The organism is Pseudomonadales bacterium (assembly GCA_041395665.1).
Taxonomy (GTDB): Bacteria; Pseudomonadota; Gammaproteobacteria; order Pseudomonadales; family UBA7239; genus UBA7239.
In genome coordinates this window covers 57,672-241,992 of sequence record JAWLAB010000004.1, presented here as the reverse complement: position 1 = coordinate 241,992, position 184,321 = coordinate 57,672, and the positions used below count along the sequence as shown (strand labels likewise).

At 49.8% G+C, this 184,321-nt stretch carries 175 protein-coding genes, 3 tRNA genes and 5 pseudogenes (1 of these 183 running past the window's edge); 83 read left to right on the top strand and 100 right to left on the bottom strand.

The window, feature by feature from the left end; translation table 11 throughout:
- Positions 1–611 (bottom strand): porin (locus R3E63_07865; protein ID MEZ5539851.1); only part of this gene is annotated, 611 nt, incomplete at its 3' end.
- A gap of 122 nt (positions 612–733) precedes the next feature.
- Complete coding sequence (locus R3E63_07860) at positions 734–937, bottom strand: YezD family protein (protein ID MEZ5539850.1); 204 nt, start codon at positions 935–937, stop codon at positions 734–736.
- A gap of 151 nt (positions 938–1,088) precedes the next feature.
- Here R3E63_07860 and R3E63_07855 point away from each other — a divergent pair, with 151 nt between their 5' ends.
- From R3E63_07855 to R3E63_07840, 4 genes are all read left to right on the top strand, one after another.
- Positions 1,089–2,021 carry an alpha/beta hydrolase gene (locus R3E63_07855; protein MEZ5539849.1) on the top strand — a complete coding sequence of 311 codons (933 nt, stop codon included), beginning with the start codon at positions 1,089–1,091 and terminating at the stop codon, positions 2,019–2,021.
- A complete protein-coding gene (locus tag R3E63_07850; GenBank protein MEZ5539848.1) occupies positions 2,022–2,639 on the top strand; it encodes a methyltransferase domain-containing protein in 618 nt (205 codons plus the stop codon).
- 126 nt (positions 2,640–2,765) lie between these two features.
- The gene (locus R3E63_07845; GenBank protein MEZ5539847.1) at positions 2,766–4,142 is read left to right on the top strand and encodes a cytochrome P450; all 1,377 of its coding nucleotides are present in this window, start codon (positions 2,766–2,768) and stop codon (positions 4,140–4,142) included.
- A 117-nt stretch (positions 4,143–4,259) separates the two neighbouring features.
- A complete protein-coding gene (locus tag R3E63_07840) occupies positions 4,260–5,735 on the top strand; it encodes a cytochrome P450 (GenBank protein MEZ5539846.1) in 1,476 nt (491 codons plus the stop codon).
- Here the strand turns inward: R3E63_07840 and R3E63_07835 are convergent.
- Genes R3E63_07835 through gatC form a run of 4 tightly spaced genes read right to left on the bottom strand, consistent with a single transcriptional unit; the run spans position 5,705 to position 9,219 of the window.
- Positions 5,705–6,001, bottom strand: coding sequence for a PA4642 family protein (locus R3E63_07835; protein ID MEZ5539845.1), 297 nt, complete (start codon positions 5,999–6,001; stop codon positions 5,705–5,707). The genes R3E63_07840 and R3E63_07835 overlap by 31 nt on opposite strands.
- A 14-nt stretch (positions 6,002–6,015) precedes the next feature.
- Positions 6,016–7,458 carry an Asp-tRNA(Asn)/Glu-tRNA(Gln) amidotransferase subunit GatB gene (gatB, locus tag R3E63_07830; GenBank protein ID MEZ5539844.1) on the bottom strand — a complete coding sequence of 481 codons (1,443 nt, stop codon included), beginning with the start codon at positions 7,456–7,458 and terminating at the stop codon, positions 6,016–6,018.
- Positions 7,455–8,912: an Asp-tRNA(Asn)/Glu-tRNA(Gln) amidotransferase subunit GatA gene (gene gatA / locus R3E63_07825; protein MEZ5539843.1), complete on the bottom strand. Its 1,458-nt coding sequence runs from the start codon at positions 8,910–8,912 to the stop codon at positions 7,455–7,457. The genes gatB and gatA overlap by 4 nt, the downstream gene beginning before the upstream one ends.
- Before the next feature lie 19 nt (positions 8,913–8,931).
- Positions 8,932–9,219, bottom strand: coding sequence for an Asp-tRNA(Asn)/Glu-tRNA(Gln) amidotransferase subunit GatC (gene gatC, locus R3E63_07820; protein MEZ5539842.1), 288 nt, complete (start codon positions 9,217–9,219; stop codon positions 8,932–8,934).
- A 197-nt stretch (positions 9,220–9,416) separates the two neighbouring features.
- Here gatC and R3E63_07815 point away from each other — a divergent pair, with 197 nt between their 5' ends.
- From R3E63_07815 to R3E63_07795, 5 genes are read left to right on the top strand one after another with little or no spacing between them, the layout of a single operon-like run.
- Positions 9,417–10,451, top strand: coding sequence for a rod shape-determining protein (locus tag R3E63_07815; protein ID MEZ5539841.1), 1,035 nt, complete (start codon positions 9,417–9,419; stop codon positions 10,449–10,451).
- 8 nt (positions 10,452–10,459) lie between these two features.
- Positions 10,460–10,699: an exodeoxyribonuclease VII small subunit gene (locus R3E63_07810; protein ID MEZ5539840.1), complete on the top strand. Its 240-nt coding sequence runs from the start codon at positions 10,460–10,462 to the stop codon at positions 10,697–10,699.
- A 10-nt stretch (positions 10,700–10,709) separates the two neighbouring features.
- On the top strand, positions 10,710–11,600 hold the full coding sequence (ispA, locus tag R3E63_07805) for a (2E,6E)-farnesyl diphosphate synthase (protein ID MEZ5539839.1): 891 nt from the start codon (positions 10,710–10,712) through the stop codon (positions 11,598–11,600).
- Entirely contained in the window at positions 11,600–13,753 is a 2,154-nt protein-coding gene (locus R3E63_07800) for a glycoside hydrolase family 3 C-terminal domain-containing protein (protein ID MEZ5539838.1), read from the top strand. The genes ispA and R3E63_07800 overlap by 1 nt, the downstream gene beginning before the upstream one ends.
- Complete coding sequence (locus R3E63_07795; GenBank protein ID MEZ5539837.1) at positions 13,750–14,508, top strand: zinc ribbon domain-containing protein; 759 nt, start codon at positions 13,750–13,752, stop codon at positions 14,506–14,508. Before R3E63_07800 ends, R3E63_07795 begins: the two co-directional genes overlap by 4 nt.
- Before the next feature lie 18 nt (positions 14,509–14,526).
- Here R3E63_07795 and R3E63_07790 read toward each other — a convergent pair whose 3' ends face one another.
- On the bottom strand, positions 14,527–15,456 hold the full coding sequence (locus R3E63_07790; protein ID MEZ5539836.1) for a sugar nucleotide-binding protein: 930 nt from the start codon (positions 15,454–15,456) through the stop codon (positions 14,527–14,529).
- Between the two features lie 54 nt (positions 15,457–15,510).
- On the opposite strand from R3E63_07790, the gene R3E63_07785 reads away from it, so the two are divergent.
- From R3E63_07785 to R3E63_07770, 4 genes are all read left to right on the top strand, one after another.
- Positions 15,511–16,257: an arginyltransferase gene (locus R3E63_07785; protein ID MEZ5539835.1), complete on the top strand. Its 747-nt coding sequence runs from the start codon at positions 15,511–15,513 to the stop codon at positions 16,255–16,257.
- Between the two features lie 31 nt (positions 16,258–16,288).
- Positions 16,289–16,729, top strand: coding sequence for a hypothetical protein (locus R3E63_07780; protein ID MEZ5539834.1), 441 nt, complete (start codon positions 16,289–16,291; stop codon positions 16,727–16,729).
- A gap of 13 nt (positions 16,730–16,742) precedes the next feature.
- Positions 16,743–17,579, top strand: coding sequence for a metal-dependent hydrolase (locus R3E63_07775; GenBank protein ID MEZ5539833.1), 837 nt, complete (start codon positions 16,743–16,745; stop codon positions 17,577–17,579).
- 116 nt (positions 17,580–17,695) lie between these two features.
- Positions 17,696–19,033, top strand: coding sequence for a VWA domain-containing protein (locus R3E63_07770; protein ID MEZ5539832.1), 1,338 nt, complete (start codon positions 17,696–17,698; stop codon positions 19,031–19,033).
- A 10-nt stretch (positions 19,034–19,043) separates the two neighbouring features.
- Here the strand turns inward: R3E63_07770 and R3E63_07765 are convergent, their stop codons facing one another.
- The gene (locus R3E63_07765; protein ID MEZ5539831.1) at positions 19,044–19,415 is read right to left on the bottom strand and encodes a type II toxin-antitoxin system death-on-curing family toxin; all 372 of its coding nucleotides are present in this window, start codon (positions 19,413–19,415) and stop codon (positions 19,044–19,046) included.
- 12 nt (positions 19,416–19,427) lie between these two features.
- On the bottom strand, positions 19,428–19,676 hold the full coding sequence (locus R3E63_07760; protein MEZ5539830.1) for a hypothetical protein: 249 nt from the start codon (positions 19,674–19,676) through the stop codon (positions 19,428–19,430).
- 243 nt (positions 19,677–19,919) lie between these two features.
- Between R3E63_07760 and R3E63_07755 the strand changes: the two genes are divergently transcribed.
- From R3E63_07755 to R3E63_07740, 4 genes are read left to right on the top strand one after another with little or no spacing between them, the layout of a single operon-like run.
- Entirely contained in the window at positions 19,920–20,384 is a 465-nt protein-coding gene (locus R3E63_07755; GenBank protein ID MEZ5539829.1) for an OB-fold domain-containing protein, read from the top strand.
- Positions 20,385–20,394: 10 nt separating this feature from the next.
- The gene (locus tag R3E63_07750) at positions 20,395–20,937 is read left to right on the top strand and encodes a Zn-ribbon domain-containing OB-fold protein (GenBank protein MEZ5539828.1); all 543 of its coding nucleotides are present in this window, start codon (positions 20,395–20,397) and stop codon (positions 20,935–20,937) included.
- On the top strand, positions 20,930–21,997 hold the full coding sequence (locus tag R3E63_07745) for a thiolase domain-containing protein (GenBank protein MEZ5539827.1): 1,068 nt from the start codon (positions 20,930–20,932) through the stop codon (positions 21,995–21,997). The genes R3E63_07750 and R3E63_07745 overlap by 8 nt, the downstream gene beginning before the upstream one ends.
- On the top strand, positions 21,912–23,168 hold the full coding sequence (locus R3E63_07740; GenBank protein ID MEZ5539826.1) for a thiolase domain-containing protein: 1,257 nt from the start codon (positions 21,912–21,914) through the stop codon (positions 23,166–23,168). Before R3E63_07745 ends, R3E63_07740 begins: the two co-directional genes overlap by 86 nt.
- An 80-nt stretch (positions 23,169–23,248) precedes the next feature.
- Here R3E63_07740 and R3E63_07735 read toward each other — a convergent pair whose 3' ends face one another.
- Genes R3E63_07735 through R3E63_07725 form a run of 3 tightly spaced genes read right to left on the bottom strand, consistent with a single transcriptional unit; the run spans position 23,249 to position 27,927 of the window.
- Positions 23,249–23,950, bottom strand: coding sequence for a copper resistance protein B (locus R3E63_07735; protein MEZ5539825.1), 702 nt, complete (start codon positions 23,948–23,950; stop codon positions 23,249–23,251).
- Complete coding sequence (locus R3E63_07730; protein MEZ5539824.1) at positions 23,937–25,607, bottom strand: multicopper oxidase domain-containing protein; 1,671 nt, start codon at positions 25,605–25,607, stop codon at positions 23,937–23,939. The genes R3E63_07735 and R3E63_07730 overlap by 14 nt, the downstream gene beginning before the upstream one ends.
- On the bottom strand, positions 25,600–27,927 hold the full coding sequence (locus R3E63_07725; GenBank protein MEZ5539823.1) for a heavy metal translocating P-type ATPase: 2,328 nt from the start codon (positions 27,925–27,927) through the stop codon (positions 25,600–25,602). Before R3E63_07725 ends, R3E63_07730 begins: the two co-directional genes overlap by 8 nt.
- 91 nt (positions 27,928–28,018) lie before the next feature.
- On the opposite strand from R3E63_07725, the gene R3E63_07720 reads away from it, so the two are divergent.
- Positions 28,019–28,432 (top strand): MerR family transcriptional regulator, encoded by a 414-nt coding sequence (locus R3E63_07720; protein MEZ5539822.1) that lies wholly within the window; start codon positions 28,019–28,021, stop codon positions 28,430–28,432.
- Here R3E63_07720 and R3E63_07715 read toward each other — a convergent pair.
- Entirely contained in the window at positions 28,413–29,528 is a 1,116-nt protein-coding gene (locus R3E63_07715; GenBank protein ID MEZ5539821.1) for a lytic murein transglycosylase, read from the bottom strand. The two genes, R3E63_07720 and R3E63_07715, sit on opposite strands and share 20 nt — an antisense overlap.
- A gap of 11 nt (positions 29,529–29,539) precedes the next feature.
- Positions 29,540–30,289 (bottom strand): fumarate/nitrate reduction transcriptional regulator Fnr, encoded by a 750-nt coding sequence (fnr, locus tag R3E63_07710; GenBank protein ID MEZ5539820.1) that lies wholly within the window; start codon positions 30,287–30,289, stop codon positions 29,540–29,542.
- Between the two features lie 170 nt (positions 30,290–30,459).
- Between fnr and R3E63_07705 the strand changes: the two genes are divergently transcribed.
- Positions 30,460–30,536 (top strand) — tRNA-Val (locus R3E63_07705).
- Between the two features lie 36 nt (positions 30,537–30,572).
- Here R3E63_07705 and R3E63_07700 read toward each other — a convergent pair.
- Positions 30,573–32,429 carry a FimV/HubP family polar landmark protein gene (locus R3E63_07700; GenBank protein MEZ5539819.1) on the bottom strand — a complete coding sequence of 619 codons (1,857 nt, stop codon included), beginning with the start codon at positions 32,427–32,429 and terminating at the stop codon, positions 30,573–30,575.
- Between the two features lie 517 nt (positions 32,430–32,946).
- Here R3E63_07700 and R3E63_07695 point away from each other — a divergent pair.
- Positions 32,947–33,456 carry a hypothetical protein gene (locus R3E63_07695; protein ID MEZ5539818.1) on the top strand — a complete coding sequence of 170 codons (510 nt, stop codon included), beginning with the start codon at positions 32,947–32,949 and terminating at the stop codon, positions 33,454–33,456.
- A gap of 54 nt (positions 33,457–33,510) precedes the next feature.
- Here the strand turns inward: R3E63_07695 and R3E63_07690 are convergent, their stop codons facing one another.
- From R3E63_07690 to R3E63_07630, 13 genes are all read right to left on the bottom strand, one after another.
- A complete protein-coding gene (locus tag R3E63_07690; protein MEZ5539817.1) occupies positions 33,511–35,502 on the bottom strand; it encodes a DUF3488 and transglutaminase-like domain-containing protein in 1,992 nt (663 codons plus the stop codon).
- Positions 35,503–35,504: 2 nt separating this feature from the next.
- Complete coding sequence (locus tag R3E63_07685; GenBank protein ID MEZ5539816.1) at positions 35,505–36,473, bottom strand: DUF58 domain-containing protein; 969 nt, start codon at positions 36,471–36,473, stop codon at positions 35,505–35,507.
- A 3-nt stretch (positions 36,474–36,476) separates the two neighbouring features.
- Complete coding sequence (locus R3E63_07680; GenBank protein ID MEZ5539815.1) at positions 36,477–37,400, bottom strand: MoxR family ATPase; 924 nt, start codon at positions 37,398–37,400, stop codon at positions 36,477–36,479.
- Positions 37,401–37,437: 37 nt separating this feature from the next.
- Complete coding sequence (locus tag R3E63_07675) at positions 37,438–38,634, bottom strand: O-succinylhomoserine sulfhydrylase (protein MEZ5539814.1); 1,197 nt, start codon at positions 38,632–38,634, stop codon at positions 37,438–37,440.
- Positions 38,634–39,545: a hypothetical protein gene (locus R3E63_07670; GenBank protein MEZ5539813.1), complete on the bottom strand. Its 912-nt coding sequence runs from the start codon at positions 39,543–39,545 to the stop codon at positions 38,634–38,636. The genes R3E63_07675 and R3E63_07670 overlap by 1 nt, the downstream gene beginning before the upstream one ends.
- Entirely contained in the window at positions 39,542–40,132 is a 591-nt protein-coding gene (locus tag R3E63_07665; GenBank protein ID MEZ5539812.1) for a glycosyltransferase family 39 protein, read from the bottom strand. The genes R3E63_07670 and R3E63_07665 overlap by 4 nt, the downstream gene beginning before the upstream one ends.
- Before the next feature lie 21 nt (positions 40,133–40,153).
- The gene (gene purF / locus R3E63_07660) at positions 40,154–41,668 is read right to left on the bottom strand and encodes an amidophosphoribosyltransferase (protein MEZ5539811.1); all 1,515 of its coding nucleotides are present in this window, start codon (positions 41,666–41,668) and stop codon (positions 40,154–40,156) included.
- An 11-nt stretch (positions 41,669–41,679) separates the two neighbouring features.
- Positions 41,680–42,243 carry a CvpA family protein gene (locus tag R3E63_07655; GenBank protein MEZ5539810.1) on the bottom strand — a complete coding sequence of 188 codons (564 nt, stop codon included), beginning with the start codon at positions 42,241–42,243 and terminating at the stop codon, positions 41,680–41,682.
- Between the two features lie 15 nt (positions 42,244–42,258).
- The gene (locus R3E63_07650; protein ID MEZ5539809.1) at positions 42,259–42,732 is read right to left on the bottom strand and encodes an SPOR domain-containing protein; all 474 of its coding nucleotides are present in this window, start codon (positions 42,730–42,732) and stop codon (positions 42,259–42,261) included.
- 219 nt (positions 42,733–42,951) lie between these two features.
- A complete protein-coding gene (locus R3E63_07645; GenBank protein ID MEZ5539808.1) occupies positions 42,952–43,632 on the bottom strand; it encodes an HAD-IA family hydrolase in 681 nt (226 codons plus the stop codon).
- A complete protein-coding gene (gene rluC / locus R3E63_07640; GenBank protein ID MEZ5539807.1) occupies positions 43,632–44,582 on the bottom strand; it encodes a 23S rRNA pseudouridine(955/2504/2580) synthase RluC in 951 nt (316 codons plus the stop codon). The genes R3E63_07645 and rluC overlap by 1 nt, the downstream gene beginning before the upstream one ends.
- A 107-nt stretch (positions 44,583–44,689) precedes the next feature.
- On the bottom strand, positions 44,690–45,598 hold the full coding sequence (locus tag R3E63_07635) for an SDR family NAD(P)-dependent oxidoreductase (protein ID MEZ5539806.1): 909 nt from the start codon (positions 45,596–45,598) through the stop codon (positions 44,690–44,692).
- Positions 45,599–45,632: 34 nt separating this feature from the next.
- Complete coding sequence (locus tag R3E63_07630; protein MEZ5539805.1) at positions 45,633–46,814, bottom strand: steroid 3-ketoacyl-CoA thiolase; 1,182 nt, start codon at positions 46,812–46,814, stop codon at positions 45,633–45,635.
- 155 nt (positions 46,815–46,969) lie between these two features.
- Here R3E63_07630 and R3E63_07625 point away from each other — a divergent pair, with 155 nt between their 5' ends.
- The 3 genes from R3E63_07625 (at position 46,970) to R3E63_07615 (ending at position 49,327) form a co-directional block, all read left to right on the top strand.
- A complete protein-coding gene (locus R3E63_07625) occupies positions 46,970–47,437 on the top strand; it encodes a MaoC family dehydratase (GenBank protein MEZ5539804.1) in 468 nt (155 codons plus the stop codon).
- A gap of 63 nt (positions 47,438–47,500) precedes the next feature.
- Positions 47,501–47,710 (top strand): DUF5668 domain-containing protein, encoded by a 210-nt coding sequence (locus tag R3E63_07620; protein ID MEZ5539803.1) that lies wholly within the window; start codon positions 47,501–47,503, stop codon positions 47,708–47,710.
- 9 nt (positions 47,711–47,719) lie between these two features.
- Positions 47,720–49,327, top strand: a complete 1,608-nt coding sequence (locus R3E63_07615) for a hypothetical protein (GenBank protein MEZ5539802.1) — start codon at positions 47,720–47,722, stop codon at positions 49,325–49,327.
- A 13-nt stretch (positions 49,328–49,340) separates the two neighbouring features.
- On the opposite strand, the gene R3E63_07610 is transcribed toward R3E63_07615, so the two are convergent.
- The 3 genes from R3E63_07610 to R3E63_07600 are packed head-to-tail and all read right to left on the bottom strand — an operon-like array spanning position 49,341 to position 51,965.
- Entirely contained in the window at positions 49,341–49,661 is a 321-nt protein-coding gene (locus R3E63_07610; protein ID MEZ5539801.1) for a 2Fe-2S iron-sulfur cluster-binding protein, read from the bottom strand.
- A gap of 49 nt (positions 49,662–49,710) precedes the next feature.
- A complete protein-coding gene (locus R3E63_07605; GenBank protein ID MEZ5539800.1) occupies positions 49,711–50,487 on the bottom strand; it encodes an SDR family oxidoreductase in 777 nt (258 codons plus the stop codon).
- Complete coding sequence (locus R3E63_07600) at positions 50,484–51,965, bottom strand: aldehyde dehydrogenase family protein (GenBank protein ID MEZ5539799.1); 1,482 nt, start codon at positions 51,963–51,965, stop codon at positions 50,484–50,486. Before R3E63_07600 ends, R3E63_07605 begins: the two co-directional genes overlap by 4 nt.
- 127 nt (positions 51,966–52,092) lie before the next feature.
- On the opposite strand from R3E63_07600, the gene R3E63_07595 reads away from it, so the two are divergent.
- Genes R3E63_07595 through R3E63_07585 form a run of 3 tightly spaced genes read left to right on the top strand, consistent with a single transcriptional unit; the run spans position 52,093 to position 53,173 of the window.
- The gene (locus R3E63_07595) at positions 52,093–52,497 is read left to right on the top strand and encodes a carboxymuconolactone decarboxylase family protein (protein ID MEZ5539798.1); all 405 of its coding nucleotides are present in this window, start codon (positions 52,093–52,095) and stop codon (positions 52,495–52,497) included.
- Positions 52,498–52,538: 41 nt separating this feature from the next.
- Entirely contained in the window at positions 52,539–53,000 is a 462-nt protein-coding gene (locus tag R3E63_07590; protein ID MEZ5539797.1) for a hypothetical protein, read from the top strand.
- On the top strand, positions 52,997–53,173 hold the full coding sequence (locus R3E63_07585; GenBank protein ID MEZ5539796.1) for a hypothetical protein: 177 nt from the start codon (positions 52,997–52,999) through the stop codon (positions 53,171–53,173). Before R3E63_07590 ends, R3E63_07585 begins: the two co-directional genes overlap by 4 nt.
- Positions 53,174–53,327: 154 nt before the next feature.
- On the opposite strand, the pseudogene R3E63_07580 reads toward R3E63_07585, so the two are convergent.
- The 4 genes and pseudogenes from R3E63_07580 to R3E63_07565 all read right to left on the bottom strand — a co-directional run bounded on the left by R3E63_07580 (position 53,328) and on the right by R3E63_07565 (position 57,982).
- Positions 53,328–55,491: pseudogene (locus R3E63_07580) on the bottom strand (3-hydroxyacyl-CoA dehydrogenase NAD-binding domain-containing protein).
- Between the two features lie 11 nt (positions 55,492–55,502).
- Positions 55,503–56,705 carry an acetyl-CoA C-acetyltransferase gene (locus tag R3E63_07575; protein ID MEZ5539795.1) on the bottom strand — a complete coding sequence of 401 codons (1,203 nt, stop codon included), beginning with the start codon at positions 56,703–56,705 and terminating at the stop codon, positions 55,503–55,505.
- 465 nt (positions 56,706–57,170) lie between these two features.
- Positions 57,171–57,647: a hypothetical protein gene (locus tag R3E63_07570; GenBank protein ID MEZ5539794.1), complete on the bottom strand. Its 477-nt coding sequence runs from the start codon at positions 57,645–57,647 to the stop codon at positions 57,171–57,173.
- On the bottom strand, positions 57,536–57,982 hold the full coding sequence (locus R3E63_07565) for a hypothetical protein (protein ID MEZ5539793.1): 447 nt from the start codon (positions 57,980–57,982) through the stop codon (positions 57,536–57,538). Before R3E63_07565 ends, R3E63_07570 begins: the two co-directional genes overlap by 112 nt.
- Before the next feature lie 180 nt (positions 57,983–58,162).
- Between R3E63_07565 and mfd the strand changes: the two genes are divergently transcribed.
- The gene (gene mfd / locus R3E63_07560) at positions 58,163–61,597 is read left to right on the top strand and encodes a transcription-repair coupling factor (protein MEZ5539792.1); all 3,435 of its coding nucleotides are present in this window, start codon (positions 58,163–58,165) and stop codon (positions 61,595–61,597) included.
- Positions 61,598–61,603: 6 nt separating this feature from the next.
- Here mfd and R3E63_07555 read toward each other — a convergent pair whose 3' ends face one another.
- Positions 61,604–62,485, bottom strand: coding sequence for a hypothetical protein (locus tag R3E63_07555; GenBank protein MEZ5539791.1), 882 nt, complete (start codon positions 62,483–62,485; stop codon positions 61,604–61,606).
- Positions 62,486–62,599: 114 nt separating this feature from the next.
- Between R3E63_07555 and R3E63_07550 the strand changes: the two genes are divergently transcribed.
- Positions 62,600–63,568: a WYL domain-containing protein gene (locus R3E63_07550; GenBank protein ID MEZ5539790.1), complete on the top strand. Its 969-nt coding sequence runs from the start codon at positions 62,600–62,602 to the stop codon at positions 63,566–63,568.
- Positions 63,569–63,585: 17 nt separating this feature from the next.
- On the opposite strand, the gene R3E63_07545 is transcribed toward R3E63_07550, so the two are convergent.
- Genes R3E63_07545 through secD form a run of 5 tightly spaced genes read right to left on the bottom strand, consistent with a single transcriptional unit; the run spans position 63,586 to position 68,829 of the window.
- Entirely contained in the window at positions 63,586–64,323 is a 738-nt protein-coding gene (locus R3E63_07545) for an S-methyl-5'-thioinosine phosphorylase (protein ID MEZ5539789.1), read from the bottom strand.
- Between the two features lie 9 nt (positions 64,324–64,332).
- On the bottom strand, positions 64,333–64,893 hold the full coding sequence (locus R3E63_07540) for a hypoxanthine-guanine phosphoribosyltransferase (protein ID MEZ5539788.1): 561 nt from the start codon (positions 64,891–64,893) through the stop codon (positions 64,333–64,335).
- Positions 64,890–65,933, bottom strand: a complete 1,044-nt coding sequence (gene nagZ, locus R3E63_07535) for a beta-N-acetylhexosaminidase (GenBank protein MEZ5539787.1) — start codon at positions 65,931–65,933, stop codon at positions 64,890–64,892. Before nagZ ends, R3E63_07540 begins: the two co-directional genes overlap by 4 nt.
- 11 nt (positions 65,934–65,944) lie before the next feature.
- Positions 65,945–66,913 (bottom strand): protein translocase subunit SecF, encoded by a 969-nt coding sequence (secF, locus tag R3E63_07530; GenBank protein ID MEZ5539786.1) that lies wholly within the window; start codon positions 66,911–66,913, stop codon positions 65,945–65,947.
- Between the two features lie 11 nt (positions 66,914–66,924).
- The gene (gene secD / locus R3E63_07525) at positions 66,925–68,829 is read right to left on the bottom strand and encodes a protein translocase subunit SecD (GenBank protein MEZ5539785.1); all 1,905 of its coding nucleotides are present in this window, start codon (positions 68,827–68,829) and stop codon (positions 66,925–66,927) included.
- A gap of 127 nt (positions 68,830–68,956) precedes the next feature.
- Here secD and R3E63_07520 point away from each other — a divergent pair, with 127 nt between their 5' ends.
- Positions 68,957–70,711 (top strand): hypothetical protein, encoded by a 1,755-nt coding sequence (locus R3E63_07520; protein ID MEZ5539784.1) that lies wholly within the window; start codon positions 68,957–68,959, stop codon positions 70,709–70,711.
- A gap of 4 nt (positions 70,712–70,715) precedes the next feature.
- Here the strand turns inward: R3E63_07520 and tgt are convergent, their stop codons facing one another.
- Together tgt and queA are read right to left on the bottom strand one after the other, a co-directional pair.
- Positions 70,716–71,846 (bottom strand): tRNA guanosine(34) transglycosylase Tgt, encoded by a 1,131-nt coding sequence (tgt, locus tag R3E63_07515; GenBank protein ID MEZ5539783.1) that lies wholly within the window; start codon positions 71,844–71,846, stop codon positions 70,716–70,718.
- The gene (gene queA / locus R3E63_07510) at positions 71,843–72,907 is read right to left on the bottom strand and encodes a tRNA preQ1(34) S-adenosylmethionine ribosyltransferase-isomerase QueA (protein ID MEZ5539782.1); all 1,065 of its coding nucleotides are present in this window, start codon (positions 72,905–72,907) and stop codon (positions 71,843–71,845) included. Before queA ends, tgt begins: the two co-directional genes overlap by 4 nt.
- A gap of 121 nt (positions 72,908–73,028) precedes the next feature.
- Here queA and R3E63_07505 point away from each other — a divergent pair.
- Positions 73,029–73,113, top strand: a tRNA-Leu gene (locus R3E63_07505).
- 53 nt (positions 73,114–73,166) lie between these two features.
- Here R3E63_07505 and R3E63_07500 read toward each other — a convergent pair.
- From R3E63_07500 to R3E63_07465, 8 genes are all read right to left on the bottom strand, one after another.
- Positions 73,167–74,582, bottom strand: coding sequence for a mannose-1-phosphate guanylyltransferase/mannose-6-phosphate isomerase (locus tag R3E63_07500; GenBank protein MEZ5539781.1), 1,416 nt, complete (start codon positions 74,580–74,582; stop codon positions 73,167–73,169).
- Positions 74,583–74,597: 15 nt separating this feature from the next.
- Positions 74,598–75,938 (bottom strand): imelysin family protein, encoded by a 1,341-nt coding sequence (locus R3E63_07495; GenBank protein ID MEZ5539780.1) that lies wholly within the window; start codon positions 75,936–75,938, stop codon positions 74,598–74,600.
- Positions 75,939–76,014: 76 nt separating this feature from the next.
- Positions 76,015–77,073 (bottom strand): ABC transporter ATP-binding protein, encoded by a 1,059-nt coding sequence (locus R3E63_07490; protein MEZ5539779.1) that lies wholly within the window; start codon positions 77,071–77,073, stop codon positions 76,015–76,017.
- Position 77,074: 1 nt separating this feature from the next.
- Positions 77,075–78,652, bottom strand: a complete 1,578-nt coding sequence (locus R3E63_07485) for an iron ABC transporter permease (protein ID MEZ5539778.1) — start codon at positions 78,650–78,652, stop codon at positions 77,075–77,077.
- Between the two features lie 29 nt (positions 78,653–78,681).
- Positions 78,682–79,737 carry an extracellular solute-binding protein gene (locus tag R3E63_07480; GenBank protein MEZ5539777.1) on the bottom strand — a complete coding sequence of 352 codons (1,056 nt, stop codon included), beginning with the start codon at positions 79,735–79,737 and terminating at the stop codon, positions 78,682–78,684.
- Positions 79,738–79,774: 37 nt separating this feature from the next.
- On the bottom strand, positions 79,775–80,911 hold the full coding sequence (locus R3E63_07475) for a DUF1513 domain-containing protein (protein ID MEZ5539776.1): 1,137 nt from the start codon (positions 80,909–80,911) through the stop codon (positions 79,775–79,777).
- Positions 80,904–81,974, bottom strand: coding sequence for an imelysin family protein (locus R3E63_07470; protein MEZ5539775.1), 1,071 nt, complete (start codon positions 81,972–81,974; stop codon positions 80,904–80,906). The genes R3E63_07475 and R3E63_07470 overlap by 8 nt, the downstream gene beginning before the upstream one ends.
- The gene (locus tag R3E63_07465) at positions 81,974–83,374 is read right to left on the bottom strand and encodes a di-heme oxidoredictase family protein (protein ID MEZ5539774.1); all 1,401 of its coding nucleotides are present in this window, start codon (positions 83,372–83,374) and stop codon (positions 81,974–81,976) included. The genes R3E63_07470 and R3E63_07465 overlap by 1 nt, the downstream gene beginning before the upstream one ends.
- A 291-nt stretch (positions 83,375–83,665) precedes the next feature.
- Here R3E63_07465 and R3E63_07460 point away from each other — a divergent pair, with 291 nt between their 5' ends.
- The 3 genes from R3E63_07460 (at position 83,666) to R3E63_07450 (ending at position 85,198) form a co-directional block, all read left to right on the top strand.
- On the top strand, positions 83,666–84,121 hold the full coding sequence (locus R3E63_07460) for a hypothetical protein (GenBank protein ID MEZ5539773.1): 456 nt from the start codon (positions 83,666–83,668) through the stop codon (positions 84,119–84,121).
- A gap of 346 nt (positions 84,122–84,467) precedes the next feature.
- Entirely contained in the window at positions 84,468–84,608 is a 141-nt protein-coding gene (locus tag R3E63_07455) for a hypothetical protein (GenBank protein MEZ5539772.1), read from the top strand.
- 434 nt (positions 84,609–85,042) lie between these two features.
- On the top strand, positions 85,043–85,198 hold the full coding sequence (locus R3E63_07450; GenBank protein ID MEZ5539771.1) for a hypothetical protein: 156 nt from the start codon (positions 85,043–85,045) through the stop codon (positions 85,196–85,198).
- Positions 85,199–85,468: 270 nt separating this feature from the next.
- Here R3E63_07450 and R3E63_07445 read toward each other — a convergent pair whose 3' ends face one another.
- Positions 85,469–85,789 carry a hypothetical protein gene (locus tag R3E63_07445; protein ID MEZ5539770.1) on the bottom strand — a complete coding sequence of 107 codons (321 nt, stop codon included), beginning with the start codon at positions 85,787–85,789 and terminating at the stop codon, positions 85,469–85,471.
- Between the two features lie 31 nt (positions 85,790–85,820).
- Positions 85,821–85,973, bottom strand: coding sequence for a hypothetical protein (locus tag R3E63_07440; GenBank protein ID MEZ5539769.1), 153 nt, complete (start codon positions 85,971–85,973; stop codon positions 85,821–85,823).
- A 161-nt stretch (positions 85,974–86,134) separates the two neighbouring features.
- Between R3E63_07440 and R3E63_07435 the strand changes: the two genes are divergently transcribed.
- Together R3E63_07435 and R3E63_07430 are read left to right on the top strand one after the other, a co-directional pair.
- Positions 86,135–86,284 carry a hypothetical protein gene (locus tag R3E63_07435; GenBank protein ID MEZ5539768.1) on the top strand — a complete coding sequence of 50 codons (150 nt, stop codon included), beginning with the start codon at positions 86,135–86,137 and terminating at the stop codon, positions 86,282–86,284.
- Between the two features lie 341 nt (positions 86,285–86,625).
- Positions 86,626–86,763, top strand: coding sequence for a hypothetical protein (locus R3E63_07430; GenBank protein ID MEZ5539767.1), 138 nt, complete (start codon positions 86,626–86,628; stop codon positions 86,761–86,763).
- A gap of 681 nt (positions 86,764–87,444) precedes the next feature.
- On the opposite strand, the gene R3E63_07425 is transcribed toward R3E63_07430, so the two are convergent.
- Entirely contained in the window at positions 87,445–87,771 is a 327-nt protein-coding gene (locus R3E63_07425; protein MEZ5539766.1) for a hypothetical protein, read from the bottom strand.
- Between the two features lie 1,290 nt (positions 87,772–89,061).
- Here R3E63_07425 and R3E63_07420 point away from each other — a divergent pair.
- From R3E63_07420 to mnmC, 8 genes and pseudogenes are all read left to right on the top strand, one after another.
- Positions 89,062–89,409 (top strand): hypothetical protein, encoded by a 348-nt coding sequence (locus tag R3E63_07420; protein MEZ5539765.1) that lies wholly within the window; start codon positions 89,062–89,064, stop codon positions 89,407–89,409.
- 251 nt (positions 89,410–89,660) lie between these two features.
- On the top strand, positions 89,661–89,867 hold the full coding sequence (locus tag R3E63_07415) for a hypothetical protein (protein MEZ5539764.1): 207 nt from the start codon (positions 89,661–89,663) through the stop codon (positions 89,865–89,867).
- Positions 89,868–89,917: 50 nt separating this feature from the next.
- A complete protein-coding gene (locus tag R3E63_07410; GenBank protein ID MEZ5539763.1) occupies positions 89,918–90,220 on the top strand; it encodes a hypothetical protein in 303 nt (100 codons plus the stop codon).
- Between the two features lie 105 nt (positions 90,221–90,325).
- Positions 90,326–90,706 (top strand): annotated as a pseudogene (locus R3E63_07405) (class I tRNA ligase family protein).
- A 60-nt stretch (positions 90,707–90,766) separates the two neighbouring features.
- The gene (locus R3E63_07400) at positions 90,767–91,327 is read left to right on the top strand and encodes a class I tRNA ligase family protein (GenBank protein ID MEZ5539762.1); all 561 of its coding nucleotides are present in this window, start codon (positions 90,767–90,769) and stop codon (positions 91,325–91,327) included.
- A gap of 3 nt (positions 91,328–91,330) precedes the next feature.
- Positions 91,331–91,825 (top strand): LPS assembly lipoprotein LptE, encoded by a 495-nt coding sequence (gene lptE, locus R3E63_07395; GenBank protein ID MEZ5539761.1) that lies wholly within the window; start codon positions 91,331–91,333, stop codon positions 91,823–91,825.
- Positions 91,826–91,842: 17 nt separating this feature from the next.
- Entirely contained in the window at positions 91,843–92,853 is a 1,011-nt protein-coding gene (holA, locus tag R3E63_07390; protein MEZ5539760.1) for a DNA polymerase III subunit delta, read from the top strand.
- A gap of 24 nt (positions 92,854–92,877) precedes the next feature.
- Positions 92,878–94,878 (top strand): bifunctional tRNA (5-methylaminomethyl-2-thiouridine)(34)-methyltransferase MnmD/FAD-dependent 5-carboxymethylaminomethyl-2-thiouridine(34) oxidoreductase MnmC, encoded by a 2,001-nt coding sequence (gene mnmC, locus R3E63_07385; protein MEZ5539759.1) that lies wholly within the window; start codon positions 92,878–92,880, stop codon positions 94,876–94,878.
- A 3-nt stretch (positions 94,879–94,881) separates the two neighbouring features.
- Here the strand turns inward: mnmC and R3E63_07380 are convergent, their stop codons facing one another.
- Positions 94,882–95,859 (bottom strand): radical SAM protein, encoded by a 978-nt coding sequence (locus tag R3E63_07380; GenBank protein MEZ5539758.1) that lies wholly within the window; start codon positions 95,857–95,859, stop codon positions 94,882–94,884.
- A 170-nt stretch (positions 95,860–96,029) separates the two neighbouring features.
- Here R3E63_07380 and R3E63_07375 point away from each other — a divergent pair, with 170 nt between their 5' ends.
- The 8 genes from R3E63_07375 (at position 96,030) to R3E63_07340 (ending at position 105,879) form a co-directional block, all read left to right on the top strand.
- Positions 96,030–98,825: a valine--tRNA ligase gene (locus R3E63_07375; GenBank protein MEZ5539757.1), complete on the top strand. Its 2,796-nt coding sequence runs from the start codon at positions 96,030–96,032 to the stop codon at positions 98,823–98,825.
- The gene (locus R3E63_07370; GenBank protein MEZ5539756.1) at positions 98,822–99,337 is read left to right on the top strand and encodes a hypothetical protein; all 516 of its coding nucleotides are present in this window, start codon (positions 98,822–98,824) and stop codon (positions 99,335–99,337) included. Before R3E63_07375 ends, R3E63_07370 begins: the two co-directional genes overlap by 4 nt.
- A 99-nt stretch (positions 99,338–99,436) precedes the next feature.
- Positions 99,437–99,688, top strand: a complete 252-nt coding sequence (gene vapB, locus R3E63_07365; GenBank protein MEZ5539755.1) for a type II toxin-antitoxin system VapB family antitoxin — start codon at positions 99,437–99,439, stop codon at positions 99,686–99,688.
- A 1-nt stretch (position 99,689) separates the two neighbouring features.
- A complete protein-coding gene (locus tag R3E63_07360) occupies positions 99,690–100,121 on the top strand; it encodes a type II toxin-antitoxin system VapC family toxin (GenBank protein ID MEZ5539754.1) in 432 nt (143 codons plus the stop codon).
- Between the two features lie 82 nt (positions 100,122–100,203).
- Positions 100,204–100,620, top strand: coding sequence for a methylmalonyl-CoA epimerase (gene mce, locus R3E63_07355; GenBank protein MEZ5539753.1), 417 nt, complete (start codon positions 100,204–100,206; stop codon positions 100,618–100,620).
- A 21-nt stretch (positions 100,621–100,641) separates the two neighbouring features.
- The gene (gene scpA / locus R3E63_07350; protein MEZ5539752.1) at positions 100,642–102,768 is read left to right on the top strand and encodes a methylmalonyl-CoA mutase; all 2,127 of its coding nucleotides are present in this window, start codon (positions 100,642–100,644) and stop codon (positions 102,766–102,768) included.
- A 129-nt stretch (positions 102,769–102,897) separates the two neighbouring features.
- The gene (locus R3E63_07345; protein ID MEZ5539751.1) at positions 102,898–104,229 is read left to right on the top strand and encodes a radical SAM protein; all 1,332 of its coding nucleotides are present in this window, start codon (positions 102,898–102,900) and stop codon (positions 104,227–104,229) included.
- A gap of 168 nt (positions 104,230–104,397) precedes the next feature.
- Positions 104,398–105,879 carry a radical SAM protein gene (locus tag R3E63_07340; GenBank protein MEZ5539750.1) on the top strand — a complete coding sequence of 494 codons (1,482 nt, stop codon included), beginning with the start codon at positions 104,398–104,400 and terminating at the stop codon, positions 105,877–105,879.
- 189 nt (positions 105,880–106,068) lie between these two features.
- On the opposite strand, the gene R3E63_07335 is transcribed toward R3E63_07340, so the two are convergent.
- From R3E63_07335 to ruvB, 11 genes are all read right to left on the bottom strand, one after another.
- Positions 106,069–106,144, bottom strand: a tRNA-Lys gene (locus tag R3E63_07335).
- Between the two features lie 50 nt (positions 106,145–106,194).
- Entirely contained in the window at positions 106,195–106,899 is a 705-nt protein-coding gene (gene queC, locus R3E63_07330) for a 7-cyano-7-deazaguanine synthase QueC (protein ID MEZ5539749.1), read from the bottom strand.
- The gene (gene queE, locus R3E63_07325; GenBank protein MEZ5539748.1) at positions 106,889–107,545 is read right to left on the bottom strand and encodes a 7-carboxy-7-deazaguanine synthase QueE; all 657 of its coding nucleotides are present in this window, start codon (positions 107,543–107,545) and stop codon (positions 106,889–106,891) included. The genes queC and queE overlap by 11 nt, the downstream gene beginning before the upstream one ends.
- A gap of 18 nt (positions 107,546–107,563) precedes the next feature.
- Positions 107,564–108,379, bottom strand: coding sequence for a tetratricopeptide repeat protein (locus tag R3E63_07320; GenBank protein MEZ5539747.1), 816 nt, complete (start codon positions 108,377–108,379; stop codon positions 107,564–107,566).
- A 125-nt stretch (positions 108,380–108,504) separates the two neighbouring features.
- Complete coding sequence (gene pal, locus R3E63_07315; GenBank protein MEZ5539746.1) at positions 108,505–109,014, bottom strand: peptidoglycan-associated lipoprotein Pal; 510 nt, start codon at positions 109,012–109,014, stop codon at positions 108,505–108,507.
- Between the two features lie 89 nt (positions 109,015–109,103).
- Positions 109,104–110,351, bottom strand: a complete 1,248-nt coding sequence (gene tolB / locus R3E63_07310) for a Tol-Pal system beta propeller repeat protein TolB (GenBank protein MEZ5539745.1) — start codon at positions 110,349–110,351, stop codon at positions 109,104–109,106.
- A gap of 61 nt (positions 110,352–110,412) precedes the next feature.
- Complete coding sequence (locus tag R3E63_07305; protein MEZ5539744.1) at positions 110,413–111,357, bottom strand: TonB family protein; 945 nt, start codon at positions 111,355–111,357, stop codon at positions 110,413–110,415.
- A 10-nt stretch (positions 111,358–111,367) separates the two neighbouring features.
- Positions 111,368–111,799, bottom strand: coding sequence for a protein TolR (gene tolR, locus R3E63_07300; protein ID MEZ5539743.1), 432 nt, complete (start codon positions 111,797–111,799; stop codon positions 111,368–111,370).
- Positions 111,796–112,506, bottom strand: coding sequence for a protein TolQ (gene tolQ / locus R3E63_07295; protein ID MEZ5539742.1), 711 nt, complete (start codon positions 112,504–112,506; stop codon positions 111,796–111,798). Before tolQ ends, tolR begins: the two co-directional genes overlap by 4 nt.
- Before the next feature lie 79 nt (positions 112,507–112,585).
- Entirely contained in the window at positions 112,586–112,990 is a 405-nt protein-coding gene (ybgC, locus tag R3E63_07290; protein ID MEZ5539741.1) for a tol-pal system-associated acyl-CoA thioesterase, read from the bottom strand.
- Positions 112,987–114,021, bottom strand: coding sequence for a Holliday junction branch migration DNA helicase RuvB (ruvB, locus tag R3E63_07285; protein MEZ5539740.1), 1,035 nt, complete (start codon positions 114,019–114,021; stop codon positions 112,987–112,989). Before ruvB ends, ybgC begins: the two co-directional genes overlap by 4 nt.
- Positions 114,022–114,185: 164 nt before the next feature.
- Between ruvB and R3E63_07280 the strand changes: the two genes are divergently transcribed.
- The 3 genes from R3E63_07280 to R3E63_07270 all read left to right on the top strand — a co-directional run bounded on the left by R3E63_07280 (position 114,186) and on the right by R3E63_07270 (position 117,298).
- Positions 114,186–115,148, top strand: a complete 963-nt coding sequence (locus R3E63_07280; GenBank protein MEZ5539739.1) for a polyprenyl synthetase family protein — start codon at positions 114,186–114,188, stop codon at positions 115,146–115,148.
- Between the two features lie 28 nt (positions 115,149–115,176).
- The gene (pgi, locus tag R3E63_07275) at positions 115,177–116,808 is read left to right on the top strand and encodes a glucose-6-phosphate isomerase (protein MEZ5539738.1); all 1,632 of its coding nucleotides are present in this window, start codon (positions 115,177–115,179) and stop codon (positions 116,806–116,808) included.
- 100 nt (positions 116,809–116,908) lie between these two features.
- The gene (locus R3E63_07270; GenBank protein ID MEZ5539737.1) at positions 116,909–117,298 is read left to right on the top strand and encodes a hypothetical protein; all 390 of its coding nucleotides are present in this window, start codon (positions 116,909–116,911) and stop codon (positions 117,296–117,298) included.
- A 1-nt stretch (position 117,299) separates the two neighbouring features.
- Here the strand turns inward: R3E63_07270 and R3E63_07265 are convergent, their stop codons facing one another.
- From R3E63_07265 to galU, 3 genes and pseudogenes are all read right to left on the bottom strand, one after another.
- Positions 117,300–117,515 (bottom strand): hypothetical protein, encoded by a 216-nt coding sequence (locus R3E63_07265; GenBank protein MEZ5539736.1) that lies wholly within the window; start codon positions 117,513–117,515, stop codon positions 117,300–117,302.
- A 147-nt stretch (positions 117,516–117,662) separates the two neighbouring features.
- Positions 117,663–119,015, bottom strand: a complete 1,353-nt coding sequence (locus R3E63_07260) for a phosphomannomutase (GenBank protein ID MEZ5539735.1) — start codon at positions 119,013–119,015, stop codon at positions 117,663–117,665.
- Between the two features lie 11 nt (positions 119,016–119,026).
- Positions 119,027–119,862 (bottom strand): annotated as a pseudogene (gene galU, locus R3E63_07255) (UTP--glucose-1-phosphate uridylyltransferase GalU).
- Positions 119,863–120,086: 224 nt separating this feature from the next.
- Between galU and fabA the strand changes: the two are divergent.
- From fabA to tal, 10 genes are all read left to right on the top strand, one after another.
- Positions 120,087–120,602 carry a 3-hydroxyacyl-[acyl-carrier-protein] dehydratase FabA gene (gene fabA, locus R3E63_07250; GenBank protein MEZ5539734.1) on the top strand — a complete coding sequence of 172 codons (516 nt, stop codon included), beginning with the start codon at positions 120,087–120,089 and terminating at the stop codon, positions 120,600–120,602.
- 64 nt (positions 120,603–120,666) lie between these two features.
- Entirely contained in the window at positions 120,667–121,878 is a 1,212-nt protein-coding gene (gene fabB, locus R3E63_07245; GenBank protein ID MEZ5539733.1) for a beta-ketoacyl-ACP synthase I, read from the top strand.
- Between the two features lie 11 nt (positions 121,879–121,889).
- The gene (locus R3E63_07240) at positions 121,890–122,801 is read left to right on the top strand and encodes a GNAT family N-acetyltransferase (protein ID MEZ5539732.1); all 912 of its coding nucleotides are present in this window, start codon (positions 121,890–121,892) and stop codon (positions 122,799–122,801) included.
- Between the two features lie 89 nt (positions 122,802–122,890).
- On the top strand, positions 122,891–123,607 hold the full coding sequence (gene ubiG / locus R3E63_07235; protein ID MEZ5539731.1) for a bifunctional 2-polyprenyl-6-hydroxyphenol methylase/3-demethylubiquinol 3-O-methyltransferase UbiG: 717 nt from the start codon (positions 122,891–122,893) through the stop codon (positions 123,605–123,607).
- A 4-nt stretch (positions 123,608–123,611) separates the two neighbouring features.
- Positions 123,612–124,301: an HAD-IA family hydrolase gene (locus tag R3E63_07230; GenBank protein ID MEZ5539730.1), complete on the top strand. Its 690-nt coding sequence runs from the start codon at positions 123,612–123,614 to the stop codon at positions 124,299–124,301.
- Positions 124,298–125,068, top strand: a complete 771-nt coding sequence (locus tag R3E63_07225) for a YciK family oxidoreductase (GenBank protein MEZ5539729.1) — start codon at positions 124,298–124,300, stop codon at positions 125,066–125,068. Before R3E63_07230 ends, R3E63_07225 begins: the two co-directional genes overlap by 4 nt.
- Before the next feature lie 35 nt (positions 125,069–125,103).
- On the top strand, positions 125,104–125,775 hold the full coding sequence (locus tag R3E63_07220) for a DUF4124 domain-containing protein (protein MEZ5539728.1): 672 nt from the start codon (positions 125,104–125,106) through the stop codon (positions 125,773–125,775).
- A 10-nt stretch (positions 125,776–125,785) separates the two neighbouring features.
- Positions 125,786–127,384 carry a hypothetical protein gene (locus tag R3E63_07215; protein ID MEZ5539727.1) on the top strand — a complete coding sequence of 533 codons (1,599 nt, stop codon included), beginning with the start codon at positions 125,786–125,788 and terminating at the stop codon, positions 127,382–127,384.
- Positions 127,385–127,483: 99 nt separating this feature from the next.
- Positions 127,484–128,290, top strand: coding sequence for a sulfite exporter TauE/SafE family protein (locus tag R3E63_07210; GenBank protein MEZ5539726.1), 807 nt, complete (start codon positions 127,484–127,486; stop codon positions 128,288–128,290).
- 51 nt (positions 128,291–128,341) lie between these two features.
- On the top strand, positions 128,342–129,301 hold the full coding sequence (gene tal, locus R3E63_07205) for a transaldolase (GenBank protein MEZ5539725.1): 960 nt from the start codon (positions 128,342–128,344) through the stop codon (positions 129,299–129,301).
- 65 nt (positions 129,302–129,366) lie between these two features.
- Here the strand turns inward: tal and ssb are convergent, their stop codons facing one another.
- From ssb to R3E63_07190, 3 genes are all read right to left on the bottom strand, one after another.
- A complete protein-coding gene (gene ssb / locus R3E63_07200; GenBank protein MEZ5539724.1) occupies positions 129,367–129,846 on the bottom strand; it encodes a single-stranded DNA-binding protein in 480 nt (159 codons plus the stop codon).
- 105 nt (positions 129,847–129,951) lie between these two features.
- The gene (locus tag R3E63_07195) at positions 129,952–131,313 is read right to left on the bottom strand and encodes an MFS transporter (GenBank protein ID MEZ5539723.1); all 1,362 of its coding nucleotides are present in this window, start codon (positions 131,311–131,313) and stop codon (positions 129,952–129,954) included.
- A gap of 84 nt (positions 131,314–131,397) precedes the next feature.
- Positions 131,398–132,213, bottom strand: coding sequence for a hypothetical protein (locus R3E63_07190; protein ID MEZ5539722.1), 816 nt, complete (start codon positions 132,211–132,213; stop codon positions 131,398–131,400).
- Between the two features lie 86 nt (positions 132,214–132,299).
- Between R3E63_07190 and bluB the strand changes: the two genes are divergently transcribed.
- Positions 132,300–132,929 carry a 5,6-dimethylbenzimidazole synthase gene (bluB, locus tag R3E63_07185; GenBank protein ID MEZ5539721.1) on the top strand — a complete coding sequence of 210 codons (630 nt, stop codon included), beginning with the start codon at positions 132,300–132,302 and terminating at the stop codon, positions 132,927–132,929.
- A 27-nt stretch (positions 132,930–132,956) separates the two neighbouring features.
- On the opposite strand, the gene R3E63_07180 is transcribed toward bluB, so the two are convergent.
- From R3E63_07180 to ribE, 5 genes are read right to left on the bottom strand one after another with little or no spacing between them, the layout of a single operon-like run.
- Entirely contained in the window at positions 132,957–134,453 is a 1,497-nt protein-coding gene (locus R3E63_07180) for a sulfatase (protein MEZ5539720.1), read from the bottom strand.
- Complete coding sequence (locus R3E63_07175) at positions 134,450–134,941, bottom strand: phosphatidylglycerophosphatase A (GenBank protein ID MEZ5539719.1); 492 nt, start codon at positions 134,939–134,941, stop codon at positions 134,450–134,452. The genes R3E63_07180 and R3E63_07175 overlap by 4 nt, the downstream gene beginning before the upstream one ends.
- A 6-nt stretch (positions 134,942–134,947) precedes the next feature.
- Positions 134,948–135,967 carry a thiamine-phosphate kinase gene (thiL, locus tag R3E63_07170; GenBank protein ID MEZ5539718.1) on the bottom strand — a complete coding sequence of 340 codons (1,020 nt, stop codon included), beginning with the start codon at positions 135,965–135,967 and terminating at the stop codon, positions 134,948–134,950.
- A gap of 5 nt (positions 135,968–135,972) precedes the next feature.
- Positions 135,973–136,428, bottom strand: a complete 456-nt coding sequence (gene nusB, locus R3E63_07165; GenBank protein ID MEZ5539717.1) for a transcription antitermination factor NusB — start codon at positions 136,426–136,428, stop codon at positions 135,973–135,975.
- Positions 136,425–136,895, bottom strand: a complete 471-nt coding sequence (gene ribE / locus R3E63_07160; GenBank protein ID MEZ5539716.1) for a 6,7-dimethyl-8-ribityllumazine synthase — start codon at positions 136,893–136,895, stop codon at positions 136,425–136,427. Before ribE ends, nusB begins: the two co-directional genes overlap by 4 nt.
- A gap of 131 nt (positions 136,896–137,026) precedes the next feature.
- Between ribE and purM the strand changes: the two genes are divergently transcribed.
- From purM to R3E63_07145, 3 genes are read left to right on the top strand one after another with little or no spacing between them, the layout of a single operon-like run.
- A complete protein-coding gene (gene purM / locus R3E63_07155; protein MEZ5539715.1) occupies positions 137,027–138,088 on the top strand; it encodes a phosphoribosylformylglycinamidine cyclo-ligase in 1,062 nt (353 codons plus the stop codon).
- A gap of 30 nt (positions 138,089–138,118) precedes the next feature.
- Positions 138,119–138,769 (top strand): phosphoribosylglycinamide formyltransferase, encoded by a 651-nt coding sequence (gene purN, locus R3E63_07150; protein ID MEZ5539714.1) that lies wholly within the window; start codon positions 138,119–138,121, stop codon positions 138,767–138,769.
- A complete protein-coding gene (locus R3E63_07145; GenBank protein MEZ5539713.1) occupies positions 138,766–139,464 on the top strand; it encodes a DUF3108 domain-containing protein in 699 nt (232 codons plus the stop codon). The genes purN and R3E63_07145 overlap by 4 nt, the downstream gene beginning before the upstream one ends.
- A 12-nt stretch (positions 139,465–139,476) precedes the next feature.
- Here R3E63_07145 and R3E63_07140 read toward each other — a convergent pair whose 3' ends face one another.
- From R3E63_07140 to R3E63_07130, 3 genes are read right to left on the bottom strand one after another with little or no spacing between them, the layout of a single operon-like run.
- A complete protein-coding gene (locus R3E63_07140; protein MEZ5539712.1) occupies positions 139,477–140,703 on the bottom strand; it encodes a lipoprotein-releasing ABC transporter permease subunit in 1,227 nt (408 codons plus the stop codon).
- Positions 140,703–141,392 (bottom strand): lipoprotein-releasing ABC transporter ATP-binding protein LolD, encoded by a 690-nt coding sequence (gene lolD / locus R3E63_07135; GenBank protein ID MEZ5539711.1) that lies wholly within the window; start codon positions 141,390–141,392, stop codon positions 140,703–140,705. Before lolD ends, R3E63_07140 begins: the two co-directional genes overlap by 1 nt.
- 7 nt (positions 141,393–141,399) lie before the next feature.
- Positions 141,400–142,665, bottom strand: coding sequence for a lipoprotein-releasing ABC transporter permease subunit (locus R3E63_07130; protein ID MEZ5539710.1), 1,266 nt, complete (start codon positions 142,663–142,665; stop codon positions 141,400–141,402).
- A gap of 81 nt (positions 142,666–142,746) precedes the next feature.
- On the opposite strand from R3E63_07130, the gene R3E63_07125 reads away from it, so the two are divergent.
- Positions 142,747–143,199 carry a group III truncated hemoglobin gene (locus tag R3E63_07125; protein MEZ5539709.1) on the top strand — a complete coding sequence of 151 codons (453 nt, stop codon included), beginning with the start codon at positions 142,747–142,749 and terminating at the stop codon, positions 143,197–143,199.
- A gap of 1 nt (position 143,200) precedes the next feature.
- Here R3E63_07125 and dinG read toward each other — a convergent pair whose 3' ends face one another.
- Positions 143,201–145,330, bottom strand: a complete 2,130-nt coding sequence (gene dinG, locus R3E63_07120; GenBank protein MEZ5539708.1) for an ATP-dependent DNA helicase DinG — start codon at positions 145,328–145,330, stop codon at positions 143,201–143,203.
- Positions 145,331–145,490: 160 nt separating this feature from the next.
- Here dinG and R3E63_07115 point away from each other — a divergent pair, with 160 nt between their 5' ends.
- The 8 genes from R3E63_07115 (at position 145,491) to R3E63_07080 (ending at position 155,459) form a co-directional block, all read left to right on the top strand.
- Entirely contained in the window at positions 145,491–147,566 is a 2,076-nt protein-coding gene (locus tag R3E63_07115; protein ID MEZ5539707.1) for a DUF349 domain-containing protein, read from the top strand.
- A 70-nt stretch (positions 147,567–147,636) separates the two neighbouring features.
- Positions 147,637–150,204, top strand: a complete 2,568-nt coding sequence (locus tag R3E63_07110; GenBank protein MEZ5539706.1) for a glycosyltransferase — start codon at positions 147,637–147,639, stop codon at positions 150,202–150,204.
- Between the two features lie 4 nt (positions 150,205–150,208).
- Complete coding sequence (locus tag R3E63_07105; protein ID MEZ5539705.1) at positions 150,209–150,952, top strand: NRDE family protein; 744 nt, start codon at positions 150,209–150,211, stop codon at positions 150,950–150,952.
- Positions 150,953–150,969: 17 nt separating this feature from the next.
- Positions 150,970–152,235, top strand: coding sequence for a hypothetical protein (locus R3E63_07100; GenBank protein MEZ5539704.1), 1,266 nt, complete (start codon positions 150,970–150,972; stop codon positions 152,233–152,235).
- Between the two features lie 82 nt (positions 152,236–152,317).
- Positions 152,318–154,180 carry a carbamoyltransferase gene (locus tag R3E63_07095; GenBank protein ID MEZ5539703.1) on the top strand — a complete coding sequence of 621 codons (1,863 nt, stop codon included), beginning with the start codon at positions 152,318–152,320 and terminating at the stop codon, positions 154,178–154,180.
- Entirely contained in the window at positions 154,180–154,608 is a 429-nt protein-coding gene (locus R3E63_07090; GenBank protein ID MEZ5539702.1) for an SxtJ family membrane protein, read from the top strand. Before R3E63_07095 ends, R3E63_07090 begins: the two co-directional genes overlap by 1 nt.
- Complete coding sequence (locus tag R3E63_07085) at positions 154,608–154,760, top strand: DUF5989 family protein (protein MEZ5539701.1); 153 nt, start codon at positions 154,608–154,610, stop codon at positions 154,758–154,760. The genes R3E63_07090 and R3E63_07085 overlap by 1 nt, the downstream gene beginning before the upstream one ends.
- A 144-nt stretch (positions 154,761–154,904) precedes the next feature.
- Complete coding sequence (locus tag R3E63_07080; GenBank protein ID MEZ5539700.1) at positions 154,905–155,459, top strand: TorF family putative porin; 555 nt, start codon at positions 154,905–154,907, stop codon at positions 155,457–155,459.
- Positions 155,460–155,750: 291 nt separating this feature from the next.
- Here R3E63_07080 and R3E63_07075 read toward each other — a convergent pair whose 3' ends face one another.
- The 14 genes and pseudogenes from R3E63_07075 to R3E63_07010 all read right to left on the bottom strand — a co-directional run bounded on the left by R3E63_07075 (position 155,751) and on the right by R3E63_07010 (position 171,471).
- Complete coding sequence (locus R3E63_07075; GenBank protein MEZ5539699.1) at positions 155,751–156,557, bottom strand: hypothetical protein; 807 nt, start codon at positions 156,555–156,557, stop codon at positions 155,751–155,753.
- Between the two features lie 136 nt (positions 156,558–156,693).
- Positions 156,694–158,166 (bottom strand): NADH-quinone oxidoreductase subunit NuoN, encoded by a 1,473-nt coding sequence (nuoN, locus tag R3E63_07070; GenBank protein MEZ5539698.1) that lies wholly within the window; start codon positions 158,164–158,166, stop codon positions 156,694–156,696.
- A gap of 5 nt (positions 158,167–158,171) precedes the next feature.
- Positions 158,172–159,662, bottom strand: coding sequence for an NADH-quinone oxidoreductase subunit M (gene nuoM, locus R3E63_07065; GenBank protein ID MEZ5539697.1), 1,491 nt, complete (start codon positions 159,660–159,662; stop codon positions 158,172–158,174).
- A 36-nt stretch (positions 159,663–159,698) separates the two neighbouring features.
- Positions 159,699–161,534 (bottom strand): NADH-quinone oxidoreductase subunit L, encoded by a 1,836-nt coding sequence (nuoL, locus tag R3E63_07060; GenBank protein ID MEZ5539696.1) that lies wholly within the window; start codon positions 161,532–161,534, stop codon positions 159,699–159,701.
- Between the two features lie 11 nt (positions 161,535–161,545).
- Positions 161,546–161,854 carry an NADH-quinone oxidoreductase subunit NuoK gene (gene nuoK / locus R3E63_07055; protein ID MEZ5539695.1) on the bottom strand — a complete coding sequence of 103 codons (309 nt, stop codon included), beginning with the start codon at positions 161,852–161,854 and terminating at the stop codon, positions 161,546–161,548.
- 6 nt (positions 161,855–161,860) lie between these two features.
- Positions 161,861–162,358 carry an NADH-quinone oxidoreductase subunit J gene (gene nuoJ, locus R3E63_07050; GenBank protein MEZ5539694.1) on the bottom strand — a complete coding sequence of 166 codons (498 nt, stop codon included), beginning with the start codon at positions 162,356–162,358 and terminating at the stop codon, positions 161,861–161,863.
- A gap of 10 nt (positions 162,359–162,368) precedes the next feature.
- Entirely contained in the window at positions 162,369–162,914 is a 546-nt protein-coding gene (nuoI, locus tag R3E63_07045; protein MEZ5539693.1) for an NADH-quinone oxidoreductase subunit NuoI, read from the bottom strand.
- Positions 162,914–163,948, bottom strand: a complete 1,035-nt coding sequence (gene nuoH, locus R3E63_07040) for an NADH-quinone oxidoreductase subunit NuoH (GenBank protein ID MEZ5539692.1) — start codon at positions 163,946–163,948, stop codon at positions 162,914–162,916. The genes nuoI and nuoH overlap by 1 nt, the downstream gene beginning before the upstream one ends.
- Before the next feature lie 8 nt (positions 163,949–163,956).
- A pseudogene (gene nuoG, locus R3E63_07035) lies at positions 163,957–166,687 on the bottom strand (NADH-quinone oxidoreductase subunit NuoG).
- An 8-nt stretch (positions 166,688–166,695) separates the two neighbouring features.
- Positions 166,696–168,006 (bottom strand): NADH-quinone oxidoreductase subunit NuoF, encoded by a 1,311-nt coding sequence (gene nuoF / locus R3E63_07030; GenBank protein ID MEZ5539691.1) that lies wholly within the window; start codon positions 168,004–168,006, stop codon positions 166,696–166,698.
- Positions 168,003–168,530, bottom strand: a complete 528-nt coding sequence (gene nuoE, locus R3E63_07025; protein ID MEZ5539690.1) for an NADH-quinone oxidoreductase subunit NuoE — start codon at positions 168,528–168,530, stop codon at positions 168,003–168,005. Before nuoE ends, nuoF begins: the two co-directional genes overlap by 4 nt.
- Positions 168,517–170,313, bottom strand: coding sequence for an NADH-quinone oxidoreductase subunit C/D (nuoC, locus tag R3E63_07020; protein ID MEZ5539689.1), 1,797 nt, complete (start codon positions 170,311–170,313; stop codon positions 168,517–168,519). Before nuoC ends, nuoE begins: the two co-directional genes overlap by 14 nt.
- Positions 170,314–170,336: 23 nt before the next feature.
- Positions 170,337–171,008: an NADH-quinone oxidoreductase subunit B gene (locus R3E63_07015; protein ID MEZ5539688.1), complete on the bottom strand. Its 672-nt coding sequence runs from the start codon at positions 171,006–171,008 to the stop codon at positions 170,337–170,339.
- Between the two features lie 25 nt (positions 171,009–171,033).
- Positions 171,034–171,471 (bottom strand): NADH-quinone oxidoreductase subunit A, encoded by a 438-nt coding sequence (locus R3E63_07010; GenBank protein ID MEZ5539687.1) that lies wholly within the window; start codon positions 171,469–171,471, stop codon positions 171,034–171,036.
- Between the two features lie 141 nt (positions 171,472–171,612).
- Here R3E63_07010 and R3E63_07005 point away from each other — a divergent pair, with 141 nt between their 5' ends.
- Positions 171,613–173,280, top strand: coding sequence for a LysM peptidoglycan-binding domain-containing protein (locus tag R3E63_07005; GenBank protein MEZ5539686.1), 1,668 nt, complete (start codon positions 171,613–171,615; stop codon positions 173,278–173,280).
- Between the two features lie 20 nt (positions 173,281–173,300).
- Entirely contained in the window at positions 173,301–174,014 is a 714-nt protein-coding gene (locus tag R3E63_07000; GenBank protein MEZ5539685.1) for an acyltransferase, read from the top strand.
- A gap of 5 nt (positions 174,015–174,019) precedes the next feature.
- Here the strand turns inward: R3E63_07000 and R3E63_06995 are convergent, their stop codons facing one another.
- Complete coding sequence (locus tag R3E63_06995) at positions 174,020–174,640, bottom strand: dUTP diphosphatase (GenBank protein MEZ5539684.1); 621 nt, start codon at positions 174,638–174,640, stop codon at positions 174,020–174,022.
- 95 nt (positions 174,641–174,735) lie between these two features.
- Between R3E63_06995 and R3E63_06990 the strand changes: the two genes are divergently transcribed.
- The 4 genes from R3E63_06990 (at position 174,736) to R3E63_06975 (ending at position 179,086) form a co-directional block, all read left to right on the top strand.
- Positions 174,736–175,815, top strand: coding sequence for an AI-2E family transporter (locus R3E63_06990; protein ID MEZ5539683.1), 1,080 nt, complete (start codon positions 174,736–174,738; stop codon positions 175,813–175,815).
- Positions 175,816–175,913: 98 nt separating this feature from the next.
- A complete protein-coding gene (gene ahpC / locus R3E63_06985) occupies positions 175,914–176,480 on the top strand; it encodes an alkyl hydroperoxide reductase subunit C (protein MEZ5539682.1) in 567 nt (188 codons plus the stop codon).
- Between the two features lie 173 nt (positions 176,481–176,653).
- Positions 176,654–178,204, top strand: a complete 1,551-nt coding sequence (gene ahpF, locus R3E63_06980) for an alkyl hydroperoxide reductase subunit F (GenBank protein MEZ5539681.1) — start codon at positions 176,654–176,656, stop codon at positions 178,202–178,204.
- A gap of 15 nt (positions 178,205–178,219) precedes the next feature.
- A complete protein-coding gene (locus tag R3E63_06975) occupies positions 178,220–179,086 on the top strand; it encodes a LysR substrate-binding domain-containing protein (GenBank protein ID MEZ5539680.1) in 867 nt (288 codons plus the stop codon).
- Positions 179,087–179,089: 3 nt separating this feature from the next.
- On the opposite strand, the gene R3E63_06970 is transcribed toward R3E63_06975, so the two are convergent.
- From R3E63_06970 to dnaE, 4 genes and pseudogenes are all read right to left on the bottom strand, one after another.
- Positions 179,090–179,590: a Dps family protein gene (locus tag R3E63_06970; protein MEZ5539679.1), complete on the bottom strand. Its 501-nt coding sequence runs from the start codon at positions 179,588–179,590 to the stop codon at positions 179,090–179,092.
- A gap of 28 nt (positions 179,591–179,618) precedes the next feature.
- On the bottom strand, positions 179,619–180,944 hold the full coding sequence (gene tilS / locus R3E63_06965) for a tRNA lysidine(34) synthetase TilS (GenBank protein ID MEZ5539678.1): 1,326 nt from the start codon (positions 180,942–180,944) through the stop codon (positions 179,619–179,621).
- A 27-nt stretch (positions 180,945–180,971) separates the two neighbouring features.
- Positions 180,972–181,922 (bottom strand): acetyl-CoA carboxylase carboxyltransferase subunit alpha, encoded by a 951-nt coding sequence (locus R3E63_06960; GenBank protein ID MEZ5539677.1) that lies wholly within the window; start codon positions 181,920–181,922, stop codon positions 180,972–180,974.
- 23 nt (positions 181,923–181,945) lie between these two features.
- Positions 181,946–184,321 (bottom strand): annotated as a pseudogene (gene dnaE / locus R3E63_06955) (DNA polymerase III subunit alpha) (it continues 1,146 nt past the right edge of the window).

Sequence of the window (184,321 nt, the reverse complement as noted above, 5' to 3'; positions counted from 1 at the left end):
TTGGTATCCGCCGAACTTTGCAGTCGTTCGAGACTTAATGATGGCGTGAACTTACCGATGCGAATTTTGGCATACGAGCTGTAATTGGCATCGACATACGCGTCCACTAGCGTAGAGGAGTTAGAACCAAAATCCGGCGTAATGCGAAAACCATAAGTTTCACCCAGCGTCCCTTCAATGGTTGGTCGCGCACGACGCACCAGAAATTGATCCGTGGCAGTGCGCGTATTGATTTCATCACTGCGCTGTTGTGCAGCCGTGTCACCGCTGTAAGGGTGCAGGCCTTTGATACCGCCGCCAAACACACGCACATCCGCCTGCAACAGGCCGCGCAGCTTGATCTCGTAGGCACCATCCGGTGATTTCAGACCGAAGCCCTTGTCTCCGGCCACGACCACAGGGGTCTTTTTCTTCTGCTCGGCAAACTCTGCCTGGGCAATTTCCTGCTGGCGCTCGAGCACCAGCACTTTCTGGCGCAGCTCCTCCAGCTGCTGCAGTATGTCGGGCGGCGTATCAGCATTGGCTGTATGACCGGTGTTGGATAGCGAGGCCAGTACCAGAGCCAGCGCAGTGGCCGTCAGACTGACGGGAGTGGGGGTAACATGTTTCATAGTCGAATCTCCAGATAACTTTGTGGGAAATCCGACTTCCGGTGGTCCGGTCAGCCGAGGGTAGGTCTGTCGTTGTATTCAACCGCCGGGACTGCCGGTAGGTCAGGTTTTAGTTGGATTGCTCAGTTCAGACGAATCTTTTTCTTGGCTTCGATCTGTGTCACCTTGCCGTCGTGTACGGTGATCTCCACCGAGCCATAGCGCAGGCCAGACAAGGCTCTGGCCACTTCGGCCAGCACACGGCTGTCCACTGAAGATTCATCCACCCCCGACGCGCCAGTGGCAGCCGGGTCGTGTTCCTGATGCTGTGAAGGCTTGTTGCTCATGGCGGTCACCGTGTCATGTCTGTTTCAGATGTTGCGCACGATACAGATCGCCCATAAAAACTAAAAAGAATATGTTTTTATATTTTTATAATTAATAGGAATATAAAACTCTATGAACGCCCCATCAAAGCTTCACTGATAGACTAGCCCGATGCCTAGTTTCCTCTCCCTCAACACGGCCTTAAGGCCACTGTGCTTCAACCCTGCTCTGGACACAGAACCTAGTGGTATTGATGCCTATCTTGGTTTTTATCAATTGGAAGCACTGACGGCTCAACATCGCATCGGCACTATTAACAGCAGCGAATATCGTCTTGCTGTGCAGTACTGGCTACCGGAAAACGCACAACACACCACACTCATCGCACACGGTTATTTTGATCATGTCGGCCTGTATCGCCATGTCATTCGCTTTTTGCTGGAAAACAATTACGCGGTGATTGCCTTTGATTTACCTGGGCACGGCTTGTCATCTGGCGCGCGCGCCGTGATTCACGATTTCGATGAATACGGGCAAGCGATTCACGCCATTCTCAGCGCCAGTACAGCGGGGAAATTGCCGCCCGTCACCTTAGGCTTTGGGCAGAGCACAGGCTGCGCGGCCTGGATGAACTTTCACATGGTGGGATTTCAAAACACCATCGAAAAAATGATTTTATTTTCTCCGCTATTGCGACCGGATCACTGGATAACGCTAGGCAATCCGTCCTATCTCGCCCTGCGCCATTTCGTGCAATTTATCCCTAGAAAATTCAAAAACAATTCCAGCGATAAAAAGTTTCTCCAGTTTTGCCACCACGAAGACCCGTTGCAGCCGCGCTTTCTCACCGTGGCCTGGGTGGGTGCGATGAAAAATTGGCTAGAGCGATTTCCAAAACAAACAGCTATTAAAATACCCACTTTGATTTTGCAGGGTCAAAACGACACAACCGTTGATTGGCGCTATAACATTCCTGCCATACAAAAAAAAATGCCTCTCACACAAGTACACTATTTAGCAGAAGCCAATCACCATCTCGCCAATGAAAGCCAAACCATTCGTGCGCGCATTGAGCAAATCGTTACAGCCTTTCTTGGAGCTTAAATGCGTAAGTCACTCTGGAAATATATCGGCATCGTGATGGACACCCTCCCCATCGCAGAACCCATCTACGAATTCGGTTCATATCAAGTTGAAAATATCGAACAAGACACCGATTTGCGACCGCTGTTTGCAGGAAAAACTTTTGTCGGCTGCGATATGCGCGCAGGCCCTGGCGTGGACAAAATCCTCAATCTGCACAACATTGATTTACCCGACAACACTGCCGGTACAGTATTTTTGATGGACACACTGGAGCATGTGGAATATCCGCACCAAGCCGTGTCCGAGGTGTATCGCATACTCAAACCGGGCGGACTGTTGGTGATGAGTTCCGTGTTGGATTACTTCATCCACGAAACACCGAATGATTTTTGGCGTTACACACCCGATGCGTTTCGCTCGCTACTGAAACCTTTTCGTCAAACGCATGTGGGTTGGTACGGCCCCGATTATTTTCCACAGACGATTGTTGGTATCGGCGTCAAAGAGGCGGAATATCCACTGGCTGAATTTGAACAACGCTACGCACAGTGGAATAAAAAATTCACGCACCAAGCGCGCATGGTGGAATTGGATTTGATGCGCCAAACCCTACGCGAGCTAGGCGAGCTTCCTTGATATTGATCAAACAGCAAATTAACCACTCTTTGACCTAGCACATCTTTCTGCCAGAACCCCGCGCCTAGAATGGAGATGTTTTCCACACATCCATTCTTTCTACCTCTAAAAACAGGGCGTACTTTCATGGCTAAAGTGATTTCACCTTACGGCGATTACATCAATCAACCCAATGCAACCGAGCTCGACCACATCCCCGGCGACTACGGCTTGCCGTTGATCGGTCACACTTTCAGCTATCTGAAAGACCCTCTGATTTGGACGCAAGAACGCTATAAACAATTTGGCCTGCTGCAACGCGTACAAACGACGGGCGTGCGCGGCTTGCTCGCGTTGGGGCCCGATCTCGCGCAGCAAGTCATGCTGGATATGGATCGCAATTTCTCCTCTAAAATGGGTTTCCATACGCGGCTGCAAACCTTCTTTGAAGGCAGCTTGATCATGGAAGATTTTGAGCACCACAAACACCAGCGCCGCATCGTGCAAAACGCCTTTAAGAACGATGCGCTGCAACACTACACGCGCGAAATCAACCGCATTTACGATCGCGCATTGGATGAGTGGGATGCAGATGTCGGCAAAACCATTCCATTTTTTATGTATATCAAAGATTTGTTATTGGTGGTTGCCGCTGAAATTTTTGCCGGGGAAACCGATTACAAAGGCGAGCGTGTTCGGCAGTTAAACAAAGCGTTTCTCGATGCCGTGAACGGTGTGATGTACCTCGTACCCTGGGATATTCCAGGCACGACCTACCACCGTGGCATTCAAGGTAAAAATTTCTTGAAGCAGTTTTTTGGTTCGATGATCGACGATAAGCGCCGTGGCGACGGCAAAGACATGCTGAGTTTGTTCAGCCGCGAAAAAGACGAAAACGGCGAATACTTCTCTGCTGAGGAAGTCACCAATCAAGCCATCTTCCTGATGTTTGCCGCGCACGACACCACCACAGCAGCCATCACGCACACTATCTATTACCTCGCACGCAATCCAGAAGTCAAAGAGAAGTTGATGAAAGAGATCGACTCGGTGGATTTGGATGGCCTGCTCTGGGAAGACCAAGAAAAACTGCCTTACATGCAGATGGTGTTCAATGAAACACAGCGTATCCGCCCTTCTGTACCACTCGTGCCGCGCCGCACCATTCGCGAGTGCGAAATGGCGGGGCATAAAATCCCTGCACACACCATGGTATTTGTGATGCCGCGTTTCACACACTGGATGGAAGAATACTGGACTAACCCTGCCCAATTTGACCCAGAGCGTTTCTCGCCTGAGCGCGCAGAACATAAGAAGCACGCCTTCCAGTTCTTCCCCTTTGGTGGTGGCGCGCACAAATGTATCGGCATGCACTTCGCGCAGATGGAGTACCGCAACTTCCTATTCAAGTTTCTCAAGCGCTTTGACTTTGAATCGCGCCACGCGAAGCAGGATGTCTATATGCAGACCTTCCCGCTGCCGAAGCCAGACGACGACATGCCTATTCTGATGCGCCGTCGCTAAACCTTCTCGCCAAGGCGATCAGCGCACCGCTCTGGTGCGCTCGGCATCCGACGAATATCGGATTGGTTGCTCGCTAGTCACTCCTTATGATGCTCGCCATCTATGAGGAGTAGAAACATGGCAAAAGTTATTGAACCTTACGGCGATTACATCCATCAGCCTAACTGCAAAGACTTGGATCATATCCCTGGCGACTACGGCTGGCCGGTGCTGGGTCACACCGTTGACTATGTCAAAGATCCTTTTATTTGGGCGCAAGAACGCTATAAAAAATACGGTTTGCTGCAGCGCGTTTCCACTGTGGGTATGCGCGCTGTGTTGGCGATGGGTCCAGACCTAGCGCAACAAGTACTGCTGGATACCGAACGCAACTTTTCTTCCAAAATGGGTTTTGGTGATCGCGTACAGAAGTTCTTCGAGGGCAGCCTCATCATGGAAGACTTCGATCATCACAAACACCAGCGCCGTATCGTACAAAACGCATTCAAAAATGATGCATTGCAACACTACACACGCGAAATTAACCGCATCTATGATCGCGCGTTAAACGAATGGGAAGCCGACGCAGGCAAAACCATTCCGTTTTTCACTTACATCAAAGAATTGCTGTTGATTGTTGCTGCAGAAATTTTTGCTGGCGAAACGGATTACAAAGGTGATCGCGTTAAATACTTGAACAACGCGTTCATTGATGCCACTCGCGGCTTGATGTATTTATTCCCCGTCAATTTCCCCGGCTTTGTTTATCACACCGGCATGCAGGGCAAAAAACGCTTACAAGGTTTTTTCCGTCCAATGATCGACGAAAAACGCCGTGGCGATAGCTTGGACATGCTGAGTATTTTCAGCCGCTCTACTGACGAAAATGGTGATTATTTCTCAGCGGAAGAAGTCACCAACCAAGCCATCTTCTTGATGTTTGCAGCGCACGACACCACGACCGCCGCCATCACACATACGATTTACTATCTTGCACGCCATCCTGAAATCAAGAAAAAACTGCAAGAAGAAATCGACTCCATCGAGCTTGATGGTTTGTTGTGGGAAGACCAAGAAAAACTGCCTTACATGCAGATGGTATTCAACGAAGTACAGCGCATTCGCCCTTCTGTGCCTTCTGTACCTCGCCGCACCATTCGCGAGTGTGAAATGGCAGGTCATCGTGTTCCAGCCAACACTATGGTTCTTACTCTGCCGCGCTTTACCCATTGGATGGAAGAATACTGGACCAGCCCATTCAAATTCGATCCAGAGCGTTTCTCACCAGAGCGCGCCGAACATAAAAAACACGCCTTCCAATTCCATCCTTTCGGTGGCGGCGCACACAAATGTATCGGCATGCACTTTGCACAGATGGAGTACAGAAACTTCCTGTTCAAGTTCATGAAGCGCTACGATTTCGAATCGCGTCACAAAACAGAAGATGTATATATGCAGACTTTCCCGCTGCCAAAACCCAGCGACGATATGCCACGTCTTCACTCGCCGCTAAGTAATCTCAACGGTAGGTATAAAAACCGGCAGTGCCGGTTTTTTTATACCTTTTATTCCATCAATTTTCTTTACAGAAAAGGCAAATACTCATCACCGTGACGGTGCGTTTTAATCATGTCACGAACCGTTTCTCCATCCGTATTTTTTGCTTCAATATCTTTGCCTGCTTCACGAAAAAAGCCAACGAATCGCTCAAACTCATCAGGCTTCATACTTTTATACGCACTGTGCAACACATGAAAGTCTGCGTTAACACCTGCTGGCGGCAATACATCTAAAAACACACGCAGTTGCTCATCGGTACGATGCTCATTCTCGACAATTTTTTTGTCTTTTTTCTTTACTACAACAACTTCTTCGCTCATTGCACTACTGCCTCTCAGCCTTGCAGCTTTTTCAAAAGAATTTCATTCACTTGTTGCGGATTGGCTTTGCCTTGCGACACTTTCATCACCTGCCCGACAAAGAAGCCCAACATTTTCGGGCGCTTATCTTCGGCAGCACCGCGATAGTTTTCCACTTGCAGCGGATTGTTAGCGATGATGTCATCAACAATCTTTTCAATCGCCCCGCTGTCTGAAACTTGCTTCAAACCTTCACGCTCGATGATTTCGTCAGCAGTGCCGCCGCTATTCCACAACAACTCAAACACTTGCTTGGCAATTTTTCCGGAAATCGTGCCGTCTTTGATGCGCGCAATCAAACCACCCAACTGCGCAGCAGACACAGGGCTCTGTGCCAAACTCAAACTATTTTTGTTGAGCACGGCCATCAACTCCACCATCACCCAGTTGGCGGACAATTTAGCATCGCCGCAAGCAGCAACAGTTTGCTCATAAAAATCGGCCGTGACGCGCTCGGCACTCAACTGACCTGCATCATAATCAGACAAACCATACTGCTGCACAAAGCGTTGCTGCTTCGCGTCAGGCAGCTCAGGCAATGCCGTGCGTAGCGTATTGATGTAGACATCATCCAACACTACCGGCAACAAATCAGGGCAAGGGAAATAGCGGTAGTCATTCGCTTCTTCTTTGCTACGCATCGAGCGCCCTGTTTTGGTATCGCCGTTATACAAACGCGTTTCTTGGATAACTTTGCCGCCGTCTTCGATCAACTCGATTTGGCGTTCAACTTCATAACGAATCGCATCTTCCATAAAACGGAAAGAATTGAGGTTTTTGGTTTCAGTACGCGTACCCAAAGCAGCACCCAGCTTGCGCACCGAAATATTGACATCAAAGCGCATGGAGCCTTGCGACATCTCACCGTCACAAATACCCAAAGTGGTGACAATGCTGTGCAATTTTTTTGCAAACGCCACCGCCTCTTCTGCATTGCGCATATCCGGCTCGGTGACGATTTCAATCAGCGGCGTACCCGCGCGATTCAAATCAATACCACTCATGCCTGCATAATCTTCATGCAGTGATTTACCAGCATCTTCTTCCAAATGTGCGTGGTGAATGCGTACGCGTTTGACACTGCCGTCTGACAGTGTGACATCCACATGCCCCGCACCCACAATCGGCTCAGCCAACTGTGTGGTTTGATAGCCTTTCGGCAAATCAGGATAAAAATAATTTTTGCGTTCAAATACCGAGCGATGCGGAATTTCTGCATCAATCGCCAGACCAAACATCACTGCCATACGCACAGCTTCTTCATTTAACACTGGCAGCGTACCGGGTAGCGCTAAATCAATCGCGCAAGCTTGCGTGTTGGGTTCTGCGCCAAAGGCCGTAGAGCTGCCAGAAAAAATTTTGGTTTTCGTGGCGAGCTGCACATGGATTTCTAAACCGATAACCGTTTCCCAACTCATGCGGCAACTCCCGCTGGCTGTTGCGTGTGCCAGTCCGTCACTTGTTGGAAACGATGCGCGACATTGAGCATACGCGCTTCATCAAAATAATTGCCAATGATTTGTAAACCGACGGGCTTTGCATCCACCAAACCGCAAGGCAGCGACATACCAGGCAAGCCCGCCAAATTGGTGGCGATGGTGTAAATATCTTCCAAATACATCGCAACAGGATCGCTACCTTTTGAGCCAAATTGGAATGCGGGCGATGGCGAAGTCGGCCCCATAATCACATCCACCTGTTTGAAGGCATCAACAAAATCTTGCTGGATTAAACGGCGCGCCTGTTGCGCTTTGCGATAGTAGGCATCGTAAAAACCAGCAGACAACACATAAGTACCAACCAAAATTCTGCGCTTCACTTCTTCGCCAAAACCTTCGGCTCTCGAACGGCAATACAAATCAGCAAGGTCTTGTGGATTTTCACAGCGATAACCATAACGCACGCCATCAAAACGCGACAAGTTGGCCGAACACTCTGCTGGCGCGATGACATAGTAAGCAGGCACAGCGAGATGCGAATGCGGCAGAGAAATTTCCACCAATGTTGCGCCTAGTTTTTCATATTCACGCAGCGCCGCTTGCACACACTCGGCCGTTTGCGCATTCAATCCTTCGCCAAAATATTCTTTTGGTACGCCGATTTTTAAGCCACGCAAATCGTTGTTTAAGCTCGCGCAGTAATCCGGCACTTCACGATCCAAACAAGTGGAATCTTTTGCATCAAAACCGGACATCGCACCGAGCAACAAGGCGACATCTTCCGCCGTGCGCGCCATCGGCCCCGCTTGATCCAAACTGGAGGCAAACGCAATCATGCCCCAGCGCGAAACGCGGCCGTAAGTAGGTTTCAAACCGGTAATACCGCACAACGCAGCGGGCTGACGAATCGAACCGCCGGTATCCGTTGCCGTTGCAGCAGGTGCTAAACGCGCAGCAACACAGGCAGCACTGCCACCCGATGAACCACCAGGCACGCACTGCACATCCCAAGGATTTTTTACTGCGCCGTAAAAACTGGTTTCGTTGGATGAACCCATCGCAAACTCATCCATGTTGGTTTTACCCAACATCACCAAACCTTGCTCGCGATATTTCGCCACCACCGTTGCATCGTAAGGCGAAATAAAGTTATCGAGCATGCGCGAACCGCAACTGGTGCGCACGCCTTGTGTACAAAAAATATCTTTGTGCGCAAATGGCACGCCCGTTAAAAATGCAGCGTTACCTGCGGCGCGGCGTGCATCCGCAGCATCCGCTTCCGCCAGTGCCTTTTCAGCGGTAACGGTGATAAAGCTGTTGTAGTTTTTATCGTGTTGCGCAATGCGATCTAAAAAATGTTGCGTCGCTTCGTGGCTGGAAAATTGTTTCTCTGCCAGAGCTTGCGCAATTTGCGCCACGGTGAGGTTGTGGATTGCTGTCATCGTGCTCGCCTCACTCAATCACTTTCGGCACGAGGAACAAACCGTCAGCCACTGCAGGCGCGATAGCTTGCAACGCAGCGCGTTGATCTGGCTCGCTCACCACATCGGCACGCAGGCGTTGCACGGCATCCAGCGGGTGAGACATCGGCTCCACGCCCGTGGTATCCGCCGCTTGCAGTTGATCGATGAGCGTCAACACATCGCCCAAGCTCTGCGTGGTGCGAGCCAGCACGGCATCATCCAGCCCGAGACGCGCCAGCTTCGCCAGCTGCTCGACCTGTTGGCGTTCAAAGACCATCGAGATACTCCAAATACGGGTTCAAAATTGGGCGGCAAGCACCCCAAGACGGGTAGCCGCGAAGGGTCGGCAAAATACCATATTTCACCGGATAAATCCGTGATAAATGCGCCTTTCACCTTGCCCAAAGCCCTCGTCATTGCTAGAGTTGCGCGCCTTACTGCGGCACTCAGTCGCGCACCTCACCAGGGATACCCATGCTCAACAAATTTCGTGGAATGTTTTCTACCGACTTGTCGATCGACCTCGGCACAGCCAACACCATCATTTATGCACGCGGCCGCGGCATTGTGCTCGACGAGCCCTCCGTGGTCGCCATCCGCCATCACAACGGCCAAAAAAGTGTTGAAGCCGTAGGCTTAGAAGCCAAACGCATGTTGGGCAGAACACCGGGCAACATCACGGCTATTCGTCCACTGAAAGACGGCGTCATTGCTGACTTTCAAATCACCGAAAAAATGCTGCAGCACTTCATCAAAAAAGTACACGAAAACAGTTTTATGAAGCCCAGCCCACGCGTATTGATCGGCGTACCATGCAAAGCCACTGAAGTCGAAAAACGCGCGATTCGTGAATCGGCACTCGGCGCCGGTGCGCGCGAAGTGCGCTTGATTGATGAACCAATGGCCGCTGCTATCGGTGCAGGCCTCAATGTTGGCGAAGCCAATGGCTGCATGGTGGTCGATATCGGCGGCGGCACCACAGAAATCGCCATCATTTCTTTGAATGGCGTGGTCTATGCCGATTCCGTGCGTATTGGCGGTGATCGCTTTGACGAAGCCATCATCACTTATGTGCGCCGCAATTACGGCATTGTGATTGGTGACGCCACCGCTGAGCGCATCAAACAAGAAATCGGTTGCGCTTTTGCCAGCAATGAAGTGCGTGAAATTGATGTGCGCGGTCGCAATTTAGCTGAAGGCGTGCCGCGTCAATTCACTTTGAGTAGCGACGGCATTTTGGATGCACTGCAAGAACCGCTGCAAGGTATCGTGCAAGCGGTGAAAGCAGCACTCGAACAATCACCACCTGAATTGGCGTCGGATATTGCAGAAAACGGCATCGTGTTGACCGGTGGCGGTGCACTGCTGCGCGACATCGACAAACTATTGATGGAAGAAACAGGCTTGCCTGTCATCGTCGCAGAAGACCCACTGTCTTGTGTGGCAAAAGGTGGCGGCAAAGCACTGGATATTATCGACCGTTTGAACCTTGATCTGCTCTCAAGCTGAGAAAAACCATGGCCGGCAAGAAAAAAAATGACGAGGAGTTAAATCTTGAAAGCGCGCTCGAAAAATTAGAGCTGCTGGTAGAAAGTTTAGAAAAAGGTGAACTCAGCCTCGAAGAATCTCTGAAAGTTTTTGAAGACGGCATCAAATTAACGCGGCATTGCCAAGAAACGCTGTCTGCCGCTGAACAAAAAGTGCAATTATTGATTGAAAAAAATGGTTCGTTGAAAAGCGAACCATTCGACAATTAATTTTCACACGATGACAACAACTTCTTTCCAGCAGTTTTTACAACACTGCCAGCAGCGCGTCACCACTGCGCTCGACCACTCACTCCCCTCTGCAACAGAACCCGCTCTGCTACTCAAACAGGCCATGCGCTACAGCGCACTGAACGGCGGCAAACGCGTGCGCGCCACGCTGGTTTATGCGGCAGCGCAAAGCATTGTTGGCGACGCGCCACATTTCACTGACAACATCGCCTGCGCGTTGGAGTGTATTCACGCTTACTCTTTAGTACACGACGATTTACCGTCGATGGACGATGATGCATTGCGTCGCGGGCAGGCGACTTGTCATATCGCTTTTGATGAAGCCACCGCCATACTCGCCGGTGATGCACTGCAAACACTCGCGTTTGAATGTTTAGCCAGCGCCAATTTATCGGCTGAAGTGCGTTGTGCGTTGATACAAACACTGGCACAAGCCTCTGGCGCAGCAGGCATGGTGGCAGGTCAAGCGATGGATTTAGCCGCAGAAAACCGTCAAATCACATTAGAAGAATTAAAAGCACTGCATCAACATAAAACAGGCGCATTGATTCGCGCCAGCGTGCGCTGTGGCGCATTATCCGTTGGTGCAAACAACGAACAATTGGATGCATTAAATACTTACGCCAATGCCATCGGCCTCGCATTTCAAGTACAAGACGATATTCTCGATATTGAAAGCAGCACCGAACAACTCGGCAAACAACAAGGTGCAGATCTTGCGCTGAATAAATCCACCTACCCTGGCCTGCTCGGTCTTGAGCAAGCCAAGCAGCACGCACAAGCGCTTTATCAAGAAGCGATTTCGGCTTTATCCATTTTTGGCGATAAAGCAGAACATCTGCGCGAGTTGGCGCATTACATCATCGAGCGAAAATTCTGATGCGCTGGTGGCAAATGGTTCGTTCACTGTTTGCTCGCACAGATTTAGACGCGTACGCGGCGCATTGGCCGCGTCAGATGACACCACAACAAATCGAACAAACTGTTGAAAAATTATTGCGTGAAATGTCTCTGCCAGAAAAAATTGCGCAGATGTCTGGCGATGGCGGCAACTTTTCTCTACTGAAATTGGGCTTTTTTGTTTTTTTACTCAAACGCTTCCCCAATATGTATTCAGGAGAAAACGCTCGATTACACATCCCGCCGCTTTCTTTTACCGACGGACCGCGCGGTGTTGTAATCGGCAATGCCACTTGTTTTCCTGCTGCCATGACGCGTGGCGCCAGTTTTGATACTGCTTTAGAACAAGAAATTGGCGCAGCGATTGGGCGAGAAGCGCGTGCTAGCGGCGCTAATTATTTTGCTGGCTTATGCGTTAATTTATTGCGCCACCCCGCCTGGGGGCGCGCACAAGAAACTTACGGCGAAGACAGTTTTCACCTCGACGCGATGGGTACAGCTTTGATGCGTGGCGTGCAATCACAGGGCATGATGGTTTGCGCAAAACACTTTGCCGTGAACAGCATCGAAAACTCGCGTTTTTATCTGGATGTTGTGATTGACGAACAAACGCTACACGAAATCTATCTGCCGCATTTCAAATCACTGGTAGATGCTGGCGTTGATTCTTTGATGAGCGCTTACAACAAAATTAACGGCGAATACTGCGGGCATAGCCACGACTTGCTGCACAACATTTTGCGCGAGCAGTGGCAGTTTGATGGCTTTGTTTCCTCAGATTGGCTGTGGGGCATTTACGAAACAGAAAAACCTGCCAACACCGGCATGGATATTGAAATGCCGCGCGCACATTTTTATGGCAAACGACTCGTAAAAGCCGTTAATAATGGCGCTGTCTCTATCGAAAAAGTTGATGCCAGCGTGCGACGCATTCTCACGGCTAAATTACGCTGGCTGACGCATTTGCCACAGGAAAAACTTGATCGCGCTGTTATTGCTTGTGATGCACATCGCGAGCTGGCGCAACGCGCTGCCGAGCAATCCATCGTGCTTTTGCAAAATAACAATGTACTGCCGTGGCAAGCAGATCAACTAAAAGAAAAAACCATTGCCGTGATTGGCGAGCTGGCGCATACACCCTGCCTTGGCGACCACGGCAGCAGCCGCGTATCGCCACCCGAAGTCACGACGATTTTGGATGGCCTGCGCGAACGCGCTGACGAAAAAATCACGCTGGTTTTTCATGACGGAAAAGATGCTTCACAAGCGGCCGATGTCGCGCGCCGAGCGGAAGCCGTACTGTTGGTTGCGGGCTATCACGCCGAAGATGAAGGAGAAAATCTCACCTCCAATCGCAAACCTGTCGCCAACCCTAAAGTGCCGCGTGGCGGTGATCGCGCTTCATTGCGTTTGAACGAAGCACAAGAAAATTTAATTCTTGCCGTTTGTAACGCCAACAAAAATACAGTTGTTACTATTATTGCAGGCAGCGCAGTGATGATGGATCAGTGGCAACACACAGCAGGTGCAATCCTGTTTGCAGGCTACCCCGGCATGAAAGGCGGTCACGCGCTCGCCAACATTCTTTTTGGCGTTGTGAATCCCTCAGGAAAGCTGCCATTCACCATTCCTGCCAATGAAAATCAACTGCCTGCTTTTGATTGCTGGGCAACTACCGCGCATTACGATTATTTTCACGGCTACGCACTGTGCGATCACTTACAACAAACCCCCGCTTTTGCGTTTGGCTTTGGGCTTTCTTACAGCAGATTTCAATGCATCGCACCGCAAACAGACAAACGCGAATACAGCGTCGATGACACCATTCAAATCACTGCTGAGCTACACAACACCAGTGATCGACAAGGCGCAGAAGTTTTGCAGTGTTACGCTGGCCACAAAAACTCAAACATCGCACTCTCTGCAAAAAAACGCTTGCAGGCTTTCCAAAAAATTGCTTTAGCCCCTAACGAGAAAACGCCAGTTATTTTTGAAATTCCTGTAAAACAGTTAGCGCGCTACAACAGCAAGCAGTGCGCTTGGTTTGTTGAAGTTGGCGAATACAACCTATGGATAGGTAATTCATCACGCGCAGAAGATTTACAACACCTAACCATCACGGTTTACACATGATGCAATGTCCAAAGTGTGGCTATACAAGAAAATCAACTGACGATCATGTACACCGTGATATCTGCCCTGCCTGTGGTATCGCCTATCAAAAATGGCTGGCGCGACAAAAACCCGCTACAGAAAAAGCGTTTGAAGAAGCAATACCTGAGGAGGAAGAAACACTCGATGTTGATCACATCTCCGTATGGCAACGATTAACCTATGTACCAGAAAACACAGACATCACTACGCTCTCTGCACGCGCGCTGTTACTGGTCACGCTCACCTTGTGGTGGGGATCGCTCACTATTCACGGCATAGATTGGGAAGTGATCGGCGGCTCTTTCATGCACAACATCAACTTGGCTTTCCATGAATTTGGCCATGTTTTGTTCGCACCGCTGGGCGAATTGATGATGTTTCTCGGCGGCAGCCTTTTTCAAATTTTATTGCCGTTAATTTGCTTGGGCGTATTTAGTTTTCAGCAGCACGATAATTTTGCAGCTTCAATCATGCTCGCGTGGTGCGGACAAAGCTTTGTGGATGTTGCGCCCTATATTCGCGATGCAGAATATCGCGCACTGCCTTTAGTGGGCGGCGCAACCGAAGCCAATCACGATTGGGGCAATATTCTGACAATGTTAGATGCTGTATCCAGCTGTTACACACTGGCAAAAATTAGTTTTGCTATCGGAGTGATGGTGATGCTGCTCGGCTTAGCATGGAGTATTTATCTTTTGTGGTTGCAATATCGCTCTCTGCCACAAACCCATTGAAAAACCAAAACAAAACAATCAAACATCGCCTTCTTCATTTTCTTCTTTTTCGATACGCACAGCGGTTGCACTATCTTCTGCATTTAACACCGTCAAAGCACGGCGCACACCACTGGTTAAACCCGCACGCCAAGGGTGTTGCTTAATGCCAAAAGTGTTGCGAATTTTTCCGCAATCTAATGCCCACGATAATGGTGGAAGGTTTTCTGCCAAATCGTGCATCTCGGTTTGCAAATCCAAATCTGATTTCTCCACGATTTGTTTGATTAAGCGCGCAAAATCAAAATAGCTGATCGCATCGGTGCCGCTGTAGTGATAAACACCCCATGGCTCGATACCGCAACTCAACTGCTGCAACACAGCAATAATTACTCGCGCTGCATCGCGCACTGATGTGGGAGAAAAACGGTAGCGGGCAGATACTCTTGCCTCTCCAGCCCTGCGCCAAGCCGCCAACAAATCCGTCAGAATATTTTGGCCAATACTGCTAAACAGTTCACCCGTACGCAAAATTAAATGGCGTGGACAAGTTTCAATTACCGCTCGCTCGCCCGCCCAACGCAGCGCACCATAAGTGCTTTGTGCATCCGGCTCATCGGTTTCACGATAATTACTGGCTTGCATACCAGAAAAGACCTGCGCATCTGACAACTGCAATAAAAAACAATTCGTTGTTGCAGCCGCTAACGCCAATACCTCAGGATTACGCGCATATTGCACAGCCTGTTCGCTCGTGCCTGGATCAATATCGCCACCACCAAAAGGTAGATGCTGCACATTGACGATGCCGCTGATTTTGTTCTTACGCAGCAATGCATCCAGCTCTGTTGCGGTAATTGTCGCCAGCGTTGCCGCATCCAACAGCACGAATGGAAACTGCATCTGCTCTAAACGAAATAGCAGCGAGCGCCCCAGTGGCGATTCCGCACCACACAACAAAATTTTCATCGAAGGAGTTCCTGTGCTTTCAAAGTGATATGGGTAGAATGGTACAGAACCCTGATGATGACTGCGAACATCGCCCGCATGACCAGCCAATCCATCTCTCTCTTAATCACCGCGCCACACGCATGCAGCTATCTGCACGGCCAAGAAGCCAGCACCGCCTTCGTCAATCCTGAGATCCGAATCACACCCTTTCTGTTTTCTCGCTTGGCCGAAGCAGGGTTTCGCCGCAGCGGGCAGCATGTTTATCGCCCGCAATGCCAGCACTGCAATGCCTGTATTCCTGTGCGCATTCCCGTACAAGCGTTCGCGCCCAATCGCAATCAAATGCGTTGTATTAAACGCAACACGGATTTGGATGTGCGACAAATTGCATCCATCAATAGCGATGCCTGTTACGCGCTGTATGAAAAATACATCAACACGCGGCATCAAGACGGCGATATGTACCCCGCCACACGCGAGCAGTACGACAACTTTTTAGGTGTGCCATGGCCCGAGAGTTTTTATCTCACTTATTACAGCAAAAATAGACTGATCGCTGTTTCTGTCTGCGATCGTTTCGACAACGGCTATTCAGCGGTTTACACTTTTTTTGACCCTGACGAACACGCACGCAGCTTGGGCGTGTTCGCCGTATTAAATCAAATTGTGCGCGCCAAATTAGAAGGTTTGGATTATTTGTATTTGGGATATTGGATAAAAAACTGCGACAAAATGCGCTACAAAAGCCAGTATCAACCACTGGAAATGCGCGTTAATAACCAATGGCAAGTGTTTTCACTCGATACAATCAACAACTAAATAACTAAACAACGAAACAAGGAGCACAACCATGACCACCGCAAACAATGCACAAGCTCGCCTCGCCATGCACGGCTGTATCGTTTTATTGCTCGGTTTACTGGGCGGCATTGGTTTTTCTTATGCCGCTGCCGTGGCGGATACCAGCAGCGAGCTGTATCGCATTTGGAAGTTTGTGCATTTAGAGGGCATCATCAACGGTATCGTGGTGTTGGCTGTCGCCGGCTTCTGGCACACGCTGCCACACGAACAGAAAACCGTAAAAACCGGCAAGTGGACACTGCTGATCGGCGCATACTGCAACGCCATCGGCCCTTGGCTCACCGCTTTGTTTATCGGTCATCGCGTCATCCAACCACAAACGGCTTTTGAAAGTTTTGTCGTCTACGGCTTCTATATTCCAGGCACACTGCCGCTGATTTCTTTTGCGCTGTTTGCTTGGGTGCTGTTTCGCACAACAGCAAAATCCTGATTCGGAGTTTTGTATGCCTAGCGCACTGAAAATTCGCCATATTGATTTCCAGTTTCCCGATGACATGCCGTGGAATTGGAATCCTGGCAATCCTGCTTGGGGAAACGCAGGCTTGTTTTTTTGCCTAACCGCACCTGGCTTTGAGCGTTATTTCATCAAAGCGATTCGCCAAGCGATGCCACAAATAAAAAATCCGTCTATCGCAGAAGAAGCTGATTTATTTTGCAAACAAGAAGGACAGCATTCACGCCATCATCAAGCACATATCGCGATGTTGACCAAACGCTACCCTGATCTGAAACAAGTGATGACAGAAATCATGCAATCGTATGACGAACTATACGAACAGGAATCACAAGATTTTCACTTGGCGTATGCCGCTGTGGTTGAAGCAACCTTCTCACCACTGACCAAATTTGTCGTCGACAACCGCCATCATTTATTCAAAGAATCCGACACACGCATGGCTTCTTTTTTGATGTGGCATTTGATGGAAGAATACGAACATCGCAGCTCGGCGCTGAATATTTATAACGATGTGGTTGGCAGCTATTGGTATCGTCTGCGCATGGCGCCGCGCGTTATCAAACACTTGATGAGCGTAATTCAGTTAATCGAAAAACGCTGCAATGCCTGTGTGCCAGCACAAGACATGGGCGCGCCGATGAATATGAATGATCAAAGTTTTCTGAAAACGATTCCGCTAACCAGCAAACTAGGCATGGTGTGGGATCTCGCCTGCACGCTGCTGCCTTTTCACAATCCGGACCACGCCGCATCATCACCGTGGATTAAACAGTGGTTTGCGGATGAAGCGGCGGGCGCGGATATGACTACTTACTACTCCTGAACACGCATAAAAACCCTCTAAAAATACAGATAAAACTAGCAGGCTCATGCCATGAGCCTTCCACTCTGTAGAGTTGTCCTGTGATCGACACCCGCGTCGATCGAACAGGAGACTCTATGGAACGCCAGCAAACCCCACAAATCCTGATCACGCCACTCAAGCCAGCCCTCATCGCCGGCATGAGCCAAAAGCTGCCTGTGTTGGTGCGTGTGCAAGCACCGGACCCCGATCTCGCGCTGCAAAAATCGCGCAAGCCCTATCACCTAGCACTGGTGATTGATCGCTCCGGCTCTATGTCGGGCGAGCCGCTGATTGAGGCACTGCGCTGTGCGCGCTACATCGTCGATCAACTCACGGCGACCGATGTTGTTTCACTCACCGTGTTTGATGATCGCGTTAACACTCTGGTCAACGCGCAAGCGGTGGGCGATCGTAAAGTGCTGCATCAAGCACTGGCGCACATTCAATCGGGCGGCAGCACCAACTTACACGGCGGCTGGTTGGCGGGCAGTAACTCCCTGCTGAGCAACGCCAAAGCCGCTGCGCTGGCGCGCGTGATTCTGCTCTCAGATGGCAATGCCAATGTGGGTGTCACCACCGATACCAAGGTCATCGCTGCGCTGTGCGCTGAGGCCGCTGAACGCGGTGTCACCACCTCTACTTACGGGCTGGGGCGCGACTTCAATGAAGACCTGATGGTGGAGATGGGCGAGCGCGGTGGTGGCAATCACTACTACGGCGACACTGCTGCCGACCTGTTCGAGCCGTTCGCCGAGGAGTTCGACTTCATCTCCAACCTCTACGCCCGCCAAATGCGTTTGGCACTGGCGGCTCCCGCTGGCGTCAACATCACCCTGCTCAACGATTATCCCGTCGAGCAGCGAGAAGGCTTTCCGCTGATTCTGATGCCTGACTTAGCGCTGGGTGCAGAGGCTTGGGCTTTGGTCGAGCTGGAAATCCCCGCCAATATGGCGAGCGAAACTGCCGTCACACTGCTGCAAGCGGGTATTACCGCCACCACGCCAGACTGCTTGCCCATCACGGTCGCTGATGCAGCGCTCGCCTTGAGCGCGATGTCAGCTCAGGCTTGGGAAATGCTAATCAAAGATCCGCTGGTATTGGCTCGCCAAGCAGAAATCGAAGCGGCTCAATGGTTGGAGCGCGCACGGCTGCTGGCGCAAGCGGGTGATTTGGCCGGTATTGAAAAAATGATTGCCGAAGGACGCGTGCGTTTTGCTGAACACGCTTGGGTTATCGAAGTGTTGGAAAGCCTCGAACAGCTGGCAAAAGAAATGGACTACATCCGTTTCTCCAAAGAGGCTTTATACAGCAGCAAAAAAATGCGCAAACGCCTCGCAGCTAAAGAGGAAGCGTTTGACACGCTGAACGAGGATGAGATGGCGCTTTATCTCCGCCGCAAGCGTTCGCAGGGCAAATCACAGTTCGAGCCATAAACACGGCAACTCAACACCGCCGCCTCAACCACTGCGCCAGTTCTTTTTCGTCGGTGAGTCGTTGGGCGGCGCGGATGATCATGTCGCCCACTTCTGCGGCTGAACCCAAATCCGTTTTGACATCGTTAATCTGCAAGCAAATACGCATCGCAGCATACGCCGTGCGTTTATTGGCATCATTGAAGGTGCGTCCAACAGCAATATAGGTTGCATAGCACGCAGCCAATTCATGCACATCTTCGATCATTCCATAGTGGATGCGGTTCTCTACCCGAGCGATCACGGCATCGACCGATTTATCTCCTGCCATACCCTGCAGCTCGTGTGAGCCAATAACAGCATCGTGAATTTGCACCACATCCTGTGCGCTGAGATATTTCATCGTCCTCGCTCCTTATTTGTCTCTCAGGTAATCCAATACCGGCCGCATTTCAGCCTGTGTTTCAGCCAGTGCGCGAGCAATGTCGTCTGTATCCGCGGGCTCAAATTGCAAATCATCCACCGCTGCCACAGGTACGAAATAGCCCACCACTTTATTGCGATTGAGCACTGCGACGGGTGAGGAGCCTGCCTGCTCCAGCACTTTGGCAGGGTCGCGCAGTTCCGTGAGCGATACGGTTTTGTGGGTCAACAAATGTTCCATGCAGCTCTCCTTTGTTTACATTTAATCAATATGCACTTAAATAGATATTTCAATATACATCTAAAAGCACACTCATAATAGCAAGCACTACGAACAATTCTCTAGTAGACAGTCACCCAGTGAATGCCTAGGCTATTCGCCACTCGTGGCGCGCTATCGCCCTCACCGATTTCCTTTTTTCACTTTTCCACTAACCGCAACTTTCATTCACCACAACTTTTCATTAACCCTAGGAGACTACGCATGGCCAACACGCATGCCGGAAAACAGTACGACGATGATGTACTGCGCGACGGCTTTGAACTCGGCTTTACCTACACCCGTTCGACCGGGCCCGTCATCGGGGCTTTTCTTACCGGTCTGCGCGACGGCAAGATCGTCGGCATCAAGGGCAGCGGCGGCAAAGTGATCTGCCCGCCGACGGAATACGATCCACAAACTTCGGAAGAATTGACCGAGTTAGTTGATCTGCCTTCTACCGGCACCGTCACCACTTGGAGCTGGATTAGCCAACCACATCCTAAACACGGTTTGACGCAGCCCTTCGCTTGGGCGTTGATCAAAATCGACGGCGCGGACACTGCCATGCTGCACAAAGTGGATGCAGGCAGCGAAAGCAACATGAAAACCGGCATGAAAGTCAAAGTGCGCTGGGCAGCAGAACGCCGTGGCTTTATGACTGACATTGACTGCTTTGAACCGGCTTGAGGACAGCATCATGAGTGATCAAAAACCCGTTGAAGTTAAACCCGTAGAAATCATGGAATCACCGGTCTACATGCAATACAGCTTTGCGGCCGGTCGCGCCACTTCGCATTTTTTGCGTTCACTGAAAGAAGGCAAATTGATGGGGCAACGCTCCTCTGTGACTGGAAAAGTGATCGTGCCACCGCGCGGTGCTGATGCAGAAACAGGAACACCAACAACTGAAGAAGTGGCAGTGCCAGATACCGCCACTGTCGTCACTTTCACCATCGTGCATTTGCCGATTCCAGGCTCCAAAGTACAACCGCCATTTATCGTCGCCAACTTGGTGCTCGATGAAACCGATCAAACTTTTATTCATTTGATTTCCGGTTGCAAAAACGAAGATGTGAAAATCGGTACACGCGTGAAAGCCGTGTGGCGCGATAAAAGTGAATGGGAATACAGCTTCAACAACATTGAATATTTTCAACCGATTGAAGGTGAAGCTCCTATCGACATTAAAGAACTGAAAGCCAAGCGCTTAAAAGAAGTGGAGGCGTACAAAAATGCGTGAAGTAGCGATTATTGCCTATCACCAAACACCGATGGTGCGTGATGCAGGCGCAAAAAATGATGTAGAACTGGTGATGGAAGCCGTACACGGCGTAAAAAATCAGTTAAAAATTACCAACAAAGAAATCGATTTTGTTTGCTCTGGTAGCTGTGACTACTTGGGAGGCGCAGCATTCGCTTTCGTTGGTGCGTTGGATGCCGTTGGCGCTGTGCCACCCATTTCAGAATCGCATGTGGAAATGGATGCAGCATGGGCGTTGTATGAAGCGTGGCTGAAAATTCAAACCGGACATTTCAACACCGCGTTGATTTACGGTTTTGGTAAAAGCTCACACGGCCCGATGCATGAAGTATTGGCGCTGCAATTGGATCCTTATTATTTGCAACCGCTGTGGCCTGATCAAATCAGCCTCGCTGCATTACAAGCGCGCGCGATGATGGATGCCGACAAACTCACTGAAAAACAAATGGCAGAAGTAGTAGCGAAAAGCCGTAAAAACGCAAAAGCAAACGCAAATGCACAGTTGAAAGGTGATTACAGCGTAGAACAATTATTGGCTGAGCCGATGATGTCTTCACCACTGCGTAAACACGATTGCCCGCCAATTACCGATGGCGCATCGTGCATATTTATTGCCACCAAAGAAATCGCAGAAAAAATGCTCGCGGGTTCTGGCAAGCGTCCTGCGTACATCACGGGTATCGATCACCGCATTGAGTCACATCAATTCGGCACACGCGATCTCACGCAATCCACATCCACACGCATTGCTGGTGAACACGCTGGCGTGAAAAAAGGCAAAGTGGATATTGCGGAATTGCACACACCGTTTAGTCACCAAGAATTGCTCGTCAAAGAAGCGCTCGGTCTTGATGACAACACAGTAATCAACCCGTCAGGCGGCCCGCTCGCTGGCAATATTTTTATGTCAGCAGGATTGGATCGTATTGGTGCTGTGGCAACACGCATCATGAATGGCGAAGCAAATCGCGGCGTTGCACACGCAACATCCGGCGCTTGCTTACAACAAAACTTGGTTGCTGTACTGGAGGGTAAATAAGATGGGTAATCCTTGTGCCATCGTAGGTATCGGCCAGACCGAACGCTACAAAGCAAAAATTAAAAAATCCATGGCAGGTCTCGTGCGAGAAGCTGCAATCAATGCGTTAAACGATGCAGGCTGCACTTGGGCTGATATCGACGCCGTGATCATCGGAAAAGCACCTGACTTTTTCGAAGGCGTGGTGATGCCAGAATTGTATTTGGCAGATGCACTAGGTTGTGTAGGTAAACCGATGCTGCGCGTGCACACTGCAGGTTCTGTCGGTGGCTCAACCGCAATCGTTGCAGCCTCTTACATTCAAAGCGGACTGTTCAAACGCGTGCTGACTTTGGCGTATGAAAAACAATCCGAATCGAATGCGATGTGGGGTTTGTCATCACAACAACCTTTTTCGCCGCATTTGAATGCAGGCGCGGGTGGTTTCTTCGCGCCGATTATTCGCGAATACATGAATCGCACCAAAGCGCCTTTGGATATCGGCTGTAAAGTAGCATTGAAAGATCGCACACACGCATTACGCAATCCACACGCACACATGCACGAAGAAGCAGAAAATTTGGATCTGCAAAAATACATGGATTCGTTCATGTTGTGGGAGCCGCTGCGTTTTTCTGAAGTGTGTCCTTCATCGGATGGTGCGTGCGCCATGGTGTTGTGCAACGAAGAACTCGCCACAAAATCTCCCAACAAACCTGCGTGGGTGCATGGCACTGCAATGCGCTCCGAACCGACCATGTATCCGTGGCGCGAAGAAGTAAACCCACAAGCCGGTATCGATTGCGCGAAAGATGTCTATTCACAAGCAGGCATCACCAATCCGCGCAAAGATTTGGATATGGCAGAAGTGTATGTACCGTTCTCTTGGTATGAACCAATGTGGTTGGAAAACTTAGGTTTTTGCGATGTAGGCGAAGGCTGGAAGTTGACCGACAGCGGCGCCACTTCACTCGACCAAGGTGGCGATATTCCATGGAACTGTTCTGGCGGCGTACTCTCCACCAACCCAATCGGCGCATCCGGCATGATTCGTTTTGCCGAAGCGGCACTGCAAGTGCGCGGCATGGCAGACAAACGCCAAGTGCCGGGCGCGAAGAAAGCACTCGGCCACGCTTACGGTGGCGGCGCGCAGTTCTTTTCCATGTGGATTGTGGGCAGCGAAAAACCTTAATGGTTTTTACAACTTACATCCGTTACTTGCACATAAAAAACCCAGCGCGAGCTGGGTTTTTTATTGCTAACTTTTACCACTCAAAACAATAAACGCACACCGGCCGTTAAAGTATTTTCACGGCGGTCATCGCCATCTTCATCAGCCATATCCGCTGTATCGCCCAACAAATGTCGAGTTTCTAATCGAATATACGGTGCAATTTTGCGCGTGATTTCATAGCGCAGTTGCAAGCCTAGCGTCACATCATTAATCCCTGAACCCAAACGCAGATCATCCCTTTCTTGTGATGAGGCATTCAGCTCGGCATAAGGCTGCAATACCAATCGCTGCGTGAATAAAAAATCTTTATTCACTTGTGCGTTCAGGCCCACATTGCCGCCCTCACCCAACAATAAAAACACATCGGTGTTGACATAGTACGGCGCAAGTCCAGAAAAACCTGCCGCAAAATAAGTGGCGGATTCCGGTTTACTGTCATAACGCACACCGGTTTGCACATCCCAAAAAGTGTCGAGGTTATAGCTATACAACAGCCAGTTTTCACTGCGCTCGATGTGCTTATCCGCCATCTCTCCTTCACTTCTGAGTCGCAACTTGTGTTCGTCACTACCTAACCAAGCATCTAAATCCCAGTTAAGTACAGCGTCGTCGCTGTCGTTTACGCCGGCATCAACATCTAAATGCGTTGCGTAAAAAAAGTTTTCATGTTCGTGCGCCACTGCTGTTGTTGTTGCCATACCCAACAACATCGCACTCAATATTTTTTTAATGTGATGCATGATGATGCTCCGTGGATGGCATAGAAACTGGCTTCAATGATGGCTGCGATTTTTTATCAGCATCCAACTTTGCCACCACCACTTTTCCCATCATGCCTGCACGCATGTGATACAACAGATGACAATGAAACGCCCACTCCCCTGGCGCATCTGCTGTCACTAAAACGGAATACGATTTTCCAGGTGCAACAGTGACGACTGTTTTATCTGGCATTTTTCCCGCCGGCTGACCATTATCTAATTGCACAAACATACCGTGCAAATGCATGGGATGCGCCATCATGGTTTCATTGACAAAAGTTAGTTTTGCACGCTCGCCGTATTGCAAATTAATGGGCGGTGCATCTTCCATTTTTTTGCCGTTAATCGTCCAAATATAACGCTCCATATTGCCGCCTAGCGCCACGGTAATTTCACGGCTCCGCTCGCGTTCATCGTGTTGCGTGCCGAGGTAACGCAAATCAGCATAAGACAATACTTTGTCACCTTTCGGCGCACCCGTTTGCGCCCAACCGCTGCGCATCTGCTTAAACATTTCCTGCATTTCTATTTTTGACATTTTGCTGTGATCCATCTTGCTCATGTCGTGCTTCATACCCATATCCGCCATTGTCAACAATGCACGCGGGCGATGTGTTGGCTGCACACCTTTCATGCCTTCTCGTGGCGCCAAAGTTCCTAGCGCAAAACCACTGCGATCTACTGACTCCGCCACGATGGTGTAGGCTTTGTTTTCTGTGGGCTGCACGATCACATCGTAAGTTTCTGCCACACCAAAGCGAAACTCATCCACCGGCACTGGCTCTACATTGCGACCATCTGCCTGCACCACGGTCATTTTTAAGCGTTTGTTTTCTGTATCCAGAATGCGCACATCGTAAAAAGACATCGCCGAGGCGTTAATCATACGCAAGCGCACTTTTTCACCTGCTTTAAAAACGCCGGTCCAATTTTTCTGCGCTGTTTTTCCGTTGACTAAAAACTCGTAGCCGCTGACATCGGATAAATCACTCTGCGCCATACGCATCATGTTCCAATCATGCGCGGATTGACTCGCCAACTTAAAACCTTTCTCTTTCACATCAGCAACAAAATCACCTACTGTTCGGCGCGCTTTGTTGTAGTAATCGGATTCTTTTTTCAAATTAGAAAAAATATTATCTGAAGTTTCTCGACTGAAATCAGAAAACATCACGACGAGTTCTCGGTCTGCTGCGACAGGTTCTTTTTCTTTGGGATGGATAATCAACGCACCGTACAAACCATCCTGCTCCTGCCCTTTGGTGTGCGCGTGATACCAATAAGTACCGTTTTGTTTGACGGTGAAGCGATAAGTAAAAGTTTTTCCTGGCGCGATGCCAGGGTAGCCGCCAAAACCTTTCACGCCATCCATGTACGGCGGTACTAACAAACCATGCCAGTGAATAGAGCTCGGCTCATCCATGTGATTGGTGACATGCACCACGACTTCTTCGCCTTCTTGCCAATGCAGTGCAGGTGCAGGCAGTGTGTGATTTACCGTTAATCGCTGCAGCGGCTCACCCGTGACATTGACGAGCTCTTTGCGAATATCGAGTTGATACTCGCCTGCTTGAGCAGAAAAACACAACAATAGAGAAAATGTGCTCGCAATGAAGCGCAGAGTTTTTTTATTCACGACGCAATCTCAACGCATTTGAAATAACCGATACCGAACTCAAACTCATGGCAAACGCGGCAAACATCGGCGACAACAACCAGCCCGTGAGCGGAAACAACACACCGGCGGCAAGCGGCACACCGAGCGCGTTGTAAAACAGCGCAAACCACAAATTTTGTTTCATATTGCGCACGGTAGCCGCAGACAACTCTCGCGCCTGCGCAATGCCGCGCAGATCGCCTTTTACCAGTGTCACCGCAGCGCTGTGCATTGCTACATCCGTGCCTGTTCCCATCGCAATGCCGATATCTGCTTGCGCTAAAGCGGGCGCATCGTTGATACCGTCGCCCGCCATCGCCACTACGGCACCGGCTTTTTGTAAGCGTTCGACCAAGGCCAATTTATCGGCGGGTGATACTTCGCCGTGTACTTCTTCGATGCCCAAAGTTTGTGCCACAAATTTGGCGGTGGTGCTGCTGTCACCCGTCGCCATCACCACGCGAATACCAGCGGTACGCAAGGCGCGCAATGCTTCTGGCGTGGTGTCTTTGATGGGATCAGAAACGGCGAGCAGCCCCGCCAACGCGCCATCCACCGCGAGAAACATCACACTCGCGCCGCGCGCGCGCAGCGTTTCCGCTGCCGTGTGCAAACTTTGCGAAATCGCTACGCCGTGTTTTTCCATCAACACCACGCTGCCTAATATCAGCGATTGCCCTGCAACAACGCCCGTGACGCCCAAACCAGTGCCAGACAGAAATTGCTTCGCTGTGTGCAGCTTCAAGCCCCGTGCTTTTGCGGCCGCTACCAACGCTTCCGCCAAGGGATGCTCACTGCCTTGATCCAAACTCGCTGCCAACTGCAACACTGCTGTATCACTGTAGCCTTCTGCTGGCATCACGGTATCGAAAGTCGGTTTACCTGCTGTCAGCGTGCCGGTTTTATCGACGATCAAAGTATCGACGCTGCGCAAATGCTCTATCGCCGCCGCATCTTTGAACAAAATACCGCGCGAAGCGGCGCGGCCCGTTGCCACCATGATCGACATCGGCGTCGCCAGCCCCAGCGCACAAGGACAAGCGATGATGAGTACGGCCACGGCGTTGATAAAACCGTACAGCCAGCCCTGCTCAGGCACGAGCAAGCCCCAAGCAAAAAACGACAGCAGCGCAACGCTAACGACAGCCACCACAAAATAACCAGCGACCACATCCGCCATGCGTTGCAGCGGCGCTTTAGAGCGCTGCGCCTGCGCGACCAACTGCACGATTTGCGCGAGCATGGTCTGCGCACCCACTTTTTCAGCGCGCATCACCAATGCGCCACTAGTATTCAGCGTCGCGCCGATCAGGTGATCGCCCACTTGCTTGCTCACCGGCAGAGGCTCGCCAGTCAACATGGATTCATCCACCGCGCTGTTGCCCTCTAGCACCACGCCATCGACCGGCACTTTCTCGCCAGGACGCACACGCAGGCGATCACCTAGCTGCACTTCATTCAAAGGTACATCCTGCTCACTGCCATCGGCTTGGATGCGCCTAGCGGTTTTGGGTGCCAAACCGAGCAGCGCACGAATCGCCGCCGAGGTAGCGGAGCGCGCCTTCAGCTCGAGAATCTGCCCCAGCAGCGTGAGCGAGATGATGACCACCGCCGCCTCGAAATAAACACCCACTTGCCCGTGCTGATGAAAGCTGTCGGGAAAAAGCTGCGGCGCGATAGTGGCCACCACGCTGTACAGAAATGCTGCTCCCGTGCCGATGGCAATCAGCGTCCACATATTCGGGCTGGCTTGGCGCAGAGAATCCACCGCTCGCTCAAAGAAAGGGCGCCCTGCCCACAACACAACGGGCGCGGACAAGACCAACTCCACCCAAGGCTGCACGCCTGCTGCAAACCAGCTGACTGCGTGTCCTGACATCGCCAGCGTGGTGACGATGAGCGTCAGCGGTAGCGTGAACCAGAAGCGGCGGCGGAAATCGATCAGCTCAGGGCTCTTCTCTTCTTCAGCCGTCGGCATCATCGGCTCCAGCGCCATGCCGCATTTCGGACAGGTACCGAAACCCTCCTGCACGATTTCAGGATGCATGGGGCAGGTGTATTGCGCGCCTGGAATTTCCACCGGCGCTGGCGGCTCATCACCCAAGTACGCCTGCGGATCTGCCGCAAATTTCTTCAGACAGTGATTGCCGCAAAAGTAATAGGTTTTGCCTTGGTGTTCGTGATGCAGCGGGGAATCTTTCTGCACCGTCATGCCACAGACCGGATCTTTCAAAATTTCAGGCTCTGCATGACAAGATTTTTTTTGCTGACAGCAACTGTGTGTCGATGGCTCGTTCATGGCGCGCTCCGTCTCTCGTTCTAACTCAGTGGTGGTTCTTTCACGATGCCAAGCATAAACTCCGTACTCAACCCCAGAGTCAAGCATTCCTATGAATACACCCACTCAAGCTTCGCTCACCATTGGTCGCTTGGCGAAACAAGCCGGTGTCGGCGTCGAGACCGTGCGCTATTACCAGCAGCGCGGGCTGCTGCCCGTGCCCGCCAGCAACGGCAGCTATCGTCAGTATCCTATCGCTATGATTGAGCGCATTCGCTTTATCAAACGCGCACAAGAATTGGGATTTTCTTTGGAAGAAATCGGTGAATTATTGACGCTAGATGAACATACGGATCGCCCAACCATTCGCAATATCGCCAGCCATAAAATCGAGCAAATACAAAAAAAGTTAGACGATTTATCGCGCATACAAACGACGCTGCAACACTTAGTCAGTTGTTGCGCCAACACCAGTTTGGAAAAAAATTGCCCGATTATTGAATCGCTTAATTCGCTCGCAAAGTAAGCAAGATTTCTTTGGAGGGATACCCAGTCTGCGGCTGGTTGCGACTGGTTTGATAACGCACAATCGCACGACGCGATTCATCGCCAATCAAACCATCCACCGCGCCACTGTAAAAACCTTTTTGCAGCAGCAAGCGTTGCAGCTCCTCCTTTTCTGTCATGGTCAGCGGCGTGTAAGGACGCACCCAATCACGCTGCGGCGCAGGTTTACCAGCAATGCGATCGGCCAACAACAAAACCGCCAGCGCATATTTATCGGCATTGTTGTAGCGTTTTACCACTGCAAAGTTTTTTTGCACAACAAACACAGGTCCATTATCTCCCTGTAATGCCAACACTTTATTGCCACCTGCATCGCTCATTCGCGAAATTTCATACCCCCAACGCGCGCCCGACTGCCAACCGTTTTTCTTTAACAACTGCGCAGCCGTTGCCAGTGCATCCGGTATGGAATGCCAAATATCGCTTTTGCCATCGCCGTCTGCGTCCACAGCATAAGCGAGATAACTGGTGGGAATAAATTGCGTATGCCCCATCGCACCAGCCCACGAACCTAACAACTCACTCTGCGGCACATCTCCGCGCTGCAAAATTTTCAGCGCGGCAACCAATTGTGATCGTGCATATTTAGCGCGTTTTTCATCAGCATAAGCCAAAGTTGCTAAAGCTTGTGGGATGTAATGTAGGCTATCTGTTTTTTGCAATGCCGCGCCATAGCTGGATTCCATCGACCAAATTGCTAATAAAACATAACGATCCACGCCACTATTGCGCTCTATTGTTTGCAGTGTTTTTGCATATTGCTGCAACATTGCGCGGCCGGTTTGTATGGAGCGCTCTTGCACACGGCTATCCATGTACTCCCACGCTTCTGCGCGAAACTCCGGTTGGTAACGCGCTTTTTCTAACACCGCTGCATCTAGCGTTTTTACATCGCGAAAAGCGCGGTCATAAACATCGGCACGAACGCCTTGTTGCACAGCTTCTGCACGAAAATGGCGAATCCACGCTTGCAAACCTGCATCATCAGCCACACTGCTTTGTGAAAACAAACAAGCAATGGCCACACAGAAAGAAATGAGAAATGAAAATTTCATTAATCGTGTAATCAAGTTGCGTTGGCAGTCACTTTCAGTGCATCCATATCCAAAATTTCGATTTCTCGGTTATCCACTTTGATTACACCCTGCTTTTGTAGACGACTGATCACGCGACTCACCGTTTCCACAGTCAACCCCATGTAGTTACCCATTTCCGCGCGAGACATACTCAAACGAAAACGGCTAGCTGACAAATTGCGATGGTGATGACGCGTGGAAATACTCAACAACAGTGAAGCGATGCGCTCCTCGGCAGAGTTTTTCCCCAACAGCGTGAACATCTGTTGATCGCGTGCAATTTCCTTGCCCATCATTTGGAAAAAGCGGCGCTGCAAAGCGGGCAGTTTTACGCTTAGTTCTTCTAAACGCGAAAAAGGAATTTCACAAACGGTTGAAGTTTCTAAAGCAACGGCTGAACTGCAATGTGAAAGATTACTGATACCATCCAAGCCCATAATTTCACCCGGCAAATAAAAACCGGTGACTTGTTCGGTGCCATCATCCGATGAAGCGTAAGCTTTAAAACTGCCGGAGCGCACAGCATACACAGCACTGAACGGTTCTGACTGATGAAAGAGATGCTCACCTTTCGCCAGTGGACGACCACGCTTCACAATTTCATCCAACTGATCAATTTCTGTCGCATTCAATGCGATTGGCAAACACAGCGTATTTAACCGGCAATCTCCACAATTGGTCAGTTTATTGTGATGACAACGTACGCTTTCCGCTTGCTGATGGGTAATGTTTTCTTGCATGGTCGCTCTCGCGTAATAATCGCATGCAATATCATAGCCAAATATGCCTATAGACTTCAGTGTTTTGTGCGCTGTGATGCGCATTTATGAAGCTATTATTTGGGTTTACAAGATCAATGGGCGCTGGTACATTGCCGCCCCCTGTCTGCGCAGCGAGACAGGTTTTGCAAGGGCATGTAGCTCAGTTGGTTAGAGCACCACCTTGACATGGTGGGGGTCGATGGTTCGAGTCCATTCATGCCCACCAATCTGCCAGAGCGCGCAGATTGGTGGCAGTCATCCTTTAAGAAATTTTACGCAACAAATCCGTTGCTACTTGCTTAAGTTCTGCGTCACCTTCGTCCAAGACTTCCTGCAACAAATCTCTCGCGCTTTCTGCGTCACTCATTTCCAAGTATTGCTTCGCCAGCTCTAACTTCGTGACGACAAAGTCTCTGTCTGTTGCATCCTGAAGCACATCGTCGGAAACAGGATTTGAATCCTCAGCCGCCACTTCTTCAGAAGACTCGTCGCGCAATGGCTCAGGAATTTCTCGAACCGTTGTTGTTGTGACCGAAGACTGTGCTTCTGTGTCCAAAAACAACTCTGGTTCAAAAACAAACGCTTTATCAATGGATAATTCTTCTGCGTCGATCTCAGGCGATGAGGCCTCCGTCAGTGATAAGTCGCTATCCAACAATGTATCGGAATCAATCAAAAGCTCTTCAATTTCAGGGCTGGCAGGCTCATCCACAGGTGTTACTGATGCAGGAGGAGCCTCCGTGTGGATATCAGCCAGTAGTAAATCTAACGCTTCATCCGTACTCAAAGGCTTTTCTTCAACGGCGAGTTCCGCCGCTGTCGATTGAACCTGCTCACTCTCAATTGGCGCTACTGCTGCATCACTCTCATCACTGACGGCTGCAGAAGGCTGCTCAGTGTGACTCACTACTGGAGTAGACGGCGAAACAGCTGTCTGCCGCTTGCGAATAAACCACAATGCAGCACCACCAACGAGCAACAGTGCGATGGTGACGAAAATGGAATTCGAACTACTGCCTGATGACTCTTGTTGCTGAGCTGGCTGGGCAGCAGGTTTAGGCGTCGTGGCAGCTGGAGTTTCTTGCTGTGACGGCTCAGCGGCTGCCTCCGGTGCAGGCGCGGCTTCTTCTGTAGATGGAGCAGCCTCTGCAGTTGGAGCGGGGGCTGGGGGCGTCTGAACCGCTTCCGAAGCTGGTGCAGGAGTCGGTTCTACCGTTGGCTCTGGAACGGGCGCTGGCTCTACTACCGCAGGAGCAACAGGCTGTGGCTGCTCCACAGTTTGAGCAGCTGCACTTGCTTGGTTTTGCTGCTCAGCACGCAAGGCCTGAATTTGTGTATCTTGCTGAATTAATTGCGCATTCGCCGCAGCGAGTTGTTGTTCCAAATCCGCTGCTTGTTTTTTTAACACCTCGTTCTCAGCCACAGCAAGATTGGCTTTCTCTTGTGCGCTGGATAATTCTGCCGTCAATGCCGCTTGTGCCGCAGCATCCGCCGCCGCTTGTTCCGCACTGATCGTTGGAGCTGGAGCTGGAGCTGGAGCTGGAGCTGGAGCTGGAGCTGGAGCTGGAGCTGGAGCTGGAGCTGGAGCTGGAGCTGGAGAAGATACTACTGGTGCTTGCTCTGCAGTCGGCTCACTTTTTTTTTCTATGGTGGCAGTTTTTTGTACTGCTGGGGCGCGCTTGAGTTGTACCGTACCGTAATGTTTTGGCTTGCGGATCGAGCTGTTCTGCGCCAAATCCAGCAGCAGCGTATATTCACGCAAAACACGCCCCGTTGGCGTTGTTAGCTCCACCAAAAAATTCAACGAAGGTTCACGCACAGGTTCAGCAGTTGTCACCAGTAAAGTAGGGTTCCCTGCCTCTGTCGTATCTAGCTGAAACACCAAATGACTTAAATGAGTGCTTCGCTCAACCATGGCTTTGTCAAAATCAGCCTGTGACGCAAGCTTTACAATGACTTCGTTCGGCGACACGTCATCCGCAGAAACCAGTTGGATTCTTGCCACCAACGGCTCATTTAGATTGGACTCCAGCGCGATTTTCCCCAAACCCAACGCATAAGCCTGCCCCGCCACAAGGCTACTCGCCAAGAACAAAGCCTTAATAATTCTATGATTCATCACCCACCAGCCCTCAATTGTTTGACGCATCTTCCTCGAAACAGGTTGAAGATACAGCCGATCCTTATTGTTTTTCAAGGGGTATTTTGCTATAGCAATCAAATTGTCGCAACCGCCTGTCAATGCCACTACAACCTCTGGGTTATCTTTATTAGATCAAAAAGAATAAAATGTGACGGGCATCACAGAAAATTCCATTTATTAATATAGTATCGGAGCTTCGGAAATCACCTATTAGCTCCGAAACGTATCTCACCTAAATGATGCGTTATCTATCCAGCTTAAAAAACAATGAGGAATTTATATGCGACCAAGCCTGAAAACACTGGCCACCATTACTTTAGGTGCTAGCGCCTTAATCTCTACTACAGCTTTTGCTGGGGCTTGCGGTTCTGGTGACCACGCAGATTCGTACAACTTCACACCAATAACCAACGGCACAAGGATCAATGTCTCGCTGAGAGGTTTTGGGGTAAACAGGCTTCCAAACAAGCTTATGACGGGCGTCTCCCAAAGCATGGAGCTGAAGCCTGATTGCACATTTACCAGTATTATCTCCGTTACCGCCCCTGTGTTAGGGCTGGATAACATGGCTGTCTTCACACTGAATGGCAGCTGGAGCTATCCAGGGGAAAGCAAGCTCATTTATTTCACGATTGACGGTGATATTTCTAAGGGCGCAGCAGCTGGCGGCACATGGGGAACTTTGTTTGACCCAGACCAAGCCACGGGTATTCCTCAGTTTTTCTCACTGTTGATTAACCCAGCCATCCCCGATCGACAAGACCCACTGGATCCAACAAAAGTGCGCGTAACTGAAAAAGTAGCCACCCCGTTAGTCGTTGTGTATCCCAGTGTTTCTTTACAAAAAGGCTACATTCAGCTGAGCAAAAATGGCACACAAGCCACCATTACTACGCTGATTGGCGGCAAATCAATCGCCACACCAGGGGCAAACGGTAGAGGCGTTGTTAGAGAAGCTGACTTCGCCTTCGGCGCCATTACCAAAGCAACCACTGCGTTCTAAATTAACTCTAATAATATCCTGACACCAAAAGCCACTCTTTTAAGGGTGGCTTTTTTATTTGCCGATAAACAACAAGAAGCACAAAAAATAACAGTCTTTACCGAAAGAAATCATTAAGTTCTTTTTTTCCTTGATTTCGTTGTTATACATCCACTCATAATATTCCGCTGATAGCCGCTCAAACTGCTCTGCATATGGCAAACCCGCTGCGCGAATTCTGCTCGCATACTGCACCGGCGTTTCCATTGCCAAGCGAGCAACACCTTTTCGCGCATAAGCATCACACAACCGACGATAATGCCTCGTTGCTGGGTGTTCCTTATTACTGCGCTGTTCGCGCCAATACAAAAAAATACAAACACCAACAAACATTAACCCGACACCCACCACGCTCCATACGGCGACCCGCAATGGAGACAGCAAACCCATTTTTTTCAAGAATGCTGATTGCCGTTCATTGTCATAACCCAAAACCCAACGAGACCAAACATAATCCAAGCGATCCATTTCTAAACGCAAACGATTTAGCAAAGAGAATTGGCGCGAGCCAAAAACATTTTCACCGCCTGCAAATAAAGGATTTGACGCATAAGCCCCTTCAAACCCTAAATCAATTCGCTCTGGTGCCACAGCAGCCGTAGGGTCAATGCGCCGCCAGCCACTACTGGGTAACCACACTTCTGCCCACGCATGCGCGTCATACTGCCGCACGACAACAAAGCCATTTTTGCTATCAATCTCCCCCCCCATATAGCCCATAGCCACGCGAGCTGGGATACCAGCTGCCCGCATCAAAAATACAAAACTTCCAGCAAAATGTTCACAAAAACCACTGCGTGTATTGAATAAAAAATCATCCACGCGATCATCTTTCAATATTGGTGGTTGCAATGTGTAGTGAAAAGAAGCGTGATAGAAATCCAACGCATTTTTAATAACAGCAGCATCAGATGTCACCCCCTGTCGCCATTGTGATGCCAATTTTCTAGCCGCTTCATTACCCGTGCTAGGTAAAGACAAATACTGGTCGCGTTCGGCAGCACTTAATGACACAAGGCGTTCTGAAAATAAAAGGCGAGCCTCATACATGCGACGCTCACGAACATTATCGACATAGCGAATAATGCCGTCTGGCTTTATTTTCATTCGCCCATCACCAATTGCACTGGGTTTTAACAAATACACCCACGGTTGGCCTGAAGGTTCTAACACCACTTGGTAAGGAAAACTTTTTTGTGCTTTCTGGTCTGTAATATTAGGTATTGAAGTAGTGCAGTGTTTGCAGCTTTCTGACCACTGCTCGCCATCAAAATGATCCAAAAATAATCCATACCAATACAGTGATTTCCGTTCTGGAACCTCATGGGGAAAAGAGGCGCGAAACGCAATATCTGACGACTTCGCCAATGACGCCACATCGCCGAAACGCATGCTATCGCTCATACCTGTTTTTGCTTGCTGCGTTTTAAGTGGCATAGACCATAGCGGTGGCAAGCGCGGCATCACAACAAATAAAAACAACATCACAGGCAGCGCCATTAAAAATAGCCATACGCCACGCCGCAAGGGATGCCAAACATCTCGCTGCAATACAACTGCATCACTTTGTACCGCCACCAATGACGCTAGAACCAAGGCCACCGCCCAAAAAACCAATACGGCATATCCAACAGATTGCGAGAATAAAAAAGCAGTCATCAAGACAAATACCGCAAGGTAAAGCAAAAATTGTGCGTCTTTATTTTGATAAATCTCCAATAGCTTTAGTGAAAAGCCCAATAGCAACAAAGCGACAAATATATCGACAGAAAGTACAAAGCCAAACTGTGCCAATAATGCTGCACCAGATAACACAACCAAAACCACACGCAACCATGCAGCTGGGAACGATGTTCTACCTGAAAAAATAAACAGTCGCCACACCAAGCAAACAGCTGCAACCAATAACAACCACCAAGGCAAATATATCGACAACAATGCATTACACAGCGAAAAACTGGCTAACAGATATAACAGTGCAGGGCGTGATAATTGCTGCGCAACCATAACTAGACCTCGAACAACGCCAATGCAGTTAGCACGGTACGCCAGTGCTTCTCACCGCTAGCCACTGGAATATCTGGCCTATTCGGTAGCGACAAACCAAAAGCACGACCTTGCTCATACAAAAAACAGGCGCAATAACATAATTTCGACAAACGCAGTTCGAGATCGGGATCATTCATTACTGAAAAATCCAATATCACTTCACCACCTCGTTCTTCACTGTACTCGCGCACATACAGGCCGCGCCCTGCCGCATACTGCTTCCACGCGATACGCGAATTAGGTTCACCTACCGCATAAGGCTTTAGCGAAAAATATTCATCACCGCCAATCACTTGCTCTATTGCAGCCTCCTTGGTATTGCCACCGCGACAACACAAACGATAATCCGCTTCAACAGGTTTTGGATAAACCAACACACTGACACCAAAATCCAGCCAACTCCAACAACGCACAACACCTAGTGGATAAACTGACTGCAAATGCAAACGCCCCAACTGCATAGTGCCGCGCGCAGCAGTGGCGTGTGTCAGCGTAATGAAGCTTGGCTCTTCAGGAAAAATCGTTACAGAGACTATCGGCTGCTGCGGCCAATGCAGCTCTATTTTCTGTCGCAAAGAAATGGCATGTAGAGAGAATCGCGTATGTATCGCTTCACCTGAAAATACAGGCTCAGCGCCGACAAAGCGCAACTGCACACCATTCAAATGAGAAAAAGTTTGTAAAATTGCCACAAATAAAACAGCTAATATCAAAAAACTCAAAGCAAAAATTAAGTTATTTTGATAATTGGTTGCCCCAATCCATAACAGTGCATCTAATAGTAAAAAATAAAAACCGTGGCGAGAAAGAAAAATAAACAGGTTGCGTTGGCTGAGTTGAACACTAGCGCTGCGCGGAATTCTGCGATCTAGCCACTGTTGATAGCGCTGTCGCCAAGAGTCAGGAAGCACCTTCAACCAGCGTGACATGCATCACCCCAATACATCCACGCTGTCCAATACCAGCTTCGCTGGATCAGATTGTTGACTGTCGCGCATCTGATAACGCAAGCGATGTGAAACAACAGCAGAAAATATCGATTGAATATCTTCTGGCACTACAAATTGTCGATGCTGCAACAACGCCCAAGCGCGTGCCGCTTGCATCAAACCCAAGGCAGCACGCGGTGAAAGTCCCCACTGAAAATTGCCAGAATAGCGGGTACGATCAATCAATCGCTGCGCGTAATCCAACACACTTGCTGAAGCCTGTACGGCGTCCACTTGGCTTTGCAATGTCATCCAAGTTTCTACAGAAACTAACGGCTTAATAGTAGACAATACAGCTCTGGGGTTGCGTCCTTCTAACAAAGCACGCTCTACAGTGTGCGCAGGAAACCCCAAAGAAATTTGCATTAAAAAACGATCTAGCTGTGATTCAGGTAGAGGGTAAGTGCCTGATTGATGCAGAGGATTTTGCGTGGCGATAACAAAAAAAGGTTCAGGCAGCGCTGTGCTTTGTCCATCTATCGACACCTGTTTTTCTTCCATCGCTTCTAGCAACGCGCTTTGTGTTTTAGGTGAGCTGCGATTAATTTCATCCGCCAATAAAAGCTGCGTAAATATCGGCCCTTGATGCAAAACAAATTGTCTTTTTTCCGCATCAAAAATATTGGTACCGAGAATATCGGCCGGCAACATATCGCTAGTAAATTGCACACGGCGATAACTAAAACCCAACACCGCCGCCAAGGCGTGCGCCAGCGTGGTTTTACCCATGCCGGGTAAATCTTCGATCAATAAATGCCCTTTCGCCAACATACAAGCAAGCGCTAAGCGAATTTTTTCTTCCTTGCCTAGCAGCACTTGTCCAACAGCAGCGATAATGTTGTCTAGCTGTTTGTTAACCTCTGACACAAATCACCTCAACACTGTAGCGACCTATTGACTGACATTACAGCGCATCAAGCCCACGCTGCATATCTGCTTCAATATCACTCAGCGACTCCAAACCGACAGAAACGCGAATCAAATTATCTTTAATGCCCGCTTGCGCTCGATCTTCTGGCGTCAAGCGGCCGTGTGTAGTCGTAGCGGGATGCACGATGGTGGTTTTGGCGTCACCCAAGTTTGCAGTGTGCGATACCATTTTTGTGGCATTGATAAAACGCCATGCAGCAGCACGATCGCCTTTTACTTCAAACGACATCACACCGCCAAAGCCTCCTAGCTGTTGTTTTGCTGCCAACGCGTGCTGTGGATGCGACAACAAACCACAATAATGCACGGCATCAATTTGTGGTTGTTTTTCTAACCACTGTGCTAGAGCCATTGCATTACGGCAATGTTCACGCATACGCAGAGCTAATGTTTCTAAACCTTTCAACATTACCCACGCGTTAAATGCGCTGAGTGTTGGGCCTGTTGTGCGTAAAAAGATCGCCACATCATTGAGATATTTTTTATCGCCCACTACCGCGCCACCCAAACAGCGCCCTTGGCCGTCGATATATTTGGTCGCGGAATGCACAACGATATCGGCACCCAAGGCCAAAGGTTTTTGTAACGCCGGTGAGCAAAAACAGTTATCGACGACTAGCACGGCATCGGCTGCATGCGCGATTTTTGCAATAGCCGCTATATCAGAGACTTCATTCAATGGATTGGATGGCGTTTCCAAAAAAAATAGTTTGGTGTTTTTTTGAACTGCCGCTTGCCACGCCGACAAATCAATCAAAGTAACAAAACTAACTTCAACACCAAACTTTTGCAGATAGCGTGTAAACAATGCCGTGGTTGTACCAAACACGCTACGCGAACACACCACATGATCACCTCTTTTTAATAGCGCCATACAGGTGGCGAGAATCGCTGCCATACCCGATGCCGTCGCCACTGCCGCTTCACCACCTTCTAAAGCAGCCAAACGATTTTCAAAAATAGCCACAGTGGGATTTGTGTAGCGCGAGTAGACCAAACCATGATCTGTACCAGCAAAACGCGCAGCAGCTTGCTCCGCTGAATCAAAAATATAACTGGATGTTAAAAACAGCGGCTCACTGTGCTCACCCCAATGCGTAGATTCAAAACCAGCGCGCACGCCCAGCGTTTCAAAAGACCATTCATCGTTTTGCCATTTTTTATCAGTCATCACTTTTTCTCCAACCAAAATGTAGGGCTATAACCATTCACAGGGAAACGCACAGGGCCATCAGGAAAATTAATTTTTGTCACTGTATACGGTATTTCTGAAAATTGCAGACCCAAGTCGCGCAGCTCTTTTTCACGATCTAAAACAATAACACTGTAATAACCGCCGAGAATTTTATTTCGCGCATCCGTTCGTAATTTTTCAGCCAATTCAGGACTGCTGCCAGTCATCACATCGGTCACTTGTGTGTTGTGTGCGCAAAAACTTTTCCCTGCCATCCAAGTCAAATAGCCGTGAGATGTCACACAAACAGGCCCATCTACAGTATGCAATTTATCCAAGACAAATTTTACTGCCGCTGTGTCGCGCACTGTTGGAATTTGTGTTGCAGGGTTGTAGCGATAACGCCAAAGATCCAAAGATAGAAAAGCTACTAGCAATACAGCGCCAATACCAGCAGAAACTTTTGCTGTGCGTGATGGACTCACTTCAACGCGCGCGAGTAACAAAGAAAGCGATGATGCCGCTACAATCGCCAAGCAAATATACATCGGCATCAATACATTAAAAAAAGCACCGGCATAAGCGCGCGACAAACCGGATGTAAAAATAAAACCGATAACTAACGCATACCAGCCGATTCGATCGCGTGCATTTTTGCCAATCAGTATAAAAAATGGCACTAGCATAAGCAGGAAAGAAGGCACAGCCCACAGCACAATTTCAGCAAAGCGCCGCCAACCAAATAAAGTGACACCGTGTGTACTCGCCATCTGCAAGGTATAAAACCAAAACTTGCCACCGGTGCCTACCACCAATACCAAGAGCAAAGGCAAGCCGACAACTGCACTGCACAACAAGTATTGCCACAATGCGCGCCACCCCATCCAACACAGAATAGCAACCATCACAAAAGGCAGTAAAAAAACGAAGCCTGTTTAGTAAAGAATGCCAACACACTGACGAAGGCGCATAAAAAAGCTCCGCCCAACGATGGTTTATCTCGCCAACACAACAAACACCACCACGCCAGCAACAGCCACATCACCCACAGCGTATCAACACGCGCCAGATCAAACCAAAAGCTGGAGTGGCGATACATCACCGCACAAAATAATACTGCCAGCAATGCAAATAAGCGTGATGCAGTAATTCGTAATGTAATGACATAAGACAGAAAAAATATTCCTGCCAGCGCAACAACAGAGACAAAACGCAAGGCAAAAAAACCTTCACCAAAAACCGCTACCGACATCGCTGAAAACGCGTAGTACAGCGGCATATACAAGGCGGGAATAAAATCGAGTGACAAATCGCCGTAAAGCGGCTGATGATGCACCACGCGCAGTACTTGATGCAGCACACCTCCCTCCATCCACTCCAATTCAAAGGGATAAGCAATACGCTGCGTAATAATCTGTACTAAATGAAGAAAAAATTCACCGCCCAACAGTAATAGCGGCAAACACAACAAAATACGCCAATGGGATTTAGTCATTAGCGCCATTCCTGTAACAGCTCAACGCGCGTTGTGTATACCAACCACGCTGCCATTGACATCTCCACCTACCCCTTTGTTTTTTGCTGCGTCATTGCGGTGCGCATCCAAGCGATCCAAATAAATCTGATCGACATCGCCAGTAATATACTCACCTGTAAAAACGGAGCATTCGAAGTTCTCAAGATGCGTGTACTCACCACAGCTTTCGATCAAATCATCCAAGTCTTGATACACCAACCAATCTGCACCAATTTGTTTGCATACATCTTCTTCCGTGCGATTGTGGGCAATAAATTCGGAGGCTGACGGCATATCAATACCATAAACATTGGGATATTTCACCGCAGGCGCGGCGGAAGCAAAATAGACTTTATTAGCACCGGCATCACGCGCCATCTGTACAATCTGCTCGCAAGTTGTGCCACGCACAATGGAATCATCAACCAGCAACACATTTTTTCCGCGAAACTCTAAATCAATGGCATTCAATTTTTGGCGCACCGATTTTTTGCGCTGCTTCTGCCCAGGCATGATAAAAGTTCTGCCGATATAGCGATTCTTCATCAAGCCTTCGCGAAACTTCACGCCAAGGTTGTGTGCCAATATCTGCCCAGCCACACGGCTGGTATCCGGTACAGGAATCACCACATCGATATCATGCTGTGGATACAAACGCTGAATTTTCTCTGCCAATTTCTCTCCCATACGCAAACGCGCTTTGTACACAGAAATGCCATCCATGATGGAATCTGGCCGTGCAAAATAAACATACTCAAATATGCACGGGCGCAGTTGCGGATTTTCTGCACAAATTTTGGAATGGAAAGTGCCGTCACTCTTAATATAAATCGCCTCGCCAGGTGCGACATCGCGAATCAACTGAAAGCCGAGTACATCCAACGCTACGCTTTCTGAAGCGATCATGTATTCCGTGCCGTTTTCACCTTCACGACTACCAAATACCAACGGACGAATACCCAATGGATCGCGAAACGCCACAATGCCGTAATCGGCAATCATGGCTGTTACTGCATAACCACCGCGACAACGCTGATTCACTGACGCTACTGCAGCAAAAATATCGTCCGCCTTGGGTACAAGGTGTCCACGATTTTGCAATTCCAGCGCAAAAACATTGAGAAGCACTTCTGAATCGGATTCCGTATTGATGTGCCGCAAACCAGTGCGGAACAACTCATCCATCAACTCTTGTGTATTGGTGAGATTGCCGTTGTGCGCTAATGAAATACCGTAAGGTGAATTCACATAAAATGGCTGTGCCAATGATGCACTAGAGCTACCCGCAGTGGGGTAGCGCGCGTGCGCAATACCCATATTGCCCAGCAAACTTTGCATGTGCTCTTCTTTGAACACATCGCGCACCATGCCGTTACCTTTTTTCTGAAACACGCGGCCGTTGTGACAAGTCGCAATACCTGCAGCGTCTTGCCCGCGATGCTGCAACATCGTCAGCGCGTCATATAAAGAAACACTAACGCTGCTAGTACCCACCATTCCGACTATGCCGCACATGTACTAAACCTCTATTGCTTGGGTGTTATCTGTTCGATGACTTGGTTTTTTCGAGATAGCTGATCTTTACCCCAACCCGTGAGCATTGACGACATCTCACGAGACCAGTTTTCTAAAACTAAAACACGAGGAATTAAAACAGACTGCTTCCACCACATATCTTGTTGCACAGGCAAAATTTTTGGTAAGAAAATTAAAATCAGCAGCACGATTAACACACCACGACACAAGCCAAACATACTGCCTAGCAAACGATCAACGGCAGAAAGCCCTGTCATTTTGACCAACTGCCCAATGATGTAACCCACCAAGCTGCCGACAATGAGTGTTAGCACAAAAAGCAAAGCGAATGCTGCTGCGTATTGCAGTGATGGTACTTGTATTGTATTTGCTAATAATGGCGCCAATCTCTCACTGAAGAAAAAAGCAACAACAAAAGCAGCCACCCAAACCAACAATGACAAAGCTTCGCGCACAAAACCACGCGATAAGCTAATCAATATCGACAAAACCACAACGACAACAACAGCCCAATCTGCACCATTGAACCCTGTTTGCGACAAAAATTCGTTCAACTACACTCTCCCGTTTTACGGCGCAAAAGGTTTAACGATTGTTTGTAATTTTTGCTCGCGATCAATTTGCTGTTTGATTTTTACTGCTTGTGCTTTATCCAGCTTTGGCCCGACATAAACGCGTGTGGTTTTTTTGCCCGCCGCATCCGCTGTTGTGCGTTTAAACACTGTATGGCCGCGCAATTTCAAATCCGCCATCAGCGTTTCCACTTTGTTTTGATCCGACAACGCAGCTACCTGTACCACCCATCCTTCTGGCGTGCCATTGGCATTGAGTTTGCCACCGGGCGCTGGCGGAACAGCTGGAATGGGCTTGCCCGTGGCAACTACAGGTGCAACGGCGGGTGCGACTTCTTTGGTCACTGTTGCTGGCGCAGTGGGCGGAAGCTCAACAGCGGCCTCTGCTTTTTCTTCGCCATCCTTCGCCATGGAATACATATCAGCGACAGGCGTCGGTTCTTCAGTGGGGCGATCCGGCGGCAGCGCCACCGGCTGGCGGGCTCGGTCACCACAGGAGGATATACGGGTGCAGGAGGAATGATTTCAGGCACTTGCACACTAGGTGCGCGTTCGGCATCAAAAATAACGGGTAGCGTGACGGCGGCGATGGCAGCTAACACCATTGCTCCTACCAGACGCTGTTTGACTGCTTGTTCCAAAACGCCCCCAGATCTACCGCTCAAAAAAGAGGTGCTAATTCTAGCCGTTTCAACTCGCGCTGACGATTGAACGCAACTCGGTATCCGTGGTGATGGATGCAACCACTGGCAGCAAATCAGCAAAGCGATCTAAGCAAGCCCGCGGTTCGAAACGCCGCATTTGCTCGATGCTGTGCGCGCCGTAGCTCACCGCCACACGCGGCACACCCGCTGCCTGCGCCATTTCCATGTCGTAACTGGAATCGCCAACCATTAAAGCCTGCGATGGATCGCAAACAAAAAACTCCAACAACTCATGCAACATTTGTGGATGCGGTTTGGAGCGCGTTTCATCCGCACAGCGCGTAGCGTGAAAAAATTTCTGCATACCCATTTGCTCTAACACGCGATCCAAGCCACGGCGCGCTTTGCCTGTCGCAACAGCCATGGTGTAGCCCGCATCGCGCAAGGTGTGCAGCGTTTCGGCCACGCCAGTAAATAAAGGGGATGGCGTTTGATCAACACCGATGTAATGCCCCACATATTGCTGACGAATTTCTTCACACTTTTCTGGCGTTGCTTGCGGATACAACACCGCAATCGCTTGCGGCAAACTCAAACCGATAATTTGACGAATCGGCTCATCTTCCAGCGGTTCAACACCTGATTTTTCTGCCGCACACTGCATACAGCTCACAATTTTGGCAGCGGAATCAATCAGCGTGCCATCCCAGTCAAAAATCAACAACATTAGATTTTCTTCTCCAGTTTCTGTAGAGGTATTGCAATATCTTCCGGCAACGGCGCTTCAATGTGTACTTTGTCACCACTCACCGGATGCTTAAAAACCAACGAAGCCGCGTGCAAACACAAGCGCTTAAAACCTAGCACTTTTGCTTCGGCATTTTTAGTTTCATCGCTGTATTTTTCATCGCCGACTAAAGAGTGCCCTGCGTGTTTGGCATGCACACGAATTTGATGTGTACGACCGGTATAGGGTTTTACTTCCAACAAAGTGTAGCGATCAAACGCTTGTTTAATCGTGAAGCCAGTGTGCGCAGATTTCCCTGTATCACTCACGCGCACCATGCTCGCCAATTCATTTTTCAGCAGCGGCGCTTTGACATCTTTGATACGCGCAGGCCAAAGACCAAACACCAAAGCAAGATAGCGTTTATCAACGCGCCCTTCGCGTAAATCATCGTGCAGTGCCGTCAATGCAGTGCGTTTTTTAGCGATCAAAATACAACCAGAAGTATCGCGATCTAAACGATGCACCAACTCCAACATTTTTTCTTGCGGACGCATTTGGCGCAGCGCCTCGATCAACCCCAAACGAATACCACTGCCACCATGCACCGCCAAACCGGCGGGCTTGTTGATCGCAAGAATATATTTATCTTCAAATAAAATACGGCTTTCCAACACTTCCAACAAATTGTCGCTGGCTTTGGCGGGCGCATCCGGCTCTGACAAATGCAGCGGCGGAATACGCACCACATCACCCACCGTTAATTTGTGTTCTGGCTTGGCGCGACCTTTGTTCACACGCACTTCGCCTTTGCGCAGGATGCGATACACCAGCGTGCGCGGCACGCCTTTCAGCTGCCCGAGCAAAAAATTGTCGATGCGCTGACCGTCGTGATTTTCATCGACGGTAACAAAGCGCGCTGGTGTTTTTGATGTAGCTGGAGCAGCAATATCCACGATGTCACCAGTCACACTTGGCGTTATAAAAATTTGGGTGAGCAACCACTTGACTACTCACCCAAACCTCAAACATTTAAGCTAATTTATACAGTAATAAATTACTGTGGCGGAACAGAAAAACCGCCCCATACAGGCACATGGTTCGCATCAAAATAAGTAGACAGAGAGCTGTGCAAGCCTTCCTGTGTCCACTTGCCGCCTTGTGGGTTGTCGTAATGCGTATCGATAGTAGGACGCTGCACGATAGTTACACGCGGCCCCCACACAATAAATACTTCACCTGAAATATGACCGGCATTCGGTGACGCCAAATAAGAAACCAGTGGCGCAACATTCGCAGGATCAAACACATCAAAACCGTCTTGTGGTTTGGCAAACATCGCAGCGGTTGCACCCTGATCGGTCATCGCAGTGCGCGCGCGCGGCATGATGACATTGCAAGTGATGCCGTATTTGATCATCAACTGTGCAGCACCCATAGTCATAGCAGTGATGCCGGCTTTTGCTGCTGCGTAGTTAGGCTGACCAGCAGAACCAAACAACATCGCTTCCGAAGAAGTGCTGATTAAACGACCGTAGTGCGAGCCGGTTGCTTTAGCTTTTTCACGCCAGTAAGCGGTGGCGTTGCGCATATTCACGAAGTGACCGCGCAAGTGCACACGCACCACAGAATCAAACTCTTCGTCGCTCATACCGAAAATAGTTTTATCGCGGCAGAAACCGGCGTTGTTCACCATGATGTTCATGTCGCCGTAAGTTTCCAGCGTGGTTTTCATCAAGTTTTGCGCGTCGTTGCTGTCGGCGCAATCACCGAACACAGCAATCGCTTCACCGCCGAAACCTTTGATAATTTCTACCGCTTCCATCGCCGCTTCTTGCGCAGCAGGAATACCGATATCGTTGATCACAACGCGTGCACCGTTGCGCGCCAATTCAATCGCTTCTTCGCGACCTAAACCGCGACCTGCGCCGGTGACGATTGCCACTTTACCGTTCAATACAGACATGTTTTTCTCCTATCAAAAAATCTGAAATAAAAAATTAAATGCGTTCGATGATGGTGCCCGTGCCAATCGACGCACCACAGCACATGGTGATCAACGCGGTGGTTTTATCTGCGCGCTCCAATTCGTGCAGCGCGGTACAAATCAAACGCGCACCGGTAGAACCCACAGGGTGACCCAGAGCAATCGCACCGCCGTTGACATTCACTTTGCTCATATCGGCGTTGAACACACGCTGCCAGCTCAACACCACCGCAGCAAACGCTTCGTTGATTTCTACTAAATCAATATCGTTCAAATTCATGCCGGTTTTCTTGAACAACAATTCAGTGGCATTCACAGGACCATCCAACAAATAGTAAGGATCTGTACCTGCAACTACGCCTGTGATGATGCGCGCGCGCGGCTTCAAACCACGACGCAGTGCTTCTTCTTTGCTCATCCACAATACAGCAGCAGAGCCGTCAGAAATTTGTGAAGAGTTACCTGCGGTGTGAATGCCGCCTTCCGCAACAGTGCGTAAGCTCGCCAAACCTTCCATAGTTGTTTCGCGTAAGCCTTGATCGCGCGTCACCAATTTTGTTTGACCATTCGGCTTGCCGTCTTCACCAAAAGCAGGTGCTTCGACTTTCAACACTTCGCGATCAAAACGACCTTCCGCCCACGCTTGTTGTGCTTTTTTCTGTGAGATGAAACCGAGTTCATCCACATCTTGACGCGTGATGCCACGCAACTTGGCGATGCGTTCTGCAGAAGCAAATTGATCAGGCGTTGAATCCCAAGGCCAGCTCTGCGGTTGGAAAAAGCCAGGGCCGTTGTAAACATTGGAGCCCATCGGCACACGGCTCATCGCTTCCACGCCGCAAGCGATGCCGATATTGATTTGACCGGATTGAATCAAGGAGGAAACGATGTGGTTGGCCGCTTGCGCAGAACCGCACTGCGTATCCACCGAGCAAGCGCCCGCCGTGTAGTCTTTGCCAATCGACAACCACGCATTGCGCGTGACATTGCCAGACTGCTCGCCCGCTTGCGTGACGCAACCGCCGTACAGTTGATCGACATCTTTCATGTCCACGCCCGCTTTATCCAGCACGCCTTTCATCGACAGCGCCAACATTTCAGTGGCGTGAAAACCGTGCAAATCGCCGACGATGGCTTTGCCGCGCGCGATTGGTGTGCGCACCGCTTCAACAATGACTGCTTCTCTCATGGTCATACAATGGTTCCTCAGGTTAGGTAAGTGGTGGAAAGCGTTGGCTATACAGAACAGAAGGTGCTGGCTAACATAGCGCCCGCTTTGCCTACTGCCCACAAAAACAGGCGCATATTGTAGGCGTTGACCCTTCCCCCTTCCAGCTCAGGAGAATACTTATGAAGCAATTTAAGTTTGACGATATCGACGGTCTACAGAGCCTTGTGTCTAGCGAATTCGGCGCATGGTCTAACGAAGTGGAAGTGACGCAAGACATGATCAACCAATTCGCCGCACTGACCGGCGATGACTACTGGCTGCACACCGATCCAGAGCGTTGCAAAAAAGAAAGCCCGTTCGGCACCACTATCGTTCACGGCTTTCTCACCCTCGTGCTGCTGCCGAAAATGCAAACTCCGCCAAGCTGGGAAGTTACAGGCTTCAACCACATGATGAACTACGGCTCTAACAAATTGCGCTTCACTGGCGCTGTGACAGCTGGCAGCAAAATTCACACGCGCTCACGCGTGGCATCGGTAGAAAAAACGCCAAAAGGCCAAACTTGCGTGACCATGGAAAACCACATCCATGTCGTCGGCCAAGAACGCCCTGCGGTGATCTATGAATTGATGTTCATGTACATGTAACACCCTGCCAATCCGCGCTGTGAGCCGTCATACTGTCACGACTTTCAGCGCGGATTTTCTTCGATGAACTACCTACTTCCTCTCTCTATCATCGCCATCGGTGCGATGCTATTGCTCGGCAATCTCGGCATTCTTTCTATTCGAGACATCTGGCATTTTTTAATGACTTGGTGGCCTGCGCTGATTATTTTGTGGGGTTTGCAAATGTTAGTGAGCAGCTTGGATAAGCATCGCGCATCAAAAAATAAAACACCTCCAGCTACTGAAAATTAAACAATGCGCATGGATGCTCGCCATCGGTTTAACACGCCATTATTTTGGTGGATGCTGATTGCGGTTCCTACACTGATTCATTTTTTCTTGCTGTATCGCTACGCCGCCAATGCACCACGCCTCGATGACTTTTCCGAAGTTCTCACTTTTCTTCCCAACTTTTACGATACAGCGCAGTGGCACGAAAAAATACGCAGCTTTTTTTCTGTCTACCAAGACCATCGCTACGGCGTCACTCATGCGCTCAATCTATTAACAGACGGCATTAATTTTCGCACTTACACTTTGTGGGGAAATCTACTGCTGCCTGCTTATGTGTACTTATTCTGGCGCGCACTCAGCAAGCATCCGCTAAAAAAAGAAATAACCATCTTTGCAGCATTTTTATTTTTTAACTTGCAAACATGGTACGGCTCTTATTGGGCCAGCATTTTACTGACCTCGCTCGGCTCTCTGCCTATTGCTCTAGGTACTTTTCTTCTTATTTGCTCACCCAACCCTCGATTGATACCTTGCGCTGTATTTTGTGCCATCTGCTTAACCTACACATTAGGTAACGGCGTATTGGTATGGCCATTGGCTGTGATGTATTCGCTACTCGACAATAGAAATAAACAACAAACTTTGTGGGATAAACGCACGCTTACTTGGTTAGTCGCTGGCATTATTATTCTGACTACCTATTTTTATGACTTCCATTTTTTCAACAAAGAAGGCCATGGCGGCACAACGAGTGCTATCGATTTTCTTTGGCAGGCATTCAGTAATACCCCTCGCATAGCCATCGGTTTTTTTAGTTTGGCTGGCAGCCACTTGCTGTATTACAGCGGTCAGACGGATTGGAGAATTGTGGTAGCTGCCACTATCGGCGCACTCGAAACACTCGCACTCTTATGGCTGATTTGGAAAGGCGCGTTGCGCACACACCCTGCGTTACTGCTCTTACTTGCCTTTGCCTTTTTGACCATGCTCAGCATCGCTGTTGCGCGTGCCGCCACGATCAATTTAGGCCAAGCCCTACAAGGACACTACAAACTCTACACAGCGACATATTTACTCTTACTCATTGTCGCCGTATTGGATTGGGTGCAGGAAAATAAATCCAGTCGCACGCAACAAAGCTGCACACTTTTCTTCTGTTGCGTAGCCCTACTGTATATAGCATCACTTTTTTTGTTTATACCCACAGTAAAGCAATATCACGGTCAGCTTGCGGAAGACACCGAGCAGTGGCTATACAGCAATACACTGCAGCGCGGCGAAACGAAACTTTTTGTTAAACAACCCAACAAAAAATTACTGCGTGCCGTGAAAGGAAATTTTTACAACCCATGGACATTGCTTTCTGATCAAGAAATTCCTACAGACATTATTTACAGCGCCACATGCCCTCAACCTGCAACACAAATTACCGCAAAACTACAAAGCCAAGCACGCGCGCTGGCAGTGCATATTGATACGGAGCTAACACCAGTAGCAACACAAAAAATGTGTTTACAGAGCACGAAACAAGCAATCTTTTTTACGCTACCCGAGAAAGCAACAACACTCTGGGTGCCACGCAACCCTGAAATCGAAGAAGACTCAGGGCCTTGGGCTTTATACGCGCTGCCTTAAAAGTTATGCCGTATTAAGTTTGATCAGGCGGCAGGTGTACGCGCATGCCTTCCATTTCATAAGTCACGATTACTTGGCAACCTAAACGGCTGTTGGCTTGATAGTGTTGTGACGCTTCCACCAATTTTTTCTCGCCTTCTGAGATGGGATTCACTTTCGCTTCCCACTCTGGCTCGATATAAACATGGCAAGTACAGCACGAGCAAATACCGCCGCACATGCCTTCAATGCCCGGCAATAAATTGATGGTAGAGCCTTCCATCAAGCTCATATTTTCTTCGACATCGACAGTATGTTCTTTGCCGCTAAACTCGACATAAGTAATATTGGGCATGATGCGACCTCTTAAAAATTAAAAAAAACAAAATTGATAACAATAGAAATTAAAACAAGGGTTTTTCAGACACTTTGCAGGGTTTCACTTCCATGAATTCCACTGCCACGCCTTTGGGATAGGCAAAACAAGAAGCGATGGCGCCGCCAATCACTTCCGATTTCATATAACCGTCAAAGTTTTTACCTTTTTTCTGCCAATCGTGCAGCGCGGCAGATAATTTTTGCTGATCCCAACCTAAACCAAATTCCGTAAACACTGCGCCGGGGCTGAATACCGTGACGCCGATGCGATCTTCTTTCACTTCATCGCGCAGCTCTTTGGAAAAACGATCCACTGCTGCTTTGGTAGCGGCATAAACAGAGAGATGGGAAATTTCATTGTCGTGACGCACGGTGGCCGACGACAAGTTCACAATCAAGCCTCCGCCGTTTTGGCGCAACAATGGAATCGCCACTTGCGAACAAAAAATAGTGCCCAGCACATTGGTATTGATCTGCGCGACGATATCCGCCTCTTCCATTTTTTCAATGGGATCTGGACGCGCAATACCGGCGTTGTTGACGATGCCATCTAACTTGCCGAAGTGTGTATGCAAAGCAGCAAAAGCATTCACCACTTCCGCTTTTTTTGCCACATCACAGACAAAACCCGCCGCAGAATCAGCACCTAACTCGGCAACGGCTTTGTCTAATATTTCTTGACGACGACCGAGCAGCGCAACTTTTGCGCCCAGCTTCACTAATGCTTGCGCTGTCGCTAAACCCAGCCCTGCACCGCCACCGGTAATGGCTATAACCTTTTCTTTAATTAACTCTGGATTCATCCTGGGATCGCCACTGTTTTAATTTGCAAATATTCTTCGAAGCCTTCACGCCCCATTTCACGCCCTACACCGCTTTGTTTATAGCCGCCAAAAGGCGCATCTGCCGCAAAAAATGCCGCGCCGTTAACATTCATAGTGCCGGTGCGAATTTGTCGCGCCACACGCAATGCGCGCTCTTGATCTTTAGAAAAAATTGCGCCAGATAAACCATAAATGGAATCGTTGGCGATACGAATGGCGTCTTCTTCCGTGTCATACGGAATGATGCACAACACGGGGCCAAAAATTTCTTCTTGCGCGATAGCCATGTCATTGCTGACATCCGCAAAAATCGTCGGCGCGACATAACAACCGTTTTCCAAACCTGCCGGCACCACACCGCCGCATACCAAGCGCGCGCCTTCGGCTACACCTTTTTCGATGTATTGCAACACACGCAGCTGTTGCCGTTTATTCACCAAGGGTCCCATGAATTGCTCACGCGATAATGGATCACCCAACTTCACGCTTTCAAAAGTATTTTTTGCCACTTCAACAATTTTTTCGTAATGCGAACGCGGCGCCAACAAACGCGTGGCTAAAGCACAACCTTGACCGGCATTAAAACAAACACTAATGCACATAAATGCCGCGAAGTTGATATCGGCATCGTCCAAAATAATGTGCGCAGATTTTCCACCCAATTCCAAAAACACTTTTTTAACTGTATCAGCACCGCGTTTCATGATGTGTTTGCCGATGCCCGTTGAGCCGGTAAACGACACCACATCCACACGCGGATCGCCCGTCAACATATCGCCCAACACAGTGGGATCTTCCGAAGTCACTACATTGAAAACGCCCGCAGGTATGTCCGTGTGTTCGGCAATCATTTTGCCGATAAAAGTCGCTGTCCACGGCGTATCGGGCGCAGGTTTCAAAATCACCGTGCAACCTGCTGCTAACGCAGGAATCACTTTCGCTAAATTAATTTGCAGCGGAAAATTCCACGGCGTGATGGCAGCAACGACACCCGCCGCTTCTTTCCACACCAACCGTTTGCTCGGCACGCCGACTACATTCACCGTAGGCAATTCGTGCTCCCACACATATTGCTCAACAAAATCTATCGTCCAATCTATAAAACTGATCGGCAAATCCGTTTGCGGGCCGTAAGTTAAACCGAGCGGACAACCCACTTCCGCCACCATTTGATAGCGCAATGCATCTGCGTGGGCTTTCATCGCATCGCGCAACTGCTTCAAGCATTTCACACGAAATGCGTGATTGGTGGACCAATCGGTTTCATCAAACGCACGGCGCGCAGCGGCGATGGCGCGCTCCATATCCTCCACACCGGCATCTGCACAGACACCCGCCACCTGATTGTTGGCGGGATTGATGTTGTTGTAAGTCTTACCCGCAGCAGCAGGCAAGAGCTGACCGTCGATCAACATACGTGTTTCGGGGTTAATTTCGGGGAAGGTTGGCGTGCTCACAGCGACATCCTCGCTTGGCTCAATCGTGCGAGGATACTAGCGATGCGCCCGCTAGATAGTCAAGTGCACTTTACTTTTTTGCGGCATCCACCAAGAATAGGAAACCAGCCTTCACGAGGATCCAAGCATGAGCAACGATATGAATAACAACGAAAAACGCGCCCGTGGCGTGAAAGCCTTCAACACCGTCTACGGCGGCATGATGTCAGCCCCCGAAGAGCCCACTGGCGACGAGTTCTTTGAAATCATGATGGAAGACTTGTTCGGCAACATCTGGTCGCGCGAAGCGCTGTCACTGCGCGATCGCCGCCTGTTCACCATGGGCATCATCGCCGCGCTGGGCGAAGGCGATGTGTTCGGCATCCAAGTAGAAACAGGTTTGGCTTCTGGTCACCTCACCGAAGAACAAGTCAACGAATTGATTTTGCACATGGTGCAGTATGTTGGCTACCCGCGCACCACAGGCATGCGCGGCGCGGCGGGTAAAGCCATTCACAACTGGAAGAAAAAACAGAAAGAAGCGGCGGAATAGTTGCGTCAACTTTTGTAAACACACGCAGGTATACTGCGACCATGTTTATTCAAAAAGTCAGCCAAGCATTGATTGATCGGGGCATAACCTTTGCTGTAGTAGGTGGTTATGCTGTGGCACTGCATGGCGCAGTGCGCGGCACAATTGACCTCGACTTAGTATTGCAGTGGAATAAAAAAAACCTTGAGAAAACTATCGCTGCACTCCACTCGCTCGGACTCGTCTCTAGGTTGCCTTTAGACAGCGACACTGTTTTTGAACAACGCCAACAATTAATCAATGAACGCAACTTAATTGCTTGGAACTTTTATAACCCCGACAACCTTACCGAGCAAATAGATCTCATTATTGATTTTGATCTTGCCGATAAAGCAATAACCAACATCAATCTGGGTAACTTCTCGATTCCCATTCTGAACAAAAAAGATTTAATCAGCATGAAGGAGAAGTCAGGAAGACCTCAAGATATAGCCGACATTGACGCACTGAGAAGACTTCCATGAAAACAACTCAGTTTTTTACGGATGACTATCTGCAACAATGTCAAAAGATGACACCCGCACAGATTGTTCAATTTCTCGAAGAATTTCGCCTACTCTTTGCTGCACACAACGAAAATATATTGGCAACAAAACCAGCGGCATCAGAAAAGCCAAACGACAAACACACTCAATAATAGCCAACAAAAAAGCCACCGCGAAGGTGGCTTTTTTGTCGAAGATATTACCCCTCCGACTTGCTGCGCGAACCACCTCCCCTACTGCGTAGGAGAGGATTGATCTCCCCCTGCAAAGTAGGGGGAGTGGCGCGCAGCGCCGAGGGGGTCGGTTTTATACAAATTGTTCGTTTTTCTTGGCTTTGTCTTTGAGCAACTTCGGCGGCTCGAAACGCTTGCCGTATTTCTTGGCTAGCTCGCTCGCGCGCTTAGTAAACTCTTTCACGCCCCAGTGGTTGATGCACTGATACACACCACCCACATGCGGCGGGAAGCCGATGCCCATGATGGAACCGATGTTACCGTCAGCAATCGATTCAATCACGCCTTCTTCCATGGCACGCACCGCTTCAAGCACTTGTGAGAACACTAAACGATCTTTTACATCTTCGAATGGAATATCTTTCCAACCTTTTTTCGCGTACAGATTTTGCAAGCCGGGCCAGATGTGTTTTTTGCCGCCTTCTGGATAATCATAGAAACCGCCACCGTAAATTTTTCCTTTACGATCCAGCTTAGTCACCATGCGCTCCACCAAATCAAAAGTGGCGTTTTCTGCGTGTTTTTCACCGCGCGCTTTGGCATCTTCTTGTGCCTGCTTGCCATTTTTGTAAGCAGTTTCCAAGCTGATTTCATCCAGCGCAGCCAAGGGGCCGACAGGTGAACCATTAAATGCAGCAGCGCTTTCGATCAACACAGGGTTGATACCTTCCATCACCATGGTTGCGCCTTCCGTGATGGTGGCACCGATAACGCGCGTGGTGAAAAAGCCTGGCGCATCGTTAACCACAATCGGTTTTTTGCCAAGCAAAATACCCAAGTCAAACGCTTTTGCCAGCGTTTCTTTGGAAGTTTTCTTGCCGCAGATAATTTCCACCAAAGGCATTTTTTCTGCCGGTGAGAAAAAAGTGCATGCCGATGAAGTTTGCAGGGCGCACAGAAGCTTGCGCCAATTCAGTGATCGGCAATGCAGAAGTGTTAGAAGCAAAAATAGCATCTTTGCCCAACACCGCTTCTGTTTCTTTCGTCACAGAGGCTTTGATGTCGCGATTTTCAAACACGGCCTCGATGATGAAATCACAGCCTTTCAAATCTTCGACTTTTTCGGTTGGGTGAATCAACGACAAAATTTGCGCCAATTTTTCTGGCGTCATTTTTTTGTTTTTGGCTCCCACTTTTTCGCTATATGCCTTACCTTTTTCTGCATTGGCGAGATTGATGTCTTTCAACACCACTTCAATGCCTTTTTGCGCAGCGAGATAGGCCAAGCCAGCGCCCATTTGACCCGCACCCAAAATGCCAAGTTTTTTCACGCTAGTCGGTTTGATACCTTTCGGGCGGCTCGCGCCTTTTTCCAACGCCTGCAATTGGAAGAAGAAAGTGCGAATCATGTTTTTTGCTACTTGCGAAGTCATCAAGTGCAAGAAATAACGCGCTTCGATTTTCTCAGCGGTATCAAAATCCACTCGTGCAACATCATGGATACAGGCAAAAATTGCTTTCGGCGCAGGGAAATTACCCTTGGTGGAGTTCATCACATTGACAGGGCCAAAGTAGAACAAGCCAACCAAACCTTGATCTGGATCTTTATCCGCTGGCGAGCCACCAGGAATTTTGAAACCGGGTTGATCCCAAGGTTGCTTCGCTTCTGGATTTGCCAGAATCCACGCTTTGGCTTTTTTGTGCATTTCTTCTTCGTTGACAGCCAGCTCATCGCAGAAGCCTTTTTCCAGCGCTTTGCTACCGGCGTACTGCATGCCTTGGCTGATAAAAGTAATCGCGTTTTGGCAGCCAAATTTGCGCACCATACGCACCACACCGCCCGCGCCAGGCATCAAACCCAATTGCGCTTCTGGTAAGCCCATTTTTACATCCGCACGATCAATCGCGATGCGATGATGACAAGCGAGTGCGATTTCATAACCACCGCCGAGCGCTGCGCCGTTCATACCAACAACCACAGGCACGCCGAGCGTTTCTAAAATGCGCAGCGGTTTTTTAGCATTCAAAATACCTTCAAACTTTTGCGTCGCTTCTTTTTCATCCATTTTCGTCGACATTTCTAACAGCGCATTCAAATCGCCGCCGCCGAAGAAAGTATCTTTGCCAGAGCGCACATACACGCCTTTGATTTTGTCTTTCATTTTGGCGAGTTCGTCCACCGCTTTGCTCATCGCCGCGATGTACTCGTCACCCATTTTGTTCACTTTTTCGCCCGGTTGATCGAAGATCAATTCCACGATGCCGTCAGCGTCTTTTTTCAGTTTGATGTAACTCATCGTCTTCTACCTCACACCAACTCGACCACAGTAGCGATACCAATACCGCCACCTGCACACAGGGTTGCTACGCCGCGCTTCAATTTGCGTCGCTCCAATTCATCCACCAGCGTGCCGAGAATCATCGCGCCGGTTGCGCCGATAGGGTGACCCATCGCAATCGCGCCGCCGTTGACATTGATTTTTTCGTTAGGAATGCCGAGCACTTTTTGATAGCGCAACACCACAGACGCAAACGCTTCATTCAATTCAAACAAATCGATGTCGGATACTTTCAACTTCGCTTGTTTCAGCGCTTTCAATGTCGCTGGCGCAGGGCCCGTCAACATGATGGAAGGCTCGGTGCCGGTCAACGCGCAAGCGACGATACGCGCGCGCGGTTTCAGATTGTGCGTTTTGGCGGCTTTTTCATTGCCGATCAACACCAGCGATGCGCCGTCCACGATGCCAGACGAGTTGCCCGGTGTGTGTACGCAAGTGATGTTTTCCAAATCGTGATATTTGAATTTCAAGAAATCGCCGTGACCAAAATCGTTGAACATTTGGAACGATGGTTTCAGTTTGCCCAAGCCTTCCAAACTGGTGTCTTTGCGCACCAATTCATCGTGACCAAGAATCGTGACACCATTGAAGTCTTTCACCGGCACAATCGATTTTTTGAAATAACCTTTTTCCCAGGCTTTTGCGGCGCGTTGTTGTGACATCAATGCGTAGCGATCCACATCTTCACGCGACAAACCATCTTGCGTGGCGATCAAATCCGCACCGATACCTTGCGAAACGCCGTAGCTGTGCATAGCAACCCAAGGGTCGCCCGCTGCCGCACCCGATGCACCGATGCCCAAACGCGACATGGATTCCACACCGCCAGCCATCACCAAATCTTCAAAACCGGCACGCACTTTTGCGGCGCAATTATTCACAGCATCCAACGCGCCTGCGCAATAACGATGCAACTGCGCACCGGTCGTCACTTCTGACCAACCTGCATAAATTAAGGCGGTTTTCGCGATGTTTTGACCTTGCTCGTTCACGGGTTCGCCCGTGGCGAGAATCAAATCTTCCACTGCGGAGGGATCGAGTTTGTTGCGAGTCTGCATCGCATCGAGCAGATTTTTGACCATATCAACGGGCTTCACTTCATAAAGCCCGCCACCGGCCTTGCCTCTGCCGCGCGGAGTGCGGATAGCGTCAAAGATAAATGCTTGCGCCATGGTGCTTACCTTTTGGTTGGGTGAATTGAAAAATCGAGGGTCGCTATAATACCCGCCCTGCTATAAGCCCCGCAAAGCCAACTAGCGCAATATTCGTCGAGCCCCCCTATGAGCTAGGTCAATCAAGCGCTAAAACACTGCTACTTGGGGTGATAGCGCTCGTTCCAGGAGGTAGATCTAGCGTGGGAGCTTGGCTGGGTAAAACAGGCTGAGCATTGCGTTGAACACGCCGCACCAGCAAATTAACCACATGATCAAAAACATACTCCGCTTTCTTTCGCTCCCCCTCTGCATTGATATGAGAAGCGTCCACCCACAGATTTGCAGGCATCTGATCTAGCGGAAAAGGCGCATACGGCACGGCAAGCTCCCTACCAATCACACCGAGGACAGTTTCCTCGTAATCATACAAACGGCGAAATGTTTTCTGATCATCTTTATCAAAAGGATTCCCCTGATAAGAAATTAAAAAACATCAGCACCGTCATTTTTTATTTCTCGTACAACACTTGTCAGGTTGTTATAAAACGCCAACTCATCGGCATGCAAACGATCCTTCTCCCTCGGTTGAAACCATAAAGCTGGCGTAGCCTCTCCACCATGAGCAAAGGCTTGCCCCGTTGCATAATCTGGAAAAAACAACAGAACTACTGCGATACTTAAAACTTTTGAATTCAGCAACCAGCGCGCATGTTTTTTAAGCGGGGACAGCCCAGGGGCAGATTTACGCCAATTGCTGTAATCGGGTTCATACTCATGCACAACATACGAAACTGGATCATTCCCACCGGGGTTAATCACCACTAAATCTGGACGGTAATAACGAAATTTCAGCAAATAATGCGTGAGTATTTCTGCAGTCGTACCAAAGCGCAAACCGGCATTAATAATCTCAATCCGTTTACCAGAAAAACGCGCATCTTCTTGCAATAATTTCCCCACTTGAGCAGGAATGCCTCCTCCGGATGAGCAACACCCTCACCATAGGTAGTTGACCCTCCCATAAAAAGAATACGCAAGCTATCCAATGATCGCTGTAGCGGAATAGCTTCTCCACGATACCCGTCTGCATTATTTTGTTTAATGTTATCTACAGGAGTTACATAATTGGGCGCTGGAATATAAAGTAAATACGCCTGCGGAACACTGTTCATATCTAGCTGCATCTGCTGCTCACCACGCAAATACTGACGCGTGGTTTCAATGCTTGGATTGCGGTTTAAAACAAAAGCAGCTATTACCTCAAGCGCAATAATAACCAGTAACAACATTGCCAAAGAGAAGATTATTTTTTGATCAAACTTACAGTGTCAGTATTTGTCATATAACGATCTTCCACACCTAACTAGCGCCTCATAACTGAGCGATGATAGTGCTTAATATAAGCGCAACCCACATTTATTTCAGTTGGCTACCATTACAATACCCCCTCTCTTGATCTGCAGCCCCGCAAAGCCATGTCGCGTATTTTCCACCCCCCTATTCACCCCAGCACGGGGAATCGTCAACGCTGGAAAGGCTTGCACGGCGCGGCGACCGGTCTTGCGCTCGCCAATGCGCAGCAACAGCACAACGGCGTTTTGTTGGTAGTGACGGAAGATGCCGCTAGCGCGCGGCAATTACAGCGCGAGATGCAGTTTTTTGGCGGCACGCAGCTCACCGTGCTGAATTTCCCCGCATGGGAAACGCTGCCTTACGACAGCTTCTCGCCGCACCAAGACATCATCTCCGAACGCTTGGCTGCTTTATCGCAATTACTCAGCGGTGAGCCTTGCACGCTCGTATTGCCTGTGGCCAGTTTGATGAACCGCCTGCCGCCGCGCGATTTTATTGGCGGACAAGTGTTCGATCTCAAAGTGGGCGAGCATTTTGCCGTGCATAGCACGCGTCAACGATTAGAGAGTTGTGGCTATCGCTGTGTAGATACTGTCAACGAGCACGGCGAGTTTGCGCTGCGCGGCGCGGTGATGGATATTTTTCCCGCGGGCAGCGAATTACCTTATCGCATTGATTTGTTTGATGACACCATCGAATCGCTGCGTAGTTTTGATCCAGAAACACAGCGCACTGTCGAAAAAGTTTCTGCGATTCGCTTGCTGCCTGCGCGCGAATTTCTGCTGACTAAAAATAGCATCAATACTTTTCTTGATCGCTGGCACGCGCGCTTCATTCACAGTGACCCTAAAAAATCCGCCTTGTATCAAGATATAGCCGCAGGCATTGCCTCCCCTGGCGCGGAATATTTTCTGCCACTATTTTTTGAACAGTGCGCGCAACTGTTAGATTATTTGCCCGACAACTGCTTAATTGCACAGGCCGGTAATATTCATGCCGCTGCCGAAAAACATCAAAACGATATTCGTGCGCGCTACGAGAGTTTGCACCTTGAACAATATCGCCCCCTGCTCAAACCGCATGAAGCTTTCGTCGCTACCGAAGAATTGTTTGCTCGCCTAAAAACTTTTTCTGGTATTGATTGCTTTTCTGATGAAAGCAATGCAGACGATCTCGGCAGCGCGACCGTACCCGATATCGCCCTGCACGCCCGTGAAGCACACCCACTCACCGCCCTGCAAAGTTTTTTGGCACAACACAACAGCACACGCCTGCTGATCTGCGCGGAATCTGCCGGTCGCGCTGACGCTCTGCACACTTTGTTTGCGCAACAGCAACTTCCTCTTACCAACACAGAAAATTGGCTGAGTTTTTTGCAAGAGCAAGCACCAGCAGCACTGGTACAAGCAGCGCTGGACCGCAGTGTGTGGCTGCCTGATGCAAAATTATTATTGCTGTCAGAAAGCCAATTGTTTGGACAACAAGTCTTGCAGCAGCGTCGCCGCAAACAGCAAGTGGACGCTGCCGATAACGCCATTCGCCACTTGAACGAGCTGTCACTCGGCGCGCCGGTGGTGCATCTGGAACACGGCGTCGGTCGCTACCACGGTTTAACCAATCTCGATATTGGCGGCACACCCAATGAGTTTTTGCATTTGCGCTACGCGGGCGATACCAGCCTGTATGTGCCGGTCACTTCGCTACATTTAATCAGCCGCTACGGTGGTGCCGATCCCGACCTCGCGCCTTGGCATCGTTTAGGTTCGGATCAATGGCAAAAGGCGCGCACCAAAGCGGCGCAACAGATTGAAGATGTCGCCGCGCAATTGCTGGAAATTCATGCGCGCCGCGCCGCGCGTTCGCGAAAAGCGTTTGAAATTTCTGACATTGAAATGCAGCAGTTTTCTGCCGAGTTTCCTTTTGAAGAAACGCCGGATCAGCAGAGCGCTATCGCTGCGGTGGTTGCCGATATGTTGGCGGACAAGCCGATGGATCGCTTAGTGTGCGGCGATGTCGGTTTCGGCAAAACCGAAGTTGCCATGCGCGCGGCATTTCTCGCGGCACTCAACCAAAAACAAGTGGCAGTGCTTGTGCCAACCACTCTGCTCGCTCAACAGCACGGCGAAAACTTTCGCGATCGTTTTTCGCAATGGCCGGTGCGCATAGAAACCATCTCCCGCTTTCGCACCGCCAAAGAACAGACGGCAGTTTTGCAAAAAGTGGCCGACGGCCAGATTGACATCATCATCGGCACGCACCGTTTATTGCAGGACGATGTGAAATTCAAAAATCTCGGCTTGCTGGTGATCGACGAAGAACACCGCTTCGGCGTGAAGCAAAAAGAGCGTATGAAAGCCATGCGCGCGCAGGTCGATATTCTCAACATGACGGCCACGCCCATTCCGCGCACGCTGAATATGTCGCTGGCTGGCATGCGCGATTTATCCATCATCGCCACACCACCGGCGCGCCGCCTCGCGATAAAAACTTTCGCGCGCGCTTACGATGATGCCACCATCAAAGAAGCCATTCTGCGCGAGTTATTGCGCGGCGGGCAGGTGTATTTTCTGCACAACGATGTGGCCAGCATTCAGCGCTGCGCGCAAACCATTGCCGAGTTGGTGCCAGAAGCGCGCGTGGTGGTCGGCCACGGGCAAATGCGCGAGCGCGAACTGGAACAAGTGATGAGTGATTTCTATCACCAGCGTTTTAATGTGCTGGTGTGTACCACCATCATTGAAACCGGCATCGACGTACCGAACGCCAATACCATCATCATTGAGCGCGCGGATAAATTTGGTTTGGCGCAACTGCATCAATTGCGCGGTCGCGTTGGGCGTTCACACCATCAAGCCTACGCGTATTTGCTCACACCGGATGCGCGCAACATGACCAGCGATGCAGAGAAACGCTTAGAAGCGATATGTCATGCCGATGTACTCGGTTCTGGTTTCTTGCTCGCCAATCACGACTTAGAAATTCGTGGCGCGGGCGAATTATTGGGCGATCAACAGAGTGGACAAATTGAAAGCATCGGTTTCAGTCTGTACATGGAAATGCTTGAACGCGCGGTGAAAAACCTGCAAGAAGGCAAAGCCGCAGGCAGCAATATCACGGGCGTACAACAGCACGAAGTAAACCTGCGCATTCCCGCGCTGATTCCCGATGATTATCTGCCCGATGCCGCCACGCGCTTGGTACTCTATCGCCGTATTTCTTGCGCGACGAGTGATGATGCACTGCGCGACTTGCAAGTGGAAATGATCGACCGTTTTGGTTTGTTGCCCGACGCCGTGAAAAATCTTTTCCGTCAAGCATCTCTGCGTTTACGCGTACTGCAATTGGGTATCGACAAACTGGAAGCCAGCGCCAATGGCTTGCGCGTGGAGTTTGGCAGTGAAACGCGCGTTGATCCATTTGCCCTCGTGAAATTGATACAGCAATATCCCACGCGCTACAAATTGGAAGACGGCACGCGCCTCGTTATCAAAGATGATTTAGAGGAAACCGAAGCGCGTTTTTCTGCTGTAGAAACTTTGTTGCAGCAGTTGGTGTAACGAAACCTACCGACCAAACACACTCCAGCAAGCTTTCAGCGTGTTGGAGTGTATTTCCGTTAGCGCAGCCCAATCTGTCTCACCTGTCGATGCAAGTTGCTGATAACCACCAGCCAAATTCCATGCCACCGGAATACCGCGCTTATGGCATTCCTTAAATACTAACAAATCACGATCACGCAGATGTGATGTTGTTAAAAAGCCACCAAGCGGATCATTGATATGCGGATCAGCACCCGCTTGATACAAAATCACATCGCAATCTGCCATCACATGCAACTGTTTTTCTAATACATCAAAAAAATCATGCACCTTTTCTCTGCTTCTTGTGCTAAATAATTCACCTTGTGTGAAATGTTTAATTTCATGGGTAATTTTTAGCTTGGCAATAATATCGTCCGTACCATTGCCGTAGTGGTAATCGCAATCAATAACCCCCACGCGTTTTGCTTTTCCACTCGTCAATAAACAGCGCGCCGCCACCATCAAACCATTGAAAGTGCAATAACCTGAAGCCATCTTCCAATGTGCGTGATGAAAACCCGAAGTCGGTGAAATAGCGACTGCGCGATTTTCCAACGCAGCAAACGCCGCATCGCGCATCGAGCCGCTGGTGTATGGCAGCGTGCGCGCTATCGCCATATCCCTGTTTGAAAAACCGTTATCGGCTTCGCCTGCCAGCACGCGTTCAACAAAAGCCCTGTCGTGCGCCAAAGCGAACTCATCCACCGTTGCAGGCTTGGGTTCAATCACCTCAATGGGAATACCCAAGGTCTGCCACGCTGCCACTACTTTTTCTGGCTTCATTGAGCTCGGCGAAAACGACAAAGATGGCGCCACCATTGCTGGCGTGTAAAACACAGGGATAGACTTTAATGAAACTGACATAGCCGCTTCTCCACAGGTTCGGTTCCGCTATCTTACTGCGGCACTGGCTCACCAGATGAGCCTTGCAACGCCCGCCTCTCTGCTAGCAGAATACCGCAACCGCAGGAGAGGCTCATGGATCGCACCGAACGCTTTTACAAGATTGAAAGCCTGTTACACCGCCACAGAACGGTTTCCATCGATAAGTTTTTAACGGAGTTGGGCGTTTCTCTCGCCACTTTCAAACGCGATTTGGAGTATTTGCGCGATCGTTTACACGCGCCGATTGTTTTTGATCGCGAGCTGAGCGCGTATCGTTTTTCTGAAGACAAACATCAAATCTCGCATGAGCTGCCCGGATTGTGGTTTAACGCCAGCGAAGTGCACGCGCTACTGAGTATGCAGCAGTTACTCGACAACATTGAGCCAGGGTTTCTCACCCCGCAAATTCAACCACTGCGCACGCGTTTGCAAGCGTTGTTAGCGCGCGATGACTTTAGTGCCAGTGAAGTGGCTGATCGCATCAAACTTGTGCATGCCATTCGCCGCCCTGTGCGCAATAAACATTTTGAGTTACTGGCAACAGCGACTTTACGCCGTCATCGTTTGTTGATTCAGCACTGGCATCGTGAACGCGACACTTCCGAATCTAGGGAGGTATCACCACAACAATTGGTTTATTACCGCAATAATTGGTATTTGGATGCGTGGTGTCACAAACGCAATGCGCTGCGCTCTTTTGCGGTGGACGCAATCGAACAAGTCGAGTTTCTCGATAAAACAGCTAAAAATGTGGTCAAAAGCACGCTGAAAGCACAATTAGAAAACGGCTACGGCATTTTTGCCGGCAGCCAAGTGCAGTGGGCAAGTTTGCGCTTTTCACCTGCACGCTCACGATGGATTGCGCAAGAAATTTGGCATCCAAAACAAAAGCTCAGTATCGACAAAGATGGCTGTGCAACGCTAGAACTGCCTTACAGCGACGACCGTGAATTATTGATGGATATTTTGAAGCACGGTGCAGAAGTGCAAGTGCTTAAACCAGCCGCACTTAAAAAGCGCTTGCGCTATGAAGTGAAAAAAATGTTGGCAACGATGGCGTAACGCGGCTATACCAACGCCTATGCCAACACCAACACTTGCTGCAAAATTTTGCGGATATTATCCATGCCGACTTTCAAAGTGGCATCGATGGCTTCCATGGTAATCAACTCATCGGTGCAGCCTGCTGCCCAATTCGCCACCACACACAAACTGGCGTAATCCAAGCCGATTTCACGTGCTAACGGCGCTTCTGGCATCGCCGTCATGCCCACTAAATCACAGCCATCGCGCTGCATACGCACAATTTCTGCTGCGGTTTCTAAACGCGGGCCTTGTGTGCAACCGTAAACACCGCGCGCTAATGCAATCACGCCTGCGGCATCAGCAGCGCGCAACAATAATTCACGCGTGCGATCTGCATAGGGAAAAGTGAAATCAATATGCTCCAACGGCGAATGTTCATCATCACTGTAGGTGTGAATACGACCCCAGGTGTAATCAATAATTTGATCCGGCACAGAAATCACAGCAGGCGCCATATCGTGATGAATACCGCCCACCGCGTTCACCGCAATCACTTGCTCAACACCGAGTTTTTTTAACGCAAACATATTGGCGCGATAATTCACGCGATGCGGTGGCCACTGGTGTTGCTCACCGTGACGCGCAAAAAAATACACCGGCTTGCCGTGATACTCCCCTTTTTGCACCGGCGCAGAAGGCGCACCGTAAGGCGTATCCAGTGTAATTTTCTCGCCAATGTGCAAGCCGTCGAGTTGATCTAAACCGGTTCCGCCGATAATTGCGATGGTCATTGCAACTCCTCACATGCCTTTCACGGCGTAAATACCGGGCGCGTTGCGCAAATAGCCTTTGTAATCCATGCCGTAGCCAAATACATAGCGATCAGGCACATCCAAACCAACAAAATCAGCTTTTAATTCCGGCGGCTGACGGCGATTGTGATGTTTTTCCACCAACACCGCGCTGTACACTTTTTTCGCGCCCTGCTGTTTGCACCACTGCAACACTTCATGCAGCGTGATGCCTTCATCCAAAATATCGTCGATGATTAACACCGTGCGATCACGCAAATCATGGCGCGGCTTGACTATCCATTCCAATGCAGTGCCGCTGGTTTGATGGCGATAGCGCGTAGCGTGTATGTAATCAAGCTGCAAATGAAAATTGAGGCGCGGCAGTAATTTTCCGGCAATCACGGTTGCGCCGCTCATCAAGGGCAACAACAGTGGATTGCTACCATCTAATTGCGCAGTTATTTTTTCTGCCATCGCATCAATCGCTGCAATCACTTGTTCGCGCGTGAATAAGCAATCAGCTCCGCGCCAAACCGTTTCTACTTCTTCTAACGACACTTCACTCATACGGCGAGCGATGCCTGCAACAAACTGTGTGCGGCTTGCCATTTTTCTGTGGCGCGCAATTCCACCAAATTCGGCCAAGCGAACGGACGCTTTAACCTTTGCAATTTGCTCGCAGGGTTGAATTCTGATTTCTTTAGCGCATCGACAACCGCTAATTGTGCGGGACGCTGATTGCACACTAACAACGCGGTGCAACCCGCCGCCAAGGCAACGCGCGCGCGTTCGCCCATATCAGCGATCACACCTGCGCCCTCCATCGTCAAATCATCGCTAAAAATAACGCCTTCAAAACGCAGTTGTTGTTTCAAAATATCTTGCAACCAACGCGCAGAAAAACCAGCAGGACTTTTATCCACTTGGCTGTAAACCACATGCGCGGGCATTACGGCATCTAACTTGCCCTGCGCGCACAAATGGCGATACGGCTGCACATCTTCCGCCAAAATAGCATCCAGTGTGCGCTCATCAATTGGTGTTTCGTGGTGGCTGTCGCCCGCTACTGCGCCGTGCCCAGGAAAGTGTTTACCTGTGGCGCACATATTGGCGTCGTGCATGCCGTCAATAAACGCTTCACTCAGCACGCTCATGATGTCTGGATCAATCGAAAACGAACGATTGGCGATCACCGCGCAGCGTTCATCATCCAAATCCAACACCGGTGCAAAACTTAAATCGACACCACAAGCGCGCAATTCTGCCGCCATCAACCAACCGCAAGCACGCGCTAAAGCAATGCCTTTTGTTTGATCTGTTTGATACGCAGCGCCGATATCCGCCATCGGTGGGATGATGGTGAAACCATCGCGAAAACGCTGCACGCGCCCGCCTTCTTGATCGACACAAATCAATAACTCAGGGCGCACGGCACGAATATCCGCAACCAGCGCACTCAACTGTGCAACATCGCGGTAATTGCGTGAAAACAAAATGATGCCGCCCACCCAAGGTTCGCGCAGCAGCAACTCATCTTCAGCCGTTAAAGTGAGGCCAGCGACATCAACAATCACCGGCCCCAACGCCATGTCTTCACGATAATACATGGCGGCGCAGCTCAACGAAAATCAGCCGGATCTGGCTCGTCGAACTCGTCCACACCCTCTGAAAACTCTTTTGGCGGTGGGCGTTTAATAAAGTGTTCGCGTTCGATGCCAAACATCATTGCCAGCGGTGCGGCCACCAACACCGAAGAATAAATACCGAAGCAGATACCGATGGTCAGTGCCAACGCAAAATAGTGCAGTGTTTCACCACCAAAAATCAGCATCGACAACACCATGATTTGTGTCGATCCGTGCGTGATAACGGTCCGTGAAATAGTGCCGGTAATACCGTGGTTCAATACTTGCTCTACATCTAAATCACGGCGATGGCGGAATGTTTCACGCACGCGGTCAAATACCACCACCGATTCGTTGACCGAATAACCCAACACCGCCAGTACCGCTGCCAATACGGACAGCGAAAACTCCCACTGAAAGAATGCAAAAAAACCGAGGATGATGATGACATCGTGCAAGTTTGCCAAAATGGCAGCAACAGAAAAGCGCCACTCAAAACGCATCGACAAATAAATAATGATACCGAGCACCACCAACGCCAGCGCCGTTAAGCCTTTGTGCACTAGCTCTTCACCCACTTGCGGGCCAACAAATTCAATACGCTGCAATTGCCCACCCGGCACAGCATCCGACAGCATCGCCATCACCGTTTCGCCCTGCTTGCGTGAATCACCATCCTTCAATAAAGGAACACGCACCATGACATCTTGCGGCGAACCAAAGTTTTGCACCTGCGCTTCACCAAACTCACTCGCCTGCAACACTTCACGAATTTTTTCTAAATTCGCGGCTTGCGGGTAACGCACCTCCACCAAAGTTCCTCCCGTAAACTCGACGGAAAGATGCAAACCGCGCGTTGCGAGAAAGAATACCGACAGCAAAAACACAACCACAGAAATGGCATTGAATATGCGCGCATGGCGCATGAAGGGAATGTCTTTTTGGATACGAAAAAATTCCATGATCTAAACCCTCAACGACGCGCGACTGTCAGGCCAGCTTTCCAAATTTGTCCTATCGACAAACTGGACAACTGTTTGCGGCCACCGTAAATCCAATTCACCAGTGCGCGCGATATAAATACCGAAGACACAATGGAAGTCAGAATGCCCAAACAATGCACGACAGCGAATCCACGCACCGGACCCGTGCCAAATAACAGCAACATCAAACCTGCAATGAAGGTTGTTACGTTTGCATCAACGATCGTGCCAAATGCGCGTTCATAACCTGCCGTGATAGCAGCATGCGGGCTTGCGCCGCCGCGCAACTCCTCCCGTATCCTTTCGTTAATCAACACATTCGAGTCAATCGCCATACCCAAAGTTAATGCAATAGCAGCGATGCCTGGCAAAGTTAATGTCGCTTGCAAAATAGCCAACAAAGCAATCAACAAAATTAAATTGGATGCCAAGGCCGTAACAGAAACCGCGCCAAATAAGTGGTAGTACATAATCATGAATACAGCGATCGCTGCAAAGCCCCACAAAGTAGAATGAAAGCCTCGGCTAATGTTGTCTGCACCTAAAGAGGGGCCAATAGTGCGCTCTTCGATAATATAAACCGGTGCCGCCAAAGCGCCCGCGCGCAACAACAAAGCCAATTCATGTGCTTCCGCTTGGCCATCTAAACCTGTGATGCGGAATTGCACGCCTAATGCACTCTGAATGGTCGCCACATTGATCAGACTTTTTTCTGTTCTCGGTTTATGCACAACAGTTTCTGTGCCGTCAGGATTGCGCTGCTTGCGCGTCTCTGCTTTGGTTTCAATAAACAACACACCCATGGGTCTGCCGATATTGTTACGCGTGGCGCGATTCATTTTCTGACCACCACTGCTATCCAGCGTGATATTGACTTGCTGCATACCACTTTCTGGATCGACTTGGTTATTTGCACTCGTGACTTGATCGCCCGTCACGATAACGCTTTTTTCCAACTCCACTTGGCGATTGGGCTCGTTACGAAAACCAAAAGTTTCACGCTGTGAAGGCGATGTTTCGGCGTTTGCCACTAAACGAAATTCCAAGTTAGCCGTTTTACCGATGATGCGTTTTGCTTGTGCAGCATCTTGCACACCCGGCAATTCCACCACGATGCGATTACGACCTTGTTTTTGTACCAATGGCTCTGCCACACCTAACGCGTTAACACGATTACGCAAAGCCACCACATTCTGTGACACCGCATAATTTTCTAATTCATTTAACGCTTGTTCGCTCAATGAAAGCGTCACGAGATATTGGCCGTCTTTATCTGATTCTGTGCGCGTCATATCGTTGGCCACTTTTCGAATAGCCGACATTGCAGCACTGCGATTGGCTTCATCAGGAAAGCGCACAACAACGGTTTTCCCGTCTTGCTTTACAGACCATTGGCGGCTCGGCAAATTGGCATCGCGCAATTCACGACGCATATCGTCTGCCACTGCTTCCACTTTTTTCGACAGCATGGCGCTGGTATCCACTTCCAACAAGAAGTGCACACCACCTGCTAAATCCAAACCCAACTTCATGGGTTTTGCTCCCATGCTCGTCAACCATGCAGGCGTTGTTGAAGCCAAGTTCAACGCGACAATAAAATCAGCACCCAACACTTTTTCTGCGGCATCTTTTGCGGCGAGCTGTTGTTCGCGCGATTCCAAGCGCACCAAGATAGAAGCTTTGCTGAACTCAGTAGCTTTTATACCAATGCCCGCTTGTTTTAATGCGTCCACGGCTTGGTTTTGGATCGCCTCCGTCATCTCCCTACCGCCAGACTCACCGGTAATCTGAATCGCTGGGTCCGGGTGATATAAATTCGGTGTGGCATAGATGATTCCCAGCGTCAGAATGACGACGACTAGGATGTTCTTCCACAGTGGATAGCGGTTTGGCATGCTCTACTTCCCTCCCAAAACCAGCAGGACTGCCGGTCAAAAATGGTTGGCGATTGTAGCAGCAGTTGCAGACTGAGAGGGATTCCACCACTATCCAAAATCCACCGTTAACACGCAGTCTGCCAGCATGCCTTCACCCACTACGATGCAGCGACCCAACCTTTTCTGGGACAGCTCTTATCGCTTCTTCACACTCTTGGCGCTACTGATTGGCGCGCTGTACCTTGGCGTGATGTGGTCTTTTACCAGCAATACACCGTACGGCGACGGCTACATCCAAGCATTTTTTACCGTTATTCACTGGCAAGAAGGCACTTCCTTACTGGAAAAAATTTCCAACACTTGGTGGACCTACTTTCAACACCGCGCGGTATTCACTAAAACCATCACATTGCTGATGTACACACTCTTTGGCTCATTGGATTTACACATTGAAGGTTTGCTCAGCAACGCCATGTTGGTATTGCTCATCGGCTGTATTGCCTATAGCTGCTATCAACATAAAATCCCTGCGTACAGCATTGCCATTTCTGCCTTACTCATACTGACTGTCTACCCATGGTCTGTTTCCACTTGGCCAGAATGCGCGCTTTTTTATTTTTCAACGATTGTGTTTTCTTTTTTATCACTCGTTCTTCTTGATTTACCACGCCCGAAAATAGTGGCCGCCAGTTTCTTTTGTTGGCTGGCTGCATTCACCATGGCGAATGGACTATTGACTATCATCATTGGCTCGATAGTTATTGGCTTTAACCACATAATTCATAGGCGTTACACACGCACACAACTCATATTGTGGTTTGTCAGCGCTGCAGGCTGTCTGATCGTTCACCTCGCCACCATGAATGTTTTCTCGACCGATCTCTTTGGTGCAAAAACCGTTCAAGAGTCCTTTATCAATGTTGGCGGACGCTTCATTGACTTCCTTGCCTCCCTAGGAGCAGCACCCTTTCCGCCTAAAGAATATCGTTTAGAAAAAATTGTGTTGGGTACTTTCACCTTGGTGATTTCCTGTGCACTTTTGCTCTCCAAAAAATCGCGAAAAAGCCCTGCTATCGTTGGCCTGCTTTTGTTCAGCACAGGCACTATTTTCATCACTTCTCTATTTCGTTACTCCGCTGGCGATAACGATGGCTATCAGATTTTTACTACCACCAACTATGCCGCGATACTTCTATTAGCCTCCATACATATAAGAAGTAGTCGCTGGCAAATACCCTGCGTACTTTTATTGACTGCAGTTTTATTTAATCTCAATGCGCTATGGATGAATACAAGCAAAATAACTAACAAGCAAAATAAACTTGTCGAAGAGTTACAATTTTTTCTGGTTACTGGAAAGTCCAATACAAAACATTGGCTGGATGTGATTTTGCGTGAAGCGCTGGAAAAAAATATTTATCGCCCGCTGCAATCACACAGCCTGCTACCCATCGCGCAAGACATACAGGCCATCTCGAAATGCGATACCGCAGTATCAATCCAAGGAATAATTGAAACACAAACAGGTGAAAAATCTTTTGCCTTATTAGCGACGATGCAACTGCCAGAACGAAACATAGATACACCACCGCAAGTGTTACTTTGCAACGACCAACAAAGCTATCGCATCACTTTGAGCGAAAAAAATCTCTCACAAAAAAACCAAGACAGCTCACTAAAACTATTGCTGGACAAACGAGCTATTGATGCTGGTGAGTATCAGATTCAAATACACACTAAAGCCGCTCAATTCTCACTACCAACACCAATCACAATAAAGCCTGTTGCCCCTTGGGATCGTGCAGATAAAGATTGCAAAACCATGCAATTTGTCGCGCGCTGGCCCGCATTCAAACCGCTGATTGATCATTACTGCAAACCAATCAAGCAGCCTACTTAATGTGTTACAGCGCCGGCACCGGCAAACCCTGCGCGGCATAGTGCTGCGCAATATAGGTATCCAACTGCCCTGCGGCGATGGCGGCACGCAAACCCGCCATTAAGCGCTGATAAAAACGCAGGTTGTGGATGGTGTTGAGCATGCTGCCGAGGATCTCGCCGCACTTGTCGAGGTGATAGAGATACGCGCGCGAAAAATGTTGGCAGGTGTAGCAATCACAAGTTTCGTCCAAAGGTCGTTCATCGTGGCGATACTGCGCATTGCGCAATTTGAGTTTTCCTTGCGGTACAAACAAATAGGCATTGCGCGCGTTGCGGGTTGGCATCACACAATCAAACATATCCACGCCGCGACGCACTGCTTCCACCAAATCATTTGGTGTACCGACGCCCATCACATAGCGCGGTTTATCTTGCGGCATGTGTGATACCACCGCATCCAACACATGCAGCATTTCTTCTTTCGGTTCACCAACCGATAAACCGCCGAGCGCGTAACCGTCGAAACCAATGTCTTGCAAACCATCGAGCGATTTATGACGCAGGTGCTCATACATGCCGCCCTGCACAATGCCGAACAACGCTGCGCTGTTATCACCGTGCGCTTCGCGCGAGCGTTTTGCCCAACGCAGCGACAATTCCATCGACGATTTAGCTTGCTCCTCCGTTGCAGGATACGGCGTGCATTCATCAAAAATCATCGCGATATCAGAGCCGAGTTTATGCTGCACAGCAATCGCTTCTTCCGGCCCTAAAAAAACAGGACTGCCATCCACCGGTGAACGAAAAGAAACACCCGCTTCGTTAATTTTGCGTAACTTTCCCAAGCTCCACACCTGAAAACCACCGGAATCCGTCAAGATGGGTTTTTGCCACTGCATAAAACCGTGCAGGCTGCCAAAGCGCTCGATCACTTCCGTGCTGGGGCGCAACATCAAATGAAAAGTGTTGCCGAGAATAATTTCCGCGCCGATCGCTTCAATATCGTGCGGCTTCATTGCTTTCACTGTGCCGTAAGTACCCACCGGCATAAACGCGGGCGTGTGCACTTCGCCGCGTGGAAAGCGCAACACGCCGCGACGCGCTGCGCCATCGGTCGCCAACAAGTCAAATTGCATACGGCATTCGCGCGTCATGCTGGAATATCCTCACAAGCATTTACATTTTTGGTGACCAACATGGCGTCACCGTAACTAAAAAAACGGTATTGCTGCGCCACGGCTTCTGCGTAGGCGCGCATAGTATTTTGATAACCGGCAAAGGCAGAAACCAACATTAACAAAGTCGATTCTGGCAAATGAAAGTTAGTCACCAGCGCATCCACTACCTGAAATTGATAGCCGGGGAAAATAAAAATATCAGTGTCTTTTTCGCAAGATTTGATTGCGCCATCTTTTGCCGCGCTTTCTAAACAGCGCACACTGGTTGTGCCGACAGCGATCACGCGACCGCCGCGTTGTTTTGCAGCATTCACTGCGTCACAAACCTCTGATGACACTTCGATAGATTCACTGTGCATGTGATGATCGCGAATATCCTCGCTGCGCACCGGTTGAAAAGTACCCGCACCGACATGCAGCGTCACAAACGCCATGTCGACGCCTTTTTCGCGCAATGCAGTCATCAACGCATCATCAAAATGCAAACCGGCTGTCGGTGCAGCAACAGCACCCAGTTTTTCTGCATAAACCGTTTGATAACGCTCACGATCCACTTCGGTATCGGCGCGTTGAATATACGGCGGCAGCGGCATATGTCCCAACAAAGCCAACCATTCGTGCACAGTGCGTGCCGCATCAAACTGCAAACGAAATAAATTGCCGCCGTCGCGCGCCAACATCGTGATGCACAGCAGGTTTTCACCTTCACCAAACAACAACAATTCGCCCGCTTTCGGTGCTTTGCTGGCGCGCACATGCGCCAACACTTCGTGCGTGTTCAATACGCGTTCCACCAACACTTCGACTTTACCGCCGCTCGGTTTGTGGCCAAGTAGCCGCGCAGGAATCACGCGCGTGTTGTTGAACACCATCAAATCGCCCGCTTGTACCCAATCCAACAGCGCAGGAAATTGCTGATGCGTCAGCGCGCCAGTCTCCCCATCCAAACACAGCAAGCGACTACCCGTGCGCTCCGCGCTAGGTGCAGAGGCGATGAGGGATTCCGGCAAGTGATAGTGAAATTGCTGGCGCTGCATAACAGGAGGAATCAAATAACGAACACGACAAGGGGCGGCATTGTTCCATATTCATTCCACAGCGACATCAAAAAGTGCATTGCCCTACCGCTCAGCTGCCGCTAGAATGCGCGCCTCCCTAGCCGGAATGGCGGAATCGGTAGACGCGCACGACTCAAACTCGTGTTCCGAAAGGAGTGAGAGTTCGAGTCTCTCTTCCGGCACCATCTACACGTCCTATACCGTACGGACACAAAAAAGCCCCTGATTAGGGGCTTTTTTATTGCGCGCGCCCGTACCAATCCTCAAACCGCACAATATCGTCTTCGCCCAAGTAAGCGCCGGTCTGCACCTCAATCAATTCCAAGGGAATTTTTCCCGGATTTTCTAGTGCGTGTACGGTACCCAGCGGGATGAAAATCGATTCATTTTCTGCGACCAATTTTTCTTCGTCACCCACAGTCACTTTGGCGGTGCCGGATACCACAATCCAGTGTTCGGCGCGGTGGTGGTGCATCTGCAATGACAGCTTAGCGCCCGGCTGCACGCTGATGCGTTTGACTTGATAGCGATTGCCGCTATCAATGGAATCGTACATGCCCCAAGGGCGATAAACGGCGCGATGCAACTGGTGTTCGCTGCGATGGGATTGTTTGAGCTGCGTAACAATTTGCTTCACTTCTTGCACGCGATCGCGTTTTGCAACGAGCACCGCGTCTTTGGTTTGCACCACCACAGCATCCTCTAAACCTACCGTGGCGACGAGCATATTTTCTGCCATCACTAAGTTGTTACGGCTGTCATGTGCCAGCACATCACCCTGTAAAACATTGCCGTTTTCATCTTTTTCCAGCACTTCCCACAGCGAAGAAAATGCACCGACATCGCTCCAACCGGCATCGAGCGGCACCACAACAGCAGCAGCCGTTTTTTCCATCACGGCGTAATCAATGGAGTCATCAGGGCAAGCACGAAACGCAACTTCATCGACGCGAATAAAATTCATATCCGCTTTTGCTCCCGCCATTGCCGCTTCACACGCTTGCAAAATATCGGGGCGATGCTGTTGGAGTTCTTGTAAATAACGACTGGCGCGAAACAGAAATAATCCGCTGTTCCAGTAATACTCACCAGAAGCGACATATTGCTCCGCCGTGGAGACATTCGGCTTTTCGACAAACTGTGCCACGCTGTACGCGCCATCGCCCACCGCCGCACCACGACGAATATAGCCGTAACCCGTTTCTGAGCTGCGCGCGACGATACCGAAAGTGACCAACGCGCCAGCTTCTGCGTAAGGGATAGCGGCACGCAAGCTGGCGTGAAAAGCCTCGACATCACGGATCACATGGTCAGCCGCCAGCACCAACAGCAGCGGATCCTCACCTTGTGCCAGCGCATAGAACGCAGCAAGCGCGATGGCGGGCGCGGTGTTGCGCCCCACTGGTTCCAGCAAGATATTGCGCTGCAATTTATCCAATTGCCGCAACTGCTCCGCTACAAGAAAACGATGCGCTTCATTGCAAATCACCAACGGCGTTGTGCTATTGATACCAGCAAGCCGTTGGATAGTTGCTTGCAGCATGGCGGCATCACCATCCAGTGCGAGAAATTGCTTGGGATACAACTCGCGTGACAGCGGCCACAGGCGAGTGCCTGAGCCACCAGCCATGATGACGGGAAGGAGAAGCGCCATAAATGAAAGCCTTGATTAAAATTTGTGATCCGCAGTATCCGGATTTAATTCGCTGATACCTAGAGCTTTTGCAGCGGATTCAATCGCAGTGGTTTGAGCCACCAAAGCAGCAATCGCAGCTTTCACTTTCTCGTTACCCGCAGCATTGTCAGCAGCGATCAGCTGGTCAAAATGCTGCCCTTGCGCTGCGCTATCCACCAACACTTGCATGGCCTGTTCAGTCGCTGCCAGTTTCGCTTGCAGATCAGTATCAATCGCTGCGTCTTTGGCTTTCACAAGCGCAGACAAGCTAGGACCGCTCAACACGCTGCCGTCGGTGCGTTTGTATTCGCCGAGGTAGATATTGCGAATACCTTTGGCATCGTAGAAATGCGAGTTGTGGGTGTTATCGCTAAAGCAATCGTGTTCGTCTTCGGTGGAGTTGGCTTCCAGCGCCACTTTCATGCGCTCACCAGCCAGTTCGCCCAGCGACAAGCTGCCCATACCGAACAGCATTTTGCGCAAGCCCTGCTCGCCCGTTTCTTTTTGCAATTGCGCGCGGTAGTTGTCGGCGTTCGGCTGCCACTGCGCGACCATATCCTGCAAATCTTTTACCAACAGCGCAGAAGCGGCTTTCAAGAATTGTGCGCGGCGATCACAGTTGCCGCCAGTGCAGCCTTCACCCTGTACATAATCGGTGGCTGGTCGTTCACCCGCACCGGCTGCTGTGCCGTGCAAATCCTGACCCCACAACAAGAACTCGATGGCGTGATAGCCGGTGGCGACATTCGCTTCGCTGCCGCCCAACTCGTTCAAGCTCGCCAGCAATTCCGGCGTGATGGTGGTGAGATCCAGCGTTTTCTCACCCACTTTCAAAGAAGTGTTGGCGATGATATTGGCCGATGCACCCGGATTGCCCAGTGCCGCTTGGTAATCTTGCGAAACATAGTCGATCAAACCTTCGTCCAGTGGCCACGCGTTGAGCTGGCCTTCCCAGTCATCCACCACGCTGTTGCCAAAACGAAACACTTCGCTCTGCATGTAAGGCACGCGCGCTGCAAACCACGCTTGACGCGCCGCTTCCAAGTTCGCAGCAGTCGGCTCGGCGATCAGTTTGTCGCTCGCTTGTTGCAAGGCTTCTGCCGCTTTCAGCGCGTCGCTAAAAACAGCCTGTGCGATGTCGCCGTAATGCGCGATGACAGCTTCCGCCGTGACTGTTTGTGCTACTGGCGCTTGAACAGGTGCAGGTGCGGACGCTGCTGGAGTAGGCGCTTCTGCAGGCTTCGCCGCCTCTTGTTTGCCACAACCACTCAAAGCCAGACCCAAAGACAGAGCACTGACCGCCAACACTGGAAAACCACGCCGTAAAACTTGCATAAAACCTCCTAGGAAAATGAACTTGTAAATGATAATGGTTTTTATTTGTGGGTGTAAGCGCCGCTGTGCATGAACACTACCGCGCCGGAAACGCAATCAGGTGATCCAACTCCACACGAATACCTATTGCTTCGCCGATGGCGTGATCGTGGTGACTAGGCACCAGCGACAATACTTCAGCGCCATCCTTTAGTTGCAGGGTGTAGAGAAAATCTGCACCGCGAAATTGCTTGGCCAATACGCGCGCTTGCACAGGGCTGGCATCGTCATGCATCACATCATCAGGCCGTACCAGCACATCCAACTTGCCACAACTGGCTATCGGCAAATCGTGTAGGCGGCAGAACTCACCCAAAGACAATTGTAAGCAGCGCTCACTGAGCAAGGCTGCCGGTAAAAACACACCTTCGCCGACAAAATCTGCCACCGTACGATTGACTGGCTCATGGTACAGCGCATAGGGCGTGGCCCACTGTTGCAGCGCACCATCGGCCAGCAGGCCGACACGATCCGCCATAGCAAAAGCTTCCTGCTGATCGTGCGTCACCAACAATGCCGCCGTCTTGCTGCGCTTGAGCAGTGCGCGCACATCCATCGCCAAGCGTTGACGCAATTCGGTGTCGAGACTGGCGAAAGGTTCATCGAGCAACACCAACGACGGCTGCGGCGCGAGTGCACGAGCCAAGGCGATACGCTGCTGTTGGCCACCGGACAACTCATGCGGGAAACGGCGCGCGCAATCGCTCAATGCAATCATCGCCAACAGTTCTTCGACGCGCTGCTCGCGTTGTGTTTTCGATAAGGCGTGCAAACCGAAGGCGATGTTGTCGGCCACATTGAGATGCGGAAACAAGGCGTGATCCTGAAACACCATGCCAACGCCGCGCTGATGCGCTGGTACATTGATGCCAGTGCCAGACAGCTGCCGCCCCGCCAGCACGATGCTGCCACTCGCCAAGGGTTCAAAACCGGCAACAGCTCGCAGCAGGGTGGATTTACCTGTGCCGGAGCCGCCCAACAAACAGCCGATTTCCCCTGCCACCAGTGACAGCGACACATCGCGCAGTACAGCTTGTGCGCCGTAACAGACCGTCGCCTGCTGGATTTCCAGCCACATTTTTTGTTCCGCGTTCATCTCAGCGCTGCTCTCCTGCACGAATCAGTATCACCACCGGCAACAACCCCGCCAGCACCAACATGACGGCAGGCAGCGCCGCACGCTGCCACTCGCCCTCGGAAGTCATCTCAAAAATACGGATGGCCAGCGTGTCCCAACCAAAAGGACGCATCATCAAGGTGATCGGCATTTCTTTTAAAACATCGATCAACACCATCAACACACTGGTGGTTAAACCGCCGCGCAACAGTGGCAGATACAGCCTGCGCAACAGCGCCCAACCGCGTACGCCGAGCGAACGCGCCGCCAACACTTGCGAATGGGTGATGCGTTGAAAACCACTGGTGATGGGCGACAAACCCACCGACAAAAACCGGCAGGCCAGCGCCAGCAATAACACGATCACCGAGCCTTTCAGCAGCGCGTTCGTTGGCAAGCCCAGTAGCTCGATCAGTTGATTATCGAGCCACGCCACGGGGATAAACATGCCGACCGCCAACACCGCGCCTGGGATGGCGTAGCCCACCGAAGCCATTTGTACCGCGAGCTGCGTGCTGCGATCCGCCAAGTGATGCCGCGCGTAGGCGAGCACCAAGGCCAGCGCCACCACCAACAGCGCTGCCAAACTGGCTAAATACAGCGAGTGCCAGACAAAACCAGCGTAGCGCGCATCGAAATCGGCCCAGCCGCGCTGCACCACCCACCACAGCAATTGCAGCAGCGGAATCACAAATGCCGACAGCAACACCGCTGTACAAAACCCTGTCGCAGCGATTTTGTGCCAGCCACTCAGCGCGCGCGGCGCAGCCGACTGCCCCGCCGGTGTATAGCGCCGCGCGCCGCGCTGCCACTGCTCAACCGCCATCAACAACAGCGCCAGCAAGATCAACAGCGAAGCCAGTTGCGAAGCTGCCGGTAGGGAAAACAAAGAAAACCACGCTTTGTAGATCGCCGTGGTAAATGTATCGACCCCCAGAATATAGACCGCCCCGAAATCCGCCAGCGTCTCCATCACTGCCAACAGACAACCCGCCGCCAGCCACGGACGCGCCAGCGGCAGCACCACACGCCACAGCGATTGCCAAGGCGACAAGCCCAAAGACTGCCCGACTTCCAACGCGCGGCTACCTTGGCTAGCAAAGGCGTTGCGCGCCAGCAAATACACATAGGGATAAAAACTGAGCGACAGCACCAACACCGCACCGCCTAAACTGCGCACCGGCGGCAGGCGCAGACCATCGCCAAAAACAGTGCGCAATATGGCTTGCACGGGGCCGGTGAAATCGAGAAAACCGACTTGCACGAACGCCATCACATAGGCAGGCACGGCCAGCGGCAGCATCAACAGCCAACTGAAGGCGCGGCTGCCCGGAAAGCGATACTGCGTGACCAACCACGCCAGCGAAACGCCCAGTAGCAACACACCGAGCAGCACCCCGCTGCACAACAGCAGCGTATTGAGCAGCACGCGCGGCAGCACATAAGTGGCGAGGTGCCGCCAAATTTCGGTGTCCGGTTGCGCCAGCGACGACAGCACCACCAGCAGTGGCAGTATCGCCAAGGCCGCGATGCTCCATAACGCGAAGCGCAATCCCATCAACTTAGCTCGTTAGCTCTGCACACAAATTACTGATAACCGGCGCGATCCATCAACTGCACCGCCTGCGCTTGCAGCTCACCCGCCTTGCTGATGTTGATAGCACTCGGGCGGAAATCGCCCCACGCCGACACCGCAGGCGCAGGCTTCACGCTCCAGTTCACGGGGTATTCCATGTTGCTGTCGGCGAACAGATTTTGCGCTTGCGGGGATGACATCCACTCCAGCAATTTCACCGCTTCGTCGCGGTGTTTTGCGTGCGCCGTCACACCACCACCGGCGATGTTGATATGCACGCCGTCCTGTCCTTCGCCTTGATTCGGCCAAAACACGCGTACGGCAATATCGGGTTGATCGCGCTGCAAACGACCGAAGTAATAAGTGTTGGCGATGCCCACTGCGCACTGACCGGCGGCAATGGCTTCCAGCATTTTTGTGTCATCAGGAAACGGCGGCACCGCCAAGTTATCCACCCAACCGCGCACCATTTTTTCAGCTGCTTCTTCGCCGTTAGCAGCAATCAACATCGCCACTAACGATTGGTTGTAGACTTTTTTCGAAGTGCGCAAGCAAAGTTTCCCCGCCCATTTTTCATCCGCCAATGCTTGATAAGTCGACAACTCTTCCGGCTTCACCAGTGTTGGGTTGTAGAAAATACTGCGCGCACGCGCGGAAAGACCGAACCACTGTTTGCCCGGATCACGCAAATGCTCTGCGACATTTTTTTGCAACGCGGCAGATTCCACTGGCTGCAATAAATGCATCTGCGTCGCTTGCCACAAAGTGCCGACATCTACCGTCAGCAATATATCCGCCGCTGTATTCGCGCCTTCATTTTTCAGGCGTTCCAACAACGGGCCTTCTTTATCGGTAACAAAATTAATTTTTACGCCCGTTTGTGCGGTGTAAGTATCAAAAACCGGTTTGATCAACTGCTCGTTGCGCGTGGAGTAAACAACAATTTCTGGCGCAGCTTTCACCGCTTCTGGTGCAGCAGCCGTTGTCGCTTCCTGTTTACCGCAAGCGGCGAGCAAACACACAGCAGCCATAAGTGCAGCACGATGCAATGGCAGAGAAAAATTCATGGCGATCTCCTCGGTTGAGAAAAAATGTTGAAAAAAATTACGCGGGCGAAAAAACGAGGTGGTTATCCCAACCACCGGCGGGCAGAGGCAGGCGCTGTAACGCCACGCCTTCACCTTGATGCAACACACGAAAACAAGCCTGCTGACCGGAACTGGCGACAAAACCATCGGGTACAGCGGCGATACCCGCGCAATCCGGCAAAAAATCATCGAGTAAATTAACGGCGCTATCGAGATGCCACACTTGCAAGCGACCACCGCGCGGCGCAGAAGCGGCGAGCCAACGCAGCTCGTTATGAATCGTGATGCTGGCGCTGTAGTAATTCACGCCCTGCATTTGCGCGGCAGCCAGCGGAAACAACTGCAAGGATTGTTGCGGGCGCTTGATAGCGATCAGCGAACCGCCGTGCGCCGGTTCAAACCCATCTTCCAGCGTATTGCCCTGCTCAAATACATACTGCTGCCCGACAACCAGCGTGCCGTCATGGGCGACAGCTACATGGCGGATACTGCTGCGCGCATCGGCCAGCGTATCGCGACTGCGCAAACTGCCGTCGAGATTCACCACCGTTAAGCTCGACTCCACCACATCGCTCATCGCTTCACGACTGTTCGCCTCGGTGCGCACACCGCCATTGGCAATTGCAAAACCGCTGTGATCCGGCAGCCAAACAAATTGATGCGGCTCGATACCGTGCGTGGCAAATTCACGCTCAAAAACAAACGCGTCGTTTTGCAAACGATAAACACCCATCACGCCGCGCCCCGGTTCGCGCGTATCGTTTTCCACCAAATACAAACGCTCACCTGCGGCATCAAATAAACCGTGACCATAAAAATGGCGATTCGTGCGCGCGTTGAGCGTAGCGACGATGCGGCCGTCACGACTATCCAATAAATAAACTTGCGTGCCAGGTCTGCGTGCCACGAAAGCAACGCGAGGCAAAAAAGGATGCGGTGCAATATCGTGACAGCGCTGCGGCACTAGCGTGGTGAATTGCGCGCTGCCATCGAAATGGTAGCCAACACAAAAGTGTCGCCCTTCTGCATCGGAACGCGCGGACAATAAACACGATTGCCGCGCAGCGTTAGCGTGTAAGGGTACAGCGCTAAGTGCAGTTGCAGCGGCAGTCCACTGCAACAATTGCCGCCGTGTGCACGAAAAATCAATCACCGTCTGTGCCATTAAAACCGAGATGTATGCCGAGTGCTTTCGCCACTTCTTTTTCATACAAAAGATGCAGCGTGTTGAGATCCGCGTACAGCGCATCCACTTGTTGACGGCCTTCAGCTGTGCTCAACAGCGTTTCCAGCTTGGTCTTTTGCGCGGAAAGTTTTTGCAGCAAGGCCGCGTAAGCAGCATCAACACGATTGGCCAATTCTGCATTGCGCTCGACAAGCAAACTGCGCCAACCTTTGCCATCCCATTGCGCACGACTGGCAACGATACTCGCTTGCAGGCTATTCAGTGTATCGCCCGCGCGCCACGCTTCCGCTTGAAACAACTGCACCGCAGCGGCATCACCTTGATTGGCGATCACACTCATTTTTTTCTTCGTCACTGCCAGCGCTGTAACATGTGTGCGTAACAAATCAGTCAGCGCGCTGTGTGCGTCGGCGTATTGCGCATTGGGCAATTGCGTTAAATTTTCTTCAACTTTATCTTGCTTCAGCAACGAAACGATTTGTGAAGACAACTCACTCTGGTAAGTCGTATTCAATTGCAACAATGGGCACAGCGATGCGCGACGCGCAGATTCATCCGCTTTGTGTTGCGCATCAAACAACAGATATTCACTGGTGGTTAAACCGCGCAACACCACGCTGCCTGCTTTCAAAGTATCCAGCGAAAGTGTCTGCCCGCTTGCCAATGCAGCTTCTGTTTGTTTGCCTACGAGATTGCGTTTATCAGGCCAAAAAGATGCTTGCATGCCGATGGTGTTGCGCGCATTGATGTCCACCAAGGAAGGTTGCAAGGCCACCCAAGCATGTTGTGCATTGCGCCAAGCCTCTTGCGTGCCCGCGAGCGAAGTTTTTTTCTTACAGAAACTTTCGACAGTCTTTTGAAAATCGGAACTGGCTTGTTGCCAATGGCTGTGCGCAGGCAGCACTTTTTCTTTCACTAAATAATTCAAAACTTGCGTTTCTGGGTTATCCGCCCACACTGGCATCACCATTAAAAACGCACTCAAACACAGCCATTTCTTTTGAGACGATTTTATCAAGACAGTTTTCATCAAAGTGATTCCACAAATTTCACCAAGGCATCGCGATCAGCGGCTGGCATTTTTTTCACTGCATCCACCGATTTTTCCGCTTCACCGCCGTGCCACAAAATAGCTTCCAACACATTGCGCGCGCGACCGTCGTGCAAAAATTGCGTATGACCGTTGACGGTTTGCGTGAGACCCAGCCCCCACAACGGCGGCGTACGCCATTCGTTGCCAGTGGCGATGTATTCGGGGCGTTTATCCGCTAAACCTTCGCCCATATCGTGCAACAACAAATCGGTGTACGGGTAAATGGTTTGATTCGCTAACTCTGGCTCTGCCGCATCGCTGCGCGTGGTAAATGAAGGCACATGGCAACTGTGGCACCCTGCCTGCGCAAATAATTTTTCACCGCGCTGTACGGCAGGATCTTGCATATTGCGGCGCGCTGGCACGGCGAGGTTGCGCGAGTAAAACAACACTTGTGCCAAAATTTTGTTGCTGACTTCATGGCCTTCTGCATCGTTACCCGTAACCGCCTGCTGACAAGCCAATTGCGCTTTTGTGCAATCATCCGTCGCATTCACACGCGAAGTGATGCCCATATCACCCGCAAACGCACCGGCGTCTTGTTGATTTAATGTTGACTTGCCCGCTTTCCAGCCAAAACGCCCCATCACGGTTTTTTGCTGTTCGCTGTCCCACACACGATTGGCGCGACCAGAAATACCGTCCGCGTTTTTATCGTCCGGATCCTCATGAGCGAGCAAATCTTTTTCGGGAATCGCCTCCAACAAACCGAGGCCGATCATCGGCGGCGCAACCCGCGCCGACAACATCACCTGTGGGTGCATTGCGCCGTAGGCTAGATCGCTGATTTTTATGGTGGGTTTGCGCAGCGTGACTACCGTGCCGTCCGCCAAGGTCACTGGATGATCGGCGTAATGAATGCGCACTTTGCCTTCTGGCTGATGGCCAGGGACAGCCATATCTTGCAACTGACCGCCGTAAACAGGGTCAGGGATTACGCCATCCAGCAACAGTTGTTGCTCCTGCCCTTTCTTCGCGGGAATCGACAAACGCACCAGCATCGACACCGCATTGCCATCATCCACAGCCGGCGGATGGCCGCGCCCGTCTTTGATATGGCAATTCTGGCAGGCATTGGTATTGAACAGTGGACCCAGACCATCGCGCGCAGTGGTGGACGACGGCGCCATCACCCACGGGTTGCGAAAAAAGCTGTTGCCGACACTGAAATCTACTTTGCGCGAAGGCGGTAAATTGGCGGAAGGCAAAGAGTAAGCATTAGGACCTGTTTCTAGCACTGTTGCTGCGCCACCAGGGCGAAAAGGGTCAGCGACAGCAAAATGGGGCAACACCCAAGCGAGCGCGACCAGTAAAACAGGGCGAGAAAAAGTGTGCATCGGGATACCTGAGAGGGTCAGTGAACATCGCACGACAAGATAACAATAATAATTATCATCTCAATTGCGAACAACTAGCATCTTTGCGCTAAATCCAGGTAGCGGGTTTTTAAGGCTTTCGAGGGTCGCACCACACGGTAATCGCCTTAACGTACGATACACTGCTTTTGCGGCTTTTTTGTTTGAGCTACTGGCAGATACTCCTCATGGCACTCCCCGACTATCCCACGCAATCCCAACTACGGCAAAGGCACTTACCGCCGCCATTGACTGGAGCAGCGCGCAGGCGCTGTGTTTGCGTTGGAAGACACCAACCACGGCTTTACCGTCACGGTCAGTCACGATGGTGAGCGTCACCGCCATCGACGCGCAAACCAAACGCATCCCCTATACCAGCTGCCCTGGCGCGGTGGAGCCTATCAGGCTACATCGGCACCAGCATTCACGCCAGCCTGCGCGACTCTCAACTTCCACATGCCGCCTTCATCCAACTGCACGCACTTGTTGGATTTGACCATCATGGCGATTCGGCACGCTCCTGCCTCCAACCCCGTACGGCAGTGGGATATCCACATCACCGATCAAACTGATCAGCGCGATGCGATCTGCACCGTACAGCGCGATGGCGTGCAGATTTTTCAGTGGCAGGCGCGCGATCTGCAACTGACGCAACCGCAGGAATTTGCTGGCAACCCCGTTTTATTCTCGGCTTCGGCAAATGGGCGACCAAGCACTTTACTGACCTAGACGAACTGGAAGCCGCCTTTATTTGCAAAAAGGCTATTTTGTTTCGCTGGCGCGCTTTTTCGATGTCGAAAACAGCGGGCGAACCTGCTCGCCAGCCAAGAAGGCATGGGTGGCGCCTGTTACACCTACAGCTACCCAGCCATTGAACAAGGCGTTCGCACTGCGGGCTGTGTGCGCGATTTTTCTGATTGCGAAGAACAACTGCTGAAATTTTTATAGCGCAGCGGAACTATCTTCCCAATAATTTTTCTCACACATAACCTGTCTCGTTAAATCAGTAGACAGCCAGCCCATACACAGGTATTTTTTTGCCAACGCACTACCCTACCCACACACGGAGATGTTTATGATTCGCAAACTCGGTTTAATTGCCTTACTCGCTGCCACCTGCCAATTGGCTTTTGCAGACCAAACATTTGACGACAATATGGCAAAAGCCAAAAAAGGCGATGCTGCTGCACAGAATGCCGTGTCTGACGTATCCTAACGGTCGCGGTGATCGACAGCAAATCACGAAACCGCCAGAAGTTGGTTTCTCAAATCGCGAAAAGGAAGCCGCAGTTCAACTTAGGGCTTATCTACGAAGCAGGCTTGGGCGTAAACAGAAACTATGCATCCGCGGCACAGCTGGTATCACCAAAGCGCAGCAAACAAAAGAAGAATATCCGACTAGGCTTGTTGTATGAGAATGGCAAAGGCGTCAAACAAAACTACAAAAAAGCGCTACTTTAAGTAAAAATCATTTGAACATGGGCAGCATGCTAAATGCCAGCAGGAGAGCATGGCTAAAAAATTGCCGAACAAAGGCTGCTAAAAGGCCAAAAAAAAGCAGGAAACAAAATCACAAGAAAAATAACGTGACATTGCCGCAAAACCCGCAGCAACGCAGAAGTTGCGGGTTTTTTATTACGGATTTTTCTATTGTTCAAACTGTCTCCGCAAGCCAGCAAGTGGCCTTTGGCGCATGCAACAAGTGTGGGCTGGCGTGAATGCAAAGGTGGTTTTGATTGCAGCGGCTCATTCAACGTATTTCTCAACAGCGCAGATATTCATTTGCCGCGTACGGTAAATGCATGAGTTTCACTGCCGTATCCGACTGTGATAGCACAACCTTCACCACTCGTAGTTATAGCGTGCAGCAAGCCCGATCACGCTGGCATTTATGTCGGACAAGGGCGTTTTGATGTAGCGGCGGCAATATTGGATTGATTACGCGGAACATTTTTAATCGGCAACGGTTTTATCATCACAATAATTTAGATACTTAACTAGCGCGGGACATGTTGAAACCACATATCTCGCACCGTGAAAATTGCTGATCGGTATGGCGTTCGGCTTGTTTGCTTATCACCAGCGACTCCACGCTACACACAGTCGGCAGTTATTTGTTATGGGCAGCCATCTCTGAGCTGGTGATTTACCCTGGAAAGCCCAACAACACCAGCCGATTACGCCAAGTGCGTTATTTGGATTTTTCACAGCGGCGAGTTCAGGAATGATCCTTGCGATGCGCAAAAAACCGGGCAGCCTCGACTGATGATTGCGAATGGCGCCGAGCAGGCGCGTCGTGCGATCCAAATACAAGCAATCGCCGCTGGAGTGTTGCGAACACACCTTCGCGGTATTGTGAATGCCCGCTCGCGTTAAGCGTTTTGATCGGTCATCCATTTCAAACGCATCATAACCCATACGCAGCAAATCAGGCAGGCGCACTCCACGGGCAATTGACAGCAACCGCCATGCAGTGATGCAATAAACCTTTGGATAGAATTTTTGCAATATCTGCTTCGTTATTCATGACATTTTCTCGATAATAACACGCATCGATCTCTAAAGGCCAAATGCCATCCATCTCATTACGGCCGCTAACGCACAATTTATTGAAACAATTGGCAACAACAACGCGGATACGCAATTGCCGAAGCTCGGCATTATTGATGGCGATGATCTCGCTGGCATTGCCTGTGAATCCGATAGCGATGCACGATAATCAGCGACGCTCAGCAAACCTCAGTGAACAATACTTTGATGAACAGCGTTTTGCACACTGCCACAACACATTCACTGCTGGTGCAATCCGTCGATCAATGGATACCCGATGTACAAAATCTATTGAAACATTTTCAATTTTTACCGCGCTGGCGTTTAGATGACACATGGTGAGCTACACAACGGCGTAACCGCACTTTGATTATTACGATGTGTTTTTATTGCAAGCTTCTGGCAAACGCCGCTGGCAAATTGGGCAAGCCTGCGATGAAAACACGCCGCTGCAAAACAATGAGAAAATTAAATTGCTGCGCGATTTTCACACGCGAGAAGATCACATACTGCAGCTGCTTACGTGTATTTGCCCGCAGTCGTGGCACACTGGGGAACCGCATAGGCGACGAGGCATTATTTTGCCAAGAAATGTGCGAGTTTGGACACCGGCCGGATGATTTCGCGACATACTCTCCATTGATGCATGTTTTGCATCAACACGCAGCGCCGTCGATAATTTGATGGCCGCGTGGCAACAATCAAAAGTCATTCGTACAGCACTGGAATTGGGTGAGCTGGCGACAGAGCCACGCAACCTTGAGCACATCGCAGCTGACAAGCAGTGGACCAAACCTTCTTTACAAAACGCTTACCAATAAAAAATGGTTTTGAATCATCCTGCGGCTCGTATCGCATGATCCACAGTGCTAACTGCACGATGGCGGTTACTCAATCACACTCGCGCTGGGCAAACCTTTGTCACGGCATCCGGCCGATCACACGCTTCGATGAACAAGCCCTTGCTGGCATTGTCCATCGCGGCAGCTTAGGCATGGACGGAGACTACTCGTTTCAAACATGCTTTGGGAAACAAATAGCGGATTGATGTCCAAATCTGGTGCGTCCAATCGTGGGATCCACAATTTGGGAAGTTTCAATGTTCAGGATTGATGCGCACTGGTGTAAACTGCACTGGCCCACAGACTGTGCCTTATCAATTGCAATCGGTCGTTGCTGCCGATAAACATAAAAAATTTGTGTGGAAACGCACTCACGAAATTTGAATGTTCAGGGAAATCACCGCATAGCCGCCGGGCTTCAAAATGATCGGCAACAACGAAAAATACTTTGGAAACAAATGCTCTGCATACGGCATAAAAGCGCAAGGCATCGGTTTCGTAATTCGATTTTTTATCACTGCGCTCAACCAGGCACGCGCATCGCCAGATTAACGCCTACGTTGTGTCTTTGCACGGCTTTCTGCTGCATATCGCGTCAATATCGTGGAAATGACTTGCTTTATTCTGGCCTACGCCAGAAGCACAAGGTATTACCTGAGCCTAAACCGATAGCGGTGCAGCATCGCACACCATACTCAGCGCCGAATATCCCATAAGCACACTTTGTGTGAACTCCAAAAAGGCGGTTCGCGCGCGCTGATATTGCCTCAATAAAGCGAAATGTTTCCGTGCAAAAATCGCATTGGACGTGCAGTTTGCCCAAGCACATCTGCTGGGGCAAACCATAAAAACCCAAACCACCATGGATACCCGCAATAATGATGCCGCTTTTTCACAGCGCATCACTTCACTACCAAAACCAATACAGCGAGCATACCAATAAAATTTTGTTCCTGCACTGCCATGTAATGAAAACAAACCGACCACAATCGCGCCCAGTGTTGAACCCATGGCGGAAGGCGCCGAGCGTCAGACCTATTCATTCAGATTGTTTTCTGTAGAAGCTGGATGTCGGCGGTTCAAGAACGGCACCACCACAAAATACAGTGCCACAAAGTGTGGTAACAAATCAAAAGCAAATTAATCGGTGTGAAAACACAAAATACTCAATGATGGCCACTGATCTACAAAATGTATCAGCGCCGCGATAGACAATACGGCATAGCTGGCAATGCTCACCTGTAACAACAAAACCGCTGTTCGGCTGGGTCGCAAACAATAAACCCAACACAGTTCAACGCCAATCCGGTTAAAAAATTGGCAGTAAAATACGAATAAACGAGGGACTTCAGCATCACAGCACGCGAAAAAACGATTGCTTAAACCCGCGACAAATCCACAGGGGTAAATCAATCATGTGCGAAAAGAAACTGACTGCCGTTCGATTTTGCGAACCGCGCCTACGATCAACTGGAACGCTGCAGCCAGCAATAATGCACACATGCCGCATTGATCAACGCACCAATCTGCAAGCTGATTCAATGCATTGGACCAAAATTAAGCCACCGCGCACCAACCCGCACCCAGCGTATTCAATGCGTACAGCCATGCGCATTTTGGGGCTTCACCCGCGCCACCTTAGATCAGCGGCATGATGCCCATGCAAAACGTTGGCAGCAAAACTGAGGAATAACACTGCGCCGAGTGAAACAGTCGAAGCGCATGGAAAGGTTTACGATAGAGCACATCGTATAACCATTGCGCTCACTGCAAACAACCAATCACCAGTTTTGCCGCAGCAAACCACAACAAACAACGAAAGGGCTCTGAGCCTACCGGCCAAATAACCGCCTACCAAACTCCCCACCCCCATGCCCAACATAAAAGCCGACATGATGGTGGCGGCGTAAACATCCGCGGAATGTCACGGTCATATCACCTATACGCAATGCGAAGCGGAAAGAAAATAGCACCGTGCTGCACAGGACACGCCGCTAGAACGCGATTGCTGATTGTGCATATCCCATACCCTGTTGTTATCCGAGCATAAACGCGACCATCTGCTCTCGCGAGCACAATCCTCTATAATCGCCTCTTAACCATTCCTCCAACGTAACCTGACCGAGACCGCACCGCACCCCCAGCCCTCTCCGAGCAGTACCATCACAGCACCATCGAAGCCGAGGCACAGCAATTCTCGCGAGCAGCTTCTGTCACGAAGACCACAGCAAGAAAAAAGTTTTTGTCGATGTTCCCTACCCCAGCGGCAAATTGCACATGGGGCATGTGCGCAATTACACGATTGGCGATGTCATCAGCCGCTTCCAACGCATGCAGGGCAAAAAATGTTTTACAACGCGGATGGGATTGGCTTACCCGCTGAAAATGCGGCGATCAAAAACAATACCGCGCCGGCAAAATGGACTTACGAAAATATCGAATATGAAAGGCAATTGCAGTCATTGGGTTTTGGCTACGATTGGTCGCGAAATTGCCACCTGCCGCCCTGATTATTACAAATGGGAACAATGGTTTTTTACGCGCCTGTATGAAAAGGGTCTCGTCTACAAAAAAATGGCCACTGATATCCTGATTGTCAAACTGTACTCGCCAATGAACAAGTAGATGGCGCGGCTGGCGCTCTGGCGCGCTGGTCGACGCAAAGAAATTCCACAATGGTTTATCAAAATTACTGAACGCTGAACATTGCGATGGATAAATTGCCCAACTGGCCTGAGCAAGTGAAAACCATGCAGCGCAATTGGATGCAAATCGCGCGGCGTGACGATGCGTTTTGATTTGTGCAACACAATTGCCGGTCACGACAGCTTGAAATTTACACCACGCGCCCCGACACTTTAATGGGCGTGACTTTTATGAGTTTTTTGGCAGAACATCCCATCGCACAAGCCGCTGCAGAAAATAATGCGGCACTGAAACAATTTCTCGCTGAATGCAAATTGCAATCCGTTGCCGAAGCTGACATGGCAACAATGGAGAAAAAAGGTTTCGATACCGGCTTAAAAGCACTGCATCCGATCAATGGCCGCGAAGTGCCGGTGTGGTCGCCAATTATGTGCTGATGGATTACGGCTCTGCGAGGTAATGGCGTGCCTGCACGATCAGCGCGATTATGAATTTGCAAAAAAATAATGCGATTGGAGCAAGTCATCACACCCAATGGTATGCGCCTTGCGATATTGCTACCGCTGCTTTTACTGAAAAAGGCATCCTGATCAACTCGGGTGATTTCGATGGTTTAGATTTTGATGCTGCGTTCGATGCCATCGCCACCCGCTTAGAAAGTTTGGGCAAAGGCCGCATCACGCTGAATTATCGTTTGCGCGACTGGGGTGTATCCGCACAACGCTATTGGGGCGCACCCATCCCGTTTTTCAATTTGCCCGGAAAGGCGGCGAAATTCCTGTGCCGCTGAATCGCCTGCCTGTTATGCCAGAAGAAGTGGTGATGGATGGCGTAAACTCGCCCATCAACCCGCGGATGGCGTAAAACTTCACTCGACGGAAAAGCTGTCGAACACGAAACCGATACCTTCGACACTTTCATGGAATCGTCTTGGTATTACGCGCGTTACACCTGCCCGAATTTCCAAGACGGCATGTTGGATCCCAACGCCGCTAATTATTGGCTGCCGGTGGATCAATACATTGGCGGTATCGAACACGCGATTTTGCATTTGTTGTACGCGCGCTTTTTTCACAAATTGATGCGCGATGAAGGTTTGGTGCAATGCGACGAACCGTTTCAGCGCCTGCTCTGCCAAGGCATGGTATTGAAAGACGGCAGCAAGATGTCGAAATCCAAAGGCAACACGGTTGATCCGCAAGCTTTGATTGAACAATACGGCGCCGACACCGTGCGTTTGTTCATCATGTTTGCCGCACCGCCAGAGCAATCATTGGAATGGAGCGATGCCGGCGTTGAAGGCGCGCACCGTTTCTTGAAGCGTTTGTGGCGCGCGGTGTTTACGCACACACAAGCTAGTGGCGCGATCACAACCATTGACGCCAATGCCTTGGATGAGCAACAAAAAGCCCTGCGCCGAAAAACACACGAAACCATCGCCAAAGTAAGTAGTGATTACGGTGATCGCCTGACCTTCAACACTGCAATTGCAGCAGTGATGGAATTGCTGAACGATATCTACAAAATCACGGATCGCAGCAACGCCCAGACGCTTGCGGTAGAACACGAGGCTCTAGAAACCGCTGTGTTGTTGTTGGCTCCGGTAGCGCCACACATTGCGCACTATTTGTGGCAAGCACTCGGCCATGCCGATACGGTGATCGACACGGCTTGGCCGGTCGTAGATACTGCGGCACTGGCCAAAACCAGCATTGAGTTGGCGGTACAAGTGAATGGCAAGCTGCGCGGCACGATTACCGTTGCACCTAACGCAACACAAGCTGACGCTGAAACTGCTGCACGCCAAAATGAAAATGTTAAAAAATTTATCGATGACAAAGAAATCCGCAAAGTGATCTTTGTTCCAGGAAAACTGCTCAACATCGTCGTGGGATAACACATGAAAATCCGTCACTTAATCGCTCTCGCACTCTGCTCACTCTTCATCACGGGTTGTGGCTGGCATTTGCGTGGCAGCAATGAGTCTGTCGCCAACATCCAATCACTGAATCTTCTTTCAGGCCAAGCCTACGGCGAAATGGAACGCTCTTTACGCAAAGAAATGCAACGACAAAAAATTAAAGAAGGCGATGCAAGCGGCCTAACACTGACCATCATCGACCAAGAGTTGCGCCAAAACTTGTTGGCTTACAACGACAACATCAACGCCGCCATGTTCGAAATAGAATTGATTGTTCGTTTTACTGTCACCAACGCGCAAGGCGAAACCATTATCCCGCCTAACTCCGAACGCGTCGTTCGCACCTACGAGCCCAGCAATAATCGCAGACTGGCTACGGACCGTGAGGCAAGCTTAATCAAAAAAGAAGCGTATGAAGAACTTGCCATTAACATCCTTCGCCGCGTCAACTATTTAGTTGGCGAAAAAAAGTAATTTTTTGAATCGAACTTGTGCGCATCTACCCTGAAAGACTGGCGCAACAGTTAGAAAAATCGCCAGCTGCTCTGTACTGGATTGCTGGCGACGAACCCCTACTTGCACAGGAAGCTTGTGACACCGTTCGTGCAGCAGCACTAAAACAAGGCTACACGGAACGCAAAGTTTTTTACCCTGAAAAAAAAGATCAGTGGCAGGAAGTGATTGCTGAAGCTAACGCGCTTTCACTGTTCGCCGATCGCTGTTTGATTGATATTCGCACTTCAGTGAGCAAATTAGACCACGCGTTGCTCTTGGAATATTTAGAACGCCCCAGCAGTGACAGCCTGCTGTTGATCTACACCGACAAAGTTGAGAGCGCCAGCCAAAAAACGCAGTGGTTCAAAGCGATGGAACAAGCTTGCGCTTTTGTACCCATTACACCGCTGGATCAAGCGCGTTTTCCACAGTGGCTCGCTGATCGTGCGCGCAAAAAATCTCTTGCTTTATCGCCGGATGCACTCAATTTGTTAGTCGAACGCACCGAAGGCAATCTACTCGCTGCCACACAAGAAATTGAAAAATTAGCACTGCAATTTGGCTCAACCAATATCAGCGTAGAACAAGTTGAAGCCAGTGCGGGCGATCACGCGCATTACGATATTTTTACGCTCAATGATGCGCTGCTCAATGGTGACACTGCGTACGCCCTAAAAATCTTGTACACACTGAAACAAGAAGGTAGCAATGCACTGGCAGTATTGGGTGCATTAACACGCGAACTGCGCCAGTTGGCGACAGCCGGTGAGATGATTGCCAACGGTGTATCAGCAAACAATGTGATGCGACAATTGGGTGTATGGGAAAAACGCCAGCCTGTATTTAATCGTGCACTACAACGCTTAAAGCCTGCACATACACGCCAAATCGTACAGTGCATGGCACAGGTTGATCAGTCTGTTAAGGGCATGACTGGCCGCGACCCATGGGATGTCATGGAGTCGCTGTGTCTACTTGTCTGTGGGCAAACAGCAACGCCGCTGTAACAAATTATTTCTCCTTACCGAAACATGTCGATACGACAACCGCTCATTCCTGCAAAGCTGCATTGGCAAAATGACACACCCGAAGCTGTGGATTTTGGCGATATTTATTTCTCGCGCGATAACGGTTTAGATGAATCGCTCCATGTTTTTTTAGCAAGCAATCAGTTGCGCGAACGCTGGCAGCAACTGTCAGAAAAATCCATTTTTGTGATTGGCGAAACCGGCTTTGGCACGGGGTTAAATTTTTTACTCGCTTGGCAACTTTGGCTAGAAACAGCACCTAAAGATGCGCAGCTTTTTTTTATTTCCACTGAATTACATCCACTCACTCAGCCAGATTTATCGCACGCACTTTCACACTGGAGCGAAATAAAACCACTGTCTGATGAGTTGCTGCTGAACTATCCCGCGCTGACACCTGGCTTTCACAGCGTAAAACTTGCTAACGGTCGCATCACGCTTTTATTGTTGTTGGGCGATGCCAATGAAACACTGCCGCAATTAGCTGACGCACAAAACGCTGTTATAGAAAATGATCCTTGGGCTGTTGATGCGTGGTTTTTGGATGGCTTTGCACCAGCAAAAAACCCGCAACTGTGGCAAGACACACTGCTCACTCAAATAGCTGCCTTATCCAAAGTAGGCACAACACTCGCAACATTCACTGCCGTAGGACAAGTGCGCCGCGAATTAACTACGCTTGGATTTTCTGTTGCCAAAGTGGCAGGCTACGGTCGAAAACGCGAAATGCTCACCGCGACATTGATCGAAAAAAAATCAACGCTATTTTTACAACCAGAAACGCCGTGGCTAAGCCATAGCAACATTCAAACAAAACCAGAACGCGTGATTGTGATTGGCGCAGGGCTAGCGGGATGCCATATCGCACGCACTTTGGCTGCACGCAATATCCGCGTCACAGTGATTGATCAACACGCAGCCCCAGCGCAAGAAGCCTCCGGTAACCCACAGGGCGCGCTGTACACCAAACTCTCTGCCAACAACGCTGTTTTGACGCAGTTTGGCATCAGCAGTTTGCAATACGCGTTGCGCCACTATCAGCAACCTGCACTGCGCGATGTATTTTCTGCTTGCGGCTTACTACAACTTACAGAAAAACACGATCAAAACCTCGCACATTTTTTATCCAACAACCCAGAGTTCGCGCATTGGATTGACGGCAAAGAAGCATCCAAAAAAAGCGGTATTGCACTCACACGCGGCGGCTGGTGGTTGCCACAATCAGGCTGGATAGACCCACAACGGTTATGCAAAAAACTACTCGACCATCCAATGATTGAAACGCGTTTTGATTGCACTATCAGCGACATCCAGCGCGAGCAAACGACATGGGAACTGTTTGACTCACAAAAAAACTTGATTGATGCCAGCGCGCACCTTGTTATTGCTTGCGCACAAGCCTCTGCGCGTTTTTCACAAACACAATGGCTGCCACTGCGCGCAGTGCGCGGGCAAATCACCACACTTCCCGCCTCGAAAATAAGCCAGACATTGCGCTGCGTTGTTTGCGATGAAGGCTATCTCACGCCTGCACACCAGCAGCAACACTGTCTCGGTGCGAGTTTTGTGCCGGACGATACCAGCGCCGAGTTACGACTCAACGAGCAGCAACACAATCTGAATTTACTGCGCGATATTTCTCCTGCATTGCACGAGCACTGGAACAATATCGAACTACAAGGTCGCGCGGCACTGCGCTGCACAACACCCGATCATTTGCCGATGGTAGGCGCACTGCCAAATCGCGATATTTTCTTGCAGCACTATGCAAAGTTGCGCCACAACGCGAAAGCCGTGATCAATCAAGCAGGCAGTTATGTAGATGGTTTATGGCTTTTGACAGGATTTGGCGGGCGCGGGCTTTGCTACATTCCTCTCGCCGCAGAATTGTTAGCCGCACAAATGCTGCACGAGCCGCGACCCCTGCCGCGCGAAATTCAACAGGCGCTGGCGCCAGCGCGTTTTGTGATTCGCGAGTTGGTGCAGACGCATGCGGGGCGATAATTTTTAATCTTCAGATACAGCAATAAGCTGCTGATTCAACTCGCCATGCTCTCGCAGCACCTGCGTCAATTTTTCTAATCGTTGTGCGCCAGTACACAAACTGTTAACTTTATTCGCAATCGCAAAACGACCGCGCAACCCCTGCTCGATATCGAACAACACTTCACGCAATTCATTGATAGGGTTCATGCTGCAAGTCTGGCAAATGCCTTTTTGCTTGCGATTGTGCCCTAGCTTTAAGGCATCCATGTCTTCGATAGAAAAATCATAGATTGAACCCAACGGTGTTTTCTTTTCCCAATCTTGGCAACACAGGTAATACTGACCATTCCAGCCAATAAAAACTGAATAAAAAGCGATGGCGCACAACTCGGTAAAACCTTTGTTGTGCAAAATATTGACGGCTTCACGCCAATGCTTGCGGTTATCCAAAAATTGAAACGGTTTATCGTGTGAGCCGCCGCGGTTTTCTTCGCGCGTTACATGCACATAATCTGCACCAGCATGTTGCCAAAACTGCACAATCTCATCAATTTGCTGTGCGTTATCATCATGGCGCACAACGGTGATTTGAACATGACAGCGGCCGCGCGATTGCGCAATAAAATCCACAATATTGTCGCGCGTCACCGCAAAAGGCAGACCGTAAACACGGTCATAGGCTTCGCCAATATCACTGACACTGAATGCGATTGTTTTTAATCCGGCATCCAATAAACCAGCTGTCAGCGCAGGCGTCAGGCGTGAGCCGTTGGAAACAATATCAACACACAAGCCTCGCTGAATGCCGTGAGTCACAAACTCTAAAAAATGCGGGTGCAACATCGGCTCGCCTAAACCGGTCAACGATGCTTTGGTGTGACCGCCCATCTCCAACACACGATCAATCACTTTGTCGAAAATTTCCATGCTCATAAAGCCCTGCTTGGGCGTTTTCTCGCGCGGGCAAAAATCACAGGTGGCGTTGCACCGGTTGGTCAATTCAATATCAATGATGCGATCAAGGATTTTCAAAATCGTGGCTCACACTGCACTGCTGCAGCCCATAGGAATGCTCAAAACCTAACACACTACACCTACCCGCGCCATTCTGCCGCCCATCCCCCTGTATAATCGGCGGCCATTTTTCTGCTTTTTTTGCCGTTATCGCCATGGATAAAACCTACCAACCTCACGCCATTGAAACCCGCTGGTACAACGAGTGGGAAACACAGGGCTATTTCCAGCCTTCCGGCGTGGGTTCGCCCTACACCATCATGATTCCGCCGCCGAATGTCACCGGCAGCCTGCACATGGGTCACGGCTTCAACAACGCGGTGATGGACACCCTCACCCGCTACCACCGCATGCTGGGCTGCAACACGCTTTGGCAGCCAGGCACGGACCACGCCGGCATCGCAACGCAAATGGTGGTGGAGCGACAACTCGCTGCGCAAAACATCACGCGCCACGATCTCGGCCGCGACAAGTTTTTGGAAAAAGTGTGGGAGTGGAAAGCGCAAAGCGGCGGCACTATCACGCAACAAATTCGCCGTCTCGGTTCATCGGTTGATTGGTCGCGCGAACGCTTCACGATGGACGACGGTTTATCCGAAGCCGTTAAAGAAGCGTTTGTGCGCTTGCATGAAGACGGTTTGATTTATCGCGGCAAGCGCCTCGTGAATTGGGATCCAAAACTTCACACCGCGATTTCTGATTTGGAAGTGATCAGCGAAGAAGAAAAAGGTTCGCTGTGGCATTTGCGTTATCCCGTCGATGGCACTAACGATGTACTGGTTGTCGCCACCACACGCCCAGAAACCATGCTGGGTGATTCTGCTGTCGCTGTGCATCCTGAAGATGATCGTTATAAACATTTGATCGGCAAACAAGTGAAGTTGCCGATTACGGGTCGCTTAGTACCCATCATCGCTGACGATTATGTCGATAAAGAATTCGGCACCGGCGTTGTCAAAATTACACCCGCGCATGATTTTAATGATTACGAAGTCGGTAAACGCCACAACTTACCGCTGTTCAATATTTTTGATCGCGACGCTGCGGTTTGTGCAGCAGATCTCGGCATTCCTGACGACTATCAACAGTTGGATCGTTTTTCTGCACGCAAAAAAATTGTCGCACAAGCAGAAACCGAAGGTTGGTTAGAAAAAATTGAACCGCACACTTTAAAAGTGCCGCGCGGTGATCGTTCAGGCGTAGTTATCGAGCCTTGGCTCACGGATCAGTGGTATGTCTCCACACAACCACTGGCAAAAGAAGCCATCGCCGCCGTTGAAGACGGACGCATTCAATTCGTGCCCAAGCAATACGAAAATATGTATTTTTCTTGGATGCGCGATATTCAAGATTGGTGTATCTCGCGCCAGCTGTGGTGGGGGCATCGCATTCCTGCGTGGTATGACGATAACGGCAATGTTTTTGTCGGCCGTAACGAACAAGAAGTGCGCGCCAAGCACGCACTCGGCAATGACATTGCACTGCGCCAAGACGACGATGTACTCGACACCTGGTTTTCTTCTGCACTGTGGACTTTCTCCACGCTCGGCTGGCCAAACAACACGCCTGAATTAAAAACTTTCCACCCGACCGATGTGTTAGTCACCGGCTTTGACATCATTTTCTTCTGGGTTGCGCGTATGATCATGATGACGACGCACTTCATGAAAAATGATGACGGTACGCCGCAAGTGCCATTCAAAACTGTATATGTACACGGCTTGGTGCGCGACGCACAAGGACAAAAAATGTCCAAGTCGAAAGGCAATGTGTTAGACCCTATCGACTTGATTGACGGCATTGAGCTGGAAGCACTGGTCGCCAAACGCACCACCGGCATGATGCAGCCGCAACTGGCAGAAAAAATTGAAAAAGCCACGCGCAAAGAATTTCCAGACGGCCTCAACGCCTACGGCACCGACGCGCTGCGCTTCACCTTTTTATCGCTCGCTTCTACCGGACGCGATATTAAATTTGATGTCGGTCGCATCGAAGGCTTCCGCAACTTCTGCAACAAAATTTGGAATGCTTCGCGCTATGTGTTGATGAATTGCGAAGAGCAAAATTGCGCACAGGACGGATCAACGGATTACACGCTGTCTTTAGCAGATCGCTGGATTGTATCGCGCTTACAGCAAGCTGAGAAAACGATTGCTGCAGCGATTGCACAATTCCGTTTTGATCTCGCCACGCAAGCGGTGTACGACTTCTTCTGGAATGAATACTGCGACTGGTATTTGGAATTATCGAAACCCGTTTTGAATGATGCCAACGCCAGCGAAGCACAAAAACGCGGCACTCGTCGCACACTGATTCGCGTTTTAGAAGCCAGCTTGCGTTTGATGCATCCAATGATGCCTTTCATCACCGAAGAAATTTGGCAGCGCGTAAAAGTATTAGCTGGAGCAGCAGGCAATAGCATTATGTTAGCGCGCTATCCACAAGCCAATGAACAGAAAACCGATGCACAAGCAGAAGCGGATATCGCTTGGTTGCAACAAGTCATCCTCGGCATTCGCAATATTCGCGGTGAAATGAATATCGCTCCGGGCAAACCGCTGCCAGTTCTGCTGCGCAATGGTGACGCACAAGACCGCACACGCCTCGCCGACAACCAATTATTTTTGATGAAGCTTGCCAATATCGCCAGCATCGAATGGTTGACGGCTGACGCGGCAGCACCCTTGGCAGCAACTGCACTGGTCGGCACGCTAGAAATTTTGATTCCGATGAGTGATTTGATTGATAAAAACGCAGAGCTTGCGCGACTGCAAAAAGAAATCGACAAACTGCAAAAAGATTGCGAACGACAGCAAGGCAAATTATCGAACGACAGCTTTGTCACCAAAGCACCGCCAGAAGTGATTGCCAAAGAGCGCGAAAAATTGGCAGACAACGAGCGCTCGTTGCAAAAATTGCGCGAACAAATGGGTGTTATTCAAGCACTGTGAATGGGTTAAAGCTGTTTGCGCTGACGCTTTTCTGTGTTTTTCTCTGTGGCTGTGCGCATCGCGTAGAAACACACACAGAAAAAGAGCAGCGCATACAAACTTTAGCCATAGAACTGAGGCAACTCGCGCCCAACAGCACGCCACAAGCTGCACAACAGTTGGCAGAAACCGCTGTCAATCGCGCCGAGCAATTGCGCACAGAATACGGCGTTACGCTAGCGCCTTGGCTGCACAACATTGAAGTGAACTCTGGCATCAAACCGCGGGGCTTGTGTTTTCACTATGCAAAAGATCTCGCCGTTGCCGTGCAACCGCAGCTCTCACCGTATTGGCAAATGTATCGCGTGCAAGCACGCCCAAAACAACTGCTAGAGCACAACGCTATTGTCATCACGCGTAAAGGTGACGATTGGAAAAATGGCATCGTCTTAGATGCGTGGCGCAACGCCGGTGTGCTGTATTTTGGCGATGTGATGGCGGACAAATATCCGTGGCAGCTTAAAAAGCAGTGAGGGCTGAGTGAACCTATCAGACGCCAATCCGGCTAGCCGCCCTGCCGCGCTCTGCTGTTATATTTATCTCATCATGTATATACTGGATATACATATTCAGTGAGCAACACCATGCAAACTCGCGTTTTCAAAAGCGGCAATTCTCAAGCCGTGCGCATCCCTAAGGAATTGAATTTCCCAGATACCTTGCAGGACGTGGAAATCGAACGCCGTGGCAATGAACTGGTGATCCGCCCATTGCGCCAACAAAAACTGCATGGGCTACAGGCAAAACTCGCCGCTTTCAGTGCTGACTTTCTGGCAAACGGGCGACCACCCGCCGAACCTGAAACCGATCGTGCGGGCTGGTGACATGCGCTACCTGCTGGACACCAATATCTGCATCTACCTGATCCGTCGTCACCCACCGGAAGTGTTACACCGGCTGGAAAGCCTTTACTGCGGCGAAGCGATGATGTCTGTGGTGACGCTGGCCGAGCTACGCGCTGGCGTGGAAATGCACGCCGCCACTCGCCAACAGAATGAACAGGCATTGGCAGGCTTGCTGGAGATGATTCCCGCCTTACCTTTTGGCAATCAGGAAGCAGAGAGCTACGGCATCCTGCGCGCTGCAGTGCGCGATCGGCAGCGCAATGCGCTGGATCGCCTAATTGCAGCTCACGCCTTGAGCCTCAACCTCACGCTCGTCACCAACAATGAGCAAGATTTTCTGGGCTATCCCAACTTGCGAGTGGAAAACTGGGTAACGCAAGTGCACGAATCTGTCGGCACTTACCAAACCTGAATATTTCCGACTAGCCCGCCCTACCGCACCCCGCTAAAATACCGCCTCCTTTTGTGGCTCCCCCACTTCTTCTGAGGCTCTGATGATTACCCATCTCGACCATATCGCCATCGCTGTTCCTGATCTGCAAAAAGCCATCAGCCGCTTTCTGGAAGACTTCGGCCTCACCTTTAACGGCACGGAAGATGTGCCAGCCGCGAAAACCACCACGGCGTTTTTCCCCATTGCCGGCACGCAAATTGAGTTGGTGCACCCGCTGAACGGCGAAGGCCCGATTGCGAAATACCTCGAGAAAAACGGCAAAGGCGGCATTCACCACATCTGCTTCCGCTCCGACAACATTCTGGAAGATGTGGCGATGCTGCAAAGCAAGGGCTACCAATTCCTCTCTGATGCACCGACCCCTGGCGCACACGGCTGCCAAGTGATTTTTATCCACCCCAAATGCTGCGATGGCGTGCTGATTGAAATTAACCAGCCCGCTGACGACCACCACTGATTTTTTTCTGGAACCTATCTTATGAGCAACAAAACCATCGCTGATTGGCAAGCCTCCGTTGAAAAACAACTGAAAGGTAAGCCGCTGGATAGCCTGAATACCGAAACTCCTGAAGGCATCACGCTGAAGCCGCTGTACACGGCAGCGGATACCGCCAGCCTACCCAACGCCAACACGCTCCCCGGCTTCGAGCCGTTCTTGCGCGGCCCGCAAGCCACCATGTACGCCGGCAAGCCGTGGACAATTCGCCAGTACGCGGGCTTCTCCACCGCTGAAGAATCCAACGCCTTCTACCGCAAAGCTTTGGCAGCGGGCGGGCAAGGTGTTTCCGTGGCGTTTGACCTCGCCACCCACCGAGGCTATGACTCGGATCACCCGCGTGTGACGGGCGATGTCGGCAAAGCCGGTGTGGCGATTGATTCCGTGGAAGACATGAAAGTGTTGTTCGACAGCATCCCACTCGACAAAGTCTCGGTGTCGATGACCATGAACGGCGCGGTACTGCCAGTGTTGGCGGGCTACATCATCGCCGCCGAAGAACAAGGTGTGACGCAAGACCAGTTGGCTGGCACGATCCAAAACGACATCCTGAAAGAATTCATGGTGCGCAACACCTACATCTACCCGCCTGCACCTTCCATGAAAATCATCGGCGACATCATCGCCTACTGTTCAAAAAACCTGCCGAAGTTCAACACCATTTCCATCTCCGGCTATCACATTCAAGAAGCGGGTGCCGACGCTGCGCTGGAGTTGGCTTACACACTGGCTGACGGCAAGGAATACATCCGCACTGCACTCGCTGCGGGCTTGGATATCGACGCTTTCGCTGGTCGTCTGTCGTTCTTCTGGGGCATCTCCATGAACTTCTACATGGAAATCGCCAAGCTGCGTGCAGGCCGCTTGTTGTGGTCGCGCATCGTCAGCGAGTTCAACCCGAAAGACGCGCGCTCGAAAATGCTGCGCACACACAGCCAGACTTCCGGTTGGTCTTTGACCGAGCAAGACCCGTACAACAATGTGGTGCGCACCACCATCGAAGCGATGGCAGCCGTGTTCGGCGGCACACAATCGCTGCACACCAACGCGCTCGATGAAGCCATCGCCCTGCCGACGGAATTCTCGGCCCGCATTGCGCGCAACACGCAGCTCATCATCCAAGAAGAAACTGGCATCTGTAATGTGGTTGACCCGTGGGGCGGCTCATACATGATGGAAAGCCTGACGCAAGAATTGGCTGACAAAGCGTGGGCGCTGATCGAAGAAATCGAAAGCAAAGGCGGCATGGCGAAAGCGGTGGAATCCGGTTTGCCAAAAATGCGCATCGAAGAATCCGCAGCGAAAAAACAGGCGCGTATTGATCGCGGCGAAGATGTCATCGTCGGCGTGAACAAATACAAACTCGCCAAAGAAGACGATGTTGAAATTTTAGAAATCGACAATGTCGCCGTGCGCGAATCGCAAATCAAACGCTTGAACGATCTCAAAGCTAAGCGCGACAACGCCAAAGTCGAAGCCATCCTCAATCAACTGACGGAAGCTGCAAAAACTGGCAACGGCAACTTATTGGATCTAGCCGTACAAGCCACGCGCGCACGCGCTACTGTGGGTGAAATTTCATTTGCGCTGGAAAAAGAATTCGGTCGCTACAACGCACAAGCCCGCACGATTTCCGGCGTTTACGGAGGCGCATATCAAATGGATCAGGATTGGCAAAATATCGTCGAAGAAGTGAAACAATTTGCCGATAAAAACGGGCGCCGCCCGCGCATGCTGGTGTGCAAAATGGGTCAAGATGGTCACGATCGCGGCGCGAAAGTGATCGCCACCGCGTTTGCGGATTTGGGCTTCGATATCGACCTGTCACCGATGTTCTCCACACCGGCAGAAGTCGCCAAACAAGCCGTGGAAAACGATGTGCACATCGTCGGCTGTTCATCACAAGCCGCTGGCCACAAAACGCTGGTGCCGGAACTGATCGCTGAACTGAAAAAACTCGGCGCGGATGACATCATCGTCATCGCGGGCGGTGTAATCCCCAAACAGGATTACGACTTCCTGTTCAACGCCGGCGTGAAGTGTGTGTTTGGCCCCGGCACACAAATCCCCGTGGCGGCAAAAGAAGTGTTGGCGGCGATTAGGAGCTAAAGCCAATTATCAGAAACCAACCCCCAGAAAAAGCCCACTGAAAGTGGGCTTTTATTTAAGAGGAAAAAATGCCACCGCTGCGGTAGGATTATCAGCAACAACAAGAAATACTTCTATGCGAGCGCAACTGTGAAAGCTTTAGCCGCCAGAGTCATCCACTCCACCACCATTGATAGCAAGAACACAGCCAATTTACCCATTGTTCGCTCATTAAAAGTTCTGCTGGTAAAACCTTACCAACTTATTCCCGGGCCTACTCATGCTCCACCGATTGGTCTGCTGTATCTCGCATCCAATATACGAGCAACCTTAGGCGAACACATTGAAGTCCGTGTTTTGGATATGAAATTGCAGCAAATGGAAAACAACGCGATAGATTCAATACTGCAAGAATTTCAACCAGATGTTGTAGGTATCTCTGCTCTTAACTGTGAGGCTTATGCTGGGCATGCGCTAGCAAAACACATCAAGGCAACAAATCCCAATATCATTACTGTATTTGGCGGACCATATGCATTAAAAAATACAGAACAAATTTTACAAGACCCCAATATTGATTGGGTTTTTGAAGGCGCTGCCGATAGAACACTTCCACAAGCTTTAATGCTTTTGGCCCAAGGACAAGCTCCTAACGAGTCCATTCTAGGCATGTCATTTCGCCATCCCGATGGCTCTATTTGTCTTTCAGCACGCCAAGACCAAATCAACGACCTTGATAGCTTAGTGCCACCAGCATGGAATATGATTCAGCTAGACGCCTATGCTAAGGCTCCTAATATGGCACACAACTTACGAGGGAAACGCTACGCTTTGCTATTTACATCGCGTGGCTGCCCCTACCTGTGCAACTATTGTCACGATCTATTCTCAAAAAAATTTGTTTACCACAGCGTTGATTATGTTATTGCAGAAATAGAGCGTTTATACGAACAATATGGCGTTGATGAGTTTCATATTGTTGATGATATTTTTAATCTCCACAAACCACGACTCAAAGCCATTATGGGAGAGGTCACTCGCCGCTGGCCAGGAAAATTAAAATTTGCCTTCCCCAACGGCTTGCGCGCAGACATTCTTGATAAAGAAGTCATCGACGCATTAGCTAATGCAGGCACCTATCTTGTCTGCATAGCGATTGAAACCGTCACCCCACGCCTGCAACAATTAGTGGAAAAAAATCTAGACATAGAAAAAACCTGTCAAGCCATTACATTATTAAGTAAACGCAATATACAAGTGAATGGTTTTTTTATGCTTGGCTTTCCCACAGAGACACCCGAAGAAATAAAAAAAACCATTGCATTTGCCATAAACAGCAGGCTAACTCTCGCCTACTTCTTCTTTGTCACCCCCCAACCAGGAACCCCTATGTACGATCTTGCTATGCAAGAAAATGCCGATGTAACCCATCAAATGAGTCAAATTGAATCCACCCGCTATTTCACAAACTCTTGGTACTGAAGTGCATATGGGCACAAGCTCTCAATTTATTACGCAGTGCAAACTTACGGTTTTATTTGTCACCTAAGCGAATGTATTTGCTGATTAAGCACCTGAGCTTTCGGCTGGTTCTGAAAAATGCCCTTGGTTTTTTCAAAATGATTGTGCATGGATAATGAGATATTTCCAATGAACGCACATTCAGCTCAACTCATTAGCTCCGATCACTCATACAACCAGCCAGCTGCAACACCACAGCGTAAACTACGCGTACTACTTTTAAAACCTTATCAACAAATTGCAGCACCGCTGCAAGCACCACCACTTGGCTTACTTTACATAGCCTCTAGCATCCGAGAAGTGCTTGGCGATTTTGCGGAAATACGCATGATCGACATGAAGCTGCACCGCATGGAACCAGAAAAAATTCTGAGCACTCTCGAAGAATATGAGCCGGATATTGTGGGTTTTTCAGCACTGAATTATGAAGCGTATGCAGGGCACTGTATTGCAAAAATTGTTAAACAATTTCGCCCTTCTATCGTCACTGCGTTTGGCGGCCCCTATGCACTAAAAAATGCACCAACCATTCTCAATGACGAGAACATTGATTGGGTTTTCGAGGGTGCCGCTGACTACTCTTTTCCAGAAGCATTAGAGCGCCTCGCACAAAATAGAACCGTCGACGAGAAAATTTTGGGACTATCTTTTCGACGCGAAGATGGCTCCGTTTATATTTCAACAAAACAAGATCAAATCAATGACTTAGATAGCCTACCTCCGCCAGCATGGGACATGGTCAACCTTGACGCCTACGCCATCGAGCCCAATATGGCTGCTAATCTAAAAGGGAAACGCTACGCAATGTTGTTTACATCGCGTGGCTGCCCCTATCTGTGCAATTACTGCCACGATATTTTTTCCAAGAAATTTGTCTATCACAGTGTTGACTATGTCATTGCTGAAATAGAAAGACTGCACGAGCAATACGGCGTTGATGAATTTCAAATTGTTGATGATATTTTTAATCTACACAAACCGCGCCTGAAAGCCATCATGGGAGAGGTGCAGCGCCGCTGGCCTGGAAAATTAAAATTCGCCTTTCCTAATGGGCTCCGCGCCGACATTCTCGATGAAGAAGTCATTACGGCGCTGTGTGACGCCGGCACTTACGCCGTGTGTATTGCTGTGGAAACTGTAACCCCGCGTCTGCAAAACCTTGTTGAAAAACATCTGGACATTGAAAAAACGCGCCGCGCCATCGCACTATTTGGCAAGCGCAATATTCAAATCACTGGCTTTTTTATGCTCGGCTTCCCCACAGAAACACGAGAAGAAATAAAAGCAACGATAGATTTTGCTATCAATAGCGACCTCACGCTGGCTTTCTTTTTCTCTGTCGTACCGCAATTTGGTACGCCGCTTTATGATCTTGCTATGAGAGAAAACGCAGAAGTCACCACAAGATTAAGCCAAATTGACTCTGGCACTTATCGCAATTCACAATCTTGGTATCAGCAATCGTATAACTATCCCCTGGCGCACACACTGCGCATTGCCAATATTCGTTTTTATTTTTCACCACGACGCATAATCAAAATACTGCGCCATTGGAATTTCAAAGCACTGCTCAGAAGCCTTAAAGTTTTCCTGCGGATTCTTGTTACTTAAGCCAAGATACCCCCAATCCTTTGGGATACCCCCAAAGATACCCCCAACCCCTCAATATGCCCCCAATTGTGCCCCCATTTTGGTTGTGCTGTCACGGTACAGCTAAGAGCGTTTAGGTATCAAAAAGGCACAAAAAAGCCCGCAAATGCAGGCTTTAGGGTTTTCTTGGTATGTTGCGATATGGGGGAATGGTGGGTCGTGATGGATTCGAACCATCGACCAATTGGTTAAAAGCCAACTGCTCTACCGACTGAGCTAACGACCCTCGAAAGAGGCGCTTATCTTAATGTCTGAGCACAAAAAAACAAGTTTTTTTTACGCTTTTATTAGCGATTGATAGCGCGTTGGATCGGCAATACCTGCATCCTGAAACCCTTCGCGACGCAAGCGGCAGCTATCACAAACACCGCAAGCGGCGCCGCTGATATCGGCCTGATAACACGACACGGTTTGCGCGTAATCCACGCCCAAGCGGTTGCCTGCTTGGATGATGGCAGCCTTGCTCATGTGCAGTAGCGGCGCGTGTATGGTGATCGTGCGTCCTTCCACACCCGCCTTGGTGGCAAGATTTGCCAAGTTCTGAAAAGCCTCGATGTACGCAGGGCGGCAATCGGGATAACCGGAGTAATCCACCGCGTTCACGCCGATAAAAATATCACGCGCATCCAATACTTCTGCCCAACCCAGCGCAATCGACAAAAACACCGTGTTGCGCGCCGGCACATAAGTAACAGGAATACCTTCACTGGCATCCGTTGGCACAGCAATACTTTCGTCGGTGAGCGCAGAGCCGCCGATCGTAGAAAGATCCAGCGTGACGACTTTGTGCGTGATTGCACCACCAGCCGTTGATACTTTTTCTGCCGCCGCCAATTCGGAGCAGTGACGCTGACCGTAATCAAACGCCAAGGTATAACAGTCATACCCTTGCTCGCGCGCCATCGCCAATACCGTGGATGAATCCAATCCACCGGAAACCAAGATCACGGCTTTTTTTTGCGGCGAATTGTCAGCGACCACGCTCGTCACCCCAAATAATTTTGTGTAACTGCAACTGCATACGCACGGGTAAGTTATCCGCGATGATCCAATCGGCTAAATCGCGATACGACAACTGACCAAACGATGGCGAAAATAAAATCTCGCTCACTTTATCTTGCAGTTGGTATTGATCAATTTGCATACGCGCCCATTCGTAATCAGTGCGATCACACAACACAAATTTGATTTGATCATTGCTTGTCAACTGCACGATGTTTTCATAGCGATTGCGCGACAACTCACCCGATGCTGGCGTTTTCAAATCCAGTACGCGCGAAACACGCGTATCGACTTCATCAATCACCATCGCGCCGCCTGTTTCCAAAGAAACTGCGTAACCCGCATCGCACAACATTTTTAACAAAGGAATCGCGTTGGGCTGCGCTAACGGCTCGCCGCCCGTTACGGTAACAAAATGCGGCTGATATTCTGCCACCGCCGTAACAATAGCATCCAGAGACATCAACTGCCCGCCTTCAAATGCGTAAGCGGTATCGCAGTACACACAGCGCAGCGGGCAGCCGGTGAGACGCACAAAAACTGTTGGCAAACCGACGGTGCGTGTTTCACCTTGTAGCGAGAAAAAAATCTCGCTGATACGCAATGTTTTTTCAGAGGTATTCACAACAACAATCTGAAACAGTTACATAGATTCAAGATAACTTTTTGCTAAAGGCGCCGACTTAGAATTACCCGCTGCTACCGATTTCAGCAAAGATCTCGCCTGTTCAGTTTTTCCTTGCTGATTATAAATTTTGCCCAAGTTGTATCGCGCATCATCAGCTTTACTGTGATTGGGAAAGCGTTCAATCAGTGAGGAAAACGCTTTGGCCGAGCCATCCATATCGCCCTTTGTTTGATAAATAAAACCCAACCAAAACAGTGAGCTACCCGCGTAATTACTGTTGGGATATTGCTGAGTAATTCCTTGAAAAGCGGCACCTGCTTTATCATTTTCTTTGTTTTTCAACAAACTGTATGCCGCATCGTATTCTGCTTGCCCATCATTATTGACTGCAGGCGCGTTGCTATTCATTGTGGTTGCCGTGCTGGCACCGACACTCGCGTCATTGCTTGTAGAAGCTGCATTTGCCGCACCTTGTGCCATCGCCATTTGCTGTTTGCTCAAGTTATCAATCGCGTGCTGCTGCTCTTCCAACTGCCCGCGCAAATTAGCCACTTCATCACGCAGTTGCTGTACTTGCATAAACAAACTGCCACTACTCGCGTCACCGCCATTATTGACAGTGCCGCTAGAAACGCTGGAACTCGAAACATTTTGTTCTGTGCCATACGTTTGCGCATCAGTCGTTGCACTGATTGCAGAGCTATTACCGTTGCTTACCGTTGCTCGTTGTTGCTGCGTACTGAGGTCAACCACTTGTGCTGGTGCAGCCAATGCAACTTGGCAGAACGACAAAACACTAACCATCACTGCTATTTTTTTTATCTTGCTCATGGATTTATCTCCAAGGATATAAATCAATATCGAAACAAATTGCGTTGCTAAAAAACAAAAAAGGCCAGCCTGACGCTGACCCTTTTTGTCAGCTTTTACACTGACCACCAAAAAAATTGGCGTTTTTATTTAACGATTTCTACGCGACGATTTTTGCTGTACGCAAATTCATCACTGCCTTCAACAGCAGGACGCTCTTCGCCAAAGCTCACCACTTCCAATTGGCTAGAGCTTACGCCACGCATAGACAGATAGTCGGCCACTGATTTGCCACGGCGCTCACCGAGTGCCATGTTGTACTCACGAGTACCGCGCTCGTCGGTATTGCCTTGCAATACGGCATGTTGACCAGAGCTTTTCAGTAATTCGCTGTATGCGTTCAACATTTCTTCAGAAGCTGGTTGAATGTTGGCACTATCGAATTCGAAATACACCACATTGCCGTATTGATCAGAAACAGAACCCCAATCACCACTACCAGAACCAATACCGCGAGTATCCGCACCGCTCAAACCATCCATGCCACTGCTGCCATTCGCAGAACCGTCACCTTCTTCACTGCTCTGTTGGCTAGAGCAACCAGCCACTAAAAGAACGGCGAAAACTACACCGAGAATTTTTTGCATAATTGACATAACTATTTCCTTCGTAAGCGAGTGAAAAATAAGAAAAATTACAACGGGCGCGATTATAGCATCTCAAATTTGAATCGCGCTTCTAAAAATTAAGGTGTGCGAAATGGCCCCCAAGCCGGCTCGCGCACATCGGCATTGTTTACCGGCACAGTCACTTGTACACCACCATCAACCGATACGGTAGACAACACCGAGCGGCCACCGCGCTTGGTGGCATACATGATCATGCGACCGTTAGGTGCCAACGCTGGTGACTCATCCAAACTGGTTTGCGTTAATACAGTGACACGGCCTGATTTCACATCCTGTACGGCCGTGTGAAACACACCGTCACGGCGATGGATAAACGAATACAACTTACCATCCTTACTCATGCGGCCATGTGCGTTGTAATCACCCTCGTAGGTCACGCGCTCCGTCTGACCTCCACCCACAGAAACCTTGTACAACTGCGGTTTACCGCCGCGACTGGAGGTAAAAATGATGGCACTGCCATCAGCAGTCCAGCTAGGTTCGGTATCAATGCCAGGGTGGTTCGTCATCTGGCGCAGCTGCCGGCTGGCAATATCCATGACATAGATATCGGGGTTACCGCCTTTGGATAAGCAAATCGCCAAGCTGCGGCCATCCGGTGAAAATGAAGGCGCACCGTTCAACCCAGGGAAGCTAGTCAAGCGTTCACGGCGGCCTGTTGCCAGTGTTTGCATATAAATGCCAGGACGACCGCCTTCAAAAGACACATACACAATTTGCTTACCATCGGGCGACCAATCCGGCGACAACACAGGCTCTGTACTGGTCATCAACACTTGCTCACGCGCACCGTCTTGATCCGCCATATACAGTTTTACATTGCCAACACCACCGCCCACATAAACAACGCGTGTTTGGAAAACTCCACGAAAACCGGTCAGCGTTTCATACACTTGATCGCTGATGTAATGCGAGAGATCACGCAAGTTATTCGGTCCACCCTGAATGGTCTTGCTGAACATCACTTTCTGACCATTCACATCACACAAAATAAAGTTGGCCGCAAAACCTCCATTACCCAGTGGCGACAACTGACCCGTTACCAAATACTCCGCACCTGTCATGCGCCAATCGCGGTACACCACTTCCGATTCCGAATGTGGGAACGACAACATATTTTGTTTTTCGATAGGCTTAAATTGGCCGCTGCGATACAAATCACTGGAAACAATTTCTGCCACTTGATCACCGCTAAAACCTGCACCACTCCAAGAAAAAGGAATAACAGCAATCGGCGTTGGATTGCGACCGCCTTTATCAATATTGATGGTCAAGCGCTGTGCATTGACTACGCTGCAAGCCAATAAAAATAAAAAACCGGCAGCAATTTTTTCATAGTAATTTTATTCATATCGGCACAGCCTCTTACATAAGAAGATCTTGAGGATCAAATTTGAGATCGAAATCGCGGAACATTTTAAGTTCTTCTGGCTTCATTTTGTCGGTTATATCTTTGAATGTCTCAACTTTTCGCACAGCCGCTTCAGCAGCCAAATCAAATGCTCGGTCGCCACTGCTTTGCACAACCGTGACATTTTCAACCAAACCTGTACCCGACAGTTGAATACGCAAAATGACCACCATGCCAGGGCGTGCATTGGGCGGGCGATTCCAATTACTTTCAATGCGATCAGCAATCAAGCCCACCCATTTACCCAGCTGTTCTGCACTCAGTTCACCGGTGCGCGTAATGTCTTCATCATTAAGCATGGCTTGCAATGCCATGTCAGCCTCTTTACTGAGCTTTTCTTTCTGAATAGCGGACTGCGCTGCCTGTTTCTTAGCTGCTTGTTTTGCATCTTGTTTCGGTGGCTCAGGTTTCTTTTCTGGCTGCTTTTTTGTCTCTACTTTCTTGGGTTCGACTTTCTTAGGTTCTGCTTTTTTAGTCTCAACTTTTTTAGGTTCCGTTTTTTTAGGCTCCGCTTTTTTAGGTTCTGGCTTCGGCGGCTCAGGCTTCACCACCACAGGCGATGGTTTATCTACCGGCTTCACTTCTGGCGGTTTTTCTTTGGGTTTTACCACTTCAGGCTTGGGTGGCTCGGGCTTAGGCGGCTCAGGTTTAGGTGGTTCTGGTTTAGGCGGCTCGGGCTGCGGCTTACTTTTTTCTTGCCTTTGCGTCTGCGTGCGCTGCTGCGGCATGGTGGATTTTGGTGCATACACCAAGGCGGCTTTCATCATGGCAGGCGGCGCCATCGCCTTTTGTTCTTTGTGCAAGAACCAGCCGCCCATCAACAGAAAAACCAAAATAATGTGCAGGCCGACGCTCATCCCCAAAGGGCGAGCTAAGCCTTCATTGCGCACATCAGACACGAGGGCAAACTCACTTCTTCACAGGGGTAGATGGCGGCTCCGTCACCAACCCCACATTGTCAACACCCACCGCTTGCAGTGCGCCCATCACTTCAACCACCGTGCCGTAATCCACGCGCGCATCACCCCACACCAACACCGGGGTTTTGGGTTTAGTGGTGCGCACCTTGCGTACTTGTTCCGCAATATCCGCCAAAGGTACAGCAGCGTTTTGATCAGAACCTAAATTGATGTAGAAAGTTTTGTCCTGCTTCACCGACACAATCAGCGGCTCTTCCTGTGTATCCATCGGCTCCGTGCTGGCTTGCGGCAATTGCACTTCTACACCCTGCATCAATAGAGGTGCTGTCACCATAAAAACAATCAGCAAAACCAGACAGACATCGATCCACGGAACGACATTAATCTCCGCTTTCTGTTCGTGTTTTTTGCGCCGTCTCACTCGCCGCCTCCGCGCATGACTGAGTGCGCTTGACGATGCAAAATACTGGAAAATTCATCGGCAAAAGTTTCATAACGCGCCAGCTGTCTGTTCAAACGCGCGGTATAACGGTTGTACGCAATAACAGCAGGAATTGCTGCAAATAAACCGATGCCGGTAGCAAACAATGCTTCAGAAATACCAGGCGCAACAACCGCTAAAGTTGCTTGTTTCATCGCTGCCAATCCATGAAACGAATCCATGATGCCCAACACCGTGCCGAACAAACCGATGTACGGACTTGCCGATGCCACATTCGCCAAAAACGGCAAATGCTTTTCCAAAAATTCTTCTTCACGCGCCAAGGCAACACGCATCGCGCGCTGCGTGCCTTCCATTACCGCATCTGCTTCGATACCTGGCTGTTTGCGCAAGCGCGTGAACTCTTTGAAACCGGCACGAAAAATACTTTCCAAACCGTTCACTTCACCATGGTGCGCGCGATCGTTGCCTTCACGGTACAAACGACTGAGATCAATGCCGGACCAAAAAGCGTGCTCAAACTGATGAAAGCTGATTTCGGCATCGCGGTAATCGAGCCAGCGACGAATAATCATCGCCCAAGACACTAAAGAGCCACCCAATAAAGTCAGAATCACTAACTTAATCGGCAGAGCCGCGTGCATGAATAATCCAAATAACGACAGCGATTGATTAGCTGTTTCCACAACGATTTCCCCCAAACAAACGCGCTGGCATTCAGCGCCAAAATATTACTGCTCAAATCCCAGTATCACTGATACAAAATCACTGATTCAAACTTTGTTTCACTTGCTCAAACATCACCTCGGGCATTGCACAAGGTTTTTGCGTGGCACGATCAACACAAGCGATACGCACTTCACCGCGACACAGCAGCTCCCCCCCACGAGAAACTAACTGTTCAAAGATGATATTGCTGCGCGCTACTTTCAACGGCGTTGCCGTCACGATCAGCTCATCATCCAGCCGCGCAGCGCCAAGATACTGCACATTGGCAGTATGCACCACAAACATTTTCTCCTCGGAAAAAATAGCGGTTTTGCCGTAACCTTGAGCGCGCATGAACTCGGTACGCGCACGCTCCATAAATTTCAAATAATTGACGTAATACACAATGCCGCCGGCATCGGTGTCCTCAATGTAGACACGCACCGCGATGGAAAAGTTCACGCATCACTCCGCTGCGGCGCAGGTACGCCCAGATGTTCGTACGCAAGTTTGGTTGCCATACGGCCGCGCGCCGTGCGAATTAAATAGCCGCACTGAATTAAATATGGCTCTAATACTTCTTCGATGGTGTCGCGCTCCTCTCCGATAGCAGTTGCCAAACTATCGACACCGACAGGACCGCCATCAAATTTTTCAATAATCGTCGACAACAAACGGCGATCCATGTTGTCACAACCCAAGTGATCGACACCTAGCATACGCAGCGCGATATCAGCAATTTCAGCACTGACATTGCCCTGATTTTTGACATCAGCCACATCGCGCACACGACGCAGTAAACGGTTGGCGATACGCGGCGTACCGCGCGCGCGGCGTGCAATTTCCACCGCACCTTCTGTTTCCATGGTCATGCCTAGCAACTGCGCCGAACGCGAAACAATCGAGGTTAAATCCGCATGGTTGTAAAACTCCAATCGCTGCACGATGCCGAAGCGATCACGCAGTGGCGATGTCAGTAAGCCCGCCCTTGTGGTTGCGCCCACCAAAGTAAACGGCGGCAAATCCAATTTGATGGAGCGTGCGGCGGGGCCTTCACCGATCATGATATCGAGTTGATAGTCTTCCATCGCTGGATAGAGAATTTCTTCCACCACGGGACTCAAACGGTGGATTTCATCGATAAACAACACATCGCCCGGCTCCAAGCTCGTCATCAGTGCCGCTAAATCACCCGCTTTTTCCAGCACAGGTCCTGAAGTAGTTTTCAGCGCCACACCCATTTCTGCGGCGATGATGTTGGCGAGCGTAGTTTTGCCTAAGCCGGGGGGACCAAAGATCAGCGTATGGTCTAGCGGCGCACTGCGCTGCCGTGCCGCTTGGATAAAAATTTCCATTTGCTCGCGCACTTGTGGCTGCCCGACATAATCCGCTAAACGCCGAGGGCGAATCGCACGATCTTGCTGATCTTCACGCTCCTGCGCAGCGGGCGACACCAACTGGCGCGCATCGGGAAACTCGTCTATTTCGATCATCGAATGTATCGCCCCACCCACAGAAAATTCGTGCAAAAACTACCTGTTTTTTGCCGCCGTCATGCTATCACAAGCCCATCGAAGCAGCGCCTCATTCCTTGACACTCCCTAGTGCCACGCCTAGCATGCAGCCTGCTTTTTAACCCTCATTCAGCAGGCTTTTTGTGCTCTCATTTCACCAAGCCGTCGCAGAAGATTTTGCCGCTGTTAACGCGCTCATCATCGAACAACTGCACTCTCGTGTTGCACTGGTAGAAAACATTGGTCACTACATTGTCGATGCCGGCGGCAAACGCTTGCGTCCATTGTTGGTGCTACTTATTGCACGCAGTCTCGGTTACAACGGCACAAGCCATATCGATATGGCAGCCGTGATTGAATTTATTCACACCGCCACTTTGCTGCACGATGATGTGGTTGATGTATCTGCACTGCGCCGTGGACGCGCTACCGCCAACGCAGAATGGGGCAATGCGCCTAGCGTGTTGGTCGGCGACTTTTTGTATTCGCGTGCATTTCAAATGCTGGTGCAACTGGGCGATATGTCCGTCATGAACATCATGGCAAACACCACCAACACGATTGCTGAAGGCGAAGTGCTGCAACTGGTGAATGCGGGTGATATCACCACCAATGAAGAACGCTATCGTCGCGTTATTGCCAACAAAACCGCGCAACTGTTCGAAGCAGCCGCACACTGTGCGGCAATTCTTGCCAACGCGGGCGACGACACACAGCAAGAGCTGGCGCAATACGGTCACCACCTCGGTATGGCATTTCAGCTGGTGGACGATATGCTGGACTACACCGGCAGCAGCGAAGAAATGGGCAAAAATGTGGGTGATGATTTAGCCGAAGGCAAACTCACCCTGCCACTGATTTACACCCTGCAATTTGGCGCGGCGGATGAAGTGAGTTGCATTCGTGAAGCGATTACCAATAAAAGCTCCGCGCGTTTACAAGACATCATTACCATCGTGCAAAACAATGGCGCACTGCAATATACCGAACAGGCGGCACAGCGCGAGGTAGAATCAGCATTGGGTTGCTTACACCGCCTACCTGGGTCGCGCTATCGCGATGAGCTGGCAGCGCTGGCACACTTTGCGGTCAAACGCCGCGTTTGATTTAACGACTTCAAAAAAGGAGTTTTCTGTGACTGCACCGCATTTAGCACAACGCTTCGCATGCTGGTCCGATTTGCAAGCGCATCAACAACGCTTGTACGCACAATCACTCACACAGTTATTCGATAACAATCCTGATCGCACCGTGCAACACACCATTGAAGCGGCTGGCTTGCGTTTGGATTATTCCAAAAATTTTATCGACGGCGCACTGATTCATTCTTTGATGCAACTCACGCGCCAAGTCAATTTGCAGAACGCCATCACGCAATTATTGTCGGGCGGCATGGTCAACAACACAGAAAAACGCCCCGCACTACACACCGCTTTGCGCTCGCCCAAACCCGTGATTGAAGCGGATGCCATCGCTCAAGCCTTTGCAAAAATGGAAACACTGGTACACGCCATTCACAATGGGAAATGGCGTGGCTACAGCGATGAAACCATCACCGATGTCGTCAATATCGGCATCGGTGGTTCTGATCTCGGCCCGCAAATGGCAACGCATGCACTCAAGCCGTTTCACACCGGTCATGTGCGTTTACATTTTGTTTCGAATGTCGATCCCTCTTGCTTGCAAGATTTATTGCAGCATCTCGCACCTTCACGCACTTTATTTATCGTCGCGTCTAAATCATTTACTACGCTGGAAACTTTACAAAACGCAGAAGCAGCTCGCCGCTGGCTGCTGGCTGCCGCACCGGACAGCAGTGCGACTGCGCGCCATTTTGTTGCCGTGTCGAGTGCTGTAAAAAAAGCGGCAGATTTTGGTATCAACGCCGACAATATTTTGCCGATGTGGGATTGGGTGGGCGGTCGCTACTCACTATGGTCTGCAATTGGTTTGCCGATTGCTCTCGCTGTCGGTATGGAAAATTTTCGCGCTATGTTGTCTGGTGCGAATGCAATGGACGAACATTTTCAGCAAGCGCATCTCGCACACAATATGCCGGTGATGATGGCGCTGCTCGGCTTTTGGTATCGCCATTTTTGGCAAGCCAGCACACATGCGGTGTTGCCCTACGATCACTATTTGCGTTTCTTTCCTGATTATCTGCAACAACTGGATATGGAAAGTAACGGCAAGCATGTCAATCACGCTGGCGAAGATGTGCCGTATGAAACGGGCTCTGTTTTATGGGGATCGGTTGGCACAAACGGTCAACATTCTTTTCACCAGCTATTGCATCAAGGCACGCATTTTATTCCTGCGGATTTTGTGCTGACGCTGCAACCACATCACACAGAATGTCGCGAACAACACCGCCATTTACTTGCGAATGGCTTAGCACAAAGCCAAGCTCTGATGTGTGGTAAATCGCTCACTGTTGTTGAAGCAGAATTGCAAAAACAAGGTTTAGATGATGCAGCAATTGCAGAACTCGCGCCGCATAAAGTGATTAGCGGCAATCGCCCCAGCAACCTCATCACCATCGAACAATTAACACCGGCAACATTGGGCGCGCTCGTTGCGCTGTACGAACACAAGGTTTATGTGCAGGGTGTGTTGTGGGATATCAATTCATTTGATCAATGGGGCGTGGAATTGGGCAAACAATTATCTGGGCCTATTTTCGCAGCGCTGTCTGGTACCGAAGATGTATCGCTGGACAGTTCCACCCAAGCCACCATTGCCCGTTATCGCCAAACAATTTGTTAATTTGGTGAAGAAACGCACAGTTTAAACGCCAACCATCACACTGAAATTCCTGCGCCAAGCGCGTAGGGTGTAACTACGAAAACTCGTCGGAGTATGCCGTATGAAAGACAAGTTCATCGCCAAGGTGCCAGAAACTTATATTCCACATCCACAAACGCTGTCTGCCCGTACGCAATGGGACTGCAGCTTTAATGCAGCATGCTGGGTGCGCTTGCTGCAACCTCGCCCTTGCAAAATCAGCTTGGTGCTGAAATACATCGACCAAGACAATATCAGCAAAGAAATAAAAGTGGACACTGCCTCTAACGAGCTGGGAGGCAGTATGTTGCTGTCGGGATTAGTCACGGTGCACGCCGTGGGAAAAATCATCGATATGGGCGTGTATTTAGAAGTGCCGGATCAAGGTCCGTCGTATATAGTCGATGAGTTGTTCGTGCAAAGCGCAGACAAAACGGCTGCAAAAATGCCTAAATTGGTCGCCGTCGTTTAATTTATCCTCTCCCGCTAACAGTCTGCGGTTCTTCTTTCCATAAATTGATCGCCTCGTTGAGTAGAGACTCAGCGAGGCTTTTATCTTCCTCCGGCATACCGAGCAGCGAAACCGGTACCGCTGTAAATTCCAAGCCTGTCAGGCGGTTGATACGCTGTAGCTCATCTTGCTCACGCGTTGCACGAAGCTGCGCTACCTTGTCGTTACTCTGTTTCATGACTACCACTCCTCGCCATCTTTATTTATTGATAAGCGAGAAGCGTGCCAACCTGAGTTTTCTTTTTAAATCAGTGAGATACTGATTTATACCTACCGCTGCGCAGAAAAAGTCGCCATCACTGACAAAAATTGTCGGCGCAAACTGTCAGCCGTCGAGCAAGGCCACCAATTCGTCGCGACGCTGCTCCATCAAGGCCTGATCGCCACGCGTTTCCACATTCAAACGCACTACCGGTTCGGTGTTGGACATACGCAAATTGAAGCGCCAATCAGCAAACTCCAAGCTCAAACCGTCGGTGTTGTCTTCATGCAGGGCTTCACCGACATAGCGATCACGCGCGCGCGCAATAGCCGCTTTCGGGTCCGCAATTTCGCGGTTGATTTCACCGCTGACGGGATAAGCGCGCATACGCTCTTCCACCAATTGCGACAAGGATTTGTCGCTGCTGCACACTAAACCTGCCACCAGCAGCCAAGGGATCATGCCGGAGTCACAGTAAGCAAAATCGCGGAAATAGTGGTGCGCGCTCATTTCGCCGCCGTACACCGCATCTTCTTTGCGCATGCGCTCTTTGATGAAAGCGTGACCGGTTTTGCTCTGCACGGCGCGACCGCCAAACTGTTCGCAAATCGCCAGTGTGTTCCAAGTTAAACGCGGGTCGTGGACGATGGCTGCGCCTTTATTGCGCGCCAAGAACGCCTCCGCCAATAAACCAACTACATAATAGCCTTCGATAAAATTACCTTTTTCATCGAAGAAAAAGCAGCGATCAAAATCACCGTCCCACGCGATACCCATATCCGCGCCCGACGCTTTCAGCGCATCAATCGTTGAACCGCGATTTTCTTCCAGCAGTGGATTGGGCACGCCGTTAGGAAACGAGCCATCCGGTTGATGATGCACTTTGGTCAATTGAAACGGCAGGTATTTTTCTAGCGCATCCATCACCAAGCCTGCGCCACCATTGCCCGCGTTAATCACCAATTTCAAAGGTTTCAATGCAGCGCGATCCACATAGCCCAACAAATGTTGCACATAGGCTTCGCGCGTGGCTTCTTCGCGATAGCTACCTGCGCGTTGTGGCGCAGCAAAATTGCCACTTTCCGCCAAGGCTTGAATATCTTTCAAACCCGTGTCGCCGCTGATCGGGCGCGAACCTTCGCGCACAAATTTCATGCCGTTGTAATCCATCGGGTTGTGGCTCGCAGTAACTGCAATACCGCCATCCACACCGAGATGAAAAGTAGCGAAATACACTTCTTCTGTGCCACACAAACCAATATCAATCACATCTGCGTTCGTCGGCAAACCGCGCACTAAAGCCGCAGACAACGCAGGGCTAGAGAGGCGAATGTCGTGACCAACAACCACACTTTTTGCACCGAGAAACTGCACAAAAGCGCGACCAATGCGATACGCGATATCTTCATTTAACTGATCAGGTACGCGGCCGCGAACATCGTAGGCTTTAAAGCAATTGATTTGGATAGCACTCATTACAATCAATCTCAATTTTTTGGCTGATGATAAAGATTTTCGTAAACATAGTTGGTGGCTTCAATAAACCCTTCAACGCTGCCACAGTCATAACGCGTGCCTTTAAAGCGATACGCCAGCACCGCACCTTCTTGCGCTTGCTGCAACAGCGCATCCGTCAACTGAATTTCGCCACCTTTACCTGGCGGTGTTTTTTCCAAAATATCAAAATATCTGGCGTCAAAATATAGCGACCGATAATCGCCATATTGCTCGGCGCATCTGCTTGTTTTAGCTTTTCCACCATGTTAGAAACACGGTAAATACCGTCTTTTAATTTCTGCCATCGACCACACCAAACTTTTCTCGATATCTGCGCCACTTCTTGAATCGCCACGATACTGCAACGAAATTGTTTGTAGAGCTTCACCATTTGCGCCATAACGCCCACACCACCTTCTGGAGGCATACACAAATCGTCAGACAAAATAACGCCAAAAGCTTGATCACCCACCAAGCGACGACCAGTGAGAATCGCGTGACCTAAACCTTTCATTTCGCGCTGGCGCGTAAAAGAAAAAGATGCGCTATCCATCACGCGTTGAATACTTTCCAAATATTTTTCCTTACCAGTACCAGCAATTTGATGTTCCAACTCAAAGTTAAGATCAAAATGATCTTCAATCGCGCGCTTACTGCGGCCAGTCACAAAACAAATATCATCCAAGCCCGCATCCAAAGCTTCTTCAACGCCGTATTGCACAAGAGGTTTATTCACCACCGGTAACATTTCTTTTGGCATAGATTTTGTAGCGGGCAAAAAGCGTGTGCCATAACCGGCAACAGGGAACAAACATTTGTTAATCATGAGATGTCCTGCAAAGAAAAGTGGGTGGAAACGATATAAAACGAGTGGGTATTTCGCGGGGCATAAGCATACAGGATTATGGCGTATCGACAATCGAGCAAGACAGCAAGAAATTCACGCAAGTTCCTGCCACATAAAGTATTTTTCCACTGCGTTTTGCTGGACAACGCTATATCTGCCGTTAAACTGACGGACTTTTGCCGACAGGGATCGGGAACTTCAGCATGACCAGAAAAAGCTCATTCACTCGCGACGAACTGCTAGCCTGCGGAAATGGCGAATTATTTGGCCCTGGCAACGCGCGCCTTCCTGTTGGCAATATGTTGATGATGGATCGCGTCACACATATTTCGGAAACAGGCGGCAAATACGGCAAAGGCGAAATCATCGCTGAACTGGATATCAATCCCGACCTCTGGTTTTTTGATTGCCATTTTATTTCTGACCCCGTGATGCCCGGCTGCCTTGGACTCGATGCCATGTGGCAGTTAGTTGGCTTTTATTTGGGCTGGAAAGGCAACCCAGGGCGAGGACGCGCTTTGGGATCAGGCGAAGTGAAGTTCACAGGACAAGTGTTGCCGACGGCAAAAAAAGTCTCGTACCACATTCATTTGAGCCGCGTGATTGAACGCAAACTCATCATGGGTATTGCCGATGGCATCATGTCGGTCGACGGTAAAGAGATTTATCACACCAAAGACCTCAAAGTAGGTCTGTTCACTTCCACCGACAATTTCTAAATCAAAGACTGTTTTGCGATAGCCTATATAATGGCGAGCAACGATTAGATATGAGGTTTAACGCATGAGACGAGTCGTCGTCACTGGCATGGGTATCACATCTTGCCTAGGCAGCAACGCCGCTGATGTCACCCACTCTCTGCGCGAAGGGCTTTCTGGCATTCGATTGAACGAAACCTATCGCGATATGGGTTTTCGCAGCCATGTCTCTGGCTCTATCCAACTCAACTTAAACGAACTGATTGATCGCAAAATTCTGCGTTTTATGGGTGATGCCGCCGCATTTGCCTTTCTCTCCATGCAGCAAGCGATTGAAGATGCTGGCTTAAAACCCGAAGAAGTGTCCAACCCACGCACTGGTTTGATTATGGGTTCCGGCGGCGCGTCTTCTTCCAATCAAGTAGAAGCCGCTGACATCATGCGTGAGAAAGGCATCAAGCGCGTCGGCCCTTACCGCGTCACGCAAACCATGGGCTCCACCGTTTCTGCTTGCTTGGCGACTCCTTTCCAAATTAAAGGCGTGAACTACTCCATCTCCTCTGCTTGCGCCACTAGCGCGCACTGCATCGGCAATGCGATGGAACTGATTCAGCTCGGCAAACAAGACATCATTTTTGCTGGCGGCGGTGAAGAAGAGCATTGGTCGCTGTCTTGCTTGTTTGATGCGATGGGAGCACTGTCCACGCAATACAACGACACACCGCAAAAAGCTTCACGCGCTTACGATGCCAACCGCGATGGCTTTGTTATCGCCGGCGGCGGCGGCTGTTTGGTGTTGGAAGAATACGAACACGCCAAAGCGCGCGGCGCAAAAATTTACGCAGAATTGGTGGGCTATGGCGCAACCAGTGATGGCTACGATATGGTCGCCCCTTCTGGTGAAGGCGCAACCCGCTGCATGCAACAAGCACTGTCTACCGTGAACGGCAAAATTGATTACATCAATGCGCACGGCACCAGCACACCCGTTGGCGATCTCGCCGAATTGAAAGCAGTGAAAGCGGCGTTTGGTGATGCCATTCCGCCGATTAGCTCAACCAAATCTTTATCTGGTCACTCACTCGGCGCGGCTGGCGTGCAAGAAGCCATTTATTCACTGTTGATGCAACAACACGGCTTTATTGCCGCTTCTGCCAATATCGAAACCATCGATGCCGAAGCGGAAAACATGCCTGTCGTGCGTCAACGCATTGACGGCGTGGATTTGCAGCGCGTGATGTCCAACAGCTTCGGTTTTGGCGGCACTAACGCCACACTGGTTTTCCAAAAACTCTGAGGGATGCCGCGATGAGCGACGATGACACCGTGGATTACACACCCGTCAGCGTCACTCGCGCTAGCTGGTCCGATGAACACGAAACCATACTCACTTGCCGCTCATTATTCCTCCCTGAATTAGCTAGCGAACAAGTTTTTGATATCAGCTCTCTGCACTTTCTTGCACAAATTAACGAAAACTTTGTGGGCTATCTTTGCATTGATCGTGACGGACACATCAGTTACGCCATCACACAAGCAGCACACGCCCAAGACATCGCCGAAGCCCTCTTACGCAACGCCGTGATGGACGCACCGCGCCGTGGCTTGTCGCAGTTATCGGTACCCGCCGCGCATCCTTGGGCAAGCATTTTTTTGACTTTGGGTTTCTCCACAGAAAATAGTCACAGCGATCAGTTGCTCGCATTATTTTTGCCGCCTAACCGCAGTTTTATCACGAGTGGATCCGGTCTGGTTCGCTTACAAACTACGGATGAGTTTCGCGCGCTGTCTTTAGAATTAGTAAAAAATGCGCGTTACGGTTTAATTATTTTTAGTGAAGATTTAGAAGACTGGCTGTACGACAACGACGCCTTCGCCGATGCCGTGATGGCGCTGGTGCAAAAACAGCGCAACACCAGTGTGCGTATTTTGGTGCGTGATACCAAACCATTAATCGAGCGTGGACATCGTTTATTGCGCCTCAGTCATCGCGCTGCTGAATACATACAAATTCGCAAATTGCCGACCACCATCGCGGAAAAGTTTCCCAACTATCTAATTACCGATGACAACGGATTGCTGTTCCGCCCAGATCCACAAGAGACGCAGGGCATCGGCTATCACGACTATCGCGCGCGCGTAAAACCCCTGCTCGAAGAATTCAAACAACTGTGGTCTCGCGCCACTACGCCAGCGGATTTGCGCCAGCAGACGCTGTAGTACATTGCTGTAGCACTCAACTCTGCAAATCCTCTGCTATCACGCCGCTATAATGGCCGCCATTGCTTTGTTTGATCGGAATCTGCCGCATGGCCACTGCCACCACCACGAATATCGACCTCAGCGAAATCGCCAAATTTGAAGCCTTGGCTGATCGTTGGTGGGACCCCACCAGTGAATTCAAACCGCTACACGACATCAACCCACTGCGCTGCAATTACATCGACGAGCGCGCGCCACTCGCTGGCAAAGTGGTGGTCGATATCGGCTGCGGCGGCGGCATCTTGTCAGAGGCGATGGCGCAGCGCGGAGCCACCGTCACCGGTATCGACATGGGTGAAGCGCCGCTGTCTGTCGCTCGCCTACACGCATTGGAAAGCGGTGTCAGTATCGAATATCGCCAGATTCCTGCCGAGCAGTTGGCAGCGGAGCAACCCGCGCACTACGACATCGTGACCTGCCTCGAAATGCTGGAGCATGTGCCGGATCCCGCCTCTATCATCCGCGCCTGTGCCGATTTGGCCAAGCCCGGCGCTCACTTGTTTTTCTCCACCATCAACCGCAACCCCAAGGCCTACGCTTTTGCCATTGTCGGTGCCGAATACCTGCTGAAGATGTTGCCAAAAGGCACGCACGAATACGGCAAATTTATCCGCCCCGCTGAGCTCGCTAACTGGATTCGCGACGCTGGGCTCATCCTCGAAAATATCACAGGAATGACTTATAACCCATTGATTAAAAAGTATTCCATAACCAGCAGCGACATCGATGTGAATTACATAGTTCACACGAGAAAACCGGAATAACCCCATGAAATTAAAAGCAATTTTGTTTGATTTAGACGGTACATTGCTCGATACCGCTCCTGACTTCATTTTCTGTGCCAATCAGTTGCGCCAGCAGTTGGGCAAACCCGCTTTGTCAGAGGGTGCGATACGCGCTCAAGTCTCCAATGGCGCGCGCGCGATGACGCGCCTTGTAGGCGATCTCACTGAAGGCGACCCCGCCATCGACGCGCTCAACTGCCAGCTACTCGCCATCTACCAAGAAGTGCTGGGGCAAAACAGTACGCTGTTTCCAGGCTTCCCTGCCAGCCTGCGCTGGATCGCAGAACAGGGGCTAGCTTGGGGCGTCATCACCAACAAGCCTAGCCGCTTTACGCTGCCGCTGGTCGAGCAACTGGATGTGCCATCCGCACCCAGCACCGTGGTCTGCCCCGATCATGTTTCGCGCAGCAAGCCGGATCCAGAACCCATGTTGCTGGCTTGCCAACAGTGCGGCTGCTCGCCCACCGAAGCTATTTACTTCGGCGATCATGCGCGCGACATCGAAGCCGGTCGCGCCGCCGGCATGCTGACTGTCGCCTGCGAGTGGGGCTACATCGCCCCATCAGAAAACATTGATCACTGGGCAGCTGATTTCCGCCTTGCCTCCGCCCATGAAATTCCTGCACTGATCACTCAAATCTCGCAACAACAACTCGCCACCCAGACCGTATGAAAACGATTCACACTTTGCCTGAAGGCTACGCACCCACTGACAACTCACTGGCGCAGCGCGTTATTTTGGTGACGGGCGCTGGTGACGGCATCGGTCGCGCCGCTGCACGCAGTTTTGCAGCGCACGGTGCAACGGTCATTTTGCTTGGCAAGACACAAGAAAAGCTGGAACTGGTCTACGACGAGATTCTCGCTGCCGGCCATCCAGAACCCATGATTCTGCCGCTGGATTTACAGTACCTCACGCCCGACAGCGCCCAAGCCATCGCCGATACTATCGAAGAAGAATTGGGCAGATTGGACGGCCTACTGCACAACGCTGCTCTGCTCGGCTCCATCATGCCTGTTGTCGATTACAGCCCAGAGCGCTGGCAACAAGTCATGCAGGTCAATGTCCACGCCGCCTTCCTACTGACTAAGGCGCTGCTGCCGCTGCTGACACAAGCGCCCGATGCCAGCATCCTGTTTACGACCTCCTCCGTTGGTCGTCACGGTCGCGCGTTTTGGGGCGCTTATGCCGTCAGCAAATTTGCGGTGGAAGGCCTGATGGAAACGCTGGCTGATGAACTGGAAGAAGTCACGCGCGTGCGTGTGAACGCCATCAATCCAGGAGCCACGCGCACGCGTATGCGCGCCGCTGCCTTCCCAGGCGAGAATCCTGACACCCGACCCACTGCAGACAGATTGATGCCGCTGTATCTCTACTTGATGGGATCAGACAGCGGCAGTATCACCGGTCAAAGTTTTGACGCACAATCGGCCACATAACCTTATAAAAAAATATCGGCTGGAGAAGAACGGCGATGAAAATTTTACTCACTGTCTTGTTAACGCTCATTTGTTACAACAGCTATGCAGAAATCTATAAATGGACAGATAACAAAGGCGTGGTGCATTACGGTGATCGTGCACCCACCTCTACAGATGGCAGCAATACCGCCGTTGTCACCACCGTTGAAATTTCTCCTATCAACATGACAAGCAATGGAAAAGTCAGCAACCCTAAACAAGCGCCAGCACCAGATCTCGCACAATTTTTTTCACGAGAAAACATGACGCTGAAAAACCTGCCCAATCAACAGCGCGATGCATTGGCGCTGATTGAAACAGCGCGACAATATGTTCTTTTCCAGCTCAAAAATATCATTGAACAAATAAATATTTGGCGTGGCGCTTCTTCAAACAACCCCGTCATCACCAATGACAGCATAAACAACCAATCAACAACCGCAGCCCTCCCTACAAATAAAGTAGAAATCTACACAGCCGTTTGGTGTGGCGCTTGTAAAAAAGCCAAACAATGGCTCCATGAAAAAAATATCCCTTTTCAAGAGTACGATGTTGGATACAACCAAGAGGCCGCACTGCGCATGAAACAACTCGGTGGTGGTGGCGGTATTCCTTTTGCCATAATCAACGGCACGGCTATCGAAGGCTTCAGCTCCTATCGCTACGCATCCGCACTGCACAAATAAACTGCACGGCATGGCAACACCACCGCGTCTACAGCCTTTTTTTTTAGTCACAGTGTGGGCAGTCGTACTTTTTGTTTTTTTTGCACTGCGCATCGACACCAGCTCACGCACTTATTTTCAAATTGATGATCAAATTGTTGTTTGGGCCGTGGACGATGCCGTTAACAACAATAACTGGCAGCCGGATTGGTATCGCGTAGGCACACAGGCTGCGCAACAAAAAGGTATGAAACTTGAAATTGTGCGTGATGAGCCGCTACACGAGCATCATTACAATTTCAGCGGGCATATGTTGCTCTCTGCTGCCATCATCAAGCCATTGCGACTACTTGGCATTACAACACCCACCATTGTTTTACTGCATCACATTGCTGTTTTTTGGGATGCAATCAGCTTTCTTTTTGTCATTTTAGCGGCGCACTTAATTGGCGGTAATATCACAGCATTGTGCAGCGCCATTCTCTACACAGTTTTTCCACTCACTGTGCAGGGCAGCCACTACGCCCGACCTGATGCACTACTCACAGCCATGGGATCCATTCTTTTTTGGCTCGCACTTAAAAAAAATTGCTGGAAAAACAGTGTTTGGCTGCTCGCGAACGGGCTTGTATTGGGCACTGCCACGGCAGGCAAAGCCAGCCAACTGATGCTCGGTATTTTTCCCGCCATTGCCTGCTGCCTGCCTTTACTTCGTGCAGAAAATCGCAATATCAAAACATTCACCACGATTGTGCTGCAAGGTTTGGCGCTGCTCGTTTTGGTTTTTGCCGTACTGCAACTGATGTTTTTTATTGGTGATATGAGCGTACGCGACTTTTGGCTCAGCGTGCGCAGCGTACAACTGTATTACTTGCATCCAAAACCACCCGACATACTGGAGCATTACTCCTACATTGCACAACTCACCAATATCGCCGCTTACTTCAATGCCACATTGGGATGGCCACTGTTAGCGCTTGGCATGACAGGTATTGGCGCATTGATGACACAGAAATATATCGAAGTACTATTGTTGATCATTATTCCTTTCGTGTTTTTTATTTTGTATTTTTCTAGTGTTCCAGCTTTTTTTGATCGAAGCTTCTGCGCCTTGTCTGCACCTATCGTTATTTTAATTAGTTTCGGCGCTGTCTTTCTCACAAAAAAAGTTCACCTACCTACAGCAATATCCACTCTTGTAATCCTTATGGCTTGTTGGAAACCTATCGAAATCCAATACCATTTACAAACGGATCATTTACGCAATCATCACAACAAAGACCGCTTAGCATTCCAACAGCAGCTCAAACAGCAGTGGAGTAAAAAATACGACAAGGATTTTTGGATAAAAAATATCGACAGAAAAAATTTATTCGCACAAATACTGCCAGAGAAACTCACTGGCAATCCGCGCATTTATGTTGCCGAAGATTTGAATGACTACAACTCTCGTGATTATTTAGAAAAGCTACGCAGTAACAGCTTTGTACAAATAGCCAGCTTTGAAGGCGACTTTGCTGATATGCCGACCAACAGCCTAATCACCGTGCATGAAGCTGCACGCTTTGCCTACTTTGTTCGTTCAGAAGATATCAACGCCACACAACGGCAGTCACAGCCCTCAAAATAACCAAAAGAAATAAGCTTAATCAAAATCAATCCTTTAGTTATAAGCACTCCGCCTCTATGATGGCGACTCATTTCTCAGTACTTATCTAAAGGATCGGTCATGCAACTTGAACTCTTTGGCCTCCACATTGAACTCATCTACGCGCTCTCTGGTTTAGCCGTTGGCTTTATTGTCGGGATGACAGGCGTCGGTGGCGGCAGCTTAATGACTCCTATCCTACTGTTCTTCGGCATTCCCCCAACAACCGCCGTGGGCACGGACTTGCTCTATGCCGCTATCACGAAGTCTGGTGGCGTTTTTGTGCATCAACGCAAGGGCAACATCAATTGGCGAATCACCATGCTCCTGGCTGCCGGCAGTTTGCCTGCTGCTGTTATTACACTGCTGGCTATGCATCAACTCGGCTTTGAAAGTGAGCATGTCAACAGCACAATTAAAATTTCGCTAGGAGTTGTTCTGGTATTCACCGCGCTGACCATCGTTTTCAAACAAAAATTACTGCAGTGGAGTCGCAATCACAACGCCATTTTTACACGCATGGGTAATGCAGAGCGCGAAAAAGCCACTGTTGTCACGGGCATTATTCTCGGCGTAGCCGTTACCATTACCTCCATTGGTGCTGGTGCATTGGGAACCGTTGCACTGTTTTTGGTTTACCCCATTTTGCCGGTAGCGCGTTTAGTGGGCACTGAAATTGCACACGCTGTTCCGCTCACTTTAATTGCTGGTCTTGGGCATGCAGGCTTAGGCAATGTGAACTGGGATTTGTTAATCAATTTATTAATAGGTTCTCTGCCCGGCATCTATATTGGCAGCCATTTAACCGCTGCCGTGCCAGAGAAAATTTTGCGTCCTGTATTAGCGTCAATCATGGTATTAGTTGGCGCAAAACTGGTTGTTGTGTGAAATAAGGGTGATAGCATAAACGGCACTTCGTTTTCACTCAGGATGGCTTCTATGTCTTCATTACTTGATCAACTACGCACATTATCAGAAGTTGTTTCTGACACCGGCGATATTGAAGCCATTACAAAATTTCGCCCTATTAGCGCAACGACTAATCCCTCTTTGTTACTCAAAGCCAGCGCTTTACCTGTTTATGCGCCCTTAGTGGATGAAAGTGTCGCATGGGCCAAACAGCAACAAACCACCGCAACAACGAATACGGCACAACTGGCAGCTATTGTTCTGGCGGTCAAAGTAGGTTGTGAAATTACTAAACGCGTTCCAGGCCGCGTATCAACCGAAGTCGATGCTCGACTGTCATTTGACACAGCCGCAATGATTGAACGCGCTCGATTACTGATCAAGTTATACGAGGAACACGGCGTTTCTCGCAACCGTATTTTGATTAAAATCGCCTCTACTTGGGAAGGCATACAAGCCGCTCGTGTTTTAGAAAAAGACAATATTCAGTGCAATCTCACACTGCTGTTTTCTTTTGCACAGGCTTGCGCTTGTGCTGACGCTGGTGTGTTTTTGATTTCGCCTTTTGTTGGGCGCGTTTTAGATTGGTACGTCAAAAATACCGACACCAAACAGTTTATCCCCGCTGAAGAACCGGGCGTTGCTTTGGTTACAAAAATCTACAACCACTACAAGTCACACCAAATCAAAACCGTGGTGATGGCTGCCAGCTTCCGCAATGTCGGTGAAATTATTGCGCTCGCTGGTTGCGATAATTTAACCATCAGCCCAACACTGCTGGATGAATTACAAAACATGCAAGGCAACTTAGCCAAACAGCTCTCTGCTGATACAAAATCAACAACACAACATACCGCTATCGACGAAAAAACTTTCCGCTGGCTGATGAATGAAGATGCCATGGCAACAGATAAGTTAGCCGAAGGTATTCGGTTATTTACTGTGGATCAGATAGCTCTAGAAAAACAGTTGGCGCAGCACATCAACTAAAACGCCGGCGACGCACACAAAAAAGCCCACGAATTTGTGGGCTTTTCTTTTTGTACGAGCAGTAATTAGAACGGAATATCGTCGTCAAAATGCTGGTCAAAATTTGGAGCTGGTGCCGACTCTTGTTGACGACCACCGGCATTGCCGCCGCGACTTGCAGCCATATTTTGTGGGCGCGATTCAGTAGAAAAGCCACCACCTTCGTTGCCGCGACTATCCAACATTTGCATTTCATTGGCCACGATTTCTGTGGTGTATCGGTCTTGACCGCTCTGATCTTGCCACTTGCGTGTGCGCAATGAGCCTTCGATATAAACCTTGCTGCCTTTCTTCAAGTAATCGCCAGCAATCTCACCCAAACGACCAAAAAACACCACGCGGTGCCATTCGGTGCGCTCTTGGTTTTCGCCGGTTTGTTTATCTTTCCATGTCTCGCTGGTGGCAAGCGTGATATTGGTAATGGCTCCGCCGCCCTGCGAAACGCGGGTCTCAGGATCTTTACCCAGATTTCCTATCAAAATTACCTTGTTGATGCCTCTAGCCATAAAAACGCTCCAATCCTATCTGTGAGTGAATACCACCGCCCAACGCTGGCGAATGGCGCTTGCGCACTATACTGGATATTCAATCAGTATCACAAGCTGCGCTAATTATTCTGGCGCGCGCAGACGATCAAGCGCAGCGCGATCCAACATGGCGTCATCCACTTTGAGATAGGCCATGTTTTCTTCAGGAACAACTAACACTTGCGCGACACCCGTCATATTTTGTAGTTGCTCGCGCACCGCATCGGCATCACCGGTAAAACGCAGCATCATATTCAATAGATACTGCGGCGGCTGCATGGTGATAGCCAACCAACACCAGCCCATCACCGGTAGTGCCAATAACCAAAACAGCCAACGCGGTTCACCTAAATGCAGCATCAAGCCGCCTAGCGTGCCACCAACAAAAGTGCCGATAAATTGACTGGTGGAATAAATCCCCATCGCTGAACCTCGGCTGCCCGCCGGAGCCAACTTGCTTACTAAAGAAGGTAACTGTGCTTCCAACAAATTAAACGCGAAGAAAAATAAAAATAAACCAATCAATAACCCTGTATTGAACTGATACGCAGCACCTAAAAATAACAACGCGAAAACCAATACCGCGACAGCTAAAACAAAAATTTCTTTCACCCTGCGCTTTTTTTCTGCGATGACCATCAACGGAATCATGGCAATGAAGGAGCCGCCCAGCACGGGCAAATACACTTCCCAGTGATGACTGCGATCCAAACCTAACTGTTTTTCCAACAGGCGTGGCACAACTACGAACGATGCCATTAGCGCCATGTGCAAACAAAAAATACCACCATTCAAACGCAATAATTGTGAATCGCTGAGCACGCGCCACAACAAAGAAGGTACTGGCAAAGTATCGCGATGCAGTGCGTGTACCGTTTCGGCAGGCGGCTCTGGTAACACAAAAAACACCAATGCAAAACCTGCTGCACCCAATGTTGCCGTTACCCAAAAAATACCGGACAAACCACCCCAATGCGCCAATACGGGGCCGAGCAGCATTGCCACCGCAAAAGAGACACCGATTGATGCGCCGATGGTTGCCATTGCTTTGGTTCGATTTTGTTCAGAAGTGAGATCAGACACCATCGCCATCAGCGTGCCAGAAATAGCGCCAGCGCCCTGCAATGCGCGACCGAGAATCAACCCATAAATGGATGTCGACATCGCCGCTACGACACTGCCCAAAACAAATGCCGCCAAACCGCCAATCACGATAGAACGACGACCAATACGATCGGATAACACACTCAGTGGAATTTGCAGTACCGCTTGCGTCGCGCCATAAGCACCCAAAGCGATGCCGATCAACATCGGTGTACTCTCGGTGTAATTGACGCCGTACAACGACATCACCGGCAGCACCAAAAATAAACCGAGCATACGCAAGGTATACAACGACGCCAGCGTACTCACCGCACGCTTTTCCTGTTGTAGATTTACAGGCACGAGACAACTCCAACGACAGCAGAATCAGGAGAGAAATTGCGGCGCTATTCTACAGGCTGCCGCCTCGCGACTGCAGTAATCGGCTTATTTTTGCAGAGAGATATGATCCGTTGATGGCGCAGGTGGTGCATCTGGCTGTTTGATTTGCCCCATGTCGCTGCCTGTGGGTGCAATATCCATGCTAGAAGTATCAATATTGGCCGGTACAAACACGGTTTTTTCTTCCTCACGCAGGACATCGGCACCGACAGCGTCCAGTACCAATTCACTGAGATCCAGTTCTAAAGGCACAAAATCAACTTGTTCTCCCAGCGTTTCTCCCGTGTCTGCTAATTGGTAGGCAGACAAATCCACATGGATTTTGACTTCAGGACGCGGCGGCTCTAAAGGCTCCACCGGATCATCCGAAAACAACTTCGGCCTGATCACTTTCAGATGGCTGGTATCGATTTCCGCTGGTGCTACCGTTTTGTTCTCTTCCGGTTTCAGCAAGTTAGAGCCAGCCGCCGATAGAGACCAAGGATTTTGTGCTGAGCTAGACGCTGTTGTTGCTGGCGCTGTTGCTGTGGGCGTCTGTGCTGCCGCAGGTGCAGCAGCAGGAATCGGAGCAGCGGCAGGCTTGGCTGGCGGTGCAGAAGCAGCTACTGGCGCTGGCGCTTGTGCAGTAGAAGCAGAGCGAATTTCCACTTGCGCTCCAGCTTGCTCTAGCACGGCCTTAAATTTTGCGGCTGTTGCTTGATCGCAATTTGCTTTTAACACCAATGGTTTACCGCTGAAAAAACCTTCCGCTTTCGCAGCATCCATTTTGAACAATTGAGCAAAGCGTGCTTTCACATCACCCAGATTGTGCCCAGACAAAATATCGCCACGAAAGACTACATTAAACAATTCGTCAGCCATGCTTCCCTCCAATCCTCACGCCGCTCTGACAGCGTACACTGCACCGTTATAATGGCAACCACAAAATTTCACAACCACATAGACCGATGAATCCTCTTGCCTACAGCGATGCCGAACGCGCGGCTGTTTATCGCGCCATCGCAGAACGACGCGATATGCGCCACTTTCTCTCTGATCCCATCAGCCCCGAAGTATTGCAACGCTTACTGCAAGCGGCGCACCACGCGCCCAGCGTCGGCTTCATGCAACCTTGGCGTTTTGTGCGTATTACAGATCGTAACTTGCGCACATCGCTGCACGCTCTGGTGGAGGAGGAACGCATCGCCACTGCCACTGCATTGGGTGAACGCGAAGACGAGTTCATGAAACTCAAAGTAGAAGGCGTGCTTGATTGTGGCGAAGTATTGGTTGTCGCACTCATGGATAGGCGTGAAAAACATATTTTTGGCAGGCGCACACTGCCAGAAATGGATCTCGCATCCGTTTCCTGCGCCATTCAAAACCTGTGGCTGGCTGCACGCGCAGAAGGCTTGGGCGTAGGCTGGGTTTCGCTATTTGAGCCAAAAAAGTTAAAGTCACTTTTACACATGCCAGAAGGCAGCCACCCTGTTGCTATTTTGTGCATCGGTCATGTCGAAAAGTTTTATGACAAACCGATGCTCGAACAGGAAAATTGGGCCGCGCGCGCTGATTTATCACGCTGGTTTCTACGATAACCACTGGCCTTTACTTAATACCGGTCTTCAATTGACTGATACGCAGGATTTTAGGCAGAACAACAGCGCCACTGTATCCTGCAACCACTGTTTTAGTGCTCGCAACATCGTTTGGCCACGCGACTTTTCATTCACAAATTGATTACGCGCCTCCAATGGATCTTCACGCAAGTTATACAACTCAGCGGGCGTACCGTCGTAATACCAAATCAACTTCCAATCACCGCGCCGCATGGCTACAGCAGGAATCTGAGAGAATTTTTTTTGTCCTGTACGCGGCAACATAGATATATCTTCTTCCATACCAATATCATCATCAACGGTATAACCAGGCAAATACCAAAATAGATCCCGCGCCGGAAATTGATTTGATGATTGCACTAAAAGCGGCAATAGGTTTTTACCATCTAGCCTATTGTTTTTTGTATCAACGCCTGCCAATGCAGCGATTGTCGGGTATAGATCGACACCTATTGCTGGCGTATCAATAACAGAGCCCGCTCTATTAGTTGGCACGAACCACACCATAGGCACACGCAGCCCGCCTTCATACAAATCAGATTTTAAGCCACGCCATGCCGCTGGATCTTTTACAAAGGGATAGCCACCGTTATCTGACATCAAAATAATGCTTGTGTTTTTATCCAACCCATCACGCTTAAGTTTTTCACGAATACCTTGCACACCATGATCAACGCGATCAATCATTGCTGCATATTCAGGGTAATAGTCTGACATCTCACAATATTTCAATGTGGGCTTTTCTCCACAATACTGCTTTCGTTTATTCAAATATTTTTGCTTTATATCCTGTGGCGCATGGATAGGAAAATGCGGTGCGTAGTGCGACAGATAAATAAAAAATGGCTTGGTTTTATTTTGATCGATAAATTTCAATGCTTCTGCATTCAAGCGATCCGTCAGATATTCACCTTGCGGCGCGTTTTGCACATTGGGCAGTAAAGGTGAATACGGTGCAAAGTACGACTGCTCAACACCACCGCGATGGCCAGCAATATTTATATCAAAACCCTGCCCTTCTGGCCCCCTGACTGCACCATGCCCGAGATTCCATTTGCCGATACTCGCTGTGGCATAACCGTGATCACGCAGCAATTCCGCCAGCGTATAAACCTCTGGCGGTAAATTCATATTATTTTTTGGCGTTAGCAATTTACGCTGCGTAGCATTACCCATGTCACCCGTAGCCATGGTGTAAACACCCGTGCGCGGCGCGTATTGTCCAGAGAGGATTGCAGCACGGCTTGGCGCACAGTTCGGCGCATTGGCATAAGCCTGCGTAAACATCACGCCGTCTTTTGCCAACCGATCCATTGCCGGCGTTTCAATAAAATCATTACCCATGAAGCCAGTGTCATGCAACCCCAAGTCATCCAATAAGATGACAATAAAATTCATCGGTTTTTTTTCAGGTGCATTTTTTTCAGACGCAAAAACTACGGCGCTGACAATCAATCCAGCCAATACGAATAAAACAGCGGGCAATTTTTTCATTGCCTTCATGCGAAAAACACCCTGATACCGTGCAATACCAAACAGGAAAAAGCACCCGCCAGCACATCATCCATCATGATTCCCAAACCACCGTGCAGGTTTTTGTCGCACCACGAAATTGGCCAAGGTTTCAAAATATCCAATAAACGAAAAACTACAAAAGCCAGCACCGGCCAGTACCATTGCAATGGCAAAGCGAACAGTGCAATGCCGTAGCCCACCCATTCATCCCACACAATGCCGCCGTGATCGTGCACGCCAAGATCATGCGCCACATCACCGCACAATTTCACACCAAAAATCATCATCACCAGCAGCAATAAGGCAAATAGCCATGCAGGTAAAAACCACCACGCCGCACAACAAAAGGGCACAGCAGCTAGCGTCCCCCAAGTGCCAGGCGCTTTGCGCGCCAAACCACTGCCCAAGCCAAACGCCAAGCAGTGTTGCCAGCGCGTAAAAACTTTCGGGTTGATGGTGCGATCAAAAATCATCATATAAAACTAAAAATGTTTATAACTGTGATCAGGTATTGTCATGGCTTGCTGACTTTCATCCAAAATCACAACACCTTTACCTACAACAATTTCACCAACACAAAACAAATTAGGCAACTTGTTCAGGGCCGTCTTGTGTTGAGTTGACGCAGTAAAACATAAGCGGTAATCATCACCGCCGCACAGCGCCCATTGCTCTCTCTGCTGCTGCGTCACACTGTCACACCACAACGCAGAAATAGGCAGAGCATCACAAAAAACCTTTGCACCCACTAAACTTGCCGCACAAATATGCGAAAGGTCGGCCAGCAAACCATCTGACACATCAATGCACGCACTGGCGTACTGCCGTAATGTGACAACCAAATCAAAATCAATATTTGGATGATAAAAGCGCCGCTCCAAATAACTCGCAGCCGGTTCAGAAAATGCGTGCTGATTTTGCAATAACGCCAAAGCCGCTGCGCCATCACCCAACGAGCCAGACACCCACACCTCATCACCTACTTTTGCACCACTGCGGCGCAACATTTTTTCAGCCGGCACGCTGCCGTGCACTTGTATGCTGATGCACAGCGCGCCGCGCGTGGTATCGCCGCCGATCAAAGGGCAATGCAATTGTTGCGCTGCTTCTAACAAACCCGCAGAAAATGCAGACAGCCACGATTCTTCAACCGCAGGCAGTGTGAGCGCCAGCGTAAAACCTAAAGGCGTTGCGCCCATCGCCGCCAAATCACTCGCTGCACAACGCAATGCGCGCGCAGCTATCTGCGCGGGATTGGCATGCGCAGGAAAGTGCACATCGGGTAGCTGTGTATCGACAGAAACGACCAACACTTCACCGGCGGGAATTGCCAGCGCAGCGCAATCATCGCCCACGCCCAATAACACGGTATTTGGCACAGTTTGCGGCGTGAAATAACGACGGATTAATTCAAATTCGCCAAGCGGTTTTTTATCGCCATGCGACAGATTTTTGCCAAGCGGCTTTTTTTTGCCAAGCGAGGGAAGGTCGCTCTGGCGCATGGCGTTTAGCCTTTGGCTCGCTCAGCGGCGCGCAAATCGCGCGACAGTCGATCCAACACACCGTTCAGATATTTATAACTGTCGGTGGGGCCAAACTTCTTCGAGAGACGAATTGCTTCTTCAATCACCACGCGCCAAGGCACATCAATGCGCGACTGCAATTCGTAAGTGGATAAACGCAACTGCGCTAGCGATACCGGATCAATTTCATTCAAACCACGATCCAAATACGGATCAAACAGTGCATCCAGCTTTTCTGTGCTCGCAATCACGGTCGATAACAACTCATGGAAATACGCGAGATCGACGCCATCCATGTCGTAATCCACACGAAATTCCGCTTCAATTTTCGCAGCGGAATCTTGCGTCAAAATATGCTGATATAACGCCTGCACTGCGTAGTGACGCGCTTTTTGACGCGCGCCGATATCGAGTGCGGCGCTCTCACCGCCAGCACTCACAGTCGCGACAACAGGCTGACCATTTCCAGCGCGGAGCTGGCTGCTTCTGCGCCTTTGTTGCCCGCTTTGGTGCCAGAGCGTTCGATGGCTTGCTCGATGGAATCCACCGTCAACACGCCGAAAGCCACCGGCACGGAAGCATTCAAGCTCACTTGTGCCAAGCCTTTTACGCACTCGCCCGCCACATATTCAAAGTGAGGTGTACCGCCACGAATTACCGCGCCCAGCGCGATGATGGCATCAAACTTTTTAGAAGCCGCCAACTGCTGTGCCACCAACGGCAATTCAAACGCCCCCGGTGCACGCACCAAAGTGATTTGGCTTTCAGCAACGCCGTGACGACGCAGTGTGTCGATTGCGCCGTCTTTCAAACTTTCGACCACAAAACTGTTCCAGCGCGACACCAACAGTGCAAAGCGCGCTTTGCCTGGATTGAAATCACCTTCGATTGTTTTAATGCCTGACATAGCGGCTACTCCAGCGGGTTTTTCTGTGGCGGCGCAGTCTACCACAGCCTCCCTCTTTCGCTGCCCCAGCCTGAGCGCAGACTGCTACAATGCGCGTCCCGATTTATCGCTCGACACAGGCGCTTTGCCCCATGACCGAATCCTCCTCCAACAAGCCTTCTCTCAGCTACAAAGATTCTGGCGTTGATATTGATGCTGGCACTGCGTTGGTCGAGCGCATCAAGCATGTCGCCAAAAAAACGCGCCGCCCTGGCGTGATGGGCGGACTGGGTGGCTTCGGCGCACTGTTCGAAATCCCCAGCCACTACAGACAACCCGTACTCGTTTCCGGCACCGATGGCGTCGGCACGAAATTGCGTTTGGCGATCGATCTCAAAAAACACGACACCGTCGGCATTGATTTGGTGGCGATGTGCGTCAACGACTTGGTGGTGTGCGGCGCAGAACCGCTGTTCTTTCTCGATTACTACGCCACGGGCAAATTGGATATCGATGTTGCAGCGAGCGTCATCACCGGTATCGGCGCGGGCTGCGAGCAGGCAGGCTGCGCATTGGTCGGCGGTGAAACTGCAGAAATGCCCGGCATGTATGAAGGCGATGACTACGACATGGCCGGCTTTTGTGTCGGCGCGGTGGAAAAAAATGAAATCATCGACGGCTCACGCGTGCATGTGGGCGATGCTTTAATCGGTATTGCTTCATCCGGCGCGCACTCGAACGGCTACTCCCTCATCCGCAAAATTATTTCTGTTTCTGGTGTCAATCCGGCAACCGAAATATTGTCAGGCAAACCGTTGGCAGACTGGTTGATGGAGCCAACACGAATCTATGTAAAAACCATTTTGCGTTTGATTCGCGCCGTCGATGTGCGTGCCATTGCGCACATTACCGGTGGCGGCTTGACTGAAAATTTACCACGCGTTTTGCCACAAGGTTCACGCGCCAACATCAACACCAGCGCATGGAAAATGGGGCCACTGTTTGATTGGCTGCAAGCACAAGGCAATGTCAATCCACTGGAAATGTATCGCACATTTAACTGCGGTGTCGGCATGGTGATTTGTGTGCCGCAAGCCGATGTGGACAACACGCTCGCCGTATTGCACGACTGCCACGAACAGGCATTCGTGATTGGCACGATAGAAAAAAGCGCGCACGATGCCGAGCCGCATGTTGTCTTCGATGCCAAATAATCATCACGCCATCCAGTTATTTTTTTCGCAATGAGCATCCCAAGAAAAAAAAATCTGGTTGTTCTGATTTCTGGCAGCGGCAGCAATCTACAAGCGTTTATTGATACCGTTGCACAAAATACATTACCTGCGCGTATTGCCTGCGTCATCAGCAACATAGCAGATGTTTACGGCTTACAACGCGCACAAGCAGCAGGCATCGCCACACAAGTGCTACCGCACAAAGATTTTGCAACACGAGAAGACTACGATCGAGCGTTATTGTCTGCCGTCCAGCAATACAAACCTGACTTAGTAATTCTCGCGGGTTTTATGCGCATCCTCACGCCGATTTTTGTCGCGCCGTTGTACGGTAAGTTGATGAATATTCACCCCTCGCTGTTGCCGAAATATCCAGGCTTGCACACACATCAACGCGCCATTGATGCAAAAGACACTGAAGCTGGCGCAACGGTGCATTTTGTTTCTACCGAATTGGACGGCGGCCCCATCATTATTCAAGCGCGTGTTGCTATCATGCCTGATGACACCACCGACACACTGGCACAACGCGTACTACAGCAAGAACACATTATCTATCCACAAGCCGTGCGTTGGTTTTGTGAAGAACGCTTACATTGCAACGAACACCACGCCATACTAGACGGTGTCACACTGCCTCTTACTGGAGCACCACTATGAAACGCATCCTCGCCATTGTCGCCCTGAGTGTGTTCTCATTTTCCGCCGCCAGTGAAACTACCATCCAACACACACCGTACACCGCCATCTATCAGGCGATGTACAAAAACTTTCCACTGCAAGCGACGCATCGCTTAGAGCAATCGGGAGATGATTGGCATTTTTCCAGCATTGCCAGCGGTTTTTTTGGTCAAATTGAAGAAAACTCAACCTTTGCTTACAACGACAAAGGCATCACACCCAAACACTATATTTATCGTCGCAGCGTGTTAGGACAAAACCGAGAAACTGAAATCACTTACAACCAGAAAAAAAAGATTGCCGCTGGTAGTAAAGGCAACAAGCTGTTCAAAGTGCCACTCAAAGGTGGCGAGCTAGATAACGGCACTTATATCTTGGCGCTCGCTGATGATTTAGCGCGTGGCTATAACGAACCTTGCTACGATGTAGTGAGTGAAGATGGTGCGGAGTTATTCTGCTTTCGTGTAACCGGCAAGGAAACCATCAAAACTGCATTGGGAAAATTAGATACTGTTGTCGTAGAACGGCTACGCAAGCCTAGCAGTCCGCGCCATACACAATTTTGGTTTGCGCCTTCACTGCATTACGCCATTGCCAAATTGGTGCATCAAGAGAAAAAAGGTAGCACGGCGTATTCGTTAGAAATTACTTACTTCAAGCAAGACGAAGACTAATTGTTCGATCGCTCACTCATGCCGCAAAATATCCGCTGGCTGTAAGCAAGTGGCACGCCAAGCGGGGTAAATACTCGCCACTGCGCTGATTATTAGCGCGATCACAACGACAACACTGACATCCAATGCGCGCAAATCCGAAGGCAAATAATTGACCGGATAAACATCTGTACTAAGCAACTGCACACCAAGAATATTTTGCAATCCCTGCGCAACTGACGGCATTGCCAATGCCAGTGCGCAACCAACCACTGCGCCAATCAAAGTTCCCAGCGTGCCAATCAACAAACCGTGCAGCATAAAAATACGCATGATGTGTGTATTCGGCACACCCATCGCACGCAAAATAGCAATATCACCACGCTTGTCTGCCACCACCAACACCAATGAGCACACCACATTGAATGCAGCAATCACAATAATGATGACCAACATCAACATCACTAATTGGCGCGACATCCGAATCGCTTCGTAAAGATTACCGTGCGTTTGAAACCAAGTTTTCATCGAATAATGCGGCGGCAACTGTTGCACCAAAGACCAAGCAATTGCATCCGCTTGCAACCAGTTGTCGACAGAAAAACGAATCGCCGCCACACCTTGAATGCCGTACTGCGCTTGCAGCAAAGGCAACTGCGCTAGCACTAAATGGTTATCAACTTCCGTTCCCGTTTCATACAAACCAGCAACAGACAAACTGACAATCCCCGGTGCAGATTTATCACCGCTCACGCCTGGCAACATCGCCACCACCGTATTACCCGCAGTAATACCCAATTTTTTTGCCAGCTTTTTACTGATCAAAACTGATTGCGGATTGGCTAACCACGCATCCCACGATTTTTTATCGGTAAAGGATTCAAAATGTGACAGATTGGATTCCGCTGCAGGATCGGTTGCAAACAACAGCACTGGCTCTGCTGCTGAACCCATCACCATCAAGCCTTGCGCTTCAATCAACGGACTAGCCGCCAGCACATGCGGATTGCGCAACACCTGCTGAGCCACCGCTTTCCAATCTGTAATTTCATTTTCTTCTGGATACAAAGTAATCGCAGGCACAACGCGCAAAATACGCGTGCGCAATTCATGTTCAAAACCATTCATTACCGCCAACACAGTAATCAATAACGCGACAGCAACCACCAAACCCGCCATCGACAAACGCGAGATAAATCCCAGCAGCGCCGAGCCACTGCGCGCTTGCGCATAACGCCATGCAACAAAACGTACCAGCATCAGGTCTGCACTCGCAAATGACCGTGATCTAACACCAAGCAGCGATCTTGTTGCGCTGCCAAAGTACGATCATGCGTAACCAAAATAAATGCCAAACCGTATTCACGATTGAGCGTATTCAATAACTGCTGCACGTGTTGCGCATTGTCGGCATCTAAGTTACCTGTTGGCTCATCCATCAACACACACGCAGGTTTATTTACCAATGCGCGCGCAATGGCAACGCGTTGTCGTTCACCACCCGATAACTGTGCCGGTTTGTGCGATAACCGTGCACCCAAGCCCACTGCTTCTAGCATCGTCGTCGCTTGTTGTTTTGCTTCCGCTTTCGTTTTTCCAGCAATCAACAAAGGAATGCTGGCATTTTCCAGCGCAGTAAACTCCGCCAATAAATGATGGAACTGATAAACAAAACCCAACTGTTGATTGCGCCACGCGGCGCGCTCTTTTTCTTGCATGGCTTGCCAACTTTTTCCTGCAATCAATACTTCGCCCGCTTGCGCTTCATCCAACCCGCCCAATAAATTTAACAGTGTTGATTTGCCCGAGCCTGATGAACCGACAATCGCCAATCGCTCACTTTGTTGTACCAACAAATCAATTTGGTTCAACACCAGCAAATCTTGATCACCCTGACGATAAGTTTTCGTCAGCTTGCGACATTCCAATACCGTATTTTTTTTGCTCATTTTTTTATTACTCGTAACGCAATGCTTCAGCAGGATGGATGGTGGATGCACGCCACGCAGGATAAAAAACAGCCGCCAAGCACAACACGGATGACATTGCCGTCACCCACAAGGTTTGGCTGATATACCATTCGCTCGGCAAATAGATCGACAACTGCGCGTGGGGATCAATAGCCGCCGCCCATCGCTCAAGAGCAGCGGTGATGTCAGTCACATGCTGCGCCAGCACACTACCCAGCAGCGCGCCCACACCAATACCCACCACACCCATGCTCATGCCATAAATGATAAAAATTGACAACACGGTTTGTCGCGACGCGCCAATCGTACGCAACACAGCAATATCTTTGCGACGATCGGCCACCGCCATCGTCAAGATGGACACCAAATTAAAAACTGCAACCACCACAATGACAGACAACATCAACGACACCATGATTTTTTCCATGTGTATCGCGTTAAACAGCGTGCTGTTTTCATCGCGCCAGCTTTTCATCACAAAGCCAGACAACTCAGGCATTACCTCCAATTTTTTTAATTGCTCTGGCGCGTGCATCACATCATCAAAACGAAAACGCAACGCGTCCACTTTGCCACCCGTGCGCAACAAGCGGCCGGCGTCATCAATATGGATGTACAACTGCGTGGCATCAATTTGTGCACCAACAGAAAAAATTCCCACCACGGTAAAGCGACGGCTGCGCGGAAAAAGCCCTAAAGGTGTCACGCTCACTTGCGGCAGCATGATGTTGATGCTGTCACCCACTTTGGCACGCAACTGACGCGCCAATCCACTACCCAACACCACACCGTATGTACCCGACTTTAATGCCGCCCATTGCCCATCCACCATGGACTGATCGATTTGCGACACTTTTTGTTCTTGCTGCGGATCAACACCAAACATATCACCGCCGTGAATACGCGCATCCGATTCCAGCAATACGCGCGCACGATCTTGCGGCGCAGCCGCTAACACCACACCAGAGCGTTGCAACACAGGCAGCAGCGATTGCCAATTTTCTATGCCGCGTGGCGAAATAATTTGCGCGTGGGGAACAGCGTGCAAAATGCGATTGCGCACTTCACCTTCAAAGCCATTCATGATTGACATCACCAGCACCATCGCCAGCACGCTGACCATCATGCCCGCGACGGAAAAAAAGGAAAATAAGGAGACAAAGCGACTGCCTTTGCGCGCTGACAAATAGCGTAGACCGACCATCCAAGAGAGCGCATTCACTGCAACAATTTTCCCGCACAAAAGAGGCATTCTAACGCAGCTCTCACCGCGCAGGTGTACGCCATTCGCACTACAATGGAGCCGTAGCAAAACATTATGCGGAGGCTTCACATGCGAGACATCCAAACCCGCGACGATATGCTCAATATCGTGACCGTATTCTACGAACAGCTCATGACTGACCCCATCATCGGTTATTTTTTTACCGATGTAGTGCAACTCGATTTAGCCGAACACATCCCCAAAGTGGCGCATTTCTGGGCGTTCCAAGTGTTGGGCGACAAAGGCTATCGCGCCGATGTCTTTAATGTGCATTTACAACTGCACAACAAGTCCAGCATGACAGAAGACCATTTCCACCGTTGGGTATTTATTCTGCAAAGCACTATCGATCGTTTGTACGCGGGTTCCAATGCAGAATTAATGAAATGGAAAGCTGCCGCTATCGCTCACAAAATGGCGTATGCCTTAAATATTCGTGGCGATAAACCCGAAGAAATTGCCGGCGTACAAGAAGTGAGCGCACTGCAACAGTACGCACCGTTCAAATCGACGGTTCATTGATTTAATACAGTACGCGTTGAAACGGCGGCAAGCTGTCGAGCAGTAATTTTCCGTAGCGTTTTGTCACCAAACGACGATCCAAAATCGTCACGCGCCCTGTGTCTTTTTCTGTGCGCAACAAGCGCCCCGCTGCCTGCACTAAACGCAAACTGGCATCCGCCACACTGATTTGCATAAAAGCATTGCCACCTTTTGATTCAATCCAATCGGATAGTGTTTGCTCTACCGGATCATCTGGCGGCGCAAAAGGAATTTTAGCAATCACCACATGTCGCAAATAATCACCGGGCAAATCAACGCCCTCAGAAAAACTTGCCAAGCCGAAAATAATACTGCCCTGTTTTTGATCGATGCGTGCGCGATGTAATTGCAATAACTGCTGTTTGCTGTAGTTATCTTGCAGCAAAATTTGTTCGCGAATTTCCAGTGATAAGGATTGATACACATCCAGCATTTGACGGCGCGAAGCAAACAATACTAGCGTCGCTTCGGTCACATCCACATCACCCTGCAAAAAATCAATCACTGATTGCGTGTGCTGCTCCACTTGATTGCCTTCCACCGCATTGGTAGGCACGATTAATTGCGCGGATTGCTGATAAAAAAACGGACTGGGCACAACAGAACCCGCGCTTGCCGAAGGCACACCTGAACGCTCTCGCAACCGATCAAACTTACCCAATGCAGTTAGCGTGGCAGAAGTGATCACCGCCGCAAAACAGCGTTCCCACAAGTTATTTTGCAACTGCACCGTTGGCAGCACAGGGCTGGCGCACACTTCAAAATCAAAACCATTGCCCACTTCATACGCTGTCAACCAGCGCGCGGTGGGCGCCGCTCCTTCATCATCTTCACGCGCAAACAAACGCCATAAAGTTTCTGCATGCACGCAACGCTGCCATAAACCACCAACAGCTGCATGTGCCTGTTCCACCACTTCTAGCGCTATATCGGGTGAACGGCTATCCAACATGCCTTCAACAACAGCAGCAATTTTTTGCAAAACCGCCCCCGCTTTTTGCCAACACGCCAACAGACTTTGTGCCATAGCACGCAGTTCAGGCGGAACAATACCGTGGCGAAAAACATACTTTTTATCGCGATCAGCCATATTGTTTGCTAACAATAATTCCAACATCGGCAACACTTGTTGATGCACTTGCAGCAATAATTGTTCTACTGCAGACCACGGCGTTATCGCCGATTGAACAGCCTGCACACCGCTGAAAGTTTGCGCCAATACTGCCAATGTTTTGGTGGTGGTTTGCAACCAACGCACACTGCTTTGTACACGCACATGTGCGGAAAAATGTTGCAGTGCTTTATCGGGTAAGTGATGCCCTTCATCAAACACATAAATCGTTTGCTCTGGTGCGGGCAAAATTGCGCCGCCGCCCAAAGCGAGATCTGCGAGCACTAAATCGTGATTGGCGACAATCACATCCGCATCCACCAAATTTTCGCGCGCGCGAAAAAACGGGCATTGCGTGACATAAGCACAGCGGCGACCTGTGCATTGATTATGGTCCGTGGTTAATCGCTGCCAATCCTCTTCTTGAATCACTTGTCGCCAGTTATCGCGATCACCATCCCACTCCGCTGCGCCCAAGGCTTCCAACATGGATTGATAAACATGCAGCGTGTTTTCAGACAGCAGCGCATCGCGTTCATCGGGATACAACGCTTGCGTCACACTCTGCGCGTTTTCACTGCCATGCGCCAACAAAAAATCCAATTTATAGAGGCAGGCGTAGCGCCCTCGGCCTTTTGCCAACACATGATTAAACACCAAGCCACTGTGCGCGCGTAAATCCGGCAAATCCTTTAAGACAATCTGCTCTTGCAGCGCGACCGTGGCCGTTGAAATCACCAGTTTTTTGTCCTGCGCCTGCGCCGTAGGAATCGCCGCCAACGCGTAGGCCACTGTTTTACCTGTGCCTGTACCCGCCTCCACCATGCACACATGGCTCTCGCCCAGCCGCACGCCCTCGCTATCGCTCATGATGTTGCCAAGCGTGCGCGCCACCGCCGCGATCATCAGTTTTTGACCTTCGCGTGGTTTCAAGCCTTTTTGCTCCAAAAAACGGGAGTACGCTTTTTGGATGATTTGTTTTGTATCGTGATTAAGCACAGAAATTCCGTTGTAAAAGCCGATTCGTGATGGCTACCCTGCCGACCATCCATCATAGCAAAACCACCGCGCTGACTGCGGCAAAAAGCTCCCCGCCACCTTGGCAACCGTTACAATGCGGGGCTGACTATCCTTTACTCGCACGAGGCACACCATAATCATGCTCGGCAAATTATTCGGCTTGATCAAAAAGCCCGTTAACACTGCGCCAACACCTCCGCCGCCCCCAATCAGCACCGGCGAAGTTCGCAAAGAAAAAAAAGAAAAACCTTCACTGCAAACATTGATAGGTGCACCGTCTGTTGATGCAATTACCGATACCCATCATCTGCAGCAACTACTCAAAAACAGTGCCGGTTTGGATAAAAAAACCAATCGCCTGCTGCGCGATCGTCTCAACACACTCAAAGCTGCCGAACAACAACAGCAACAAAACCTTGATGCACAAGAAAAACTGTGCGGCCGCTTAGAAACATTAGCAAAACTGCAATATCACCCGTTGTTTGACAGCGAGCTGGCTCACCTAAGCCTGCAATGGGAAAACACTACCGAAAAAAACACCTCGATTGCTCAACGCGTCAATACCGCCATTGCTCAATGCCAAGCTATCTTGATGGATATTCAGCAACAACAAGTAGCGGCCGCGCTGGCTGAAAAACAAGCGGCAGAAGCAAAACAACAAAAAGCCGAAGCGCAAGCGCAGCAGCGCGCCGCCGAAGAAGCGCAACGAGCGCAAGCACTGGAACAGCAGAAACTATTACAAGCTGAACAAAAATCACAACACGAAAAACACAAACAACAAAATAAACATAAACAGATTTCATCCAAACAACACGAGATGCAGGATTGGCAAGCTTTTGCCGCCATGCCGAAATTAGAATTGCTGTGCGATGCGATGGAAAAACTCTGCACCAGCACCCTGCAACCACTGGAAACAGCGGAAGCCGTGCGCGATTTACAAGCGCAGTGGCGCGCGATGAAACCACCACACACACCAGAAGTACAGGCACTGTGGGAACGATTCAAACAAGCTGGCGACAAAGCATGGGAGCCCTGCGCCGAGCATTATGAAAAAACGCGTCAGCAGCGCGCTTTTAACCTGCAGCAGCGACAAATCATTTGCGAAGCGTTAGAACAATTTGCGCAAGCACAGGATTGGAGTACAGCAGACTGGAAAGCCGTCGCGCGCATCCTCGACAAAGCACGCAAAGAGTTTCACGATTTCCATCCCGTTGAACGCAGCGAAGAAAAACCCATCCGTACGCGTTTTGACGCAGCTTACGCCGCTATCAACACACCGTTAGCGGATGTGCAATCAGCGAACGAAGCACGAAAACAACAACTGGTCAATGCCGCGAAAAGTGTCACAGAAATGGTGGACATTGAGAAAGCCATCGAGCGCTTTCAACAAATCCAAGAACAGTGGAAACAGATTGGCATCACGCGTCACCACGAAGACCGTAAACTGTGGCAAGCGCTACAAGAATACGGCAAGGTGATTTTTGATAAACGCCGCGACAATCAACAGCAAGCACGCCAACTACAAGACAGCAACATCGCACAGGCCAAAGGCCTCTGTGAACGCATTACACAACTCGCAAAACTGCCTGATGAAGAGTTGACACACAGCGCCGCAGCGTTTGAACAATTACAAAATGAATTCAAAGCCATCAAAGACATTCCAGAAAAATTGCAAACAGCCATCAAGAAACAGTTTTTCACTGCTTGTGATGCCTACCATCAACAATTGCGCGGCATCAGTGCACGGCAACATCAAAAACAGCTCGATGAATTGGCACGCAGAGCAGCGCTGTGCACACGCATTGAAAGCCATATAACGAGCGAATCAACCGCCTTACTTGAAACTGATTGGCAGCAACATCCGCTTCCTGCGGAGTGGGACAAAGCCATTAACGCGCGCAAACAACAAGTATTGGCAGCTATACAACAATCCACGCCATTAGACTTTTCTGCTAACGCGCAACGCCGCCGAGAATTGTGCATTGCGCTAGAGATTCTGCTCGACCTTGAAACGCCAGACGAAGACAAACAACAGCGCCGAGAAATCCAGCTAAAAAAATTACAGCAAGGTCTGGGACAAGCCATGCCCAACAATAGCCATCACGAACAATTGGAGCAATTGCTGGTGGACTGGCACTGCACCGGTTCCGCCGCTGCTAACGAGCAAGCATTGTTGCAAGCGCGCTTTGATGCTGCTCGCGCAAAAGCACGCTGAACCAGCACAAACTGCTATGCTCTGCCAGTGCGTACACTTTTTACTTTGACCTACTAAAAATGGATCGTAAATGATCAGCCAAAAAACCATCATCAACCTTGCCATTGTCACCGGCATCGCCGCCACAGTTATTGCTGTTTGGGCATTTTTTAACCGCCCACTACAGGCACCTAATTGGCCTGATTCAATATCTGGCTACGCTTATTCGCCGTATCAAAATGGGCAGGATCCCACTAAAAACATTCACCCCAGCCACGACGAAATTCGTCAAGATCTTGCATTGTTATCCAAGCAAACGCGCAACATCCGCACCTATTCAGTGACAGGCACACAAGCTGACATTCCGCGTTTGGCACAAGAGTTCGGCATGAGTGTGGTGCAAGGCATTTGGATCAGTAACATCGAGAAAGACAATGAAGCGGAAATTGCACGCGCAATCGATGTGATCAATAACAATCGCAATATCACTATGGTGATGGTTGGCAACGAAAGTATGTATCGCCGCGAGGTGGATTTACCGCGTTTGATCGACTACATCGAACAAGTGCGCAGCAAAGTAAAAGTACCCGTTACAACGGCAGAAACTTGGGATATTTGGTTGAAATATCCAGAGCTCGCGCAACATGTTGATGTCGTTACCGCACACATTCTTCCTTTTTGGGAAAAAATCCCATCCAGTGCATCGGTCGGTTTTGTTTTAGAAAAATCTGGCGTACTCAAAACGGTGTTCTCACAAAAGCCTTTGTTGCTCGGCGAGGTGGGCTGGCCCTCTTTTGGCCGCAGCCGAGGAGCAGCAGAAGCCAACCAAGTTGATCAAGCCATTTATTTGCGCACTTTGCTGAACGCACTCAACACAGCGGGTTACAACTATTTTGTCATCGAAGCATTTGACCAATTATGGAAATCCGGTGCGGAAGGTGATGTAGGAAAATACTGGGGTGTTTACAACGTCAATCGCCAACCAAAATTTCCATTTGAAGGCAGCGTAGTCAAAATTCCGCAGTGGCGTTTACTCGCTGTCGTATCTGTCATCATGGCAATTCTGACGCTGGCTTTGTTGTTGATCGACAGCTCTGGTTTGAAACAGCGCGGCCGTGCTTTTCTCGCCTTTGTTGCGTTTTTGTTTGCCTCTTTTCTCGTCATCGTCACTTACGATTATTCGCAGCAATACATGACTTGGCTGAATGTCACGCTCGGTATCTTGTTGGTGCTTGCTGCAGTGGGTGTATTCATCGTCATGTTCACCGAAGCACATGAGTTGGCAGAAACCGTGTGGGCGCAGCGCCGTAGACCATTTATTGGTGTTGCCAGCGATGACGCCTACCGCCCCAAAGTGTGCATACAAGTGCCGTGTTACAACGAACCGCCCGACATGGTGAAAGAAACGCTCGACGCGTTAGCGGCACTCGATTATCCCGATTTCGAAGTGATGATCATCGACAACAACACCAAAGATGAAAATGTGTGGCGTCCGGTTGAAGAATATTGCAAAACGCTAGGCCCTCGCTTTCGCTTCTTCCATGTTGCACCGCTAGAAGGCTTCAAAGGCGGCGCATTGAACTGGGCGCTGGAACGCACTGCATCCGATTCAGAAATTATCGCGGTTATCGACAGTGATTATTGTGTCGACCCCAACTGGCTCAAACATTTGGTACCGCATTTTGCTGATCCAAAAATTGCTATCGTGCAAGCACCGCAAGATTATCGCGATGGCGATTGGTCGCTGTTCAAAAAATTGTGTTACGCCGAATACAAAGGTTTTTTTCATATCGGCATGGTCACACGCAATGATCGCAACGCCATTATTCAACACGGCACCATGACCATGATTCGCCGCGATGTGATGGACAGACTCGGTTGGGCAGAGTGGACGATTACTGAAGATGCAGAACTAGGTTTACGCGCTTTTGAAGAAGGTTTGTCCGCTGCTTATGTCAGCAATTCTTACGGCAAAGGCGTGATGCCCGATCGCTTTATCGATTACAAAAAACAACGCTTCCGCTGGGCTTACGGTGCGATGCAAATCATGAAAGGCCATTTCCGCAGTTTATTCAAAGGTGAAGATACAAAATTAACACGAGGACAACGCTACCACTTCATCGCCGGCTGGATGCCTTGGGTAGCTGACGGTATGAATTTATTTTTTACCGGCGGCGCATTGCTGTGGACATCCGCCATGCTGCTCGCGCCGACACGCGTTTTACCACCCGCCTTGGTGTTTGCGCTGCCGCCGTTGATTTTATTTTTCTTCAAACTCGGCAAAATTTTGTACATTTACAAGAGCCACATGAAAGTACCGATGAGCACATCTGTCGGCGCGGCAATAGCGGGTTTAGCGCTCTCTCACACTATCGCTAAATCTATTATTTATGGTCTATTTACGAAAACTATTCCTTTTTTCCGCACACCAAAAATGCGTGATCAAGGTGGGTTTATGCTGGCTTTAGCAGAGTGTCGTGAAGAATTATTTTTCTTGTTATTACTATGGGGCGCAGCAGCAGCCATGTTGATCACACACGACATGGAAACCGGCGATTCATGGGCTTGGTTCTTTATGTTGTTGATGCAATCACTGGCTTATCTCGCTGCGGTATTCATGGCATTTCTTTCTGTGTTGCCGCAGAAAATACCCGAATGATGCTATGTGCCTAATTCTTTTTGCTTGGCAGAGCCACCCTCAATACAAATTGGTGGTGGCCGCCAATCGCGATGAGTTTTATGCCCGCTCTTCTGCTCCTGCACATTTTTGGCAAGACGCACCCAATATTCTCGCTGGTCGCGATTTAGAACAAGGTGGCACTTGGCTCGGTGTCACACGCAATGCTCGCTTCGCTGCTATCACCAATGTGCGCGATCCTTCCGCACCAGAAGGCACGCATTCACGCGGACATTTAGTGCGCGACTTTCTCAGCAGCAATCAATCGCCTGCACAATTTATTACTCAACTGCAAAACCATCTTGCGGATTACAGCCCATTTAATTTGCTGTTGGGCGATGGCAACGCACTACACTACTGCAATAGCAATGGAGAAAATTTTGCTTTGCAGGCCGGTATTTATGGCTTATCGAATGCAGCTCTCGATACACCTTGGCCAAAAGTTGAGGCAGGCAAACAAGCACTCACCGAAACTTTGTCTGATTTGGAACACGAATCGTTGTTCTGTTTGCTTGCTGACAAAACCATCGCCAGCGACGATCAACTGCCAAACACCGGCATTCCACAATGGTTGGAGCAAAAACTCTCTGCTAGTTTTATACACTTCGATAATTACGGCACACGCTGCTCAAGTTTGGTGCTGCAAACACACGACCATCAAACACATTTTTTTGAACGGCAATTCAATGAGCAAGGCACAGCCATCGCCACACAAACATTCCAACTATAAAAAACAGGAGCAATACCATGCGAAAAAAACTGGAAGATTTTTCTCGCGCACAACTGGCACAACTGGCGCGCGAATACATGGTGGCAGCGCAATTTAATAGCCGTACCGGTTATGCGGCGTTGCGTATGAATCACGGTGATGAAGCCTACAAAGATATTGCTATCGACAACTGGCTCGCCGCCAGCCCTATTTATACACAGCGCATGCAACAGGCGCTGGGCTTTGCGGGCAGCACGGATGTCGCCACTATTTTCAAAGGCTTGCAGTTAGACTGCGGATTAACACACCAATATTTCGACGCACATTTTGAAGTGCAGGCCGAAGACAAAGGCCGCTTTTGGCTAGCTAGCTGCGGCCCGTTGTTAGAAACAGAACCGCGCGGCGAAGCAGCAGTAAAAATTATGTGCCACGACATCGAAGATCCCACTTTTGATGGTACTGCCATCGCCACCAATCCGCGTGCGCGTATGCGCCCTGTGCATCGGCCTCCACGCGTGCCGGTTGATCGCGCACCGCACTGTGAATGGAATGTGTTTATCGATCACGATGCCGAGCCGCTAATTGAGCCTGATGTCACACGCGCATTGCGGCAATCACAATTGGCTGTGCTGCCTATCGCGCGCTCGGACAATCGCGAAACAGGCGGCATGGATTTTTATCATGGAAAAGTATTTGAACAATTGTGCTTTGAGCAATTTTCTCACGCAGCGCTCGTTGTAATTTGTAAAGAACTGGCCATTCAAAACCATTTATTGATACTCGGTTTGATGATGGCAGTCGCTAAAAAATACGGTAAGGCTGCGGCTCGCACTATTGCAGAGTTTCAAATGATGGGCAGCGGCTGGGTAATGAGTGAGCGCTTAAAAAAATGCTTTACTGACGATGAATCCAGTACGCAAAACAATATCGACACGATGATTGAAGTTTTGAGCGTACACCCAGCTTTTCAGCCCTGCGAATATCACGCCTTCAGCATTCAAAAAACCAGCGCAAACAACGCCGAAATTCATATTGCTGACTGTATTGCTCTGCATGAAGCAGAAGATTGGGCGTTAGGTTGGTACAGCCTGCTGCCACAGGGTAAAACTGCTGGGCTGGAAGCCATTATTCATGGCATCAACCCACAGGCAACGCTTACTGCTGGCAACTCGCCACTGCACTGGATCATCAATATTGATAACACCGCACCCTCAGTATCTGACCCATTGCCGGTTCAAATCGCCAAAGGCACGGTGCTGTACCAAACCAAGTTAGAAGATCACATTCCACTGCTGCAGGCATGATGCGAAATACCAGCCGATTCAAGGCTGCTGCCACTGGCAACTTCGGCTAGAATCCACGCTTTCCCACGAGTCGGTAGTCGCAGTGTCTCAATCCAGCCATCGCCCCATCGCCATCCTCGGCATCTCCGCCTACTACCATGACAGCGCCGCTGCCCTGGTGGTAGATGGAAGGATTGTCGCCGCTGCACAAGAAGAGCGTTTCACGCGCAAAAAACATGATGCTAATTTTCCTGCTGAAGCGATTCGCTATTGTTTGCGTGAAGCGGGTTTGTCATTGCGCGATGTCACACATGTGGTGTTCTACGACAAGCCACTCATTAAATTTGAACGCTTGTTAGAAACTTACCTCGCTTACGCACCGGCAGGTTTTCGTTCTTTCGTTAAAGCCATTCCCGTTTGGTTAAAAGAAAAACTGTATTTGAAAAAAACTTTGCGCCGTGAACTGTCGGAACTCGGTGGCATGAAAGAAAATGAATTAGCGCCGTTGATGTTTACCGAGCATCACCAATCACACGCCGCTTCTGCTTTTTTTCCCAGCCCGTTTGAAAAAGCGGTAGTGATGTGTCTGGATGGTGTGGGCGAATGGGCTACCAGCTCGGTGTGGGTTGGCGATGGCAACACTCTCACGCCGCAGTGGGACATCAACTTCCCACACTCACTCGGCTTACTGTATTCCGCCTTTACTTATTACACCGGTTTCAAAGTCAATTCTGGTGAATATAAATTGATGGGGCTTGCACCTTACGGCACGCCCAAATATGTCGATTTAATTTTCGATCATTTAGTCGATGTAAAACCGGATGGCAGCTTCCGGCTCAATATGAGTTACTTCAATTACGCCGCTGGCTTGACGATGACGAATGATAAATTTCATCGTCTGTTTAACGGACCGCCTCGCGCGCGCGAATCAGAAGTATCACAAAAAGAAATGGATATTGCGCGTTCGATTCAAGCGGTGACGGAAGAAATTGTTCTGAAACTGGCGCGCACCGCACACAAAGAACTCGGCATCGATAAACTCTGCCTCGCTGGCGGTGTTGCATTGAATTGCGTATCTAACGGCCGCTTGCTACGCGAAGGGCCTTTCTCTGAAATTTGGGTACAACCTGCGGCGGGTGATGCTGGTGGCGCACTCGGCGCTGCTCTCGCAATTTGGCATCAGTATCTCGACAAGCCGCGCACTGTTCTAGCTGGCGATTCCATGCAGGGCAGCTATCTCGGCCCTCGTTATAACGACAATGAAATACAAACCTATCTCGATAACATCGGCGCGAAATATCAACGCCTTGATGACAGTGAATTGCTGCCAAAACTCGCGCAAATTATGGCGAACGAAAATGTGGTCGGCTGGTTTCAAGGTCGCATGGAATTTGGTCCGCGCGCACTCGGCGGTCGCTCCATCATCGGCGATCCACGCAGCCCTAAAATGCAATCGGTGATGAATTTAAAAATCAAATACCGCGAATCTTTTCGCCCATTTGCGCCCGCTGTCAAAGCCGACAAAGTTGGCGAGTGGTTTCAGCACACAGCAGTTAGCCCTTATATGTTGATGGTGGCGCCGGTTGCAGAAGACAAGCGTATTCCGATGACATTGGAGCAAGAAAGATTATTCGGTATCGAAAAACTAAATGTGCCTCGTTCTCAAATTCCTGCTGTCACACATGTGGATTACTCGGCGCGTATTCAAACCGTGCATCCTGAAACCAATCCGCGTTTTTACACACTGCTGGATGAATTTGAAAAACTCACTGGCTGCCCTGTCTCCATCAACACATCGTTTAATGTGCGTGGCGAACCTATCGTCAACACGCCAGAAGATGCCTATCGCTGCTTCATGCGCTGCGAGATGGATTATTTGGTATTAGAGAACTATTTGCTCGCCAAACCTGATCAACCGGTTTGGGAGAAAAACGATAACTGGAAAGACGAATTCGAGCTCGACTGATGAACACTTCCGACAAAAAAACTGAAATGACGGAAGCTGAACTGCGCAAGTTTGGCTTAGTGACTGGCGCCATTCTTATTGGCTTGATTGGCTGCTTTTTGCCTTGGCTGCACAGCGGCATAGAAACCATGCTGCGCTGGCTGCTCTATGTAGGCCCAGCGGGTGGCGCGCTAATCGCTTGGGCGCTTTTACACCCTGCTAGCTTGATTTACTTTTACAAACCGTGGATGAAGCTGGCTGAAGGCTTAGGATTTATCAACACGCGTATTATTTTGTTCATTTTGTTCTATGGCTTGTTTATGCCGATGGGGTTTGTAATGCGGCTTACCGGCAAAGATCCTATGCACCGCCAACTGAACGCCGCACTAGACAGCTACCGTGTCACTCGTAACAATCCTGCCCGCCAACAGATGGAGAAACCTTACTAATGCTCGAATTACTCAAAGACTTTTCCGGCTTCATGAAAGAGCGCAAAAAATACTGGCTGGCACCTATCGTGATCGTTATGTTGCTACTGGGTCTGTTGATCGTGTTTGCCCATGGCTCGGCAGTGGCACCATTCATCTACACCTTGTTCTAACAGTAGCGCTGCTACGCCGAACCCGCCCTCGTGGCGGGTTTTTTGTGCCTCCTTCAGACTACAAAAAATAATGATAGTGATTCGCGTTTACTGTAGAATCTTCACGCTTTTTTCACGAATACACATTATGGAGGTCTCTTTCTTATGCGCTCTACCCTGCCTGTAATCCTATCTGGCTGCTGTGCACTGCTCTCAGCTACCGCACAAGCCGAATCGTCACTCAGCCTAACAACCACTCTCGCCAGCGACTATGTTGCCGACGGCGTTAGCGCTACAGACTCGGGGCCAGCCTTACAAGTAGGCTTGGACTACGAACACAGCAGCGGTTTTTATGCCGGCGTTTGGGGCTCCAATATAGATAGCGATGACCACGATACGCCCAACCTAGAGTTGGACTACACTCTCGGCTTCAAACACGCCTTGACGGAGGATTTAGAAGGCGACATCGGCATTACCCACTACACTTGGTATCACATCGACAGCGGCAGCGATCACGATGAATGGGATTACCAAGAATGGTTTGCTGGCTTTACTTGGCAAGAAAATACCTCGCTGTACTACTACTATGCAGAAGACAGCAAAGTATGGGATGGTGTACAGCGCCGCATCATTCTTGAGCACGCGCAACCTTTACCTGTTTACGAACTTTCGTCGTTGTTGACGACCGCTCGTGTCGACTTAGAAACCAATGTTACCTAGACTACAGTTTCTATCGCGTGGGCCTGGCACGCACTTGGTTTGACACTGATTTTTCCGTGAACTATTGGAAAAACACCCTACACAACAAAGCAGAACCAGAAGAAAATCGTTTCACATTAGAAATCAGCAAAACCTTTGATCTGCTCTAACTTTTAATTTTTAGCCTCACCCAAACTTCTTTTCTACAGATCTTCCAAAAAGTAGGAAAGAAGTTTTGTATTTTTAAATTATTCAAGGCAAAAAAAAGCACCCCGCGGGGTGCTTTTTTATTTTCTTACTTCCGAACTAAAATTATGGGTTATCCGTAACCATAGCAGAAGTGCCTTTTGCATAAGCAGTGACTTTCAGCTTGATCACTCGAGCTGGAGCACAGGCCAATACATAAGGAGACGCTGGGTTCCCTGCATCTGCCAAAGAACCTCTTAAAGCGCATTGGCTAGGCACAACCAAGTTGCCATAAGAAGTCAACTTGGCAACATAAGTACCTACAGTGTTGTCTGCAGTAGTATTCACATGTGACCAAGAGCCATTAACACGCTCACCGCTGGCATCAAAAAGTACGTCGGCAGTAACACCCGCACCAGCTGCGCTGATATTGTCAGCCAGTGTGCCGCCATCTCTACATCTGATGCTGCCGTCATAGCCGCCGTTTTGCAATTCGTTCATAATTGCGCCGTTGATAATGCTAGCATTTGCAGTAAGGCTGCCGTTACCAACAAAGTTGGCTTGGCTTCTGCGCACATTGCGTACGATAGAGTCATTCACTCTTTGGCCATAGCTCTTAACATCGTTAACCGCGTTAAGGACGAAATCAGGGCCTGCACCTACGCCATCTACAGAAATTGTCATAGTAGCAGCAGTGCTATCAACATCAACCACATTCGTTACGGTGTCGTCAGCGTAAGTACGCATGTATCTAAATTCAGTGATCGGAAGAACGATCTTCGCAGCGCAAGAACCCGCCAGCTCAATTTTGATTGCAGCATTGGCAGCAGGAGCCAAATCTTCATACTCAAAATCGTGAACAGTGGCTTGAGCAGCGCTAGCCATCAAGCCTGCGCTGAGCAGCGCAGCAGTTGAAATAATATGTTTTTTCATAACTTCATTCCCCGTAATGGACAATATAAATGGATGATATCAACCACTTCTATCGTGTCGATCCTAAGACAACAAGAATACTGTGGTGCGCGCAGTATACCCTGCTTTTTTGTGGACGCAACCCCCTTGTTCTACATTAAATAGGGGGCAGATTCATCGTGAAAACTACTAGCGGCTCTGGATATATACCCAGCAGTATAACCAAGGCTGCAGCAGCCAATAACACTAACCCGCCCGTGGTACGCCCCCAATTCAGCGGCGCTTCAAAACGGCGCATCCCCGGTTCCAACAAATACAAGGTGATCATAAAACGCAGGTAGTAATACAAACCTAGCGCGCTGCCCAATACCAGTGCGGCTAACAGCCACCACAATTTCGCACCGACACCAGCCACCATTACATAAAACTTGCCAATAAAACCAGCTGTCATCGGCACGCCAGCCATCGACAGCATAGCTACGGTCAACACGGAAGCCAAATAAGGGCGCTTCCAAAACAAACCGCGATAGTTGTGCAGATTATCTGCATCTGCACCCTGATAAGGGCTGGACACCTGAACAACCACACCAAAGGCCGCGAGAACCGTTACCACATAAGTCACTAGGTACACAGCAACAACCGAGCGCTCTAAATTCAATCCTGACACCACGGCGATCAACAAATAGCCAAAGTGCGCAATGGAGGAATAACCCAACATCCGTTTGATATTGGTTTGCGTCAGCGCCAGTAAGTTGCCAGCCACAATAGACAAGCCTGCTGCCGCAGCAAGTACATCGTGCATCGCACCGGATGTCATGGCTGGCATGGTTTGCCACAAACGCACAAAGGCAGCAAACACGGCCACCTTGCTGGCCGTTGCCAGATAAGCAGACACAGGTGCTGGCGCGCCTTCATAGACATCCGGTGTCCATAAATGAAATGGCGCAAAAGATAATTTGAACGCAAACGCGACAAAAATCATGGCAGAGCCCACCCACACCAAGGATGGCACCTGTGTGAGCTGCTCAAGTGACGCTTGAATGCCGCTGTATGAAAGACTGCCGGTTTGTGCGTATAACAACGCCATACCTAACAGCATAAAAGCGGTGGATGTTGCGGATAAGATCAAATATTTGATACCCGCCTCCAAAGAGCGCGAGCGTTTGAAGCTGTAGGCCGCTAAACCAAACAATGGCACGGTTAAAATTTCCATGCTGATGAATAAAGCAGCCATGTGACGACTGCACGCCATCAACATCGCGCCCACTGCCGATAACACCAGTAGCAAATAAAACTCTTCACGATTACCGCTGTGCGTTTCCATATACGCGTGTGAAAGCGTCACGCAAGCCAAAGTAATTGCCAAAATCAATGCCATGTAAAGATGAGCAAAGCTATCGACAACGAATAAATCTGTTGCCGCCACAGGCTGTGGATTTTGCGAAACCCACCACACAGCTAATAAAGAAGCGTTCAAGCCCAGCACAGCAATGGTGGCATTGGCAAAATGATTGCGACGAAACGCGATACCCAACATAACCAGCACAGCTGTCATGCTGCACACGATAACTGGCAATAAGCTCAACAGCCCAGAGAGCGTCAGAGTGGCACTGGTGATTTCAGCAGACATCGTACTCACCTCACCAATGACGACATACTAGCCTGCGTCAAATCCAACACAGGTTGCGGGTAAATACCCAGCCACAACAAAAAGACCACCAACAACAACACCATGGCCACTTCACGCACGGTTAAACCTTCCAAAACTTTTTCAGATTGAGGGGCGCCATAAAAAGAACGCTGCATCATCAACAAACTATAAACAGCCGCCAAAATTAACGCGGCCGCTGCCAGCGAAGCCAGCACGGGCGATGATTTAAATGTACCCAATAAAATTAAAAACTCACCGACAAAGTTGCCCATGCCAGGCAAACCCAAAGATGCCGCCACAAAAAACATGAACAGGCCGGGCAGCCAAGTGATGCGCGACCACAAGCCACCCATTTGTCGCAAATCACGCGTATGCAATCGCTCATAAATTTCGCCGCACAAAATAAACAACGCACCGGCAGAGATACCGTGCGCCAGCATTTGTATGACGACGCCTTGCAGTGACAACAAGTGATTGGAATAAATCCCCAACACAACAAAACCCATGTGCGAAATACTGGTGTAAGCCACCAAGCGTTTGATGTCATTTTGCGCACACGCCATGCCTGCGCCGTAAAAAATTCCAATCACACCCAAAGTCATTGCGATCGGCGCAAACTCTTGTGAAGCATTGGGAAACAATGGCAACACATAGCGCAGCAAACCAAAGGCGGCTGTTTTCAACAGCACGCCAGCCAAGTCCACGCTGCCTGCCGTTGGCGCTTGCGCGTGCGCGTCCGGCAGCCAAGAGTGCAGCGGCACAATTGGCATCTTTACAGCGAACGCGATGAAGAATCCCAACATCAAACCAAATTCAACAACAGGAGACATTACAGTGTGGCGCAATACATCGTAATCAAAACTCAAAGAGCCTGTTTGCTGATAAGAAACAATCACCAAACCAATAATCGCAATCAATAACAACAAACCACTGGCTTGCGTAAAAATAAAAAACTTATTGGCTGCATAAATTCTGCCTTTACCGCCCGGCGTGTTATGCCCCCACAGCGCAATCAAGAAATACATGGGAACCAACATCACTTCCCAGAAAAAGAAAAACACGAACAAATCCAATGCCAAAAAAACGCCCGCCACACCGGCGAGATTCCACAGCAAGTTCAGATAGAAAAAACCGACATTGCGCTGAATTTCACGCCACGAGCACAAAACAGCGACCAAACCCAACCCAGCCGTTAGTAGAATCATCGCCAGCGATAAGCCATCCAACCCTAAGTGAAAGCTGATGCCTAAAGAGGGAATCCACGGCGCGCGGAATTCATGCTGCCAAGCAATTGCACCATCGGCAGCTGGCGCTAAAGAATAATCACCATGCGCCAATAAATGCACACCTAGCGCCCCCATCAGCACCATGCTCAACAAGGCAATCCACCGAGGGGCTGCGCGACTAAAGCGCTCGCTTTGCCAGCACAACAAGCCGCCTAATAGTGGGATAAAAATTAACCAGACAATACTCATGGTGTTATATGTTTCCGTTGATAATCCCGTCAGTTCTTAAACCCACAGCACAAACAGCAAAATAGCTGTCGCTCCTGCCACAATACTCGCCGCATACCAGCGCACTAAACCGTTTTCTGTTGCTCCCAACGCGTCATGCCCTTTGCGCATCAATACCGGAATACCTTCAACACACACATCAATTGCGTCACGGCTGTTGGCTTTAACCAGCCAGAGGTAAGGGCGCACAAAAATACGGTCATACAGCACATCGAAACCCCACGCGTATTTCCACAGGCAGCGAATACCGTGCACCCATCGCTGCGCAAAAAAACCTTGCAACGGCCGCTGCTTTGGAAGAAATAACCACGCAGCAATCGCTATACCAGACAGCCCTACTAACACCGATAAAATTTCTATCGCATGTTTCTTAGATTCGTCAGGCACTAAAGTTTCTGGCAACACACTCGTCAGCGGCGGATGCAACATCGCACCCAATGCAGTAGACAATAACAGCAGCACGCACAACGGTAACGAATGTGCAAAACCTTTCCCTGCATGTGCGAGTGTTTTCTCCTCGCCATGAAACACAATAAAAATTAAACGGAAGGTATAAAGCGATGTCAGCAACGCGCCGAACAAGCCGATATAGAAGAATGTTGTGTGACCATTAGCAAAAGCCAACCACAAAATTTCATCTTTACTAAAGAAGCCCGCTGTGACAAAAGGTAAAGCAGCCAATGCAGAACCACCGACTAAAAAGCAGGCGTAAACCAAGGGAAGTTTTTTACGCAACCCACCCATTTTGAAAATATCTTGTTCGTGGTGACAGGCGACAATAACTGCGCCGGCTGACAAGAACAGCAACGCTTTGAAAAATGCGTGTGTCATTAAATGGAAAATAGCCGCGTGCCACGCGCCGACACCCAAGGCCAAAAACATATAACCAATTTGGCTCATGGTGGAATAAGCAAGAATGCGCTTGATGTCGGTTTGTGCCAAAGCGCAGAAACCTGCCAATAACAAAGTCACTGCACCAGTTAAGCCTACTAACTGCAACACTTCTGGTGATACTTCAAACAGCGTGTGTGTACGCGCAATTAAGTAAACACCTGCCGTAACCATGGTTGCCGCGTGAATCAATGCCGAGACCGGCGTTGGACCCGCCATCGCATCTGCCAGCCAAGTTTGCAAAGGCAACTGTGCCGATTTACCCACAGCACCACCCAACAATAACAGCGCAGCCAAAGCGAGCATATTGTTATCAGGCTGCTGAGGAATCGCTTGCAGCATGGGTTGAATATCCAGTGTGCCCAATTGATGAAACAAAATAAACAAACCAATCATCATGAACACATCACCAATACGCGTGATGATGAACGCTTTCATCGCCGCATGACCATTCGGTGTGTGCTTGTAATAAAAACCGATCAGCAGATAACTGCAAAGACCTACGCCTTCCCAGCCGAAAAACAAGAACAGTAAATTATCAGCCAATACGAGATACAACATGCTCGCCACAAACAAGTTCATGTAAGCAAAAAAGCGTGAGTAACCTTCTTCGCCGCGCATATACCACGAGGCAAATAAATGAATCAGAAAACCGACACCCGTGACAACGCACAACATCATCAATGACAAACCATCCAAATGCAGTGCGATGCGCGGTGTAAAATCACCCACTTGCATCCAAGACCACAACACTTGTGTATGCACAAAACCAACGGGCTGTGCGAGAAACTGAATCGCAATGGCAGCTGCAACTGCAGCAGACAAGGCCATACTGCCAACGCCAATCACCGCTGAGAGTTGTTCAGAAAAGCGGCCGCGTGAAAAAGACAGCAATATGTAACTGAATAGCGGGAGCGCGAATGTCAGCGGCAATAAAGACAATATTTGATTGCTCATCCACGCATCTCACTAGCTGCATCAATATCCAGCGAATGGAAGTGTCGGTGTAATCGCAACAAAATTGCCAAACCGATAGACGCTTCCGCCGCTGCCAAAGTCAAAATCAAAATAAACATGATTTGACCATCAGGCTGTCCCCAACGGCTCCCCGCCATCACAAATGCTAAGCCGGCAGCGTTCATCATGATTTCTAAACTCATCAGTACAAACAAAATATTACGACGCACCAACACACCGGTGAGGCCAAGCACAAATAGCGCCGCAGCCAACATCAAACCATGTTCTAAAGGGATACCATTCATCGGCGATTACTCTTTTTCATCCGCACGCCCCAAGTGATACGCAGCAACTAAAGCCGCTAACAATAAAATGGACGCCAATTCCACACACAGCAAATATGGACCATACAACGCAATACCCACTTGCTTTGCATCAACGGCATGAAGCCCTGCAGCCGGTAATTCTCCCGTGTACATCACACGCAGTAATTGCGACAACAAAATGGTTGTCAGCACAGACGGGCCAAACCAAACAGAATTTCGTGTCCATGCGCTTTCTTGTTTCAAACCTTTTTCACCGAGATTCAACATCATCACAGCAAAAACAAATAGCACCATGATGGCACCGGCATACACAATGATTTCCAAAGCACCCGCAAATGGCGCACCCACTGCAAAAAAAATCATGGCAACAGACAGCAGGGAGACCACCAAGTACAGCAAACCGTGTATTGGTTTGCGTGTACTAATCACGCCCATTGTCGACAATAACGCGACCAACGCCGCAGTATAAAAAGCCGCTTCCATTACATCATCCTCATGGCAGCAAACCGCGCACATCGATAGGCGCCGCTTCATTATTGGCAGAACCTTTTGGCTTACCGGCAATTGCCATTCCTGATACGCGATAAAAGTTGTAATCCGGATATTTGCCCACACCGGAGATCAATAAATGTTCTTTTTCATAAACCAGATTTTGACGATCGTATTCCGCCATTTCAAAATCTGGCGTTAATTGAATGGCGTTAGTTGGGCAGGCTTCTTCACACATACCGCAAAAAATACAACGCGAAAAATTGATGCGGAAAAAATCAGCAAACCAACGACCGTCCTCTTTCTCTGCTTTTTGTAATGAAATACAACCAACTGGACAAGCCACTGCACACAAATTACATGCCACACAGCGCTCTTCACCGTCAGGGTCACGCGTCAATACAATGCGCCCGCGATAACGCGGCGGCAAATACACTTTTTCTTCTGGATACTGCAGCGTGTCGCGCTTGCGCCATGCGTGGGAGAAAATCATCCACAAGCTGCGTAGCTGGCTACCAATACCACCTAATACTTGTTTAACGGTAGCCATCATGCACCTCCCACTGCCGGCATTTGCAGCAGCACAACAGCAGCTGTCGCCAACAAGTTAAGCAGTGTTAATGGCAGGCAAAATTTCCAGCCCACATCCATAATTTGGTCATAACGCGGACGCGGCAGCGCAGCACGCGCCAAGATAAACAACATAATGAAAAAAGTTGTTTTCATGGCAAACCAAAAAAATCCAGGCAAGAAAGACAGCCATTGCGGCCACAAATCAAAACCCAATAGTGCCGGCTCATGCCAACCACCAAAAAATAAAGTGACCATCAAGGCAGAAATTAAAACCACACCCACATATTCGCTGACGAAAAACATGACCCACTTCATGCCGGAATATTCTGTGTGATAACCCGCCGCCAACTCAGATTCCGCTTCCGGCAAATCAAAGGGCGTTCTATGCGCGACAGCGACACCTGCCAACATAAAAGTAATAAAGCCAAAAAACTGCGGCACGACAAACCAACCATCACGCTGCGCTTCAACAATATCGCGCATATTAAATGAGCCTGCGAGCATCACCACGCCCATCACCGACAGACCCATAAATACTTCATAGCTAATTGTTTGTGCTGCAGAACGAATACCACCCAACAAAGAATATTTACTGTTTGATGACCAGCCTGCAAACAACACGGCGTACACCGATAAACCCGCCATCGCGAGGAAAAATAAAATACCGATATTGAGATCAGCAACGCCCCATGTTTCTGTCACTGGCACAATGGCTGATGAAATTAATAATGCACCCATCGCAATAAATGGCGCCAACCAAAAAGTTAATTTATCGGCAAACGGTGGCGTCCAGTCTTCTTTGAATAACAATTTCACAATATCAGCTGGCAATTGCAGTAAACCAAAAGGGCCAACACGGTTAGGGCCGTAGCGGTCTTGCCACAACGCCAACACGCGGCGCTCGACAAAACTTAAAAAGCCACCGCCGACTAATGTGCACACCAAAATCACGACTGCTTTTGCGACAGCAGTGGCAATGATAATGAGATCATCCAGCGTTAAGCCTGCAATCAAAGTATTCACACCACACTCCCTGCCGCTGCAAGCTGCGCGTGAGTATGTCCGAGTATCGGCGGCATGCCTGGAATGCCTGCAGGCAATCCCACCAAGCCGCTTGCTAATGTTTTGCTAATCTGCAAACGCAATGAATAAGTGCGATTGCCTAAAGTCACTTTCACCAAACTGTTTTCTGTCAATTTCAAACGCGCGGCATCCTCAACCGATAGAGCAACATAGGCCTGCACCACCATCGATTGTGTTGCTGGCGCCATGGCAGACAATTCATCACTACCGAATAAGTGATACAAGGGCGCAACGCGCAGTGCATCTTCACGCACATCACATGCTACAGGAATTTCTGTGAAATAACTGACAGCAGCTTCGATTTTTGGTTCAATCAAACGCACACCCGAATCGCCAGAACGCAAATGACCGCCGACTTCATCTTGGAATTTAGTCCATGCCTGTGGCGAGTTCCAACCTGGCGCCCACGCAAACGGCACAAAAGATGCTGGCTCGTTTGGACCGACATAACCTTCCATCGAAAATGACAAGGCTGTATCTGAATCTTGCGAAGCGCGCGGTTCGTGTACCGATAAATTCGCGCGCATGGCCGTGCGGCCAGAGTAGCGACGCGGTGCGCGTGCAATTTTCAAACCTTTAACTCGGAAATTGGCATCCGGTGCAGCTTCCATAATCCGTGACAAGGCTGGCACTGTTTCCGCACACATGCGCGTGATGTCATCAAAATGCGTCCAACAGACTTCGCGACTTTCTACCGAAGTTTGCAGCGCATAAACCCAACGCCAGCTTTCATGAATTTTGCAGTCAGGATCGTAGTACGCAGGATCGTACAACTGAAAGTAGCACTGCGCACGACCTTCCATATTGATGACTGTGCCGTCGTCTTCTGCAAAACTTCCGGCTGGCAATACAAAATGCGCTTTGTTGATGGTTGCCGTTTTTTGATGATCTATCGCCACCAATACTTTGGCTTTTGCTAACGCTGCTTCTACGCGCTCTGCGTCACTGCGACGATAAATATCATTTTCGACAACGACTACACCGTCCGCTTCACCACTTTCTAAAAGAGCCAACGCTTTTTCAACTGACGCACCGCCAAGCATGGCAACGCCGATACTGTTCACTTCCGGCTGACACAAAGCAATTTCTGCTTGACGACCCTTGTTGTGCAGCGCCATCGCAACATTTGCTGCGGCTTGCATGATGGCAACCGACGCACAACCTGTTCCAGAAACCACTAACGGTTTTTCTGCCGCTAATAACGCTTCAGCAATACGCACTGCTCGTGTTTGCAGCGTGTTATCTAAACCTTCAACCGCCGGTGAATTGCTATCAATGCAATGCGCAACCGCAAATCCTAGGCGTGCGATATCTTCGCTAGCTAATTGGACATTGATTTCTGCCACATCCGACAAACGCGTCTCTGAAAAAGCGGCAATAAACAACGGACTTTTTTCATGTTGTGCGATATCTTTCACGCCGATTGCTTGCCAATCAGCAATTCTGTTATCAGCAGCCATCTGCAAGCCTTTATTTTTAACAGCTTGCCGCAAAGCCAATGCAATACGCGGTGCTGTTTGCGTGACATCTTCGCCCAACACCAAAACAGCGTCTGCTTTTTCCATATCACGCAACGAAGGCGTGCGTACAGGACTGTTTTGCAAAATCGCCAATGCTTGTTCAACGAGCGCTTGCTTTGCTGCGCTGGTTCCACCAAAAAAGTTTTCTCACCCACCCACTGGCGCAAAGCAAAATTCGCTTCGACACTCGCGCGTGGTGAGCCGATACCTATAATGCGCTTACATTGACGCAAAGCATCAGCTGCAGAGTCCAATACCTCATCCACGCTCAGTATTTTAGTTTCTTGATCCATGCGCTGCCATGGCTGGCGTGGACGATCTTTGCGATTGACATAACCGTGTCCAAAACGACCACGATCACACAGAAAATAATGGTTAACTTCACCGTGATAGCGGTTTTCGATACGGCGCAATTCACCATAGCGCTCGCCGGGGCTAGTGTTACAACCTACGCTGCATTGCTGGCAAATGCTGGGCGCAAATTGCATATCCCATTTGCGGTTATAGCGCTCAGAGTGCGTGCGATCAGTGAACACACCCGTCGGACATACTTCGACTAAGTTGCCAGAAAATTCACTTTCAAAAACACCATCGCTTTCACGACCAAAATAAACATTGTCATGCGCGCCGTACACACCAAGATCTTCACCACCTGCATAATCTTTGTAATAACGCACACAGCGATAACACGCGATACAGCGATTCATTTCGTGATTGATGAAAGGGCCTAGATCCTGATTTTGATGCGTGCGCTTCGTAAAACGATAACGGCGTTGATTGTGGCCTGTCATCACTGTCATATCTTGCAAATGACAGTGACCACCTTCTTCACAAACAGGGCAATCGTGTGGGTGGTTGGTCATCAACCATTCAACAACGGATTTGCGAAAAGCTTTGCTTCTTCGTCATCAATCGAAATGTAAGTATTGTCGGTTGATGGCGTCATGCATGACATCACAATGCGACCGCGCTTGTCATCCGCATTGGCGTATTGTTTTACTGCGCAAGCACGACACGCACCGACTGAACCCAATGCAGGATGCCAGCAAAAATAAGGCACATCCAAACCCAGTGATAAGCAAGCGCGCAACAGGTTGTCTGCGCCGTCTACTTCATGGGGTTTGCCATCAACATAAATGGTTGCCATGTTGTCTATCACCCTACCTGTTTTTCTGGCGAGGCATTTTGAATGCCTCGTTCGAAATCTTCACGAAAATATTTCAATGCGCTTTGCAAAGGCTCCATCGCGCCCGGTGCGTGCGCACAAAATGTTTTTCCCGGCCCGAGAAAGCGCGTGGTTTGTTCAAGCATTTCAATATCGCCCACCACGCCTTCGCCGCGCTCTATGGCTTGCAACACTTTCACTGTCCACGGCAGACCATCGCGACACGGCGTACACCAGCCGCAAGATTCACGCGCAAAAAATTGTTCTAAATTTCTCACTACGGAAATAATGTTCTGCTTGCTGTCCACCGCCATAATCAAACCAGTGCCCATACGGCTACCGGCCTTCATGATGGTGTCGTAATCCATCGCTAAATCGAGATGGTCTGGCATCAAAAAATCGGTGGATGCGCCACCAGGCAGCCAGCACATCAAATCCAAACCGTCCTGCATACCGCCCGCGTAATCTTCCAAAATTTCGCGCGCTGTTGTGCCAATAGGTAATTCCCACACACCTGTGCGTTTGGTGCGACCCGACATACCGTACAACTTGGTTCCCGCATCAGGACTTTTTCCTTGCGATAAACCTTTAAACCAATCCGCACCGCGCACAACAATCGCCGGCACATTGTTGAGCGTTTCAACATTGTTGACGACGGTCGGCTTGCCCCACAAACCAGACACTTGCGGAAACGGCGGTTTCGCACGCGGATTAGCGCGACGACCTTCTAACGAATTAATTAACGCAGTTTCTTCACCGCAAATGTAACGACCAGCGCCAGTGTGCACGAACAATTCCATGCCCCAGCCACTGCCTAAAATATTTTCACCGAGATAGCCTGCCGCTTTCGCTTCTGCAATCGCGCGATTGAGATGATGCGCAGCAACAACATATTCGCCGCGCAGAAAAATATACGCTTTAGAAACTTGCAAAGCGTAACCAGCAACAATCATGGATTCGACCAATTGATGCGGTAACTGCTCCATCAACAAACGATCTTTAAATGTGCCCGGCTCCATTTCGTCGGCGTTGCACACCAAGTATTTATGTTTAGGCGCACCTTCACCCATTGGCACTAACGACCATTTAATGCCCGCTGAGAAACCTGCACCGCCGCGACCGCGCAAATTGGCATCTTTAATTAATTGTTGGACTTCTTGCGGCGCCATGTCTTTAACCACTTTGCGCAAGGCAGAAAAGCCTTCCAAACTTTCGTACAGCGGCAAATCCAACGCGCGATCTTTTAGATGATCTAAGCGCCATGTCAGCGGGTGCGTTTCAGCAGATTTTTGCGCGTTCATACATAACGCTCCAATAACGCAGGTACATCAGCAATTTGCACAGAGCCGTGTGTGTCGTTGTCGATCATCAGCGTTGGACCTTTGTCGCAATTACCCAAACAACAAATCGGCAACAAAGTGAAACGACCATCGGCTGTGGTTTGCCCGTACTCAATACCTAAATGTTTTTTTATCGCAGCAGTTAATTCTTCATAGCCGGTTAAAAAACAGCCGATGCTGTCGCACACTTTGATGACATGACGACCCACAGGGCGGCGAAAAATCAAATTATAAAAAGTAGCAACACCTTCAACATCGGAGCCGGGAATACCTAACAAGCCACCAATCGCATCAATGGCTTCATCTGGCACCCAGCCGTGGCGTTTTTGCACAATTTTTAATGCATCAATGGATGCAGCGCGCGCATCGTCGTAATGGTGAATCGCATGCAAAATACTTTCGCGATCTTCTGGGTGAAAGGCGTAGCGCGACGGACGATCTGTCGCCAACACGGTTTTCTGTTGTGTAAATTTAACGGTCGACATCGGCCATCACAAAGTCAATAGAAGCCAAATAGGCAATCAAATCCGCAACCATAGAGCCGCGAATCACCGAAGGAATTTGTTGCAAATGTGGGAAGCTGGGTGTGCGAATGCGTGTGCGATAACTCATGGTGCTCGCATCCGACACAAGGTAATAACTGTTGATGCCTTTAGTTGCCTCAATCATCTGGCTACTTTCGCCAGCGGGCATGACAGGCCCCCACGAAACACTGAGAAAGTGCGTAATCAGCGTTTCAATATCTTTCAGCGTGCGCTCTTTCGGCGGCGGACAAGTTAATGGGTGATCGGCTTTATACGGCCCTTCTGGCATGTTTTCCAAACACTGACGAATAATGCGCAAACTCTGACGCACTTCTTCTAAACGCACCATCGCACGATCGTAAGCATCGCCATTCACCGCCAACGGCACTTCAAAATCAAATTGTTCGTAACCGGAATACGGGCGTTTTTTACGCAAATCGTAATCGATACCCGTTGAGCGCAAACCTGCGCCGGTGACACCCCATTCCAACGCTTCTTTGCTGTTGTACTGCGCGATACCAATTGTTCGCGCACGCAAAATACCGTTTTTGAACGCTGCTTTTTCGTATTCGTCAAGGCGTTTTGGCATCCAATCCAAAAACTCGCGCACTTTCACATCCCAACCGCGCGGCAAATCGTGCGCTACACCGCCGATGCGATACCACGCCGGATGCATACGAAAACCAGTGATCGCTTCAATCACATCGTAAGCTTTTTGTCTGTCGGTAAACATGAAGAAAATCGGCGTCATACCGCCGACATCTTGCACATAAGTACCGAGAAACAGCAGATGCGAAGTGATACGGAAAAACTCTGCCATCATCACGCGTATCACTTCCACGCGCGCCGGCACTTTGATGCCTGCCAATTTTTCAACTGCCAACACATACGGCAGGTTGTTCATCACACCGCCGAGATAATCGATGCGATCAGTGTAGGGAATAAATGAGTGCCAGCTTTGACGCTCCGCCATTTTTTCCGCGCCGCGATGGTGATAACCAATATCGGGTACGCAATCGACAATTTCTTCGCCATCCAGCTGCAACACAATACGGAAAGCACCGTGCGCAGACGGGTGATTCGGACCGAGATTGAGAAACATGAAGTCTTCGTTCTCGGTGCTGCGTTTCATGCCCCAATCTTCTGGCTTGAAACGCAGTGATTCCTGCTCAGCATCTTGTTTCGCGGCATCCAAATAAAATGGGTCAAATTCGGTAGCACGCGCTGGATAACTTTTGCGCAGCGGATGCCCTTGCCAATGTGCTGGCATCAAAATACGCGATAAATGCGGATGCCCTTCAAAGGTGATACCGAACATATCCCACACTTCGCGCTCGTACCAATTCGCGTTGGGCCAAATCCCCACCACACTTGGCAAATTCAAATCACTGGCCTTCAACGCAACTTTGATACGCACATCACTGTTTCTTTCGATCGATAACAGGTGATAAAAAACCGTAAACTCTGAAGCTGGCTGACCGCGACGATAAGTACGCAACTGTTCATCGATCGCAGATAAGTCGTACAACATGACATAAGGGCGCGGCAGATTGCGTAAAAAAAGTAGCACCGCTTTTAACTGCTCGCGCGCCACCCACACGGTCGGCACACCATCACGCGTGCGTTGAAAATGGAATGCGCTTTCGCCAAATTGTGTATGCAGTTCACGCACCACTTCATACTCAAATCCAGCAGGAGATGCAGTATTGGTATCTTGTGCTTGTGTGTCGGTTTCTTGCGTCACGCCTTTGATTCCGATACAAAAAATTAAATTTGATCAGGTGTTCGCAATACTTGCACAGCATTGCGTTCTGCTTGTTTTAAATCGCGCTGCGCCGGCATATTGGCTTTATAAACACCTTGCTCACCGACGACCCACGACAGCGGTCTGCGCTCTTTGCCAATCGCATCTTGCAGCAACATTAAGCCCTGCAAAAACGCTTCTGGGCGCGGTGGACAGCCTGGAATATACACATCCACTGGCAAAAATTTATCCACACCTTGCACAACCGAATAGATGTCATACATACCGCCTGAATTGGCACAGGAACCCATAGAAATCACCCATTTTGGCTCTAGCATTTGCTCATACAAACGCTGCACTACGGGTGCCATTTTGATGAAGCAAGTACCCGCCACCACCATCAAATCCGCTTGTCTGGGTGACGCGCGAATAACTTCTGCACCAAAGCGCGCAACATCGTGTGGCGAAGTGAAAGAAGTCGCCATTTCGACATAACAGCAAGACAAGCCAAAGTTGTACGGCCAGAGCGAATTTTTGCGCCCCCAGTTCACCGCTCCGTGCAAAAGATTTTCTAATTTTCCTAAAAAAATATTTTTATGAACTTGTTCTTCCAATGGATCCGCTACTTGTTGGCGGCTGATAGGTGGGTAGCGTCCTGGCTCGTCGGGATCAATGCGAGTTAGCGTGTAATCCATTTTTACCTCAGATCAGAAAGCAGTGTTACGAATGAGTCGGTGTATCGCGAGCAGCATCAACTGGGTTTTGTGTACGCTTGCGGCGTGATTCTGGCGCCCAATCCAACGCACCAATCCGCCAAACATAGACCAAGCCAGCCAGCAGTACGACGATAAAAATCAAGGCTTCGATAAAGCCGACCCATCCAGATTCACGCACAGACACAGCCCATGCGTACAGAAAGAGCGCTTCCACATCGAAAATAACAAAAAACATCGCTGTGAGATAAAACTTGGCGGAAAAGCGCAAACGCGCACTACCAACGGATACGACCCCAGACTCAAACGGATCATTTTTGGCGCGACCGCGATATCGCCCACCCACCAACCATGACACACCCAACATCAGCACGCAGATAACGGCGATGACGAGCAGAAAAATACCAAAAGACCAGTTGTGGGCGAGAATTTCTACCTTGTCCAGTGCAGCAACAGACACATGGGCTCCAAGAGGAAAAAATAAACCAATAAGTGGTCGCCATGTTACCCAAAAGCCCCTGCCTTGCACAGGGTTCTGAGTCGCCAACTCGCCTCTCTATCCAAATAACGGGCTGGAAAAATACCTATGAATGCCCGACAATTCTTGACCGTTTTTTGTGACGCACTGATGAACCCCTCCCGCACTTTGCTCGCCCGCATCCTATTATTCGGCTTCGCCTTTTTGGTGCTGGCTGGCTGTGAATCGTTGTCGGATAAAAGTGGTAAGAATGCGTATCGAAAATTCCACTTTTCACTTTTTTCTTACAATGTGCAAAGTGATGGCAAGCAGTGCCGCGCCGAATGGCGCAGAGCTCCAGCCCTCGCTCCCAGCCTGTGGCGCCGGATAGAAAGTCGCTACCAATTACCCAATAGCACCACCAACCCTCGCATCCTCACCGAGCGCCGGTGGTATACCAGCCATCAAGCTTACCTAAACCGTGTATCCGCGCGCGCTTCACGCTATCTGCACTATGTGGCAGGTCAGTTAGAGGCACGCAACTTGCCAGGTGAGCTGGCACTGTTGCCCATCGTTGAAAGCGCGTACAACCCATTTGCTGTCTCTACCAGCAACGCCTCAGGCCTGTGGCAGTTCATCCCTGGCACCGCCAAGCATTTAAAGATGGACATGAACTGGTGGTATGACTCGCGTCGCGATATCCCCGTCGCCACCAACAAAGCACTCGACTACCTAGTCTTTCTACGCGACCACTACGACGGCGACTGGCTAAAAGCACTGGCCGCCTACAACGCGGGCTGGGGAACTATCGACAAAGCCGTCGCCAAAAACAGAGCACGCGGTCTGCCCACCGACTACTGGAGTTTGGATGTTCCCGCGGAAACTGCCGCCTATGTGCCTAAGTTGCTGGCGCTGGCACAGATCAGTCAGCACCCAGAAACCTATGGCATCAACTGGGCGTATATTCCCGACCTGCCCTACTTTGCTGAAGTGCACTTCAGCGGGCAGATTGATGTCGGTTTTGCGGCGGATTTGGCGCAAGTCGACAGCGACGAAATGCACCTGCTGAACCCAGGCATCAGCCGCTGGGCAACACCACCAGGGGGGCCTTATCGCCTACTGGTTCCTATCGATCAAGCCAATGACCTGCAAGAACGCATTGCCAATATGAGCAGCAGCGACTTGATGCCCAACACCAGCGCCAATACTACCGACTCTTTCAACCCGCATGTACAGGCATTGGAAGACAAAGCCGCGCGCAACCCCAAAAACAAATCCTCCAACGGCAGTACCAGCAGCGCCAGCATCATTCGCAGCAGTGGCAGTAACAGCGGCGGCAGCACTCGCAGCTATACCGTTAAATCAGGGGATACGCTGTGGTCTGTTGCTAAACGCACAGGCGTCAGCGCCAGCACTTTGCGTCAACTCAATGGGCTCGGCGCCAGCGATACGCTTAAGCTCGGGCAGACGCTGGCGTTGTCTAGCAGCTCATCTAGCAAAGCCTCCGGTGCATCAAGCAAACGCAGCCGCTCCACATCAACTAGCGACGGACGCGTCCATCAAACCTTTGAAGCATCGAGCCGCAGCAATGCCACAGAACGCAGCAGCAAATCATCATCTAAAGCCAGCAGCACCAGCAAAAAGAAAACCACTTACACCGTAAAAAGTGGTGATACTTTGATGGCGATCTCACGCAAATACAAAGTCCCTGTAGAAGACATTAAACGCTGGAATGGCTTTAGCAAAAGTAGCGCAGTCATCAAGCCGGGGCAGCGTATCAATTTGAATCTCGATTAATTTTTCAATAAAAATTCATCATGAAACAAGATTTGCGCCCTTACCTCGTCAAGAAAACTTGGTTGCGTTTTCGCCACTGGTATGCGGAATATTTTTTGCGCCCAGAATGCGCATCTCTCGGCAAGTTTCACACGATCACCAAACCATGGTACACGGTTATTTCTGGTGACAACATTCACATCGGCGAATCACCCACCATCGTTGCAGAAGCCGATCAACGCGTGCGCATCGGCGTATGGGGACGCGAGCAAGACAAAGGCACAATCCGCATTGGCGACGCCGTGATGATTTCTCCGGGCGTGCGTATTTCTGCATCGGACGAAATTATTATTGGCGATGGCTGTATGTTTGCCAACGGCGCATATATTACGGATTGCGATTGGCACGGTATTTATGATCGCACTGAGCGCGATGCACAAGCTTACCCCGTACGAATTGGCAACAATGTCTGGGTGGGCGATCACGCGACCGTGTTAAAAGGTGTCACGATTGGCGATAACAGCATTATCGCCGCATGCAGCGTCGTGACGAAAGATGTACCGCCAAATGTCATCGTAGCTGGCAATCCTGCACGCATCGTCAAAGAACTGGATGTAAACGCAGAATTTCGCACACGCACGCTGTTTTATGCACACCCCGAAGCACTGGCTAAACAGTTTGATGATATTGATAAATGGGTGTTGAGCGGCAACAGCTGGTGGAAGTGGCTTAAATCACTGCTACTGCGCCGCTAGTGTTTTCATCCAACCATTTTTTTGTAGCGTTGTGACAAACCTGCATATAACTCATCTTTGAAAGTATCGCTGGCGGCATCCAAGCTCGTCATCAACTCCACCAAATGTTCGTTATCTTCACGCCCCGCCCAGTTTTTCACATAACTGCCGTCTTTATAGCCATGATCTTGGCGAAAAAAATTCAGTACATTTTTGCCGATATAGCCGCGATATAGCGCATCAAAATCAAACTCTGCCGCCGCCATCAGCTGCACGAAAGCATCCAACACAAAAGCGCGTTGATTGAGTGTGGCTTGCACAAAATCTTCCAAAGTTGCGCGAAAATCTTTTTTATCATAATGCACTGACAAAGCCACAGCCAATTGATCTGCCAATTCGTCAGCAGGCTTGTTTTGCGCCAATAAACTACTCAAACCGAAGTGCATAATATCGATTAATTCCAAACGCACTTGTTCAATATCAGGCTGCTGTTTTTTCCACCATTTCCAGCCGTAGTGATCCATCAATTCCGCACACTCCACCCAAATCGCGCGATGCCATTCGTAACCTTGCTCACGCCATTGCGGGTGCACTTTACAGTTCATGCTGTCTTGCAATGTCAGCATGGTTAGAATCTGTGCCTGCATGTCTCACGCTCCGTTTTCATGAATGTTGCGCATGTTACCATGCGGCTCTTGTTGCCCAATTTATCGACAAAGACGACCAACAGAGGAATGTTGCTGTGTACGAACGCCGCCTACTCGAACCCGTATCCACTTTGATTGCACTAGGCTTACTCGTCGCTGGCTGCGTGATGATTTTGCTGCCATTTTCTTCGGCGCTGGTTTGGGCAGCTATCTTTGTTTTTTCTACGCGCCATGTGTACTGGTTTATCAATGAAAAACTGGGGGGTCGCAACTGGCTGTCAGCTTCACTGTTAGTACTCGCTATTTTCTGTTTAGTGGTGCTACCACTAATGTATGCCGTGCTCAGCTTCGGTGGCGTGACCAGTGCGTATGTCATCCGTTTAACTTCGCACTTACAAGGTGGCATGCCGACACTGCCCGAGTGGCTGGTAGGAGTTCGTTGGGTCGGCCCCACCATTCAAGAATGGTGGGAAAAATTGGTATTGGGCGACCCTGCCGTGCGCCAACAAGTCAACGACGCGGCGATGGTTGTCGTGAAAGGACTGATCAAATTTGGCGCAGTGACAGGACAAAGCGTAGGCATGCTACTGCTGAGCTGCTTTGTATCGCTGTTTTTCTACGCTGGGCTTCCCTCCGTTACGCTCTGGCTGCAAACCGGCGTGCGCCGTATCTCTGGCGGCAATCACCGCGCAGAGCGTTTATTGGCGATTGCTGGCGGCACCATGCAGGGGGTTGTATTTGGCATCCTCGGTACTGCATTGGCACAAGGCTTTCTCGTGGGGTTCACGCTGTTCATTGCAGGCATTCCTTCAGCCGCAGGACTCACTTTTCTCGCCATTTTGTTGTCGCTCGTGCCTTTTGGCTCTTTCTTGATTTGGGGGCCGGCAGCATTCTGGTTGTACCAAAATGATCAAATTTACATGGCGATTTTCATGGTGGCTTGGTGCGCAGGTATCGCCGGTTCTGCTGACAATGTCATCAAACCGCTACTCATTGGCCAAAACAGCAATCTACCTTTTATTTTGATTATGCTGGGCATTCTAGGTGGAGCCATTCAATTTGGCGCACTAGGCGTGTTTCTCGGCCCCACGCTGTTGGCGTTGGGTTATTCACTCGTCAAAGAGTGGTTGTACGGCGTAGAGCTGCACACTAGCGAACCGCCTCAAGATCAATAGACAAAACCTATTGAAACCATAAAAACAATCCATTTTGAAAAACTTACTATTCGGCCTATAGTGGTTACCCAACCCACTGATCTCACAAGGAGACTCTCATGAGTTCATTGATCAACACTACCGTACTTCCCTTCAAAGCAACTGCATTCCATAACGGCAAGTTTGTAGAAGTTTCTGACGCAGACCTGAAAGGTAAGTGGTCTGTGGTCTGTTTCTACCCTGCGGATTTCACTTTTGTCTGCCCTACCGAATTGGGTGATTTGGCTGACACCTACGCTGAGTTCCAAAAAATTGGCGTTGAAGTGTATTCCGTTTCAACCGACACGCACTTCACGCACAAAGCGTGGCACGACACTTCTGACACCATCAAGAAAATCAAATACCCAATGATCGGCGACCCAACGGGTACGATCACTCGCAATTTCGGTGTGATGATCGAAGAAGCAGGCCTTGCACTGCGCGGCACTTTCGTGATCAACCCAGAAGGCGTGATCAAAGTGTGTGAAATCCACGACCTCGGTATCGGTCGCGATGCGAGCGAAATGTTGCGCAAAGTAAAAGCCGCGCAATATGTTGCCTCACACGATGGCGAAGTGTGCCCTGCAAAATGGAAAGAAGGCGACAAAACGCTGAAGCCTTCTTTGGATTTGGTGGGCAAAATCTAAGCCATCTCCCTTCAAGCTCTACCGAGAAAGCCCGACTTGCTCGGGCTTTTTCTTGCATCAACCAAGTAAATAACTATTAACTATCGTATTCATCAAAACAATCCATTTTAAATATTGATAGATGTAGCCTACAGTGGCTACATCAAAAGCCCAGCAACACCGAGGAGACAGCCATGCTCGACCCAACTATCAAAGCCCAGCTTGAACAGTACATCGCCCTGTTAGAGAACCCCATTGCCTTGGAGATGACGCTCGATAGCTCCTCTGCATCCTTGGAGCTGCGCGAGTTGTTGCAAGAAATTGCTGCGCTTTCTGACAAAATTACTTTGCGTGACGATGAAAGTAACTCGCACCGCGCCCCCTCATTCAGCGTCGCCCGTGCAGGCGAAGCCGCACGCATTCGCTTTGCTGGCATCCCACTCGGCCACGAATTCACTTCTTTGATTTTGGCGTTGTTACAAACCGGCGGCCGCGCACCCAAAATCACTGAAGAACAAATGGCGCAAATCCAAGCCTTGGAAGTGGATGCTGAATTTGAGACTTATATTTCCTTGAGCTGCCAAATTTGTCCTGAAGTCGTGCAAACACTCAATGTGATGGCAGCGTTAAATCCGCGCATTTGTCACACCATGATCGACGGCGCTTTGTTTCAAGACGAAGTGAACGATCGTCAAATCATGGCGGTACCCACCGTGTATTTGAACGGCGAGCAATTTGGTCAAGGCTTGATTGAACTGGATGAAGTGTTGGCGAAATTGGATAAAAACAGCGCTGCAAAAGCCGCGAAAAAAATCGCCGAAAAAGAAGCATTCGATATGTTGATTGTCGGTGGTGGTCCAGCCGGTGCGGCCGCAGCGGTTTACGCTGCGCGCAAAGGTATTCGTACGGGCGTAGTGGCAGAACGCTTCGGCGGACAAGTGCTCGATACCATGGCGATCGAAAACTTTATTTCTGTACCTGCAACAGAAGGTCCCAAAATGGCAGCGGCGCTGGAACAACATGTGCGCAGCTACAATGTCGATATCATGAATTTGCAACGCGCGACTGCTTTGCACACACGCGACAACATGATTGAAGTGTCTCTCGCCAACGGCGCAAGCGTAAGAAGTAAAGCTGTGATTCTTGCCACCGGCGCACGCTGGCGCGAAATGAATGTGCCAGGCGAAAAAGAATATCGCGGACGCGGTGTTGCTTACTGCCCGCACTGCGACGGCCCTTTATTCAAAGGCAAACGCGTGGCAGTCATCGGCGGCGGGAATTCTGGCATCGAAGCGGCAATCGATTTGGCGGGAGTAGTTTCGCATGTCACCGTGTTGGAATTTGATACAGAGTTGCGCGCCGATGCTGTGTTGCAGAAAAAATTGTACAGCTTGCCCAATATTACGGTCATCACATCCGCACAAACAACGGAAGTGAATGGCGATGATAAAAAAGTGAACGGTTTGACTTATAAAGATCGCAACAGCGGTGAAACACATCGCGTTGAATTGGAAGGCATCTTTGTTCAAATTGGTTTAGTGCCTAACACTGATTGGTTAAAAGACAGCGCAGTGGCGTTGAGCAATCGCGGCGAAATTGAAATTGATACGCGCGGTGCAACATCCATGGCTGGTGTATTTGCCGCCGGTGATGCCACGACGGTACCGTTCAAGCAAATCATCATCGCCATGGGTGCAGGGGCGACTGCTGCACTCGGTGCGTTTGATCACATGATTCGACAGTAAAGGGAGGCGCTGATTATGAATTTGCGCGATTTGCAGTATTTAGTAGCCGTGGCGGATCTGCGCAATTTCAGTCAAGCGGCTGATAAATGTTTTGTCAGCCAGCCCACGCTGTCGAATCAAATTCGCAAGCTGGAAGAAACACTGGGTATCACGCTGTTTGAACGCAACAACAAGCGCGTTATTCCTACAGAAACTGGCGAACAGATTGTGAGTTTGGCGCGCAAAATTTTGCACCAAGTAGACATCATGCACGATGTTGCCAAAAGCTCGAAAGATCCATTAGCGGGGCGTTTTCGCCTCGGTGCATTTCCTACACTTTCCACTTATCTTTTCCCAGCTTTAGTGCCTAAAATCACCAAAGCATTACCACAACTGAAGTTAGTGCTCATCGAAGAAAAAACACAGGCGCTGCTGGATAGATTAAAACGCGGCGAATTGGATGCGGCACTGTTAGCTCTGCCTATTCACGATGACCATCTCGAAGTACACACGCTGTTTGATGATGCGTTTTTACTCGCTGTACCACCGACACACTCACTGGCCAAATGTAAACAGATTAATCAATCTGATATACACGGTGAAAAATTATTGCTACTGGAAGAAGGGCACTGTTTGCGCGATCAAGCTTTAGAAGTGTGCCATTTGGCGGGTTCAGAGGAAGAACAAGATTTTCGCGCCACCAGCTTAGAAACACTGCGGCAAATGGTAAAAGCGGGAACGGGTATTACTTTTATGCCCAACATTGCCATTCAACCCAATGAGCAAGGCATTCACTATGTGCCGTTTCAAGATCCCGCGCCGCATCGCACGATTGCGCTGGTGTGGCGCAAAACTTCCGTGCGACGCGCGGTAATCGATAAGCTGCTAGCACTGCTGCAGTAAGAATTATTCTTCCAACAGTGCGCGCAACATCCACGCGGTTTGTTCGTGAATTGCAATGCGCTGCGTCAGCAAATCGGCTGTTGGTTCATCGCTAGCTTTATCCACACAAGGAAATAATTTACGCGCAGTGCGTGCCACCGCTTCATGACCTTGCGCCAAAATTTTTACCATCTCCAAGGCTTTTGGTGGTGTTGATGGCGCATCCGGCAGGGATGCCAATTTGCCAAACGCGGCATAACCGCCAGGGGCGATATGGCCGAGTGAACGAATACGCTCAGCAATCGGATCAACCGCATTCCACAACTCAGTGTATTGCTGCATAAACATTACATGCAGCGTGTTAAACATCACACCCGTGACATTCCAATGGAAATTGTGCGTGGTGAGATACAAGGTGTAAGTATCTGCCAATAAATGACTCAAGCCTTTAGCAATCGCTTCGCGATCTTTTTCGCTGATGCCAATATCAATCACAACAGCTTTTGTAGAAGTTTTCTTGCTCATAACACTACCTCTCGTGACGGAAAATTTTTTAGGCTGACAACTCCCATTGCGGCAAGTAGCCCACTTCGTGCTCTTGTACCATCGCATCTGCGCAAATCCACCAATCACCGACTGCCAACAACTGCTCATCTTGGTAGATCAGCGGTGTGCGTTCACGCAGCCAAGGTGGAATAGCACATTCTTGAAATAATTTTTTTAAGGATTGCGAATGCCCACGCCCATGTGGACGACAACGAATACCTTCGCGCGCAAAGCTGACCGTCAACGGTCTTGCGTTATCTAAACGCATCCCTTGACCACATACCGAGGAAAACGATAACTGCCCAAAACTGGCGTTACTCAATAAGTCATCGACGCTGCATTGCCAAATACGCTCACAATCCATCGGCGGCAACTGCGGCATCACATAAATACGACCTTGATAGCGACGGCACTGCCATTCATCCCAAGTAATTTGCGGCGATGCGTCAGCGCGTGAATGAATTATCTGTTCTTGAATTGCATCTAAAATTTTATGGCCTGGCACAGACACGCCATAACGCAAAAACCATAAACGCAACACATTGCGACGCCGCGCGCGCGACAAACCTAACAAATACGCATAAGCCAGTGAAAAACCAAAACGCTCCGAATGCGGGTAACAGGCAAAAAAATCAATTTCTGCCAGTTCATCATTTACTGCATCGGCTTCGCCACACCACGCCATGCTGCGCGCAATGGAATGGCCCGCTTGTGGCCAGCGTGCATTCAAAACTGGCAGTACTTGTTCGCGCAAATAATTGCGATCAAACTGCAGATCACAATTAGATTCATCCTCCACCCAGTTCAATTGGTGTTGTATCGCGTACTCTCGCAATTCCGCTTGTGGGCGCGACAACCAAGGTCGATACAAACTACCACCACCCAAGGTACGCCACTCCGGCATACCACCTAAACCGCGCACACCAGAGCCGCGCAATAACCGCAGAAAAAAAGTTTCTATTTGATCGTCTGCGTGATGCGCCATCAACAACACATCACAGTAATCCACGCGACTGGAAAAAATATCGTAACGCGCTTGGCGCGCTGCATTTTCTAAACCGCTACCATTGCGTATCACCGCAACACGCTCGGCATAAAAACTGATGCCTAATTTTTTTGCCACTTCAGCACAATGCGCTTGCCACGCATCGGCATTGGGGCTCAAACCGTGATTGACATGCAAGGCAACAATTTCTTGTGGCAAATCCAATGAAACAACAGCATGTAACAAAGCATGAGAATCTGCGCCGCCACTGTAAGCCACTAAAAATCGTTCTGCATCGTGAACGCCTTCTAGCTTTTCTCTCAATAATTCGCGCAGTGCATCACTCATCCAAAGATCCTTCTCGCAATCAGATGATTAAGGATTACCGAAGCTCATTAAACGCTGATAGCGCTGTTCTAACAACGCATCCACCGTTTTTTGCTGCAAAACATCCAGTTGTTGTACCAAAGTATCGCGTAGTCGTATGGCCATTTCTGCTACATCGCGATGCGCGCCACCCAAAGGTTCAGGAATCACATGATCCACTATTCCCAGCTCCAACAAAGTGGACGAAGTTACACCCATGGCTTCAGCAGCTAGCGGCGCTTTTTCTGCCGTTTTCCAAATAATATTGGCGCAACCTTCCGGTGAAATCACAAAATAAGTCGCGTATTGCAGCATATTGATTTGGTCGCCAATACCGATGCCCAACGCACCACCGGAACTGCCTTCACCAATCACGGTGCAAATCATCGGCGTGCGCAAACGAGACATCACGGCGAGATTTTGTGCAATCGCTTCAGAAATGCCGCGTTCTTCTGAATCAATGCCAGGATATGCCCCTGGTGTATCAATCAAAGTCAAAACTGGTAAGCGAAACCGCTCTGCCATTTCCATCAAGCGCAAGGCTTTGCGATAGCCTTCCGGTTTTGGCATACCAAAATTGCGCGCCACTTTTTCTTGTACCGTGCGACCTTTTTCCTGACCGATCACCAGCACCGGCTTGCCATCCAAACGCGCAACACCGCCGATGATGGATTTGTCATCACCAAAACGACGATCACCGTGTAACTCATCAAAATCAGTAAATAGATGTGGAATGTAATCCAAGGTGTAAGGGCGCTGTGGATGGCGCGCCACTTGCACCACTTGCCATGCACTGAGATCGCTGTAAATTTTTTCAGTTTGCTTGCGGCTTTTCTCGCGCAATTTTCCTAATTCATCGGCGATGTTGATGCCAGAATCATTGCCCACTAACTGAAGCTCTTCGATTTTGGCTTCCAGTTCTGCGATGGGTTGTTCAAATTGAAGATAGTTATAAGCCACTGATTACTCCACTCACTACGCAGTTAATACTGCACTCGTAAAGCAGCGAACCCCAAGCGGGCGCGCAAGCTGCGTAACAATTCATCGGTAGGGCTCACTTGCCAAGCCTCACCAGCAACCAACTCCCCTTTAGCGCGCTGCCCTTGATAAAGGAACTGCAAGCGACACCCTCCGGGGCGATGCGGCTGCACCAACTTGCCCAGCAAAGCGACCGCAGGCTCTCGCCCGCTCTGTAGCGAGGTCAGTGTCTCAGCATCAAGGTGAATCTGCAAATAGCGCGCTTGCTCGGCGCGCACCTCAATAAAATCACGCACTTGTGATGCGCGAAGTGCCAAGCCATTGCGGTACTCATCGCGGCTGACCACACCCTCAACCATCAGTAAGCGCCCTAACTCTAACTTGCTGCGCACACGGTCGTATTCCTCAGCAAAAACCGTCGCTTCGATGCGCCCACTGCGATCATCCAACAGTACGCTGGCAATGTTTTTACCGCTCTTGGTTTTGCGCACGCGCACATCCACCACCAAGCCCGCCACGCGCTGTGACGCGCGCTCAGGCTCGATGTCGGCAATGCGGCGTTTCACCAACACCTTCAACTCGTCTTGATATTCCTCCACAGGATGCCCCGTGAGGTACAAACCGAGCGTGTCTTTCTCACCTTGCAAACGATCGCGCATCAACAGCGCTGCCACAGCGCGGTAATCCGCGTAGACATCGCCACTAGCTTCTGCAGCGGTTGAAACCACATCGCCAAATAAATCGGCCATACCTGCACTTTGGTTTTTGTGTTTTTGATCGGACGCTTGCACCGCATCAGGCAATGCCGCCATCAACACAGCACGCGCGCGATCAATATTGCTGTCTGCAATTAAATTATCCAACGCACCGCAGCGCACCAAAGCTTCCAACGCGCGTTTATTCAATTTGTGTTGATCGACACGCGCACAAAAATCAAATAAATCAGCGAACGCACCGCCAGCGCGACGCGATTCAACAATGGATTCAATCGCGCCTTCGCCCAAACCTTTGATTGCACCCAAACCGTACACAATGCGTGAGGATTCATCTACCGTGAAATGAAAATCACCGCTGTTTACATCGGGTGGTAACAGCGTGAGCCCCATCGCGCGACATTCTTCAATGAATGTCACGACTTTGTCGGTTTTATCCATATCCGACGACATCGTCGCCGCCATAAATTCAGCGGGGTAATGTGCTTTCAACCACGCCGTTTGATACGACACCAAAGCGTACGCCGCCGAGTGCGATTTGTTGAAACCGTAACCAGCAAATTTTTCCATCAAATCAAACAAGCCGCCGGATTGCGCTTCACTGATACCGCGCGCAGAAGCGCCTTCCATAAACTTGCCGCGCTCTTTCGCCATTTTTTCTGGATCTTTTTTACCCATGGCGCGGCGCAACATATCTGCACCGCCCAACGAGTAATTTGCCATCACCTGTGCGATTTGCATAACCTGTTCTTGATAAACAATAACGCCGTAAGTAGGCCGCAAAACAGGCTCTAAATCATCGTGATGCAATTCTACCGTGGGATACGCGACCGCTGCGCGACGGTGTTTACGATTGACGAAATCATCCACCATGCCAGATTCCAGCGGCCCTGGGCGATACAAAGCCACCAAGGCAATCAAATCTTCAAAACAATCTGGCTGTAGTTTTTGAATCAAACCTTTCATGCCAGAAGATTCCAACTGGAATACCGCTGTCGTTTGCGCTTTTTTTAGCAAGTCGTAGGTGATTTTGTCATCCAGTGGAATATCAACAATATCCAGTGCTACTTCATCATTTTTTTTACGCACCGCATTGATGATTTTCATCGCCCAATCAATGATGGTCAGCGTGCGCAAACCCAAGAAATCAAACTTCACCAAGCCCGCTTCTTCCACATCGTTTTTATCAAACTGCGTGACCAAACCGCCGCCAGATTCATCACAATACAGTGGCGAAAAATCCGTCAACTGTGTGGGCGCAATCACTACACCTCCCGCGTGTTTGCCGACATTACGCGTCAAGCCTTCCAACTGCACTGCCATATCCCAAATTTCTTTGGCATCGGTATCGTTTGTTAAAAAATCACGCAAGATTTCTTCACTGGTGATCGCTTTTTCCAGTGTCATACCCACTTCAAACGGAATCATTTTGGATAATTTATCCGCCAAGCCGTAAGACTTGCCCTGCACCCGCGCCACATCGCGCACCACCGCTTTCGCCGCCATGGTACCGAAGGTAATAATTTGTGAAACCGCATCGCGACCGTAAGTATCGGCGACATAGCTGATTACGCGATCGCGACCTTCCGTGCAAAAGTCGATATCAAAATCGGGCATCGACACCCGCTCTGGATTCAAAAATCGCTCGAACAGCAAATCGTAAGCCAG

Bases quoted from the DNA above. Each gene is read 5' to 3' on its own strand.
- R3E63_07540 (MEZ5539788.1), bottom strand. From the start codon at position 64,893: ATGAGTGAAGTGTCGTTAGAAGAAGTAGAAACGGTTTGGCGCGGAGCT.
- mfd (MEZ5539792.1), top strand. From the start codon at position 58,163: ATGTCGCGTATTTTCCACCCCCCTATTCACCCCAGCACGGGGAATCGT.
- R3E63_07605 (MEZ5539800.1), bottom strand. From the start codon at position 50,487: ATGAATCCAGAGTTAATTAAAGAAAAGGTTATAGCCATTACCGGTGGC.
- R3E63_06975 (MEZ5539680.1), top strand. From the start codon at position 178,220: ATGAATTTGCGCGATTTGCAGTATTTAGTAGCCGTGGCGGATCTGCGC.
- R3E63_07190 (MEZ5539722.1), bottom strand. From the start codon at position 132,213: ATGGCTGACGAATTGTTTAATGTAGTCTTTCGTGGCGATATTTTGTCT.
- R3E63_07810 (MEZ5539840.1), top strand. From the start codon at position 10,460: ATGGCCGGCAAGAAAAAAAATGACGAGGAGTTAAATCTTGAAAGCGCG.
- R3E63_07260 (MEZ5539735.1), bottom strand. From the start codon at position 119,015: ATGAGTGCTATCCAAATCAATTGCTTTAAAGCCTACGATGTTCGCGGC.
- R3E63_07735 (MEZ5539825.1), bottom strand. From the start codon at position 23,950: ATGCATCACATTAAAAAAATATTGAGTGCGATGTTGTTGGGTATGGCA.
- R3E63_07635 (MEZ5539806.1), bottom strand. From the start codon at position 45,598: ATGTCTGTATTGAACGGTAAAGTGGCAATCGTCACCGGCGCAGGTCGC.
- R3E63_07240 (MEZ5539732.1), top strand. From the start codon at position 121,890: ATGAGCGACGATGACACCGTGGATTACACACCCGTCAGCGTCACTCGC.
- R3E63_07465 (MEZ5539774.1), bottom strand. From the start codon at position 83,374: ATGCACACTTTTTCTCGCCCTGTTTTACTGGTCGCGCTCGCTTGGGTG.
- R3E63_07130 (MEZ5539710.1), bottom strand. From the start codon at position 142,665: ATGCCTCTTTTGTGCGGGAAAATTGTTGCAGTGAATGCGCTCTCTTGG.
- fabB (MEZ5539733.1), top strand. From the start codon at position 120,667: ATGAGACGAGTCGTCGTCACTGGCATGGGTATCACATCTTGCCTAGGC.
- R3E63_07610 (MEZ5539801.1), bottom strand. From the start codon at position 49,661: ATGCCCAATATTACTTATGTCGAGTTTAGCGGCAAAGAACATACTGTC.
- R3E63_07075 (MEZ5539699.1), bottom strand. From the start codon at position 156,557: ATGAAAAAACATATTATTTCAACTGCTGCGCTGCTCAGCGCAGGCTTG.
- R3E63_07520 (MEZ5539784.1), top strand. From the start codon at position 68,957: ATGCCTTCACCCACTACGATGCAGCGACCCAACCTTTTCTGGGACAGC.
- R3E63_07090 (MEZ5539702.1), top strand. From the start codon at position 154,180: ATGAACACTTCCGACAAAAAAACTGAAATGACGGAAGCTGAACTGCGC.
- R3E63_07700 (MEZ5539819.1), bottom strand. From the start codon at position 32,429: ATGAATCATAGAATTATTAAGGCTTTGTTCTTGGCGAGTAGCCTTGTG.
- R3E63_07545 (MEZ5539789.1), bottom strand. From the start codon at position 64,323: ATGACCATCGCAATTATCGGCGGAACCGGTTTAGATCAACTCGACGGC.
- R3E63_07340 (MEZ5539750.1), top strand. From the start codon at position 104,398: ATGAACGCACATTCAGCTCAACTCATTAGCTCCGATCACTCATACAAC.
- purF (MEZ5539811.1), bottom strand. From the start codon at position 41,668: ATGTGCGGCATAGTCGGAATGGTGGGTACTAGCAGCGTTAGTGTTTCT.
- R3E63_06995 (MEZ5539684.1), bottom strand. From the start codon at position 174,640: ATGCAGGCACAGATTCTAACCATGCTGACATTGCAAGACAGCATGAAC.
- R3E63_07175 (MEZ5539719.1), bottom strand. From the start codon at position 134,941: ATGATGATTTTTGATCGCACCATCAACCCGAAAGTTTTTACGCGCTGG.
- R3E63_07835 (MEZ5539845.1), bottom strand. From the start codon at position 6,001: ATGAGCGAAGAAGTTGTTGTAGTAAAGAAAAAAGACAAAAAAATTGTC.
- R3E63_07855 (MEZ5539849.1), top strand. From the start codon at position 1,089: ATGCCTAGTTTCCTCTCCCTCAACACGGCCTTAAGGCCACTGTGCTTC.
- nuoM (MEZ5539697.1), bottom strand. From the start codon at position 159,662: ATGAGTATTGTCTGGTTAATTTTTATCCCACTATTAGGCGGCTTGTTG.
- R3E63_07665 (MEZ5539812.1), bottom strand. From the start codon at position 40,132: ATGACTAAATCCCATTGGCGTATTTTGTTGTGTTTGCCGCTATTACTG.
- R3E63_07800 (MEZ5539838.1), top strand. From the start codon at position 11,600: ATGCGCTGGTGGCAAATGGTTCGTTCACTGTTTGCTCGCACAGATTTA.
- tilS (MEZ5539678.1), bottom strand. From the start codon at position 180,944: ATGAGTGATGCACTGCGCGAATTATTGAGAGAAAAGCTAGAAGGCGTT.
- purN (MEZ5539714.1), top strand. From the start codon at position 138,119: ATGAGCATCCCAAGAAAAAAAAATCTGGTTGTTCTGATTTCTGGCAGC.
- R3E63_07745 (MEZ5539827.1), top strand. From the start codon at position 20,930: ATGCGTGAAGTAGCGATTATTGCCTATCACCAAACACCGATGGTGCGT.
- ubiG (MEZ5539731.1), top strand. From the start codon at position 122,891: ATGGCCACTGCCACCACCACGAATATCGACCTCAGCGAAATCGCCAAA.
- R3E63_07140 (MEZ5539712.1), bottom strand. From the start codon at position 140,703: ATGCTGGTACGTTTTGTTGCATGGCGTTATGCGCAAGCGCGCAGTGGC.
- R3E63_07320 (MEZ5539747.1), bottom strand. From the start codon at position 108,379: ATGAGCAAGATAAAAAAAATAGCAGTGATGGTTAGTGTTTTGTCGTTC.
- R3E63_07480 (MEZ5539777.1), bottom strand. From the start codon at position 79,737: ATGAATTTTTCTCTGCCATTGCATCGTGCTGCACTTATGGCTGCTGTG.
- mce (MEZ5539753.1), top strand. From the start codon at position 100,204: ATGATTACCCATCTCGACCATATCGCCATCGCTGTTCCTGATCTGCAA.
- R3E63_07270 (MEZ5539737.1), top strand. From the start codon at position 116,909: ATGAAAGACAAGTTCATCGCCAAGGTGCCAGAAACTTATATTCCACAT.
- R3E63_07180 (MEZ5539720.1), bottom strand. From the start codon at position 134,453: ATGAAGGCAATGAAAAAATTGCCCGCTGTTTTATTCGTATTGGCTGGA.
- mnmC (MEZ5539759.1), top strand. From the start codon at position 92,878: ATGTCGATACGACAACCGCTCATTCCTGCAAAGCTGCATTGGCAAAAT.
- R3E63_07795 (MEZ5539837.1), top strand. From the start codon at position 13,750: ATGATGCAATGTCCAAAGTGTGGCTATACAAGAAAATCAACTGACGAT.
- nuoJ (MEZ5539694.1), bottom strand. From the start codon at position 162,358: ATGGAAGCGGCTTTTTATACTGCGGCGTTGGTCGCGTTATTGTCGACA.
- R3E63_07225 (MEZ5539729.1), top strand. From the start codon at position 124,298: ATGAAAACGATTCACACTTTGCCTGAAGGCTACGCACCCACTGACAAC.
- R3E63_07850 (MEZ5539848.1), top strand. From the start codon at position 2,022: ATGCGTAAGTCACTCTGGAAATATATCGGCATCGTGATGGACACCCTC.
- secD (MEZ5539785.1), bottom strand. From the start codon at position 68,829: ATGCCAAACCGCTATCCACTGTGGAAGAACATCCTAGTCGTCGTCATT.
- R3E63_07590 (MEZ5539797.1), top strand. From the start codon at position 52,539: ATGTTTATTCAAAAAGTCAGCCAAGCATTGATTGATCGGGGCATAACC.
- R3E63_07575 (MEZ5539795.1), bottom strand. From the start codon at position 56,705: ATGGCGCAAGCATTTATCTTTGACGCTATCCGCACTCCGCGCGGCAGA.
- R3E63_07790 (MEZ5539836.1), bottom strand. From the start codon at position 15,456: ATGAAAATTTTGTTGTGTGGTGCGGAATCGCCACTGGGGCGCTCGCTG.
- queA (MEZ5539782.1), bottom strand. From the start codon at position 72,907: ATGCAGCGCCAGCAATTTCACTATCACTTGCCGGAATCCCTCATCGCC.
- lptE (MEZ5539761.1), top strand. From the start codon at position 91,331: ATGAAAATCCGTCACTTAATCGCTCTCGCACTCTGCTCACTCTTCATC.
- R3E63_07840 (MEZ5539846.1), top strand. From the start codon at position 4,260: ATGGCAAAAGTTATTGAACCTTACGGCGATTACATCCATCAGCCTAAC.
- R3E63_07145 (MEZ5539713.1), top strand. From the start codon at position 138,766: ATGAAACGCATCCTCGCCATTGTCGCCCTGAGTGTGTTCTCATTTTCC.
- R3E63_07685 (MEZ5539816.1), bottom strand. From the start codon at position 36,473: ATGTCACGCTGGTTGAAGGTGCTTCCTGACTCTTGGCGACAGCGCTAT.
- R3E63_07105 (MEZ5539705.1), top strand. From the start codon at position 150,209: ATGTGCCTAATTCTTTTTGCTTGGCAGAGCCACCCTCAATACAAATTG.
- nuoF (MEZ5539691.1), bottom strand. From the start codon at position 168,006: ATGAACGCGCAAAAATCTGCTGAAACGCACCCGCTGACATGGCGCTTA.
- R3E63_07695 (MEZ5539818.1), top strand. From the start codon at position 32,947: ATGGAGCTGAAGCCTGATTGCACATTTACCAGTATTATCTCCGTTACC.
- R3E63_07780 (MEZ5539834.1), top strand. From the start codon at position 16,289: ATGACCACCGCAAACAATGCACAAGCTCGCCTCGCCATGCACGGCTGT.
- R3E63_07725 (MEZ5539823.1), bottom strand. From the start codon at position 27,927: ATGAACGAGCCATCGACACACAGTTGCTGTCAGCAAAAAAAATCTTGT.
- R3E63_07490 (MEZ5539779.1), bottom strand. From the start codon at position 77,073: ATGAACGCGGAACAAAAAATGTGGCTGGAAATCCAGCAGGCGACGGTC.
- R3E63_07595 (MEZ5539798.1), top strand. From the start codon at position 52,093: ATGAGCAACGATATGAATAACAACGAAAAACGCGCCCGTGGCGTGAAA.
- R3E63_07860 (MEZ5539850.1), bottom strand. From the start codon at position 937: ATGAGCAACAAGCCTTCACAGCATCAGGAACACGACCCGGCTGCCACT.
- pal (MEZ5539746.1), bottom strand. From the start codon at position 109,014: ATGTCAATTATGCAAAAAATTCTCGGTGTAGTTTTCGCCGTTCTTTTA.
- R3E63_07220 (MEZ5539728.1), top strand. From the start codon at position 125,104: ATGAAAATTTTACTCACTGTCTTGTTAACGCTCATTTGTTACAACAGC.
- R3E63_07080 (MEZ5539700.1), top strand. From the start codon at position 154,905: ATGCGCTCTACCCTGCCTGTAATCCTATCTGGCTGCTGTGCACTGCTC.
- R3E63_07550 (MEZ5539790.1), top strand. From the start codon at position 62,600: ATGGATCGCACCGAACGCTTTTACAAGATTGAAAGCCTGTTACACCGC.
- R3E63_07085 (MEZ5539701.1), top strand. From the start codon at position 154,608: ATGCTCGAATTACTCAAAGACTTTTCCGGCTTCATGAAAGAGCGCAAA.
- R3E63_07100 (MEZ5539704.1), top strand. From the start codon at position 150,970: ATGCGAAAAAAACTGGAAGATTTTTCTCGCGCACAACTGGCACAACTG.
- bluB (MEZ5539721.1), top strand. From the start codon at position 132,300: ATGAATCCTCTTGCCTACAGCGATGCCGAACGCGCGGCTGTTTATCGC.
- R3E63_07375 (MEZ5539757.1), top strand. From the start codon at position 96,030: ATGGATAAAACCTACCAACCTCACGCCATTGAAACCCGCTGGTACAAC.
- R3E63_07125 (MEZ5539709.1), top strand. From the start codon at position 142,747: ATGCGAGACATCCAAACCCGCGACGATATGCTCAATATCGTGACCGTA.
- R3E63_07230 (MEZ5539730.1), top strand. From the start codon at position 123,612: ATGAAATTAAAAGCAATTTTGTTTGATTTAGACGGTACATTGCTCGAT.
- R3E63_07690 (MEZ5539817.1), bottom strand. From the start codon at position 35,502: ATGGTTGCGCAGCAATTATCACGCCCTGCACTGTTATATCTGTTAGCC.
- R3E63_06970 (MEZ5539679.1), bottom strand. From the start codon at position 179,590: ATGAGCAAGAAAACTTCTACAAAAGCTGTTGTGATTGATATTGGCATC.
- R3E63_07115 (MEZ5539707.1), top strand. From the start codon at position 145,491: ATGCTCGGCAAATTATTCGGCTTGATCAAAAAGCCCGTTAACACTGCG.
- gatB (MEZ5539844.1), bottom strand. From the start codon at position 7,458: ATGAGTTGGGAAACGGTTATCGGTTTAGAAATCCATGTGCAGCTCGCC.
- gatC (MEZ5539842.1), bottom strand. From the start codon at position 9,219: ATGGTCTTTGAACGCCAACAGGTCGAGCAGCTGGCGAAGCTGGCGCGT.
- ahpC (MEZ5539682.1), top strand. From the start codon at position 175,914: ATGAGTTCATTGATCAACACTACCGTACTTCCCTTCAAAGCAACTGCA.
- nuoI (MEZ5539693.1), bottom strand. From the start codon at position 162,914: ATGGCTACCGTTAAACAAGTATTAGGTGGTATTGGTAGCCAGCTACGC.
- R3E63_07265 (MEZ5539736.1), bottom strand. From the start codon at position 117,515: ATGAAACAGAGTAACGACAAGGTAGCGCAGCTTCGTGCAACGCGTGAG.
- R3E63_07440 (MEZ5539769.1), bottom strand. From the start codon at position 85,973: ATGGATGGCATTTGGCCTTTAGAGATCGATGCGTGTTATTATCGAGAA.
- R3E63_07775 (MEZ5539833.1), top strand. From the start codon at position 16,743: ATGCCTAGCGCACTGAAAATTCGCCATATTGATTTCCAGTTTCCCGAT.
- R3E63_07485 (MEZ5539778.1), bottom strand. From the start codon at position 78,652: ATGGGATTGCGCTTCGCGTTATGGAGCATCGCGGCCTTGGCGATACTG.
- ispA (MEZ5539839.1), top strand. From the start codon at position 10,710: ATGACAACAACTTCTTTCCAGCAGTTTTTACAACACTGCCAGCAGCGC.
- R3E63_07430 (MEZ5539767.1), top strand. From the start codon at position 86,626: ATGGCCGCGTGGCAACAATCAAAAGTCATTCGTACAGCACTGGAATTG.
- R3E63_07740 (MEZ5539826.1), top strand. From the start codon at position 21,912: ATGGCGAAGCAAATCGCGGCGTTGCACACGCAACATCCGGCGCTTGCT.
- R3E63_07785 (MEZ5539835.1), top strand. From the start codon at position 15,511: ATGATGACTGCGAACATCGCCCGCATGACCAGCCAATCCATCTCTCTC.
- R3E63_07555 (MEZ5539791.1), bottom strand. From the start codon at position 62,485: ATGTCAGTTTCATTAAAGTCTATCCCTGTGTTTTACACGCCAGCAATG.
- ssb (MEZ5539724.1), bottom strand. From the start codon at position 129,846: ATGGCTAGAGGCATCAACAAGGTAATTTTGATAGGAAATCTGGGTAAA.
- R3E63_07000 (MEZ5539685.1), top strand. From the start codon at position 173,301: ATGAAACAAGATTTGCGCCCTTACCTCGTCAAGAAAACTTGGTTGCGT.
- nuoN (MEZ5539698.1), bottom strand. From the start codon at position 158,166: ATGTCTGCTGAAATCACCAGTGCCACTCTGACGCTCTCTGGGCTGTTG.
- R3E63_07585 (MEZ5539796.1), top strand. From the start codon at position 52,997: ATGAAAACAACTCAGTTTTTTACGGATGACTATCTGCAACAATGTCAA.
- R3E63_07755 (MEZ5539829.1), top strand. From the start codon at position 19,920: ATGGCCAACACGCATGCCGGAAAACAGTACGACGATGATGTACTGCGC.
- tal (MEZ5539725.1), top strand. From the start codon at position 128,342: ATGTCTTCATTACTTGATCAACTACGCACATTATCAGAAGTTGTTTCT.
- R3E63_07360 (MEZ5539754.1), top strand. From the start codon at position 99,690: ATGCGCTACCTGCTGGACACCAATATCTGCATCTACCTGATCCGTCGT.
- R3E63_07760 (MEZ5539830.1), bottom strand. From the start codon at position 19,676: ATGGAACATTTGTTGACCCACAAAACCGTATCGCTCACGGAACTGCGC.
- R3E63_07770 (MEZ5539832.1), top strand. From the start codon at position 17,696: ATGGAACGCCAGCAAACCCCACAAATCCTGATCACGCCACTCAAGCCA.
- ahpF (MEZ5539681.1), top strand. From the start codon at position 176,654: ATGCTCGACCCAACTATCAAAGCCCAGCTTGAACAGTACATCGCCCTG.
- ruvB (MEZ5539740.1), bottom strand. From the start codon at position 114,021: ATGATCGAAATAGACGAGTTTCCCGATGCGCGCCAGTTGGTGTCGCCC.
- R3E63_07815 (MEZ5539841.1), top strand. From the start codon at position 9,417: ATGCTCAACAAATTTCGTGGAATGTTTTCTACCGACTTGTCGATCGAC.
- R3E63_07765 (MEZ5539831.1), bottom strand. From the start codon at position 19,415: ATGAAATATCTCAGCGCACAGGATGTGGTGCAAATTCACGATGCTGTT.
- ribE (MEZ5539716.1), bottom strand. From the start codon at position 136,895: ATGTCAGGCATTAAAACAATCGAAGGTGATTTCAATCCAGGCAAAGCG.
- R3E63_07410 (MEZ5539763.1), top strand. From the start codon at position 89,918: ATGAATTTGCAAAAAAATAATGCGATTGGAGCAAGTCATCACACCCAA.
- R3E63_07715 (MEZ5539821.1), bottom strand. From the start codon at position 29,528: ATGAAATTTTCATTTCTCATTTCTTTCTGTGTGGCCATTGCTTGTTTG.
- R3E63_07455 (MEZ5539772.1), top strand. From the start codon at position 84,468: ATGATTCGCAAACTCGGTTTAATTGCCTTACTCGCTGCCACCTGCCAA.
- purM (MEZ5539715.1), top strand. From the start codon at position 137,027: ATGACCGAATCCTCCTCCAACAAGCCTTCTCTCAGCTACAAAGATTCT.
- R3E63_07495 (MEZ5539780.1), bottom strand. From the start codon at position 75,938: ATGCAAGTTTTACGGCGTGGTTTTCCAGTGTTGGCGGTCAGTGCTCTG.
- R3E63_07750 (MEZ5539828.1), top strand. From the start codon at position 20,395: ATGAGTGATCAAAAACCCGTTGAAGTTAAACCCGTAGAAATCATGGAA.
- R3E63_07645 (MEZ5539808.1), bottom strand. From the start codon at position 43,632: ATGTTGTTGATTTTTGACTGGGATGGCACGCTGATTGATTCCGCTGCC.
- scpA (MEZ5539752.1), top strand. From the start codon at position 100,642: ATGAGCAACAAAACCATCGCTGATTGGCAAGCCTCCGTTGAAAAACAA.
- R3E63_07615 (MEZ5539802.1), top strand. From the start codon at position 47,720: ATGGATGCTCGCCATCGGTTTAACACGCCATTATTTTGGTGGATGCTG.
- R3E63_07215 (MEZ5539727.1), top strand. From the start codon at position 125,786: ATGGCAACACCACCGCGTCTACAGCCTTTTTTTTTAGTCACAGTGTGG.
- R3E63_07620 (MEZ5539803.1), top strand. From the start codon at position 47,501: ATGAACTACCTACTTCCTCTCTCTATCATCGCCATCGGTGCGATGCTA.
- R3E63_07675 (MEZ5539814.1), bottom strand. From the start codon at position 38,634: ATGACTGATAAAAAATGGCAAAACGATGAATGGTCTTTTGAAACGCTG.
- fabA (MEZ5539734.1), top strand. From the start codon at position 120,087: ATGACCAGAAAAAGCTCATTCACTCGCGACGAACTGCTAGCCTGCGGA.
- nagZ (MEZ5539787.1), bottom strand. From the start codon at position 65,933: ATGTATTATCGTGAAGACATGGCGTTGGGGCCGGTGATTGTTGATGTC.
- R3E63_07625 (MEZ5539804.1), top strand. From the start codon at position 46,970: ATGAAGCAATTTAAGTTTGACGATATCGACGGTCTACAGAGCCTTGTG.
- R3E63_07845 (MEZ5539847.1), top strand. From the start codon at position 2,766: ATGGCTAAAGTGATTTCACCTTACGGCGATTACATCAATCAACCCAAT.
- R3E63_07005 (MEZ5539686.1), top strand. From the start codon at position 171,613: ATGAATGCCCGACAATTCTTGACCGTTTTTTGTGACGCACTGATGAAC.
- tgt (MEZ5539783.1), bottom strand. From the start codon at position 71,846: ATGACGCGCGAATGCCGTATGCAATTTGACTTGTTGGCGACCGATGGC.
- nuoE (MEZ5539690.1), bottom strand. From the start codon at position 168,530: ATGTCGACCGTTAAATTTACACAACAGAAAACCGTGTTGGCGACAGAT.
- R3E63_07110 (MEZ5539706.1), top strand. From the start codon at position 147,637: ATGATCAGCCAAAAAACCATCATCAACCTTGCCATTGTCACCGGCATC.
- nuoK (MEZ5539695.1), bottom strand. From the start codon at position 161,854: ATGAATGGTATCCCTTTAGAACATGGTTTGATGTTGGCTGCGGCGCTA.
- R3E63_07630 (MEZ5539805.1), bottom strand. From the start codon at position 46,814: ATGACCATGAGAGAAGCAGTCATTGTTGAAGCGGTGCGCACACCAATC.
- secF (MEZ5539786.1), bottom strand. From the start codon at position 66,913: ATGGAATTTTTTCGTATCCAAAAAGACATTCCCTTCATGCGCCATGCG.
- R3E63_07720 (MEZ5539822.1), top strand. From the start codon at position 28,019: ATGAATACACCCACTCAAGCTTCGCTCACCATTGGTCGCTTGGCGAAA.
- R3E63_07210 (MEZ5539726.1), top strand. From the start codon at position 127,484: ATGCAACTTGAACTCTTTGGCCTCCACATTGAACTCATCTACGCGCTC.
- R3E63_07420 (MEZ5539765.1), top strand. From the start codon at position 89,062: ATGGGGCATGTGCGCAATTACACGATTGGCGATGTCATCAGCCGCTTC.
- thiL (MEZ5539718.1), bottom strand. From the start codon at position 135,967: ATGCGCCAGAGCGACCTTCCCTCGCTTGGCAAAAAAAAGCCGCTTGGC.
- R3E63_07470 (MEZ5539775.1), bottom strand. From the start codon at position 81,974: ATGAAAACTGTCTTGATAAAATCGTCTCAAAAGAAATGGCTGTGTTTG.
- R3E63_07500 (MEZ5539781.1), bottom strand. From the start codon at position 74,582: ATGGCGCTTCTCCTTCCCGTCATCATGGCTGGTGGCTCAGGCACTCGC.
- R3E63_07415 (MEZ5539764.1), top strand. From the start codon at position 89,661: ATGAGTTTTTTGGCAGAACATCCCATCGCACAAGCCGCTGCAGAAAAT.
- lolD (MEZ5539711.1), bottom strand. From the start codon at position 141,392: ATGAGCAAAAAAAATACGGTATTGGAATGTCGCAAGCTGACGAAAACT.
- R3E63_07445 (MEZ5539770.1), bottom strand. From the start codon at position 85,789: ATGGATGACCGATCAAAACGCTTAACGCGAGCGGGCATTCACAATACC.
- fnr (MEZ5539820.1), bottom strand. From the start codon at position 30,289: ATGCAAGAAAACATTACCCATCAGCAAGCGGAAAGCGTACGTTGTCAT.
- R3E63_07015 (MEZ5539688.1), bottom strand. From the start codon at position 171,008: ATGGATTACACGCTAACTCGCATTGATCCCGACGAGCCAGGACGCTAC.